At 71.3% G+C, this 230686-nt stretch carries 205 protein-coding genes, 1 pseudogene and 3 riboswitches (2 of these 209 only partly in view); of the genes and pseudogenes, 118 read left to right on the forward strand and 88 right to left on the reverse strand.

All coding sequences use genetic code 11. From position 1 onward, the window contains the following. From IE206_RS06160 to IE206_RS06175, 4 genes are all read left to right on the forward strand, one after another. Positions 1-224, forward strand: partial view of an alpha-amylase gene (locus tag IE206_RS06160; RefSeq protein ID WP_189960984.1) — the 3' end only. It extends 1186 nt beyond the left edge of the window; 224 of the gene's 1410 nt are visible here — the last part of the coding sequence; the start codon falls outside the window, past its left edge; the stop codon is at positions 222-224. A gap of 108 nt (positions 225-332) precedes the next feature. Continuing rightward, positions 333-5633, forward strand: a complete 5301-nt coding sequence (gene pulA, locus IE206_RS06165; RefSeq protein ID WP_189960985.1) for a pullulanase-type alpha-1,6-glucosidase — start codon at positions 333-335, stop codon at positions 5631-5633. 90 nt (positions 5634-5723) lie between these two features. Next, a complete protein-coding gene (locus tag IE206_RS06170) occupies positions 5724-7757 on the forward strand; it encodes an ATP-binding protein (RefSeq protein WP_189960986.1) in 2034 nt (677 codons plus the stop codon). 119 nt (positions 7758-7876) lie between these two features. Then, entirely contained in the window at positions 7877-9490 is a 1614-nt protein-coding gene (locus IE206_RS06175; protein WP_226598783.1) for a fused response regulator/phosphatase, read from the forward strand. On the opposite strand, the gene IE206_RS06180 is transcribed toward IE206_RS06175, so the two are convergent. The 7 genes from IE206_RS06180 to IE206_RS06210 all read right to left on the reverse strand — a co-directional run bounded on the left by IE206_RS06180 (position 9456) and on the right by IE206_RS06210 (position 16194). Further along, on the reverse strand, positions 9456-9977 hold the full coding sequence (locus IE206_RS06180; protein ID WP_189960987.1) for a GNAT family N-acetyltransferase: 522 nt from the start codon (positions 9975-9977) through the stop codon (positions 9456-9458). The two genes, IE206_RS06175 and IE206_RS06180, sit on opposite strands and share 35 nt — an antisense overlap. Before the next feature lie 22 nt (positions 9978-9999). Next, positions 10000-10713 carry a TetR/AcrR family transcriptional regulator gene (locus IE206_RS06185; protein WP_189960988.1) on the reverse strand — a complete coding sequence of 238 codons (714 nt, stop codon included), beginning with the start codon at positions 10711-10713 and terminating at the stop codon, positions 10000-10002. 23 nt (positions 10714-10736) lie between these two features. Then, a complete protein-coding gene (locus IE206_RS06190) occupies positions 10737-11801 on the reverse strand; it encodes a PDR/VanB family oxidoreductase (protein WP_189960989.1) in 1065 nt (354 codons plus the stop codon). 1 nt (position 11802) lies between these two features. After that, positions 11803-12690 carry a metal-dependent hydrolase gene (locus IE206_RS06195; RefSeq protein WP_189960990.1) on the reverse strand — a complete coding sequence of 296 codons (888 nt, stop codon included), beginning with the start codon at positions 12688-12690 and terminating at the stop codon, positions 11803-11805. 81 nt (positions 12691-12771) lie between these two features. After that, the gene (locus IE206_RS06200; protein WP_189960991.1) at positions 12772-14712 is read right to left on the reverse strand and encodes a hypothetical protein; all 1941 of its coding nucleotides are present in this window, start codon (positions 14710-14712) and stop codon (positions 12772-12774) included. Positions 14713-14789: 77 nt separating this feature from the next. After that, positions 14790-15584 (reverse strand): tyrosine-protein phosphatase, encoded by a 795-nt coding sequence (locus IE206_RS06205; RefSeq protein WP_189960992.1) that lies wholly within the window; start codon positions 15582-15584, stop codon positions 14790-14792. Between the two features lie 28 nt (positions 15585-15612). Beyond that, positions 15613-16194, reverse strand: coding sequence for a rhomboid-like protein (locus IE206_RS06210; RefSeq protein ID WP_189960993.1), 582 nt, complete (start codon positions 16192-16194; stop codon positions 15613-15615). A 98-nt stretch (positions 16195-16292) separates the two neighbouring features. Here IE206_RS06210 and IE206_RS06215 point away from each other — a divergent pair, with 98 nt between their 5' ends. After that, on the forward strand, positions 16293-16676 hold the full coding sequence (locus tag IE206_RS06215) for a hypothetical protein (RefSeq protein WP_189960994.1): 384 nt from the start codon (positions 16293-16295) through the stop codon (positions 16674-16676). 51 nt (positions 16677-16727) lie between these two features. On the opposite strand, the gene IE206_RS06220 is transcribed toward IE206_RS06215, so the two are convergent. From IE206_RS06220 to IE206_RS06255, 8 genes and pseudogenes are all read right to left on the reverse strand, one after another. Further along, entirely contained in the window at positions 16728-18116 is a 1389-nt protein-coding gene (locus IE206_RS06220; protein WP_373300870.1) for a DUF1996 domain-containing protein, read from the reverse strand. A 155-nt stretch (positions 18117-18271) separates the two neighbouring features. Beyond that, positions 18272-19417, reverse strand: coding sequence for a methyltransferase (locus tag IE206_RS06225; protein ID WP_189960996.1), 1146 nt, complete (start codon positions 19415-19417; stop codon positions 18272-18274). Positions 19418-19491: 74 nt separating this feature from the next. Then, positions 19492-20139: a LuxR C-terminal-related transcriptional regulator gene (locus IE206_RS06230; protein WP_189960997.1), complete on the reverse strand. Its 648-nt coding sequence runs from the start codon at positions 20137-20139 to the stop codon at positions 19492-19494. After that, the gene (locus tag IE206_RS06235) at positions 20124-21389 is read right to left on the reverse strand and encodes a sensor histidine kinase (RefSeq protein ID WP_189960998.1); all 1266 of its coding nucleotides are present in this window, start codon (positions 21387-21389) and stop codon (positions 20124-20126) included. Before IE206_RS06235 ends, IE206_RS06230 begins: the two co-directional genes overlap by 16 nt. Positions 21390-21755: 366 nt before the next feature. Continuing rightward, complete coding sequence (locus IE206_RS06240; RefSeq protein WP_189960999.1) at positions 21756-22340, reverse strand: winged helix-turn-helix domain-containing protein; 585 nt, start codon at positions 22338-22340, stop codon at positions 21756-21758. A 411-nt stretch (positions 22341-22751) separates the two neighbouring features. Next, positions 22752-23783 carry a glutamine synthetase gene (gene glnII / locus IE206_RS06245; RefSeq protein ID WP_189961000.1) on the reverse strand — a complete coding sequence of 344 codons (1032 nt, stop codon included), beginning with the start codon at positions 23781-23783 and terminating at the stop codon, positions 22752-22754. Between the two features lie 121 nt (positions 23784-23904). After that, positions 23905-24998 (reverse strand): annotated as a pseudogene (locus IE206_RS06250) (ARPP-2 domain-containing protein). Beyond that, positions 24980-26416 (reverse strand): hypothetical protein, encoded by a 1437-nt coding sequence (locus IE206_RS06255; protein ID WP_189961001.1) that lies wholly within the window; start codon positions 26414-26416, stop codon positions 24980-24982. Before IE206_RS06255 ends, IE206_RS06250 begins: the two are co-directional and overlap by 19 nt. 179 nt (positions 26417-26595) lie before the next feature. Here IE206_RS06255 and IE206_RS06260 point away from each other — a divergent pair, with 179 nt between their 5' ends. Further along, a complete protein-coding gene (locus IE206_RS06260) occupies positions 26596-27513 on the forward strand; it encodes a Gfo/Idh/MocA family protein (RefSeq protein ID WP_189961002.1) in 918 nt (305 codons plus the stop codon). A 184-nt stretch (positions 27514-27697) separates the two neighbouring features. Here the strand turns inward: IE206_RS06260 and IE206_RS06265 are convergent, their stop codons facing one another. Continuing rightward, positions 27698-28057, reverse strand: coding sequence for an arsenate reductase family protein (locus IE206_RS06265; RefSeq protein WP_189961003.1), 360 nt, complete (start codon positions 28055-28057; stop codon positions 27698-27700). Between the two features lie 118 nt (positions 28058-28175). Between IE206_RS06265 and IE206_RS06270 the strand changes: the two genes are divergently transcribed. Beyond that, the gene (locus IE206_RS06270) at positions 28176-28457 is read left to right on the forward strand and encodes a hypothetical protein (protein ID WP_189961004.1); all 282 of its coding nucleotides are present in this window, start codon (positions 28176-28178) and stop codon (positions 28455-28457) included. Between the two features lie 65 nt (positions 28458-28522). On the opposite strand, the gene IE206_RS06275 is transcribed toward IE206_RS06270, so the two are convergent. Continuing rightward, positions 28523-28897: an ArsR/SmtB family transcription factor gene (locus tag IE206_RS06275; protein WP_189961005.1), complete on the reverse strand. Its 375-nt coding sequence runs from the start codon at positions 28895-28897 to the stop codon at positions 28523-28525. A gap of 90 nt (positions 28898-28987) precedes the next feature. Next, positions 28988-29185: riboswitch (cobalamin riboswitch) on the forward strand. Positions 29186-29214: 29 nt separating this feature from the next. Here IE206_RS06275 and nicT point away from each other — a divergent pair. Further along, complete coding sequence (gene nicT, locus IE206_RS06280; protein ID WP_189961398.1) at positions 29215-30327, forward strand: Nickel transporter NicT; 1113 nt, start codon at positions 29215-29217, stop codon at positions 30325-30327. A gap of 24 nt (positions 30328-30351) precedes the next feature. Here the strand turns inward: nicT and IE206_RS06285 are convergent, their stop codons facing one another. Further along, positions 30352-32244, reverse strand: a complete 1893-nt coding sequence (locus tag IE206_RS06285) for an ABC transporter ATP-binding protein (RefSeq protein ID WP_189961006.1) — start codon at positions 32242-32244, stop codon at positions 30352-30354. Positions 32245-32408: 164 nt separating this feature from the next. Then, positions 32409-33818: a type I glutamate--ammonia ligase gene (gene glnA, locus IE206_RS06290; RefSeq protein WP_189961007.1), complete on the reverse strand. Its 1410-nt coding sequence runs from the start codon at positions 33816-33818 to the stop codon at positions 32409-32411. A 210-nt stretch (positions 33819-34028) separates the two neighbouring features. Between glnA and IE206_RS06295 the strand changes: the two genes are divergently transcribed. After that, the gene (locus tag IE206_RS06295; protein ID WP_189961008.1) at positions 34029-34496 is read left to right on the forward strand and encodes an RDD family protein; all 468 of its coding nucleotides are present in this window, start codon (positions 34029-34031) and stop codon (positions 34494-34496) included. Positions 34497-34586: 90 nt separating this feature from the next. Here the strand turns inward: IE206_RS06295 and IE206_RS06300 are convergent, their stop codons facing one another. The 4 genes from IE206_RS06300 to lipB form a co-directional block, all read right to left on the reverse strand. Next, complete coding sequence (locus tag IE206_RS06300; protein WP_053723983.1) at positions 34587-35294, reverse strand: DUF4191 domain-containing protein; 708 nt, start codon at positions 35292-35294, stop codon at positions 34587-34589. Between the two features lie 19 nt (positions 35295-35313). Continuing rightward, positions 35314-35526, reverse strand: a complete 213-nt coding sequence (locus IE206_RS06305; RefSeq protein WP_053723984.1) for an SCO2195 family GlnR-regulated protein — start codon at positions 35524-35526, stop codon at positions 35314-35316. A 265-nt stretch (positions 35527-35791) separates the two neighbouring features. Then, positions 35792-36748, reverse strand: coding sequence for a lipoyl synthase (lipA, locus tag IE206_RS06310; RefSeq protein WP_189961009.1), 957 nt, complete (start codon positions 36746-36748; stop codon positions 35792-35794). A gap of 135 nt (positions 36749-36883) precedes the next feature. Continuing rightward, on the reverse strand, positions 36884-37681 hold the full coding sequence (gene lipB, locus IE206_RS06315; protein ID WP_189961010.1) for a lipoyl(octanoyl) transferase LipB: 798 nt from the start codon (positions 37679-37681) through the stop codon (positions 36884-36886). Between the two features lie 244 nt (positions 37682-37925). On the opposite strand from lipB, the gene IE206_RS06320 reads away from it, so the two are divergent. After that, positions 37926-39374 carry an NsdA family TPR-like regulatory protein gene (locus tag IE206_RS06320; RefSeq protein ID WP_189961011.1) on the forward strand — a complete coding sequence of 483 codons (1449 nt, stop codon included), beginning with the start codon at positions 37926-37928 and terminating at the stop codon, positions 39372-39374. 12 nt (positions 39375-39386) lie between these two features. Here the strand turns inward: IE206_RS06320 and IE206_RS06325 are convergent, their stop codons facing one another. Together IE206_RS06325 and IE206_RS06330 are read right to left on the reverse strand one after the other, a co-directional pair. Continuing rightward, complete coding sequence (locus IE206_RS06325) at positions 39387-40703, reverse strand: NAD(P)/FAD-dependent oxidoreductase (protein WP_189961012.1); 1317 nt, start codon at positions 40701-40703, stop codon at positions 39387-39389. A 399-nt stretch (positions 40704-41102) separates the two neighbouring features. Beyond that, positions 41103-42002 carry a TIGR01777 family oxidoreductase gene (locus IE206_RS06330; protein WP_189961013.1) on the reverse strand — a complete coding sequence of 300 codons (900 nt, stop codon included), beginning with the start codon at positions 42000-42002 and terminating at the stop codon, positions 41103-41105. A gap of 36 nt (positions 42003-42038) precedes the next feature. Between IE206_RS06330 and IE206_RS06335 the strand changes: the two genes are divergently transcribed. Both IE206_RS06335 and IE206_RS06340 read left to right on the forward strand, forming a co-directional pair. Beyond that, positions 42039-42563: a GNAT family N-acetyltransferase gene (locus tag IE206_RS06335; protein ID WP_189961014.1), complete on the forward strand. Its 525-nt coding sequence runs from the start codon at positions 42039-42041 to the stop codon at positions 42561-42563. 86 nt (positions 42564-42649) lie between these two features. Beyond that, a complete protein-coding gene (locus IE206_RS06340; RefSeq protein WP_189961399.1) occupies positions 42650-43867 on the forward strand; it encodes an amidohydrolase in 1218 nt (405 codons plus the stop codon). A gap of 6 nt (positions 43868-43873) precedes the next feature. Here the strand turns inward: IE206_RS06340 and IE206_RS06345 are convergent, their stop codons facing one another. Then, positions 43874-44560, reverse strand: a complete 687-nt coding sequence (locus IE206_RS06345) for a TetR/AcrR family transcriptional regulator (protein ID WP_189961015.1) — start codon at positions 44558-44560, stop codon at positions 43874-43876. Between the two features lie 100 nt (positions 44561-44660). Between IE206_RS06345 and IE206_RS06350 the strand changes: the two genes are divergently transcribed. Next, positions 44661-45464, forward strand: a complete 804-nt coding sequence (locus tag IE206_RS06350; protein WP_189961016.1) for an SDR family NAD(P)-dependent oxidoreductase — start codon at positions 44661-44663, stop codon at positions 45462-45464. A gap of 37 nt (positions 45465-45501) precedes the next feature. On the opposite strand, the gene IE206_RS06355 is transcribed toward IE206_RS06350, so the two are convergent. Beyond that, entirely contained in the window at positions 45502-46023 is a 522-nt protein-coding gene (locus tag IE206_RS06355; RefSeq protein ID WP_189961400.1) for a DUF4240 domain-containing protein, read from the reverse strand. A 185-nt stretch (positions 46024-46208) separates the two neighbouring features. Continuing rightward, positions 46209-47078 (reverse strand): GntR family transcriptional regulator, encoded by an 870-nt coding sequence (locus tag IE206_RS06360; protein ID WP_189961017.1) that lies wholly within the window; start codon positions 47076-47078, stop codon positions 46209-46211. Positions 47079-47336: 258 nt separating this feature from the next. On the opposite strand from IE206_RS06360, the gene IE206_RS06365 reads away from it, so the two are divergent. Then, positions 47337-47567, forward strand: coding sequence for a hypothetical protein (locus IE206_RS06365; RefSeq protein ID WP_189961018.1), 231 nt, complete (start codon positions 47337-47339; stop codon positions 47565-47567). A 65-nt stretch (positions 47568-47632) separates the two neighbouring features. Here IE206_RS06365 and IE206_RS06370 read toward each other — a convergent pair whose 3' ends face one another. From IE206_RS06370 to IE206_RS06405, 8 genes are all read right to left on the reverse strand, one after another. After that, positions 47633-48547: a winged helix-turn-helix domain-containing protein gene (locus tag IE206_RS06370; RefSeq protein WP_189961019.1), complete on the reverse strand. Its 915-nt coding sequence runs from the start codon at positions 48545-48547 to the stop codon at positions 47633-47635. Between the two features lie 77 nt (positions 48548-48624). Beyond that, positions 48625-49605, reverse strand: coding sequence for a helix-turn-helix transcriptional regulator (locus IE206_RS06375; RefSeq protein WP_189961020.1), 981 nt, complete (start codon positions 49603-49605; stop codon positions 48625-48627). Between the two features lie 76 nt (positions 49606-49681). Then, positions 49682-50455 (reverse strand): VOC family protein, encoded by a 774-nt coding sequence (locus IE206_RS06380; protein ID WP_189961021.1) that lies wholly within the window; start codon positions 50453-50455, stop codon positions 49682-49684. Between the two features lie 100 nt (positions 50456-50555). Beyond that, on the reverse strand, positions 50556-53252 hold the full coding sequence (gene aceE / locus IE206_RS06385) for a pyruvate dehydrogenase (acetyl-transferring), homodimeric type (protein WP_189961022.1): 2697 nt from the start codon (positions 53250-53252) through the stop codon (positions 50556-50558). A gap of 226 nt (positions 53253-53478) precedes the next feature. After that, positions 53479-54105, reverse strand: a complete 627-nt coding sequence (locus IE206_RS06390; RefSeq protein ID WP_189961023.1) for a GntR family transcriptional regulator — start codon at positions 54103-54105, stop codon at positions 53479-53481. A 127-nt stretch (positions 54106-54232) separates the two neighbouring features. Next, a complete protein-coding gene (sucB, locus tag IE206_RS06395; RefSeq protein WP_189961024.1) occupies positions 54233-55966 on the reverse strand; it encodes a 2-oxoglutarate dehydrogenase, E2 component, dihydrolipoamide succinyltransferase in 1734 nt (577 codons plus the stop codon). A gap of 54 nt (positions 55967-56020) precedes the next feature. Next, positions 56021-57409, reverse strand: coding sequence for a dihydrolipoyl dehydrogenase (gene lpdA / locus IE206_RS06400; protein ID WP_189961025.1), 1389 nt, complete (start codon positions 57407-57409; stop codon positions 56021-56023). Positions 57410-57740: 331 nt separating this feature from the next. After that, a complete protein-coding gene (locus tag IE206_RS06405; RefSeq protein WP_189961026.1) occupies positions 57741-59261 on the reverse strand; it encodes a leucyl aminopeptidase in 1521 nt (506 codons plus the stop codon). Positions 59262-59572: 311 nt separating this feature from the next. On the opposite strand from IE206_RS06405, the gene IE206_RS06410 reads away from it, so the two are divergent. The 5 genes from IE206_RS06410 (at position 59573) to IE206_RS06430 (ending at position 66128) form a co-directional block, all read left to right on the forward strand. Continuing rightward, complete coding sequence (locus tag IE206_RS06410) at positions 59573-61606, forward strand: hypothetical protein (protein WP_373300871.1); 2034 nt, start codon at positions 59573-59575, stop codon at positions 61604-61606. A 68-nt stretch (positions 61607-61674) separates the two neighbouring features. Then, positions 61675-63225, forward strand: a complete 1551-nt coding sequence (gene pelF, locus IE206_RS06415; RefSeq protein WP_189961027.1) for a GT4 family glycosyltransferase PelF — start codon at positions 61675-61677, stop codon at positions 63223-63225. Next, the gene (locus IE206_RS06420; RefSeq protein ID WP_189961028.1) at positions 63222-64649 is read left to right on the forward strand and encodes a hypothetical protein; all 1428 of its coding nucleotides are present in this window, start codon (positions 63222-63224) and stop codon (positions 64647-64649) included. Before pelF ends, IE206_RS06420 begins: the two co-directional genes overlap by 4 nt. Positions 64650-64695: 46 nt before the next feature. Beyond that, the gene (locus tag IE206_RS06425; protein WP_189961029.1) at positions 64696-65313 is read left to right on the forward strand and encodes a spherulation-specific family 4 protein; all 618 of its coding nucleotides are present in this window, start codon (positions 64696-64698) and stop codon (positions 65311-65313) included. Then, positions 65310-66128, forward strand: coding sequence for an endo alpha-1,4 polygalactosaminidase (locus IE206_RS06430; RefSeq protein ID WP_189961030.1), 819 nt, complete (start codon positions 65310-65312; stop codon positions 66126-66128). Before IE206_RS06425 ends, IE206_RS06430 begins: the two co-directional genes overlap by 4 nt. 3 nt (positions 66129-66131) lie before the next feature. Here the strand turns inward: IE206_RS06430 and IE206_RS06435 are convergent, their stop codons facing one another. Then, positions 66132-66914 carry an adenosylcobinamide-GDP ribazoletransferase gene (locus IE206_RS06435; RefSeq protein WP_226598780.1) on the reverse strand — a complete coding sequence of 261 codons (783 nt, stop codon included), beginning with the start codon at positions 66912-66914 and terminating at the stop codon, positions 66132-66134. 78 nt (positions 66915-66992) lie between these two features. Between IE206_RS06435 and IE206_RS06440 the strand changes: the two genes are divergently transcribed. Next, positions 66993-67748, forward strand: coding sequence for a hypothetical protein (locus IE206_RS06440; RefSeq protein ID WP_226598779.1), 756 nt, complete (start codon positions 66993-66995; stop codon positions 67746-67748). On the opposite strand, the gene IE206_RS06445 is transcribed toward IE206_RS06440, so the two are convergent. From IE206_RS06445 to IE206_RS06460, 4 genes are all read right to left on the reverse strand, one after another. After that, positions 67697-68428: a hypothetical protein gene (locus tag IE206_RS06445; protein WP_189961033.1), complete on the reverse strand. Its 732-nt coding sequence runs from the start codon at positions 68426-68428 to the stop codon at positions 67697-67699. The two genes, IE206_RS06440 and IE206_RS06445, sit on opposite strands and share 52 nt — an antisense overlap. After that, positions 68425-70194: a phosphatidylglycerol lysyltransferase domain-containing protein gene (locus IE206_RS06450; RefSeq protein ID WP_189961034.1), complete on the reverse strand. Its 1770-nt coding sequence runs from the start codon at positions 70192-70194 to the stop codon at positions 68425-68427. Before IE206_RS06450 ends, IE206_RS06445 begins: the two co-directional genes overlap by 4 nt. An 81-nt stretch (positions 70195-70275) precedes the next feature. Continuing rightward, entirely contained in the window at positions 70276-71361 is a 1086-nt protein-coding gene (gene cobT / locus IE206_RS06455; protein WP_189961035.1) for a nicotinate-nucleotide--dimethylbenzimidazole phosphoribosyltransferase, read from the reverse strand. Between the two features lie 30 nt (positions 71362-71391). Then, a complete protein-coding gene (locus IE206_RS06460) occupies positions 71392-72588 on the reverse strand; it encodes a bifunctional adenosylcobinamide kinase/adenosylcobinamide-phosphate guanylyltransferase (RefSeq protein ID WP_189961036.1) in 1197 nt (398 codons plus the stop codon). 79 nt (positions 72589-72667) lie between these two features. Between IE206_RS06460 and IE206_RS06465 the strand changes: the two genes are divergently transcribed. Then, positions 72668-72877 (forward strand): hypothetical protein, encoded by a 210-nt coding sequence (locus tag IE206_RS06465; RefSeq protein ID WP_189961037.1) that lies wholly within the window; start codon positions 72668-72670, stop codon positions 72875-72877. 40 nt (positions 72878-72917) lie between these two features. On the opposite strand, the gene IE206_RS06470 is transcribed toward IE206_RS06465, so the two are convergent. The 3 genes from IE206_RS06470 to IE206_RS06480 all read right to left on the reverse strand — a co-directional run bounded on the left by IE206_RS06470 (position 72918) and on the right by IE206_RS06480 (position 75513). After that, positions 72918-74024 (reverse strand): S1C family serine protease, encoded by a 1107-nt coding sequence (locus IE206_RS06470; protein ID WP_189961038.1) that lies wholly within the window; start codon positions 74022-74024, stop codon positions 72918-72920. Positions 74025-74122: 98 nt separating this feature from the next. Next, positions 74123-74830, reverse strand: coding sequence for a class I SAM-dependent methyltransferase (locus IE206_RS06475; protein ID WP_226598778.1), 708 nt, complete (start codon positions 74828-74830; stop codon positions 74123-74125). Between the two features lie 86 nt (positions 74831-74916). Next, positions 74917-75513, reverse strand: a complete 597-nt coding sequence (locus IE206_RS06480) for a DUF3043 domain-containing protein (RefSeq protein ID WP_189961039.1) — start codon at positions 75511-75513, stop codon at positions 74917-74919. Positions 75514-75776: 263 nt separating this feature from the next. Between IE206_RS06480 and IE206_RS06485 the strand changes: the two genes are divergently transcribed. The 5 genes from IE206_RS06485 to IE206_RS06505 all read left to right on the forward strand — a co-directional run bounded on the left by IE206_RS06485 (position 75777) and on the right by IE206_RS06505 (position 82140). Continuing rightward, positions 75777-76571: a PspA/IM30 family protein gene (locus tag IE206_RS06485; protein ID WP_189961040.1), complete on the forward strand. Its 795-nt coding sequence runs from the start codon at positions 75777-75779 to the stop codon at positions 76569-76571. 19 nt (positions 76572-76590) lie between these two features. Continuing rightward, on the forward strand, positions 76591-76869 hold the full coding sequence (gene pspAA, locus IE206_RS06490) for a PspA-associated protein PspAA (protein WP_189961041.1): 279 nt from the start codon (positions 76591-76593) through the stop codon (positions 76867-76869). 39 nt (positions 76870-76908) lie between these two features. Next, a complete protein-coding gene (locus tag IE206_RS06495) occupies positions 76909-78132 on the forward strand; it encodes a sensor histidine kinase (protein ID WP_226598777.1) in 1224 nt (407 codons plus the stop codon). Continuing rightward, positions 78129-78815: a response regulator gene (locus IE206_RS06500; protein ID WP_189961042.1), complete on the forward strand. Its 687-nt coding sequence runs from the start codon at positions 78129-78131 to the stop codon at positions 78813-78815. Before IE206_RS06495 ends, IE206_RS06500 begins: the two co-directional genes overlap by 4 nt. A 205-nt stretch (positions 78816-79020) precedes the next feature. Further along, positions 79021-82140 (forward strand): efflux RND transporter permease subunit, encoded by a 3120-nt coding sequence (locus IE206_RS06505; RefSeq protein ID WP_189961043.1) that lies wholly within the window; start codon positions 79021-79023, stop codon positions 82138-82140. 97 nt (positions 82141-82237) lie between these two features. Here the strand turns inward: IE206_RS06505 and nadA are convergent, their stop codons facing one another. Next, the gene (nadA, locus tag IE206_RS06510) at positions 82238-83452 is read right to left on the reverse strand and encodes a quinolinate synthase NadA (RefSeq protein ID WP_189961044.1); all 1215 of its coding nucleotides are present in this window, start codon (positions 83450-83452) and stop codon (positions 82238-82240) included. 298 nt (positions 83453-83750) lie between these two features. Here nadA and IE206_RS06515 point away from each other — a divergent pair, with 298 nt between their 5' ends. After that, positions 83751-84107: a HesB/IscA family protein gene (locus IE206_RS06515; protein WP_030933606.1), complete on the forward strand. Its 357-nt coding sequence runs from the start codon at positions 83751-83753 to the stop codon at positions 84105-84107. Positions 84108-84186: 79 nt separating this feature from the next. On the opposite strand, the gene IE206_RS06520 is transcribed toward IE206_RS06515, so the two are convergent. Beyond that, complete coding sequence (locus tag IE206_RS06520) at positions 84187-85695, reverse strand: hypothetical protein (RefSeq protein ID WP_226598776.1); 1509 nt, start codon at positions 85693-85695, stop codon at positions 84187-84189. Between the two features lie 116 nt (positions 85696-85811). Further along, the gene (locus IE206_RS06525) at positions 85812-86021 is read right to left on the reverse strand and encodes a hypothetical protein (RefSeq protein WP_189961045.1); all 210 of its coding nucleotides are present in this window, start codon (positions 86019-86021) and stop codon (positions 85812-85814) included. A gap of 131 nt (positions 86022-86152) precedes the next feature. On the opposite strand from IE206_RS06525, the gene IE206_RS06530 reads away from it, so the two are divergent. Then, a complete protein-coding gene (locus tag IE206_RS06530; RefSeq protein ID WP_189961046.1) occupies positions 86153-87127 on the forward strand; it encodes a carbohydrate kinase family protein in 975 nt (324 codons plus the stop codon). A gap of 25 nt (positions 87128-87152) precedes the next feature. On the opposite strand, the gene IE206_RS06535 is transcribed toward IE206_RS06530, so the two are convergent. Further along, positions 87153-88532 (reverse strand): cysteine desulfurase/sulfurtransferase TusA family protein, encoded by a 1380-nt coding sequence (locus IE206_RS06535; RefSeq protein ID WP_189961047.1) that lies wholly within the window; start codon positions 88530-88532, stop codon positions 87153-87155. A gap of 273 nt (positions 88533-88805) precedes the next feature. On the opposite strand from IE206_RS06535, the gene ctaC reads away from it, so the two are divergent. From ctaC to IE206_RS06555, 4 genes are all read left to right on the forward strand, one after another. Further along, positions 88806-89771: an aa3-type cytochrome oxidase subunit II gene (ctaC, locus tag IE206_RS06540; RefSeq protein WP_189961048.1), complete on the forward strand. Its 966-nt coding sequence runs from the start codon at positions 88806-88808 to the stop codon at positions 89769-89771. Next, positions 89768-91510 carry an aa3-type cytochrome oxidase subunit I gene (ctaD, locus tag IE206_RS06545; protein WP_189961049.1) on the forward strand — a complete coding sequence of 581 codons (1743 nt, stop codon included), beginning with the start codon at positions 89768-89770 and terminating at the stop codon, positions 91508-91510. Before ctaC ends, ctaD begins: the two co-directional genes overlap by 4 nt. Continuing rightward, positions 91507-91905, forward strand: coding sequence for a cytochrome c oxidase subunit 4 (locus IE206_RS06550; protein WP_189961050.1), 399 nt, complete (start codon positions 91507-91509; stop codon positions 91903-91905). Before ctaD ends, IE206_RS06550 begins: the two co-directional genes overlap by 4 nt. A gap of 116 nt (positions 91906-92021) precedes the next feature. Next, complete coding sequence (locus IE206_RS06555; RefSeq protein WP_189961051.1) at positions 92022-93275, forward strand: L,D-transpeptidase; 1254 nt, start codon at positions 92022-92024, stop codon at positions 93273-93275. Between the two features lie 2 nt (positions 93276-93277). Here IE206_RS06555 and IE206_RS06560 read toward each other — a convergent pair whose 3' ends face one another. Then, complete coding sequence (locus tag IE206_RS06560; RefSeq protein WP_189961052.1) at positions 93278-93679, reverse strand: DNA-binding transcriptional response regulator; 402 nt, start codon at positions 93677-93679, stop codon at positions 93278-93280. A 187-nt stretch (positions 93680-93866) separates the two neighbouring features. On the opposite strand from IE206_RS06560, the gene ctaE reads away from it, so the two are divergent. The 6 genes from ctaE (at position 93867) to IE206_RS06590 (ending at position 101140) form a co-directional block, all read left to right on the forward strand. Next, positions 93867-94487 (forward strand): aa3-type cytochrome oxidase subunit III, encoded by a 621-nt coding sequence (gene ctaE, locus IE206_RS06565; protein WP_189961053.1) that lies wholly within the window; start codon positions 93867-93869, stop codon positions 94485-94487. Positions 94488-94551: 64 nt separating this feature from the next. Beyond that, the gene (gene qcrC / locus IE206_RS06570) at positions 94552-95361 is read left to right on the forward strand and encodes a cytochrome bc1 complex diheme cytochrome c subunit (protein WP_189961054.1); all 810 of its coding nucleotides are present in this window, start codon (positions 94552-94554) and stop codon (positions 95359-95361) included. Continuing rightward, positions 95358-96407, forward strand: a complete 1050-nt coding sequence (gene qcrA, locus IE206_RS06575) for a cytochrome bc1 complex Rieske iron-sulfur subunit (RefSeq protein ID WP_189961055.1) — start codon at positions 95358-95360, stop codon at positions 96405-96407. The genes qcrC and qcrA overlap by 4 nt, the downstream gene beginning before the upstream one ends. Beyond that, on the forward strand, positions 96404-98029 hold the full coding sequence (qcrB, locus tag IE206_RS06580; protein WP_189961056.1) for a cytochrome bc1 complex cytochrome b subunit: 1626 nt from the start codon (positions 96404-96406) through the stop codon (positions 98027-98029). Before qcrA ends, qcrB begins: the two co-directional genes overlap by 4 nt. 184 nt (positions 98030-98213) lie before the next feature. After that, positions 98214-99278 carry an anthranilate phosphoribosyltransferase gene (gene trpD, locus IE206_RS06585; protein WP_189961057.1) on the forward strand — a complete coding sequence of 355 codons (1065 nt, stop codon included), beginning with the start codon at positions 98214-98216 and terminating at the stop codon, positions 99276-99278. A gap of 99 nt (positions 99279-99377) precedes the next feature. Then, a riboswitch (SAM riboswitch) is annotated at positions 99378-99495 on the forward strand. 247 nt (positions 99496-99742) lie between these two features. After that, positions 99743-101140 carry an aminotransferase class V-fold PLP-dependent enzyme gene (locus tag IE206_RS06590; protein ID WP_189961058.1) on the forward strand — a complete coding sequence of 466 codons (1398 nt, stop codon included), beginning with the start codon at positions 99743-99745 and terminating at the stop codon, positions 101138-101140. A 254-nt stretch (positions 101141-101394) separates the two neighbouring features. Here the strand turns inward: IE206_RS06590 and IE206_RS06595 are convergent, their stop codons facing one another. Beyond that, the gene (locus IE206_RS06595; protein ID WP_053727718.1) at positions 101395-101676 is read right to left on the reverse strand and encodes an Lrp/AsnC family transcriptional regulator; all 282 of its coding nucleotides are present in this window, start codon (positions 101674-101676) and stop codon (positions 101395-101397) included. Further along, the gene (locus IE206_RS06600) at positions 101673-102422 is read right to left on the reverse strand and encodes a rhomboid family intramembrane serine protease (RefSeq protein ID WP_226598775.1); all 750 of its coding nucleotides are present in this window, start codon (positions 102420-102422) and stop codon (positions 101673-101675) included. The genes IE206_RS06595 and IE206_RS06600 overlap by 4 nt, the downstream gene beginning before the upstream one ends. A gap of 155 nt (positions 102423-102577) precedes the next feature. Between IE206_RS06600 and IE206_RS06605 the strand changes: the two genes are divergently transcribed. The 5 genes from IE206_RS06605 (at position 102578) to IE206_RS06625 (ending at position 108054) form a co-directional block, all read left to right on the forward strand. Beyond that, on the forward strand, positions 102578-102832 hold the full coding sequence (locus tag IE206_RS06605; protein WP_189961059.1) for a hypothetical protein: 255 nt from the start codon (positions 102578-102580) through the stop codon (positions 102830-102832). A 45-nt stretch (positions 102833-102877) separates the two neighbouring features. Then, positions 102878-104239 (forward strand): NYN domain-containing protein, encoded by a 1362-nt coding sequence (locus IE206_RS06610; protein WP_373300873.1) that lies wholly within the window; start codon positions 102878-102880, stop codon positions 104237-104239. 275 nt (positions 104240-104514) lie between these two features. Further along, positions 104515-105537 carry a C40 family peptidase gene (locus tag IE206_RS06615; protein WP_189961060.1) on the forward strand — a complete coding sequence of 341 codons (1023 nt, stop codon included), beginning with the start codon at positions 104515-104517 and terminating at the stop codon, positions 105535-105537. Positions 105538-105776: 239 nt separating this feature from the next. Continuing rightward, positions 105777-106805 (forward strand): C40 family peptidase, encoded by a 1029-nt coding sequence (locus IE206_RS06620; RefSeq protein WP_189961061.1) that lies wholly within the window; start codon positions 105777-105779, stop codon positions 106803-106805. A 16-nt stretch (positions 106806-106821) separates the two neighbouring features. Further along, a complete protein-coding gene (locus IE206_RS06625) occupies positions 106822-108054 on the forward strand; it encodes a hypothetical protein (RefSeq protein ID WP_226598774.1) in 1233 nt (410 codons plus the stop codon). On the opposite strand, the gene IE206_RS06630 is transcribed toward IE206_RS06625, so the two are convergent. Beyond that, on the reverse strand, positions 108055-108582 hold the full coding sequence (locus IE206_RS06630) for a PadR family transcriptional regulator (RefSeq protein ID WP_189961062.1): 528 nt from the start codon (positions 108580-108582) through the stop codon (positions 108055-108057). A gap of 95 nt (positions 108583-108677) precedes the next feature. On the opposite strand from IE206_RS06630, the gene IE206_RS06635 reads away from it, so the two are divergent. Next, on the forward strand, positions 108678-110009 hold the full coding sequence (locus IE206_RS06635; RefSeq protein ID WP_189961063.1) for an MATE family efflux transporter: 1332 nt from the start codon (positions 108678-108680) through the stop codon (positions 110007-110009). Here IE206_RS06635 and IE206_RS06640 read toward each other — a convergent pair. After that, entirely contained in the window at positions 109970-111196 is a 1227-nt protein-coding gene (locus IE206_RS06640; protein ID WP_189961064.1) for a glycosyltransferase 87 family protein, read from the reverse strand. The genes IE206_RS06635 and IE206_RS06640 overlap by 40 nt on opposite strands. Before the next feature lie 152 nt (positions 111197-111348). On the opposite strand from IE206_RS06640, the gene IE206_RS06645 reads away from it, so the two are divergent. Further along, positions 111349-112491 (forward strand): glycosyltransferase family 4 protein, encoded by a 1143-nt coding sequence (locus tag IE206_RS06645; protein WP_189961065.1) that lies wholly within the window; start codon positions 111349-111351, stop codon positions 112489-112491. Between the two features lie 389 nt (positions 112492-112880). On the opposite strand, the gene IE206_RS06650 is transcribed toward IE206_RS06645, so the two are convergent. Beyond that, entirely contained in the window at positions 112881-114674 is a 1794-nt protein-coding gene (locus IE206_RS06650) for an AMP-dependent synthetase/ligase (protein WP_189961066.1), read from the reverse strand. A gap of 275 nt (positions 114675-114949) precedes the next feature. Between IE206_RS06650 and IE206_RS06655 the strand changes: the two genes are divergently transcribed. From IE206_RS06655 to IE206_RS06680, 6 genes are all read left to right on the forward strand, one after another. Continuing rightward, on the forward strand, positions 114950-115711 hold the full coding sequence (locus IE206_RS06655) for a metallophosphoesterase family protein (RefSeq protein WP_189961067.1): 762 nt from the start codon (positions 114950-114952) through the stop codon (positions 115709-115711). A gap of 124 nt (positions 115712-115835) precedes the next feature. Beyond that, the gene (locus tag IE206_RS06660) at positions 115836-116315 is read left to right on the forward strand and encodes an SRPBCC family protein (RefSeq protein WP_189961068.1); all 480 of its coding nucleotides are present in this window, start codon (positions 115836-115838) and stop codon (positions 116313-116315) included. A 2-nt stretch (positions 116316-116317) separates the two neighbouring features. Next, positions 116318-117442, forward strand: a complete 1125-nt coding sequence (locus IE206_RS06665) for an ArsA family ATPase (RefSeq protein ID WP_189961069.1) — start codon at positions 116318-116320, stop codon at positions 117440-117442. Positions 117443-117512: 70 nt separating this feature from the next. After that, on the forward strand, positions 117513-117944 hold the full coding sequence (locus IE206_RS06670; protein WP_189961070.1) for a DUF5304 domain-containing protein: 432 nt from the start codon (positions 117513-117515) through the stop codon (positions 117942-117944). 138 nt (positions 117945-118082) lie between these two features. Continuing rightward, positions 118083-119036, forward strand: coding sequence for an ROK family glucokinase (locus IE206_RS06675; RefSeq protein ID WP_053727734.1), 954 nt, complete (start codon positions 118083-118085; stop codon positions 119034-119036). A gap of 69 nt (positions 119037-119105) precedes the next feature. After that, on the forward strand, positions 119106-119855 hold the full coding sequence (locus IE206_RS06680; RefSeq protein WP_189961071.1) for an endonuclease/exonuclease/phosphatase family protein: 750 nt from the start codon (positions 119106-119108) through the stop codon (positions 119853-119855). Positions 119856-119997: 142 nt separating this feature from the next. On the opposite strand, the gene IE206_RS06685 is transcribed toward IE206_RS06680, so the two are convergent. Both IE206_RS06685 and IE206_RS06690 read right to left on the reverse strand, forming a co-directional pair. Then, on the reverse strand, positions 119998-120669 hold the full coding sequence (locus tag IE206_RS06685) for a hypothetical protein (RefSeq protein ID WP_373300875.1): 672 nt from the start codon (positions 120667-120669) through the stop codon (positions 119998-120000). Further along, entirely contained in the window at positions 120581-121360 is a 780-nt protein-coding gene (locus IE206_RS06690; RefSeq protein ID WP_189961408.1) for an alpha/beta hydrolase, read from the reverse strand. Before IE206_RS06690 ends, IE206_RS06685 begins: the two co-directional genes overlap by 89 nt. Positions 121361-121514: 154 nt before the next feature. Between IE206_RS06690 and IE206_RS06695 the strand changes: the two genes are divergently transcribed. From IE206_RS06695 to IE206_RS06715, 5 genes are all read left to right on the forward strand, one after another. Further along, entirely contained in the window at positions 121515-122294 is a 780-nt protein-coding gene (locus IE206_RS06695; RefSeq protein WP_189961073.1) for a 1-acyl-sn-glycerol-3-phosphate acyltransferase, read from the forward strand. Positions 122295-122332: 38 nt separating this feature from the next. Further along, positions 122333-123547 carry a MacS family sensor histidine kinase gene (macS, locus tag IE206_RS06700; protein ID WP_189961074.1) on the forward strand — a complete coding sequence of 405 codons (1215 nt, stop codon included), beginning with the start codon at positions 122333-122335 and terminating at the stop codon, positions 123545-123547. Next, entirely contained in the window at positions 123544-124233 is a 690-nt protein-coding gene (locus IE206_RS06705) for a response regulator (RefSeq protein ID WP_189961075.1), read from the forward strand. The genes macS and IE206_RS06705 overlap by 4 nt, the downstream gene beginning before the upstream one ends. Before the next feature lie 143 nt (positions 124234-124376). Further along, positions 124377-125405: a 6-phosphofructokinase gene (locus IE206_RS06710; RefSeq protein ID WP_189961076.1), complete on the forward strand. Its 1029-nt coding sequence runs from the start codon at positions 124377-124379 to the stop codon at positions 125403-125405. Between the two features lie 119 nt (positions 125406-125524). After that, positions 125525-126523: a 2-hydroxyacid dehydrogenase gene (locus IE206_RS06715; protein WP_189961077.1), complete on the forward strand. Its 999-nt coding sequence runs from the start codon at positions 125525-125527 to the stop codon at positions 126521-126523. Between the two features lie 6 nt (positions 126524-126529). Here the strand turns inward: IE206_RS06715 and IE206_RS06720 are convergent, their stop codons facing one another. The 3 genes from IE206_RS06720 to IE206_RS06730 form a co-directional block, all read right to left on the reverse strand. Beyond that, the gene (locus IE206_RS06720) at positions 126530-128380 is read right to left on the reverse strand and encodes an anthranilate synthase family protein (RefSeq protein WP_189961078.1); all 1851 of its coding nucleotides are present in this window, start codon (positions 128378-128380) and stop codon (positions 126530-126532) included. Between the two features lie 102 nt (positions 128381-128482). Further along, complete coding sequence (locus tag IE206_RS43550; protein WP_078516689.1) at positions 128483-128539, reverse strand: trp operon leader peptide; 57 nt, start codon at positions 128537-128539, stop codon at positions 128483-128485. Positions 128540-128595: 56 nt separating this feature from the next. Continuing rightward, entirely contained in the window at positions 128596-131361 is a 2766-nt protein-coding gene (locus IE206_RS06730) for an N-acetylmuramoyl-L-alanine amidase (protein ID WP_226598773.1), read from the reverse strand. A 197-nt stretch (positions 131362-131558) separates the two neighbouring features. Between IE206_RS06730 and IE206_RS06735 the strand changes: the two genes are divergently transcribed. After that, positions 131559-132890, forward strand: coding sequence for a class II 3-deoxy-7-phosphoheptulonate synthase (locus tag IE206_RS06735; RefSeq protein ID WP_226598772.1), 1332 nt, complete (start codon positions 131559-131561; stop codon positions 132888-132890). A gap of 176 nt (positions 132891-133066) precedes the next feature. Next, complete coding sequence (locus tag IE206_RS06740) at positions 133067-133324, forward strand: (2Fe-2S)-binding protein (protein WP_189961081.1); 258 nt, start codon at positions 133067-133069, stop codon at positions 133322-133324. Positions 133325-133327: 3 nt separating this feature from the next. On the opposite strand, the gene bfr is transcribed toward IE206_RS06740, so the two are convergent. After that, positions 133328-133807 carry a bacterioferritin gene (bfr, locus tag IE206_RS06745; RefSeq protein WP_053727747.1) on the reverse strand — a complete coding sequence of 160 codons (480 nt, stop codon included), beginning with the start codon at positions 133805-133807 and terminating at the stop codon, positions 133328-133330. Positions 133808-133960: 153 nt separating this feature from the next. Between bfr and IE206_RS06750 the strand changes: the two genes are divergently transcribed. Beyond that, entirely contained in the window at positions 133961-134593 is a 633-nt protein-coding gene (locus tag IE206_RS06750) for a sulfite oxidase-like oxidoreductase (RefSeq protein ID WP_189961082.1), read from the forward strand. 8 nt (positions 134594-134601) lie between these two features. On the opposite strand, the gene IE206_RS06755 is transcribed toward IE206_RS06750, so the two are convergent. From IE206_RS06755 to thiO, 5 genes are all read right to left on the reverse strand, one after another. Next, positions 134602-135453: a deoxyribonuclease IV gene (locus IE206_RS06755; protein WP_189961083.1), complete on the reverse strand. Its 852-nt coding sequence runs from the start codon at positions 135451-135453 to the stop codon at positions 134602-134604. Between the two features lie 11 nt (positions 135454-135464). Then, positions 135465-137447 (reverse strand): Stk1 family PASTA domain-containing Ser/Thr kinase, encoded by a 1983-nt coding sequence (gene pknB / locus IE206_RS06760; protein WP_189961084.1) that lies wholly within the window; start codon positions 137445-137447, stop codon positions 135465-135467. A gap of 87 nt (positions 137448-137534) precedes the next feature. Next, positions 137535-138329, reverse strand: coding sequence for a thiazole synthase (locus IE206_RS06765; protein ID WP_189961085.1), 795 nt, complete (start codon positions 138327-138329; stop codon positions 137535-137537). Position 138330: 1 nt separating this feature from the next. Continuing rightward, on the reverse strand, positions 138331-138531 hold the full coding sequence (gene thiS, locus IE206_RS06770; RefSeq protein WP_053727752.1) for a sulfur carrier protein ThiS: 201 nt from the start codon (positions 138529-138531) through the stop codon (positions 138331-138333). Beyond that, entirely contained in the window at positions 138528-139709 is a 1182-nt protein-coding gene (gene thiO / locus IE206_RS06775) for a glycine oxidase ThiO (RefSeq protein ID WP_189961086.1), read from the reverse strand. Before thiO ends, thiS begins: the two co-directional genes overlap by 4 nt. Continuing rightward, a riboswitch (TPP riboswitch) is annotated at positions 139707-139818 on the reverse strand. Its footprint overlaps the gene before it by 3 nt. 119 nt (positions 139819-139937) lie before the next feature. Here thiO and IE206_RS06780 point away from each other — a divergent pair. From IE206_RS06780 to IE206_RS06800, 5 genes are all read left to right on the forward strand, one after another. Continuing rightward, entirely contained in the window at positions 139938-141161 is a 1224-nt protein-coding gene (locus IE206_RS06780; protein WP_189961087.1) for an NAD(P)/FAD-dependent oxidoreductase, read from the forward strand. Between the two features lie 232 nt (positions 141162-141393). Next, positions 141394-141759: an Rv2175c family DNA-binding protein gene (locus tag IE206_RS06785; RefSeq protein ID WP_053727812.1), complete on the forward strand. Its 366-nt coding sequence runs from the start codon at positions 141394-141396 to the stop codon at positions 141757-141759. Positions 141760-141870: 111 nt separating this feature from the next. Continuing rightward, a complete protein-coding gene (gene thiE / locus IE206_RS06790) occupies positions 141871-142521 on the forward strand; it encodes a thiamine phosphate synthase (RefSeq protein WP_189961088.1) in 651 nt (216 codons plus the stop codon). Between the two features lie 92 nt (positions 142522-142613). Beyond that, positions 142614-143531: a methylenetetrahydrofolate reductase [NAD(P)H] gene (metF, locus tag IE206_RS06795; RefSeq protein WP_189961089.1), complete on the forward strand. Its 918-nt coding sequence runs from the start codon at positions 142614-142616 to the stop codon at positions 143529-143531. Between the two features lie 60 nt (positions 143532-143591). Then, positions 143592-144458 (forward strand): hypothetical protein, encoded by an 867-nt coding sequence (locus tag IE206_RS06800; RefSeq protein WP_189961090.1) that lies wholly within the window; start codon positions 143592-143594, stop codon positions 144456-144458. Positions 144459-144501: 43 nt separating this feature from the next. Here the strand turns inward: IE206_RS06800 and IE206_RS06805 are convergent, their stop codons facing one another. The 5 genes from IE206_RS06805 to IE206_RS06825 form a co-directional block, all read right to left on the reverse strand. Then, complete coding sequence (locus tag IE206_RS06805) at positions 144502-146013, reverse strand: phytoene desaturase family protein (protein WP_189961091.1); 1512 nt, start codon at positions 146011-146013, stop codon at positions 144502-144504. A gap of 31 nt (positions 146014-146044) precedes the next feature. After that, positions 146045-146662: a DUF4126 domain-containing protein gene (locus tag IE206_RS06810; protein WP_189961092.1), complete on the reverse strand. Its 618-nt coding sequence runs from the start codon at positions 146660-146662 to the stop codon at positions 146045-146047. A 314-nt stretch (positions 146663-146976) separates the two neighbouring features. Then, the gene (locus IE206_RS06815) at positions 146977-147585 is read right to left on the reverse strand and encodes a TetR/AcrR family transcriptional regulator (RefSeq protein WP_189961093.1); all 609 of its coding nucleotides are present in this window, start codon (positions 147583-147585) and stop codon (positions 146977-146979) included. A gap of 11 nt (positions 147586-147596) precedes the next feature. After that, the gene (locus IE206_RS06820) at positions 147597-149681 is read right to left on the reverse strand and encodes a YhgE/Pip family protein (protein ID WP_189961094.1); all 2085 of its coding nucleotides are present in this window, start codon (positions 149679-149681) and stop codon (positions 147597-147599) included. Next, positions 149653-150432, reverse strand: a complete 780-nt coding sequence (locus tag IE206_RS06825) for an ATP-binding cassette domain-containing protein (protein ID WP_189961095.1) — start codon at positions 150430-150432, stop codon at positions 149653-149655. The genes IE206_RS06820 and IE206_RS06825 overlap by 29 nt, the downstream gene beginning before the upstream one ends. 202 nt (positions 150433-150634) lie before the next feature. Between IE206_RS06825 and IE206_RS06830 the strand changes: the two genes are divergently transcribed. From IE206_RS06830 to IE206_RS06840, 3 genes are all read left to right on the forward strand, one after another. After that, complete coding sequence (locus tag IE206_RS06830; protein WP_189961096.1) at positions 150635-151180, forward strand: SAV_6107 family HEPN domain-containing protein; 546 nt, start codon at positions 150635-150637, stop codon at positions 151178-151180. Positions 151181-151345: 165 nt separating this feature from the next. After that, positions 151346-152104, forward strand: coding sequence for a class I SAM-dependent methyltransferase (locus IE206_RS06835; RefSeq protein ID WP_189961097.1), 759 nt, complete (start codon positions 151346-151348; stop codon positions 152102-152104). Between the two features lie 276 nt (positions 152105-152380). Then, positions 152381-152767 (forward strand): SCO2097 family morphological protein, encoded by a 387-nt coding sequence (locus IE206_RS06840; RefSeq protein WP_189961098.1) that lies wholly within the window; start codon positions 152381-152383, stop codon positions 152765-152767. A 210-nt stretch (positions 152768-152977) separates the two neighbouring features. Here the strand turns inward: IE206_RS06840 and IE206_RS06845 are convergent, their stop codons facing one another. The 4 genes from IE206_RS06845 to IE206_RS06860 all read right to left on the reverse strand — a co-directional run bounded on the left by IE206_RS06845 (position 152978) and on the right by IE206_RS06860 (position 158555). Next, a complete protein-coding gene (locus IE206_RS06845; RefSeq protein ID WP_189961099.1) occupies positions 152978-155413 on the reverse strand; it encodes a transglutaminase TgpA family protein in 2436 nt (811 codons plus the stop codon). After that, positions 155410-156777 (reverse strand): DUF58 domain-containing protein, encoded by a 1368-nt coding sequence (locus IE206_RS06850; protein WP_189961100.1) that lies wholly within the window; start codon positions 156775-156777, stop codon positions 155410-155412. The genes IE206_RS06845 and IE206_RS06850 overlap by 4 nt, the downstream gene beginning before the upstream one ends. Beyond that, positions 156777-157787 (reverse strand): AAA family ATPase, encoded by a 1011-nt coding sequence (locus IE206_RS06855; protein WP_189961101.1) that lies wholly within the window; start codon positions 157785-157787, stop codon positions 156777-156779. Before IE206_RS06855 ends, IE206_RS06850 begins: the two co-directional genes overlap by 1 nt. A gap of 201 nt (positions 157788-157988) precedes the next feature. Further along, positions 157989-158555 (reverse strand): beta-class carbonic anhydrase, encoded by a 567-nt coding sequence (locus tag IE206_RS06860; protein WP_226598770.1) that lies wholly within the window; start codon positions 158553-158555, stop codon positions 157989-157991. A gap of 419 nt (positions 158556-158974) precedes the next feature. Here IE206_RS06860 and rsmH point away from each other — a divergent pair, with 419 nt between their 5' ends. From rsmH to IE206_RS06940, 16 genes are all read left to right on the forward strand, one after another. Then, complete coding sequence (rsmH, locus tag IE206_RS06865; protein WP_189961102.1) at positions 158975-159925, forward strand: 16S rRNA (cytosine(1402)-N(4))-methyltransferase RsmH; 951 nt, start codon at positions 158975-158977, stop codon at positions 159923-159925. Next, complete coding sequence (gene ftsL, locus IE206_RS06870) at positions 159922-160434, forward strand: cell division protein FtsL (protein ID WP_189961103.1); 513 nt, start codon at positions 159922-159924, stop codon at positions 160432-160434. The genes rsmH and ftsL overlap by 4 nt, the downstream gene beginning before the upstream one ends. Positions 160435-160438: 4 nt before the next feature. Beyond that, positions 160439-162355, forward strand: a complete 1917-nt coding sequence (locus IE206_RS06875; protein ID WP_189961104.1) for a peptidoglycan D,D-transpeptidase FtsI family protein — start codon at positions 160439-160441, stop codon at positions 162353-162355. Between the two features lie 14 nt (positions 162356-162369). Then, a complete protein-coding gene (locus tag IE206_RS06880; RefSeq protein WP_189961105.1) occupies positions 162370-164037 on the forward strand; it encodes a UDP-N-acetylmuramoyl-L-alanyl-D-glutamate--2,6-diaminopimelate ligase in 1668 nt (555 codons plus the stop codon). A gap of 4 nt (positions 164038-164041) precedes the next feature. Then, positions 164042-165448, forward strand: coding sequence for a UDP-N-acetylmuramoyl-tripeptide--D-alanyl-D-alanine ligase (locus IE206_RS06885; RefSeq protein WP_189961106.1), 1407 nt, complete (start codon positions 164042-164044; stop codon positions 165446-165448). After that, complete coding sequence (mraY, locus tag IE206_RS06890) at positions 165445-166515, forward strand: phospho-N-acetylmuramoyl-pentapeptide-transferase (protein WP_053727773.1); 1071 nt, start codon at positions 165445-165447, stop codon at positions 166513-166515. Before IE206_RS06885 ends, mraY begins: the two co-directional genes overlap by 4 nt. Further along, entirely contained in the window at positions 166497-167936 is a 1440-nt protein-coding gene (gene murD, locus IE206_RS06895) for a UDP-N-acetylmuramoyl-L-alanine--D-glutamate ligase (RefSeq protein WP_189961107.1), read from the forward strand. The genes mraY and murD overlap by 19 nt, the downstream gene beginning before the upstream one ends. 58 nt (positions 167937-167994) lie before the next feature. Next, the gene (ftsW, locus tag IE206_RS06900) at positions 167995-169377 is read left to right on the forward strand and encodes a putative lipid II flippase FtsW (RefSeq protein WP_189961108.1); all 1383 of its coding nucleotides are present in this window, start codon (positions 167995-167997) and stop codon (positions 169375-169377) included. 6 nt (positions 169378-169383) lie between these two features. Continuing rightward, on the forward strand, positions 169384-170469 hold the full coding sequence (gene murG, locus IE206_RS06905) for an undecaprenyldiphospho-muramoylpentapeptide beta-N-acetylglucosaminyltransferase (protein WP_053727775.1): 1086 nt from the start codon (positions 169384-169386) through the stop codon (positions 170467-170469). A gap of 23 nt (positions 170470-170492) precedes the next feature. Beyond that, complete coding sequence (locus tag IE206_RS06910; protein WP_189961109.1) at positions 170493-171299, forward strand: cell division protein FtsQ/DivIB; 807 nt, start codon at positions 170493-170495, stop codon at positions 171297-171299. Positions 171300-171576: 277 nt separating this feature from the next. Beyond that, positions 171577-172779 (forward strand): cell division protein FtsZ, encoded by a 1203-nt coding sequence (gene ftsZ, locus IE206_RS06915; RefSeq protein ID WP_189961110.1) that lies wholly within the window; start codon positions 171577-171579, stop codon positions 172777-172779. A gap of 52 nt (positions 172780-172831) precedes the next feature. Then, positions 172832-173539: a peptidoglycan editing factor PgeF gene (pgeF, locus tag IE206_RS06920; protein ID WP_373300878.1), complete on the forward strand. Its 708-nt coding sequence runs from the start codon at positions 172832-172834 to the stop codon at positions 173537-173539. Between the two features lie 6 nt (positions 173540-173545). Then, complete coding sequence (locus tag IE206_RS06925) at positions 173546-174265, forward strand: YggS family pyridoxal phosphate-dependent enzyme (RefSeq protein WP_189961112.1); 720 nt, start codon at positions 173546-173548, stop codon at positions 174263-174265. Positions 174266-174405: 140 nt separating this feature from the next. Then, positions 174406-175023: a cell division protein SepF gene (locus IE206_RS06930; RefSeq protein ID WP_161254125.1), complete on the forward strand. Its 618-nt coding sequence runs from the start codon at positions 174406-174408 to the stop codon at positions 175021-175023. Between the two features lie 73 nt (positions 175024-175096). Beyond that, positions 175097-175381, forward strand: coding sequence for a YggT family protein (locus tag IE206_RS06935; protein WP_053727781.1), 285 nt, complete (start codon positions 175097-175099; stop codon positions 175379-175381). 49 nt (positions 175382-175430) lie between these two features. After that, positions 175431-176585: a DivIVA domain-containing protein gene (locus IE206_RS06940; RefSeq protein WP_189961113.1), complete on the forward strand. Its 1155-nt coding sequence runs from the start codon at positions 175431-175433 to the stop codon at positions 176583-176585. 561 nt (positions 176586-177146) lie between these two features. Here the strand turns inward: IE206_RS06940 and ileS are convergent. Next, positions 177147-180287, reverse strand: coding sequence for an isoleucine--tRNA ligase (gene ileS / locus IE206_RS06945; protein ID WP_189961114.1), 3141 nt, complete (start codon positions 180285-180287; stop codon positions 177147-177149). Positions 180288-180851: 564 nt separating this feature from the next. On the opposite strand from ileS, the gene IE206_RS06950 reads away from it, so the two are divergent. From IE206_RS06950 to IE206_RS06970, 5 genes are all read left to right on the forward strand, one after another. Continuing rightward, positions 180852-181829, forward strand: coding sequence for a TraR/DksA family transcriptional regulator (locus IE206_RS06950; RefSeq protein WP_189961115.1), 978 nt, complete (start codon positions 180852-180854; stop codon positions 181827-181829). Between the two features lie 62 nt (positions 181830-181891). Then, complete coding sequence (gene lspA, locus IE206_RS06955) at positions 181892-182458, forward strand: signal peptidase II (RefSeq protein WP_189961116.1); 567 nt, start codon at positions 181892-181894, stop codon at positions 182456-182458. Positions 182459-182529: 71 nt separating this feature from the next. Next, entirely contained in the window at positions 182530-183471 is a 942-nt protein-coding gene (locus IE206_RS06960; RefSeq protein WP_189961117.1) for an RluA family pseudouridine synthase, read from the forward strand. Then, positions 183468-183929 (forward strand): GNAT family N-acetyltransferase, encoded by a 462-nt coding sequence (locus tag IE206_RS06965; RefSeq protein WP_189961118.1) that lies wholly within the window; start codon positions 183468-183470, stop codon positions 183927-183929. The genes IE206_RS06960 and IE206_RS06965 overlap by 4 nt, the downstream gene beginning before the upstream one ends. Before the next feature lie 113 nt (positions 183930-184042). Then, the gene (locus tag IE206_RS06970) at positions 184043-185629 is read left to right on the forward strand and encodes a Na+/H+ antiporter (RefSeq protein ID WP_189961119.1); all 1587 of its coding nucleotides are present in this window, start codon (positions 184043-184045) and stop codon (positions 185627-185629) included. A 148-nt stretch (positions 185630-185777) separates the two neighbouring features. Here IE206_RS06970 and IE206_RS06975 read toward each other — a convergent pair whose 3' ends face one another. After that, positions 185778-186830: a mechanosensitive ion channel family protein gene (locus IE206_RS06975; RefSeq protein ID WP_189961120.1), complete on the reverse strand. Its 1053-nt coding sequence runs from the start codon at positions 186828-186830 to the stop codon at positions 185778-185780. A gap of 30 nt (positions 186831-186860) precedes the next feature. On the opposite strand from IE206_RS06975, the gene IE206_RS06980 reads away from it, so the two are divergent. Beyond that, positions 186861-187439, forward strand: a complete 579-nt coding sequence (locus tag IE206_RS06980) for a dienelactone hydrolase family protein (protein WP_189961121.1) — start codon at positions 186861-186863, stop codon at positions 187437-187439. A 71-nt stretch (positions 187440-187510) separates the two neighbouring features. On the opposite strand, the gene IE206_RS06985 is transcribed toward IE206_RS06980, so the two are convergent. From IE206_RS06985 to IE206_RS06995, 3 genes are all read right to left on the reverse strand, one after another. Further along, the gene (locus IE206_RS06985; protein WP_189961122.1) at positions 187511-188320 is read right to left on the reverse strand and encodes a thioredoxin domain-containing protein; all 810 of its coding nucleotides are present in this window, start codon (positions 188318-188320) and stop codon (positions 187511-187513) included. A 63-nt stretch (positions 188321-188383) separates the two neighbouring features. Then, positions 188384-189058: a hypothetical protein gene (locus IE206_RS06990; protein WP_189961123.1), complete on the reverse strand. Its 675-nt coding sequence runs from the start codon at positions 189056-189058 to the stop codon at positions 188384-188386. Positions 189059-189112: 54 nt separating this feature from the next. Then, positions 189113-190441: a DUF2252 domain-containing protein gene (locus tag IE206_RS06995; protein ID WP_189961124.1), complete on the reverse strand. Its 1329-nt coding sequence runs from the start codon at positions 190439-190441 to the stop codon at positions 189113-189115. A gap of 223 nt (positions 190442-190664) precedes the next feature. Between IE206_RS06995 and dnaE the strand changes: the two genes are divergently transcribed. Next, complete coding sequence (gene dnaE / locus IE206_RS07000; RefSeq protein ID WP_189961125.1) at positions 190665-194210, forward strand: DNA polymerase III subunit alpha; 3546 nt, start codon at positions 190665-190667, stop codon at positions 194208-194210. A 69-nt stretch (positions 194211-194279) separates the two neighbouring features. Here dnaE and IE206_RS07005 read toward each other — a convergent pair whose 3' ends face one another. Beyond that, positions 194280-194459: a hypothetical protein gene (locus tag IE206_RS07005; RefSeq protein ID WP_189961126.1), complete on the reverse strand. Its 180-nt coding sequence runs from the start codon at positions 194457-194459 to the stop codon at positions 194280-194282. 266 nt (positions 194460-194725) lie between these two features. On the opposite strand from IE206_RS07005, the gene IE206_RS07010 reads away from it, so the two are divergent. From IE206_RS07010 to IE206_RS07025, 4 genes are all read left to right on the forward strand, one after another. Continuing rightward, complete coding sequence (locus tag IE206_RS07010) at positions 194726-195976, forward strand: NYN domain-containing protein (RefSeq protein ID WP_189961127.1); 1251 nt, start codon at positions 194726-194728, stop codon at positions 195974-195976. Between the two features lie 74 nt (positions 195977-196050). Continuing rightward, a complete protein-coding gene (locus IE206_RS07015; protein WP_189961128.1) occupies positions 196051-197058 on the forward strand; it encodes an ABC transporter ATP-binding protein in 1008 nt (335 codons plus the stop codon). A gap of 32 nt (positions 197059-197090) precedes the next feature. After that, complete coding sequence (locus IE206_RS07020; RefSeq protein WP_226598841.1) at positions 197091-197894, forward strand: ABC transporter permease; 804 nt, start codon at positions 197091-197093, stop codon at positions 197892-197894. 34 nt (positions 197895-197928) lie between these two features. Next, positions 197929-198585 carry an ABC transporter permease gene (locus tag IE206_RS07025; protein WP_189961129.1) on the forward strand — a complete coding sequence of 219 codons (657 nt, stop codon included), beginning with the start codon at positions 197929-197931 and terminating at the stop codon, positions 198583-198585. A gap of 9 nt (positions 198586-198594) precedes the next feature. Here IE206_RS07025 and IE206_RS43895 read toward each other — a convergent pair whose 3' ends face one another. From IE206_RS43895 to IE206_RS07045, 5 genes are all read right to left on the reverse strand, one after another. Further along, positions 198595-198669, reverse strand: a complete 75-nt coding sequence (locus IE206_RS43895; RefSeq protein ID WP_465270266.1) for a hypothetical protein — start codon at positions 198667-198669, stop codon at positions 198595-198597. A gap of 54 nt (positions 198670-198723) precedes the next feature. Continuing rightward, a complete protein-coding gene (gene ybaK / locus IE206_RS07030; RefSeq protein ID WP_189961130.1) occupies positions 198724-199230 on the reverse strand; it encodes a Cys-tRNA(Pro) deacylase in 507 nt (168 codons plus the stop codon). 17 nt (positions 199231-199247) lie between these two features. Next, a complete protein-coding gene (locus IE206_RS07035; RefSeq protein ID WP_189961131.1) occupies positions 199248-200027 on the reverse strand; it encodes an LON peptidase substrate-binding domain-containing protein in 780 nt (259 codons plus the stop codon). A 5-nt stretch (positions 200028-200032) separates the two neighbouring features. Then, positions 200033-201070, reverse strand: coding sequence for a hypothetical protein (locus IE206_RS07040; RefSeq protein ID WP_189961132.1), 1038 nt, complete (start codon positions 201068-201070; stop codon positions 200033-200035). 200 nt (positions 201071-201270) lie between these two features. After that, entirely contained in the window at positions 201271-202875 is a 1605-nt protein-coding gene (locus tag IE206_RS07045) for an oxidoreductase (RefSeq protein WP_189961133.1), read from the reverse strand. 135 nt (positions 202876-203010) lie between these two features. Here IE206_RS07045 and hisD point away from each other — a divergent pair, with 135 nt between their 5' ends. The 10 genes from hisD (at position 203011) to IE206_RS07095 (ending at position 211285) form a co-directional block, all read left to right on the forward strand. After that, complete coding sequence (gene hisD, locus IE206_RS07050; RefSeq protein WP_189961134.1) at positions 203011-204342, forward strand: histidinol dehydrogenase; 1332 nt, start codon at positions 203011-203013, stop codon at positions 204340-204342. Further along, positions 204339-205451, forward strand: coding sequence for a histidinol-phosphate transaminase (locus IE206_RS07055; RefSeq protein ID WP_189961135.1), 1113 nt, complete (start codon positions 204339-204341; stop codon positions 205449-205451). The genes hisD and IE206_RS07055 overlap by 4 nt, the downstream gene beginning before the upstream one ends. Then, positions 205448-206041 carry an imidazoleglycerol-phosphate dehydratase HisB gene (hisB, locus tag IE206_RS07060; RefSeq protein ID WP_114035753.1) on the forward strand — a complete coding sequence of 198 codons (594 nt, stop codon included), beginning with the start codon at positions 205448-205450 and terminating at the stop codon, positions 206039-206041. The genes IE206_RS07055 and hisB overlap by 4 nt, the downstream gene beginning before the upstream one ends. 2 nt (positions 206042-206043) lie before the next feature. After that, on the forward strand, positions 206044-206208 hold the full coding sequence (locus tag IE206_RS07065) for a CG2302 family histidine operon protein (protein ID WP_189961136.1): 165 nt from the start codon (positions 206044-206046) through the stop codon (positions 206206-206208). Continuing rightward, positions 206205-206849, forward strand: coding sequence for an imidazole glycerol phosphate synthase subunit HisH (hisH, locus tag IE206_RS07070; RefSeq protein WP_189961137.1), 645 nt, complete (start codon positions 206205-206207; stop codon positions 206847-206849). Before IE206_RS07065 ends, hisH begins: the two co-directional genes overlap by 4 nt. Beyond that, a complete protein-coding gene (priA, locus tag IE206_RS07075) occupies positions 206849-207577 on the forward strand; it encodes a bifunctional 1-(5-phosphoribosyl)-5-((5-phosphoribosylamino)methylideneamino)imidazole-4-carboxamide isomerase/phosphoribosylanthranilate isomerase PriA (protein WP_189961138.1) in 729 nt (242 codons plus the stop codon). The genes hisH and priA overlap by 1 nt, the downstream gene beginning before the upstream one ends. Next, positions 207574-207975: a RidA family protein gene (locus tag IE206_RS07080; RefSeq protein WP_189961139.1), complete on the forward strand. Its 402-nt coding sequence runs from the start codon at positions 207574-207576 to the stop codon at positions 207973-207975. The genes priA and IE206_RS07080 overlap by 4 nt, the downstream gene beginning before the upstream one ends. After that, positions 207972-208727 carry an imidazole glycerol phosphate synthase subunit HisF gene (gene hisF / locus IE206_RS07085; protein ID WP_189961140.1) on the forward strand — a complete coding sequence of 252 codons (756 nt, stop codon included), beginning with the start codon at positions 207972-207974 and terminating at the stop codon, positions 208725-208727. The genes IE206_RS07080 and hisF overlap by 4 nt, the downstream gene beginning before the upstream one ends. A 631-nt stretch (positions 208728-209358) precedes the next feature. Further along, complete coding sequence (locus tag IE206_RS07090) at positions 209359-209946, forward strand: ArsR/SmtB family transcription factor (RefSeq protein WP_189961141.1); 588 nt, start codon at positions 209359-209361, stop codon at positions 209944-209946. A 67-nt stretch (positions 209947-210013) separates the two neighbouring features. Continuing rightward, entirely contained in the window at positions 210014-211285 is a 1272-nt protein-coding gene (locus tag IE206_RS07095) for an MFS transporter (protein WP_226598769.1), read from the forward strand. Here the strand turns inward: IE206_RS07095 and IE206_RS07100 are convergent. Beyond that, a complete protein-coding gene (locus tag IE206_RS07100; RefSeq protein ID WP_189961143.1) occupies positions 211282-211914 on the reverse strand; it encodes a TIGR03085 family metal-binding protein in 633 nt (210 codons plus the stop codon). The genes IE206_RS07095 and IE206_RS07100 overlap by 4 nt on opposite strands. Before the next feature lie 83 nt (positions 211915-211997). Between IE206_RS07100 and hisI the strand changes: the two genes are divergently transcribed. Both hisI and IE206_RS07110 read left to right on the forward strand, forming a co-directional pair. Further along, on the forward strand, positions 211998-212348 hold the full coding sequence (gene hisI / locus IE206_RS07105; protein ID WP_189961144.1) for a phosphoribosyl-AMP cyclohydrolase: 351 nt from the start codon (positions 211998-212000) through the stop codon (positions 212346-212348). 2 nt (positions 212349-212350) lie between these two features. Continuing rightward, the gene (locus IE206_RS07110; protein ID WP_189961145.1) at positions 212351-213835 is read left to right on the forward strand and encodes an anthranilate synthase component I; all 1485 of its coding nucleotides are present in this window, start codon (positions 212351-212353) and stop codon (positions 213833-213835) included. Here the strand turns inward: IE206_RS07110 and IE206_RS07115 are convergent. Next, a complete protein-coding gene (locus tag IE206_RS07115; RefSeq protein WP_373300880.1) occupies positions 213825-215054 on the reverse strand; it encodes a S53 family peptidase in 1230 nt (409 codons plus the stop codon). The genes IE206_RS07110 and IE206_RS07115 overlap by 11 nt on opposite strands. Positions 215055-215362: 308 nt before the next feature. On the opposite strand from IE206_RS07115, the gene IE206_RS07120 reads away from it, so the two are divergent. The 9 genes from IE206_RS07120 to lgt all read left to right on the forward strand — a co-directional run bounded on the left by IE206_RS07120 (position 215363) and on the right by lgt (position 222314). After that, entirely contained in the window at positions 215363-216019 is a 657-nt protein-coding gene (locus IE206_RS07120) for a TIGR02234 family membrane protein (protein ID WP_189961413.1), read from the forward strand. A gap of 154 nt (positions 216020-216173) precedes the next feature. Beyond that, positions 216174-216443: an HGxxPAAW family protein gene (locus tag IE206_RS07125; protein ID WP_189961146.1), complete on the forward strand. Its 270-nt coding sequence runs from the start codon at positions 216174-216176 to the stop codon at positions 216441-216443. Positions 216444-216517: 74 nt separating this feature from the next. Further along, positions 216518-217024: a DUF2752 domain-containing protein gene (locus IE206_RS07130; RefSeq protein WP_226598768.1), complete on the forward strand. Its 507-nt coding sequence runs from the start codon at positions 216518-216520 to the stop codon at positions 217022-217024. Between the two features lie 166 nt (positions 217025-217190). Further along, entirely contained in the window at positions 217191-218000 is an 810-nt protein-coding gene (gene trpC, locus IE206_RS07135; RefSeq protein WP_189961148.1) for an indole-3-glycerol phosphate synthase TrpC, read from the forward strand. Positions 218001-218004: 4 nt separating this feature from the next. Continuing rightward, positions 218005-218148 carry a tryptophan biosynthesis modulator TrpM gene (trpM, locus tag IE206_RS43555; RefSeq protein ID WP_366342946.1) on the forward strand — a complete coding sequence of 48 codons (144 nt, stop codon included), beginning with the start codon at positions 218005-218007 and terminating at the stop codon, positions 218146-218148. Positions 218149-218324: 176 nt separating this feature from the next. Next, complete coding sequence (gene trpB / locus IE206_RS07140; RefSeq protein WP_189961149.1) at positions 218325-219578, forward strand: tryptophan synthase subunit beta; 1254 nt, start codon at positions 218325-218327, stop codon at positions 219576-219578. After that, the gene (gene trpA, locus IE206_RS07145) at positions 219575-220390 is read left to right on the forward strand and encodes a tryptophan synthase subunit alpha (RefSeq protein ID WP_189961150.1); all 816 of its coding nucleotides are present in this window, start codon (positions 219575-219577) and stop codon (positions 220388-220390) included. Before trpB ends, trpA begins: the two co-directional genes overlap by 4 nt. 84 nt (positions 220391-220474) lie before the next feature. After that, positions 220475-221296: a DsbA family protein gene (locus IE206_RS07150; protein WP_189961151.1), complete on the forward strand. Its 822-nt coding sequence runs from the start codon at positions 220475-220477 to the stop codon at positions 221294-221296. A 79-nt stretch (positions 221297-221375) separates the two neighbouring features. Beyond that, positions 221376-222314 carry a prolipoprotein diacylglyceryl transferase gene (lgt, locus tag IE206_RS07155; RefSeq protein WP_189961152.1) on the forward strand — a complete coding sequence of 313 codons (939 nt, stop codon included), beginning with the start codon at positions 221376-221378 and terminating at the stop codon, positions 222312-222314. Between the two features lie 155 nt (positions 222315-222469). On the opposite strand, the gene rbsK is transcribed toward lgt, so the two are convergent. Beyond that, positions 222470-223357: a ribokinase gene (gene rbsK / locus IE206_RS07160; protein ID WP_189961153.1), complete on the reverse strand. Its 888-nt coding sequence runs from the start codon at positions 223355-223357 to the stop codon at positions 222470-222472. A gap of 233 nt (positions 223358-223590) precedes the next feature. On the opposite strand from rbsK, the gene IE206_RS07165 reads away from it, so the two are divergent. The 3 genes from IE206_RS07165 to IE206_RS07175 all read left to right on the forward strand — a co-directional run. Next, the gene (locus IE206_RS07165; RefSeq protein ID WP_189961154.1) at positions 223591-224322 is read left to right on the forward strand and encodes a VIT1/CCC1 transporter family protein; all 732 of its coding nucleotides are present in this window, start codon (positions 223591-223593) and stop codon (positions 224320-224322) included. Positions 224323-224719: 397 nt separating this feature from the next. Beyond that, the gene (gene gltB / locus IE206_RS07170) at positions 224720-229285 is read left to right on the forward strand and encodes a glutamate synthase large subunit (RefSeq protein ID WP_189961155.1); all 4566 of its coding nucleotides are present in this window, start codon (positions 224720-224722) and stop codon (positions 229283-229285) included. Further along, on the forward strand, positions 229278-230686 hold the 5' portion of the coding sequence (locus IE206_RS07175) for a glutamate synthase subunit beta (RefSeq protein ID WP_189961156.1). The gene runs 52 nt beyond the window's last position; the window shows 1409 of its 1461 coding nt (coding positions 1-1409); the start codon lies at positions 229278-229280; its stop codon lies beyond the right edge, outside the window. Before gltB ends, IE206_RS07175 begins: the two co-directional genes overlap by 8 nt.

A 230686-nucleotide genomic window follows, 5' to 3' on the forward strand; every position in this document is an offset into this window, starting at 1 on the left:
ACCAGATCGCCTTCGGCCGCGGTGCCAAGGCGTACGTCGCCATCAACCACGAGTCGTCCGTGCTGACCCGCACCTTCCAGACCTCCCTTCCGGCCGGTGCGTACTGCGACGTGCAGAGCGGAAAGGGCGTGACGGTCGACTCCTCCGGACAGTTCACCGCCACGCTCGGCGCCAACACCGCCCTTGCCCTTCAGGCCAACTCCCGTACATGCACCGGAAGTTGACCCACTGAACCGGGCCGCCCGGCGCTCCCTCCCGTCCCGCCGGGCGCCGGGCGGCCCCGCCGTTCCACCCCGAATGCCGAGAACCCCCGTACGACTGAGGAGCACCCGGTGATCCCCCTGCGAAGAACGGCCGTCGCGCTCGCGGCCGCCCTGTGTGCGGCGCTCGTGCCCGCGCTGCCCGCCACGGCCGCGCCGAAGCCGCCCGCGCCGCCCAGCGACGCGCGGCTCGCCGCCGAGCCGGCCCGGCACGACGCGACCCGGGAGCAGTTCTACTTCGTGCTCCCGGACCGGTTCGCCAACGGGGACACCTCCAACGATCGCGGTGGACTCACCGGCTCGCGGCTCGACACCGGGTACGACCCCACCGACAAGGGGTTCTACCAGGGCGGCGACCTCAAGGGGCTCACCCGGAAGCTCGACTACATCAAGGGGCTCGGGACCACCGCCATCTGGCTCGCCCCGATCTTCAAGAACAAACCCGTGCAGGGCACCGGCAAGGACGCGTCGGCCGGCTATCACGGGTACTGGATCACCGACTTCACCCAGGTCGACCCGCACTTCGGGACCAACGCCGACCTCACGAAGCTCATCGCGGGCGCCCACGCCAAGGGCATGAAGGTCTTCTTCGACGTCATCACCAACCACACCGCCGACACCGTCGACTACGCCGAGAAGCAGTACGGCTACCGCCCCAAGGGCGCCTACCCCTACCTCGACGTCAGCGGCCGCCCCTTCGACGACCGTGCCGGAATGAAGAAGGTCGACTCCCACTCCTTCCCCTACACGCCCGTCGTCAAGGAGAAGAAGGTCCCGGCCTGGCTGAACGACCCGACGATGTACCACAACCGGGGCGATTCGACCTTCGCGGGCGAGAGCGCCGAGTACGGCGACTTCTCCGGGCTCGACGACCTGTGGACCGAGCGGCCCGAGGTCGTCCTGGGCATGGAGCAGATCTATGAGAAGTGGGTCCACGACTTCGCCGTGGACGGTTTCCGCATCGACACGGTCAAGCACGTCGACCTGGACTTCTGGACCCAGTGGGCGACGGCGCTCGACGCGTACGCGAAGAAGCGGGGGCGGCCGGACTTCTTCATGTTCGGCGAGGTCTACTCCGCCGACACCGCCGTCACCTCCCCCTACGTCACCCGGGGCCGCCTGGACGCGACCCTCGACTTCCCCTTCCAGGACGCGGCGCGCCAGTACGCCTCCCAGGGCGCCCCGGCCGCCAAGCTCGCCTCCCTCTTCGCCGACGACTACCGCTACACCACCGACAAGGCCAACGCCTACGAGCAGGTCACCTTCCTCGGCAACCACGACATGGGCCGCATCGGCTCGTTCCTCAAGCAGGACCACCCGGGAGCCGGCGACGCCGAACTGCTCCAACGTGACCGCCTTGCCCATGAGCTGATGTTCTTCAGCCGGGGCAACCCGGTCGTCTACTACGGAGACGAGCAGGGCTTCACCGGCGCCGGCGGCGACAAGGACGCCCGCCAGACGATGTTCGCCTCGAAGGTCCCCGACTACCTGGACGACGACGAGCTGGGCACCGACCGCACCCACGCCTTCGACGCCTACGACCCCACCCACCCGCTCTACCGCACCATCGCCGACCTCTCCCGCCTCACCAAGGCCAACCCGGCGCTGCGCGACGGCGTCCAGACCGAGCGCTACGCCAAGGACTCCGTCTACGCCTTCTCGCGTACGGACGCCACGGCGCGCACCGAGTACCTGGTGGCCGTGAACAACGCCACCGAGCCGAAGAAGGTCGCCGTGCCCACCGGCTCGCCAGACACGAACTTCGGTGTGCTGTACGGAGGTTCGGGCTCGGTACGCAGCGGCTCGGACGCCACCGTCGAGGTGACCGTGCCCGCGCTGTCCTCCCTCGTCCTGAAGGCGGCGGCCCCGCTGCCCGCGCCCGCCGCCAAGCCGACGATCACCCTGAAGGCTCCCGCTCCCGGAGCCACCGGCACCGTGGAAGTCTCCGCCGACGTCAGCGGTGGGCAGCTCGACCGGGTCGTCTTCGCCGCGCAGAGCGGCAACGGAAAGTGGCAGACGCTCGGCTCCGCCGACCACGCACCCTACAAAGTCACCCAGTACCTGGATCTGGCAGCCGGAACTCCCGTGCGCTACAAGGCAGTTGTGGCCGACAGCGCCGGACGTACCGCGAGCGCGCTCGCCTCGACGACGGCGGGGCAGAACCCTCCGCCCGCCAAGCCCACGGCCGTCGAGCGGGACTACGCCGTCGTGCACTACCAGCGCCCGGCCGGCGACTACGACGGCTGGCAGCTGAAGGCCGACGGCCGGAGCGCCGCCTTCACCGGGCGCGACGCCTACGGCGCCTTCGCCTGGATCAAGCTCCCGCAGGGCGCCGGATCGCTCGCGTACACCGTCGCCAAGGGCGACACCGCCGACGGGCCGCAGCGCACCGTCGACCTCGGCCGCACCGGCGAGGTGTGGGTGGAGCAGGGCAAGGACGGCCAGGAGGAGCAGGCGCCGGCCGGTGCCTACCCGCCGCAGGACAAGTCCAAGGTGGTCCTGCACTACGCCCGGCCCGACGGCGACTACGACGGCTGGGGCCTGCACACCTGGACCGGCGCCGCCTCGCCCACCGACTGGTCCAAACCGCTGATGCCGACCGGCCGCGACGCGTACGGGGTGATCTTCGAGGTGCCGCTCGCCCAGGGCGCGACCTCGCTGAGCTACATCCTGCACAAGGGCGACCAGAAGGACCTCCCCGACGACCAGTCCCTCGGCCTCGCCACCTACGGGAACGAGGCATGGCTCCTCGCCGGGCAGCCCAAATACCTCCTCCCGCAAGGCAATGCGGGCGTCTCGCTCGACCTCGGCAAGGCCGAGGCGCAGTGGATCGACCGGAACACCGTCGTCTGGAAGGTGAAGGCGACCGACGCGACCAGCGAACAACTGGTGTACGCGCCGGGCGGCGGCATCGCCGTCAAGGACGGCGCGCTCTCGGACGAGGGCCAGTGGCTGCGGCTTGCGCCCGCCGCGCTGAGCGACGCGCAGAAGGCCAGGTTCCCGCAGCTCAAGGACTATCCGGCGTTCACCGTTGACGCCCGCGACCGGTCCCGTGTCCGCGAGTCCCTCAAGAGCCAGCTCATCGCGACCCAGCGGGCCGCCAACGGGGCGCTGCTCGCCGCGACCGGCGTCCAGACCCAGGGCGTTCTCGACGACCTGTACAGCGGCGCCGCCGCCAAAGCCGCGCTCGGCCCCGTCTTCGACCACGGCCGCCCCACCCTCTCCCTGTGGGCGCCGACCGCACAGCAGGTCTCCCTCGAACTCGACGGGCGAACGCTTGCGATGCGGCGGGACGACGCCTCCGGCGTCTGGTCGGTGACCGGGCCCGCGTCCTGGTCGGGCAAGCTCTACCGGTACGCCGTGAAGGTGTGGGCGCCGAGCGTGCACAAGGTCGTGACCAACCTGGTCACCGACCCGTACTCGACCGCTCTCACCGCCGACTCGGCCCGCAGCCTGGTCGTCGACCTCGCCGATCCGAAGCTGGCCCCCAAGGGCTGGGCCACCCTCAAGAAGCCGGCCGCCGTGCCGCTGCGCGACGCCCGGATCCAGGAGCTGCACATCCGCGACTTCTCCATCGCGGACCCCACCTCGCACCACCCCGGCCAGTACCTGGCCTTCACCGACACCGGCTCCGACGGCATGAAGCACCTGGCCCAGCTCGCCAAGTCGGGCACCTCGTACGTCCATCTGCTGCCCGCCTTCGACATCGCCGGGATCCCCGAGAAGAAGTCCGAACAGGCCACTCCTGCCTGTGACTTGAAGGTGTACGCACCCGACTCCGAGGAGCAGCAGGCCTGCGTCGCCAGGGCGGCCGCGAAGGACGCGTACAACTGGGGTTACGACCCGCTGCACTACACCGTCCCCGAAGGCTCCTACGCCGGCGACCCGGACGGGATCCGCCGCACGATCGAGTTCCGGCAGATGGTGCAAGGGCTGGGCAACGCCGGGCTGCGCACGGTCATGGACGTCGTCTACAACCACACCGCCGCGAGCGGGCAGGCCGACGACTCGGTGCTCGACAAGATCGTGCCGGGTTACTACCAGCGTCTGATGCCCGACGGCAGCGTCGCCAACTCCACCTGCTGCGCCAACACCGCGCCCGAGAACGCCATGATGGGCAAGCTCGTCGTCGACTCGGTGGTGACCTGGGCCAAGCAGTACAAGGTCGACGGGTTCCGCTTCGACCTCATGGGCCACCACCCGAAGGCCAACATCCTGGCCGTGCGCAAGGCGCTGGACGCGCTGACGCCCGCGAAGGACGGCGTCGACGGCAAGAAGATCATCCTGTACGGCGAGGGCTGGAACTTCGGCGAGGTCGCCGACGACGCCCGCTTCGTGCAGGCCACCCAGAAGAACATGGCGGGCACCGGCATCGCCACGTTCTCCGACCGGGCCCGCGACGCGGTGCGCGGCGGGAGCCCCTTCGACGCCGACCCGGGCGTCCAGGGCTTCGCCTCCGGCCTCTACACCGACCCCAACTCCTCCATGGCGAACGGCACTTCGGCCGAGCAGAAGGCCCGCCTGCTGCACTACCAGGACCTCCTCAAGGTGGGCCTGACCGGCAACCTCGCCGCGTACACCTTCACCGACAGCTCCGGCCGCAGCGTCAAGGGATCCGAGGTCGACTACAACGGGGCCCCGGCGGGCTACGCGGCAGCGCCGGGCGACGCGCTCGCCTACGCGGACGCCCACGACAACGAGTCGCTGTACGACGCGCTCGCCTACAAGCTGCCCGCGGGCACCTCGGCCGCCGACCGCTCCCGCATGCAGGTCCTGGCGCTCGCGACCGCGGCCCTCTCGCAGGGGCCGGCCCTGTCCCAGGCGGGCAGCGACCTGCTGCGCTCGAAGTCGCTCGACCGCAACTCGTTCAACAGCGGCGACTGGTTCAACGCCCTGCACTGGGACTGCCGGGCGGGCAACGGGTTCGGGCGCGGGCTGCCCATGGCCGCCGACAACCAGTCCAAGTGGCCCTATGCCAAGCCCCTGTTGACGAATCCGTCGCTCACCCCAGGCTGCGCCCAGATCAACGGGACCTCGGCCGCCTACCAGGACCTCCTCGCGATCCGGGGCAGTGAGAGCGCGTTCGGGCTCGCCACCGCGGACCAGGTCCAGTCGGCGCTCTCGTTCCCGCTGTCCGGCACGGGCGAGACCCCGGGCGTGATCACCATGCGGCTCGGCCCGCTGGTCGTCGTCTTCAACGCGACTCCCGAGGCTCGGACGCAGCGCGTATCGGCCCTCGCGGGAACCGCGTACGCGCTGCACCCGCGGCAGGCGGCCGGGGCCGACCCGGTCGTGAAGACGGCCACATACGATCAGAGTTCGGGGAGCTTCACAGTCCCGGGCCGTACCGTTGCGGTCTTCAAGCAACACTGAACCGATCATTCCGGGTCGTTCAGTGACCTGATTCGGTTGTTCCCCGCCGCGGGTTGAGTCGATGACCGCACTGTGGTCCAGACTGTGCCCGTGGTGGGGAATCTTCCTGCGGAGAGCACGAGTTTCATCGGTCGGTCGGTCGAACTGACCACCCTGGACGGCCTCCTCGAACAGCATCGGCTCGTCACCGTCACGGGACCCGGCGGGGTGGGAAAATCCCGGCTCGCGCTGCGGACCGCCCGGCGGATCGAAGGCCGCTACCCCGACGGTGTCTGGTGGGTGGAGCTGTCGCCGCTGCGGGACCGGAACTTACTCGCCGCCACCGTCGCCGACGCCTTCGACGTCTTCGACCAGAGCCTGCGCACCGCCTGCGAGGCGCTCTGCTCCTGGCTCGCCGACAAACGCCCGCTCCTGGTGCTCGACACCTGCGAGCACCTGATCAGCGCCTGCGGCCACCTGATCGGCGAACTCCTCCAGACCTCGCCGGGGCTCACCGTCCTCGCCACCAGCAGGCAACCGCTCGGCCGGCCGCAGGAACGTGTCTTCCCCCTGGAGCCGCTGGCCGTCGCCGGCGAGGCGCTCACCCTGTTCAAGGAGCGCGCCACCGAGGCCGTGCCCCACCTCAGCTTCGCCGACCCGGCCCGCGAGGCCGCGGCCGCCGACGTCTGCCGGCGCCTCGACGGGATCCCGCTGGCCCTCGAACTCGCCGGCGCCCGGCTCCGGTTGTGGTCGGTCGAACAGCTCGCCACCCGGCTCGGCTCCCGCTTCGAGGTGCTCGCCGACACCCGGGTCGCGGCCCTGCCCCGCCACCAGACCATGCGCACCGCCATCGGCTGGAGCCACGAGCTGTGCGAACCCCTGGAGCGGCTCCTGTGGGCCCGGCTCTCGGTGTTCGCGGGCGAGTTCGACCTCGCCGCCGCCCAGCACGTCGGCGCGGGCGGCCCGCTGCCCGCGTGCGCCGTCGAACAGGTGCTGGCGGGCCTCATCGACAAGTCCGTGGTCCGCACCCGGCTCGAACCCTCCGGCCGGTTCGGCCACCGCATGCTGGACACCATCCGCGAGTACGGCCTGCGCTGGCTCGACGAACTCGGCGAGACCCCCGACGTCGCCGACCGGCACGCCCGCCGCTTCCGCCGGATCGCCCACGAGGCCGGCGAGGCCTGGATGGGCCCCGGCCAGCTCGACTGGTACGTACGCCTGGAGGCCGAGCACGCGGATCTGCGCACCGCGCTCGAACACCTCCTCGCGACCGACCCCGAGGCCGCCCTCGACATGGCGGGCTCGCTCTGGTTCGTCTGGTTCTGCTGCGGCCGCCTGCGCGAGGGCCGCGGCTACCTCCAGCGCGCCCTGGACGGCTGCCCGGGACCCGGACCGTACCGGGCCACCGCCGTGTGGGCGCTCGGCATGTGCGCCTTCCTGCAGGGCGACTTCGTCATGGCGCACCGGCTCGGCGAGGAGTGCGCCCGGACCGCCACCGACCCCGAACTCCGGCTGCGCGCCGCCTACTTGTACGGCGGCAGTGTCCTCATGCCCGGCGATCCCGAGCGGGCCCTGGGCATCCTCGACCCGGCCCTCGCCCAGGACACCGGCTTCTCGGCCGGCCGCGTGCTGTGCGCGCTCGCCCGGATCTACGCCCTCACCAACCTGGCCCGCCACACCGAGGCGTCCGCCGAAGCCGTGCTGCTTCGCGACGAGTGCGCCGCGCGGGGCGAGCGCTGGATGCGGGCGTACGCCGACTACATGCTGGCGGCGAACGCGCTCGCCCTGGACCGGCCCGCCGAGGCCGCCGCCCACGCCCGCGCCATGCTCGCGTGCAAGCGCCTCCTGCACGACAGTTTCGGCATCGCCATCGGCCTCGACCTGCTGGCCTGCGCGGTCACCGCCCAGGGCGACGGCGAGGACGGCGCGCTGTTCCTCGGCGTCGGCCAGGAGTGCTGGCGCACCGTCGGCAAGGCGCAGATGGGCGCGCCCGAACTGACCGCCGTGCGCGAGCAGTGCGAGCGCCGGGCGCGCGCCGCGCTCGGCGACGGGGCGTACGACTCGGCCTTCGGCCGCGGCGTGGCCACCGGCCTCGACGACGGGCTCGCACTCGCCCTCAAGGGTGGCTTTCCGGACGGGAGTTGACGAAACCCGCATGTGGCCTCCCCTGTCCGCGATGCGACGCTACGGTGGGTGGCGGACCCGTGTCAGGGAGTGAAGCAGGCCACGTGTGACGGGCCGTGGGAGACGATCGGCGGTGAACCATGGCGATGCCCCTGTCGACGGCCCGGGACACGACCGTCCTGGTCGTCGACGACGTCGACGCCAACCGCTGTGCCATGGGCGCCGTGCTCAGCCGCGCGGGCCACCGCGTCGTATCGCTCTCCACCGCCTCGGCCGCGCTCGTCGAACTCGACACCCGGCTGCGCGCGGGAGCGCTGCCCGACGCCGCGCTCGTCGACGTGGGCCTGCCCGACCTGGACGGTTTCGAACTGTGCCGCCGCATCAAGTCCCACCCCGGCACAGCGCCCATGCCCGTCGTGCACTTCTCGGCCGCCTCCATCACTCCGCACGACCGCAGCAGGGGCCTGGACGCGGGCGCCGAGGCCTATCTCACCGTGCCGGTCGAGCCCGAGGAGATCCAGGCCGTCATCCGGGCCGCGCTGCGCGGCGCCCGGCTGCGCCACGAGTCGGCCGCCCTGGCCGGCCGGCTCAGCCGCCTCGCCGAGGCGACCGCCGCCCTGCACCTGGCCCGCTGCCCGCAAGAACTCGCCGACGCGGCGGCCGCCGCTGCCATACCGCTCACCTCGGGCCCGGTCACCGCGTTCGTGTTCGGCACCAACGCCTTCCTGCACGCGGGCGGCGTGGCCCGCCCGGCCCAGGCCACCGAGATCCCCGCGCTCGCCGTGCTGCTCCGCCGCGCCATGGCGGGCTGCACCGGCGTACGTTCCGTGCTCGCCCCGGCCCCGCTGTGGCCGCCGGAACTCTTCGGCATCGAAGGGGCCCGCCTGGTGCTCGCCCGCGGCAAGGCCGACCAGCCGCCCGTCTGCCTCGCCGTACCGGCCCGGCTGCCGTACGGCCAGGAGACCGAGGAACTGCTCTCCCGGCTCGCCCAGTCCCTGGCCGTCGCCGCGGAATCCCTGCGCACCTACGCCGAGGAACGCCACATCGCGCTCACCCTGCAACGCAGCTTCCTGCCGCAGAGCGCACCCCGGCTGCCCGGCGCCGACATCGCCCTGCGCTACGTTCCGGCCTCCAGCCGCGCCGAGATCGGCGGCGACTTCTACACCGCGCTCAACACGCCCGCGGGACTCCTCGTCGGCGTCGGCGACGTCGTCGGGCACTCGTTGGACGCGGCCACCGTCATGGTCGAACTCCGCCATGCCCTGCGCGCGTACGCCACCGACCACCACGAACCGGCCGCCCTGGTCCGGCGCCTGGACCGGATGCTCCAGCACTACCACCCCGAGGCCACCGCGACCCTGTGCCTGGCCCTCATCGACCCGGACACGGGCGAGACCCGCATCGCCGACGCCGGACATCTCCCGCCGCTGCTCCTGCCCCACCGGGGCGAGGCCTCGTTCATCGACACGCGGGGCCCGCTGCTCGGCCTCGGCCTGCGGCACCCGCCCTCGACCCGGCTCCAACTGGGTTCGTGCGACGGCCTTTTGATGGTGACGGACGGACTCGTCGAGCGCCGCGGCACCGACCTCGCGGACTCGCTGGACGACCTCAGGCGCACCGCGGCCGCCGCCCCGCCCGGCACCGAGGCGCTCTGCGACACCCTGCTCGACCGGTTCGGCGACGACCTGGAGGACGACGTGGCCCTGCTCGCCCTGCGCCTCAGCGCGGGCCGAGGGCCCTCTCCATCAGCGTGACCGCGTAGGGGGCGCTCCCGCCATCGGTCTTCGTCGCGAGCTCGCCGACCACGGCGTAACCCGCGGCCTGGTAGTAGCGGAGCAGAACCGCGTTGTCGGAGCGGCAGTCCAGGCGGCACAGCGGGCGGCCGTTCGCGGCGATCCGCTCCTCCGCGTGGTCGAGCAGGGCCTTCCCCGTGCCGGACGGCGCGGCCGCGCGGTCCACCATCAGGCGGTGCACATAGCCGGCCACCGGCGGCTGCGGGCCCCAGGCCGGCTCGTCCTGCCACCACAGCTCGTACGCCCCGACAGCCTCGCCACCGGCGGTGCGGGCGAGCCACACCTCGCCCTCCTTCATGCGCAGCCGGAAGTGCTCGGCGTCCTTGCCGCCGGGCTGCCACTGGTCGATGCCGTGGTCGAGCATCCAGCGCGCGGCGCCGTCGTACAGCGAGGTCAGCGCGGGCAGATCGGAGTCGTCGGCGAGATCGAGGACGAGTGGGGACGTCATGCCGTCGATCATGCCGCAGGGCTCAGTGCACGCGCGGCGCGGGGACCAGCGGGAGCAGGGCGCCGAGCCGGTCCACCAGCTCGCCGAACGGGCCGTCGGCGGGCTCGTCCGCCAGCATGGGCAGCACGATCGCGGCCATCTCGGGGTCGTAGGCGGCGCTCACCGCGGCGAGCGCCGCGAAGTCGTGCACCAGCTGCAACTCCAGCTCGCCGCGCGGAATCCGCCGCCCGTCGAGCCAGATCAACGCCGTCGACTCGGCGAGCGAGACCCAGGACCGTACGACCAACTCCAGCCTGGCGGGCGGCTTTTGGACGCCGAGGTGCGCCAGGATCTGGAGGTAGGCGGCGTTGCGCACCTCGTCGATCATGGCGTTCGCGGTGCTCGAGCCGACCGCCGGGCCGCCCCGCATCAGCGCGGAGAAGCCGGGCCCGTGCTCGTCGACGAAGTCGAAGAACCGGCCCATCACCCGCAGCAGCCGGGCGCCGAGCGGGCCCTCGTGCGGCTCCATGAAGCGGCCCGCGAGCTCGTCCGCGGCCCGGCGCAGCGCGGCCTCGTACAGGCTCTGCTTGCCGGGGAAGTAGTGATACACCAGCGGCCGCGATATCCCCGCGGCCGCCGCTATCTCGTCGATGGACACATCGTCGGGCGAGCGGTGGCTGAACAGCTCCAGGGCGACCCCGATCAGCTGCTGCCTGCGCTCGTCGACGCCCATCCTGCGCCGTACCCCGGTCGTCATGCGAACAGAGTACCTACGAGGCCCTACAGATCGAGCACCAGCTTCTTGCCCAGGCACCTCGATACACAGATCAGCATCGAGTTGTCGCGCTCCGCATCCGTGAGCAGCTCGTCGCGATGGTCGATCTCGCCCTCCAGGACCCGCTGTTGGCAGGTCCCGCAGAAGCCCTGCTCACAGGAGTACGAGACGCCCGGCAGCTCCTCGCGCACGGCGGCGAGCAGCGACTTGTCCGCCGGGACGGCCAGCGTGCGCCCCGAGCGGCGCAGCTCGACCTCGAAGGCGGCGCCCGCCGGGGCCGCGCCGGGCGCGAACCGCTCCAGGTGCGGGGTGCGCCCGGGGCCGAGCGCTGCGGTGACCGCGTCCATCAGCGGATCGGGCCCGCAGCAGTAAACGGCCGCGCCGGACGGGGAGTTGGTGAGGAAGGAGGCGAGATCCGGCAGTCCGCACTCGTCCTCCGGGACGACGGTGACCCGCCCGCCCAGCTTCTCGATCTCGTCGAGGAACGGCATGGTGGCCCGCGAACGGCCGCCGTACAGCAGCCGCCAGTCGGCGCCGGAGGCCTCAACTGCCGTGAGCATGGGGAGAATGGGCGTGATGCCGATGCCGCCCGCGACGAACACGTACGAGGTGCCGGCCACCAGCGGAAAGCGGTTGCGCGGCCCGCGCACCGACAGCTCGACCGCCTCCTGGAGCTGCTCGTGCACCTCGCGCGAACCGCCCCGGCCGTCCTCGATGAGGCGGGTGGCGACCGTGTACGAGGCGCGGTCGGCCGGGTCGCCGCAGAGCGAATACTGCCGTACGAGACCGGACGGCAGCACCAGATCGAGGTGCGCGCCGGGCTCCCAGGAGGGCAGCTCGGAGCCGTCCAGAGCCTCCAGACGCAGCCGTACGACGCCTTCGGCGGGCTCGGTGCGCTCGGTGACGGTCAGCTTCAGGGTGATGGTGGAGCGCCGGGCGCCGCGCCCCGAGACGGGCTCCTCCAGGGCGGGCATCGGCCACAGCGGGGATGCGGCGATGCGGCGGCGCAGCGCGCGCCGGGTGAGCAGCGCCGCCCCGGCGGCCAGGGCGAACGTGGTGGCACGGCGCATGTCAGCGGCCTCCGTTGGCGCCGGGGGAGGAGGCGAGATAGGCCACGGCCTGCGCGGTGCTGCCCTCCTGCGAGGGGTGGTAGGTGCGGCTCAGATAACGCGGGATGGACTTGAGCATGGAGGGGGTGGACGGCAGCATCCCCTTCTTGCCGGCCCGGTAGAACGCGCCGAGGCTCGCCTTGCCGACCGTCGGCGTCGGGTCGTTGTCCATGAAGAAGCGGGCCCCGCGCTGCCACAGGAACGCGAGCGCGGTGAACGCGGTCGCCCAGGTGCGCACCCGGCGCCGGTAGCCGCCGTCGACGTGCATGAACAGCTCGAAGGCCACCGACCGGTGCTCGACCTCCTCGGCGCCGTGCCAGCGCAGCAGGTCCAGCATCATCGGGTCGGCCCCGCGCCGGTCCAGGGTCTCGGCGTTGAGGATCCAGTTGCCGAGGAACGCGGTGTAGTGCTCGATCGCCGCGATGGTGGCGACCCGCTCCATCAGCCACCACTGGCGCGCCCTGCCCGGCGGCAGCGTGCGGTCCCCGAGCAGCTTCTCGAAGAGCCAGTCCACCTGCGCGGTGTACGGGGTCGGGTCGAGGCCGAGCTTCTTCAGATGGGGGAGTACGTCGTCGTGCGCGGCGGAGTGCATCGCCTCCTGCCCGATGAAGCCGATGACGTCCTCGCGCAGCCGGTCGTCCGTGATGTACGGCAGGACCTGCTTGTACACGTGCACGAACCAGCGCTCACCGGCCGGCAGCAACAGGTGCAGCACATTGATGGTGTGACCGGTGAACGGGTCGCCGGGTATCCAGTGGAGGGGGGTCTTCTCCCACTCGAACGAGACGTTCCGGGCCTTGAGCTCAATGCGCTCCTCCGCGACCGGAGCGGGCTGCGGCGTATTAGACATGGCGTCAATGTACTGACGGGTACGCCGCAGCGACAGGGGTGCGCACCGGATTGTTCGACGGATTGGCCCCGGCCGGACCGGTCAGTGCAGGCTGCTGACCGCAGTCCCGTCCGAGAGCCGCCCGTTGAGTTCGGCGCGCGCCCCCTCCTTGGCCCGTACGGCAAGGAGGTTGCCCCGCCCGCTGCCGGTCATCCCGCCGGACAGGGTCACCGACGACACCTGCTCGCTGCCCGCCGCGAGCACGAACCAGTTCCCGCCGCGCGACTTCCACAGCACCCCGGCAAGGACCCGCGCTTCCCGGATCCCGCAGGCCGCGGAGTTCTCGGCGCGGGCCGCGATCGCCCCCGGGGCGAGCTTGGCGGAGGGCGCCTGGAACTGGGCGAACACCCGGCCGCCCGCGCCCCGCCAGGTCTCGGCCCGGGTGCAGATCCAGTCGGCGGTGCCGTTGTTCTCGGGCAGCGCCTGCTGGGCGAACTGCCAGTTGTTGACGGAGCGCACCCCGTGCGTGCGGACGGTGGGCAGCAGACACGCGGTGCGCGCCCAGCCCGCGCGCGCGGAGCGGTCGCCGACGTCACGCGGATCGTGGGGCGGCCCCCACGTCAGCCGGGCCGGGGCGAGCTCGCCGAGGTCGGTGACGAGCCGCACCCCGCTGTCGTCGTGGAGTTCGAGCGTCTCCCAGGACGTGCACTGGCGGGCCTGAGCGGGCGAGACGACCGGGTCGGTCACCCCGTCCTTGCCCTGGTGCAGCGGCCGCGCGGCGGCGTCCGGAGTCAGCAGATCGCGTACGGAGGCCTGGTGCACCCAGGGCGCGATCAGATAGCGCACGTTGCCGTCGGTCCGGCCCACCACGAGCGCGCTCGCGGACGCGGCATCGGCGGCGTCCACGCGCGCGAAGTCGAGCGCGGCCCCCGCCGTGCCGTCGCGCGGCTCGGCATAGCGGGCGATGCGCAGCCCGTCGTAGAGCAGCACGACCTCGGCCCGGTCCACATCGCCCGCGAACAGGAGTTGGGGCGCGCCCATCGGCGGACCCGAAGGGGTGCCCGGCGTCGCCGAGACCTGCACGGACCCGCCCGGCCGCGCCCACACGGCGAGCGCCCGCCGCAGCAGCCCCGCGTCGCCCAGCAGATCGCCCCGGGCCGGCCACACCGAGAAGTCCGTACGGGTCGCGGTCGTCCACGCCGTGGGCTCGACCCGCAGCAGATGGCCGGGGTCGAGCGCGGCCTGGGCCGCCGGGTTCTGCGCGTAGGGCGGCGCGGCCGCGCCGTCGGGCCCCCAGCCGTCGCCCGGCAGGCCGATGAGCGCCCCGCACACCACGAGGGCGGCGACGGCGGCGAGCGCGGCCCGGCCGTGCTGGCGGCGCCGCATCAGATCGGTGGGCCGGGCCTGGAGCGAACAGGGGTCGAACTCGGCGGATTCGAGCAGCCCGGCCTGCGTCTCGGTGGCGTCGGCCTCGGTGAGCGCCTTGCGGGCCTCGGCGACCCCGGCCGCGTTCAGCTCCGCGCACACCTCGTCGTCGCCGAGCCGCTCGAGACCGCGCAGGACGAAGGCCGCCCGGGCGGGTCCTGAGAGGGCGGAGAGGCGCTGGTCCAGGGCCAGTTCATCGGCGCCGCCCGAACGCGGGAACAGCCTCAGGCCCCAGACCTGCGGCAGCAGCGGCGGGAACTGCGCCCGCTTGGGCCAGGCCCTGCGGCGCAGCGGAAGCCCCGCTTCGAGCGCCTGGCGCACCACGCGCCGCCGCACGTACACATACCCCGGGCCGCCGCCCTCGGCCCGCCGCGCCCCGGGGATCAGGCCGTCGTCGGGGCCGTCGCCGGTGCCGCCCCGGCCGCGCGGCAGCGAGCGCTGCACGATCGCGTGCGCGGTCACCACCCGGCGGTTGCGCCCGAGCGACGGCGGGAGTACGAGGTAGGCGAGCCGCACCAGTCGCGGATAGTGCTCGACGAGCGCGGCCTCGGCCTGCTCGACGCCGACGGAGGGGGCGGGTGGGTTGAGGATGTCCTGCTCTGGGGCCACGTTCAGCAAAACGAGCGAATGTGGAGATGGTCACCCCGTACCCAACCGGCTGACCCCTCGGGCGAGTTGACGCCGGCGCGAGTCGATCAGGCGATGAGTCGTTCGCGCAGCCGGGCCACCGCCTCGTCCGGCACCCCGAGCCCCTCGCGGACGTACTTCTCCATCGAGCCGTACTTCGTGGCGACCTCCTCCAGGGCCGCCGCCAGGTACTCCGGTACGACGCCGATGATGGCGAGCGCGATCTCGGGGTCGCCGCCCTGCGCGGTGAAGCCCTCGATGAGCGGGGCGAAGGCCTGGCGCACCGCCGGGTTGACCGACAGGTACTCGCGCTCGACGGTCGCCTCGTCGGCGCCGAGCAGCGTCAGGATCACCGTCGCCGCCCAGCCGGTGCGGTCCTTGCCCGCCGTGCAGTGGAAGAGCAGCGGGCCCGCGTCGTCGGCGGTGAGCTCGGTCAGGAGCGTGCGGTAGGCGGAGCGGGCCGAGTTGGACGAGACGAGCGAGCGGTAGGTGTCGGCGAACAGGGCCTGCGCCTTGCCGCCCCCGAGGTGCTCCTCGGCCACGACCGGGTCGGCCAGGATGTGCTTGAGCTGGGCGGCGGCGGGCGCGTCGGTCGACGAGACCTTGTCGGCGAGCGCGTCGGCGACGACGAGGCGGGCCCCGGCCGGCACCCGGTCGGGGTGGTCGCCGCGCTCGGCGTCGGTGCGGAGGTCGAGGATCGTCCGCAGCCCGAGCGCGGCCACCGCCGGATCGGCCGCCGGGTCCATGCGGTCGAGCTGGCCGGCGCGGAAGACCAGGCCGGAGCGGACCGTGCGGCCGCCGGACAGCGGGGTGTCGCCGAGGTCGCGCAGGTTGGCGACGGTGGTGGCGGGGATCGCGATCATGTGCGAGCGGCTCCTGAGCGGGTGAAATCTACCGGTTTCGATCCGAACGGTAGTCCACGGCCGTCGCCACCCCGAGACCGAGCCCCAGTGCCGCGAAATGTCCCGCGTCGGTGAAGGTGCGCTCCGGTCGAAGGAGGGGCTTCGCGGCCAGGGCGAGCAGCGCGATCCGGGCGCCGACACGCAGCGGGCCGGGCGGCAGGGCCGAGGTCAGCGCGCCGAGGGTCGCGTAGAAGCCGTAGCTGGTGCCCACGTCCAGGGCGGAGCGGGTGGCGGGCGAGGGCCGGCCCTCGCGCAGCCCGCCGTACACCAGGAGCGTCGCGCCCACATGGCCGAGCAGGAACACCCCGGCCGCCCACCAGGCCCCGTGCGCGTACTCCGCGTGGCCGAGTACAGCGAGCAGGAGCAGCGCGTAGGGCAGTTCCATCGGCTCCTCGACGAGCAGCGCGCTCGTGGCGAGGGTCCCGTACCGCCCGGCTGCCAGGTTGTCGACGTTGGTGGAGCACGAGCGCAGCAGGTCCTGGCGGGCCCGCTCACCGAGCAGCCGCCGGCTCGCGTACGCGATGAGCTGGACGCCGCCGACGTAGGCGGGGGCGAGGGTGGGTACACGCATGCGTCCATGATCACCCATCGGGGACCCGGCCGCCTCTCCGTCTGTGAAGAATCGCCAAGTCGCCTTGTTTATACGGGAGTTGAAGGCAAGATGGGGTGATGCGAAACGATGCACGAGTGGTCCTTGGGGTCGTTGTGGCCGTCGCGGTGGTGACCGGCTGCGGTTCGTCCTCGCACGCGCCCACGACCGCGAGCGGAACCCTGGAGCAACTGGCCGCCCGGGCCGACTGCAAGCCCGTCGTCTCGACGAACTCGGCCGAGCTGCGGCAGGCCAACTGCACGACGAAGGACGGCCGTTACGTGCTCGCCACCTTCGCCACCGACCGCGGCCAGCGGGAGTGGATCAACGAGGCGCGGGACTACGGCGGCGTCTACCTGGTCGGGCGCAAGTGGGTGGCGGTCGGCGAACAGCCGGTGGTCACGGCACTGCACGGCCGCCTCGGTGGCAGTGTCGAGACCGGGACCATGCATTCCGGACACTGACCGGGTCGGCCGCGCAGCGGCAGGTGCCTCCTCGCGCTCACGCGCAGGGGGTCAGGCGCAGGAGCGCCCGGTGTTGATGCAGTTCACCGCCTTTCCCATCAGCTGGTCGCTGAAGACGTCGATGAAGTCACCGTGATCGGTGACGGGCTTGTGGAGCTGCTCGGGAAACGAGTCCACGGCGAATGCGCCCGCCTTGGCGGGCACGTCGTAGACGATGCGCTGCACGAGCTGGGGAATCGCCTTGAATCCGGCCGGACAGGCACCCCTTTTGTCCGCGAAGGCGACATGGGTGCGGTGATTGGCGCTGTCGGTGTTCCTGCCGTCCCAGCAGCTCTGGAATTTAAAGGTACGGACCACCTTGCTGCCCTGCGGGCACAGCGGGTATTTGTCCTTGAGCTGGCGGTTCTCGAATCCGGTACAGCTCCACGAGGCATTGGCATTCGCATTGCCATTGGTGAACGCCTTGGCGTCCCCCGTGATGATCCGCAGGAACCGGGGCATCGCGGTGACCTTGCTCACCGGGCTTCCCGCCAATTGGATCGTGGCCTGGACCGGGGTCTGAATCTTTCCGACGTTCTTGTCCTTGCCGCCGCCGTCCGCGCGGGCGTCCGTGTCGTTGCCCTGGTTCAGGACCCGTACGACCGGCCAGTAATAGGTGGACTTGTCGCCCTGATTGCGGCAACTGGTGTTGCCCCGGGCGAGATCGGCGTCGCTGGAGAAGGCATCCGTCGCCTGGTTTCCGACGTAATCGTGCATATGGTGGGCGCCATTGCTCACGCCCGGCGCGACGATGACATTGTCGGGGTTGCGTTTGCCGTTCTGGTTGCGGCCGCAGTCGCTGGTGAAGGTGCCGGTGGAGGCACCCCGCCCGGGCTGCGGGGCGGCGACGTTCGGCCGTACGGAGCGGATGTCGACGAAGTCGCTGCGTGCGGGGCCGGAGGCGGTGACGTTGTCGGCGGCGTTCTGGCCGTTGCCCTGGGCGTCGACCTGGTTGCCGCCCTGATCATTGGAAGCCTGGACGTCGGCGGCCCGCATCGTGCAGGCGGCGAGCCCCTTGTCGTTGAGGTCCGGCTGACCCGTGGCGTCCGCGATCTCGCCGATGGAATCGGTGCGTTGCCGTTTCAGCGGGTTGAGCACCATCGTGTCCGCGAGGCGAGGATCGCGCTGGATGCGGTCCTTGTTGTCGGCGAACTTCGTATACGCGTCGGTGATCTGCGTATCGAGGTCGGCGAGCCGGCGGTCCACGCGTGATTTCGCGGAATCGGGCACGGTGGACAGGGAATTGCCCACATCCGGGCAGTCGATGGTCGACAACATCCGCATCTGCGCCATGTCGTGCCCGGACGATCCCGAACCGCCCGAATCGCCTTCACTGGCGGAGGCATAGAAATTGACCGCGACGAGCCCGCCTCCGCCCAGAATGAGTGCGGCCGCGGCCATCATCATCCGGCGGGGGAGGGCTTGCCGTTTTCGTGGTGAGCGTGCGATGCGTCCCATGGAACTCCTTCGCTTGAAGCGCGCAGTTCCATACGGATGGGAAGCGTGGGGCGTTCAACGCCTCAGGAGATTCAGGAGAGTTGAGACTTCCTCAGGATTTACCGCGCCTGCTTCACCGCGCGCAGCACCACGAACTTCGGGTCCGATGCCATGAGTTCGCAGTTGCCGAACATGCGGCGGAGCTTCTCGTGGTAGCCGAGGTGGCGATTGCCGACCACCCACAGCTCGCCGCCCTCGCGCAGCGCCGTGCGGGCGTCCGCGAACATGCGCGAGGAGGTGCGGTCCGTCGTCGCCTGGTGGGTGTGGAACGGGGGGTTGTTCAGGACCAGGTCGGCGCTGGCGGGCTCGAAGTCCGCGAGCCCGTCACCGAGCCGGAAGTGGGCCTCGCGCGCGGGCCCCGCACACATCCGGAAGGTGGCCTCGGCCGAGGCCATCGCCGGGTGCGACTCGTCGGCGAAGGTGATCCGGGCCTCGGGGTTGGAGAGCGCCGCCGCCGTACCCACGATGCCGTTGCCGCAGCCCAGGTCCACGACGTGGTCCGGACCCGTGCGCTCGGGCAGGTGCTGGAGCAGGAAGCGGGTGCCGATGTCGAGGCGGTCGGCGCAGAACACCCCGGCGTAATTGGTCACGGCGAGCCCGGAGGCGGGGCCGATGCCCAGCTCCAGGGAGTACGTCAGCGGCCACGGGTTCTTGGGCCTGGCCAGCGCCGGGTCCGGCGTGGTGAAGATCAGGCGGGCCTTCTTCTCGGCCAGCGAGGTCTTCGTCGGGCCGAGGATCCGCTCGAACAGGTTCAGCGTCGAGGTGTGGATCTCCTTGACCATGCCGGTGCCGACGACGACCGTGTCCGCGTGCACCGACGGCGCGATCCGCTGCAGCTGGTCCTCCAGGAGCCCGAGGCTCTTGGGCACCCGTACGAGCAGCACGTCGACCCGCTCGGGCACCTCGTCCCGCGTCGACAGGAGACGTACGGAATCCGGCGCGTAGCCAGCCCGTGCCAGGTTGGCCCGGGTCGCCTCCTGGGCCAGGAACGAGTCGCTGATCTGGACGGGGCCGTGCCCGGCAAGGGCCGTGGTGAGCGCGCCCCAGCGGTCGCCGATGACGACGACGGTTCCCGAGAGGTCCAGGTCCGTGATCCCGGCGAGGTGCCGCAGCAGGTAGTCGTCGGCGGCGTCCCAGGCCCGCAGCTGGTCGCGGGGGTCTTCGGGGAATCGGGTCAGGTCGTGCTCGCCCCAGGGCGTGATCATGCGGTTCATTGTTGTGCCAGGCTAACCCGAAACGGCCGCCGAACCCCGCAGTCGCGACCCCGGCCCCGCTCGCCTCAGCCCCGGTCGAGGTAGGCGAGCACCGCGAGGACCCGGCGATTGTCGTCGTCGGAGACCGGCAGGCCCAGCTTCACGAAGATGTTGGACGTGTGCTTGGCGATCGCCCGCTCGGTCACGACCAGACGCTCGGCTATCGCCGCGTTCGAGCGGCCCTGCGCCATCAGCTCCATCACCTCCAGCTCGCGCGGGGTGAGCCCGCCCATCGGCTCGTCCCGCACCCGTCGGGACAGGAGCTGCTGGATGACCTGCGGGTCCATCGCGGTGCCGCCGCCCGCCACCCGGCGTACCGCGTCGATGAACTGCGCCGCGTCGAACACCCGGTCCTTGAGGAGGTAGCCGACCCCGCCGTTGCCGTCCGCGAGGAGCTCGCGCGCGTACAGCTGCTCCACGTGCTGGGACAGGACCAGGACCGGCAGGCCGGGCCGGGCGCGGCGGGCGGCGAGCGCGCACTGGAGGCCCTCGTCGGTGTGCGACGGCGGAAGCCGGACGTCGACGATCGCGACGTCCGGCTCCAGTTCGGTCAACGCCCGGGTCAGCTCCGGTCCGCTCTCGACGGCGGCGAGGATCTCGAAGTCGAACGCCTCCAGCATTCTGACCAGGCCGTCGCGGAGCAGGAACAGGTCCTCGGCTAGGACAACTCGCAAGGGATCTCCATGGTCACCAGGGTGGGACCGCCCGCGGGGCTGCTGACGGCCAGGACGCCGTCGAATGTACCGAGCCGGCGCTCGACCCCGCTCAGGCCGGTGCCCGCCCCGGTCCGCGCACCGCCCTTGCCGTTGTCGCCCACGGACACCCGCAGCGCGCCCGCCCCGTACGACAGGTCGACCCAGATGCTGTCCGCGTCCGCGTGCTTGACCGCGTTGGTGAGTGCCTCGCTGACCGCGAAGTACGCGGCCGACTCGACCGGCGCCTCGGCGCGGGCCCGCTCCGGCAGGTCCACCGACACGTCGGTCGGCACGGGCAGCCGCAGCGCCAACGCCCGTACGGCATCGGCCAGCCCGCGCTCGGCGAGGACCGGCGGGTGGATGCCGCGCACCAGGTCGCGCAGCTCGGTCAGCGCCTCGGCGGAGGACTCGCGGGCCATCGCGAGGAGCTGCTTGGCCTTCGCCGGGTCCGTCTCGACGAGCGCCTCGATGGTGCCCAGGTTCATGCCCATCGCGACCAGGCGGGCCTGCGCCCCGTCGTGCAAGTCCCGCTCGATGCGGCGCAGTTCGGCCGCCGAGGTGTCCACGGCGTCGTGCCGGGTCTCGGTGAGCCGGTCCACGCGCTGCGCCAGCTCGGCCTCGCGGGACGGCGCGAGCAGCGCCCGGGCCAGCTGGAAGTGGCCGCGCAGCAGGGCCGGGTTGACGAACATGCCGAGCACGAACATCGCGGTGCCCAGCGCCGCGGCCGCGTACGCGGTCCCCTGGCTGACGACGTGGACGAACAGGAACCAGTCGCCGCCCGCGTCCGCGATCGGCCGCCACACGCCGAGCGCGAGGACCCAGCCGTACGCCATGTACAGGATCAGGACCGGCGGCAGCAGCGCGGTGGCGAACCCGGCCGTCATGTCGGCGAGCATCCAGCGCAGGTCGTGCCAGGTCGCCGGGTCGCGCAGCATGACCGTGCACCGCTGGACCCAGCCGGCAAGACCCGGCCGGTGCGGCACCGGCCGGTACGCCGAGGGGATGCGCACCCCGCTCCAGCGAGCGGCCAGCTCCCGCCGGAAGTTCGCGTGGGCCCGCACCCGCTCGATGACCAGCGGGGTGGCCAGCACGCCGACGCCGATGGGTATGAGACCGATGGAGACGACGGTGAGCGTGAAGAGCACGATCGACCCCGTGATCGAGACGACACTGAGGGCGAGCCCCCGTGGCCCCGCGAGCAGAGCGTCCCGTGCCTTGGCCGCGTTCATGTGCTTCCCCGTCTCCTTAGGTGCGCCGCGGTGACCACGCCCCGTTTCGAGGGGTGCGGGGCCGCGATCCTTGTGCGGCTCGGCCGCGTGGGCGCGACCAGCCTCCCCCAAGCTCTCAACTTCGTTCGAGCAGGGGGGACCCCCATCGGTCCGCAGTCGAACAACTGCATAACCGGCGGAGCGCTGGGTGCCGGGCGGGCCTGGCTCCCAGTGTCGCCCGGGCGCGAGCCCGGAGTCACTGGGCCCCACCCCCGCCCAGGGGGTGTTGCCAGCACCACCATGCCGGCCCGTGTTCTGCCCGCCTCGCAGAGACGCCGCATGCGAAAGGGCGGGGCACCCTTGGGTACCCCGCCCTCAACTCCTCTGTCAGGGTGCGTACTTGTACCCCACCCGCCGAACCGTCTGGATCGCCCCCCGATGCTCCGCCCCGAGCTTGCGCCGCAGCCGGGCGACGTGGACGTCGACCGTACGGCCGTCGCCGACGTGGCCGTAGCCCCACACCGTGGTGACCAGCTGGTCGCGCGTGTGCACCCGGTGCGGATGGGCCACCAGGTGGGCGAGCAGCTCGAATTCGAGGTAGGTGAGGTCGAGCTGGGCCCCGTCCACCTCGGCGGTGCGCCGCACGGTGTCGATCCGTACGAGCGCGTCCCCGCCGAAGGAGGCGGGCTCGACCGGGACGGGCGTCAGGGGCTCGGGCGCCGCGGCGAGCAGCGCGGGCTGCTGGTCGGCCGGGACGAGCACCAGATAGCCGACCATCGGCGGCTGGCCCGGCAGCGCGGGCAGGGTGTGCTGGGGTGCGGGCAGCCAAGTGGCGCCCGGCGGAAGGAAGTCGACGACCTGGGACGGGGCGGGACGTGCCACCTCGTCGCGGTCCACGGCCCGCAGTCGGTGCCGGCCGAGCGGCAGGGGGGTGGGGACGTCGGCGGAGGGGAGGGTACGGGTGTTCGCCATGAGGGGTCAGCTCTTTCGCGCGGGGAGTCGTCGGCAGGGGACGTACGTCGTTGCGCGCGGGCCGAAGGCCTGGAGTGGATCGAGGCGTTAGAGGGCCGGCGCGTTCGTCGCGCGGCAACACACCCGGTCGAAATCGTGGTCCTGGCGCGACGGCCAGAACGGCTCGAGGTCGCTGCGACCTGTCGCGGGGTTCTGGATGCTGGCCATGTCCCCATTCAACCAGACGATCCGCCCGCAGCAGGAGCCCCCTCCCACGGACTGATACGGATCCTCGGCACAGCGTGACCGGAATCCTCCCCTCCGCGAGAGAGCCCCCACGGGAACCCCCATGAGGGAACCCCTCCCACGACAGAACCCCGAAGGGCGCCCACCGCATCAGCGGTGGACGCCCTTCGCGCATCGCATCGGGACTCAGACCTGGCCGGCCTTCTCCAGGCCGGTGCAGCAGGTGTCGACGATGAGGCGGGTCACCACGTACGGGTCGACGTTGGCGTTGGGGCGGCGGTCCTCGATGTAGCCCTTCTGGTCCACCTCGACCTGCCACGGGATGCGTACCGAGGCGCCGCGGTCGGAGACGCCGTACTTGTACTGGTCCCACGGGGCGGTCTCGTGCAGGCCCGTCAGGCGGTCGTCGATGCCGGCGCCGTAGTTCTTGACGTGGTCCATGGGCTTGGAGCCCTCGCCCAGCGCCTCGCACGCGGTGATGATCGCGGCGTAGCCCTCGCGCATGGCCTTGGTGGAGAAGTTGGTGTGCGCGCCCGCCCCGTTCCAGTCGCCCTTGACCGGCTTGGGGTCGAGGGTGGCGGAGACGTTGAAGTCCTCGGCGGTGCGGTAGAGCAGCCAGCGGGCGATCCACAGCTGGTCGGAGACCTCAAGGGGGGAGAGCGGGCCGACCTGGAACTCCCACTGGCCGGGCATCACTTCGGCGTTGATGCCGGAGATGCCGAGGCCCGCGGCGAGGCAGTGGTCGAGGTGCTTCTCGACGATGTCGCGGCCGAAGATCTCGTCCGCACCGACACCGCAGTAGTAGCCGCCCTGCGCCGCCGGGAAGCCGCCGACGGGGAAGCCGAGCGGGCGGTCGCCGTCGAAGAAGGTGTACTCCTGCTCGATGCCGAAGATCGGCTCCTGCGCCGCGAACTGCTCGGCGAGCGGACGCAGCAGGGCACGCGTGTTGGACTCGTGCGGGGTGCCGTCGATGTTGAGGACCTCGCACAGCACGAGGATGTGCTCGCCGCCGCGGATCGGGTCCGGGCAGGAGAACACCGGCTTCAGGACGCGGTCCGACGCGTGGCCCTCGGCCTGGTTGGTGCTGGACCCGTCGAAGCCCCAGATCGGCAGCTCGGCGACGGCGACGGGCGAACCGGCCATGATCTTCGTCTTGGAACGGAGCTTGGCGGTCGGCTCGGTGCCGTCGATCCAGATGTACTCGGCCTTGTACGTCACAAAAGCCATCCTTTGCGGGAGCTGCGGGGTGCCTGCGCGCTGCCACGCTGCGGCGCTGCTGTATGCCCGGCAGCCTCACACCCCGGCATTTCCCGTCCGTTGCCCGTTTGTGAACCCGGTGTTACCTGGGGTGCCGCAGCAGCGCCGCGAAGCCCGCGGTGCGGATCCGCCTCGTCAGTTCCTCCACCGCGGTGCCCAGCGCCTCGGCGGTTCGTACCGGATCCCAGTCGTGGGCGGCCAGGCTCTGGAGCAGATGGCCGCGCCGCACCTGGTTCTCGGAGAGCCGGAACGTCTTCAGATACGCCACCCTGCCCTTGCGGTCGGTGATCGCCTCGCCGATGTGCTGGGCGGCGCCGCCCCGGTGGAACGGCGGCAGGAAGCGCCACAGGTCGAAGCCGCCCATCCGGTACACCCGGCTGAACGCGTACGACGTGTCGTACAGTTCCGCGGCCATCACCGTGTCGTGCGCCTCGCGCCAGGCCCGCTCCTGTGCGCGGGCCGCCGCCCGCAGGTCCGCGAGACTGCGCACCCGGCGGTCGTCGATGCGGGCGGTGAACTCCGTGACCGGGCGGCCGTACTGCGCGTACTGGTGGATCAGCTCGCCGAACAGGTCCTGGAGCAGGGTGGCGTGCAGCGCCCGGTAGTCGTCCGGGTGCGGCACCGCGAAGGCGGCGCCGAGCGCGTCCGCCGCGTACACGAGGACACCGCACTGGCCCGGGTGGATCTCGAACACCCGCAGCGCGTCGGCGAGCCCGGGCACCTGGCGCCGAGGTAGGCGCTCTCCACGCGCGGCGAGAGCCCGCTGCGCAGCGCCGCGCGCGACCAGGTGTCCCGCTGCACGGAAGGGCCGCCGAAGTGCAGTGCCAGATAGCCCTCCAGGGCCAGGTGCAACGGCAGGAAGCGCAGCCGGTCGCCGGGCCTCCGCTTCGCCATCCGGTGCAGCGGCACCCGGTTCGGCACCCCGTCGCCCAGCCGCGTGCCGTACGCCGCAGAGGGGCCCTCGCCCGACCAGTCGGCCACGAAGCCGTGCGGGACGTACGAGGTGTAGCGGGTGGTGTCGTTCAGGCGCACCTCCGCGCCCGCCGGGTCCCCGTACGCCTCCCGGCTCAGCCGCAGCCCTTCCACCGCCTCCGCGCGCAGCAGCGGCACGAGCCGGATGCCGCCCCACACCTGGGCGGGCCCGGCGGTGAGACCGGTCAGGTCGAGCGAGGGCATCGGCTGTCCTGGGTGAAGTCGGCGGTGCGGCGGTCCAGATACGTGTACAGCTCGGCCAGGCCCGTGCGGCCCTCGGCGAACTCGGCCACCTCCACCAGGGCGGGCAGGTCCTCCGCGTCGCGGATGCCGGCCGTGGGCACCGAGGGGGCGAGGCGGCGCACGTCGAAGCCGTCCGCGTCGTATACGGGGTTCACATGGACGACACGGGTGCGGCGGTCCGGGTCGAGCCGGGTGCGCCACACCCGCAGCACCTCGCCCGCGAGGCCCGGCGGCGCGTTGTCCCAGCCGTCCGAGACGATCACGAGCCGCTCGGGGGAGTCGTCGAGCGCGTCCAGGACGCACGAGCCGATCGGCGTCGCGCCGAACGGCCGGACCAGCAGCGGATCCGTGCCGCCCGAGGTCCACCGGCCGCGGTACGCCCCCGCGCCGGCCAGCGCGGCCAGGAGGAAGTGGCAGGCCAGAGCCACCGCGAGGGGGCGGCGCCGCTTCTCGCCCGAGCCGGCGGAGGAGTAGCTGTCGTCGAGCACCGCCGAGACGCGGCCCCACGTTCCCGCGTGCGGCCCGGCCGCGCGCAGCGCCGAGGCCCGCAGCGCGCCCGTCAGCTCGGCCCGGCGCCGCGCCCGCTCGTCGAGGCCGAGCGAGAGGACGTAACCGGCGAGCCGGGTCAGCGGCATGGTGGCCAGGTCGGCGGGGGCGGCCCCGGCCCGCGCCTGGACGCGCAGCCGCTCCAGGCGGGTGGTGCGCGGCGCGATCCGCTCCAGGAACACCTCGCGCGGCACCCCGTGCCGGGCCGCGAACCCCTCGGCGACGGTGAACGGCAGCTCGTACAGGGCGCCCTGCTCGTAGTGCGCGCGGCGGTGTGCGTCGAGCAGGGGGTGCTCGTAGCGGGGCCGGTGGCCGGGCCGGAACAGGAAGTCCCCCAACTCCCCTCCGTCGTAAGGGAGATGGGCATGGCGGGCCGCGGACTTCAGGCCGCCCCGGTACTTCACCGCGTCGAACGCCGGGTCCGGGCGGGCCGCCAGCCAGTCGCGGAAGATCGCGCGGGTGCGCCGGTTGTTGACCTTCGCCGTCCGCAGCGCGCGCAGCAGCCGGTAGACCCGCTGCGGCGGGAGCACCGCGAGCCGGGCCGCGATCAGGCGGCCCTCGGTGCGCTTCTCCTCGGGGCTCGCCTCGCCCGCGCTCTCCAGGAGATGGCGGACGATCAGCGCCGCGTTGTGGTCGTTGATGTCCAGGGCGAGCACGGCCGCGTACACCCTGCGGTAGTTGACCCGCACGTACTCGTGGAGGAAGGCGAGCGAGAGCCGCTGCTCGCCGGCGGCCGAGCGGAACTCGCGCTGCCCGGTGGCGGTCACGGCGGCATTGACGAAGAGCAGCACGTCCTCGGCCGCCACGAGGTCGGCGTAGCTCTCCTGAGCCATGGAGGTCCCCCGTGCGTGAAGTGGAAGCCGGCCGGGGAATGGGGGCGCGAGCAGCGAAATGTTTGCTGTAGAGGCAAGTCCCGGAAGTCGCACCGGAGTCCCGCGGCCGGCCCGGGAAACGTAACATTTCCTCCCCCTCGCCCCGCCACCGGAATTCCGCACCCGGCAGACTGGCCCCTATGAACCGGACCGGCAGCACCACCCCCCGCATCGGCCTCCTCGGCACCGGCCCCTGGGCCGTCGCCACGCACGCCCCGGCGCTCGCCGCGCACCCCGGCGTCGACTTCGTGGGCGTGTGGGGGAGGCGCCCCGAGGCGGCGGCCGCGCTCGCCGAGGAGCACACGGTCGCGGTGTACGAGGACGCCGACGCGCTGTTCGCGGACTGCGACGCCGTCGCCTTCGCGCTGCCGCCGGACGTCCAGGCCCCGCTGGCGATCCGGGCCGCGCAGGCGGGCTGCCACCTGCTCCTGGACAAGCCGGTCGCGACGAGCGTGGCGGGAGCTCGTGAGCTGGCCGAGGCGGCCGAGCGCGCCCGGGTCGCCTCCGTCGTGTTCTTCACGCTGCGGTTCGCGAAGGAGACCGCGGCGTGGGTGGCCCAACAGGCCTCCGTGGACGGCTGGTTCACCGGGCGGGCCCAGTGGTACGGGTCCCTGTTCACCCCGGACGCCGAGGGCAATCCGTACGCCGCGTCGCCCTGGCGGGGTGAGAAGGGCGCGCTCTGGGACGTGGGCCCGCACGCGCTGGCCGTGCTGACCGGGGTGCTCGGCGAGGTGACCGCCTTGACCGCCGCGGCGGGCCCAGGCGACACCGCCCACCTGATCCTGCGCCACACCTCGGGCGCCTCCAGCACCGCCGGCCTGAGCTTCACCGCACCCCCGGCGGCCGCGGGCGTGGAGGTCTCGGTACTGGGCGAGGCGGGCGCGCAGACGATGCCGGGCTGGGGAGGCGCACTGGACGCGTTCGGCGCGGCGATCGACGCCCTGCTCGAGGCAGCCCGAACCGGGGTGCCGCATCCTTGCGACGTACGGTTCGGGGCGCGGATCACGGAGCTCTTGGCCGATGCAGAGGCACAGTTGGGCCGGGCCCGGCGCTCTTGAGGGGCGCGGGGCTGTGACATGGTGCGGCTCCGCCGCGATGGGGGTCCCCCTGTTCGAGCGAAGCCGAGAACGTGGGGGAGCGACCAGCCGCAGACGGCCCGCAGCCGAAGAACCAGCGCCCGCAGGGACCAGCGCCCCGCAGGGAAGGGAGCCGCACCCCGCAGGGGAGCCGCACCCCGCGAGCTCAGCGGGACAGAGCGTCCCGAACCGCCTCGTCGGTGCGGGCGACCACCGCGGACCCGTCGTCCGCCGTGATGATGGGCCGCTGGATCAGCTTGGGGTGCTCGGCGAGCGCGGATACCCAGCGCTCGCGGGAGTCCGCGTCGCGGGGCCAGTCCTTCAGGCCGAGCTCCTTGGCCGCGGCCTCCTGCGTGCGCGTGATGTCCCACGGTTCGAGCCCGAGCCGATCGAGCACGGCCCGGATCTCGTCGGGCGAGGGCACGTCGTCGAGGTAGCGGCGCACCGTGTACTCGGCGCCCTCCGCGTCCAGCAGGTCCACCGCGCTGCGGCACTTCGAACAGGCCGGATTGATCCAGATCTCCATGGCCGCCAGGCTACCCGCGATCCGCCCCCAAAGCCCGGCTGGCCAGGGCCGATTGTCAGTGCCCCCCAGTAAAATTGAGGCAGTAAGTGAGGGTTCCCGACTGCCCAGGAGGATGCCCATGACCGCTGCCGTACTCACCTCGCACGCCCCGAAACAGTTGTCCCTCCAGCCCCTTCACAAGGTGCCGCTCCCCGCCGGGCGTCCGCGCGTGTGGTACGAGTCCCACAACCGGCGTCTGAAGGCCATGCGCCTGGCCATCGCCCTGCTCGACACGGGGGTGTACCGGCCGGAGCAGGCGCCGGACCGCACGATACGTACCGTGGCCGCGCTCATCGGAGTGCACCCGCCGTCGGAGACGACCTGCCGGATGGTGCGTGCGCTGATCTACGACGGGCGCTGAGCAGTACCCGCATCCCGGTCCGGGTCACGCCTTCGGGAAGCCGCAGGCGTGCCCCGGGCCGGTCTTCAACTCCGCACGTCCGCGCCGCACTCCGCCCCGTACTCGTCGAGGAGGCGTGCGGTCGCCTCATCGACCACCCGGTAGCGCACTACCCTCCCCTCCTTCTCGCCGGCAACCGCTCCGGCCGCCCGCAGCAGCCGCAGGGCCTGCGAGACGGCCGGGTCGCGCATGCCCGTCGCCACCGCCAGATCGGAGACGGCGAGCGGGCCCGCCCGGTGCAGGGCGAGCAGCAGCGCGAGCCGGTTGGGGTCGGCGAGCAGGGAGAAGCGGTCGGCCCAGGCCCGCACCCGGCCCGGGTCGCCGATCGCCGCGATGGCGTCGCAGACCCGGTGGCCGTCGATGGTGCGGTGGCCGGCGCGCTCGGCGGGAACGAGATGCATGCGCGCATCTTCGCAGGGCCGTGCCCGCGTGGCCCGTGTGATCTTCGATACCTGCACAGGTGTGCAGCTGGGCAGGCAACTTCCCAGCGTCTAGGGTGACGTCGCCGTGGTGTTCGGGAAGACCGGTGCGAAACCGGAGCGGCCCTCGCCACTGTGATCGGGTTCCCCGGGTTCCGGGGAGCCGCCGTCCCCTCGCGACGCCACTGGCCAGGATCCACCTGCCCGGGAAGGCCGGGACGAAGGCACCCGCCCGTCAGCCAGGAGACCGGCCGCGGCATCTCACGAAGTGATCCACGAGGTGCTGGAGCGTGACCCGCATGACCCTGCCCGTTCGCACGTCCCCCGAGACGGGCGCCGCCGCCGTTCCGTCCTTCCACTGGCGGCGCGAGGACACCGTCCGCACCGCCGTCCTGCTCGCGGTGATAGCCGCCCTCCACGTCGTCGCCTTCGGCGTCCTGTTCCTCCTGGTGGCCCCCGAGCACTACGCCGTCGGCACCAAGACGTACGGCATCGGCCTCGGCATCACCGCGTACACCCTCGGCATGCGGCACGCCTTCGACGCCGACCACATCGCGGCCATCGACAACACCACCCGCAAGCTGATGGCCGACGGCAAGCGGCCGGTGTCGGTCGGCTTCTGGTTCGCGCTCGGCCACTCCAGCGTGGTCGTCGTCATGGCGGGCCTGGTGGCCGGCGGCGCCCACCTCGCGGGCACCCTGATGGACGAGGACTCCAGCGCCCACCAGGTGATGGGCGTGGTCGGAACCACCGCTTCCGGCTCCTTCCTCTACCTGATCGCCGCCCTCAACCTGGTCGCCCTGTTCGGCATCCTGAAGGTGTTCCGGGCGATGCGCGCGGGTGCGTACGACGAGAAGGAGCTCGAAGCGCACCTGGACTCGCGGGGCTTCATGAACCGCATCCTGGGCCGCTTCACCAAGTCCATCTCGCGGCCCGGCCAGATGTTCCCGCTCGGCTTCCTCTTCGGCCTCGGCTTCGACACCGCGACCGAGGTCACCCTGATGGTGATGGCCGGCACGGGCGCCGCCGCCGGACTGCCCTGGTACGCGATCCTGTGCCTGCCGCTGTTGTTCGCGGCGGGGATGAGCCTGTTCGACACCCTCGACGGCACGTTCATGAACTTCGCCTACCAGTGGGCGTTCTCGAACCCGGTCCGCAAGGTCTACTACAACCTCACCATCACCGGCCTGTCGATCGCGGTGGCCTTCTTCATCGGCACCATCGAACTGGTCGGCGTCCTGCACGAGAAGCTCGACCTCACCGACCCGGTCAGCGGCTGGATCGCGGACCTGAACCTGGACAACGTCGGCTTCGTGATCGTCGGCCTGTTCGTGGTGGTGTGGGGAGCGGCGCTGGCGTACTGGCGGCTCGGCAAGGTCGAGCAGAAGTGGGCGGTGGGCCCGGGCGCGTGAGGGTGTGCCCAGGCCCTGGTGCGGTTACGCACCCTCCCGGGGCCCCGGCACCCCTCCGCGGTCGTTCTGCAGCGTCCACAACTCCCTGAACAGGCCGTCGTCCTCCACGAGTTGGGCGAAGCTGCCCTCCTGGATGACCCGGCCCCGGTCGAGGACCACGATGCGGTCCGCGACGGCGACGTTCGCGAGGCGGTGGGTCACCAGGACCACCGCCCGGTCGCGGGCGATCGTCCGCAGGCCCGTGAAGATGCGGTGCTCGGCGCGCGCGTCGAGGGCGCTCGTCGGCTCGTCCATCACAAGGAGCCCGGCCGGGCGGTGGAAGGCCCGCGCGATCGCGATCCGCTGCCACTGCCCGCCGGACAGCTCCACACCCCCGAACCACTCCCGCGCGAGCAGCGTGTCGAACCCGCTGCGCAGCCCGTCGACGACCTCCGCCGCGCCGGAATGGGCGGCGGCCCGGCGTACCGACTCGTCGCCGCCGTGCGGCTGCCCCAGCGTGATGTTGTCGCGCGCGGACATCGGCCAGTGCGCGAAGTCCTGCGGCACGACGGCGGTCTGCCGCCACAGGGCCAGCGGATCGCACCGCTCCACCCCGACCCCGTCCCAGGTCACCGCCCCTTCGCTGGGCAGATAGAGCCCGGTGAGCAGCTTGCTGAGGGTGGTCTTGCCGGACCCGTTCTCGCCGACGAGCGCCAGCACCTCGCCCTTGCGCACCTCGACCGTCACCTTCTCCAGGGCGGGCCGCTCGCTGCCGGGATAGCGGTACGTCAGCGACTCGGCCCGTACGACGTCCGGCGCGGGCGGCGCCAGCGTGCCGCGCGCCATCCGGTGCCCGCCGGCCTCCTCGATGAACTCCGCCCAGTCGTCCAGGTAAAGGCCGGTCCGGAACAGCCGCGTCCCGTACCCGACGACACCGTGCAGCGAAGTGGCGACCGTACGCAGGGCGAACACCGCGGTGCCCGCCGACGCCACCGACATCCGCCCCGACCCGAGCAGCCAGGCGAGCGCGCCCCACACCAGGCCCGCCGCGAGCCCGCCCGCCAGGGCGCCGATCACCGAGTAACGGGCGCCCTGGTGCACGGCCTTGTCCGTCGCCGCGTCCACCCGGCGCCCGATCGCCCGGTACCGCTCCAGCAGGAAGTCCGCCATCGTGCAGGACCGCAGCTGGTCGGCGGTGTCCTTGTCGATCACGAACCAGCGCAGCAGACTCAGGGTGCGCCGCTCGGCGCTCATCGCCCGCGACGCCTCGTAGTGCACCCGCGCGGCCTTCACCCCGGCGATGCCCTGCGGCAGCGCGGCGAGCAGGAGCAGGGGGAGCAGCGCCGGATGCAGGACGGTCACGACCCCGGCCGCCGCGACCAGCGAGGCCACGCACGCCATGAGGTCCTGCGAGTCGGTGAGGAGCTGCTGGGCGACCTCGGCGCCCCGGTCGGCCGCCTCGCGCTTGTCGTTGAACCCGGGCTGGTCGTACGCCGACAACTCGGCCTGTACGGCGGCCCCGAGCATCTGCATCTCTGCCTCGCGGGAGATCCGAGGCGAGAGCCGGCCGGAGATGTTCACCACCACGATCCCGAGCAGCGCCCGCAGCCCGGCCGCCCCGGCCAGTACCGCGATCGACGGCACCGCGTCGCGCAGCCGGTGCGCGATGTCGCCGCTCGCGATCAGCGCGGTGATCGTACGCGTCGTGGCGAGCAGCCCGAACGCCTCGAAGAACCCCGAGAGCGCCTGGCAGCACAGCAGCACGAGCACGGCCCGCCGGTCCACCCGCCAGGCCAGCGCCAGCGCCTTCCGCACGAGCTGAGGCAGCCGCCGCGCCATGGTCCGCGTGGTCACCGGCCGCCGCTGCGCCGCCTCCAACGAGCTTGAGCGGTACCGCAGTTGCTCATCGACGGGCTGCCCGCCCAACACCTCCGCCATGCCGCCCCCTAGCTAGGAATCCGCCCACTCTCCCGCACGAATCCCCCAGCGGGCCCGTGTCGTACGGTGATCCACCCAATAGGGGGGAGCGAACCGGAAAACGCGGCGAGCCCCGCCGCCCGGGAGGGGCGAGCGGGGCTCGGGGTTCGCGGAGCCGCCAAGGCCTAGAGGTCGAAGTACAGCTCGAACTCGTGCGGGTGCGGGCGGAGCTGGATCGGGGCGATTTCTGCCGTGCGCTTGTAGTCGATCCAGGTCTCGATCAGGTCGGAGGTGAAGACACCGCCGGCCTGCAGGTACTCGTTGTCGGCCTCCAGGGCCTCCAGGACGGCCGGCAGGGAGGTCGGGACCTGCTGGACGTTGGCGTGCTCCTCGGGAGCCAGCTCGTAGAGGTCCTTGTCGATCGGCTCGGCCGGCTCGATCTTGTTCTTGATGCCGTCCAGGCCCGCGAGGAGCAGCGCGGAGAACGCGAGGTACGGGTTCGACGACGGGTCCGGGGCGCGGAACTCGACGCGCTTGGCCTTCGGGTTGGAGCCCGTGATCGGGATACGCATGGCCGCCGAGCGGTTGCGCTGCGAGTACACCATGTTGACCGGCGCCTCGAAGCCCGGGACCAGGCGGTGGTAGGAGTTCACCGTCGGGTTGGTGAAGGCGAGCAGCGACGGGGCGTGCTTGAGGATGCCGCCGATGTAGTAGCGGGCGGTGTCCGAGAGGCCCGCGTAGCCCTGCTCGTCGTAGAACAGCGGGTCGCCGCCGGCCCACAGGGACTGGTGGACGTGCATGCCCGAGCCGTTGTCGCCGAAGATCGGCTTCGGCATGAAGGTCGCGGTCTTGCCGTTGCGCCAGGCGACGTTCTTCACGATGTACTTGAAGAGCATCAGGTCGTCGGCCGCGGCGAGCAGCGTGTTGAACTTGTAGTTGATCTCGGCCTGGCCGGCCGTGCCGACCTCGTGGTGCTGGCGCTCGACCTGGAGGCCGGAGTTCTCCAGCTCCAGGGAGATCTCGGCACGCAGGTCGGCGAAGTGGTCGACCGGCGGGGCCGGGAAGTAGCCGCCCTTGTAACGGACCTTGTAGCCGCGGTTGTTCTCGACCGCACCGGTGTTCCAGGCGCCGGCCTCGGAGTCGATGTGGTAGAAGCCCTGGTTCGCGGAGGTCTCGAAACGTACCGAGTCGAAGACGTAGAACTCGGCCTCGGGGCCGAAGTACGCGGTGTCCGCGATGCCGGTGGAGGCGAGGTAGGCCTCGGCCTTCTTGGCGATGTTGCGCGGGTCGCGGCTGTACTGCTCGCCCGTGATCGGGTCGTGGATGAAGAAGTTGATGTTCAGCGTCTTGTCCCGGCGGAACGGGTCCAGACGCGCCGTCGACAGGTCCGGGCGCAGCGCCATGTCGGACTCGTGGATGGCCTGGAAGCCGCGGATCGACGAGCCGTCGAAGGCGAGCTCCTCCGCCGGGTCGAACGCCTTCGCAGGGATCGTGAAGTGCTGCATCACGCCCGGCAGGTCGCAGAACCGGACGTCGACGAACTTGACGTCGTTGTCCGCGATGAACTTCTTCGCGTCGTCGGCGTTCTGGAACATCCAACTCCTCCTACTCCCACCCGGGGAGGGGCGGGGTTGCAGCTCGGTCGTGCGGCCAGTGCGGTGGCACACGCTGGACCCGACCATAGGCAGGCGGGATTTCTCAAGCGTGACCCGTTTGTTTCGCCCAAGTTAACCGGGCCGGTGACGAAGCTGCCAAGACTGACCCGGGCCGAAGTGATCGAAAACGGGCGCAGTACCGTGGGATCCGTGGACAACAGGCAAGCAATCGGATCGTGGCTCTCGGGGCCCCGCGCGGCCGCCGAGGAGATGGGCGTCGACTTCGGCTACCGGGGCGAGCGGCTCGGTCTGCCCAAGGACGGCCCCGGCTCGGTGGCCCCCCTGGGCCGGCGTTTCGGCGCCATCTTCATCGACTGGGGCCTGTGCGCCCTGATCGCCTACCAGCTGATCGCCCGCGGCAACATGCACGCCGCCAACAACTGGGCGCTCCTGGTGTTCTTCGTGCTCGCCGTGCTGACGGTCGGCACCGTCGGGTTCACCCCCGGCAAGCGGCTGCTCGGCCTGCGCGTGGTCGCCGAGGAGGGGGGCCGGCTCGGCATCGTCCGGGTCACCGTCCGCACCGTACTGCTGTGCCTGGCGATCCCCGCGCTGATCTGGGACCGCGACGGCCGCGGCCTGCACGACCGCCTGGCCCGCGCGGTCCAGGTCAGGATCTAAAACCGCCCCGCACACGTCAGAAGGCGGCCCGGACCATGTCGGTCCGGGCCGCCTTCGTTCGTGTACGAGGTTTCGCGTACGAGGTGAGGGTCAGCGCATCTTTCCGCCGCGCGGCATCCGCATGCCCTTGGGCATCGGACCCTTCGGCAGCGGCATGTTGCTCATCAGGTCGCCCATGGCGCGCAGCCGGTCGTTGGCCGCGGTCACCTGCGGGCCGGACAGCACGCGGGGGAACTTCAGGAGCGTGGTGCGCACCTTCTTCAGCGGCACCTGGCCCTCGCCGTCACCGACGATCACGTCGTGGACCGGGACGTCCACCACGATGCGGGCCATCTTCTTCTTCTCGGCGGCCAGCAGGGACTTCACCCGGTTCGGGTTGCCCTCGGCCACCAGGACGACGCCGGCCCGGCCGACGGCCCGGTGGACGACGTCCTGGCTGCGGTTCATCGCCACGGCCGGGGTGGTGGTCCAGCCGCGGCCGATGTTCTGCAGCACGGCGGCCGCCGCACCCGGCTGGCCCTCCATCTGGCCGAACGCCGCCCGCTCGGCACGCCGCCCGAAGACGATCGCCATCGCGAGCACGGCCACCAGGAGGCCCAGAATGCCGAGATAGACCGGGTGCCCCAGCAGGAAACCGATCGCGAGGAAGACGCCGAGGACGACGATTCCCACGCCGGCGATGACAAGTCCGATCTTGGAATCGGCCTTGCGGGTCATCTTGTAGGTCAGGGCGATCTGCTTCAGTCGCCCCGCATTCGCATCGTTCGCAGCGCTCTCTGCGGTTGCCTTCCTCGCCATACCAGGAAGTTTACGTGGCCTAGGAGCGGCGGGTGGCCACGGCCTCCAGTACGTGCTGGGCCTCGACGCGGTCCTTGGCCCGGCGCCGGTCCTCCAGAACCGCGGTCCAGGCGTTGCGGCGGGCGGTGCGCTGGCCGGAGCCCATGATCAGCGACTCCATGGCGCGCAGCGCGCCGGTGACGGACGGAAGCGTGGTGGCTCGCACGGTCTGCGGAGCGGTAGCGGCCTGCATCGTCGAGGTCCCCCCTCGGGACGGGAAGTCGGAAACGGGCGATGGCTGTGGGGGCATGCGCGGTGCGTAAAGCCAGAGTCACTGATTGGTGTTACCAGGGCGTGTCCGAGCGGTCAAACACCAATGAAACATTGATGCGGACGGGCAAAACGTTGACGCGGCCCGTACGCATGCCCCGACCTGCGGGGAAGGTACGGGCCGCGTCGTATCGGCCATTACTGATCAGTAGCCGCTTGTGAGCGGCTTCACGTGCGCCTGCCGGGGCTCACGCGGTGGTGGCGGTGCTCCGGGCTTCCATCGCCTGCTGGTACAGCCGGCCCGCACGGTAGGAGGAGCGGACCAGCGGGCCCGACATCACACCGGAGAAGCCGATCTCGTCGGCCTCCTCCTTCAGCTCCACGAACTCCTGCGGCTTCACCCAGCGCTCGACGGGGTGGTGGCGCACGGAGGGGCGCAGGTACTGGGTGATCGTGATGAGTTCGCAACCCGCGTCGTGCAGGTGCTGCAGCGCCTCGCTGATCTCCTCGCGGGTCTCGCCCATGCCGAGGATCAGGTTCGACTTGGTGATCAGGCCGTAGTCGCGAGCCTTGGTGATCACGTCGAGGGAGCGCTCGTAACGGAAGCCGGGGCGGATCCGCTTGAAGATCCGCGGCACCGTCTCGACGTTGTGCGCGAAGACCTCCGGGCGGGAGGAGAAGACCTCTTCCAGCTGCTCGGGGACCGCGTTGAAGTCGGGGGCCAGGAGCTCGACCTTGGTGCGGCCCTCGGCGCGCTCCGCGGTCTGGGCGTGGATCTGGCGCACCGTCTCCGCGTACAGCCACGCGCCGCCGTCCGCCAGGTCGTCGCGGGCGACGCCGGTGATGGTGGCGTAATTCAGGTCCATCGTGACGACCGACTCGCCGACGCGGCGGGGCTCGTCACGGTCGAGCGCCTCGGGCTTGCCCGTGTCGATCTGGCAGAAGTCGCAGCGCCGGGTGCACTGGTCGCCGCCGATGAGGAAGGTCGCCTCGCGGTCCTCCCAGCACTCGAAGATGTTCGGACAGCCCGCCTCCTGGCAGACCGTGTGCAGCCCCTCGCTCTTCACCAGTTTCTGCAGCTGGTTGTACTCGGGGCCCATCTTCGCCCGGGTCTTGATCCACTCGGGCTTGCGCTCGATGGGGGTCTGGCTGTTCCGGACCTCCAGGCGCAGCATCTTGCGTCCGTCGGGTGCGACTGCGGACACGTCCGGCTCCCTGTGACTTCGATTCTTCGGCGAACCTAGGGTACGCCCGTTGTTTGCATAGGTGGGGTGCGGCTCCCGCCGGGGGTAACCCTGGGGGGGCTCTACCGCATTCCCTCGTCGCCCGGGGCTCCGCCCTTACGCGGAGGCCCGCTCGATCTCTCGCGGGGCCAGTTCCGCGTTCTCCAGGATGTCGCGCAGGTGCTTTTCGGCCACCGGGAGGACCTCCGCGATGGTCACCTCGCGGCCCAGTTCGTACGAGAGCGACGTCACACCCGCATCGCGGATCCCGCACGGCACGATCCGGTCGAACCAGGTGTTGTCCGGGTTCACGTTGAACGAGAACCCGTGCATCGTGACGCCCTTGGCGACGCGGATGCCGATGGCCGCCAGCTTGCGGTCCTCGCGGCGCTGGCCGGCGTTGGAGGGCGCGTACTCGGGGCCGTTGAGGCGGGCGTCGAACTCGTCGTCGTTCAGGCGCGGGTCGAAGTCGAGCGAGAGTCCGCCGAGCTTCGGGCGCTGCTCGATGGGGTCGCCGAGCACCCAGACGCCGCTGCGGCCCTCGATCCGGGTGGTCGCCAGGCCGAAGTCGGCGGCGGTACGGATCAGGGCCTCTTCGAGGCGGCGTACGTGCGCGACGACGTCCACCGGGCGGGGCAGCTTCTGGATCGGGTAGCCGACGAGCTGGCCCGGGCCGTGCCAGGTGATCTTGCCGCCGCGGTCGACGTCGATGACCGGAGTGCCGTCCAGGGGGCGCTCGCTGTCCTCGGTGCGCCGGCCCGCGGTGTAGACCGGGGGGTGCTCCAGAAGCAGGCAGGTGTCCGGAATCTCGTCGGCGAACCGGGCCGCGTGCACCCGGCGCTGCTCGTCCCAGGCCTCCTGGTACTCGACCGCGTCCTCGCCGAACCCCAGCCGGACAAATCGCAGCTCGTTCACGCCAGCTCCCCTGTCGAACTTCTCGGATGCACTGCGGATGCAATGCGGTGCGCGCCCTCAATCACTGTACGACCGTGTTCGAGGGCCTCCGCACGGCCCCCGGACCCGGGAAGAAACGGCACGTCACCACACGATCGGATGAATGCGGGGCGAAGGTGGCGGCACCGGCCGTATTGACCGCTAAATTCTCGCCGTTCCATGAGGGCTGCAAGATTGGCCCGGAAGGCAGGAGAACGCAGAGCTGATGACGGAACGACCCTCGCAGCGCACCCCCAACCGCCAGCTCGCCGCACTGATCGCAGAAGCCGGGTTCTCCAATGCCGGGCTGGCCCGCCGCGTTGACCAGCTCGGTCTGGAGCACGGCCTGGATCTGCGCTACGACAAGACCTCGGTGACGCGGTGGCTGCGCGGCCAGCAACCGCGCGGCACCACACCCGCGCTGATCGCCGAGGTGTTCACCCGGCGGCTCGGCCGACGGCTCTCCGCACAGGACCTCGGGCTCGACGCCTGTGCGCCCGTGTACGCGGGCCTGGAGTTCGCGGCGACGCCCGAGGAGGCCGTCGACATCGTCAGCGGGCTCTGGCGCAAGGACTCGGGCAGCCACGCCGAGCTCCGCAAGATCGCGTTCACCCCGGCGGGCCTGGTGGTCCCCAGCAGGGACTGGCTGATCGGGCGCGCGGACGACCGGGTGAGCCGCGGCGAGCCGAGCCCCCAGGGCAACGTGACCCGCATCCCGGTCCAGGGCCGCCCCTCGGTGCCCCGCCAGCGGACCACCGACCGCGGCCCCGGCCAGCGGGTGACCAGCGGGGACATCGCGGCGCTCCGCTCGGTCGGCGAGCTGTTCCGCACGCTGGACCACGCCTACGGCGGCGGGCACGCGCGGCAGGCCCTGGTGCGCTATCTGGAGCACGAGGCCGAGCCGATGCTGCGCGGCACGTACGGCGAGAACGTGGGACGCCGGCTGTTCGCGGCCGCGGCGGACCTGACCAGACTCGCCGGCTGGACCTCGTACGACATCGCCGCGCACGGGCTCGCCCAGCGGTACTTCGTGCAGGCGCTGCGGCTGTCCCAGGCGGCGGGCGACCGGGCGTACGGCTCGTACGTCCTTGTCACGATGAGCCGGCAGGCGGTCTATCTGGGGCACGGCCGCGAGGCGGTGCAGCTGGCCCGGGTCGCCCAGCAGGGCGTCGGGTCGGCGGCGCCGCCCGTCGTGCAGTCGCTCCTGAACGCGGTGGAGGCGCGCGGGCACGGCGTGCTCGGCGAGGTGCGGGCGTGCACCGCCTCGCTCGTGCGGGCCGAGCGGGCCCTGGAGAGCGCGCGGCCGGGGGACGACGTGCCGCACTGGGCCCGCTTCTTCGACGAGGCGCAGCTCGCGGACGAGTTCGGCCACTGCCACCGCGACCTCCAGCAGTACCGCGCGGCCGCCCAGCACGCCGAGCGCTCGCTGCAACTGCGCGCGCCCGGCTATGCCCGGTCCCGGCTGTTCTGCCGGGTCGTGCTCGCCACGGCCCGGCTCGGCCTCGGCGAGCTCGACCAGGCGTGCGCGCTGGGCGCGGAGGCGGCCCAGCAGGCCAGCGAGATGCGCTCGGTGCGCGCGGTCGAGTACGTACGCGACTTCGAGCGCCGCCTGGAGCCGTACCGGGACGCCGCCGCGGTGCGCAACTACCGGGACCGGGTGGCCGCGCTGGGGTGAGGGCGGCGGGGGTCAGGCCGCCTTGCGGATCACCTCCGGGGCCGAGTGCCAGGACTGGACGCCCAGGTCGGCGAGGATCGCCTGGGCGGCGCGGCGGCCCGAGTAGAGGGCGCCCTGGACGGTGCTGGTGTCGCGGTGGTCGCCGCACACGTACAGGCCGGCGAGCAGCCGGACCGGGCGGCGCAGATCGTGTGGGGCGGGCATCGACGGCACGGCCTGCGGGGTGTGGTGCACGGCGAGCAGCTCCCAGCCGTCCGTGGACGTGGCGTACAGCCGCGCCAGTTGGCGGCGCACCGCACGCTCCAGGTCGTCGGGCGGGGTGCCGAGCACGGTCGAGGTGATCAGCGCCCGGCCGCGCGGCGCCCGGCTCGGGTCGACCTCGCTCATCACCGAGCTGTACGCCACCGGGCCGCTGCGGTCCGCGTCCAGGAGCAGCGCGGGGTCGGCCAGCGGGGAGTGCGGGGCGGCGTGGTGCAGCACGGTGAGCGGGTGGAACGCGGGGACCCTGAGGCCCGGCAGCAGTTCGGCGGCGGCCGGGGCGTCGGTGGCCAGGAGCAGCGAGCGGCAGCCGAGCACGCCGTGGTCGGCGGTGGTGACCGAGGTCGTGGCGACGGCCGTCACCTTCACGTCGGTACGCACCGTGCCGGGCGGCAGGGCCGCGGCGAGCAGTTCCGGCAGGGTGGCCGCGCCGCCCGCAGGAACGCACAGCCGGCCGCGTGCGAAGCCGCGCAGCGCGAGGTCGGCGCAGCGGCTCGACGTGGTCAGGTCCGGGTCGCAGAGCAGCGCGGAGAGCAGCGGGCGTACGAAGCCGTTCAGGGTGCGGGCGGGCAGGCCCCGGCCCGACAGGGCCTGGCCGATGGGGAGTTCGGGCCGGGCGACGATCCGCTCGACCGGGGTCGCGGCGAGCCTGGCGAGCGCCTTGCCGAGCCGGGCCTGGTCGAGTGCGCCCCCGAGCGGGGTGACCGTGCCCCGAGGGGCGCTCGCGCGGGCGCGCGCGGCGGCCAGTGCGCCCCTTGCGCTCCCTGTCGCGCCCGCGCGGTAGTGCCGGCCCTCGCTGTGCACGAGGACGCCGGGCGAGAACGGGCGCAGCGGCAGGTCCTCCAGGCCCGGAGTGCGGGTCAGTTCCGGGTACGAGGTCGAAAGCAGCTGGCCGATCCGGTCGAGGCGGAAGCCGTCGATCGTGGTGGTCGACATGCGGCCGCCCACGGACGGGGCCGCCTCCAGGACGCTGACCGTGACTCCCGCGCCGGTCAGCTGATGAGCCGCTGACAGGCCCGCGAGCCCGGCCCCCACGATGAGTACGTCCGCATGGTGTGCGGTGCTGAGCACGTGGCCCTCCCCGGGGTAGGCGCGGTAGGTGGAGGCCTCATGCCCCCAACTGGCCCACGGAATGCGGCGGTTCGAGGAGAGAGTAGGTACGTTCTGGGTGGGCGGGCCCATGCGCGCGGGGGTGGGCGTTGGGGCATGGCGGGCGCACGGAGGCCCTCCCGGGGTGGGCGGGGGAGGGGTTTCCTTCGCGAGGGTGGCTTCCTGGGGCTGCGCCCCAGACCCCGGCGGGTGGGGTGGGGAGTGCGGCTGCGGACCGTGGCCGGCTGGTCGAGCAGTTCCCCGCGACCCTGAACCGGTGTTCGGCCTCGGGTCGTGGGTGGTTGCTCGCGCAGTTCCCCGCGCCCCTGGCAGGGCTGGTCCTGCCAGGGCCGAGCATCTTCAGCCCGTCATGGGGGTCCCCTACCCCGCTGCCGCCCCAATCGCCCCCTCCACGCTCGGGAACGCGAACCTGAACCCCGCCGAGAGCAGCCGCGCCGGCAGGACGCGCTGGCTGGACAGGGCGTCCGACGCCGCCTCGCCCACCGCGAGCCGCATCGCCGCCGCCGGGACGGGGAGGAGGGCCGGGCGGTGCAGGGCCCGGGACATCGCCGCCGTCACCTCCCGGTTCGTCACCGGCTCCGGGGCGGTCAGGTTCACCGGGCCGGACAGTTCCTCCGTGTCGACCAGGAACCGCAGCGCCGCCACCTCGTCGTGCAGCGCGATGAACGACCAGTACTGGCGCCCGCTCCCGAGTCGGCCCCCCAGTCCCGCCCGGAACAGCGGGAACAGCTTCGCCCAGGCCCCGCCGTCACGGGCCACCACCAGACCCGTACGGGCGAACACCGTCCGGATGCCCGCCTCCTGGGCCGCGGCCGCCGCCTCCTCCCACTCCACGCACACCCGTGAGAGGAACCCGTCGCCCGGCGGCGCCGACTCGTCCACCGGACGGCCGCCCGTGTCGCCGTAGTAGCCGATGGCCGACCCGCTGACCAGCACCCTGGGCGGGGTGTCGAGCGAGGCCAGCGCCTCGGCGACCGCCGCCGTGCCGAGCACCCTGCTGTCCCGGATCTCCTTCTTGTACGCGGCCGTCCAGCGGTGGTCGGCCACCCCCGCCCCGGCCAGATGCACCACCGCCTCGCATCCCGCCAGGCCCGCCGTGTCCACGTACTGGCGCGCCGGATCCCACTCGACCTCGTCCGGCCCCTCGGCCTCGCGCCGTACGAGGCGCAGCACCTCGTGCCCGTCCGCCCGCAGCGAGCGCACCAGCTCCGCACCGATCAGTCCCGTCGAACCCGTCACCGCGATCTTCATGGATCCCATCCTCGCGCTCCACGGCCCGCATGGCACAGTGGCCGCATGCCCGAGTCGTACACCAAGGCCAGTACTTCTCCTCCTCTGCTCATACGCACCGCCCAGCGCCCCGACGGCGAGCCGCTGGGCGCGCTCAGCCGGGCCGCCTGGTCCCCGCTGCACTCCGTTCAGCCGCGTCCGACGCCTCCGTACGAGCCCTTCTTCGACGAGCGGCACGAGCCTTCGGACTACCTCGTCGCGGAGACGGGCGGCCAGGTCGTCGGGTTCATCCGGCTGGTTTCGGCCACCCCGCTCGCCTGCAACCGGCACGTCCGGCAGATCCAGGGGCTCGAAGTCGCCGAAGCCGCGCGTGGCCGGGGCGTCGCGCGAGCCCTTCTGCGCGCCGCCTGCGAGGCCGCACGCCGTCAGGGCGCCACCCGCATCACCCTGCGCGTCCTCGGCCACAACGCCCCGGCCCGCGCCCTGTACGAGGCGGAGGGCTTCGCCGTGGAAGGCGTACTGCCCGGCGAGTTCCTCCTCGAAGGCGCGTACGTGGACGACGTCCTCATGGGACGTGCCCTGACCGCCTGACCGCCGATCCCTCCCCGAAAGGCAGGCCCGTGTCACACCCCCGCCCCTCGAACAACGCCGCCAAGGCCGCCGCCGACGCCGCCGGTATCGCCCTGCGCGGGCTCGACGCCGTCCGCGCCGACCTCGCCGCCGTCTACCGCGATCTGCACGCGCACCCCGAGCTGTCCTTCGCCGAGCACCGCACCGCCGCCGAAATAGCCGACCGGGCAAGGGAGTTCGGGTGCGAGGTGACGACCGGGGTCGGGCGCACCGGGGTCGTCGCGGTCCTGCGGAACGGGCCCGGGCCCACCGTGCTGCTCCGGGCCGACTTCGACGCGCTGCCGGTCGGCGAGCGGACCGGTCTCGACTACGCCTCCACCGTCGAGGGGGTCATGCACGCCTGCGGGCACGACATGCACGTGACCTGCCTGCTCGGCGCGCTCAAGCTGCTCGCCGACTCCCGCTCGCTGTGGAGCGGCACCGTGCTCGGCGTGTTCCAGCCCGCCGAGGAGATCGCGCAGGGCGCGCGGGCCATGCTCGACGACGGGCTCTACGAGCGGTTCGGGACGCCCGACGTCGTGCTCGGCCAGCACGTGGGCCCCTTCCCGGCCGGGCTGGTCGGCGCGCACGCGGGCCCCGCCTTCGCCGCCACCGACGGGCTCAAGGTCGTCATGTACGGCAAGGGGGCGCACGGTTCGCGACCCGAGGCGTCCGTCGACCCGGTGGTGATGGCCGCCTCGACCGTGCTGCGGCTCCAGACGATCGTCTCGCGCGAGATCCCGGGCGGCGAGACGGCCGTCGTCACCGTCGGCGCGCTGAACGCCGGGACCAAGGACAACATCATCCCGGACGAGGCCGAGCTGCAGATCAACATCCGGACGTACAAGGAGAACGTGCGGACCAGGGTCCTTGCCGCCGTCGAGCGGATCGTGCGGGGCGAGGCCGCCGTCGCCGGGGCCGACCGCGAGCCCGACATCACCGGGATCGACTCCTTCCCGGTACTCGTCAACGACGCCGAAGCGGTGGCGCGGACGATGGCGGCCGTCGGCGCGGTCATCGGCGACGACAAGGTGCTCGACCCGGGTCCCGTGACGGGCAGCGAGGACGTCGGCCTGTTCGGTACGGAGGCCCGAGTGCCGGTCTGCTACTGGCTGTTCGGGGGCGCGGACGCCGAGGCGTACGGCGCCGCTTTCGCCGCGGGCACCGTGGACCAGGACATCCCCTCCAACCACTCGCCCTTCTTCGCCCCGCTGGTCGAACCCACCCTGACCACCGGCGTCACGGCCCTGACGACCGCGGCGCTGGCCTGGCTCGACCTCCGCTGAACGGGCTCAGTGGCCCAACAGCCGCATCCCGCCCGTGAGTTCGCGCAGGCAGCGCACCGCGAGCTCGGCGGGGGAGCCCGGGCCCGTGGCCGGGGCGTCGGTTGCGGACCACGCCTCAAGGGCCACCCGGATCGCGTCCGTGGCCGCGGCCGCCGCGAGCCGTACCTCCAGGGCGTCGGCCCCCGGCCCCGCCAGGCGGGCCAGCACGGGCAGCAGGCGCTCCTCGGAGTCCTGGTTCACGCGGTACCAGACCGCGCGCAGCGCCGCGTCGTGCTCGGCCGCGCGCAGGAGCCCCCGGGTCCACCGGAACTGCTCGGCGGCGTGCGCGTCCGGCACCGCGAGGGCCTCCCGGACGGCGACCTCCAGGGTCTTCGCGAGGGAGCCGGGCTCGGCCGCTTCGAGCAGCGCCCGCCAGCGCTCGGCGCCGCCCGAGAGCAGCGGGCCGACCGCGTCCTGCTTGGAGCGGAAGTAGCGGTAGAAGGTGCGCAGCGCGACCCCGGCGTGCCGGGCGATGGCCTCGGCGGTGGTGCCGTCGGGCCCGTGCTCGGCGAAGAGCGCGGCCGCGGCGCGGGCGATGTCGAGCTGGGTCGCGGCCTTGCGGCGCTCGGTGAGCGAGGTCTTGGGCGGGGGGCCGGGCTGGGGTACGGGCTGGGTCACTTCGCAAGCGTACGCCCGGAGCCTCCGTATCTGCATGGATTGACTTCATGGCAAAACGTGCCACCAAGGCGTACGGTGGAAATATCCACCGGGAGCCTCCCACCGGCTCCCCCTGCGTCGAGAAAGCTGGACCGCGATGAGCGTGAACACCGTCACCGACCGCTACGAAGGACGCCGCGCCCTTGTCACGGGCGGTGGCTCCGGCATCGGGCAGGCCACCGTCCTTCGCCTGCTCGCCGAGGGCGGCCACGTCGTCGCCGCGGACGTCAGCGAGGCCGGTCTGAAGGACACCGCCGAGAAGGCGGGCGCCGCCCTCGGCCGGCTCACCACCCTGGTCGTCGACATAGCCGACGAGGACTCGGTGCGCGAGGCCGTCGCCGCCGCGGTCTCCGCGCTCGGCGGCCTGGACGTCCTGGTCAACGCGGCCGGCATCCTGCGCTCCTCGCACACCCACGAGACGAGCCTGGCCGACTTCAACAAGGTCGTCGCGGTCAACCTGACCGGCACCTTCCTCATGATCCGCGAGGCGATCCCGGCGCTGCTCGAAGGCAACGGCGCGGCCGTCGTCAACTTCAGCTCGACCTCGGCGATGTTCGCCCACCCCTACATGGCGGCGTACGCGGCCAGCAAGGGCGGCATCCAGTCGATGACGCACGCGCTCGCCGCCGAGTACGGCAAGCAGGGCATCCGGTTCACCGCCGTACAGCCCGGCTCGATCTCCTCCGGCATGACCGACGGAACCGGCGCCTCCAGGGCGAGCGTGGGCCCCGGCCTGCCCGCCGACGCCGACATGTCGCTCTTCATGAAGCTCGCCCCGGCCATCGGCCAGGGCTTCGCGGGCCCCGAGACGGTGGCCTCCGTGGTCGCGATGCTGGCCAGCGACGACGGCCGCTTCATCACCGGCACCGAGATCCGCATCGACGGCGGAACGCACTACTGAGCCGACAAGGCCCCGAGGCCTCGCCGGCCCGCTCTGCTCAGCCCGTCCCGAAACGCTCCCACAGGCGGGGGAAGCGGGCCGCGAGCGCCGACTCGTCCTCGAAGTCCAGCGCGGTTCCGGCCGGCTCCTCGGACTGGGCCGGGATGCCGAGGTCGGGCGCGACCACACCGGTGAGCTGCTCGTACGCCTCGTCCGCCGCGTAGCCGAGCTCCTCGCCGTCGCCGTCGACCTCCTCGTCGAACTCGCCGAGGAGGTCGGCCAGCGCGTCCGGGTCGTGCAGCGCGCCCTCGAAGATCTCGCGGCCCTGGCCGATGAGCCAGCAGCGGAAGTAGTCGAAGGCGTCGTCGCTGGCCCCGTCGAGCAGCACGGCGGCGGCTCCCCACAGGTCCCAGCGGTAGGCGCGGTTGTAGCGCGCCTCGAAGTGCCGGGCGAAGTCGAGCACGGATTCGGGGTCGTACTGCAGCAGCCGCTCCACGAGCAGGTCGGCCTGTTCCTCGGGGTCGCCGTCGGCGGCCTCGCGAGTACGGTCGACGATCTCCCAGAACTCCGTCTCGTCCATCACGGAACCAGCATCGTGGGTAGGGGGAGGCGGCGCACGCGGAGCCGCGCTTTTCGTCCGGTTGCCGCTCCTGGCTCACCCCTGGCACACCTGTAGCCATTCGTCCGCTGCGTGTTCGCCATCCGTTCGCCACTCGACGCGCCTGCTCGATTCGCGTGCTCGGCGCGCGTGCTCGGCTCGTTCCGCTACTCGTCGAGGGGCAGCGCGGTGGCGACCATCTCCCAGCGCGAGTCGAACCAGGCCTGCACCTGCTGGAACTCCGTGCGCTCCACGGACCGTGCCCCGTTCCCCTCCAGGGTGGCCGGGAACAGGGTGTCGCTGTGCAGTTCGAGCACTTCTATGGCCTCGGCGTCGACGAGGATGCGGGTCCTGCGCAGGAAGTAGTAGCCGGTCAGCATCTGGCTGCCGTTGATGAGGTAGCGCTTCTCGCCGGGCACCGTCGGCAGGCTCCGGATCTCCACGGACACCGAGCCGACCGTCCCCTCCTCGGCCAGCTGGGTGAGCGAGTGGTGCAGCGCCTCCGTGTACATCCGGATGACCCGGCGAAGGCGTCGCAGCGGGCGCAGGTCCGACGGGTCGTCGAGGTGGCGGGGGTAGGGGTGGTGGGTGTCGAGATCCGGCACCAGGACCCGTACCCGGACCGACTGCGGGGCCGGCCGGTCGCCGAGCCGGATGAGCTCGGCCTGCTGCTGCACGGCCCGGGAGAGCTCCTCGGTGTGCAGCGACCAGACGTCGAGCGAGACATGGGGTGCCTCGAAGGCGCGCGAGATGTAATAGACCAATGGCCGCCCGATGGCAGCCTGGCGGGCCACCCGGGCGCCCCGGCCCGGCACCCCTTCCTCCAGGAGCCCCTCGTCGCGCAGCAGCTGGAGCGCATTCTGCACGGTGCCGCGTCCGCAGCCGAAACGGCGCATGAGCTGCTCCTGCTTGGGCAGCGCCTCGCCGGGCGCCGGGACACCGTTCTGGATGTCCTGGCGCAGCGCGTCGGCGACCAGTCGGTAGCGGGGGGTCCCCCCGGCGTCGTCCCGGTCGGCCTCTGTGGTGTGGGTCGTCACCCAGCGAGGCTACAACTCGCGGTCAGGGCAGGCCAGATGGCTGCGTCGATCGGTCAACTCACTTGATTGACCGGTTGGTTGGACGTGATGGCCGCTCAATTCCACATTGGCACAGCTGTGTTGCCCAATATGCAGCGGGCTGACCATAGATGGCCGCCATTCAGTCAGGGTAGGAGAAGGGAACACGATCGCCTGCCAATGAAGGTACCGGGCTCAGTACTTGCGGTCCCCGGCGGCGACAACCGGAGGAGGTGTTCCATGGGACTGGAGACGCGCGTGCAAATCGTCCTCGAACTGCTGTCGAACGTAGGCGTGGTGTCCCTGCTCGGCCCGTCGGGCCTGCTGGTGCTCGCCCTGGGCGTCCTGCTCGCGAAGGGCGGCGCCGGCGCGGCCCCTCGGGAGCCGGGGCCGGTTCCGGCCGGGCCGCGCACGAACCTGGTGTGCGTGGCGGCCGTGATCCTGGTGCTCCTGCTGATCGCCGCGCTCTGAACGCGGGGGATTGACCGCCGGCCTCGGTGCGAGGTCGGCCGAAGGCGGCCCGCTCCGGATCCGGCTCAGTTCGGGTCCATGGGGCGGGCGATGGTGTTCCACAGCGAGTCGAACCACTGCTGGGTCTGCTCGACATAGCTGCGGGTGACCTGGTCGTCGTCCACCACGGTGTGCCGGAAGAGCATGCCTTCCACGCCGAGCATGTCGTAGATCTCGATCGGGTTCCGGTCGAGATCCACCGTGCGCTCGGTCACCTGGTAGTGGCCGGCGAGGACCTCGCGGCCGTTGAGGATGTAGACCTTCTGCGTCGGGGTGATCGACACCTTGCGGGCCTCGACCGTCACGTCCGGCACCAGGTCGCGGACCTTCAGCATGCGCAGCGAGTGCCGCAGTGAGCCGTAGATGTGGTTGCTGGTGATCCGCAGCCGCTCGCGCGGCCGGCCGTTCTGCAGGTCGCCGATCACCTGGGGCAGGGCGAGCGGGGCCTCGGCGTCGGGCAGCAGGATGCGGACCGCCACCCGGCGCGGGCCCGAGCCCTCGGCCTGCACCGTGACCAGCGGGCCGGCGAGCGCGGAGGCCAGCGTCTCGCCATTGAGGCAGTACGCGTCGATGGTCACCTCCTCCTGGCGGAAGCACTGCGCCACCCGCTCGCCCAGGAAGATCCCCGCGGGCCGCGGCGAATGGCGGCGCCCGCCGGGCACCTCGCGCCGGTTGTTCACGGATGCCTGGACGATCGCGGGGCGGGCCACCGTCGGCGGGGTGCCCTGCTGGGCCCGCCTGATCAGGCCTTCCCGCTCCAGGAGTTCGACGGCGCCGCGGACCGCGCCGCGCGGCACGGCGAACCGCTCGCTGAGCTGGGCCTGGGTCGGGAGGTGCTCACCGACCCGCAGCTCACCGGCGGTGATGAGCGCACGCAAGCCGTCCGCGACCACATCCCGCGGACGACGCTGTCCATCGGTCGAAGCGCTGCTACCAGGCACCCCGCCAGCGTACAACTTCCTGCCAATGACGGCGAGTTGTCTGCCGGAAACCGACCGTATCTGCCAATGTGGCGGTCCTATTCGTAGAGTTGGCGCAGGGCGCGGGCCGCCTCGGCGAAGCGGGCGCGTAGCTCGGCCGGCTCCAGGACCTCCAACTCCGGCCCCAGGCCGAGCAGTTGGCCGTACGCCACGTCCTGCGACTCGACCGGCAGCGTGAGCGTCAGCCGGCCGTCCTCGTCCGGTCCCTCACCCTCCTCCAGGGCCTCGCGCACCACACCGCGGTCGCTGGTGACGTACGGCAGCCGAGCGGCCCCGGCCGGCGAGACCCGTACGACCACGGTCTCCCGGAGCACCGAGCGCGCGAACTCCTCGGCACGGGCCTCCCAGAAGCGCGGCAGGTCGAAGCCCTCGTCACGTACGAAGCGGTCCTCGCCGACCGCGACCGCGGTGAACCGGTCGAGGCGGTACACCCGGAAGCCGTCGCCCTCGTCGGCCGCCCGGGCGCACAAGTACCAGACGCCCGCCTTCAGGACCAGGCCGTACGGTTCCAGCTCGCGCTCCACCTCGGCGCGGTCCGGGCGCCGGTAGCCGACCCGCACCCTGCGGTCGTCCCACACCGCCTCGGCGACGGCGGGCAGCAGCTCGGGCGTCTCGGGCTCCTGCCACCAGCCGGGGGCGTCCAGGTGGAAGCGCTGGGCGGCGGCGGACGGGGCGTCCTTGAGGGAGGGGAGCAGGGCGGCCGACACCTTCAGGCGGGCGGCCGATGCGGCGTCCTCCAGGCCCATCTCCCGCAGCGCGCCCGGCACTCCGGACAGGAACAGCACCTCGGCCTCGGAGCGGGCGAGGCCCGTCAGGCGTGTCCGGTACCCGCCGACCAGGCGGTACCCGCCGGTCCGGCCCCGGTCCGCGTACACCGGCACCCCGGCCTCGGCCAGCGCCTGCGCGTCCCGGGTCACGGTCCGCTCCGAGACCTCCAGCTCGCGCGCCAGCTCGGTGGCGGTCATGGCGGGCCGCGCCTGTAGCAGGAGCACCATCTTGATGAGCCGGGCTGCACGCATGCGCCCATGATGCAGGGTGCTCGGGCCGTGACGTGCCGGGCGCCCTCAAGGGCACCGCACTTCCCCGCCCCGGCGGCTACCGATGCGCCTCGTCCAGCTGGACGACCGAGAACACCCCGCCCTGCGGGTCCCGCAGCAGGGCGAAACGGCCCGGCGGGATGGGGGTGGGCGGGACGTGGACCTCGCCGCCCAGTTCCCGCGCCTTCGCCGCGGTCGCGTCGCAGTCCTCGACCTCGACGTACACCATCCAGTGCGGCGGCACCTCCGGCGGGAAGTCCTCGTTCATCCGCATCATGCCGCCGAAGCTCTTGCCTTCGAGCTCCCATTCCGTGTACTCGGAGCTGCCGTACGGCTCGCTGTCGCCGCTCCAGCCGAAGACGGTGCTGTAGAAGGTCCTGGCCTGGTCCGGATTCCGGGTGAGCAGCTCGAACCAGCACATGCTGTACGGCTTGTCGGCCACCCCGAAGCCCTTGTGCTCCTTGGGCTGCCAGACGCCGAAGACCGCGCCCTCGGGGTCGGCGAACACCGCGAGCCGGCCCGAGTCGAAGACGTCCATGGGCCCCGCGACGATCGAGCCGCCGTTGCCGGTCACCGCCGCGGCCGTGGCGTCGGCGGAGTCGACCTGGTAGTACGCCAGCCAGGCCACCGGCTGCTCCGGAGCCATGCAGGGCCCGTACCCGCCGACGTACTCGTCGCCGAGCAGGAACATCCCGTAGCCGCCCGCCTCCTCCATCGGCACGTCCGCGCCCTGCCAGCCGAAGAGCCCGCCGTAGAAGGACTTGGCGGCGGCAACGTCGGTCGTCGACAGGTCGGCCCAGGCGGGCGCGGACGGGCGGTTGTAGATCTTCATGCGGTGCTCCCGGAGTGGTGGCGCCCCCGGTCGACCATTCACGCACGCGTGCCCCGCCCCGGCAATCGGGACGGGGCACGCGTGCGTGACTGCGAAAGACCTACAGGCCGTAGCGCTCGCGCGCTTCCTTCACGGCCGTGACCGGGACCTCGCCGCGCCGGGCGAGCTGGGCCAGGGCCGCGACGACGATCGACTGGGCGTCGACGCCGAAGTGGCGGCGGGCCGCCTCGCGGGTGTCGGAGAGGCCGAAGCCGTCCGCGCCGAGCGAGGAGTAGTCCTGCTCGACCCACTGCGCGATCTGGTCCGGGACCTGGCGCATGTAGTCGGAGACCGCGAGGACGGGGGAGTCGATGCCCTCAAGTGCCGTGCGGATGAAGGGAGTTCGCTCCTCGCCGCGCAGCAGTGCCGCGTCGGCCTCAAGCGCGTCGCGCCGCAGCTCGGTCCACGAGGTCGCGGACCACACGTCGGCGGCCACGCCCCACTCCTCGGCGAGCAGCTTCTGGGCCTCGAGCGTCCAGTGGATCGCCGTGCCCGAGCCAAGCAGCTGGATGCGCGAGGCATTGGCCGGGACGGTGACGCCCGCCGACTCGGCCGTGTTGAAGCGGTACAGGCCCTTGACGATGCCCTCGTCGATGCCCGCGGGCTTCGCCGGCTGCGGCATCGGCTCGTTGTAGACCGTCAGGTAGTAGAAGACGTCTCGGTCCTCGCCCGGGGCCGCCTCGCCGTACATGCGGCGCAGACCGTCCTTGACGATGGCCGCGACCTCGTAGGCGAAGGCCGGGTCGTACGACATCGCCGCCGGGTTGGTCGCCGCGATCATCGGGGAGTGGCCGTCCGCGTGCTGGAGGCCCTCACCGGTCAGGGTCGTCCGGCCGGCGGTGGCGCCCACCAGGAAGCCGCGGCCGAGCTGGTCGCCGAGCTGCCACATCTGGTCGGCCGTGCGCTGCCAGCCGAACATCGAGTAGAAGATGTAGAACGGGATCATCGCTTCGCCGTGCGTGGCGTACGCGCTGGACGCGGCGATGAAGTCGGCCATCGAGCCGGCCTCGGTGATGCCCTCGTTGAGGATCTGGCCGTCCTTGGCCTCGCGGTAGTACATCAGCTGGTCGCGGTCGACCGGCTCGTACGTCTGGCCCTTCGGCGAGTAGATGCCGAGCGAGGGGAACAGCGACTCCATGCCGAAGGTGCGGGCCTCGTCCGGGACGATCGGGACCCAGCGCTTGCCGGTCGTCTTGTCGCGGATCAGGTCCTTCATCAGCCGGACGAACGCCATGGTGGTGGCCATGGACTGCTGGCCGGAGCCCTTGTCGAAGGCCGCGAACGACTTGTCGGCCGGGGCCGGCAGCGGGGCGATCGCGTGGCTGCGGCGGGCCGGGGCCGGGCCGCCGAGGGCCGCGCGGCGCTCCTGGAGGTAGCGGACCTCGGGGGAGTCGGCGCCCGGGTGGCCGTAGGGAACGACACCGTCGACGAACTGGGCGTCGGAGATGGGGAGTTCAAGGAGGTCACGCATGTTCTTGAACTCGTCGTTGGTGAGCTTCTTCATCTGGTGGTTCGCGTTCTTGGACGCGAAGCCGTCGCCGAGCGTGAAGCCCTTGACGGTCTGGGCCAGGATGACGGTCGGCGCACCCTTGTGGGACAGGGCGGCCTTGTAGGCGGCGTACACCTTGCGCGGCTCGTGGCCACCGCGCGACAGGTGGAAGCACTCCAGGATCTTGTCGTCCGAGAGCAGCTTCGCCATCTCGACGAGCGCCGGGTCCTTGCCGAAGAAGTCCTCGCGGATGTAGGCCGCGTCCCGCGTCTGGTACGTCTGCACCTGGGCGTCGGGGACCTCGCGCAGACGGCGGACGAGCGCGCCGGTGGTGTCGAGCTGGAAGAGCTCGTCCCAGGCGCCGCCCCACAGCGACTTCACGACGTTCCAGCCGGCGCCGCGGAACTGGGCCTCCAGCTCCTGCACGATCTTGAAGTTGGCGCGGACCGGGCCGTCGAGGCGCTGCAGGTTGCAGTTGATGACGAAGGTCAGGTTGTCCAGACCCTCGCGGGAGGCGAGCGCGAGGGCCGCCGTCGACTCGGGCTCGTCCATCTCGCCGTCGCCGAGGAACGCCCACACGTGGGAGTTCGAGACGTCCTTGATGTTCCGGTTGGTGAGGTACCGGTTGAAGCGCGCCTGATAGATCGCGGAGAGCGGGCCGAGCCCCATGGAGACGGTCGGGAACTCCCACAGCCAGGGCAGCCGGCGGGGGTGCGGGTAGGAGGGCAGGCCGTCGCCGGCCGACTCCTGGCGGAACTTGTCGAGGTGCGCCTCGGTGAGGCGGCCGTCGAGGAAGGCGCGGGCGTAGATGCCGGGCGAGGCGTGGCCCTGGATGTAGAGCTGGTCGCCGGAGCCGTCGCCCTCCTTCCCGCGGAAGAAGTGGTTGAAGCCGGTCTCGTACAGCCAGGCCGCGGACGCGAAGGTCGCGATGTGGCCGCCGACGCCGTGCTTCGAGCCGCGGGTCACCATGGCCGCCGCGTTCCAGCGGTTCCATGCGGTGATCCGGCGCTCCATCTCCTCGTCGCCGTCGATGACGGGCTCGGAGGAGGAGGGAATGGTGTTGACGTAGTCCGTCTCCAGCAGCTTGGGCAGGGCGAGGCCCGCGCCTTCGGCGTGCTGGAGCGTGCGGCGCATCAGATACGCGGCCCTATGCGGGCCGGCGGCCTTGGCGACGGCATCGAGGGAGGCCGCCCATTCGGCGGTCTCCTCGGTGTCACGGTCCGGGAGCTGGTCGAGCTCGCTCGGAAACTTGGCTACGGGGTCGATCATGATCGCCGCCTTCCGGACAGGAGGGGGGTGGAGAAAAGGGGGCCTTTGTCTGGCAGGACGGGGCCTTGGACCGGTGAGTCCGCCGTCGACTGTAAGCCGCCGATCGATGATCGATCAAAGTGCTGGGCCAAAAACTTCTTCGAATCGCGAAAGTCGGCACAGGGTGCCGCAAAAAAGGGCACCGGGTGCCTTGCTTTTGAAGGGCCCCGGCACCCGGCCGCGCAGGTCAGGCGCTACGCGGCGCGCACCCCAGGACATGGGCCTTCACCAGCGCCCCGATGGCCGGATCCCGCCGCCGGAACGCGGCGACCAGGTCCTCGTGCTCCTCGGCATAGGACTTCTGGACGGTGCCGAGCCAGCGGATGGACAGCGCCGTGAACACCTCGATGCCGAGGCCTTCCCATGTGTGCAACAGCACACTGTTGTCGGCCGCCCTCACCAGTTCCCGGTGGAAACCGACGGTGTGGCGCACCTGCGCGGTGCCGTCGGCCGCCCGGTCGGCCTCGTACAGGGCCGCCACATGGGGCTCCAGGGCCGAGCAGTCCTCGGCGAGCCGCCCGGCCGCCAGCTCGGCCGCGATCTGCTCCAGACCGGCCCGCACCGGGTAGCTCTCCTCCAGGTCGGCCGCGGTCAGGTTCCGCACCCGTACGCCCTTGTTGGGCGCCGACTCGATGAGGCGCAGGCTCTCCAGCTCCCGCAGGGCCTCGCGCACCGGCGTCTGGCTGACCTGGAGCTCCACCGCGATACGCCGCTCCACGATCCGCTCGCCGGGCTTCCAGCGCCCGCTGACGATCCCCTCCACGATGTGCTCGCGGATCTGCTCGCGCAGCGAGTGGACGACGGGCACGGTCATGGGGGCTCCTTAAAACGAGCGGCGACCCCCAAACAATACGGCCGTGCCCCCGTCCGGATCAGCCCGGACGGGGGCACGGCCGCTGGTGAGACGAGTCTTACAACCGTCCCACGCTGCCTCGGGAGCCTTACAGGCCGAGCTCGACCTCGAACTCGCCGGCCTCCAGGATCGCCTTCACGGCCGTCAGGTAGCGGGCCGCGTCGGCGCCGTCCACCAGACGGTGGTCGTAGGAGAGCGACAGGTACGTCATGTCGCGGACGCCGATGACGGTGCCCTCGGCGGTCTCGATGACCGCCGGACGCTTGACGGTGGCGCCGATGCCCAGGATGGCGACCTGGTTCGGCGGCACGATGACCGTGTCGAACAGCGCACCGCGCGAGCCGGTGTTGCTGATGGTGAAGGTCGCGCCGGACAGCTCGTCCGGGGTGATCTTGTTGGCGCGGACCTTGCCGGCCAGGTCGGCCGTGGCCTTCGAGATACCGGCGATGTTCAGGTCGCCCGCACCCTTGATGACCGGCGTCATCAGACCCTTCTCGGAGTCCACGGCGATGCCGATGTTCTCCGAGTCGAAGTACGTGATGGTGCCCTCGTCCTCGTTGATCCGGGCGTTGATGACCGGGTGGGCCTTCAGCGCCTGGGCCGCCGCCTTCACGAAGAACGGCATCGGGGACAGCTTGACGCCCTCACGGGCGGCGAAGGAGTCCTTCGCCTGGCCGCGCAGCTTCATCAGCTTGGTGATGTCGACCTCGACGACCGAGGTCAGCTGGGCCTGCGAGTGCAGGGCCTTCATCATGTTGTCGCCGATGACCTTGCGCATGCGGGTCATCTTGACCGTCTGGCCGCGCAGCGGGGACGCCTCGACGGACGGGGCGGCCTTCTTGGCGGCGGGGGCGGCGGCCGGAGCCGGAGCCTTGGCGGCCTCGGCGGCGGCGATGACGTCCTGCTTGCGGATGCGACCGCCGACGCCGGTGCCCTTGACCGCGCCCAGGTCCACACCGGACTCGGAGGCGAGCTTGCGGACCAGCGGCGTGACGTACGCGCCGTCGTCACCGGAGGTGGCGGCCGGAGCCGGAGCCGGGGTGACCGGAGCCGGAGCGGCCACGGGGGCCGGGGCGGGCGCGACCGGGGCGGCCGGAGCAGCCACCGGGGCCGGAGCCGGAGCGGCCACGGGGGCCGGGGTGGGCGCCGGAGCGGCGGCCGGGGCCGGAGCCGCCGGAGCCGGTACGGCGGCCGGAGCCGCGCCCGGGGCACCGATGACGGCGAGCTTGGCGCCGACCTCGGCGGTCTCGTCCTCGGCGACCACGATCTCCAGGAGCACACCGGCGACCGGGGCGGGGATCTCGGTGTCGACCTTGTCGGTGGAGACCTCGAGCAGCGGCTCGTCCTCGGCCACCTCCTCGCCGACCTCCTTGAGCCAGCGGGTGACGGTGCCCTCGGTGACGCTCTCGCCGAGCGCGGGGAGGACGACGTCGGTGCCGGTGGCACCACCGGCGGCCGGGGCGGCCGGAGCAGCGGCGGCCGGAGCCGGCGCGGCGGGGGCCTCGGCGACCGGAGCGGCCGGGGCGGGGGCGGCGGCGGGGGCCTGGGCCTCGGCCGGAGCCGGGGCAGCAGCCGGCGCACCGGTGCCGTCGTCGATGATGGCGAGCTCGGCACCGACCTCGACGGTCTCGTCCTCGGCCACCTTGATGGAGGCCAGGATGCCGGAGGCGGGGGCGGGGATCTCGGTGTCGACCTTGTCGGTCGAGACCTCGAGCAGCGGCTCGTCGGCCTCGACGCGCTCGCCCTCGGCCTTCAGCCAGCGGGTGACGGTGCCCTCGGTGACGCTCTCGCCGAGCGCCGGAAGGGTTACGGAAACCGACATGGTTTCGGTTGCTCCTTACGAATTGCGGTAGTGGTCGTCGCGCCCGAGGGGCTACTAGTCGTGGGAGTGCAGCGGCTTGCCGGCCAGCGCCAGGTGGGCCTCGCCGAGCGCCTCGTTCTGCGTCGGGTGCGCGTGGATGAGCTGCGCGACCTCGGCCGGCAGAGCCTCCCAGTTGTAGATCAGCTGGGCTTCGCCGACCTGCTCGCCCATACGGTCACCGACCATGTGGACGCCGACCACGGCGCCGTCCTTGACCTGGACGAGCTTGATCTCGCCCGCGGTCTTGAGGATCTTGCTCTTGCCGTTGCCCGCGAGGTTGTACTTCAGAGCGACGACCTTGTCCGCACCGTAGATCTCCTTGGCCTTGGCCTCGGTGATGCCCACGGAGGCGACCTCGGGGTGGCAGTACGTCACCCGGGGCACGCCGTCGTAGTCGATCGGGACGGTCTTGAGACCGGCCAGACGCTCCGCCACCAGGATGCCCTCGGCGAAGCCGACGTGCGCGAGCTGGAGCGTCGGGACGAGGTCGCCGACGGCGGAGATGGTGGGCACGTTGGTGCGCATGTACTCGTCGACCAGGACGTAGCCGCGGTCCATCGCGACGCCCTGCTCCTCGTAGCCGAGGCCCTGGGAGACCGGGCCGCGGCCGATGGCGACGAGGAGGACCTCGGCCTCGAACTCCTTGCCGTCGGCCAGCGTGACCTTCACACCGTTGGCGGTGTATTCGGCCTTCTGGAAGAAGGTGCCCAGGTTGAACTTGATGCCGCGCTTGCGGAACGCGCGCTCCAGGATCTTGGAGCTGTTCTCGTCCTCGACCGGCACGAGGTGCTTGAGGCCCTCGATGACGGTGACGTCGGTGCCGAAGGACTTCCATGCCGAGGCGAACTCGACGCCGATGACGCCGCCGCCCAGGATGATCGCGGACTGCGGGACGCGGTCCAGGGTCAGCGCGTGGTCCGAGGAGATGATGCGGTTGCCGTCGATCTCCAGGCCCGGCAGCGACTTCGGCACGGAGCCGGTCGCCAGGAGGACGTGGCGGCCCTGGATGCGCTGGCCGTTGACGTCCACGGAGGTGGCCGACGACAGCCGTCCCTCGCCCTCGATGTAGGTCACCTTGCGGGAGGCGACCAGGCCCTGCAGACCCTTGTACAGGCCCGAGATGACCTCGTCCTTGTACGCGTGGACCGCGTTGATGTCGATGCCCTCGAAGGTGGCCTTGACACCGAACTGGCCGGCCTCGCGCGCCTGGTCGGCGATCTCGCCGGCGTGCAGCAGGGCCTTCGTGGGGATGCAGCCGTTGTGCAGGCAGGTGCCGCCGAGCTTGTTCTTCTCGATCAGTGCGACGTCCAGGCCCAGCTGCGCTCCGCGCAGGGCCGCGGCGTAGCCGCCACTGCCACCGCCGAGGATCACTAGGTCGAAAACGGTGCTGGCGTCGTTCGCCACGTCACGTCCTCCATGCATGTGCGCCGGGCGCGGTCGTCGATGACCGGCGGCGGCTGGTATTCGGCCGCTTGTCTTCGGCCCTGTGGTGGGGGCCCTGTCCTGCCGAGAACCCATCTTCGCACTTGTTGACGGAAGGCGGGACGCGGGGCCGGGGTCTGAGACGCCTGATCGTCGGACTCGGCGCTTCTCAGGGGTGACTCCACCGCACAGCGGCGGCGTACGGATTTCATCGACAGCGAAATCCGGCCGAAGCGTGACGGTACGGAGCGTGAACACGGGCGGCCCCGGGATCCATACCCGGGGCCGCCGTGTGTCGGCTGTGCGCGGGCTCTCAGCCGAGGTCGCCCGAGGCGGTGCGCTCGGCGAGCCGGAGCAGGGTGCGCACCGAGGAGCCGGTGCCGCCCTTGGGGGTGTAGCCGTGCGGGGCGCCCTCGTTGAAGGCCGGGCCCGCGATGTCCAGGTGGGCCCAGGTGATGCCCTCGCCGACGAACTCCTTCAGGAACAGGCCCGCCACCAGGCCGCCGCCCATCCGCACGCCCATGTTGGCGAGGTCGGCGGTGGGGGAGTCCATGGTCTTGCGCAGGTTGGCGGGCAGCGGCATCGGCCAGGACTGCTCGCCGGACTCCTCCGCGATCTCGTGGATCGCGGTGCGGAAGGCGTCGTCGTTGGCCATGATCCCGAAGGTGTGGTCGCCGAGCGCGAGGACCATGGCGCCGGTCAGCGTCGCCACGTCGACGATCGCGTCGGGCTTCTCCTCGGAGGCCTTCCACAGCGCGTCGGCCAGGACCAGGCGGCCCTCGGCGTCGGTGTTGAGGACCTCGACGGTCTTGCCGCTGTACATGCGCAGGACGTCACCCGGGCGGGTGGCGGAGCCCGACGGCATGTTCTCGGCCAGCGCGAGCCAGCCGGTGACGTTCACTTCGAGGCCCAGGCGCGCGGCCGCGACGACGGCGGCGAACACGGCGGCGGCGCCGCTCATGTCGCACTTCATCGTCTCGTTGTGGCCGGCCGGCTTGAGCGAGATGCCGCCCGAGTCGTAGGTGATGCCCTTGCCGACGAACGCGAGGTGCTTGGCGTTCTTGGCGTGCGTGTACGAGATCTTCACCAGGCGCGGCGGGTTCGCCGAGCCGACGCCGACGCCGAGGATGCCGCCGAAGCCGCCCTTCTCCAGCGCCTTCTCGTCCAGGACCTGGACCTTGAGGCCGTGCTCCTTGCCGGCCGCCGACACGACCGCGGCGAAGGCCTCGGGGGTGAGGTCGTTCGGCGGGGTGTTGATCAGGTCGCGGGCGCGGTTCATCTCCTCGGCGAGCGCGAGCGAGCGCTCGGCGGCGGCCTTGTGGGCCTTGTCGCGCGGCTTGGCGCCGAGCAGCGCCACCTCGGCGAGCGGGCCCTTGGCGTCGGCGCCGCGATCCTGGTAGGCGGTGAAGGCGTACGCGCCCAGCAGGGCGCCCTCGCCGATCGCCTCGATGTCCTCGGCGGCCTCGATGGGCAGCGCGAACGCGGCCTTCTTGACGCCGTGCAGGGCGCGGGCGGCGTTGCCCGCGGCGGTGCGCAGCACCTCGGAGGCGTACGCCTCGTCGTCGGCGGGAGCGGTGCCGAGGCCCACCGCGAGGACGAACGGGGCCTTGAGGCCGGCGGGGGAGACGGCCTTGGTCACCTCACCCTCGGCACCACTGGCGCCGAGGGTCGCCAGGACAGCGGCGAGCTTCCCGTCGAACGCCTTGTCCACGGCCTCGGCGCCGGGCGCGACGACCAGCCCACCCTTGGGGCCGGCGGCCTTGGCGACGCCGACGACGAGGGCGTCGGCGCGCAGCGTTGCCGCACCGGCAGTGCTGAGAGTCAGAGCAGTCACGGTGGTGAGATCTCTCTTCCTTGAGAATCCTGTGGAGTGTTCGACCGTCGGATGGGCCGGCCGGGGCCGGGGACATCGTATTTCGGGCGGGTCGACCACCGGTCACCGAGCCTACGCGCGGTGACGGCGTTCGATAGCGGTGGCGGTAATTCACTCATCCGTGGTGTCTCTTTCACGTTTGGCCCGCACGCTTCGTGAGAGCTACGTCACACTCGCCTCAATCGGGCACAGGGGGCACCGTGCCTCTTTGCATCATCACGACAGGTTCTCCGCGCGCACTCCGCGTGCGGAGGCTCTCTTTGGGGGGACAAATGAAGGCCAAGGCCTTGAAAAGGGGCAGAACCCGGCTTGCGCTCACGGCGCTGATGGCTGCCGGACTGCTCACCACAGCCATCCCGGCCGTCAACGCGGCGGCCACCGTCGCGCCGCGCATCGATCTGAAGGTGCTGGTCCTCGACGACGGCGGAAGCGCGGTCGGGGCGATCGTCGCCGAGCTGAAGAACACCGGAGTCCCGTACCAGACGGTCGAGTTGGGCGCCACGGGCCGGCCCACCATCGACGCAGCCTTCCTCAGCGACACCGTCGGCGGGCGCCCGCGCGCCAAGTTCCAGGGCGTCGTCACGCCCAACGAGATCCCGTTCGGCTCCGCCGACGCCCCCGAGCAGGCCGCTCTCGCCACGTACGAGAAGACCTTCGGGATCCGCCAGGTCGACGCGTACACCTGGGCGCACCCCGAGGTCGGGATCGACTACACCGACCAGAACGGCGGCTGGTCCGGCGTCCTGGACGGCGTCAAGTCCCAGGTCACCGCGGCCGGCAAGGCCGGGCCCTTCGGCTACCTCGACGGGCCGCTCACCTTCGAGGACAACGACCCCGCGGTGCCGGAGAGCTACGGCTACGCGGGCCACCCGAGGGACGGCTTCACCAGCTACCTCGACGCGCCGACCGGCGGCACCCTGCTCGGCCAGTACACCCACGACGGCCGCAGCGAACTGGTCGTCACCTTCGCCTACAACCAGTACCAGGAGCAGTTCCAGGCGCTGGCCAAGGGCATGGTGGAGTGGGTGACGCAAGGGGTGCACCTCGGCCAGAGCCGCAACTACTTCACGGTGCACGTGGACGACGTGTTCGCGCCGGACTCGCGCTGGGACAGCGTCCACAACTGCACCCCGGGCGACTTCGACTGCCCCGCCGGCGGCGCCACCAACCCGGACATCCGCATGACGGCGGCCGACGCCCAGTACGCGGCCCAGTGGGAGCAGGCCAACGGGTTCACGCTCGACATGGTCTTCAACGCGGGCGCGGGCGAGGAGTGGAAGTCCGAGAACGGCGGCACCGACGCGCTGACCACCCAACTGCTCGCCGACAAGGCCAAGTACCGCTGGGTGAACCACACCTACACGCACGAGTTCCTCGGCTGCGTCCAGGACAACACCGTCGTGCCGTGGCAGTGCAAGAAGAACGCCGACGGCTCCACCCAGTGGATGAGCCGGGCCGACATCTCCGCGCAGATCTCGCAGAACAACACCTGGGCCGCCCAGAAGAGCCTCCCGGTCGACAAGAGCGAGCTCGTCACCGGTGAGCACTCCGGCATGAGGGTCCTGCCGCAGCAGCCCGACGACAACCCGAACCTGGCGGGCGCGCTCGCCGACAACGGGGTCAAGTGGACCGGCAGCGACGCCTCGCGCGAGCCCGACCAGCGCGCGGTCGGCGCCGCCCAGACCGTCCCGCGGCACCCGATGAACGTGTACTACAACGTCGGCAAGGCCGCCGAGATGACTGACGAGTACAACTGGCTGTACACCTCCAAGGCCGACGGCGGCAGCGGCGTCTGCGAGAACAACCCGGCCTCCACCTGCATGACCGCGCCGCTGGACACCGCCACCGGCTACCAGTCGTACATCGTGCCCAGGGAGGCCAGGACCGCGCTTTCGCACGTGCTGTGGAACGACCCGCGGCCGCACTACGTCCACCAGTCCAACCTGGCCGAGGAGCGGATCCTCTACCCGGTCCTGGACAAGGTCCTCGGCGACTACAAGGCGCTCTACGCCGACAGCGCGCCGATCGTGAACCTGCGCGAGAAGGACGCGGGAACCGAACTCGGCCGCAGGGCGTCCTGGGACAAGGCGCTGGCTTCCGGTTCGGTGACCGCCTACCGGATCGGAGACACTGTCACCGTGCAGGCTCCGAAGGGGGTGGCCGCACCGATCACGGCACCGGAGGGCACCCGTAAGCAACTGCTCCTCGGCACCACCGCGTTCGGGACGCCGTACGCGGGTCAGCGCTCCGACTGGTCCTCGCCCGAGCTGCTCCAGTCGGCCATCACGCTGAAGCTGCCGGCCTGACCACCGCCTGACCGCTCGTCACGCACGACCGCTCGTCACGCACGACCGCTTGTCCTGGGGGGACATCCATGCCGAGCAGTGGCCGTCATGTCACCATGCTCACGGAAGGCACATATCCGCATATACACGGGGGCGTCAGCACCTGGTGCGATCAGCTCGTACGCGGCATGCCGGAGGTCGACTTCAACGTCGTCGCCCTCACCGGCAGCGGCCGCGAGCCGGTCGCCTGGGAGCTTCCGGCCAACGTCTACCGGCATACGGCCTTCCCCTTGTGGGGGCCGCAGCCCGGCAGGCGCCGGCCGCTCCTCGGCAAGGAAAGGCGCCGGTTCACCGACACCTACGAGCGCTTCCTGCTCGCCATGCTCGACCCGGATTCCGGCTGCGACTTCGCCTCGGCCCTGTACGGCCTGGCGGAGCTCGCCCGGGCCGGGCGGCTCTCGGCGGCGCTCCGCTCCGAAGCGGCGCTGAAGTCGCTGATGTGGATCTGGACCATGCCGCACCTGGCGCTGTCCAGGGCGAAACCCACCGTGCACGACGCCCTGACCGCGACCGACCTCCTGGAACACGCACTGCGCCCGCTGTCCGCCCGCATTCCGGCGGACAGCGTGGCGCACGCGGTCAGCAGCGGCCTCGCCACGCTGCCCGCGCTCGCCGCCCAGCACTTCGACGGCGTGCCCTTCCTGCTCACCGAACACGGCATCTACCTGCGCGAGCGCTACCTCGGCTACCGCACCGGCGAGCAGAGCTGGCCGGTCAAGGCGGTGCTGCTCGGCTTCTACCGGGAGCTCAACACCATGGGCTACCGCCAGGCCGACCTCATCACCCCGTGCAACCAGTACAACCGCCGCTGGGAGGAGCGCGGCGGAGCCCCCGCCGAGCGCATCCGCACCGTCTACAACGGCGTCGACCCCGACCTCTTCCCGCACGCCGGACCCGACCCGGCCGTCCCCACCCTGAGCTGGTGCGGACGCATCGACCCGATCAAGGACCTGGAGACCCTGATCCGCTCGTACGCCATCGTCCGCGCCGAACTCCCCGAGACCCGGCTCAGGCTCTACGGGGGTGTGCCGGCCGGCGGTGAGGACTACAAGACCCGCCTGGAGAAGCTGGCCGCCGAACTCGGCGTCACCGACGGCATCTCGTACGAGGGCCGGGTCAGCGACGTGGCGAGCGCGTACGCCTCGGGCAGCGTGGTGATGCTCTCCAGCATCAGCGAGGGCTTTCCGTTCTCGCTGATCGAGGCGATGTCCTGCGGGCGCGCCACCGTCTCCACGGATGTCGGAGGCGTACGGGAGGCGGCCGGCGAGGCCGGTCTCGTGGTGCCGCCGCGCGAGCCCGCGGTGATGGCCGAGGCGACCCTCGGACTGCTCCGCGACCACGAGCGGCGGGCCTCGCTGGGCGCCGCCGCCCGCCAGCGCGTGGTCGACAAATTCACCTTGCACCGCTCGGTGGACGGCTTCAGGCGCATCTACCTCGAACTCGCCGGATGCCCCGAACCCGAGCTCGCCCCGGCCGGGTTCACGCCCGAGGACGACTGGACGCTGCAGCTCACCGGCCCCTGGTACCGCGAGCTGTCCGACGACCCGCAGCCCAGCACCCTCGGCGGGGCGCCCCGGTGAGCGGTTCCCTGTGGGTCGGCGGGGAGGAAGGGCAGGACACCCTGCCCTTCATCCCGCGCCAGCGCCTGCCCGAGGACGACCCCCTCGCCGAACTCGCCCTGCGCCTGGAGGACTTGATAGCGGCTGCCGTCCATCCGGATGAAATAGCCGCCATTATCGAGTCCGACGGCATGTCGGACGCTCAGATAAGAGCTGTGTACGGGCACCCCGACTCCTTCTCGCTCGCCGAGGAGCTCTACGGCCGCGTCGAGCGCCGCTATCCCGAGCCCCTGGCGCCACCTGCCGAACCCTGGCACGCCCACCTCGGCTCCTGCCTCCTGCGGGGCCTCGTCTTCGCGCTGCCCGGGCTCGCCTACGTCCTGGGCGCGCCCCTCCTGTCCGGCCCCCGCACCACGCTCGGCCTGCCTGGCGGAACCATTCCGCTGCTCGCCGGGGCCGTCACCGGCTGGGTGTGGAACCAGTCGCTCTCGCACCGCGCCCACTCCTGGCTCAGCCTGGCCGACCGCCCGGCCGCCGTGCGCGCGCTGCGCCTGGGGGCCCCGCTCGGCGCCGCGCTCAGCTCGCTCGCCGCCCTCGCCGTGACCGGTCCGGGCGAGCTGCCCGCCGCCGCGTTCGCCGCGGGGCAGTGCTGCTATCTCGCGGCGGCCACCGCGCTGCTGGTGCTCGGCCGTGAACGCCCGCTGTTCTGGGCCCTGTTGCCGCTCGCCCTCGGCGTCGTACCGGGGCTTCCGTCCTTCGTCGGGCCGGTGCTGCTGCTCGTCTCGCTGACCGCGGCCGTGACGCTGGCCGTGCTCACGCTGCGGGGCGAGCCGGCGGGTCCCGGGCCGCGCGGCGCCGTCTCGCCCCGGGTCGCCGCCTCCGTGCCGTACGGCCTGTTCGGGCTCGGCGCGGGCGTCCTCGTCCTGTACGCCGCCCTCGGCGACATCTTCCGGCACGGCTCGGCGGGCACGGTCGCGGGTCCCTCCGCCGTCGCCCTCACCCTCAGCATGGGTCCCGCGGAATGGCTTCTGCACCGCTTCCGCGCCGAGAGCCTGGCGGGGCTTCGGGCCACGTCCAGCGCGCGCGGGTTCCGCGGTTCGGTCGCCGCCACCGTGACCGTCTGCATCGGCGCGTACCTGCTGATCCTGGCCGGGCTCGCCGAGGCCGGCACCCGGCTGTGGCCGGACGCCCCCGCGCTGAGCGGGCTGCGCCTGGCCACCCTGCTCCTGATCGGCGCGGTGCTGTGGACCGGGCTGCTGCTCCAGTCGTTCGGGGCGGCGCCGGGCGCGGCCCTGGTGTGCTGCACGGCGGCCGTCGCCCAGACCCTGGCGCTGCTCCTGGGCGCGCCGCCGCCGACCGGTCTGGTGGTGTCGGGGGCGGCGGCCGCGCTGCTTGCCATGCTGGTCTGCGTCCTGGTGGGAAGGGCGACCGCCCACCGGCCATGATCGGATCGAGGACCCCGAGTACCCCGAACGCGCTGCGAGGAAGCACATGAGCAAGTTGCTGGTGCCCTACTACGAGCACCCGGCCGAGCAGCCGGAGGCCTGGGACGCGCTGATCGCCGCCGCGCCCTCGCTGTACGGGGTCGTCCTCAACCCGGCCAACGGCGCGGGGAGTTCGGCCGACGCGGCCTTCGCCGAGGTGGCCGACCGGCTGCGCTCGGCGGGCGTGCGGGTGCTCGGCTATGTGGACACCGCCTATGGCGCGCGCCCGCCGCAGGACGTCGTGCGCGAAGCGGCCCGCCACCGCGCCTGGTACGGGGTGCACGGGCTCTTCCTCGACCAGGCGGCCACCTCCGCCCTCCAACTGCCGTACTACGCCGACCTGCGGGCCGCGCTCGCCGCCACGTACGACACGTACGTCACGCTCGTCCTTAACCACGGCGCCGTCCCGCACCCCGGCTACGCCCGGATCGCCGACCTCCTCGTCACCTTCGAGGGGCCCTGGTCCGCCTACCCGCCGGCCGGGCCGACCGGGCCCGACACCTGCCATCTGGTGTACGGGGCCCCGCCGGACGCGGTCGCCCAGGCCCCGGTCCACTGCCTCGTCCCCGGGCAACTGCCGCACCCCTGGGGCACGTTGCCGCACCGTTTGGAGCCCGTCCGGTGAAACGCTCACTCCGCCTGCTCGTCCCGCTGCTCCTGCTCGCGGCGGCATGCACCAGCTCCCCGGACGGCCCCGACGACGGGGACGGCGGCGACACCGTGCCGCCCGCCCCGTCCGGCCCGCACTGGCAGCCCAGACCGGGCCTCACCTGGCAGTGGCAGCTCAAGGGCAAGCTCGACCCGGCCGTCGACGTCCAGGTGTACGACATCGACGCCGTCGACCAGGACGCGGCGGCCGTCGCCGATCTGCACCGCCGGGGCCGCAAGGTCATCTGCTACGTCTCGACGGGCGCCTGGGAGAACTGGCGGCCCGACGCCAAGCAGTTCCCCAAGGACGTGCTCGGCAAGGGCAACGGCTGGGACGGGGAGCGCTGGCTCGACATCCGCCGAACCGACGTCCTCGAACCGCTGATCGCCAAGCGCTTCGACCTGTGCAGGGCGAAGGGCTTCGACGCGGTCGAGCCGGACAACATGGACGGCTACAACAACGACACCGGCTTCCCGCTCAAGGCCGCCGACCAGCTCAAGTACAACGAGCTCGTCGCCAGGCTCGCCCATGACCGGGGCCTTGCCGTCGGCCTGAAGAACGACCTCGACCAGATCCCGCAGCTGCTCGCCCACTTCGACTTCGCGGTCAACGAGCAGTGCGCCCAGTACGGCGAGTGCGACAAGCTCACGCCGTTCGTGAAGGCGGGCAAGGCCGTCTTCCACGTCGAGTACGAACTCCCGCCGGCCAAGTTCTGCGCCGAGTCCAGGAAGCTGGGGCTCAGCTCGATGGAGAAGAAGTACGACCTGCTGGTCTGGCGCCTGCCCTGCTGAGGCTCAGCCGAGGGTGAGCGCGACCAGCGTGACGGTCGCGGAGGTCTCCGCGACCGCCCCGAACACATCACCCGTCACCCCGCCGAACCTCCCCACGCAGCGCCGCAGCAGCACCTGGGCCACCGCGAGCCCGGCCGGCACGGCGAGCGCGAAGTGCAGCGCGGACCAGGGCCCGAAGAGCAGCCCCGCCGCCGCGGAGGCGGCCGTCACCAGGGCGGCCACCAGCGCCGCGCGGCGCACCGGCACCGTGCCCGCCACCACCGCGCCGAGCCCCTCCGGACGCGCCGCCGGAACCCCGCGCCGGGAAGCCAGGGTGAGGGCGGCGCGCGCGGCCACGGCAGAGATGACGGTGGCGGCGGCACCCCGGGCCCAGCCGTCCTCGTACAGCCGGGACAGGGCGGCGATCTGGGCGAGCAGCAGGAAGAGCAGGGCGACCACCCCGAACGGGCCGATGTCGCTGCGCTTCATGATGCGCAGCGCGTCCTCGGCGGGCTTGGCGCTGCCGAGCCCGTCGGCGACATCGGCGAGCCCGTCCAGATGCAGACCCCGGGTCAGAAGGGCGGGCACGGCCACACTCACCACCGCCACCAGCAGCGACCCGGCCCCGGCCGCCCAGAACCCCGCGCCCGCGGCCGCCGCGCACAGGCCGACGGCGAGCCCGGCCAGCGGCGCGAGCGACATCCCCGCGCGAGCGGCGGCGCGGTCCCACCGGGTGATGCGGGCGGGGAAGACGGTGAGGGTGCCGAAGGCGAAACGTACGCCGTGCAGGGCCTTGCTGGGGTTCACCCGGCGCAGGGTATCCCGAGCACCGCACCCCCCGGCAGCGGTAAATTGCGCATACCAGCGCAAACAAGGGCGGGTGGGATGGGTCACTGGTTCTACCGGAACATCACCGAGCCGGGCAAGCTCCCCATGCTGCTCGCGCTGGCGGCGTTCGTCGTGACGTTCCTGGTCACGCGCTCCATCACGCGTCTGATCCGGGCCGGGCGCGGCCCGTTCCGGAACATCAGGCCCGGCGGGCTGCACATCCACCATGTGGTGCCCGGGGTCATCCTCACCATCGTCGGCGGTTTCGGGGCGGTCGGCAGCGGCCGGCACGGGATCGCGGCGGCCGTCTTCGCCGTCCTGTTCGGGATGGGCGCGGGCCTGGTCCTCGACGAGTTCGCGCTGATCCTGCACCTCGACGACGTGTACTGGAGCGAGAACGGGCGCAAGAGCGTCGAGATCGTGGTGATGACGGCCGCCCTCATGGCTCTGGTGCTCGCCGGGTTCTCACCGCTCGGCGTCAACGACGTGAGCCCCGGGGAGCGGGAGAGCCGGGGCTCGTTCATCACCACGATCGCGATCAACTTCTGCTTTGTGCTGATCTCGCTGTTCAAGGGCAAGGTGCGGCTGTCGGTGATCGGCACGTTCGTGCCGTTCGTGGCGCTTTTCGGCGCGATCCGCCTGGCCCGGCCGGGCTCTCCGTGGGCCCAGCGCTTCTATCGCAACCGGCCGCGGGCCAGGGCCAAGGCCGGGCTCAGGGCCTATCGCCACGACCGGCGCTGGTCACAGCCGCGGCGCCGCTTTCAGGACTGGATCGGCGGCGCACCCGACAGGCTCCCGGTACGCCGCCCCTGATCATGCCGGTCGCGTCGCCGCCTCCGTCGCGCATGGGTGATCCAGCAGATCACGGCGACCACGATGAGCGCCGCGATGTGCTCCTTGCCCGCGAGGTTGTTCTTGAGCACCACTTCGACGACCATCGCGAGCGCGACCGTCCCGGCCGTCCAGTACGCCCGGTAGCGCCAGCACACGTACACCGCGAGGGCGACCACCGCCGCCGAGGGGCCGGTGTCGACCATCTTGGCGGCGGAGGCGGGCAGCCCGAAGACGCTGTCCGGGCCGATGTGGATGCCGACCCGCGCGTACAGGGTGCCGGCCAGCGTTGCCGCGTACGCGATGAGCAGCATGCGGCCGCGCCCGATGCAGATCTCCGCGATGCCGAACACGAGAAGCACCTGGGCGAGCGCGCCCCACACCGGCAGGTCGAGGGCCGGCACGAAGAGCGAGAACGGGGTGCGCAGGAGCGAGATCCACAAGGGGTACTCGGCCTTCACGGAGCCGATGATCTGGATCGGCCGGAAGCCCCAGGACTGGTTCTGGATGACCTGGAAGACCGAGGTGAGCAGGACCGCCGAGAGCGTCAGCGGGATCGCCCGCCAGCGCTGGGTGTGCAGCGCGTACTTCACGGTCTTGTACAGCGGCCCCCACTCGCGCTCGGCGAAGCGGCCCACGACGCCTCTGCGCGGGCCGTTCATCTCTGCGATTCCAGATGCCTGCGGTGCAGCCACTTGGGCAGCCCGGGGGCCTCCAGGAACCCTTCGGCGCGCGCGGACGCGATGGCGATCCGCGGCAGATCCGCACTCTTCTCGAACAACGTGAACCGTGGCTCCCAGATCGGCCGGTACTTGGCGTTGGACCGGTAAAGGGACTCGATCTGCCACCAGCGGGAGAAGAAGCTGAGGAGCGAGCGCCACAGCCTCAGCACGGGTCCTGCCCCGAGCTTCGAGCCGCGCTCGAAGACGGAACGGAACATCGCGAAGTTCAGTGAGACTTGAGTGATCTTGATCTCCTTGGCGCGCTGGAGGAGTTCGATCACCATGAACTCGATCAGGCCGTTCTCGGAGTCGCGGTCACGGCGCATCAGGTCGAGCGAGAGTCCCTCGGGACCCCAGGGCACGAAGCTGAGCAGCGCCCTCAACTCGCCCTCGCCGTCGAAGCATTCGAGCATCATGCACTGGCCGTCGGCGGGGTCGCCGAGCCGGCCGAGCGCCATCGAGAAGCCGCGTTCGGTGGCACCGTCGCGCCAGTCGTCGGCCTTGCGCAGGAGTTCGTCCATCTCCTCGGCAGGAATGTCCGCGTGGCGGCGGATCCGCACCTCGTACCCGGCCCTCTTCACCCGGTTGTACGCCTGGCGCACGGTCCGCATCGCGCGGCCCTCCAGGGTGAACTCGGCGGTCTCCACGATCGCCTCGTCGCCCATCTCCAGGGCGTCCAGGCCGTGCCGCGCGTAGATCTGCCCGGCCTCCTCGCTGGCGCCGGTGACGGCCGGGATCCAGCCGTGCTCGCGGGCCTCGGCCAGCCATGGCTCGATCGCGCCAGGCCAGGCCTCGGGGTCGCCGATCGGGTCGCCCGAGGCGAGCGAGACGCTGTTGATGACGCGGTAGGTGACGGCGGCCTTGCCGGTCGGCGACCAGATGACGGCCTTCTCGCGGCGCAGCGCGAAGTAGCCCAGCGAGTCGCGCTCACCCTGCTTGTCCAGGAGCGCGCGCAGCTTCTCCTCGTCCTCGACGGTGAGCGGGTCGACGGCCTTGCGGTTGCGGAAGGCGGCGTAGATGACGGCGATCAGGAGCAGCGTGGCCAGGACGTTGATGGTGACGTTGACCCAGCCCGGCGTCGTGATGCCCTGGGTGTGCCGGTCGTCGGGGACCAGGAACACGAGCCGCATCACGCCGTAGCGCCAGCGCTCGAGGAAGGTCGAGTGGTCGGTGCCGTCGTACGTGTTGGTGGCGCTGACCAGGACCGCCGCGATCAGCGAGGTGATCAGCAGGCCGCCGACGGCGGTGGCCACCGCGGCCAGCGGGTTGGAGCGGTCGCCCTTGGCGTAGAACTCGCGGCGGCCGAGCAGCAGGGCGAGCACGAAGGCCGCGGTCAGGGCGAGCGAGACCCAGTTCTGCGCGTAGCGGTGGATCTCCGGGAACGCCATGGCGAACGCGAACAGGGCCAGGAAGAGCCCGCCGAGCACCATGTTGAGGATCCAGGCGGCCCGCTTGCGCCGGCGCATGGTGACGGCGAGGAACAGTGTGACGACGCCCGAGGTGAAGCCGGCTTCGAGCAGGTACGGAGTGAAGTAGTCGTCCGTGTTGTGCCGCCGAAGCCCCTGGCCGAGGGTGACCCAGACGGCACTGAGGAAGTTGATGAACGTCACGATGCGCAGGTACCAGACGGCGAAGGCCGCCCCGCGTCGCGACCGGGGGGTGCTCCGGTTCGTTCCTTCGGTGGTGCTCAAGCGGACTTCTCCCATGAAACGCGATGATATGGCGGCATAGCGTTCCACAGTGGTCGCAGGCGGAGCCGAGGGGGTGCCCCCCGACTCCGCCGCGGCTCACGCGTCGCCGTTCTCCTCGGGGCTCTCCGTGCGCCGGTCGGTGCGCTCGGGCAGCTCCGCGGCCAGGGCGGCCGCGGCTTGTACGAGGGGAAGAGCGAGCAATGCCCCGGTTCCTTCGCCCACTGTGACGCCATGATCGAGCAGAGGGTTGAGCGCCATCCGGTCAAGTGCCTTCGACTGGCCCGGCTCGCCGCTCAGCTGGCCCGCGAGCCACCAGTCCGGAGCCCGGAAGGCCGCCCGCTGAGCCACCAGCGCACAGGCCGACGAGACGACCCCGTCCAGGATCACCGGCAGTCTGCGCACCGCACACTGCAGCAGGAAACCAGTGGTCGCGGCAAGGTCCGCGCCGCCCACCGCGGCCAGAAGTTCCAGCTGATCGCCGAGAACCGGCCGCGCCCGGCGCAGCGCGTCCCGGATCGCGGCGCACTTGCGCATCCACGCCAGGTCGTCGATCCCGGCGCCACCGCGGCCGGTGACCACCGAGGCGTCGGTGCCGCACAGCGCGGCGATCAGCACCGCCGCGGGGGTGGTGCCGCCCACGCTGAGGTCGCCGAGCACCACCAGGTCGGTGCCGGAGTCGGCCTCCTCGTCGGCGATCCTCATGCCGAGCCGCACGGCCGCCTCCGCCTCCTCGACGGTGAGCGCGTCCTCGATGTCGATCCGGCCGCTGCCGCGCCGCACCCGGTGGCGTACGACGTCCTCGGGCAGCAGTGCCGGGTCGCAGTCCAGGCCCGCGTCGACGACGCGGACCGGGGCGCCCTGTCTGCGGGCGAGCACCGCGACGGGACTCTCGCCTTCCAGGACGGCGCGTACGAGCGTGTGCGCGGAGGCCGCCGGGCGGGCCGAGACGCCGAGCCCGGCCACGCCGTGGTCGCCCGCGAAGAGGATCACGCGGGGCCGCTCCACGGGCCGGACCGGGTTGGCGCCCTGCGCCGCCGACAGCCAGGTGGCCAGCTCGTCGAGCCGGCCGAGGGCGCCGGGCGGCACGGTGAGGCGCTCCCGGCGTTCCTCGGCGTCCCGCCGCACACCGTTGTCGGGGCGTTCGATCAGATCGGAGAAGTCGTCCAGGTTCAGCCTGCTCATTTGCCGAACAGTACCGCCAGCGCGTTCGTGTCAGCCGCGCAGCGTGAGCGCCTGCCCCGCCACGACGAGCAGGACCTGCTCGCACTCGGCCGCGAACAGCGCGTTCAGGCGCCCCAGTTCGTCCCGGAACCGCCGCCCCGACGAGGTGGCGGGCACCACGCCGGAGCCCACCTCGTTGCTCACCGCCACCAGCGTCCGCGAGGTGCCCCGGACCGCCGCGACGAGCTCGGCCGTACGGTCCCTCAGCGCCCGCTCGCCGCCCGCCGCCCACTTCTCGTCGTCCCAGGCGCCGACCCGGTCCATCGCGTCGGTCAGCCACAGCGCCAGACAGTCGATCAGGAGCGGCGGCCCCGACTCGTCGAGCAGCGGCGCGAGTTCGCAGGTCTCCTCGGTGCGCCAGGAGGAGGGGCGGCGTTCGCGGTGCAGGCCGACGCGCGCGGCCCACTCCGCGTCGCCGTCGCGGGTGCCGCCCGTCGCCACGTACACGACCTGCGGGAAGCCCGCGAGGCGTCGCTCTGCCTCCACCGACTTGCCGGAGCGGGCGCCGCCGAGCACGAGCGTGCGGCGCGGCAGGTCGGGCACCGCGTGGTACTCGCCGACGACCAGCGTCGTGCCGTCGGGCACCGCCCGCGCGCCGAGCGCCGCGAGCCGGCGCTCCAACTCCGGCCCGGGCGGCACGTCGTGGTCGATGTGCACGGCGATCACGTCCGTCGCGGGGCCGATGCCGCCCGCCGCCCGCAGCCGCGCCAGCGCGTCGGGCCGCCCGGCGACATCGGCCACCACCATGTCGTACGGCCGCACTTCGGCGGGCCCGGCGGGCGCGCCGCCCGGGGGCAGGTAAAGCAGCCGCTCGCCCTCGGGAGAGGTCACCTCGTAGCCCGTCCCGGGCGAGTCCAGCGGCACCGCGAGCACCCGGTGGCCGCTGATCAGCGTCAGCCTGCGGCCGTCCGGCACCCGCCCGGCCGTGGGCAGCCCGGCGGGCAGTTCCACGGCCGGCCCGGCGTGCGGATGGGTGAGCAGCACCTGGCGCACGCCCGCGAGGGTGTGCCCGGCGCGGGCGGCGGCGAGCGCCGCGCCCGGGGTGAGGTCGAGCAGCAGCGCGCCGTCGACGAGCAGGGCGGTCGCGGCCCGCGCGTCGCCGCCGCGGGCGACGGCGCACGCGGCGCAGGGACAGTCGGGGCGCGGCAGGCCGGTGGGGGCCCCGGTGCCGAGGAGAGTCAGTTCCACAGGCACGATCCTCCCGCGTCACCGGCCCTCTTGCGCGCCCGGTTACGCTGCGGGCAGCAACGTGACCCAGGAGGCGGACATGGCGTGGACGTGGCGTTTCGAGAAGTCGGACGGTACGGAGGTCGAGCCGGCGGTGGTGCCGGAGGAGTTCACGACCCAGGGCGATGCGGAGTCCTGGATCGGTGAGGTGTGGAAGGACCTGCTCGAAGGCGGGGCCGACCAGGTCTTCCTGTCCGAGGACAGCACACGGATCTACGGCCCGATGAGCCTGCACGCCGAACAGGGCTGACGGCCCGGCCGGGGGCGCTGTCCGTTGCCCCCGGCCCGCCTCAGATCTCGCCGAGGGTCACCTCGGCCGTCTTGTTCGTACTGCCGCGCGTGTACGTCACCTGCACTTTCTGGCCGGGCTTGTCCGCGGCCAGCGCCTCGGTGAGCGAGGTGATGGTCGTGATGCCGGTGTCGTCGAGCTTGACGACGATGTCGCCCGGCTTCAGGCCCGCCTTCGCCGCGGCGCCGTCGGCCGCGACCTGCACGATCGCGACGCCGGCCGGCTGATAGCCCGCGTCGACCACGGTGCGGCCGGTGATGCCGAGCGCCGCCCGGCCGGAGTCGGTGACCCTGCCGCTCTTGATGATCTGGTCGGCGACCGTCCGCACCATCGACACCGGGATCGCGAAGCCGATGCCGGGGGCCGCGCTGCCGCCCATGTCCGGGTCGGTCGCGGCGAGCGTGGGGATGCCGATGACCTCGCTGTCCAGGTTGACCAGCGCGCCGCCGCTGTTGCCGGGGTTGATCGCGGCCGAGGTCTGCACCATGTTCGCGATGGTGGCGCCGGTCCCGCCGCCGCCCTGGCTCTCGGAGACGGTGCGGCCGGTCGCGGACACGATGCCCTGCGTGACGCTGGAGGACAGGCCGAGCGGGGAGCCCATCGCCAGGACGATCTGGCCCATCTCGACCTTCGCCGAGTCGCCGAACTTCGCCGGTTTCAGGCCGCTCGGCACCGAGTCGAGGCCGATCACCGCGAGGTCCTGCTCGGGATAGGCCGCCACCAGCCGGGCGGTGACCGCCGATCCGCTGCCGGACGTCGTCACCTTGAAGCTCTTCTCGTTGCCCACGACATGGGCGTTGGTGACGATGTGCCCCTGGTCGTCGTAGACGATCCCCGAGCCGAGGCTGCTGGACGCCTCGATCTGCACGACCGACGGCAGCACGTCCTTGATCACCCGCTGGTAGTCGCTCTGCAGGCTGTCGGTTCCGCCGCCGTTGCGCTGGGCCGCCGGAGAACTCGCCGAGGCACTGGCGGACGTCCTCGGCGATGCCTTGACCGCCGCGGCGCCCGTGTCCGAACAGCCGCCGAGGAGAAGGGCGGTGGCGACGGCGGCGGTCAGGGGCAGGGCAGCACGGCGCACCCGGCCGGGGCGAAGAGATGCATCCATGGCAGGAGTATCCCTTTGGTCCGATTTGACGGCCTGTCGGTGCACCCGATTAGGTACCGGAGCCCCGGGCCGGGGCCCGATCGGCGGATACCCCCGGCTCAGTCCCGTACGCCGAAGAGGTGCAGCAGCGCCGCGACCTGGCGGTAGGGGTCGGTGCGGCCCGCCCGGTCCTCGGCGGCGAGCAGGCGGTCCAGCTCGTCGGCGGGCGGCAGGGGCGTCTCGTTCGGCACGTTGTCGGTGAACACCCGCACCCCGTACCAGGCGTGCAGCGGGGCCGCGATCCCGTCGAGCGTGCGGGTCAGCGCGGCCAGCCTGTCGGCCCGCACCGGCAGGCCGAGCCGGTTGGTGTACGAGTCGGTGTCGAAGGCCGACAGGGTGCCCGGCCAGTCACCGGCGAGCCCGGGCCGCACGGCCAGCGCGTCCGCGTTCCGTACGAGCAGCGAGAGGAGGCCGCCGGGGGCGAGCATCCGGGCCAGGCCCGCGAGCATCGCGTCGGGCTCCTGGACGTACATCAGGACGCCGTGGCAGAGCACCACGTCGAAGGAGCCCGGCAGGAAGTGCACCCCGGTCTCGCGGCCGTCGCCCTCGATCAGGCGGACCCGCTCGCGGATGCCCTCGGGCTCGGTGGCCAGCGACTCGCGGGCCACCTTCAGCATCCCGGGATCGGATTCCAGCCCGGTCACCGAATGCCCGGCGCGGGCCAGGCGCAGAGCCTGGGTGCCCTGGCCCATGCCGACGTCCAGGATGCGCAGGCGCTGGCCCACCGGGAAGCGCGCGGCTATCTGCTCGTCGAGCTGGCGGGCCACGAGCTCCTGGCGGACGACGTTGCGCAGCCCGGAGAGGCCCTTGAACCAGGCGTCACCGGCGCCGGTGAAGCCGGACGGCCCGCCGCTCAGGGCCGCTCTCCGCGCTTGACCTGCGGCTTGGGCAGCCGCAGCCGGCGCATCTGGAGCGTGCGCATCAGGCCGTAGGCGACGGCGCCCTTCTTCGGCTCGTCCGGGAAGCGGGCGGCCAGCGCCTTCTTCAGGCGGAAGGCGAGCCCGATCGAGTCGAGGACGATCAGCACGATCACGACGAGCCACAGGAGCAGCGAAAGGCTCTGCAGGCTGCCGATCCGGATCATCGAGAGGACCAGGATGATCACCGCGAGGGGCAGGAACATCTCGGCGACCGAGAACCGGGAGTCGACGAAGTCGCGGACGAACCCGCGCACCGGGCCCTTGTCGCGGGCCGGCAGATAGCGCTGGTCGCCATTGGCGAGCGCCTCGCGCTGCTTGGCCATGTCGACCCGGCGGGCCTCGCGCTGGCGCCTGGCGGCCTCCTTGCGGTCGGTCGGCACGGTCGAGGCACGGCGGCGCTGAGTCTGGGCCTCACTCCGCTTGGGAGTGGGGCGCCCCTTGGGGGCCTCGGGGTCGCGGGGCGCTTTGGAGAGGTCCGCCGTCACCTTGTCGGTGGGGGCCTTCTCTGCGTTGGAACGGCTACGGAACACAATCCCCAAGGGTACGGGGTAACGGGAATGGACCCCAGGCCGGTGGGGAACGATCCCACAACGCCTTGCGTCTGCAGAGGCAGAGGATGCACGGTTCCCCGAGGTTCACCTACTCCCTGCGCCGGATCGGCGCGGGACGTAGTCGTCCTTGGGGATGAGCGCATCGTCGCCCGAACAGTGCGGTAATGGATGCAGGGCCCGTACTGTGGGTCCTGTTGCAGCAGCTGGAGCTGGAGTCCGTCAGAAGGGGGCGCGCGAAGCCCATGAGCGGTGTCATGAAGCGTATGGGGATGATCTTCCGCGCGAAGGCGAACAAGGCCCTTGACCGGGCCGAGGACCCTCGCGAGACCCTCGATTACTCGTACCAGAAGCAGCTTGAGCTGCTCCAGAAGGTGCGCCGGGGCGTCGCGGACGTCGCGACCTCCCGCAAGCGTCTGGAGCTGCAGCTCAACCAGCTCCAGAGCCAGTCCTCCAAGCTGGAGGACCAGGGCCGCAAGGCCCTCTCGCTGGGCCGTGAGGACCTGGCCCGCGAGGCCCTGTCCCGCCGTGCCTCGCTGCAGCAGCAGGTCACCGACCTGGAGACGCAGCACCAGACGTTGCAGGGCGAGGAGGAGAAGCTCACTCTTGCGGCCCAGCGCCTCCAGGCCAAGGTCGACGCCTTCCGCACCAAGAAGGAAACGATCAAGGCGACGTACACGGCGGCCCAGGCCCAGACCCGGATCGCGGAGTCCTTCTCGGGCATCTCCGAGGAGATGAGCGACGTCGGCATGGCCATCCAGCGGGCCGAGGACAAGACCGCGCAGCTCCAGGCGCGGGCCGGTGCGATCGACGAACTGCTCGCCTCCGGCGCCCTCGACGACCAGTCGGGCCTCGCCAAGGACGACATCCAGACCGAGCTGGACCGGCTGTCCGGTGGTACGGATGTAGAGCTGGAACTGCAGCGGATGAAGGCCGAGCTGATGGGTGGCCCGGCCAACGGGAAGCAGGCCATCGAGGGCGGCACCGCCGCTCCCCAGGACAAGGCCCCGCAGCAGAGCCCGCGCTTCGACAAGCAGTGACGAGCAACGGGAGACGTTCATGATCGTCCGGATCATGGGGGAGGGGCAGGTGAAGCTGGCGGACAGCCACTTCACCGAGCTCAACAAGCTCGACGACGAGCTCCTCGAAGAGATCGAGGCAGGTGACGAGGCGGGCTTCCGGTCCACCTTGAACGCGCTCCTCGACGCGGTGCGCCGTCTGGGCGAGCCCCTTCCCGACGACGCCCTGGAGCCGTCCGAGCTGATCCTTCCGAGCCCGGACGCGACGCTGGACGAGGTCAGGGAGATGCTCAGCGACGACGGGCTCATCCCGGGCTGACCGGGGGCCGGGCTCCCGGCCCCCTTACGGTAGGTGACCGTGACCCCCGTCGACCGTGCCCGCCCATGGCTCAGGGCGCATCCGCTGGCCCTGGATGCCGCCCTCGCCCTCGGCGTACTGCTGTGCATGGTCCTCGGGTCGTTCGCCGACCCGCACGGGCCGAACGGGCCCACCTTCGGCACCCGTACGCCGGGCCTGCGTTCGCTCGTCCTGATGACGCTCGCGGCGGCCGTCCTCGTCCTGCGGCGGCGCAGACCCATGGCCGTGCTGGCCTGCACCAGCGCGCTCACCATGGTCGAGCTGAGCCTCGGCGCCCCGCCCGCGCCCGTCGCGATGAGCGCCGTCGTCGCGCTGTACACGGTCGCCGCCCACACCGACCGGCCCACCACCTACCGGGTCGGCGTGCTCACCATCGTCGTGCTCACCGGTACGGCCATGCTCTTCGGCACCCCGCCCTGGTACTCCCAGGAACACGTCGGGATCTTCGCCTGGACCGGCATGGCCGCGGCCGCCGGAGACGCCGTACGCAGCCGGCGCGCCTTCATCGACGCGATCAGGGAGCGCGCCGAGCGGGCCGAGCACGGCCGCGAGGAGGAGGCCCGGCGCCGGGTCGCCGAGGAGCGGCTGCGGATCGCCCGCGACCTGCACGACGTGGTGGCCCACCACATCGCGCTGGTCAACGTCCAGGCCGGGGTCGCCGCCCACGTCATGGACAAACGGCCCGACCAGGCCAAGGAGGCCCTCGCCCATGTGCGTGAGGCCAGCCGCTCCGCGCTCGACGAACTCCGGTCCACGGTCGGCCTGTTGCGCCAGTCCGGCGACCCGGCCGCCCCCACCGAGCCCGCCCCCGGGCTCGCCGTCCTCGACGATCTGCTCGGCGGATTCCGGCGCGCGGGGCTGCCGGTCGAACTCGCCCGCATCGACGACTCCCCGCTGCCCGCCTCCGTGGACCTCGCCGCGTACCGGGTCATCCAGGAGGCGCTCACCAATGTGCAGAAGCACGCGGGGCCCGGCGCCAAGGCCGAGGTGAGCGTCGTACGGGTGGGCCCGAACATCGAGATCACCGTCATCGACAACGGCGCCGCCGGGGGTGACGGGAACGGCGACGGCGGGGGGCACGGCCTGCTCGGCATGCGCGAGCGCGTCACCGCGCTCGGCGGCAGCTGCACCGCCGGGCCCCGCTACGGCGGCGGCTTCCGCGTACAGGCGATACTGCCGGTCAAGGCCGCGGAGACCGGGGCCACGGGGGAAGGCACGTCATGACGATCAAGGTGGTACTCGCCGACGACCAGGCGCTGCTGCGTTCGGCGTTCCGCGTCCTGGTCGACTCCGAGCCGGACATGGAGGTCGTCGGCGAGGCGGCCGACGGCGCCGAGGTCGTCGACGTGGTCCACAAGACCCTGCCGGACGTGGTCCTGATGGACATCCGGATGCCCGGCACCGACGGCCTCGCCGCCACCCGCGCCATCACCGCCGACCCGGCGCTGGCCGCTGTCCACGTGGTGATGCTGACGACCTTCGAGGTCGACGAGTACGTGGTGCAGTCGCTGCGGGCCGGCGCCTCGGGCTTCCTCGGCAAGGGCGCCGAACCCGAGGAGCTGCTCGGCGCGATCCGGGTCGCGGCGGCCGGTGAGGCGCTGCTCTCCCCGGCCGCGACCAAGGGCCTGATCACCACCTTCCTCGCGCAGGGCGGCAGTTGGGACGGCGGCGACGATCCGAGGCGGCACGGCGAGCGGCTCGCCGCCCTCACCGTCCGTGAGCGCGAGGTCCTGGTCCAGGTCGCGGGCGGTCACTCCAACGACGAGATCGCCGAGCGCCTCGCGGTCAGCCCGCTCACCGTCAAGACCCACGTCAACCGCGCGATGGCCAAATTGAGCGCCCGCGACCGCGCCCAATTGGTGGTCATCGCGTACGAATCGGGCCTTGTCCGCCCACGGGTGGACTGAAGGGTGGAGCGCGGCGTACTGCGGCTGCGGTATGCGCGGGATAAGGAAAGGGACCTGGGAGCGAGGAATCGACCCCGCCCCATGACCGAGGGTTATAGGCGGGGGCCGGGTCTTCCCGGGTGATGCGCCGCGTGATCACGGGCCGGTCCCGCCTGCCCCCTGCCGGGTACCGCCGCTCGCACGCCACAGAAGAGAGACCCCACCCATGTCCTGGCTGTCCAGATTCAGCCTCGCACAACGGGCCCTGATAGGCCTGATGTCGATCGTCGCGATCGTCTTCGGGGCGATCGCCATTCCGCAGCTCAAGCAGCAACTGCTGCCCACCATCGAACTGCCGATGGTGTCGGTGCTCGCCCCCTACCAGGGTGCGTCCCCCGACGTGGTCGAGAAGCAGGTCGTCGAGCCGCTCGAAAAGAACATCAAGGCCGTCAGCGGAGTCAAGGGCATCACGTCCACGGCGTCCGAGGGCAACGCCGTGATCATGGCGACCTTCGACTACGGCACGGGCACGAAGCAGCTCGTCGCCGACATCCAGCAGGCCGTCAACCGCTCCCGCACCCAGATCCCCTCGGAAGTCGACCCGCAGGTCGTGGCGGGTTCCACCGACGACATGCCGACCGTCGTGCTCGCGGTGACCTCCGACAAGGACCAGCAGGCGCTCGCCGACCAGCTGGACCGCACGGTCGTCCCGGTCCTGGAGGACATCAAGGGCGTCGGCCGCGTCAGCGTCGACGGCGTCCAGGACCTCCAGGTCAACGTCACGCCCGACCCGAAGAAGCTGGCCGCGGCCGGCCTCTCCACGGTGACGCTCGGCGACGCCCTGAAAGCGGGCGGCGCGACCATCCCCGGAGGCTCGTTCTCCGAGGACGGCAAGAGCCGTACCGTCCAGGTCGGCGCCCCCTACACCTCGCTGAAGCAGATCGAGGACCTGCGGATCAAGCCGCAGCAGGGCTCCCCGGTCCGCCTCGGCGACATCGCCACCGTCAAGCAGCAGCCCTCGCAGCGGGTCTCCATCACCCGCACCAACGGCAAGCCCAGCCTCGCGGTGATGGCCACCATGGACCACGACGGCAGCGCCGTCGCGATCTCCCAGGCCGTCAAGGACAAGCTGCCCGACCTGAAGAAGGACCTCGGTTCGGGCGCCGAGCTCACCGTCGTCTCGGACCAGGGCCCGCAGGTCTCCAAGGCCATCTCCGGCCTGACCACCGAGGGCGCGCTCGGCCTGCTCTTCGCGGTGCTCGTGATCCTGCTGTTCCTGGCCTCGATCCGCTCGACGCTGGTGACCGCGGTATCCATCCCGCTGTCCGTGGTGCTCGCGCTGATCGTGCTGTGGACGCAGGACCTCTCGCTCAACATGCTGACCCTGGGCGCCCTGACGATCGCGATCGGCCGGGTCGTCGACGACTCGATCGTGGTCCTGGAGAACATCAAGCGCCACCTCGGCTACGGCGAGGAGCGCCAGTACGCGATCCTCACCGCGGTCAAGGAGGTGGCCGGCGCGGTCACGTCCTCGACGCTGACCACCGTCGCGGTCTTCCTGCCGATCGGCCTGGTCGGCGGCATGGTGGGCGCGCTGTTCGGCTCGTTCAGCCTCACCGTCACCGCGGCCCTGCTCGCCTCGCTGCTCGTCTCCCTCACCGTCGTCCCGGTCCTGTCGTACTGGTTCCTGCGCGCGCCGAAGGCGATCGCGGGCATCGACCCGGACGAGGCGCGCCGCAAGGCCGAGGAGAAGGAGAACAAGGCCCGCCTCCAGCGGATGTACGTCCCCGTGCTCCGCTTCGCCACCCGGCGCCGCCTCACCAGCGTGCTGATAGCGGTCGTCATCCTGGTCGGCACGTTCGGCATGGCCGGCCTGTTGAAGACCAACTTCTTCGACCAGGGCGAGCAGGACACGCTCTCGATCAAGCAGGAGCTGGCCCCGGGCACCAGCCTGGACGCGGCGGACGCGGCCTCCAAGAAGGTCGAGCAGATCCTCGCCGCCGACCCGGCGGTCAAGAGCTACCAGGTCACCGTCGGCTCCTCCGGCTTCATGGCGGCCTTCGGCGGCGGCACCGGCGCCAACCAGGCCTCGTACACCGTGACGCTGAAGAGCGCGGGCGACTACGACAAGGCGCACGACCGCCTTGAGGCGGCCCTCAAGGGCCAGCCGGGCAACCCGGCCATCTCGACCGGCGGCGGCTTCGGCAGCCAGAACCTGAGCGTGGTCGTCAAGGCGGCCGACGGCGACGTCCTGAAGAAGGCCTCGGAGCAGGTCCGCCAGGCGGTCGCGAGCCTCAAGGACGTCAGCGACGTCCAGAGCGACCTGGCGCAGAGCGTGCCCCGGGTCTCGGTGCAGCCCAACGACAAGGCGGCCGACGCGGGCTTCAACCAGACCACCCTCGGCATGGCCGTCGCCCAGCAGGTGCGGGGCACCCAGGTCACCAAGGCGATCATGGGCGACTCCGAGCGTGATGTGTACATCACCGCGGCCGACCCGGCCACCACGGTGGACCAGCTCAAGAACCTTGTCCTCGGCGCGGTCAAGCTCGGCGACATCGCCGATGTGAAGCTGGTTCCCGGCCCGGTCTCGATGACCCGGATCGACGGCGCCCGCTCCGCGACCATCACCGCCAAGCCGGTCGGTGACAACACGGGCAAGGTCAGCACAGACCTCCAGGCCAAGATCAAGGACCTGAAGCTGCCGTCCGGCGCCACCGCCTCCATCGGCGGCGTCTCCTCGGACCAGTCGGACGCGTTCAAGAACCTGGGTCTGGCGATGCTGGCGGCGATCGCGATCGTCTTCATGCTCCTGGTCGCGACGTTCAAGTCCCTGATCCAGCCGCTGATCCTCCTTGTCGCGATCCCCTTCGCGGCCACCGGCGCGATCGGCCTGCTGATCGCCACCGGCACCCCGATGGGCGTCCCGGCGATGATCGGCATGCTCATGCTGATCGGCATCGTGGTCACCAACGCGATCGTCCTGATCGACCTGATCAACCAGTACCGCAAGCAGGGTCTCGGCGTCGTCGAGGCCGTCGTCGAGGGCGGTCGTCACCGTCTGCGCCCGATCCTCATGACGGCACTGGCGACGATCTTCGCGCTGCTCCCGATGGCGCTCGGCGTCACGGGCGAGGGCGGCTTCATAGCCCAGCCGCTCGCGGTGGTGGTGATCGGCGGCCTGGTGACGTCGACGCTCCTGACGCTGCTCCTGGTCCCGACCCTCTACGCGATGGTCGAGCTGCGCAAGGAGCGCAAGGCCAAGAAGAAGGCGGCCAAGCGCGCCAGGAAGGCGGGCCTGCCGGCCCCGTCGGACGACTCCGACCAGCTGGAGCCGGCCAACGCCTGACCCGGGAGGGTAACCCGGTGACGTAACGACGAAGGCCGCCCCCTCCCGCAAGAGGGGGCGGCCTTGCGTCGTGTCGCGGGCGGTGCGGCGGGCGGGGTTACGGCAGCGCCAGCATCCGCTCCAGGGCCAGCTTCGCGAAGCTCTCGGTCTCCTTGTCGACCTGGATCTGGTTGATCAGCTTGCCCTCGGCGAGCGACTCCAGGGTCCACACCAGGTGGGGGAGGTCGATGCGGTTCATGGTCGAGCAGAAGCAGACCGTCTTGTCGAGGAAGACGATCTCCTTGTCCTCGGCGGCGAACCGGTTGGCCAGGCGGCGCACCAGGTTCAGCTCGGTGCCGATCGCCCACTTCGAGCCGCGCGGGGCGGCCTCCAGGGCCTTGATGATGTACTCGGTCGAGCCGACGTAGTCCGCCGCGGCGACGACCTCGTGCTTGCACTCGGGGTGCACCAGGACGTTCACGCCCGGGATCCGCTCGCGTACGTCGTTCACCGAGTCCAGCGAGAAGCGGCCGTGCACCGAGCAGTGCCCGCGCCACAGGATCATCTTGGCGTTGCGGAGCTGCTCGACGGTGAGCCCGCCGTTCGGCTTGTGCGGGTTGTAGAGCACGCAGTCGTCGAGGGACATGCCGAGCTCGCGCACGGCCGTGTTGCGGCCCAGGTGCTGGTCGGGAAGGAAGAGCACCTTGTCGCCCTGCTCGAAGGCCCAGTTCAGGGCGCGCTCGGCGTTGGAGGACGTGCAGATCGTGCCGCCGTGCTTGCCGGTGAACGCCTTGATGTCGGCGGAGGAGTTCATGTACGAGACGGGCACGACCTGCTCGGCTATGCCGGCCTCGGTCAGCACGTCCCAGCACTCGGCGACCTGCTCGGCGGTGGCCATGTCGGCCATCGAACAGCCCGCGGCGAGGTCCGGCAGGACGACCTTCTGGTCGTCCCCGGTCAGGATGTCCGCGGACTCTGCCATGAAGTGCACACCGCAGAACACGATGTACTCGGCCTCGGGCTTCGCGGCGGCGTCCTTGGCCAGCTTGAACGAGTCGCCCGTCACATCGGCGAACTCGATGACCTCGTCGCGCTGGTAGTGGTGCCCGAGGATGAAGACCTTGTCCCCGAGCTTCGCCTTGGCCGCGCGGGCGCGGGCCACCAGGTCCGGGTCGGAGGGCGAAGGAAGGTCGCCGGGGCACTCCACGCCGCGCTCGCTCTTCGGGTCGGCCTCGCGGCCGAGCAGGAGCAGCGCGAGCGGCGTCGGCTGGACGTCGAGCTCGACGCGGCCGGCGGTGTCCTGACGGGGCTGGGCGGTGGTCACGTCACGCACCCTTTCTGTTTCCTGAGCAGTGCGGCGGAGCCGCTCCAGTGACCCCGGTGCTTCCACCGAGGGGTTTTCGTCTAAATGACGCTATCTATCATAACTGCTTCACGTCACTTTGACGATGGCCATAGCGTCGATGTGACGCACCCGGCCCCCGCCGGCTCCCGTACCGGGTTGTCCACAGGCCTTTCCTCGCCCGCTCCCGCGTGTGCGAGCATGAAAGGGAAGAACCCGGAATGAATCCGGGGCCCCGCCGGTTGCAACCGTCGGCAAGCAGTCTCCGTACAACCCGGGAGAGAAGCAGATGTCCGTATCGGACGAGACCACCACCGTGAGCGACGGCATCCTCCTGTCCGACGCCGCCGCGGCCAAGGTCAAGGGCCTCCTTGAGCAGGAAGGCCGGGACGACCTGGCGCTGCGCGTCGCCGTTCAGCCGGGCGGCTGCTCGGGCCTGCGTTACCAGCTGTTCTTCGACGAGCGCTCGCTCGACGGCGATGTCGTCAAGGACTTCGACGGCGTCAAGGTCGTCACCGACCGTATGAGCGCCCCGTACCTGGGCGGCGCCTCGATCGACTTCGTCGACACCATCGAGAAGCAGGGCTTCACGATCGACAACCCGAACGCGACGGGTTCCTGCGCCTGCGGCGACTCCTTCAGCTAAGCCTCGCGGCAGTCGAAAGGCGGGTGGCCCCGGATATCCGGGGCCACCCGCCTTCGTCATGTCCGGCGGCGTATCCGCGCTACTTCTTCGGCAGCTCCTTGCCGGTGTCCGCGTCGAGCACCTTGCGGGCCCCGAGCGCCTCGTGCAGTTGCACCGAGACCGTCTGCTGCTTGGCCAGCATGACGCACATCTTCTTCGGGTCCTTGACCTGCCCGGTCACCTTGACCCGCACACCGTCGCCGCTCTCGTCCGCGGTCGCCGTGTACGTGCTGCACACCCCGCCCCAGAACGTCACGTTCAGGGTCCGCCCGTCCGGCGCGAGGGCGTACGACTCAAGCGCCTGGCCGTGCGTGCCCGGCGCGGTGGCCGACCCCGAAGGCGGCGGCACGGGGGCACCGGTCGGCGGCTTGGTCACGTACTGGGGCGCCACCGCGGGAGCCGTGATCGTGAACGGCTGCCCCGCGTCCGGCTTCACCTGGAACAGCCACGACGGTACGAGGGTCGGCGTGCCGTCCACGAACTGCGCGGCGAGCCCGAAGGTGGCCCCGTCGATCGTCACGGTCGAAGGCGTGGGCTGCTTGCACGGCTGGATATTGCCCTGCGGATCGCTCGGAAGGCGGCCCTTGGTGGGCTGGCCCTCCACCGGCACAGGACCCGTGCAGTCCTTGGGCTTCGGCCGCTCTGTGACGTGGCTGTTGAGCTGCGCCAGCGTCTGGTCCGCGCTGATCACCGGATATGTGGCGCCCTTGTCCGGCATCTTCAACCGGCCGCTTCCGCCCACCACTTGACCGTCCGGGCCGACCTGGATGCCGGTCGTCCAGCCGTAGGTGGGGAGGCCGCCGACGACCGGGTCGGCGTTCACCACCCGGGCCGAGGCCAGGATCTCCTTGGCGTCCAGCTTGGCGTCGTCCTGGCCGAGCGCCTTGAGGACCGGGGCCGCGGCCGCCTTCGCCGCCTGCTCGCTCACGGGGCTGCCGGAGCCCGTACCGCCGTCGGCACCCGAGCCGCTTGCGGTGTCCGCGCCCGTCGTGTGCATCGGACACATCTTGCCCTTGGGGCAGTTGTCCGAGCCGCCGGTGCCGTACCGCGCGAACGACCAGGTGCCGGGCGCCTTCTGACTTACCGTCAGGATCGGGCCCGAGCTGTCCTTGGTCACTCCCGCCTTCCAGCTGCCGCCTTCGAGACGCACCGCCCCCTCGACCCCCAGCGCCCGGGCGAGCCGCGTCGCATCGGCCTCGCTCACGGTGCCGCGCGGCTGGAAGACGGGCGCCTTGCCGGGGCCGCCGGGCAGCTTGACCGACGCCCGGTAGACCACGCCGTTCGGGTCCGGCTCACCGGGTGCGATCCCGTTGCCGCCGCTGCCGCCGCCAGTGCCGCCGGCGTCGGCGCCCGGGGCGCTGTCGAGTGCGAGCGGCGGAGGTGCGCCGTTCCCGCCGGGCGTACTGCCACCGCCCGAGGAAGCCGTCGAGGCCCAGTACGCCCCACCGCCACCCGCGGCCAGTACGGCCACGGCGGCCGCGGCGAGGATCAAGGGAGATCGTCGCGAACGCCGCTGCTCGGGCTCGTCCTGCGTGTGCTCGCTGCTCACCAGATCGCTCCTGTCCAGTCGTATCCCGCATCCCCCTTACGAGGGACGCCGTTTGGACGGAGCGGGGGAGCGCACGGTTCCATCCCCGTGCGCCGCACCCGTGCGATCAAGCCGTTTCAGTCCCCGTATTCGGACATGTCCGCGATCAGCCGCACCGAGGAGGACGGAATCGTCACACCGTGGATCCGGGACGGCGGCACCGGAGCCGGAGCGTTCCGTGGGGGCGCCACCCAGTGCGGAGCCATCCGCGCGCAGTCCCCGCGCAGCTCCTCCAGCCCCGGAAGATCGGCCGTCACCCCGTGCCCGCTGCTCACCCTGGTCTCCATGCTTCGCACCGTACGCACAGGAAGCGTGCGCAGAAAGACCTACTATTGGGTAGTTTCCACCGGTCGGCCCAGCGGGGGCGACCCGGTAGCGTGAACCGTCAACGCCGTCCCCCTTCAGGAGCGCCCTCGCCGTGCGTATCGCAGTCACCGGCTCCATCGCCACCGACCACCTCATGACCTTCCCCGGCCGATTCGCCGACCAGCTGGTCGCCGACCAGCTGCACACGGTCTCCCTCTCCTTCCTGGTCGACAACCTCGACGTACGCCGTGGCGGTGTCGGTCCGAACATCTGCTTCGGCATGGGCCAGCTCGGCGGCCGGCCGATCCTGGTCGGCGCGGCCGGATCCGACTTCGACGAGTACCGCGCCTGGCTCGACCGGCACGGCGTCGACACCGGCTCGGTACGGATCTCCGAGGTCCTGCACACCGCCCGCTTCGTGTGCACCACCGACGCCGACCACAACCAGATCGGCTCCTTCTACACGGGCGCGATGAGCGAGGCCCGCCAGATCGAGCTCAAGGCCGTCGCCGACCGCGTGGGCGGCCTCGACCTCGTGCTGATCGGCGCGGACGACCCCGAGGCGATGCTGCGCCACACCGAGGAGTGCAAGGCGCGGAGCATTCCCTTCGCCGCGGACTTCTCGCAGCAGATCGCCCGCATGTCCGGCGACGACATCCGCACCCTGCTCGAAGGTGCGACGTACCTCTTCTCCAACGAGTACGAGAAGGGGCTCATCGAGAACAAGACCGGCTGGAGCGACGAGGAGATCCTCGCCAAGGTCGACTACCGGGTCACCACGCTCGGCTCCCGCGGTGTGCGCATCGAGCAGGTCGGCGCCGAGCCGATCGTCGTCGGCGTCCCGGAGGAGGAGGCCAAGATCGACCCGACGGGCGTGGGCGACGCCTTCCGCGCCGGGTTCCTGACCGGCCTGTCCTGGGGCGTCGGCCACGAGCGGGCCGCCCAGCTCGGCTGCATGCTGGCCACCCTGGTCATCGAGACCCTGGGCACCCAGGAGTACACCCTGCGCCGGGCCCACTTCATGGACCGCTTCACCAAGGCGTACGGCGACGAGGCCGCAGCCGAGGTGCGGGCCCACCTCCAGTAGTCCTCTAGTCCTCGGCGCCGGGCTCTCAGCTGACGCGGCGCACCCGGTAGGCGGTTCCGTCCTCTGCCGGGTGCTCGCCCAGGTACTCCTGGCCCCGCATCTCGCACCACGCCGGGATGTCGAGGCGGGCCGCCTCGTCGTCGGCCAGCACCGTCACGACGCCGCCCACGGGTACGTTCCCGATGGCCTTCGCGAGTTCGATGACCGGGATCGGGCAGAGCCGGCCGAGCGAGTCCACCACGAACTCCTCGGCGTCGGCGGGACCGGCCGTCGCGACCGGCGCCCCGAGCTTGGTCCGTACGGACGCGACCACGCCCGGCAGCACGTCGAGGAAGCGGTCGACGTCCTGCGCCGGAGTGCCGAGCGGCAGCGACACCCGGACGTTGCCCTCGCTCAGCACCCCCATGGCGCGCAGCACATGGCTGGGCGTCAGGGTGCTGCTCGTGCAGGACGAACCGGAAGAAACGGAGAATTCCGCCCGGTCGAGCTCGTGCAGCAGGGTCTCTCCATCGACATAGAGACAGGAGAAGGTGACCAGATGCGGCAGCCGCCGCACCGGATCGCCGACCACCTCGACATCCGGCACCAGCTCCGCGACCCGGGTGCGAATCCGCTCCACCAGGTCCCGCAGACGCGCCGATTCGGCCTCGGCCTCGGCCCGTACCGCCCGCAGGGATGCGGCCGCCGCCACGATCGCCGGGATGTTCTCGAAGCCGGCGGCGCGCCCCGACTCCCGCTCGTCGGCGGGCCCTTGAGGCGCGAACCGGACGCCCTTGCGCACCGCGAGCAGCCCGACTCCTGCCGGACCGCCCCATTTGTGGGCACTCGCCGCGAGGATCGACCAGGCACCCTCGACCGGCCCCCAGGCCAGCGACTGGGCGGCGTCCACGAGCAGCGGCACCCCCGCCGCCCGGCACGCCTCGGCCACCTCGGCCACCGGCTGGAAGGTGCCCACCTCGTGGTTGGCGGACTGCAGGCAGGCGAGCGCGGTGTCGGGCCGCAGGGCGGCGGCGTACACATCGGGGGAGACCCGGCCCGTGCGGTCCACCACGACCTCCGTCAGCGAACCGCCGCCCGCCTCATGGGAGGCAGCCGAATGGAGGACCGAGGAGTGCTCGACCGCGGACACCACCAGATGCCGCCCGACACGCCGACGCCCGGACAAGGATCCGTAAATTCCGGAGTGCACCGCGCGCGTCCCCGAACTGGTGAAGCTGAGCTCGTCCGGGCGGCAGCCGACGGCCTCCGCGGCGGCCTCCCGCGCCGCGTCCAGGAGCAGCCGGGCGCGCCTGCCCTCCCGGTAGAGCCGGGCCGGATCGGCCCACCCCTCGTCCAGGGAGGCTTGCAGGGCCTGGCGGGCGACGGGGTGCAGGGGGGCCGAGGAGGCCGCGTCGAAGTAGGGCACCCGGCCACGCTAACCCCGCCCCGGCGAACGAGTTGCGGGGGACGGGGCGAGGGGTCGTCAGATGGCGCCCGGAGGCCGGGATTCCACCGCGGCTCCACCCCTTCGGGGAGTCGGGCGGCGCGTTGGGCACCCTCCCCGCGCGACCCCAAATAGCGTCCAGTAGGGTTTGGTCCGCATAAACATCCAAACCCCTGCCCGCGTGCCAGGGCGGCGACCGACCAGCGAGACGGCCGTAGCCGACCACCGCGGGCGAGACTCTCGGGAAGGCGCTACGTGAGTCCCAACGGCTCCGACCGCTCGTCGCGGCGCCCGATGCGGCGGAAGCTGCCGCAGGTGCTGACTGCGGGCCTGGTCCTGGCGACAGCATCCGGTTGCTCGTACAACTGGAAAGACTTCCCTCGACTTGGTATGCCCACTCCGGTGACGGAAGAGGCTCCCAGGATCCTGTCCCTCTGGCAGGGCTCGTGGGCGGCTGCGCTCGCCACGGGCGTGCTGGTCTGGGGCCTGATCCTGTGGAGCGTCATCTTCCACCGGCGCAGCCGCACCAAGGTCGAGGTACCCGCGCAGACCCGGTACAACATGCCCATCGAGGCGCTGTACACCGTGGTCCCGCTGATCATCGTCTCCGTGCTCTTCTACTTCACGGCACGCGACGAGACGAAGCTCCTGGCTCTGTCCCCCAAGCCCGCCCACACGGTCAACGTGGTCGGCTATCAGTGGAGCTGGGGCTTCAACTACGTCGAGGACGTGCCCGGTGTTAAGGGCGACGCCAAGACGGACAAGAACCTGGACGCGATCCCGGACCGGTTCAAGAAGGACTTCCCCGCGAACGCGGGCGGTGTCTACGACGTCGGCATCCCCGGCACCCGTAACCCGCAGACCGGAAACCCGGGCCCGACCCTGTGGCTGCCGAAGGGCGAGAAGGTCCGCTTCGTGCTGACCTCGCGCGACGTCATCCACTCCTTCTGGATCGTGCCGTTCCTGATGAAGCAGGACGTCATCCCGGGGCACACCAACTCGTTCGAGGTCACGCCGAACCAGGAAGGCACCTTCCTGGGCAAGTGCGCCGAACTCTGCGGCGTCGACCACTCGCGCATGCTCTTCAACGTGAAGGTCGTCTCCCCGGAGCGCTACCAGCAGCACCTCAAGGAGCTGGCGGCGAAGGGCCAGTCCGGTTACGTGCCGGCGGGCATCGCCCAGACCGACCCCGCCAAGAACGCGGAGACGAACAAACTGTGAGCATCCTCAACGAATCTCAGGGTGCCGCGGCAGCAGACGACTCGTACGAGAACGAGCTGCCGGTCCGGCGCAAGCAGCCGGGAAACGTCGTCATCAAGTGGCTGACCACCACTGATCACAAGACGATCGGCACGATGTACCTGGTCACGTCGTTCGCGTTCTTCTGCATCGGCGGGATCATGGCGCTCTTCATGCGCGCCGAACTCGCCCGCCCCGGCACGCAGATCATGTCGAACGAGCAGTTCAACCAGGCGTTCACGATGCACGGCACGATCATGCTGCTGATGTTCGCGACGCCGCTGTTCGCCGGATTCGCGAACTGGATCATGCCGCTGCAGATCGGCGCGCCCGACGTGGCGTTCCCGCGGCTGAACATGTTCGCCTACTGGCTCTACCTGTTCGGCTCGACCATCGCGGTCGGTGGCTTCCTCACCCCGCAGGGCGCGGCCGACTTCGGCTGGTTCGCCTACTCCCCGCTGTCGGACGCGGTCCGCTCGCCGGGCGTCGGCGCCGACATGTGGATCATGGGTCTGGCCTTCTCCGGCTTCGGCACGATCCTCGGCTCGGTCAACTTCATCACCACGATCATCTGCATGCGCGCGCCCGGCATGACGATGTTCCGTATGCCGATCTTCGTGTGGAACGTCCTGCTGACCGGTGTGCTGGTCCTGCTGGCCTTCCCGGTCCTCGCGGCCGCGCTGTTCGCCCTGGAGGCGGACCGCAAGTTCGGTGCGCATGTCTTCGACGCCAGTAATGGCGGCGCGATTCTCTGGCAACACCTCTTCTGGTTCTTCGGCCATCCAGAGGTGTACATCATCGCGTTGCCATTCTTCGGAATCATTTCCGAAGTGATTCCGGTGTTCAGCCGAAAGCCGATGTTCGGCTACAGCGGCCTGATCGGCGCCACCATCGCGATCGCGGGTCTGTCCGTGACCGTGTGGGCGCACCACATGTACGTCACCGGTGGCGTGCTCCTGCCGTTCTTCTCCTTCATGACGTTCCTCATCGCCGTGCCGACAGGCGTGAAGTTCTTCAACTGGATCGGCACGATGTGGAAGGGCTCACTGTCCTTCGAAACGCCCATGCTGTGGGCCGTCGGCTTCCTGATCACCTTCACCTTCGGCGGTCTGACCGGCGTCATCCTGGCCTCGCCGCCGATGGACTTCCACGTTTCCGACTCGTACTTCGTGGTCGCGCACTTCCACTACGTCATCTTCGGCACCGTGGTCTTCGCGATGTTCTCCGGATTCCACTTCTGGTGGCCGAAGTTCACCGGAAAGATGCTGGACGAGCGGCTCGGCAAGATCACCTTCTGGACGCTGTTCGTGGGCTTCCACGGCACGTTCCTGGTGCAGCACTGGCTGGGTGTCGAGGGCATGCCGCGTCGTTACGCGGACTACCTGGCGGCCGACGGCTTCACCGCGCTGAACACGATCTCGACGATCTCCTCGTTCCTGCTCGGTCTGTCGATCCTGCCGTTCTTCTACAACGTCTGGAAGACCGCCAAGTACGGCAAGAAGATCGAGGTCGACGACCCGTGGGGCTACGGCCGTTCGCTGGAGTGGGCGACCTCCTGCCCGCCGCCGCGGCACAACTTCCTCACGATGCCGCGCATTCGCTCCGAATCGCCGGCGTTCGACCTCCACCACCCCGAGATCGCGGCTCTCGACCAGCTCGAGAACCACGGCGACGTCCACGGTGACAACATGCTCACCGGTGGCAAGGAGGCCGGGAAGTGAAGATCCAGGGCAAGATGTTCCTGTGGCTGTCCGTCTTCATTCTGGTCATGGCCGTCGTGTACGGCGTGTGGTCGAAGGAAGCGGCCGGCACCACCGCGCTCGTCATGGCCTTCGGCCTGAGCGTCATGATCGGCTTCTACCTGGCCTTCACGGCCCGGCGGGTCGACGTCGGCGCCCAGGACGACAAGGAAGCCGATGTCGCGGACGACGCCGGTGAGGTCGGCTTCTTCTCGCCGCACTCCTGGCAGCCGCTCTCGCTCGGCATCGGCGGCGCCCTGGCGTTCCTCGCGATCGCCATGGGCTGGTGGCTGCTGTACTTCTCGGCTCCGCTGATCCTGGTCGGTCTCTACGGCTGGGTGTTCGAGTACTACCGCGGCGAGAACCAGAACCAGTAGTTCCGCGTACGCCGCACTGCGCCAAGAGGGGCCCTCCGTCTCACCGCGAGACGGAGGGCCCCTCTTTTGCAGTCACCCCGCGCGCCGGAACTGACGAACCTTCATAACGTGGGCTCATGAGCCACGCACCGCGCATCCGCACCGTATTGAGCTGCACCCTCCTTGTCCTGTCCCTCGGTGTGGGGGCCACGGGGTGCGGCGGGTCAGACGCCAACCCGCTGTCGGCCAAGCCGTACGACGCGGCCGGACAGGTCGTCTACAACGGCCCGGCGGGCAGTCAGAAGGCCGATCCGGGCAAGCCCCTGGAGATCACCGTCAAGGGCAAGGAGGCCCGCCTGACCGACGTCACCGCCGTCGACGGCAACGGCCGCTACCTGGCGGGCGAACTGGCCGCCGACGGCAGCCGCTGGCACTCCACCGGCGCACTGGTGGCCGGCGCGCACTACACCGTCAAGGTCTCCACGGAGAACGAAGACGGCTCTCCGGGGCTGCGTACGCTGACGTTCGACACCGCGGCGGTCACGGACGCCGTGGAGGTCGAATTCGGCCCGGACGCGGGCAAGTACGGCGTCGGACAGCCCATCACCGCGGAACTCAGCAAGCCGATCAAGGACCCGAAGGCCCGGACGATCGTCGAACGCGCCCTGGTCGTCGAGTCCACCCCCAAGGTGGAGGGCAACTGGTACTGGGTGGGCGACAAGGTGCTGCACTACCGGCCGAAGGAGTACTGGCCCACGCACGCCACCATCAACGTCCACTCCAACCTGGAGGGCGTGAAGATCGCCGACAAGCTGTACGGCGGTCCCGGCAAGCCCCTGAAGATCACCACCGGCGACCGGGTCGAGGCCATCACCGACGCCGCCGGGCACTACATGACGGTCAAGCGCAACGGAGAAGTGATCAATACCATTCCGATCACCACCGGAAAGCCCGGATTCTCCACTCGCAACGGCGTCAAGGTGGTCCTGGGCAAGCAGTACTTCGTACGGATGCGCGGGGAGACGGTCGGCATCTCCTCCAGCAGCTCGGACGGGTACGACCTGCCCGTCTATTACGCCACGCGGGTCACCTGGAGCGGTGAATACGTGCACGCCGCGCCCTGGTCGGTGGGCTCACAGGGCTACGAGAACGTCAGCCACGGGTGTACGGGCATGAGCACCGGCAACGCCGCCTGGTTCTACGAGAACATCAACGAGGGCGACATCGTCAAGGTCGTCAACAGCATCGGCGAGGACATGACGCCCTTCGACAACGGGTTCGGCGACTGGAACGTGGACTGGGACGACTGGCGCAAGGGCAGCTCCCTGCTGGCCGACCTCAAGGCCGGCCAGATCAAGGCCAACTCCGCCCGGCTGCGGCCGGGAGTGTGAGGTCAGGCACCCACGGCAAGCCGCTTGCGCAGCAGCGAGGCCAGCGTGTCCGCGAACTCGACCGGCTCGACCGGAAGGGTCACCGCGGCGTCCGCACGGCTCCAGGTGGCCAGCCAGGCGTCCTGCGGGCGGCCGATGAGGAGCAGCACCGGCGGGCACTGGAAGACCTCGTCCTTGATCTGGCGGCAGACCCCCATGCCGCCCGCCGGAACCGCCTCGCCGTCCAGGACGCAGACGTCGATGCCGCCGCGCTCCAGCTCCTTGAGGACCGCCGGCAGCGTCGCGCACTCCAGGAATTCGACCGGCGGTACGTCGGAGGCGGGCCTGCGGCCGGCCGCGAGCCGCACCTGCGCGCGGGTGTTCGCGTCGTCGCTGTAGACCAGAACGGTGGCGCTCGACTGCATGGATCCTCCGAAGGTCCGGCGGATTCGCCGGCGTTGGCTCATGAACCGATGCGCGGATGCTACTCCGTCCGACTGCCCGTCAACACCGGTTCGGACAGCCCTTCGATGGGCCGTTCGGGCCCTGCATACGCCGCTGACACACCGAACGGCACCCCCCGGGGTGAGGGCGGGATAAGCGACCGACATAATGTCGGTCGTGGCGACAGCAACGACAGTAGAAACCGGGCACGCGCACCCGTCGGTCAATCGGCCGAACCTCACCAGCGTCGGAACCATCATCTGGTTGAGTTCCGAGCTGATGTTCTTCGCGGCCCTCTTCGCGATGTACTTCACTCTGCGATCGGTAACGGGTGCCGCGCACTGGTCAGAAATGGCTTCGTCCCTGAACCTTCCGTTCTCGGCGACCAACACCACGATTCTGGTGCTCTCCTCCCTCACCTGCCAGCTCGGCGTCTTCGCCGCCGAGCGCGGCGATGTGAAGAAGCTCCGCACCTGGTTCATCATCACGTTCGTGATGGGCGCGATCTTCATCGGCGGCCAGGTCTTCGAGTACACCGACCTGGTGAAGAAGGACGGCCTCTCGCTGTCCTCGGATCCATACGGCTCGGTGTTCTACCTGACCACGGGCTTCCACGGACTGCATGTGACGGGCGGTCTGATCGCCTTCCTGCTGGTTCTCGGCAGGACGTACGCGGCCAAGAGGTTCACCCATGAACAGGCGACCGCGGCCATCGTCGTGTCCTACTACTGGCACTTCGTCGATGTCGTGTGGATCGGCCTCTTCGCCACGATCTACCTGATCCAGTAACCGGGCCCGTAGGTCCGCACCACATCCAGCATCGACGCAGAAGATCCTGACACCGGGGTAATCCGTGAAAAAGCTCTCCGCACGACGACGCCATCCGCTGGCGGCGGTCGTCGTCCTACTCCTCGCGCTGGCGGCCACCGGGGGGCTGTACGCCGCGTTCGCGCCCGCGGGCAAGGCTCAGGCTGACGAAACCGCCCAGTCCCTCGCCATCGACGAGGGCAAGAAGCTCTACTCCGTCGGCTGCGCCAGCTGCCACGGAACCGGCGGTCAGGGCACCTCTGACGGCCCCTCCCTGGTCGGCGTGGGCGCCGCCGCGGTGGACTTCCAGGTCGGCACCGGCCGTATGCCGGCGCAGCAGCCCGGCGCGCAGGTGCCGAAGAAGAAGGCCATCTACTCGCAGGCCCAGATCGACCAGCTCGCCGCTTACGTGGCCTCGCTGGGCGCCGGTCCGAGCGTGCCGACCGACTCGCAGTACAACCCGAGCGGTGCGGACATCGCCAAGGGTGGCGAGCTGTTCCGTACCAACTGCGCCCAGTGCCACAACTTCACGGGTGAGGGCGGTGCCCTGACGAACGGCAAGTTCGCCCCCAGCCTGGAGGACGTGGACCCCAAGCACATCTACGAGGCCATGCAGACCGGCCCGCAGAACATGCCGTCCTTCCCGGACACGACGATGCCGCAGAAGCAGAAGCAGGACATCATCGCGTACCTGCACGCCGTCAACAGCGACAAGTCCGCGAGCCCCGGTGGCCTCAAGCTCGGCGGGCTCGGCCCGGTCAGCGAGGGTCTGTTCGGCTGGATCTTCGGTCTGGGTGCCCTCATCGCAGTAGCCATCTGGGTCGCGGCCCACACCGCTAAGGCCAAGAAGTCATGAGTAGCCAAGAGAATTCCGAGAGCCTGCCTGAAGCGCAGGCCACCGCGCACGGCGCGGTAGAGACCGCTGGCGACCCCTTCGCCGACCCGGGACTGCCGGCCCACAAGCCGCGCATCCAGGACATCGACGAGCGGGCGGCCAAGCGCTCCGAGCGCGCGGTCGCGTTCCTGTTCTTCCTGTCCATGGTCGCGACGGTCGGCTTCATCGCCTCGTACGTGATCTTCCCGGTCGACAAGATCGTCTTCATCTTCCCGTTCGGGCACGTCAGCGTCCTCAACTTCGCTCTGGGTCTGACCCTGGGCGTGGCGCTGTTCTGCATCGGCGCGGGCGCGGTCCACTGGGCCCGCACCCTGATGTCCGACGTGGAGATGCCGGCCGAGCGGCACGAGATCGCGGCCCCGCCGGAGGTCAAGGCGCAGGTCCTGGCCGACTTCAAGCAGGGCGCGGCCGAGTCCGGCTTCGGACGCCGCAAGCTGATCCGCAACACCATGTTCGGCGCGCTGGCCCTGGTGCCGCTCTCCGGTGTGATGCTGCTGCGCGACCTGGGCACGCTGCCCGAGGACAAGCTGCGGCACACCATGTGGTCCAAGGGCAAGGCCCTGATCAACATGAACACCAACGAGCCGCTGCGTCCCGAGGACCTGACGGTCGGATCGCTGACCTTCGCCAAGCCCGAGGGCCTGGAGGAGACGGCGGAGGACTTCCAGACGCAGATCGCCAAGGCGGCCCTGATGCTCGTCCGGATCAAGCCGGAGGACATCAAGGACAAGCGCGAGCTCGAGTGGTCGCACCAGGGCATCGTCGCCTACTCGAAGATCTGCACCCACGTCGGCTGCCCGATCTCCCTGTACGAGCAGCAGACGCACCACGTGCTCTGCCCGTGCCACCAGTCCACCTTCGACCTCTCCGACGGCGCCCGCGTCATCTTCGGCCCGGCCGGTCACGCCCTTCCGCAGCTGCGGATCGGCGTGAATGACGAGGGTTACCTCGAAGCGCTCGGCGACTTCGAAGAGCCCGTCGGTCCTGCCTTCTGGGAGCGCGGATGAGCACCACGACAGACGCACGGCGCGAAGCGCCCGCCGGTGAGCGGATCGCGGACTGGGCGGACGGCCGGCTCGGGATCTACTCCCTGGCCAAGGCCAACATGCGCAAGATCTTCCCGGACCACTGGTCCTTCATGCTCGGCGAGATCTGCATGTACAGCTTCATCATCATCATCCTCACGGGTGTGTATCTGACGCTGTTCTTCCACCCGAGCATGAACGAGGTCGTCTACGACGGCTCGTACGTGCCGCTGCAGGGCATGCACATGTCCGAGGCGTTCAACTCGACCATGCACATCAGCTTCGATGTGCGCGGTGGTCTGCTGATCCGGCAGATCCACCACTGGGCCGCGCTGATCTTCCTCGCCGGCATGTTCGTGCACATGATGCGCGTGTTCTTCACGGGCGCCTTCCGCAAGCCGCGTGAGGTCAACTGGCTGTTCGGCTTCCTGCTGTTCGTCCTGGGCATGTTCACCGGCTTCACCGGTTACTCGCTCCCGGACGACCTGCTGTCGGGCACCGGTGTGCGCTTCATGGAGGGCGCGATCATGTCCGTGCCGATCGTCGGCACGTACCTGTCGTTCTTCCTCTTCGGTGGCGAGTTCCCCGGCGGGGACTTCGTGGCCCGGTTCTACTCGGTGCACATCCTCCTGCTGCCGGGCATCATGCTCGGCCTGATGGTGGCCCACCTGATCCTGGTCTTCTACCACAAGCACACCCAGTTCGCGGGTCCGGGACGTACGAACAAGAACGTCGTCGGCATGCCGCTGCTCCCGGTGTACATGGCGAAGGCGGGCGGCTTCTTCTTCCTGGTCTTCGGCGTCATCGCGGTGGTCGCGGCGATCGCCTCGATCAACCCGATCTGGGCGATCGGCCCCTACCGGCCGGACCAGGTGTCCACCGGCGCCCAGCCCGACTGGTACATGGGCTTCTCCGAAGGCCTCATCCGAGTGATGCCGGGCTGGGAGATCAACCTGTGGGGCCACACCCTCGTCCTGGGTGTGTTCATCCCGCTGGTGATCTTCCCGCTGGTCCTCGCGACCATCGCGGTGTACCCGTTCATCGAGTCCTGGATCACCGGGGACAAGCGCGAGCACCACATCGCGGACCGGCCGCGCAACGCGCCTACGCGTACCGCGTTCGGTGTCGCGTGGATCACCTGGTACATGGTGCTGCTCATCGGTGGTGGAAACGACCTCTGGGCGACCCACTTCCACCTCTCGATCAACGTCATCACCTGGTTCGTGCGGATCGCGTTCTTCGTGGCCCCGGTCCTCGCGTTCGTCGCCACCAAGCGGATCTGCCTGGGTCTGCAGCGGCGCGACGCCGCGAAGGTGCTGCACGGACGCGAGTCCGGCATCATCAAGCGGCTGCCGCACGGTGAGTTCGTCGAGATCCACGAGCCGCTGGACGCCAACGCGCGTTACAAGCTCACCGCTCACGAGCAGTACAAGCCGGCCGAGATCGGCCCGACGGTCGACGAGAACGGTGTCGCCCGCAAGATCTCGCGGACGCAGAAGCTGCGCGCCAAGCTCAGCAAGGGCTACTTCGGCGAAGGGAACCAGATCCCCAAGCCGACGGCCGAGGAGTACGAGGAGATCACGAGCGGCCACGGCCACCACTGATCTCTGCTTGACCTGACGGTCGCCACAACCGAGGCTCCGGCCCGGCCCCTTCACGGGGGCCGGGCCGGAGTCTTTTGCGTACGCGTCTTTCGGACGTCCGCACTGCGGGCACGGGCGCGGGGTGCCCCGCCCCTGTCGATAGGCTTGCGGACGGTATCCAGTCCCTTGACCACCAGGAGCGAGCATGAGCGCTGTTACCCCCACCGGAGGCGACACCGTGGCGGCCCACTCCTGGCCGGGCGTCCTGGACGCGCTCCTCAGCGGCACCGACCAGAGCGCTGACGTGACCGCCTGGGCGATGGACAGGATCATGCGCGGCGAGGCCACCGACGCCCAGATCGCCGCCTTCGCGGTGGCCCTGCGCGCCAAGGGCGAGACCGTCGCCGAGATCACCGGCCTGGTGCGCACCATGTACGAGCACGCCAACCTCATCGAGGTGCCGGGCCCCAGTGTGGACATCGTCGGCACCGGCGGCGACAACGCCAAGACCGTCAACATCTCCACCATGTCGGCGATCGTGGTGGCCGGCACCGGCGCCAAGGTCGTCAAGCACGGCAACCGGGCCGCCTCCTCGGCCAGCGGCGCATCCGACGTACTGGAGAAGCTCGGCGTCAACCTCGACCTCACCCCGCGGCGGGTCGTCGAGGTCGCCGAGGAGGCCGGCATCACGTTCTGCTTCGCCGTGAAGTTCCACCCGGCGCTGCGCTACGTCGCCGCCGCCCGCCGCGAGATGGGCATCCGCACCACCTTCAACTTCCTCGGCCCGCTGACCAACCCCGCGCGGGTACGGGCCCAGGCGACCGGGGTCGCGGACGCGCGGATGGCGCCCATCGTGGCGGGCGTGCTCGCCGAACGCGGCTCCTCCGCGCTGGTCTTCCGCGGCGACGACGGCCTCGACGAGCTGACCACCACCGGTACGTCCCGGGTCTGGGTGGTGCGCGACGGCCGGGTCCGCGAGGAGAGCTTCGACCCGCGGGACGTCGGCATCGAGATCGTGCCCATCGAGGCGCTGCGCGGCGCGGACTCCTCGTACAACGCCGATGTCGCCCGGCGCCTGCTCGCGGGGGAACGCGGGCCGGTGCGGGACGCGGTGCTGCTCAATTCGGCGGCCGCCCTGGTCGCCCTCGAACCGGGGGACGGGCCGCTCGCCGGGCAGCTCGGCGCCGCGATGACCCGGGCCGCCGAGGCCATCGACTCGGGGTCGGCCCAGCGCGCGCTGGAGCGGTGGGTCGCGGCCAGCAACACCTAGCCCGTACCGGAGGCGCTCGTACCGATGTGACGCAAGGCGCAGTCCGGATCGCGGACGGTGCCTTGCACACGCCGGGACGTGTGGCAGGATGCTGTCCAAGGTCATGAGTGACAGCGATTTAGGCCCCGGCTCGCTGTCCGGCAACCCTCCGTCCGTGGCGGGGTGCCCCGGGTGAAGACCAGGTCGTAGGCAGCAAGGCTTACGGCAAGCGCGGACCCCTGGACATCGCGTGATGTCACAGCCCTGGGGTCCTGGTCCTCAAGGGAGCAGTCTCGTGAGCAAGCGAATGCGATAGGGCGTACCGCCCCTTCTTCACACCCTCCGCGCACCCTTCTTCGGGCTGCGTGTTCGAGGTCAACACCCGTACACGGCAAGGCAGTCGAACCCTCTCACTCGATGCAGGGTCGCGCCGCCGTACCCGGGCTCCGAAGTCAACTCGCCTTTTCCTGCCGGGAGATACCGCCATGTCCGCACGCCCCGCCGCCACCGCAACCGCCACCGCTTCCGCCGCCGTCGAGTCCGCCGACCCCTGCTGCGCGGCGCCGCTGCCGGTGCTCGGCCGCGATGTCACCGTGCCGCTGGTCACCGGCGGCGAGGTGACGTACGCCGCCCTCGACTACGCGGCGAGCGCGCCCGCCCTCCAGCGGGTCTGGGACGACGTCGCCGCGTACGCCCCCTACTACGGCAGCGTGCACCGCGGGGCCGGTTACCTCTCGCAGCTCTCCACCGACCTGTTCGAGAACAGCCGCGTCACGGTGGCCGAGTTCCTCGACTGCCGCCCCGGCGACCAGGTCGTCTTCACCCGCTCCACCACGGACTCGCTGAACCTGCTCGCCCAGGTGATCCCGGCCGGCTGCGAGGTCTTCGTCTTCGAGACCGAGCACCACGCCTCGCTGCTGCCGTGGCAGGGCGCCCGCGTGACGTACCTGAACGCGCCGCGCACCCCGCAGCAGGCCGTCGAGACCCTGGAGCGCGCGCTCGCCGACCGCGACCCCTACGGACCCGCGCTCGTGTGCGTCACCGGCGCGTCCAACGTCACCGGTGAGCTGTGGCCGGTGAAGGAACTCGCCGCCGCGGCGCACGCCCACGGCGCCCGCATCGTCCTGGACGCCGCCCAGCTCGCGCCCCATCACCCCGTCTCCGTACGGGAGTTGGACGTCGACTGGATCGCCTTCTCCGGACACAAGCTGTACGCGCCGTTCGGCTCGGGCGTGCTCGCCGGGCGCGCGGACTGGCTCCAGGAGTCCGAGCCGTACCTGGCCGGCGGCGGCGCCTCCAAGAAGGTCGCGCGGCGCGCCGACGGCGGCGTGGACGTCGAGTGGCACACCACGGCCGCCCGCCACGAGGCCGGGTCGCCCAACGTCATCGGCGTCTACTCCATCGCCTCCGCCTGCAAGGCGCTGACCGAGGCGGGCTTCGACTCGCTGGTCGAGCGGGAGCGGCACCTGATCGCGAAGGTGCGGGCCGGCCTGGCGGAGGTGCCCGAGGTCCGGGTCCTCTCGCTCTTCGGCGACGACGCGCCCCGGGTCGGCGTCATCTCGTTCGTCGTCGACGGCTGGAACAGCTCGCACTTCGCTGCGGCGCTGTCCGCGGAGTACGGCATCGGGGTGCGCGACGGCCTCTTCTGCGCCCACCCGCTGGTGCGTACGCTGCTCGGCAGCGACCCGCAGGACCCGGGCGAGTGCGGGGCCCCCGAGGCGGAGCCGGGCGAGCGCTCCCTGAACGCGATCCGGGTCAGCTTCGGGGCGGGCACCCCGGACGAGCACGTCGACCGCTTCGTGCGGGCTGTGCGGGAGCTGGTTACGCAGGGGGCGAAGTGGCAGTACCGCACGGAGTCGGGGCGCTGCGTCCCGGCGGTATGAACCCCGCCGGGCCACGCCTTACCGGGGGCTGTCGCCCCCGGAACCCCCGGGACTCCGCCCCGGACCCCGTTCATCGGTCGCCTGCGGGCCGTCGGTGGCTGGTCGCGCAGTTCCCCGCGCCCCTGGCGGCACTGGGTACAGGCATCTTCAGCCTGTCATGGGGGTCCCCCTGGCCCTTGAGGCCTTGGGGGAGTTTGAGGACGAGCGCCCTCAAGGCGCGCACGGGGTTCGGGGCGGAGCCCCGAGCAGGGTGGTCAGGAATCCAGGCCGATCGCGAAGGCCGCTTCCAGGTCGTGCTGGGAGTACGTCCGGAACGCGACGTGCGTATCCGTGCCCTCGACCCCGGGAATCTTGCTGATGCTGCCCGGGATGATGTCCGCCAGGTCGTCGTGGCGGGCCACCCTGACCAGCGCGATCAAGTCGTACGTACCCGTCACCGAGTACACCTCGCTGACGCTGTCGAGCGCCGCGATGGACTCCGCGATCTCGGGAATCCGGTCCACGCTGGTCTTGATGAGCACGATCGCGGTGATCACGGCTGGCTTTCTCCCTCGGTGGCGGCCGGACCCGCGGGCTTCACGGGCTTTCGGCGTTTCACTCTATCCGCCCCGCGGAAACGGGCCCACGCGTAGAGGAAGCCGAGGCCGAAGCCGATGAGATGGGCGAGGTAGGCCACCCCGGGCCCCGGCGGCGCGCTCCGGATCGCCAGCCACTGCAGGGCGAACCAGAAGACCAGGACCATCCACGCGGGGAAGCGCAGCGGAAGGAACAGCAGGAACGGGAAGATGCTGGTCACCCTGGCTCTGGGGAACAGGCGGAGGAAGGCGCCGAGCACCGCCGAGATGGCCCCGGACGCCCCCACCAGGGTCTGGTCCGAATCCGCGTGCGCCGCCGCGTACCCGAGCAGCGCCAGATAGCCGGCCGCCAGGTAGAACAGCGCGAACTCCAGCCGGCCCATCCCTTCCTCGGCCATCGCGCCGAAGACGTACAGGAACAGCATGTTGCCGAGCAGATGCAGCCAGCTGCCGTGCACGAACAGGGCGGTGAGCGGGGTGAGCAGGGTGTGCGGCCGCCCCGCCGTGAGCTCTTTCGGGATGACGCCCCAGCGGGTGAAGTAGTCGCTCTGGGCGCTCAGGATCGCGTCACCGGTTCCGTACTCCGTGTTCAGGCCGGAGACCGGGCCGATGACGAAGAGCAGGCAGCAGGCGGTGATCAGGCCATATGTCATGGCCGGACCGTGCACCGCGCCCTTGAGGATCGCCGCTCCCCGCCGCTTGATCATGGGGAGAGAATGGCCCAAAGGGAGCTTTCGGTACAGAGCGCCTCGCCGTGCCGGCGGGCGACGGGTAGGCCGTAGGGTTGCGGGCAGTACTCCCGCAGTTCGACGGCGCACCGCGAGATCCTGGACCATGGAAGTGGAAAAGAGGGCGGCACCACATGACCACCGTTCCCCAGCCGACCACCGAGACCCGGTGGCGCTGCACGCTCTGCGGAAACCTCACCCGTTTCGATGTCACCCGCTCGTCGAAAGTGATCGAGTACGTCCACCTGGACCTCGCCGGAGAGCCCAAGGTGGAGGAACGCGAGGTGGTCAGTGAGACCATCGAGTCGGTCCGCTGCCGCTGGTGCAACGCGGTGGACCAGATCGAGCTAGTGGACCGGCCGGGTACCGACGCCGCGGCCGCCTCCTGAGGGCGGCCGCCCGAGCGGTACGGATGACAGTTGGGGTGACGGATTGTGGAGCATGCAAGCGGTGCCGACCCGGCCGCTGCGGCCGGTGACGGCCCCGCCGAGGTGCTCGACCGCCCGCTGCCCGAAGGGGTGCGGCGCCGGGTCGTCGCCTTCGTCTCGGAGGCGTTCGGCGGCCTGACCGTCACCGAACTGCCGGGACAATTGCGGCAGTACGCCCGTTTCACCCCGACCCGGCGCGCCAAGTTCGCGGGCAACGCGATGGCCGCCGCGCTGGAGAGCGACCCCGTGTTCCGCCAGCGGATCGGCGAGCGGCTCAAGGAGGCGCAGCCCGAGCTGGCCGGCGCCGTCGAGGCCGGCTCGCCGCCCGCGGCCGCCGATCCCGTGGACGTGGCGGCGGCCGCCTATGTGCTGCGCCCCACCGGCTGGGTGAAACTGGTCGCGGCGGCCGGCGAGGAGGCCCAGCGGGCGTTCGCCGAGCGGGCCGACGAGGAGGGCCGGCGCGAACTGGAGCGGCTGCGCGAGGAACTCGCCGAGGCCCGCGCCCTGATCAAGTCCGAGAACGAGGCGTTGCGTCTCGAACTGCTCGCCGCCCGCAAGGAAGCCGAAACGCTCCAGCGCAAGCTGCGCAGCGCCCAGAGCGATGTGAAGCGCGGCGAGGCGGCGCTGCGCCGTACCACCTCCGAGATCGACGGCATCAAGTCCGAGGCGGCCGCCCAGGTGGCCGCCGCCGAGAGCGAGACCCGGCGCCTCAAGACGCGGCTCGGTGAGGCCGAGGCGGGTCTTGAGGCGAGCCGGCGCGCGGTTCGCGAGGGGCGTTCGGTGGAGGACATGCGGCTGCGGCTGCTGCTCGACACCGTTCTGGAGAGCGCCCAGGGTCTGCGCCGCGAACTGGCCCTGCCGCCCGCCTCCGTACGCCCCGCCGACACCGTGGACGCGGTCGCGCCGGGCAACATGACGCCCAAGGACATCGCGGCCCGGGCCCTGTCGGAGACCGACCCGGCGCTGCTCGACCAGCTGCTCGGGCTGCCCCAGGTGCACCTGGTCGTGGACGGCTACAACGTCACCAAGACGGGCTATCCGACGATGCCGTTGGAGAAGCAGCGGCTGCGGCTGCTCGGCGGCCTGTCCGTGCTCGCCGCGCAGACGGGCGCCGAGGTCACCTGTGTCTTCGACGGCGCGGAACTGGCGGCTCCGGTGCTGCTCGCGCCGCCCAGGGGCGTACGGGTCCTGTTCTCGAAGCCCGGGGTGACCGCGGACGAGCTGATCCGTCAGCTGGTGCGGGCCGAGCCGTCCGGGCGGCCCGTGGTGGTCGTCTCGACGGACAAGGAAGTCGCGGACGGCGTCGCCAAGGCGGGCGCCCGCCCGGTCGCCTCGCTGCTGCTCCTGAAGCGTCTTTCACGCGTCTGACGCATTCAGGGCGTTTGGCAACTCCTGTGTTCAATGCCCGAATTCGGGTGATCGCTGACCAGCGCTCCGTCAAGTGCCAACTACTGCGCGTGGGATGACAGTAAAGAATCATCTGGGCCCCGGAGTTTTTTCCTATCAGGATTTGAACTGATCACAGGAAGGTCACTAGGGTCGGGCCTCGTACCTTCACGCATTGATCACTCGTCCCGGGGTGACCGTGAAGGTCCCGCCGAGTGTGCCCTGTTCGGCGGCTGAGGAAGAAGGAGCTCGCCTTCGTGGGGTCCCACCGTCGTCCCAAGCCCGCGAGCCGCACCCGTGTGACCGTGCTCAGCGCGACCGCGGCCGCAGTCGTGGCCCTTACTTCGCAGGCTGCCCAGGCGGACCCGAAGCCCTCCAAGGACGAGGTCAAGAGCAAGGTCGACAAGCTCTACGACGAGGCCGAGCAGGCGACCGAGGCGGCCAACGGCGCCAAGGAGAAGCAGGCCGCCCTGGAGAAGGAGATCGGGCAGATCCAGGACAAGGTCGCCCGCGGACAGCAGGAGCTCAACACCCTGCGCAGCGGCCTCGGTTCGATGGCCTCGGCCCAGTACCGCTCCGGCGGCATCGACCCCTCGCTCGCGCTCTTCCTCTCCTCCAACCCGGACGACTTCCTGGACAAGGCCTCCTCCCTCGACCAGCTGAGCGCCAACCAGACCGAGGCGCTGCAGAAGATCCAGGGCAAGCAGCGCACCCTCGCGCAGGAGCGCAAGGAGGCCGAGGGCAAGCTGAAGGACCTCGCCGACACCCGCAAGGTGCTCGACGACAAGAAGAAGGAAGTCCAGGGCAAGCTCGGCGACGCGCAGACCCTGCTCAACTCCCTGACCGCGCAGGAGAAGGCCGCGCTCGCCGCCGACGACGCGCGCGCCAACCGCTCCAACGAGCGCCCGAACCTCGGCGATGTGCCCGCCTCGGGTGTCGGCGGCGCCGCCCTCGCCGCGGCCCAGACCCAGCTCGGCAAGCCGTACAGCTATGGCGCGACCGGCATGGCCACCTTCGACTGCTCGGGTCTGACGGGCTATGCCTACGGCCAGGCCGGCGTCCACCTGCCGCGCACCTCGCAGGAGCAGGCCAACGCGGGCACCCGGATCGGCCGCGGCGACCTCAAGCCCGGCGACCTGGTGCTCTTCTTCGGCGACCTGCACCACATCGGCCTCTACGCGGGCAACGGCATGGTGCTGCACGCGCCGAGGACCGGCACGGTCGTGCGCTACGAGTCGATGGACAACATGCCGTTCCAGTTCGGTGTGCGCATCGGCTGACCCGCCTTCCCCTCCGTCAGCTGCCGATGCCGCCCAAACGGGCGAATTACGGCAACTCGCACTGACGCCACGCCCCGCCGGTGACCTGTGCTCTCCGGTGGGGCGTCACTTTGCGTAGGCGGCGGGGTCGTTGGCCGCCCGGTGTGCGCCCGGTTACTGTCCGGCGTGCGGTTTCCCCGGTGACTCGCCGCCCGCCCGGGCGGCAGGGGCCGCACGCAGTGCAAGGGAGTGCGGCATACGTGGCGTCCCATCGCCGGCCTTCGCAGTCGGGCCTGACCCAGAGCGCCCGCGTCACCGTCCTTTCGGCCGCGGCGGCAACCGCCGCGGCAGCCCTCGCGGCCCCCGCGGCGAGCGCCGACCCGCACGGGCCGGCCTCCTCGGTACGGGCCAAGGTGGACCGCCTCTTCGAGGAGGCCGAGCAGGCCACCGAGCAGTACGACAAGGCCGACGCGCACGCGAAGGAGCTGCGCAAGCAGGTCAAGCAGGCGCAGGACGGCGTCGCGCGCGGCCAGGACAGGATCAACCGCATGCGGGGCGCGCTCGGCGCGATCGCCGGGGCGCAGTACCGACAGGGCGGCATCGACTCCACGCTCGCCCTGCTCCTGTCCTCGAACCCGGCCACGTATCTCGACCGGGCCGCCACCCTCGACCGGCTGAGTGAGCGTCAGACCAGCGCGCTCCAGGACCTCCAGCGCGAGCAGCGGCGCCTGTCCCAGCAGCGCGCCGAGGCCGGCCGCAAACTCGCCGAGCTGGAGCGCAGCCGCACCGAGGTGGCCCGGCACAAGCGGACCGTGGAGTCGAAGCTGGCCGAGGCGCGCCGCACGCTGAACGCGATGCCCACCGACGAGCGGGCCGCCTTCGCCCGCGCCTCCCGCACGGGACGCACCGAACTGCCCGCGCTCTCCGACTCGGCGCCCGCCTCCGCGCGGGCCGCGGCGGCCGTGATGGCGGCCCGCGCGGCGATCGGCAAGCCGTACATCTGGGGCTCCAGCGGTCCCGCCGGGTTCGACTGTTCGGGCCTGATGCAGTGGTCGTACGCCCAGGCCGGGCTCGGCCTGCCGCGCACCTCGCAGGAGCAGCGGTACGCCGGCCGCCAGGTGCCGCTCTCCGAGGCGAAGCCGGGCGACCTGATCACGTACCGGCACGACGCCAGCCACATCGCCATGTACATGGGGAACGGTCAGGTCGTGCACGCTCCGTATCCGGGGGCGCCGGTGCGCTACGACCCCGTGGGGATGATGCCCATTTCCTCGGTGACGCGCGTCTGACCGTACGATCGGCGCCGTGGCAGGTCATGGACGTGGTCGAGGAGTGTGGCGCGGGCGGGCGGCGGGATGTGCGCTCACCGCGCTGCTGCTGGTGGCCGGCTGCTCGGCGCCCGGCTCGGCCCCCGACGCCACGGCGAGCCAGGTGCAGCAGGTCCTCGACCGGCGCGCCGCCGCGGTCCTGAAGCACGACGAGGCCGGCTATCTGGCCGCCGTCGACCCCGCCGCCACCGGCCTGCGGGTGGCCCAGCGCACCGAGCTCGGCAACCTCGCGCAGGTGCCGATCGGCTCCTGGACGTACAAGGTCACCGGGGTGGACCGGCACGGCGCGACGGCGACCGCCAAGGTGGATCTGCGCTACCGGATCGAGGGCTACGACAGCGCCCCCGTGACGGCCGCCCGCGCCCTGACCCTCGACCGGCGCGGCGGCAGCTGGTACGTCACCGACGACCGGCCCGCCCAGGGCGCCGCCCAGCTGCTGTGGCAGCAGGGACCGGTCACGGCCGTACGCGGCGCGCACAGCCTGATCCTCGGAGTGGGCCAGGACCGGGCGAAGCTGGACGGGGTCGCGGCCGCGGAGGACGCGGCGGTGCCGGCGGTCTCGGCCGCGTGGCCGGGGAAGTGGGCAGGCCGGGTCGTGGTCCTCGTCCCCTCCTCCCTCGACGGCATGGCCGCGCTGCTCGGCGCGCCCGCCGCCTCCTACCGGGGCATCGCGGCGGTGACCACCGGCGAGGCGGGCGGCGCGGCGGCGGCCCCGGCGGACCGGGTGATCGTCAACCCGGAGGCGTACGCGGTCCTCGGTGATCTGGGCCGCAAGGTCGTCCTCACCCACGAGACCACCCATGTCGCGACCCGCGCCCACACCTCGCCCGCCACCCCGATGTGGCTCTCGGAGGGCTACGCGGACTGGGTCGGCTACCGCGGCACCGGCCGCACCGCCCCCCAGGCCGCCCCCGAACTCCAAAAGGCCGTCCGCGCGGGCGGCCTGCCCGCCGATCTGCCGAGCGACGCCGACTTCGGCTTCGACGGCGGCGCGGACCGCCTGGCGCGCGCGTACGAGGGCGGCTGGCTGGCCTGCCGTCTGATCGCCACCCAGTGGGGCGAGGCCACGCTGGCCCGCTTCTACACGAAGGTCGGCGACCAGCCCCACCGCGAGGGGGCGCTGGAGAAGGCGATGCAGGAGGAACTCGGCCTGTCTCCAAGGGAGTTCACGACGCGGTGGCGGGAGTACGTACGGGGGCAGCTGGCCTGATCAGGGCTTGTCCAGCTGCCCGATCGCCTCCGCCAGCCACCTCTTCTCCTCCGCGCCGGTGGCGCGCGCGATCCGCAGCATGCCCTGGCGGAACAGGTCCGGCGCCTGCTCGGCCGCGACGGGCTCGCCCTCGCGGTAGAAGAAGCTCGCCGGCGTTTCGAGGAAGGCCTGGCGCCGCCTCAGGACGGCCGCCTGCTCGGCGGGATCGGGCAGGTGCCGCAGGAAGGCGAGCAGGGTGAAGAACCGCTGCCCGTCGGTGATCTCGGCGTCCTTGGGGTGCCGCAGCCGCTCCAGGAGATCGGCGCGGCCCGCGTCCGTGAGGGAGAGGATGCGCCGGGGCGCGGCCCCGCTGCCCGGCTCGGTGCGCTGCTCCAGGGCGCCCGCCTTGGCGAGGCGGGTGATCGCCGGGTAGAGCGCCCCGTCGCTGACCGGCCGGATGTGCCCGCTGAGGCCCTTGATGCGCTCCTTGAGCTCGTAGCCGTGGAGGGGCTCCTCGCACAGGAATCCCAGGATCGACAGCTCCAGCATGGGCGCCCCTCGTCTTGTCCGGTTGCCGCGCCTCATGCTACCTCTTATCGAGCTACCTCGAATCGAGGTATTGCGAAAGGAGGGGGGAGAGGTCCATGGGGTCGACTGCTCATCGCCGGGCGCTGGTGTCGCTCGCGTATCCGGTCTACTGCGAGCTCCTGGCCGGGGTCGCGGCCGGGATCATCAACATGGTGTGGGTGGCCCGGCTCGGCGGGGACTCGGTGGCCGCGGTCGCTGTCGCCACCAATGTCGAGAACGTGCTGCTCGGGGTCGTCCTCATGGCCGGGTCGGGAACGACCGTGCTGCTCGCCCGGGCCGGAGGGGCCGGGGATCCGGGCGGGGTGCGGGCGGCGGTGCGGGGAGGCTGGGCGCTGTGGGCGCTGCTCACCCCGGTCGTCGCGGTGGGCGGGTTCCTGTGCCGGGAGCCGCTGGCTCGCCTGGTGCTCGGCGGCGACGCGGGCGCGGCCCTGCCGCTGGCCACCGGCTATTTCTCCATCGCGCTGCCCGGCATCGCGGTCTTCTTCGCCACCCACGTCGTGGACGGCATCCTCAAGGGCACGGGCGACACCCGCACCCCGATGCGCCTCGCACTGCTTGCCAACGGGCTGATCCTCGTCCTCGACCCGCTGCTCATCCTGGGCTGCGGCCTCGGCGTGCGGGGCGCGGCCATCGCCACCGTGCTCGGGCGGACCGTCGCGCTGGGGCGGGGGCTGGTGGTGCTGCGGCGCGGCGCGATGCTGCGCACGGCCGGGCCCTCGCCGCGCTCGCTGTCCGCCGATCTGCGCCGCACGGTGCGCACCGGACTCCCCATGTCCGCCGACTTCGTCGTGCGCATGGGCGGAGCGCTCGCGCTCGTCGGGATCGTCGCCCGGATCGGTGTCGCCGAGGTCGCCGCGTACGGGATCGCGACCAAGGCGATGTACGGGGCGACCATGGCCTTCTACTCCGTACGCCAGGCCGCCGCGATCCATACCGCGCGGCTGCTCGGGGCCGGGCGGGACGAGTGGCGGGCCGTCGCGCGGGCGGCGCTGCGCGTCTCGGGGGCGGTGGGGGGCGTCGCGCTCCTCGTGCTGCTCGCCGTGGCGCCCTGGATCATGGCGGGGTTCGGCGCGCGCGGGGAGGTGGCCGCGGCCGGTGCGCTGTATCTGCGCTGTCTGGGGCCCTACCTGGTGCTGCTCGCCTGCTTCATCGCGGTCGGCGGAGTCTTCGAGGGCAGCGGCGGCAGTCCGCTCCTGGCGCGGATCACCGGATGCGGCGTGGTGTTCCAACTGGCGCTCGCCCACGGGCTGTCGGGGCTCGGCCTGCCCGGCATCTGCCTGGCCATGGCGCTGGCCGCCGCCGCTCAGTGCGCGGCCCTGGCGTGGCTCTGCCGGCGTACCCCGAGGCCTCAGCAGGTGGTGGACGGCTCGGTGCTGCGGGCGGGCTGAAGGGGGAACGGCGGGAGGTTGCGGGTCGGGGACGTCGACTGCCACAGGCGACGGCAGGCGAGGAGCGAGGCGGTCAGCAGGAGACCGTTGCGGATGAGCAGAAGGAGGATGCCCAGCCAGTCGCTCTCGACCACGTGGGAGAACCAGACCGGGAACTCCAGGAGCGTCACGCCCGTCGCCGCCAGGACCAGCTGGGCCGGGCGGGTCATCGGGGTGCGGCGGAAGACCAGGCACACCCCGGCCAGACCCACCAGCCACAGGAGGTACTGGGGGCTGATCACCCGGCTCGTCGTCGTGAAGAGCAGGACGGCGGTGAAGGCCGCGTCCGCCGGGGTGCTCGGGCGCGTCGGGCCGCCGGACCTCAGGCGCCACAGCAGCAGCCAGCCGAAGGCGAGCGCGGTCAGCGCCATCGCGAGGGCGGACACCAGCGAGACGTACGGGCCGAGGAACTCCACCGAGCCGTAGTTCAGCTGCACCCGGCCGTTCCAGCCGAAGTGCCGGGCCGCGTGGAAGACCAGACCGCCGAGCGACTCGACCTCGGTGCCCCGCTCCCGCTGGAAGGTGAGGAAGGCGAGCGCGCCCGGCGCCGCCGCCATGCACGCCCCCAGGATCGCGGCGCCGGTCAGCACGGCGGCCGTCCAGGACCGGCGCGGCGCGCGGATCAGCAGGAGCACCGGCCACACCTTCAACAGCGCCCCGAGCGCGGCGAGGGCGCCCAGGATCCGCGGGTGGCGCACCCCCGCGAGCAGCGCCGCGACCGCGACCGCGGTCACCATCAGGTCGTAGCGGGCGTACGCGGTGGGGCCGAGCAGCGGGACGCCGACGGCCCACATCCAGGCGCCGTTCAGGGACTTGCCCGGGCGGCCCGCCGCGTACATCAGGAGGCCGAGGACCGCCGTGTCCGCCAGAAAGGCGAGCAGGAAGAACGCCGTCGCGTAGTCGAGGAAGGGCAGTGCCGCGGGGGAGAGGACCGCGAGGGCCGCGGCCGGCGGATACTGCCAGGTCACGTCGTCCAGCGGATACGTGCCGGCCGCGAGCACCTGCGCCCAGCCCTGGTAGATGACATGGATGTCGGTGGTGACGTCCGGACCCGGCAGGACGAGCACCCTGAAGACGCCGAACAGCAGCAGATAGCGGGTCGCGGCCCAGGTGGCCGCCACTGCGAAGGGGCGCCGCAGGATGCTCATGGTGTCCGTCTCGTCCTCATTTCGGGGGCCGGACCAGCCATGATGCCGGGTACCCGGGCGCCTCGGCCGTCAGGCGGGGCCCTTCCGGTTCGTGGCGCCGCCCCGCGGCCTCCCTTCGGCCGCGCGCCCCGGGTTCGGTACTGTCGGCGGCGATGCACAAGACCTTGATCGTGACCAATGACTTCCCGCCGCGGCCCGGCGGGATCCAGGCGTTCCTGCACAACATGGCGCTGCGCCTCGATCCCGAGCAGATCGTCGTCTACGCCTCGACGTGGAAGCGGAGCCGGGAGGGCATCGAGGCGACCGCCGCGTTCGACGCCGAGCAGCCGTTCACCGTCGTACGCGACCGCACCACGATGCTGCTTCCCACTCCCCGGGTGACCCGGCGGGCCGTCTCCCTGCTGCGCGAACACGGCTGCTCCTCCGTGTGGTTCGGGGCGGCGGCGCCGCTCGGCCTCATGGGGCCGGCGCTGCGCAGGGCCGGCGCGGAACGCCTGGTGGCGACCACGCACGGGCACGAGGCCGGATGGGCCCAACTCCCCGCCGCGCGGCAGTTGTTGAGGCGCATCGGCGAGGGCACGGACACGATCACCTATCTGGGTGAGTACACCCGCTCCCGCATCGCGGACGCGCTGACCCAGCACGCCGCCGCCCGCATGGTCCAACTCCCGCCCGGCGTCGACGAGAAGACCTTCCATCCCGGCTCCGGCGGCGACGCCGTACGCGCCCGGCTCGGGCTCGCCGACCGGCCCGTCGTGGTCTGCGTCTCGCGGCTCGTGCCGCGCAAGGGCCAGGACACGCTGATCCTCGCCATGCCGGCGGTCCTCGCGCAGGTGCCGGAGGCGGTACTGCTCATCGTGGGCGGCGGGCCGTACGAGGCCGACCTGCGCAAACTCGCCCTGGACACGGGGGTTTCGGCCTCCGTCCGCTTCACCGGGGCGGTGCCGTGGGAGGAGCTTCCCGCGCACTACGGGGCCGGTGACGTCTTCGCGATGCCCTGCCGCACGCGGCGCGGGGGCCTGGACGTCGAGGGGCTCGGCATCGTCTACCTGGAGGCCTCGGCGACCGGCCTGCCCGTGATCGCGGGCGACTCCGGCGGCGCGCCCGACGCGGTGCTCGACGGCGAGACGGGCTGGGTGGTGCGGGGCGGTTCCCCCGAGGACTCGGCGGACCGCATCGTCACGCTGCTCCAGGATGCGGAGTTGCGGCGGCGGATGGGGGAGCGGGGGCGGGAGTGGGTGGAGTCGAGGTGGCGCTGGGACCTCCTGGCGGAGAAGCTGAGAGGTCTGCTGTAGCGGATACGGCTCCGCTCCGCGGGGGCGGGATTCGGCTCTGGGGCCGGTCGGGGGCTGTCTGCGCAGTTCCCCGCGCCCCTGGTCCGTCTTCGCCCTCGGGGTGCGGGTGGTGATTGCGCAGTTCCCCGCGCCCCCAAAACCCGTCATTGGCCGCGGGCCGTGTGTGGTTGCTCGCGCAGTTCCCCGCGCCCCTGGCAGGGTTGATCCCGGCCGGGGCGGCATCTTCAGCCCGTCCGGCGTTTGAGGACGAGCGCCCTTCAGGCGCGAACCGGGGGGCCGGGGGCGGAGCCCCGGGGCCACCGTCCTGCGGGGGAGGGAAAATGAGCCTCTCCGGCGATTGAGGAGCGGGGCCGGGGGCGGAGCCCCCGGAAAGGCCGACCCGCTGCGGCTCAGCGGGTGTAGATCGCTTCGATCTCGTCCGCGAAGTCCTTGGCCACAACATTCCGCTTCAGCTTCAGCGAAGGCGTGATGTGCCCCGCCTCCTCGGTGAACTGCGCCCCGAGAACGCGGAACTTCCGTACCGACTCCGCCTTCGACACCGCCGCGTTGCCGTCGTCCACCGCCCGCTGCACCTCCGCCAGGAGATCCGCGTCGTCGCGCAGAGCGGCCACCGTCGCCACGGACTTGCCGTGCTCCTCGGCCCAGCGGCCCAGGAACTCCTCGTCCAGGGTGACGAGCGCGCCGACGAACGGCCGCCCGTCGCCGACCACCATGCACTCCGCGACGAGGGCGTGCGCGCGGATGCGGTCCTCGATGACCGCGGGGGCGACGTTCTTGCCGCCCGCCGTCACGATGATCTCCTTCTTGCGGCCGGTGATCGCGAGGTAGCCGTCCTCGTCGAGGGTGCCGATGTCGCCGGTGTGGAACCAGCCGTCGGCGAGCGCCTCGGCGGTGGCGGCCTCGTTGTTCCAGTAGCCCTGGAAGAGGTGCTCGCCGTGCAGCAGCACCTCGCCGTCGTCGGCGATGCGGACCACCGAGCCCGGCAGCGGCTGCCCGACCGTGCCGATCTTCGGCCGGTCCCAGGGGTTGAACGCGGTCGCGGCGCAGGACTCGGTGAGGCCGTAGCCCTCCAGGACCGTGAAGCCGATGCCGCGGAAGAAGTGGCCGAGCCGCTCGCCCAGCGGCGCGCCGCCGGAGATCGCGTACTCGCCGCGTCCGCCGAGCACCGCCCGCAGCTTGCTGAAGACGAGCTTGTCGAAGACCTTGTGCTTGATCTTCAGGCCGACCGAGGGCCCCGCGTCCGTGCTGAGCGCCGTGCTGTAGGCGATCGCGGTGTGCGCGGCCTTGTCGAAGATCTTGCCCTTGCCGTCGGCCTGCGCCTTGGCGCGCGCCGAGTTGTAGACCTTCTCGAAGACGCGCGGCACGCCGAGGATCAACGTCGGCCGGAACGAGGCGAGTTCATCGGTCAGGTTCTTGATGTCCGGTACGCAGCCGAGCTTGATCGGCGCCATCACCGAGGCCACCTCGACCAGGCGCCCGAAGACGTGGGCCGCGGGCAGGAAGAGCAGCACCGAGCACTCGCCCGTACGGAAGAGGGGCTTGAGCCGTTCCACCACGTTGCCGCACTCCGCGAAGAAGGCGCGGTGGGTCAGCACACAGCCCTTGGGGCGGCCGGTGGTGCCGGAGGTGTAGACGATGGTCGCCGGGTCGTCGGCGTGCGCCGAGGACATCCGCGCATCGAGCAGCTCGTCGGAGACGTCCGTGCCGGCCGCGGTGAGCCGGCCCACCGCGTCGGTGTCGAGCTGCCAGATGCCCTTGAGGGCGGGCAGGGCGGCCTGGACCGAGGCCACGGAGGCCTGGTGCGCCGCGGACTCGACGACGGCGAGCGTCGCGCCGGAGTCGCCGAGGATCCACTGGATCTGCTCGGGCGAGCTGGTCTCGTACACCGGGACGGTGACGGCGCCCGCGCTCCAGATCGCGAAGTCGAGCAGCACCCACTCGTACCGCGTCCGCGACAGCAGGGCCACCCGGTCGCCGGCCTCGACGCCCGAGGCGATCAGGCCTTTGGCGACGGCGCGCACCTCGGTGAGGAACTGGCGGGCGGTGACGTCGGCCCAGGCGCCCGCGACCTTGCGGCCCATGACCGCGACATCGGGATGCTGAGCGGCATTGCGGCGGATCAGATCCGTCAGGTTGCCGTCCGAAGGGACCTCGTACAGGGCCGGAAGGCTGAACTCGCGCAAGACTGCTGCTCCTCATCGGGCGCCGGTGCCACGGCTCTGTGTGATGCACCGGCTGCGGTCCAAGATCGGGCAGGTGCCCGGAGGCTTCCGTGGGGGGCGGAACTCCGAGCACGACTGGACTGCCCGGACGTTACCCATGGGTAGTGGGTTCCCGATAGGGGGTGCTGGCCAGATGTTCGGTGCGTCACACATGTTTGACACTGCTTCGCGCACAGTAGTCCACACCTTTGAGCACTCGGAAGTAACCGCAGGTCCGACGGCCTAAGGTGACCCTCATGCGAGTTCATGTGGTCAGTGACGTGCACGGGAACACCGAGGGCCTGGCCAAGGCGGGCGACGGGGCGGACGCCCTCGTCTGCCTCGGTGACCTGGTTCTCTTCCTCGACTACGCCGATCACTCGCGCGGCATCTTCCCCGACCTGTTCGGCGTCGAGAACGCCGACCGCATCGTCGCCCTGCGCACCGCCCGGCGCTTCGAGGAGGCCCGCGAGCTGGGGCGTTCGCTCTGGGCCGGACTGGACCGGGAGTCCGCGATCGAGGCCGCGGTCCGCCGCCAGTACGCCGAGATGTTCGCCGCCTTCCCCACCCCGACGTACGCCACGTACGGCAATGTCGACATGCCGGACCTCTGGCCGCAGTACGCGGGCCCGGGCACCACCGTCCTGGACGGCCAGCGCGTCGAGATAGCCGGGCGCGTCTTCGGCTTCGTCGGTGGCGGGCTGCGGACCGCGATGCGAACGCCCTATGAAATCTCGGACGAGGAGTACGCCGCCAAGGTCGAGGCGCTCGGCGAGGTCGACGTGCTCTGCTCGCACATCCCGCCCGAGGTCCCCGAGCTCGTCTACGACACCGTCGCCCGCCGCTTCGAGCGCGGCTCGCGGGCCCTGCTCGCCGCGATCCACAGGACCCGGCCCCGCTACTCCCTGTTCGGCCACGTCCACCAGCCGCTGGCCCGGCGGATGCGGATCGGCCGCACCGAGTGCGTGAACGTCGGCCACTTCGCCGCCACCTCCCGGCCCTTCGCCCTGGAGTGGTGATCCGGCCACTGGAGTGACCAGCGGCCCGTACGCGATAGCCTGCACGCACACCTCCCCACCGCCGCCGCCCGCGCGGGGCGGGGGAGAGACCAGACCCGGACCGCGCACTGGAGGAGCCACGACGATGGCGGAACACACCAGCTCGTCTATCACCATCGAGGCGGCCCCGGCCGATGTCATGGGCGTGATCGCGGACTTCGCCCGCTACCCGGAGTGGACCGGCGAGGTGAAGGAGGCCGAGGTGCTCGCCACCGACGCCGCCGGTCACGCCGAGAAGGTGCGCCTGCTGCTCGACGCGGGCGCCATCAAGGACGACCACACCCTCGCCTACACCTGGAACGGCAACCAGGTCAGCTGGACGCTGGTCAAGTCCCAGATGCTGCGCACCCTCGACGGCTCGTACACCCTGGCCGACGCCCCCGGCGGACAGACCGAGGTCACCTACCAGCTGACCGTCGACGTCAAGATCCCCATGCTCGGCATGATCAAGCGCAAGGCGGAGAAGGTCATCATCGACCGCGCGCTGGCCGGTCTGAAGAAGCGCGTCGAGAGCGGCCCGGGCGAAGCCGGGGCGGGTTCCGCCGACGGGGCCGAGAAGCTCTAGACGTGCGTACGGTCCTCGTCACCGGCCCCGGCGGCGCGGGCCGCACCACCGTCGCGGCGGCGACCGCACTCGCCGCCGCCCGCAGCGGCACCCGGGTCACGCTGCTGACCTCGGACCGGCTCCCGGGCGAACTCGCCGGAGTCACCGTCCGGCGCATCGATTCGGCCGCGCACTTCCGCGCCGAACTCCTCGCCTTCCAGGACCGCGCGGGCGTCGCCCTCGACCTCCTCGGCGCCTCCCGCCTGGACGCCGAGGAGCTCACCGAACTCCCCGGTGCCGAACAGCTCGCCCTGCTCAGCGCCCTGCGCGAGGCCGCCGCCGACGAGCCGGGCCTGCTCGTCGTCGACCTCCCTCCGGCCGACCGGGCGCTCGCCGCCCTCGCCCTGCCCGAGCAGCTGCGCCGCTATCTGCGCCGCCTCCTGCCGCCCGAGCGCCAGGCGGCCCGCTCGCTGCGCCCGGTCCTCGCCCAGCTCGCCGGGGTCCCCATGCCCGCGCGGTGGCTGTACGAGACCGCCGCCCGCTGGGACCTCGAACTGGCCGCCGTCCAGGCCGTGATCGAAGACCCGGGCACGACCGTACGGCTCGTCGCGGAGCCCGGACCGGCCGCTGCCGAGGCCCTGCGCACCGCCCGGCTCGGCATCGCCGTGCAGCGGCTCGCCCTCGACGCGGTGGTCGCGAACAAGCTGCTGCCCGCCGAGACCCCCGACCCCTGGCTCGCCGGCCTGGTCGCCCAGCAGCGCAAGCACCTGGACGAGCTGGCCGGGGAGTTCCCCGTCGTAACCGAGGTGGCGCACCTCGGGCGTGACCCGCGCGGCGACGACGACCTGGAGCGGCTCGGCACCGGATCCGGGCCGGACGGCGCCCCGGCCCCGCAGTGGAGCATCGAGGACCGGCTCGCCGAGGACGACGTCCTGGTGTGGCGCCTGCCGCTGCCCGGCGCGGTCAAGGACGGCCTCGCGCTGGTGCGGCGCGGCGACGAACTCCTGCTCACCGTCGGCCCGTTCCGGCGCATCGCGGCGCTGCCGTCCGCGCTGCGCCGCTGCACCGTCACCGGGGCCGGGCTGCACGACGGCGTACTGGAGATCCGGTTCGCCCCCGATCCCGAGCTGTGGCCGCGCGGTCGCTGAACGGGGCACCCCCGTTCGGGTAACGTCGAGGGAAACAGCCCTGTAGGAAAACCAGCCGCTGGAGTCCGCCATGAGCGAAGCCACCGAGCGCCCCGCCCCCGACGCGGATGCCTGGGCCGAGGCCTGCGCCGAGGACCTGGCTGCCGAGAAGGCGCGCCGCCGCGCCCAGTACGGCTCCCCGCCGGGATCCGCCGCCGAGGAGCTGCGCAAGCTCCTCGACGCCGTCACCGACAAGGTCGCCGGCATCTTCGAGGGACCGTCCTCGCTGTCCGGCCTGGGGACGCAAGGCGCCGTACAGCAGCTGATCAGCCAGGCGAAGTCCGCCGTCGAGCCGGTCATCGAGCGCAACCCCGAGGTCTTCGACCACCTCGCCGCGGCCGGCAACGAGCTGCTCGCCGCCTACCGCTCGGCCGTCGAGGGCCACGAGCGCCGCTGGACATCGGCCGACGACCGCAAGCGGGACGAGGGCGCCGGCCCCACCGAGCACATCGACCTCGACTGAGACCCCCACCGGGACCGGGCGCCCAGCAGGCACCGGACCCGCCCTCACACCCGCCGCGAACACGGGCTCCTCACGCTGAGTGCCGCCCCGGCTCGGGTACGGTTGGCCGTAGCGGGGCTCGACCGAACTGAGGGATTCATGGGACTCACCATCGGTGTCGATATCGGCGGCACGAAGATCGCGGCGGGCGTGGTCGACGAGGACGGCAACATCCTCTCGACCCACAAGGTGCCGACCCCCGGCACGCCCGATGCCATCGTGGACGCGATCGCCTCGGCCGTCGACGGCGCACGCGCCGGACACGAGATCGTGGGCGTGGGGATCGGGGCCGCCGGATACGTCAACCGCCAGCGGTCCACCGTCTACTTCGCGCCCAACATCGACTGGCGCCAGGAGCCGCTGAAGGAGAAGGTCGAACAGCGCACCGGCCTCCCGGTCGTCGTCGAGAACGACGCCAACGCGGCGGCCTGGGGCGAGTACCGCTTCGGTGCCGGCAAGGGCCACCGGAACGTCATCTGCATCACGCTCGGCACCGGCCTCGGCGGCGGCATCATCATCGGCAACAAGCTGCGCCGCGGCCACTTCGGCGTGGCCGCCGAGTTCGGCCACATCCGGATGGTGCCGGACGGTCTGCTGTGCGGCTGCGGCAGCCAGGGCTGCTGGGAGCAGTACGCCTCTGGCCGCGCCCTGGTCCGCTACGCCAAGCAGCGCGCCAACGCCACCCCCGAGAACGCCGAGTTCCTGCTCGGCCTCGGCGACGGCACCCCCGAGGGCATCGAGGGCAAGCACATCTCGATGGCCGCCCGCCAGGGCGACCCGGTCGCGGTCGACTCCTACCGCGAACTGGCGCGCTGGGCGGGCGCGGGCCTGGCCGATCTGGCCTCGCTCTTCGACCCGTCGGCGTTCATCGTCGGCGGCGGGCTCTCGGACGAGGGCGAGCTGGTGCTCGACCCGATCCGCAAGTCCTACAAGCGCTGGCTGGTCGGCGGCAACTGGCGCCCGGTCGCCGATGTCATCGCGGCCCAGCTCGGCAACAAGGCCGGCCTGGTCGGCGCGGCCGACCTCGCGCGGCAGCCCGACCCGATCATGTAAGGCCCGCACCACCGACAGCGCCCGCCGAGTCCTCCCCGGACCGGCGGGCGCTGTCATACGTTGTGGACCATGACGACCTCTGCCGCCCAACTTCCCGCGTCCGCCACGGAGAACGGCTCGGCCGTGATCCGCGTCCTCAGCTACAACATCCGCTCGATGCGCGACGACAACGCGGCCCTTGCCCGGGTGATCCGCGCCTGCGAGCCCGATCTCGTCCTCGTCCAGGAGGCGCCCAGATTCTTCCGCTGGCGCAAGGCCGCGGCGCGCCTCGCGGCGGCGACCGACCTGGTGATCCTGAGCGGCGGCGCGACGGCCGCGGGCCCGATGCTGCTCTGCTCGCTGCGGGCCACCGTGGAACGCACCGAGGACGTGCTGCTTCCGCTCACCCCCGGCCTGCACCGGCGCGGTTTCGCGATCGCGGTGGTACGGATCGGCGGGGCCAGGATCGGCGTCCTGAGCGCCCACCTCAGCCTTCAGGCGGCCGAGCGGTACGAGCAGGCGGGGGCGCTGCTCGACCGGATCGCCGGGATGGGCGTGGAGCACGCGATCGCGGGCGGCGACCTGAACGAGCGGCCCGGCGGGCGCAGCTTCACCCGGCTTGCCGGGGCGCTCCAGGACTGCCGGGAAGCGGCGCCGTGGGGCGGCGGGCCGACCTTCCCGCCGAAGGACCCGCATCAGCGGATCGACGCGATCTTCGCGACCCACGGCGTCGAAGTCCTGGGCTGCGGCGTGCCGTTGGGGCTGGCGGCCCCGGCCGATCTGACGGCGGCCACGGACCATCTGCCGGTGCTGGCGGCGCTACGGGTGCCGACGGGGTGAGCCCCGCGCGGGGCCGGGCTCTGAGGGGGGCGCGGGGAACTGCGTGCTCAGCCACTGCGGACCCGCACCCGAAGGGGCGCGGGGAACTGCGCGACCGGCCGCAGCGGGCCCGCACCCGAAGAAACCACGCGGAGCGAGCCGCTCAGACGACGGCGCCGCGCCCCGGGTCGTCGTCGTCCTCGTCGTGCTGCATGCGGGCGAAGAGCGTGCCGATGCCGCCCAGGAAGCCGCCCACGCCGAGCATGGTGAGCCACCACGTCATGTCCCAGCCGAAGATCGCCGCGAGGATCAGCAGCAGCGGGCCGCCCACCACGCCCAGCCACGCGAACTTCGCCGTGACGTCGGCCTCCGGCAGCGGGGGCGGCTCCGGCGGCACGAAGTGGCCCTCGTCCGAGGCGTCCAGGCCGTCGTCGGACGGCTCGGCGGGCGCGTAGTCGCGCGGGCCGCCCACGCCGGGCGCGAACACCACCGAACTGCCGAGCGCCGGCGTGCCGACGCCCTTGTCACCGCTCTTGTCCAGGCCCTTGTCGGGGCTCTTGCCGGTCTCGGACGCCGCGCCGCTCTCGTCGTCCTCGTCGGGCTCGTCCTCGATCAGGGCGAGGTCCTCCACCGATCTATAGGGTCTGGCACCCGGCGGGTCGGCCGGCTCCTCGCCGTACCCCGCCACGATCGCCGCCCAGGCAGCCTCTTCGTCGATCGGCTGCGGTTCGCGGTCCGCGTCGTGCTCAGCCACCGGTCGTGCTCCCCTTCTTCCCGACGCTAGGAGCGAGGCGGCCGATGAACGAGTAGCTCTCCTCGAAGATCCGCTCCGCATCGTGGTCCAACGTCGCCACGTGGTAGCTCTGTTCCAGCAGGATCTCCTCGACGTCCGTGGAGGACACCCGGCTGAGGATCCGCGCCGAGTCGACCGGCGGCACCACATGGTCCTGCGGGCTGTGCAGGACCACCAACGGCTGGGTGACCTGCGGCAGTTCGCCGTCCACGATCTTGAAGAAGTTGCGCAGCGAGTGGGCCGCGTGCAGCGGCACCCGGTCGTAGCCGACCTCCTCGGAGCCCTCCTTGGCGATGTCGCTGGCGATGCCCTTCGTGGACCGTACGAAGTGGCGGACGACGGGCAGCGCGTGGGCGGCCGCGCCGTGCACTTTGTTGCCCGGGTTGACGAGTACCAGCCCGGTGACCGCGTCGCCGTGCTTCGCGGCGAGGCGCAGGGACAGGGCGCCGCCCATGGAGAGCCCGAAGACGAAGACCTGGGTGCAGCGCTCGGTGAGCTCGCGCAGCGCGCGGTCCACCTCCGCGTACCAGTCCTGCCAGCCCGTGAGCTGCATGTCCTGCCAGCGGGTGCCGTGCCCCGGAAGGAGCGGCAGCGAGACCGTGAGGCCGCGCTCGGCGAGGTAGTCGGCCCAGGGGCGCAGCGACTGCGGGGAACCGGTGAAACCGTGACAGAGGAGGACGCCGACCTCTCCGCCCTCGTGGCGGAACGGCTCGGCTCCAGGGAGGACCGGCACCAGGGGTCTCCTGTTCATGAGCAGGGGCGGGGTTGTGCGGGGGAGTCGTACTTCACGGTACGCGACCGGACCGACACCGACCAGGGCCGTCGCGCGGGAGGCCGGGCCCGGCACGGGTTAAGGTCTGTTCGACAAGCACAGGAAGGCATCCGAGTTGATCTACGGCGCAATGAAGTTCTCCATCGGCGGGTCGCTGAAGCTCGCCTTCAGGCCGTGGGTGGAGGGCCTGGAGAACATTCCCGCCGAGGGTCCGGCGATCCTCGCGAGCAACCACCTCTCCTTCTCGGACTCCTTCTTCCTGCCGGCCGTCCTCGACCGCAAGGTGACCTTCATCGCCAAGGCCGAGTACTTCACCTCCCCCGGGGTCAAGGGCAAGCTGACGGCCGCGTTCTTCAAGGGCGTCGGCCAGCTCCCGGTGGACCGCTCCGGCGCCCGCGGGGCCGGTGAGGCCGCGATCAACGCCGGCATCGACGTCATCAAGAGCGGCGGCCTCTTCGGCATCTACCCGGAGGGCACCCGCTCGCCCGACGGCCGCCTCTACCGCGGCAAGCCGGGCGGCCTCGCCCGGGTCGCGCTGGCCACCGGCGCCCCCGTGATCCCGGTCGCGATGATCGACACCGAGAAGATCCAGCCGCCGGGGAAGGTCGTCCCCAAGCTGATGCGCCCCGGCATCAGGATCGGCAAGCCGCTCGACTTCAGCCGCTACCAGGGCATGGAGGGCGACCGCTTCATCCTGCGCTCGGTGACCGACGAGGTCATGTACGAGATCATGAAGCTCTCCGGCCAGGAGTACGTCGACATCTACGCGACGGCCGCCAAGCGGCAGATCGCGGACGAGGCCAAGCGGATCGCCGACGAGCAGAAGGCCGCCGAGAAGGCGGAGCGGGCCCGCGAGATCGAGCAGGCCAAGCGGGCGGAACGGCCCGGCGACTAGCCTCGTCCGTCCAGGGGGCCGGGCCGGGGGTGGGGAACATGGCGAAACGCGAACGAGTCGTACGGATGTCGGTGGAACTGCCCCTGTGGCGGGCCCTGATCGGCTACCGGGTGCTCACGACGCTCTACGCGTTGGCGATCTTCGCCAATGGCTACCACAAATTCGAACGGCCCTGGGTGGGCATCGGGTACCTCTCGGTGCTCACCGTGTGGAACTTCGCGACCCTGCCGAGGGTGGCCAACGCGGCCGCCTGCACCAAGCGGTTCCTCGCCGTCGACCTCACGGTGGTGCTCACCGGCATCCTGCTCACGCCGGTCGCCGACGTGGACGCCCAGCATGTCGACGGGCCGACGCTGCCGACCATAGCGGCGGCCGGAGCGGTGATCGCCTTCGCGATCAAGGGCGGCTGGCGCTGGGCCGGGTTCGCCTCGTCGCTGGTGGCCGTCGCCAACATCGTGGAGCGCGCGCACCCGACCCGGGACACCTTCCACAACGTGATCCTGGTGTGGATCGCCTCCATCGGGATCGGCTACATCGTCGAGGTGGCCCGGGCCAGTGAGGCGACGCTCGCCCGCGCCCTGGAGATCGAGGCGGCCACCCGCGAGCGCGAGCGCCTGGCCCGCGACATCCACGACAGCGTGCTCCAGGTGCTCGCCATGGTGCAGCGCCGCGGCACCGCTCTGGGCGGCGAGGCCGCGGAGCTCGGCCGCCTCGCCGGCGAGCAGGAGGTGGCCCTGCGCACCCTGGTCTCCAGTGGCCTGGTGCCGCCGACCCGGACCTGGGAGGACTTCGGGAACGGCGCCGTCGTACGGGCGGTCGAGGTGGACGACGAGCCCGGCGAGAGCGGCGAGATCGACCTGCGCTCGCTGCTCGCCCGGCACGCCGGATCGAAGGTCTCCTTCGCGGAACCGGGCGCTCCGGTGCTGCTCGCACCCGCTGCGGCGAGGGAACTCGCGGCCGCTGTCAGTGCCGCACTGGACAATGTCCGTATGCACGCGGGGGAGTTGGCCCAGGCCTGGATCCTGGTGGAGGACTGGGGGGACGAAGTGATCGTGACGGTACGGGACGACGGGCCCGGAATCCCGGCGGGCCGGCTCGACCAGGCGGAGGGGGAGGGACGCATGGGCGTCGCCCTCTCGATCCGGGGCCGGCTGCGCGACCTGGGCGGCACGGCGGAGCTGATCTCCGTGCCGGGCCAGGGCACAGAAGTTGAACTGAAGGTCCCACGGGGGAAGGCAGGACGGCACGGATGAGCAGGGAGCAGACGGTGCGGGCGGATGCGACGGTGAAGGTGATGGTGGTCGACGACCATCCGATGTGGCGCGACGCGGTCGCCCGCGACCTCGCCGCCGCGGGCTTCGACGTGGTCGCCACGGCCGGCGACGGACCGCAGGCGGTGCGCAGGGCCCAGGCCGCGGCGCCCGACGTCCTGGTCCTCGACCTCAACCTGCCGGGCATGCCGGGCGCCCAGGTCTGCAAGGAACTGGTGGCCGCCAACCCGGCGTTGCGGGTCCTGGTCCTGTCCGCCTCGGGCGAGCACGCGGACGTACTGGAGGCGGTGAAGTCCGGCGCGCTCGGCTACCTCCTCAAGTCGGCCAGCACCGAGGAGCTGACCGACGCGGTGCGCCGCACGGCCGTGGGTGACCCGGTGTTCACCCCGGGCCTGGCCGGCCTCGTCCTCGGCGAGTACCGCAGGCTCGCCAAGGACCCGGCGCCCGCCACGTCCGACGAGCCCAAGGCCCCGCAGCTCACCGAGCGCGAGACCGAGGTGCTGCGCCTGGTCGCCAAGGGCCTGAGCTACAAGCAGATAGCCGAGCGCCTGGTCATCTCGCACCGCACGGTGCAGAACCACGTCCAGAACACGCTGGGCAAGCTCCAGCTGCACAACAGGGTCGAGCTCGTGCGGTACGCGATCGAGCGCGGCCTCGACGACGCCTGACCGGGCCATCCCCCGTACGGGTGACCGGCCGATCTTCAACTCCCCTGCGGATCAAGCGAATTGACCCTTCGCCCCATCCCGGAGTGACATACGTCACCACTAGCGTGGACGCGTACGTCACTCCCAGGTGAAGGGACCATTCCATGCGGGTCGGAGTACTGACCGGAGGCGGTGACTGCCCCGGACTCAACGCCGTCATCCGGGGCATCGTCCGCAAGGGTGTGCAGGAGTACGGATACGAGTTCACCGGGTTCAAGGACGGCTGGCGGGGCCCCCTGGAGGGCGACACCGTCAAGCTGGACATCCCGGCGGTGCGCGGCATCCTGCCGCGCGGCGGAACCATCCTCGGCTCCTCGCGCACCAACCCCCTCAAGGCGGAGAACGGGGTCCGCCGCATCAAGGAGAACCTCACCAAGTACGAGATCGACGCAGTGATCGCGATCGGCGGCGAGGACACCCTGGGTGTCGCGGCCCGCCTCAGCGACGAGTACGCCGTCCCCTGTGTCGGCGTGCCCAAGACGATCGACAACGACCTGTCCGCCACCGACTACACCTTCGGCTTCAACACCGCCGTCGGCATCGCGACCGAGGCCATCGACCGGCTGCACACCACGGCCGAGTCCCACATGCGGGTCCTGGTCGTCGAGGTCATGGGCCGGCACGCGGGCTGGATCGCCCTGCACTCGGGCCTGGCCGGCGGCGCCAACGTCATCCTCATCCCCGAGCAGCGCTTCGACGTCGACCAGGTCTGCGGCTGGATCACCTCCCGCTTCAAGGCCTCGTACGCCCCGATCGTCGTCATCGCCGAGGGCGCCATGCCCAAGGACGGCGAAATGGTGCTCAAGGACGGCACGCTCGACTCCTTCGGGCACGTGCGGCTCTCCGGCGTCGGCGAGTGGCTGGCCAAGGAGATCGAGAAGCGCACCGGCAAGGAGGCCCGCACCACGGTCCTCGGCCACGTCCAGCGCGGCGGCACCCCGAGCGCCTTCGACCGGTGGCTCGCCACCCGCTTCGGCCTGCACGCCATCGAGGCGGTGCGCGACGGCGACTTCGGCAAGATGGTCGCGCTGCGCGGCACCGACATCGTGCGGGTGCCGATCTCGGAGGCCACCTCGAAGCTGAAGACCGTGGACCCCGCGCTCTACGCCGAGGTGGGCGTCTTCTTCGGCTGAGGGCCTGCGCCCGGATCCCGGCCGGGCGGGTCCGGGCCATGGGCCGTATATTCGCGATATCCGGCCCATAGCCCTCATGACTGGCCTGATGGCCAGGAAGCGCCGATAAGGGGAAAGTCGTGGAAATCCTGGCATTCGGCGTGCAGGCCGACGAGAAGCCGCTGATCGAGAAGGCCTTCGCGGGACTCCACGACGTGCGCTGCCTGGACGTCTTCCTCACCCGGGACACCGTGCCGATCGCCGCCGGATACGAAGTGGTCTCCACCAGCGTCAACGCCGCCCTCGACGCCCAGGTGCTGCAGAGCCTGGCCGCCGGCGGGACGCGGATGATCGCCCAGCGCTCCACCGGCTTCAACAACATCGATCTGGACGTGGCCGCCCGCCTCGGCCTCACCATCGCCCGGGTCTCCTACTACTCGCCGTACTCGGTCGCCGAATTCGCCTGGACCCTGGCGATGGCCGTGAACCGCCGCATCGTGCGGGCCTCCAACCGCACCCGCGACTTCGACTTCCGCCTCGACGGGCTGCTCGGCCGCGACATGCGGGGCCGCACCGCCGGGATCCTCGGCACCGGCAAGATCGGCGAGGCGTTCACCCGGATCGCCCATGGCTTCGGCATGAACCTGCTCGGCTGGGACGCGGCGCAGAACCAGGCCTGCGTCGAGCTCGGCATGAAGTACGTCGACAAGGAAGAACTCCTCGCGAACGCGGACCTGATCAGCCTGCACGTGCCGCTGCTGCCCTCGACCCAGCACATCATCGGGCGCAGGGAACTCGCGGGGATGAAGGACGACGCGATCCTGGTCAACTCCAGCCGGGGCGGGCTCATCGACACGGACGCGCTGGTGGGCGAGCTGCGCAAGGGACGCTTCGCCGGCGTCGGCCTCGATGTGTACGAGGCCGAGGCGGGGCTCTTCTTCCTCGACAAGTCGCTCGAGGCGGTCCAGGACGACATCCTGGCCCGCCTCATGACCTTCCCGAACGTGGTGGTCACCTCGCACCAGGCGTACTACACCCAGGACGCGGTGGGCCAGATCATCGCGGCCACGGTGGACAACGTGGCGGCCTACGCGGCAGGCCGCCACACCGAGAACGTCCTGGTCCCGGCAGTGCCGTAACCCGGCTCAGCGCACGGCGGCCACCCCCGCGAGCAGGTCCTTGACCACCTCCGGGCCGCGCAGGGTCAGCACCGACTCCGGGTGGAACTGGATGCCCGCGTACCCGGGGCCGCGCAGCGCGTGGACCTCGTGGGTCACCGGGTCGCGCGCGATCTCCACGCCGGGCAGCTCTCCCGCGCAGCGCGCCGCGAAGCTGTTGTAGAAGCCCACCGTCTCCTCGCGGCCGAACAGGTCGATCCGCACTTGCGCGCCCTGGTGGGGCTCCCGCTTGCGCACGATCTCCAGGCCGAGCTCCGCCGCGATCAGCTCATGGCCCAGGCACACGCCGAGCAGCCCGTGCCGGTGCGAGCGCAGGAGTGCCGCGGCCAGCGGGCGGAGCAGTGCCATCTTCGGGTCGGCCGCATCCGCGGGGTCGCCCGGACCGGGGCCGAGGATCACCGGGCCCTCGTGGCCGAGCACCCGCGCGTGCAGCCCGGGGACGTCGTAGCGGAGCACCGAGACCGCGAGGCCGGCCGAGCGCAGCACGTGCGCGAGCATCGCCGTGAACGTGTCCTCGCCGTCCACCACCAGGGCCGACCCGCTCGGCTCGGCCGGCCGGTCCTGCATCCGCAGCCAGAACGGCGCGAGGTCGGCCCGGCGGGCATCGAGCGCGGCCCGCACCCGGGGATCGTCGGCGAGGCGCGCACGTACGGACTCGGTGGCCGGCCGGGCGGGCCGCACCCCGAGCGCCGCCAGGACACCGGCCGCCTTGGCGTGCGTCTCGGCGACCTCGCTCGCCGGGTCCGAGTGACGTACGAGCGTGGCGCCGACCGGGACCCTGAGGTGCCCTTCGGGGGAGATGTCCGCCGTGCGGATCAGGATGGGGGAGTCCAGGGTCTGGGAGCCGCCCGCGTCCCGGCCGAGCAGGGCGAGCGCGCCCGCGTAATAGCCGCGCCCGCCGTCCTCGTACCGCTCGATGACCCGGCACGCGTTCTGCACCGGCGACCCGGTGACCGTCGCCGCGAACATCGTCTCCTTCAGGACCTCGCGGACGTCGAGCGAGGAGCGACCCCTCAACTCGTACTCGGTGTGCGCGAGATGGGCCATCTCCTTCAGGCGGGGGCCGATCACGACGCCGCCCATGTCGCCGACCGTGCACATCATCTTGAGCTCTTCGTCGACGACCATCGACAGCTCGTCGGTCTCCTTGCGGTCGGCGAGGAAGGTCAGCAGGTCCTCCGGCGTGGGGCCGCCCGCCGGGTAGCGGTAGGTCCCGCTGATCGGGTTCATGACCACCGTGCCGCCGGACATCCGCACGTGCACCTCGGGGCTTGCGCCGACCAGAGTGCGCCCGCCGGTATGCACGACGTACGTCCAGTACGCGCCCTGCTCACCCACCAGCAGGCGGCGGAACAGGGCCAGCGCGTCGGCCCGTCCGAAGCCGGGGATCTCGCCGGTGAACGTGCGCCGGATGACGAAGTTGGCGCCCTCGCCGCGGCCGATCTCGTCGTCGATCACCCGCCGCACGATCCCCGCGTACTCCTCGTCGCCGACGTCGAAGCCGCCGCCGCTGACCCGCACCTCGTGTGCGGGCAGCTCGGCGAGCACGTCCGCGAGGGGGAGTTCGTACGTCTCGTCCGCGACCAGGACCGAGAGCGGCGTCCCGTCGTCACGGACGTCGAAGCCGCGCTCCCTGATCTGCCGGAACGGCACCAGGGCGAGCGCGGGCCGGTCCCCGACGGGCAGGTCGGCGAGGTGTTCGGCCTCGTGGACCTCGCCGATCAGCAGCTCGACGATGTCGTGATCATGACCCGGGGTGCGCCTGCGCAGCAGCGCGAAGGGCGGGCAGTTCTCGTCCAACAGCCTCTGGATGAGCATGAGGTGGGTGGTTCCTTCCGGTGGTGAGCGGGAGGAACAGCCCGGGAAACACTGAAGGCCGCCCCTCGGGGCGGCCTTCGCGAGTCTGTGTACGCGCAGAAATCAGCGGGCCGCCGGATGAGCGGTCCACCACCAGTTCTGGGTCGAGTGCGCGAACATGCCGGGCACTCTACCCGATGGCACCGCCGGGAGGCAGTGCCATCGGGATCTCTTGGTCAGAGCAGCGTGTTGTAGATGTTCCAGCCGGTGCCGATCTGGCGGCGGTCGCCGAACGGCTGCGCCGAGCCGCCGTTGTCCGGGTAGAACCACAGCTTGCCGTCGGCGTCGCGGCCGGTCAGGTCCGGCTTGCCGTCCCCGTCCAGGTCGCCCGAGCTGACGATCGAGTTGTAGATGTTCCAGCCGGTGCCGATCTGGTGGCGGTCGCCGAAGGGCTGCACCGCGCTGCCCGTGCCCGGGTAGAACCACAGCTTCCCGGACGGCTCGCGCGCCACGAAGTCGCCCTTGCCGTCGCCGTCGAGGTCGCCGGTGCTCACGATCTGGTCGTAGATCTGCCAGCTGCTGCCGATCTGCGTGCGGTCGCCGAAGGCGGGGCCGCCGTTGCCCGGGTAGAGCCAGAGCTTGCCGTTGCCGTCGCGGGCAATCAGGTCGGCCCGGCCGTCACCGGTCAGGTCGCCCGCGCCCACCAGGGAGGTGAAGGCGCCCCAGCCCGCGCCGAGCTTGACGCGGTCGCCGAACGGGGCCGCCGGGTTGCCGCTGCCCTTGTAGTACCAGGCCACCCCGGAGGTGTCCCGGGCGATCAGGTCACCCTGGCCGTCGGCACGGAAGTCCGACAGGTCCGTCATGGCGTCGTAGATGCCCCAGCCGCTCCCGATCTTGAACCGGGTGAGGAAGGGCTGTGCGATGTCGCCCGAGCCCTGGTACTGCCAGAAGCCGCCGTTCGCGTCCCGCGCGAGCAGGTTGTAGCGGTCGTCGGCGCGCACCGGACCCGCCGGGGTGACCTGTTCGACGTCGGCCGTCCGCACCCAGGCGATCCGGTGGTTGTACCGGATCGGGTAGAAGGTCTGGGTGCCCTTGACCAGCGTGCCGAGCGTGGTGCCGCCGTAGTAGTAGTCGCCCGCGACCGGGGCGCCCGCGGCGACATAGGTCTGGCCGGCCGGAATGCCGTACTTCGACAGCGAGGCCGAGTTGTTGTTCTGCACCGGCACCCCGGTGCCCGCGTACGCCGCGTCCTCCGGGTAGGCGCGCCCGTAGACCGGGACCGCGGCGGTGCCCTTGGCCTTCAGGACGACCGGGGCCGAGGGGGACACGACCGAGGTGTACTGGCCGCCCGGGTTGTAGAACCAGGCCTTGCGGCCGCCGTACCAGATCGCCGTCCAGTCACCGCTCCAGTCGGCCACCACGTAACTGCCGCCGGCGACGACCTTGTCGCCCCAGTTCGGCCCGTCGCTCCACAGCACGTTCGGCATGTACGGGTCGGCGATGGGCGTCGCCGTCGAGGCCGTCGCGTACAGGTAGCCGAAGTTCGCGGGGCGCGGGGTGACGTTCTTGCCGCCGTACGTCAGCGGAGGCTGGTTCGCCGAGGTGAACGGCGGTACGACCTTGACGACCTGGCCGGCCCTGAGCGGCTGGCCCGCGCCGCCGGCGCCGGTCGGGGCGCCGAGCAGGGACATGTAGTGGTTCCAGTCCCAGAACGGGCCCGGGTCCCAGTGCATCGCGGCCACGTTCGGGTCGAGGACGCCGGGCACCTCGTCGTGGCCGATGATGTGCTCGCGGTCGACCGGGATGCCGAATCTGTCCGCCAGGTACTTGACCAGCGTCGCGGACGCGTCGTAGAGGGGCTCGCCGTACCAGCTGCCGTCCTTGATCGCGAAGCCCACGTGCTCGATGCCGAGCGCGTGCATGTTCACGGTCTTGTTGCCCGCGTGGTATGACTCGTCCTTCGTCGCCACCATCTGCGTGACGAGGCTGCCGTCGTCCTTGACCAGGTAGTGCGTGCTCGCCTGCGCCGTCGGGTCCTGGAAGACGGCGACGGAACCGTCGTAGCTGCCCTCGGTGTCGTGAATGATGATCTGCCGGATGTCGAATCCGTTGTCCGGCCGGGTGGCGAGGTTGTAGTTGTTCACGTTCGCCGGCTTGAAGTCGCACGGCAGACCCGCCGGGCACTCGGGCGTCGCGGCGTCGGCCGCGGCCTTGCCGGTGCCTGCCGCCAGCGGCATCTTCGCCGGCTTGACCGGCTTCACCGCCGGGTCGGCGGGCAGCGCGAGGTACTGGCCGTCCGTGGTGAGCCGGCTCTCGCCGGAGCGCACCGTCTCGAAGACGCGGTCGGCGAAGGCGCCGGCGCCCTTGGCGTCGGGGGCCTGGCTGTAGCGGGCCACCGCCGCGTACCAGCCGCCCGGGTCGGCCGGCAGCGAGCCGGTGGCCGCGCGCTGGTACCGGGCGAGCAGCGCCGCGCCCGCCCGGATGCTCTGGGCGGCGTCGGTGCGTACCGCGTCCACCGGCTTGCCGATGAGCTTCGCGGCCTCGTCCAGCGTGTGCAGCGCCGGGTCGTTGGTGTCGACGGCGGGCTCGGAGGTCGGCGCCTTCTTGGCGTCGAACTTCTTCATGACCGCCGGGTCACCGCTCATGTTGAGGTGCGCCAGCTGCTCCTGGGCGCTGGGCGGCGCCACGTCACCGGGCATGACCCGGGTCAGACCCATGACGTTGTACGCGCCCGACGTGCTGGGCTTGCCGTCGTGGTCCTCCCAGAGCGTCTGGCGGTAGGAGACCGCCATCAGGACGCTCTGCGGAACCTTGAACTCTCTTGCCGCTCCGGCGAATTGGGCCTGCAGGGCCGAGCCCGGCTGCCCTCCGTCGTCCTGCGTCGCCCCCACGACGCGCGGCGCCGCCACGGCCACCGAGCCCAACGCGGTGACGGCCACGGCCCCGGCCACCCCGTAGGCAAGGAACTTCTTCGCTACGTGTCTCTGCTGCCTTCTGCTCACGCTTCGGCTCACACCCACCCCTGGTCGCTTTGCCCTGTATTCAGTAAGTGGCGTGAGGTTAACAGGGGGTGACGTGCGGGGGGAGAGGTAGGAGAGGTTTCAGGCCTTGGCGGCTGCCTGGTCGCCTCCGCGTGGCAGGCGTCTCATTTGTTGGTCGCTGGGGTGGACGGCTTGGCGGACCCCGTAATGTGGGTCCGGTGACCGTGAACGTAAACACCTGGCGTGACCTTCCCGCGGCGCAGCAGCCCGAGTACCCCGATGCCGAGGCTCTGCGCGATGTGATCGCGGACCTCGAGTCGTATCCGCCGCTCGTCTTCGCGGGCGAGTGCGACCAGCTGCGCGCCCGTCTGGGAGCCGTCGCCCAGGGCGAGGCGTTCCTCCTCCAGGGCGGCGACTGCGCCGAGGCCTTCGACGCCGTCTCGGCCGATCACATCCGGGCCAAGCTGAAGACCCTCCTCCAGATGAGCGCCGTCCTCACCTACGCGGCCTCCGTGCCCGTGGTGAAGGTCGGCCGCATCGCCGGCCAGTACTCCAAGCCCCGCTCCAAGGGCACCGAGACCCGCGACGGCGTGACCCTGCCGACCTACCGCGGCGACTCCGTGAACGGCTTCGCCTTCACGGAGAAGGACCGCGTGCCGGACCCCGAGCGCCTGAAGCGGATGTACAACGCGTCCGCCTCGACGCTCAACCTGGTCCGCGCCTTCACCACCGGCGGCTACGCCGACCTGCGCCAGGTGCACGCCTGGAACCAGGACTTCGTGAAGTCGTCGCCCTCCGGCCAGCGCTACGAGCAGCTCGCCCGCGAGATCGACAACGCGCTCAACTTCATGAAGGCCTGCGGCACCGACCCCGCCGAGTTCAAGGCCGTCGAGTTCTACGCCTCGCACGAGGCGCTGCTGCTCGACTACGAGTCGGCGCTGACCCGCACCGACTCCCGCACCGGCCACCTGTACGACACCTCCGGCCACATGGTCTGGATCGGTGAGCGCACCCGGCAGCTGGACGGCGCGCACATCGAGTTCGCCTCCCGGATCCGCAACCCGATCGGCATCAAGCTCGGCCCGACGACCACCGTCGACGAGGCGCTCACCTACGTGGACCGCCTCGACCCGGACCGTGAGCCGGGCCGGCTGACCTTCGTCGTCCGCATGGGCGCCGACAAGGTCCGCGACAAGCTGCCCGACCTCGTCGAGAAGGTCACCGCGTCCGGTGCGGTCGTCGCCTGGGTCACCGACCCGATGCACGGCAACACCTTCGAGGCGGCCTCCGGCCACAAGACGCGCCGCTTCGACGACGTCCTGGACGAGGTCAAGGGCTTCTTCGAGGTCCACAAGGCGCTCGGCACGCACCCGGGCGGCATCCATGTCGAGCTCACCGGTGACGACGTCACCGAGTGCGTGGGCGGCGGCGACGAGATCTTCGTCGACGATCTGCACCAGCGCTACGAGACGGCCTGCGACCCGCGCCTGAACCGCAGCCAGTCCCTGGACCTGGCGTTCCTGGTCGCCGAGATGTACCGCGACCAGTAGTCCCGTACGCAGCACAGTGGGGCGCGGATCGATGTGATCCGCGCCCCACTGGCGTATCCGGGGCTTTTGCGCACCCGGAGTGCCGGGTAAGGTTAGGTTAGCCTCACCGAGGGATCGGGAACCGATCAACCGGGACTGGCCTTACCCATCGATCCCCGCGTCGATCGCTCCGGGAGGTGAACCGCGTGTACGTATGCAACTGCTTCGGTGTCACCGAGGAGCAGGTCAGGAAGCACGCGGACGGCGGTGCCTGCACCCCCCGCCAGATAGCTTCCGCCTGCAAGGCCGGCACCGACTGCGGTTCGTGCGTACGCCGCATCCAGGCGCTCCTCGGCCGCGGCGCCTGCCCCCGCCGGGAGCTGGTGGACCAGGGCAAGCCCGCGCTGACCGCGGTCGCCCCGGAGTCGGCCCCGGTCCTGGACGAGGCCGCGTAGTTCCTAGCTCTCCGGCTGCTCGATGAGCTGCGCGATGTAGAGCGCCTCGCCGAGCTTGTCGACCAGCTCCAGCTGGGTGTCCAGGTAGTCGATGTGGTGCTCCTCGTCCGCCAGGATCGACTCGAAGATGTTCGCGGACGTGATGTCGCCCTTCGCCCGCATGACCTCGATGCCGCGCTTGAGGCGGTCGATCGCCTCGACCTCGATCTGCCGGTCCGCCTGGAACATCTCGGTGACCGTCTGCCCGATGCGCACATGGAAGAGCCGCTGGAAGTTCGGCAGGCCGTCCAGGAAGAGGATCCGGTCGGTCAGCACCTCCGCGTGCTTCATCTCGTCGATCGACTCATGACGCGTGTACTTGGCCAGCTTCGTCCAGCCGAAGTTGGCCTGCATCGCGCTGTGCAGCCAGTACTGGTTGATCGCCGTCAGCTCGGCACTCAGCTGCTCATTCAGGAATTCGATGACCTCGGGGTCGCCCTGCATCGCAGAGGCTCCTTCCAAGCGGTAACTGGGCAGGTTCCGCGCATCCTTGCACCGTGATCAGAGAGCGTCCAGTAAGTGCACGCTTAGTAGGAGTTGCCCGAATCGGGACGTCCCTGGTCACCACCACCCCCCGGGGTCTGTCACCATGGAGTCATGGGTCAGCCGGAGAGCCGGGAGCGGCAGGGAGCAGCGCAGACGGAGCTTCCGCCGGGGCAGCGCCTCCAGCGCGGCTGGCCGGTCACCCACTACGGTCCGGTCCCCAAGTTCAAGCCGGAGCGCTGGGAGTTCCGGGTCTTCGGAGCCACCGCCGACGGCGACAAGCACTGCTGGAACCACGAGGAGTTCTCGGCGCTGCCGTTCGAGACCGTGGTCGCCGACCTGCACTGCGTCACCAAGTTCTCGATGGTCGGGGCCGAATGGGGCGGGGTGAGCGCCCGCACGATCGCCGAACTCGCGCCGCCCGCACCCGATGTCACCCATGTCATGGTGTGGGCCGAGTACGGCTTCAGCTCCAACCTGCGCCTGGCCGACTTCCTCGGCGACCGTACCCTCTTCGCCACCCACAACGGCGGAGAGCTGCTCACCGCCGAACACGGCTTCCCGCTGCGCCTGGTCGTTCCGCACCTCTACGCCTGGAAGGGCCCCAAGTGGGTCCGCGGCATCGAGTACATGACGGCGGACCGCCGGGGCTTCTGGGAGGAGCGGGGCTACCACAACATCGGCGACCCCTGGCGCGAGCAGCGCTACTCCTACCAGGAGGAGCCCGGGGACGGCCCCGAGCTCTAGACCTGGAGTTACGCCCGCAGGGACTTCAGCAGGGCCACGTCCGCCGCGTGCCCCTCCTTGCCGCCCGGGGTCTCGATCACCAGCGGCACGCCCTCGGTCGCCGGGTGCGCGAGCAGCTCGCGGAACGGCTCCTCGCCGATGTGTCCGGTGCCGATGTTCTCGTGGCGGTCCTTGTGTGCGCCGGCCACATCCTTGGAGTCATTGGCGTGGATCAGCTTGAGCCGCCCCTCGCCGACGGTCTCCACCAGGAGGTCCAGGGTCTGCTTCATCCCGCCGGGCCCGGCCAGGTCGTGCCCTGCCGCGTAGATGTGGCAGGTGTCGAGGCAGACCCCCAGCTTGGGGTGGGCGTCCAGGGCCTCGAAGTACGGGCCGAAGTCCCAGGTGCGCGAGCACAGTGAGGCGCCCTGCCCGGCCGTCGACTCCAGGAGCAGGAACGGGTCGTCGTCGTGGGTCAGTTCGTCGAGCAGCGGCAGCAGATGCGTACGGACCTGCGCGAGAGCCTCCGCGCGCGGACGTCCGCCGGTCGCCGAACCGGTGTGCACGACCACGCCGAGCGCGCCGATCTCGCGGCCCCGGCGCAGCGAGTGCCGCAGCGACTCCACCGACTTCTCCACCGTGGCCTCGGTGTGCGAGCCGAAGTTGATCAGGTACGGGGCATGCACGTACGCCGGGATCGAGGCCTCGGCGCACTCGGCCCGGAACTTCTCGTCCTGGGCCGGGTTCCCGGTGGGGGTGGCCCAGCCACGCGGGTTGGCGGCGAAGACCTGCACGGTCTCGGCGCCGATCTCGCGCGCGTAGGCGAGGCCGGTCGTGGCGAGGCCGCCGGCCACGGGGACGTGGCCGCCGATGGGGTTGCGCATGGGGTGACTACCTACAGTCCCTTGGTGGTGATGGTGATGGTGGAACCCTCGGGCGCCTGCGCGCCGGCGGCGACGGACTGGCCCGACACCTCGTCGCTGAGGAACGGGAAGCCGCGGTCGACCTTCACCTTGAAGCCGGCCTTCTCCAGGTCCCGCTGGGCGTCGGCGGCCTTCTCGCCGGTCACCTTGGGCACGGGGATCATCCGGGGGCCCTTGGACACGGTCAGCGTCACGCTGTCGCCCTTGGCGAGCTGGGCGTGCTCGGCGGCGGACTGGGCCGCGACCTTGCCCGCGTCCTGCACCGAGTTGACCTGGTCGGGCGCGACGGTGACCTGGAGCCCGGCGCTCTGGAGGGCGGAGGTGGCATCGGCCACCGAGTCGCCGACCACGCCGGGCACGTCGACGGGGGCGCCCTTGCTGACGACCATCGAGACGGCCGTGTCCGTGTGGCGCTTGATGCCCGCGGCCGGGTCGGTGCGGATCACCGAGCCCTGCGGGACGCTCTCGTTGAACTCGCTGGAGGTGTCGCCCGGCGCGAAGCCCGCCTTGTTCAGCTCGCTCTTCGCCTTGTCGAGCGGCATCCCGTCCAGCTGGGGCACCTGCGCCGTCTCCGGACCGCGCGAGACGACCAGGGTGACCGAGCCGTTGCCCCGGATGCGGGCGCCGGTCGCCGGGTCGGTCGACATGACCTGGCCCCGCTCGACGGTGTCACTGAACTGCCGGTCGACCTTCTTGACGCCGAGCCCGGCGCCCGACAGCTTCTTCTTCGCCGCGTCCTCGCTCTGCCCGATGAGGGCCGGAACCCGGGTGAACTGGCCGGAGTTGATGTACCAGACGCCCGCGCCGACCCCGAGGATCAGCAGCAGCGCGGCCACGATCGCGATCAGGCCGCGCCGGTTGTCGAACCGGCCGCGCGACGGGCGGCGCGGCCTGCGGGGCGCGGGCTCCGGCTCGTCCTCGATGCGCTGCGGCATGATCAGCCGGCTGGTGCGGTTGACGGACTCCTCGCGGACGGCCTCGGCGGGCATGGGCCCGGCCGCCGGCCTGACCGGTGTCGTCAGGGCCCGCGGGATCACGCTCGTACGGTCGTCGGCGCCGCTCAGGCCTGCCGAGGAGTGCGCGCCCGGCGGGACCGCGTCCAGCTGCTCGTCGTCGAGGGCGGCGCGGGCGGTACGGGTCTGCGCGAGCAGCGCCACAGCGTCGTGCGGGCGGACGTCGGGGGTGCGGGCGGTCGCCGAGGCGACCAGCTCGTCCAGCTCCAGGGCGAGGCCGGGCACGGCCGCGGACGGCGCGGGCACGCCCTCGTGAAGGTGGGCGTAGAGGATCTGGGCGGGGGTGTCCCCGTGGTGCGGCTTGGCGCCGGTGAGCATCTCGTACAGGACGACACCGCACGCGTACACGTCGGCGCGGGTGTCCGCGGTGCCGTGCTCGATCTGCTCGGGGGCCAGGTAGGAGACGGTGCCGAGGACCGATCCTGTGGTGCTGGTCACCGAGTCGACGGCCCTGACCAGGCCGAAGTCGGCGACCTTGACCCGGCCGTCGTCCCCGATCAGGACGTTCTCGGGCTTCATGTCCCGGTGGACGAAACCGGCCCGGTGGGCGGCGCCGAGGGCCGCGAGCACCGGCTCCAGGATGTCGAGGGCCGCGCGGGGCTGGAGCGCGCCGCGCTCGCGCAGCACGTCGCGCAGGGTGCAGCCCGCGACGTACTCCATCGCGAGGTAGACGTACTGATCCTGCGCGCCCTGGTCGAAGACGCCGACCACATTGGGGTGCGCGAGCCGGGCCACCGACTTGGCCTCGCGGATGAAGCGCTCGACGAAGGAGGCGTCGGCGGCGAGGCTCGGGTGCATCACCTTGAGGGCGAGCACACGGTCGAGGCGGGTGTCGACGGCCCGGTAGACCGTGGCCATACCGCCGACGGCGATGCGCGCGTCGACGCGGTAGCGGCCGTCGAGCACCTGCCCGACGAGGGGGTCATGAAGGGTCGTATCCACGGGGAGAGTTTACGAGCGCCGTCCGGGCCCCTTCACGCCGCAGGCGTTCAAGGGGCCGGACTGAAGCCGAGCTGTGACGCGGGCCGGCTAGAACGCGGGCCGCTCCGGGTCGAGGGCCGCCCGGCCCGCCATCGTCGAGGACGCCTCGGCGAAGTGGCGGCGGGGGATGCGGCCCGCGCGGTGGGCCAGGCGGCCCGCCTCCACCGCGTGCCGCATCGCCTCCGCCATCAGGACCGGCTCCTGGGCCCGGGTCACCGCCGAGGCCAGCATCACCGCCGCACAGCCGAGCTCCATGGCGAGCGCCACGTCGGAGGCGGTGCCCGCGCCCGCGTCGAGGATCACCGGGACGCTCGCCCGGTCCACGATCAGCTCGAAGTTGTGCGGGTTGCGGATGCCGAGGCCGGAGCCGATGGGGGAGCCGAGCGGCATGATCGCCGCGCATCCGACGTCCTCCAGCTTGCGCGCGAGGACCGGGTCGTCGTTGGTGTACGGCAGCACGGTGAACCCGTCGTCGACCAGCACCTCGGCGGCGTCGAGCAGCTCGATCGGGTCGGGAAGCAGGGTGCGCTCGTCGGCGACGACCTCCAGCTTCACCCAGTGCGTGCCCAGCGCCTCGCGGGCAAGCCGCGCGGTGAGCACGGCCTCGCCCGCGGTGAAGCAGCCCGCGGTGTTGGGAAGCACCCGGATGCCGAGGCGGTCCAGGACGGACAGGACCGAGCCCTGCACGGTCGGGTCGAGGCGGCGCATCGCGACGGTGGTCAGCTCGGTGCCGGACACCGCGAGCGCGCGTTCCAGGGTGTCCAGGCTGGGCGCCCCGCCGGTGCCCATGATCAGGCGGGAGTCGAAGGTGGTGTCGGCGATGGTCAGAGAATCGTCGGCCATGTCAGCCCCCCTGTACGGCGGTGAGGACCTCGACGCGGTCGCCGTCGCCGAGCGTGGTCGTGGGCCAGGCGCTGCGCGGCACGACCGCCTCGTTGACGGCGGCCGCGACCCCGGAGCGGGACGGGGTGAGGGTGGCGACGAGGGCGTCGAGGGTGGTCCCGGAGGCGAGCGCGCGGGGCTCGCCATTGACGGAGATGGTCATGCGGTCGTCAGCTCCCAAGGTGCGCAGGTGAAGCGTCGGGGGGTGAACGGGCGCGCCTCGTCGGGCAGTTCACCGGTGGTCAGGACGTGCGCCATGACGTCGCCGGTGACCGCGGTGAGCAGCACGCCGTTGCGGTAGTGGCCGGTCGCGAGAAGGAGCCCGGGCAGTGCGGTCGGGCCGAGCAGGGGCGCGTTGTCGGGGGAGGCGGGGCGAAGTCCGGCCCGGGTCTCGGTGAGCGGCAGCTCGGTGATCCCCGGCACCAGCTCGTGGGCGTCGCGCAGGAGTTGGTACACCCCGCCCGCGGTGACCGTGGTGTCCCAGCCGAGCTCCTCGCTGGTGGCGCCGACGACGAGCTCGCCGTTCTCGCGCGGTACGAGATAGACCTCGCTGCCCCGCACCACCGCCCGCACGGTCCGGGACAGGAAGGGCGCGTAGGCGGGCGGCACGGTCAGCCGCAGGACCTGGCCCTTCACGGGACGTACGGGAGGCAGGAGCTCTTCCGGTACGCCCGCGAGGCGGCCGCTGAGGCTGCCCGCGGCGAGCACGACCTGGTCGGCGGCGAGCTCGGTGCCGTCCGCCAGGACGATGCCCGAGGCCCGCTCCCGTACGACCGAGAGCCGCTCGGCCCAGCCGTGCGTGAATCGCACCCCGGCCTGTACGCACGCGCTGACCAGCGCCTTCGCCAGCCTTCTCGGGTCGATCTGGTGGTCGCCGTCGACTCGCAGACCGCCGCGCACGCCGGGCGCCAGCATGGGTTCCAGACGGCGGCAGTCGCGCCCGGACAGCCACTCGGACTCCAGGCCGCAGCGGACCTGGAGCGCGTGCAGGTCGCGCAGGTGGGCGCGGTCGTCGGAGTCGAGCGCCACGGCGAGCGTGCCGCAGGCGCGGTAGCCGGTGTCGAGGCCGGTGACCTCCGTCAGCTCGGCCGCGAAGGCCGGGTAGCGGCGGGCGGACTCGACATTGAGGGCGAGCAGCGTCTGCTCGCCGTAGTGGAGCTCGGTCACGGCGGCGAGCATCCCGGCCGCGACCTGGGCGGCGCCGCCGCCCGGCTCGGGGTCGGCGAGCACGACACCGAGGCCGCGCTGGGCGGCCCGCCAGGCGGTGACGAGCCCGATGATGCCGCCCCCGACCACGAGGACGTCGGACCCGTTCCCGGACCCGTTTCGTGAAGAACGCATGGGCGTCCAGCCCCTCCCTTCGCCGGCATGACCCGGATCAGGTTCGTACGGTCGGAGGCCGCCAGCCTCCCTCTCAGCCCGGTGCGTCCGGGCTCCCGCGAGTGCTTTACGCCTGCCACCATAGCCCGAGCCCCCAGCCCCGAGTAAGGGAGCGTCCGGGCGACCGGGGGGTGCCCGCGTTGACCGGACCCCTTACCTGACGAACAGTCAGCTGCTTATGGTGATCGGGTGAGCGAACAGCAGACGCATTCCGAAACGCGGCACGTGGTCGTCGTCGGCGCGGGCATGGCCGGCGTGCAGACCGCGGTGGCCCTGCGCGAACAGGGCTTCGCCGGAGCCATCACCCTCATCGGCGCCGAACCCCACCAGCCCTACGACCGGCCCCCGCTGTCCAAGGCCGTCCTGCTCGGCAAGGCCGAGGGCTCCGCCTTCGAGGTGGACTTCGAGGCCCTCGGCGTGGACCTGCGCCTGGGCCTCGAAGTCACCGGGGTGCGGCCCGCCGAGCACGTGGTGGTCACCGAGGCGGGCGAGGTCGGCTACGACACCCTGGTCATCGCCACCGGCGCCGAACCGCTCACCCTGCCCGGCAGCGGCGGGGTGCCCGGCGTCCATCTGCTGCGCACCCTCGACGACGCGCGGCGCCTGCGTCCGGTCCTCGACCAGCGGCACCGGATCGTGGTGGTGGGCGCCGGGTGGATCGGCGCCGAGTTCGCGACGGCCGCGCGCGACGCGGGCTGCGAGGTCACCGTGGTCGAGGCCGCCGACCGCCCGCTGGCCGGGGTGCTCCCCGCCGAGGTCGCGGCCCCCATGGCCGGCTGGTACGCCGAGTCCGGCGCCGAACTCCTCACCGGCGCCCGGGTCCAGGCGGTCGTGCCGGGCGAGGTGCTGCTCGCCGACGGCCGCCGGCTGCCCGCCGACGCGGTGGTCATCGGCATCGGCGCCCGCCCCGCGACCGGCTGGCTGACCGGTTCGGACATCGCCCTCGGCCCCGAGGGCGCGATCACCGCGGACGCCCGCCTGCGCACCTCGGTCCCCGACGTGTACGCGGTCGGCGACTGCGCTTCCTTCCCCTCGGCCCGATTCGGCGAACGCCTGCTCGTCCATCACTGGGACAACGCGCTCCAGGGCCCGCGCACGGTCGCCGCCGACATCGTGGGCGAGGCCGCCGCCGACTACGACCCGGTCCCGTACTTCTGGTCCGAGCAGTTCGGCCGCTTCGTCCAGTACGCGGGCCACCACACGGACGCCGACGAACTGGTCTGGCGCGGCGACCCGTCCGAGGCCCCGTGGTCGGTCTGCTGGCTCCGGGAGGGCGCGCTGGTGGCGGTCCTGGCAGTGGGCCGCCCAAGAGACCTGGCCCAGGGCCGCAAACTGATCGAGACGGCCAAGCCCCTGGACAGGGAAAGGGTGACGGATTCGGCTGTGCCGCTGAAGTCGGCGGTGCAGGGGTAGCGCGGACGTCGAGGTTCTGGCCGGCGAACATGCTGCCAAGGGGCGCGGGGAACTGCGCGAGCAACCACGCACGGTCGGCAGCCGAGCGAGTATCGAGCCCCTCCGGCGTTTGAGGAGAAGGGGGTCCGAGGGCCGCAGCCCCCGCCGACACGCCGCGGAGGGTGCCGGGGGCACAGCCCCCGAGGGACCACCCCGGTACCGAGTGTCAGTGCGAGGTGGCACGCTTGTGACCGTGACCGAGATTGACGCAAAGATTGATGCTCTCGTCCCCGCCTGGCTCTACCTCCCCGACATCGCGGAGATGCTGGACGTGGAGGTGACGCGCGTACGGCAGCTGGTCAAGGAGGGCCAGCTCATCGCCGTACGCCGCGGTGAGAACAGGGCGCTGCAGGTGCCCGCCGCCTTCATCGACACCGACAAGGTGGTGAAGGGCCTGGTCGGGACGCTGACGCTGCTGAGGGACGACGGCTTCTCCGACGAGGAGATGCTGGAGTGGCTCTTCACTCCCGACCCGAGCCTGCCCGGCACCCCCGCGCAGGCCCTCAGTGAGAATCGCGGCACGGAGGTGAAGCGCCGCGCCCAGGCGCTCGCCCTCTGAGTCGTAACAGCCCACCCGACAGTGCCGGCAAGCCCGCGGTGTACGGTCCGGTCCACCCGGCCCGTACACCGCGCGGCCCGGCCGAAGACGAACACCAACGGGGGACCTTCCATGCCCACGGCCCGTGAGCAGCTCGCCGACGCCCGCCTCTACCTGTGCACCGACGCCCGTAAGAGCCAGGGCGATCTGCCCGAGTTCCTGGACGCCGTCCTTACGTCGGGCGTGGACATAGTGCAGCTGCGGGACAAGGGCATGGAGGCCGCCGAGGAGCTGGAGCACCTGGCCGTTTTCGCGGACGCCTGCCGCCGGCACGGCAAGCTGCTCGCGGTCAACGACCGGGCCGACGTGGCGCACGCCATCGGCGCCGACGTGCTGCACCTGGGCCAGGGCGACCTGCCGGTGCCCGCCGCGCGGGCGATCCTGGGCGACGAGGTGCTGATCGGCCGCTCCACGCACGCGAACGAGGAGGCCGCCGCGGCCGCCGCCGAGCCGGGTGTGGACTACTTCTGCACGGGCCCCTGCTGGCCCACCCCCACCAAGCCGGGCCGGTACGCGCCGGGCCTCGACCTCGTGCGCCACACCGCCTCGCTCGGCACCGACCGGCCCTGGTTCGCGATCGGCGGCATCGACGCGGGCAACCTGGACGAGGTTCTGGACGCGGGCGCCGACCGCGTCGTCGTCGTACGGGCGATCACCGAGGCCGGCGACCCGGCCGCGGCCGCCGCCGACCTCGCCAAGCGGGTCCGGGAGCGGCTCGCGTAGCCCCCTGTCCGAGGGGTGGACAGAAGTCCGGCAATTGAGACAATTCACCCTCGTTTGTTGGGGTGCCGACCAGCCCTGGCTAACCTGCCAGTATGGCCCTAGGCACAGCTTCCACCAGGACTGATCGCGCGCGAACCGTGCGCGACATGCTCGCGACCGGCGAGACGACGTACTCCTTCGAGTTCTACGCGCCCAAAACCGAGAAGGGCGAGCGGAACCTCTGGAACGCGCTGCGCCGGGTCGAAGCGGTTGCCCCCGACTTCGTCTCCGTGACGTACGGAGCCGGCGGCTCCACCCGTACCGGAACCGTCGAGGCCACCCAGCAGATCACCGAGGACACCACCCTCACCCCGGTCGCCCACCTCACCGCCGTCGGCCACTCGGTCGCCGAGCTGCGCCACACGGTGGGGCAGTACGCCGATGCCGGGATCCGCAACATCCTCGCGGTGCGCGGCGACCCGAAGGGCGACCCCATGGGCGAGTGGGTCAAACACCCCCAGGGCGTGACATACGCGGCTGAACTCGTCGAGCTCATCCGGGAATCGGGCGATTTCTGCGTCGGCGTCGCGGCCTTCCCGGAAATGCACCCGCGCTCCACGGACTGGGATTCCGACATCCGGCACTTCGTGGACAAGTGCCGCGCGGGCGCGGACTACGCCATCACGCAGATGTTCTTCGAGCCCGAGAACTATTTGCGGCTGCGTGACCGGGTCTCGGCGGCCGGCTGCGAGACCCCGATCATCCCCGAAGTCATGCCCGTGACCAGCGTGAAGCAGCTGGAACGACTGCCCCAACTCAGCACCGCGGCCTTCCCGGAGCACCTGCGGGACCGGATGCTTGCCGTCAAGGACGATCCGGCCGCTGTACGCTCCATTGGCATCGAGTTCGCCACGGAGTTCTGCTCGCGGCTGCTCGCCGATGGCGTACCCGGGTTGCACTTCATTACCCTCAACAACTCCACGGCGACGCTCGAAATCTACGAGAATCTCGGCCTGCACCAGCAGGCGTAGCCGAAAACCGGCCCGGGTCAGGGGACAGCTGTACCCGGGGCAGGAGAATGAGGGGCGTACATGGGCTGGACGGTCCTCTACATCGCGTTCGCAATTGTCGCACTGTGGCTGCTCGGCGAGGTGCTGTTGCAGTACAAGGCGCGGCTGCGCTGGCGGTTGCTCGCCTTCACCGGATTCGTGGGCGTGGTCCTGGGCGTCCTCATCCCGTCCGTGTTCGTGATCATCCTGGGTGCGATCGCCTTCGCCGTCGGCCAGGTGTACGTCACGCTCTCCTTCCGGCGCGGCTTCTCCACCGGCTGGGCACTCGGTGGCAGGCCGGGCGCGAGCCGCCGCCGCAGGGCGAGCCGCGGCAAGAGCGCCCCCGCCCCGGAACCGGTCCTGGAAGTCTCGGACCTCCAGTACGAGGACGTCTCCGCCGCCGGCTCACCGGACGAGAACGGCGAGATGCCGCACGCCGGTCCGGGCCACGGCGACTCGGTCTACGAGCCGCAGCCGATGCCCGACGAGACCGGCCAGTACGGCATCTACAGCCCCGCCCAGCAGCCCGAGGCACAGTACCCCGCCTACGACCCCCAGCAGCCGTACGCCGACCCCTACGCCCCGCAGTACGACGAGCCCGGCGCCGGGCAGCAGCAGTACGCCGCCTACTCGGACCCGTACATCGGCAACGGCGGCCAGGCATACGGCACGTACAACGGCTACGACAGCTTCGGCGGCCAGCAGTCCTACCCCGCCGACCCGCTCACCGCGCAGTACGCGACGGACACCCCGCCCGGCGGCGTCTGGGTGCCGCAGCAGCGCGACGGGGAGTACGTCCCCTACGAGCAGCAGCAGCCCCAGGAGCCGCAGCAGCCGGGCCAGCAGCCGTACGACCCGAACCACCCGGATCTGCCGCACTACCCCGAGCAGCAGCCCTACCGCTACTGACCGATCCCGGCACCGCTCCCCGGACCGTTCGCCGGGCCGGGGCTCACTGCGAGCCGCGGAAGTCGTCGCCCTCCACGATCAGCCCCGCCACCAGCGCGCCCGTCATCCCGGCGTGCGCGAGCCCGCCGCCCGGGTGCGCCCAGCCGCCCGCCAGGTAGAGACCCGGCAGACCGGTGGTGTTGGACGGGTGCAGCAGCGTGGCCCCGGCGCCGGCCAGCGAGGGCGCGGGCACCGAGCCGCCCCCGGCACCGGTCGCCTCCGCGATGTGGACCGGGGTGCGGGACTCGTGCCAGAGCATCCGCTCCCGCAGGTCGGGCACGGCCCGTGCGGCGGCCTCGATGAGCCTGTCCGTGTACCGCTGGACCAGCGCCTCGTCCGTCCAGTCGACCGGCCCGCCGTGGGCGACCGTCGCCGTCAGCGTCACCGCCTCGTGGTCGTCGTCGGGCCGCACCGCCGGATCGTCGGGGCGCAGCACCGTGACCGTCGGCGGCTCGTCGTGCCGTCCCGTGAAGGCCGCGCGGGCCTCGGCCGTGGCGTCGGGGGAGTGGACCACCGTGCGGTGCGCGGCGTCCGCGGGGCGGGCGCCGCGCAGGGCGAGCAGCACCGTGAAACGGCTCGGCCGGGCCGTGGCGGCGGGGCGGACGGTGTCCGGCCCCCACAACTCCCGGCCGGGCAGCATCCGTTCGAGGCCGCGCGGGTCCGCGCCGCACACCACGTGGTCCGCCTCCACGAGGGTGCCGTCAGCCAGCTCGACGCCCGCCGCCCGGCCGTCCTTCTCGCGGACCCGAGCCACCTCGGCGTCGAAGACGAATTCGACCCTCCTCGCCAGGCAGCGCTCGTACACCGCGCGCGCCAGCTCCCGCATGCCACCGCGCACGTACCAATTGCCGAAGGTCTGCTCCATGTACGGCAGAACCGCCGCCGAGGCGGGGGTCGTGTCCGGGTCCAGGCCGTATTCCAGGGCGTAGCTCTTCAGGAGCGTGCCCAGGTGCCCGCCGCCCAGCTCCCACTCGGCGATCTCGCCCAGCGTGGCCGCCTGCCGGGGCGGGCGGAGCAGCCGGCGCCGCTTCGGCGCGGGATACGGCTCGCGGGCCAGGACCTGCCAGTTGGGCCACAGCGGCTCCTCCAGGAGCGGCCGGCGCGTGCGGTCCCAGGCCTCCCTGGCCCGGATCAGGAACGCGCCCCAGCGCTCGCCCGCGCCCGCCCCCAGAGCCGCGTCGAGGGCCGACATCACGCCCGCGCGCGAGGCGTTGGGCAGCGACACCTGCGTACCGTCGGCGAAGAGGTGGCGCGAGGCCGGATCCACCGGAGCCGGCTCCACGAGGCTCTCCAGGGGCTCCTTGCCGGTCTTCACGAACAGGTCGCGGTAGACGGCGGGCAGCCGCAGCAGACCGGGGCCGGTGTCGAAGACGAACCCGTCCCGCTCGAACCGCCCCAGTGCGCCGCCGTACGTCGACGAGCGCTCGTACACCGTCACCCGGTGGCCTGCCACGGCCAGCCGGGCAGCAGCCGCCATGGCGCCCACACCGGCGCCGATCACCGCAATCCGTGCCATGTCCGCGACTGTATCCGCCGCCACTGACAACTCACTCCGGCGGTCGCCGAACCCCCGCCGCGGCCAGCCGCTTCTCCTCCCGGCGCTGCGCCCTGCGCCGCCGGAAACGGCGGATCCTGCGCCACAGCACGACCAGTATCACGATGCCGATGAGCAGCAGGGTGCCCGCGATCACGGCCGCCGCGAGCGGGTGGAAGATCGCGAAACTTATGATCCCGGCGACGCCCAGGTCCTCCGCCGTGCTCAGCGCGATGTTGCTGAACGGCTCGGGCGAGGTGTTCACCGCCATCCGCGTCCCGGCCTTGACCAGGTGGCTCATCAGCGCCGTCGAACCGCCCACCGCGCCCGCCGCGAGATCCGGCAGCGAGCCGTTCTGTCCGGCAAGCAGCGCCCCGACGACCGCGCCCGCGATCGGCCGGATCACCGTGTGCACGGAATCCCAGACCGAGTCGACGTACGGGACCTTGTCCGCGACCGCCTCGCAGAGGAACAGGACGCCGGCGGCGATCAGGACGTCCGGGCGCTGGAGCGCCTCGGGCACGTCGTCGGTGAGGCCGGTGGCGCCGAAGATGCCGAGCAGCAGGACCACCGCGTACGCGTTGACCCCGCTCGCCCAGCCGCTGGTGAACACGAGGGGGAGTACGGACACGGTCGCGATGTTAACCAGATCCGGCCGTTGACGACTGAGGTTGAGCACGGACGTCTGAGTATCCGTACCTAGGAGGTGAGATGAGTACCTGCACGGATGGGCTCCTACCTGCGCGGACGGGAAGGTGGAGCCCACGGAAGGGGCGCGGCGCCGGCACCGCCGACACGGGGCGGCGGAACCGGCGCGGCTCCCTGGACGTAACGGGGTACGGGGGGAGACCCGGGGGGACGTTCGGGGGGAAGCGCCGGGCCGGTGCGGTTCATGGAGGATTTGAACCGCACCGGCCCGGCGTATTTTCGTTTCCGGAGCCGGGCCTACCGGCCGCTGACTCTGCCGTGCAACAGCCTTGACAGCGCCGCGTGGACGTCGTCCAGGGAGCGCTCGCTCTGGAAGGCCTGCCAGTCGAGCGCGGCCACCAGGACCATGCCGACCAGGGCCGCGGCCGTGAGCGGGATGTCGATCTCCTCGCTCAGCTCGCCCTCCGCCACCGCGTCCCTGAGCACCGTCTCGACGACCGCCACCGCCTCCCGGCGCACCACCAGGAGGGTGGACTGCCAGGCGCGGTTGGTGCGCCACAGCTCGGCGACGTACAGCTGGGTGAAGGCGGGGTAGCGGTGGATGAAGTCCAGGCCGGCCCGGATCATCGCGTCAAGCGCCTCGACCTTGGTTCCGCCCCGCTCGGCGGTTTCGTCCGCGGCCGCCTGCAAAGACGCGGTCAGCAGACCCACGCCGTGGCGCAGCAGCTCCTCGAAGAGCTCGGTCTTGCTCTTGAAGTTGTAGTACACCGTGCCCTTGGCGACGCCGGCCCGCTCGGCGATCTCGTCGACCGTGGTGGCCGAGAATCCCTGTTCGGCGATGAGCGTCACAGCGGCCTCGTAGAGCTTCTGCCGGGTCGCCTGCCGTCTGGTGCTGCTGCTGTCCATGGCGTCGATTCTCACAGGCTCAGCTCGGGGTGCAGCCGGTCGAGCGACCACACCTGCTTCTGCCGGGCGGACAGCGCCGTCAGCGCGAGGGCGCCCACGGTGAAGGCCGCCAGGACCGCACAGCCCTGCCACACCACGCCCAGGTCACCGCCGGTGATCAGCCTGCGCAGCCCGTCCACGACGTAACTCATGGGCAGGTAGGGGTGGATGGCGTTGAAGAACGCCGGGCTCGTCTGGACGGGGTAGGTGCCGCCCGCCGAGGTCAGCTGGAGCATCAGGACGGCGAGCACCAGGATGCGCCCGGCCGCCCCGAACTTGGCGTTCAGCCACTGCACGATGGCCGCGAAGCAGCAGGAGGTCAGCGCCAGATAGCCCAGCGTTCCCGCGGTCCGCTGCATTTCGAGGCCGAGCCCGAAGTGCAGCACCGACATCAGCGCGGCGATCTGGAGCACCCCGACGGCCGCCACCGGCAGCCAGCCCGCGAACGCGATCCGCCAGGCCGAGGCCCCGGCGGCCAGGGCGCGCCGGTTGAGCGGCTGGATCAGCATGTACGCGACCATCGCGCCCACCCACAGGGAGAGCGGGATGAAGTACGGGGCGAACCCGGTGCCGTAGTTGGGCGCCTTGTGCATCGCCTGCGAGGCCAGCCTGACCGGGTCGGCCATCACGTCGGTGCGCTGGTCGCGCTGCTGCTTGTCGTAGTCGGGGATCTTGCCCACGCCGTCGTGCAGGCCGGTCGACAGCTGGACGGAGCCGTCGGAGAGCTTCACGATCCCGCCGTCCAGGGCGCTCGCGCCCTTCTTCAGCTTGCCGACGCCCGTGTCGAGGCCGGTGGAACCCGTCTTGGCGGTGCCCAGACCGGCGTGGATGTCGGCCGCGCCCTTGGCGACGGCGTGCGCGCCCTTGTTCAGCCTGTTGATGTCGGCGACCTTCGTCTCCAGGTCGGTGGAGAGCTGCGGCGCCTTCTCGGCCAGGTCCCTGGCCTTGGTCTGGAGGTCTTCGAGGTCCTTGTCGAGCTTCTTGAAATCACCGCCCTGGTCCTTGACGAGGTTGTTGACGTCCGCGGTAAGGGTCGCGCCGGTGGCCATCACCTTCTTGGCCTCGTTCAGCGCCGGGCAGACCTTGCCGTCGGCGGGCTTGTCCACACAGAGCTGCTGGTAGAGCGTGTTGAGGTCCTCGGAGGCCTTGCGGGTGCCGGTCGCCGCCTCGGGGGCGAGCTCGATGATCTTCTTGAGGTTTTCCCGTACGGGCTGGATCGAGTCGGCGAGGAGCTTGGCGGAGTCCCCGACGGTCTTGCCGTTGTCCTTGAGGTGCGGCCGCGCCTTCTCGGCCGCCCCGTTGGCCTCGTCCGCGATCCGCTGGGTGCCGTCGGCGACCTGCTGGGCGCCGCCCGCGAGGGTGCCCGCGGCCGTGTCGAGCTTCGTGATGCCGCCGGCCAGCTTGCCGCTGCCGTCCTTGGCGTCGTCGAGCCCGTCGGCCAGTGCCTTGGAGCCGTCCTTGGCCTTGCCGAGCCCGTCCTTGAGGTCGCCCGCGCCCTTGGCGGCCTTCTCGGTGGCGTCGTGGATGTCCCCGAACGAGATGAAGATCTTGTCGAGGAAGGAGCGCGAGGCCTTGCTGGAGGCGGCGGCGCGCACCTCGGAGAACACCGTCTTGGAGATCGACCCCACGATGTAGTTGTTCGCGTCGTTGGTCCGCACCTGGAGCGCGCCCGTCTCGGGGACGTCCCCGGAGCTGGACGCGATCCTCTTGCTGAAGTCGGCGGGCATCGTCAGCGACAGGTAGTACGTGCCCTTCTCCAGGCCCTTGCGCGCCTCGGCGCCGCTGACCTCGTGCCACTCGAAGGTCTTGCTGTCGAGCAGCTTCTTGCTGAGGTCGTCGCCCACATGGAGCTTCTGCCCGGCGGCATCCGCCCCCTTGTCGTCGTTGACGAGCGCCACCGGAATCCGGTCGAGCCGGCTGTAGGGGTCCCAGAACGAACACAGGTACAGCGCGCCGTAGAGCAGCGGCAGCAGGAGCAGCGCGACCAGTGCGGCCCGCGGAAGCTTCCCCCTGCCGAAACGCTTCAGCTCAAGCGCTGCCAGTCGTGGCGAACGCATCCGCCGCCCCCTCCTCGTTCGTGGCCCCGTCCTTGGCGCCCACTTCTGTCGTCACTACGGTGATGTCGGCCTCGGCGGGCGCCTCGCTGCACACCGCGAGCACGGTGGTGCCGGCGTCCGCGACCGAGCGAAGCAGCGCCCAGGCGGCGGCCCGTTCGGCGTCCGACAGCTTCAGGTCGGTGTCGTCGACCGCGAGCAGCCGGGGCCGCTGGATCAGCGCGAGCGCGACCGTGAGACGCAGCGCCTCAAGGCGTTCGAGATCGCGTACGGAGGTGTGGTCGCGCTTGGGCAGCGAGGCGAGGTCCAGGCCCGCCGCGGCCAGCGCCTCGTCGATCCGGGCGCGGGACTCGGCCCGGCGCCGGGCGGGGGAGCGCAGCAGCGCCCGCACCGAACCGTCGTAGCGGCGCTGCAGCATCACGCGCTCGCGCAGGTGCTCGGCGACGGTGAACGCCGGGTCGAGCTCGCTGACGCCGGGCACATGGCCGAGTGCGCTGATCCGCCGCACGGCGGCCATCTTGCGCGGCAGCTGATGGCCGGCCACCTGCGCCCAGCCCTCGGCGGGCTTCATCCGGCCGGTGAGGGCGAGCAGCAGGCAGGTCCGGCCGGAACCGGAGGGGCCCGCGACCGCGACGAGCGAGCCGGGGGCCGCGTCGATGCCGACCCCCCTGAAGGCCCAGCCGCGCGGCCCCTTGAGCCCGAAGCCCTCGGCACGGATCGCCGCGCCGGTCACTTCCGAGTGCGGGCTTTCCACATTCCCCCCTGCTCTGCGCGTCCCCCGGGCCGGAACTCCGGCCCCCTTATTTTGAACTGACTGGTCAGTACAAAAGATAGCCCGAACCCGTATGCGAGGCAAAGCCGCAGGCCGGCGGCCGATTCGGGCCGATTGTCAGTGGGGGGCCTCACGATGGACACATACGGCCACAGTGCCGTCACACGACGACAGGAGGTTCGTCATGGCCAGCTCCCACGCAGCAGCCGCACCCCGGCGCCGCGCCAGCAGCCCTGCCCCCTCACTGAACGGCGCCCCCAACGACGTCCACCCCGTGCTGCGCCGGGCCGGTGCGCCACCCGCCGCCCTCGACCTGCTCGCCCAGGCCCGCGGCGGCCTGGACGAGGCGGCCGTCCTCGACGCCCCCAACGAGCGGTACGCGACGGCCCATCTGGCCGCCCTGCGCACCGCGGCCGCCGTCCTCGCCGCGCGCGGCCGGCCCGAGACCAGCCCGCGCCGCAGGCAGCGGATCCGCAGCGCCTGGGAAGTGCTGCCGGAGATAGCGCCCGAACTGACCGAGTGGAGCGCCCTGTTCGCCTCGGGGGCGGACCGGCGGGCCCGCGCCGAGGCCGGCATCCAGGGCGCGGCCACCACCCGGGACGCCGACGACCTGCTCCGCGACGCGGCGATGTTCCTGCGCCTGGTCGAGCGCCTCCTGGTCCTCCAGCCCGTGCTGCCCCAGCCCAGGACACGCGAGCCGGAGGCGGAGGAGGAACGGGGGGCCGGCTGACGGCGCCCGGTCCGGCCCGGCGGCAGTGGCCCGCGGCTGATCCGGAACGGCTCGGGCAGGTGCCAGGGATGACGGGACGCCGCTTCACCTCCCATTAGGGTGGACGCGTCGCAACCCCTTCCCACGCCGCGTCCGCGGCGGCACCGCGCCGAGGAGTCAACTGCCGTGTCGGACCCCATGCGCCCCCGCGCCTCCCTCCGTACCGCCGTGGTCTGGGAGGTCCTCAAGGAAGCGCTCGACCGCCGGGTCGAGGCGACCGGGCGCGAGGCCCTGGACGTGCTCGACACCGGTGGCGGCTCCGGCAACTTCGCGGTGCCGCTGGCCGCCCTCGGACACCGGGTCACGGTGGTCGACCCCAGCCCCAACGCACTGTTCGCACTGGAGCGCAGGGCCGCCGAGGCAGGGGTCGCCGAGCGGGTCCAGGGCGTCCAGGGCGACGTCCTCGGCCTCTTCGACGTGGTCGAGCGCGGAGGCTACGACGCGGTGCTGTGCCACGGCGTCCTGGAGTACGTCGAGGACCCGGCGGAAGGCGTGCGCAACGCGGTGGACGCGCTGCGTCCGCAGGGCGCGCTCAGCCTGCTCGCCGCGGGCCTGGGCGGCGCGGTGCTCTCCCGCGCGCTCGCCGGACACTTCACCGAGGCCCGCCACGCGCTGTCCGACCCGGCAGGCCGCTGGGGCGCGGGCGACCCGGTCCCGCACCGGTTCACCGCCGAGCAGCTCACCGAGCTCGTCGGCGGCGCCGGGGCCACCGCCGGGTCGGTGCACGGCGTGCGGGTCTTCGCCGACCTGGTCCCCGGCGTCCTGGTGGACACCGAGCCGGGCGCCCTGGACGCGCTCCTCAAGCTGGAGGCCGCGGCTGCCGAACTGCCCGCCTTCCACGCCGTCGCCACCCAGCTGCATGTACTGGGCGAGAAGCGCGGCTGACCCCGCTCCGCCCGTCCCCGGCGGGCTGATCAGCGACGCTGTGCTGCATGGAGTACGCCACAGGCCCCCCGATCGGCGGCTTCGCCCCGTATGATCGGGGGACACCGTCCGGCATGACGGATCGGCTGATGGGGAATTGAATCTCCACAGCCGAGCCGATGTGGCGGCCCGGCTGGCGAATTGGCGTAGAGGGCGGGTTTCACGGGGGCGATTCCCTGCCTATCCTGAAGGGGCCGCATCCGGTCGCCCCCCGCGACCGACGAGTAGGAGGACTCCGTGCCGCTCTCGGAGCACGAGCAGCGCATGCTCGAGCAGATGGAGCGAGCGCTGTACGCCGAAGATCCCAAGTTCGCGACAGCGCTTGAGGGAAGCGGGCTGCGTACATACACCCGGCGACGGGTCTACCAGGCGGTCTTTGGCTTCCTGGTGGGTATCGCGCTCCTCATGACCGGTGTCATGACCCAGATCTGGATCAGTGTGGTGGGCTTCCTCGTCATGCTCGGATGTGCGGTGCTCGCGGTCACCGGCTGGCGCAAGGCGCCGCGTCCCGGTGAACAGGCGCGTGCGGGTGGTTCCGCCGCGCCGCGGCAGGCCCGGCAGCGGCGCTCGATGATGGACCGGATCGAGCAGCGCTGGCAGCGGCGTCGCGACGAGGGGCGCTAGCCCCGCCCCGTTCTGACCTGTACCGAGGGGCGGTCACCTTCTTGAGGTGACCGCCCCTTTGGCATACCCAGGTCCGTGGGGTGCGCCCCAGGCCCGTCGTTCGGCTGCGGGCCGCCGGTGGCTGGTCGCGCAGTTCCCCGCGCCCTCGGCAGTGTTGGTCCTGGCCGGCACCGGCACCTTCAGCACGGGGCGGAGCCCCAGGGCGGACGCTCAGGTGCCGGATGCGGGTTCCGGCGGGGTCTCCTTGCCCCGGCGGGGGCGTAGGCGCTCGGCCAGGGCCTGCGTGCGGACCGCCACTCCCGCCCTCGCCCGTTCCCAGCGTCGCGACAGGGACCAGATCACCCTGACGGCTGAGCGCGGGGCGAGAATTGCTCGCAGGGACAGCCACCGGCCCGCCGCTGCCTGCAGGCCGGCTGCCACCCGGGTCACGTCGTCCGCCAGGCCCGGGGTGGGCCGGGGCTCCGGGGCGTACAGGACCTGCTCCACCGCGGCCGCCGCCCGGTGGACGGACTCGGCCGCCGGGCCGTCGAGGCGGCCCAGGCGGATCACCCGCGCCGCCGCCTTGCGGGGCGTCCGGGAGTCGTCGGGCGCGATGCCGTAGTCCCAGGCCGTGTCGGTGATCTCCTGCCAGGCCGCGAGCGTACGGGCCACCGCGTCGGCCGGGGTGCGCCCGCCCGAGCCGAGCCGCCGGGCCCGCACCCGCCTGCGCCACAGCAGGGGCAGCAGCGGCAGGACGAGCAGCGCGGCCACTCCCAGGGCACTACCGACCAGGGCCGAGGCCGAGGGACCGCTGTCCGTCGGGCCCGCGACGCCCCCCGCGGCCGAGGGGCCGCAGTCGCCCAGGCGTCGTGCGCTGGGCGGGCAGGAATCCGTGGCGGAGGGCGCCGCCGAGGGCTGCGCCGAGGCGCGCTTGGACGGTTCGGCCGGGCTGCTCGGGCCGCCCGCCGGGGCCTGCTGCCGGGTGTAGTCGGGGACGGAACCCCGCGTCGGCGTCGGCTCGAAACGGGTCCAGCCCACGCCCTCGAAGTACAGCTCGGGCCAGGCGTGCGCGTCGCGCAGGCCCACCGACATCGTGCCGTCCGGACGCGCCGCGCCGGGCGTGAAGCCGACCGCGACCCGGGCCGGGATGCCCAGCGTGCGGGCCATCGCGGCCATCGAGAAGGAGAAGTGGACGCAGAAGCCCTCCTTTTCCTTGAGGAAGCCCGCGATCGCCTCGGTGCCGCTGCCCGACTGGACGTGCGTGTTGTACGTGAAGCCGCCGCTGGTGGAGAACCAGTCCTGGAGCTTGACGGCCTTCTCGTAGTTGTTCGCGGCGCCGCTGGTGACCTGCCGCGCGGTCGCGCTCACCACGGAAGGCAGCGAGTCGGGGACCCGGGTGTACTCCCTCAGGAGGTCCGCGGACGGACTCGGGGCATCCGCCAGCTGGGCCGCCGTCGGCCGCACCAGGAGGCTGGAGACCGTGTACTGCGCGCCCCGGGTCGTCTGCTTGCGGTCGCCCACCAGGGTCCGCCCGACCGGCTCGAACCGCCAGTCGCCCTTGATCTTGACCTGGGTCGCGGGGAACGGCATCGGCAGCCAGCTCTGCGCGTACCAGCCGGCCGCCGAGATGCTGGTCTGCACCTCGGTGGTCGCGACCGCCGTGCTCAGCCCGTCCGGCTTCGGCAGCGGATCGGGCACGTCCTTGATGTGCCGTTCCGAGGACTTCCAGGACGCCCCGTCGAACTCGTCGAGAGCGACGATCCGCAGGTACATCTCCTTGGTGTCCTGAGCGTTGGTGTTGTACCGCATCACCTCGCGGTCCTCGGGCTGGTTCAGGCTGTTCTGCAGCGACACCAGCGGGTTGACCGCGGAGATGGTCCCGCCGGCTCCGTCCCCGCCGCCACCGCCGCCGGCCCCGCCGAGCAGCCCGCTGTCCAGCGCGGGCAGCATCGCCGGGATCACCAGCGCGATGCCGAGCGCGAGCGCCCCGATGCGCCGCCCGGTGCGGACCGGGGCCAGCGGCGCGTTGTTCTCGAACACGCTCTGCTGAGGCCGGCCGGGTGCCCGCGCGGCGCCGCCGAAGACCCGCCCCCACTGCGACAGCCGGTCGCGGCCCTCGGCGAGCAGAAGCAACAGATAGCCGGCGGCCGCGAGCACGAACCAGAGCCAGCTCGCGCCGCCCCCGGAGAGCCCCGCGGCCACCGAGTACAGCGCGAGCAGAGGCAGGCCCGCCGGGGCCGCGCTGCGGAACGTCACCGCGAGCGCGTCCACCGCGAGGCCGATGATCAGCACCCCGCCGACCATCATCAGCCGGATCCCCGGGGTGGCCGGCGCCGGGATCGCGTACTGCCCGACGTCCGAAGTGCCTTGCTGGAGAAGGGAGTTGAGATGCTGGAAGGCTTCGGGGCCGGGCAGCAGCCCGCCGATCGCCTGCTGGCGCGCGAACACCAGCGTCACCATCAACAGCGCCACCACGGCCTGGGCGAGCACGGTCAGCGGCCGGGCCAGCGGCACCCGCCGGGCCAGCGCGCCGACCCCGCTCAGGATCGCGAGCAGGAACGCGGCCTGGAGGATCCAGCTCGCCGGGTCGACCAGCGGCAGCATCGAGCACGCCGCCATCACCGTGGCCGCGTAGGCGCACAGCGCCAGCCGTCCGCGCCCGCTCATGACCATCCCCCTGCCGTGCCGGCCGCGCCGCCGGGCGCCGCTCCCGCCTTCGTACGTTCCTGGCCCGCCAAGCGCCACAGCTCCGGCAGGGCCGCTCCCGGACGCACCGCGAGCGCCGTCCAGCCCGACTCGCGCAGCAGCCGCAGCCGCTCCTCGACCGGGCCGCGCGCCTCGGAGCCGTGCATCCACAGACCGCTGTCGAGCACGAAGGCGACCGCCGCGCCGCTGCGCCGCCGCATCTTCGCCGCGACCGCCGCCTGCTCCTCGTCGAGGTCGCCGAAGAACCCGATGAGCAGCCCCTCGTTGCCGCCGCGCAGCACGTCGTACGCGCGCGAGAGGCCGCCGCCGTCGGAGTGGTCGACGACCGCGAGGGTGTCCATCATCAGCCCGGCCGAGTCCGAGGAGTCCTGGGTGGAGCCGGCGAACCCGCCCGCGCCCTCGCCGGGCACCGAACTGCCGGTGTCGGTCAAAAGCCGTACGGAGAAGCCCCGTTCCAGCATGTGCACCAGCGCGGAGGCCGCACCCGCGACCGCCCACTCGAAGGCCGAGTCGGGGCCCGCGCCCGCGTACGCGATGTCCCGGGTGTCGAGCAGCACCGTGCAGCGGGCCCGCTGCGGCTGCTCCTCGCGGCGCACCATCAGCTCGCCGTAGCGGGCGGTGGAGCGCCAGTGCACCCGGCGCAGGTCGTCGCCGTGCCGGTATTCGCGCGGAATGACGTCGTCCTCACCGGCGAGCGCGAGCGAGCGGTGCCGCCCGTCGCCGTACCCGGCGGCCTCGCCGGACAGCCGCACCGGCGGCAGCGGCTCGGTACGGGGGATCACGGTCAGCGTGTCGTACGCGCTGAAGGCGCGGGTCAGCTCGCACATCCCGAAGGGGTCGGTGAGCCGCAGCTGCAACGGGCCGAGGGGATAGCGCCCGCGCAGGTCGGAGCGCACCCGGTAGGAGACCTCGCGCTTGCCGCCCGCCTCGACCCGGTCCAGGACGAAGCGGGGGCGCGGGCCGAGCACGTACGGCACCCGGTCCTGGAGCATGAGCAGGCCGGTGGGCAGCCGCGAGACGTTGTCGATGCGCAGCTGGACCCGGGCCTCGGCGCCGGCCGGGACCCGGCCGGGGGCGAGCTTGCGGCTGCCCGCGACGCGGTAGCGGGTGCGGTAGAGCACGACCGTGCAGACCAGCGGCAGCACGGCGAGCAGCAGTCCGACCCGCAGCAGGTCCTCCTGGCCGAGCACGAAGGCGCAGATCGCGGCGGCGATGCCGGCCGCGAGGAAGGAACGGCCGCGGGTGGTCAGGCCGGCGAAGGCGGCCCACAGTCCGCCCATGGCCTGATCCTCGGCGGACTCGGCGGGGAGCCCCCCGGCCGCCATCACAGCCGCCGGGCGCCGGGCGGCTGCTGGCCGTACAGCGGATTCCCGGCCTGCGGAACGGGCGTGTGCTGGAGGATCTCCAGGACGACCTGCTCGGCGGTGCGCCGGTTGAGCTGGGCCTGTGCGGTGGGCAGCAGCCGGTGCGCGAGGACGGCGACGGCCAGGGCCTGCACGTCGTCGGGGAGCGCGTACTCCCGGCCGCTGAGGGCGGCGGACGCCTTCGCTGCGCGCAGCAGATGGAGCGTGGCGCGCGGCGAGGCGCCGAGTCTGAGATCCGGGTGGTTGCGGGTCGCGCCGACCAGCTGCACCGCGTACCGCCGCACCGAGTCCGCCACGTGCACCTTGCGGACCGCGTCGATGAGCTTGGCGATGTCGTGGGCGTGCGCCACCGGCTGGAGGTCGTCGAGCGGGGAGAGGGCACCGTGCACGTCGAGCATCTGGAGCTCGGCCTCGGGCGTCGGGTACCCCATCGAGACGCGGACCATGAACCGGTCGCGCTGGGCCTCGGGCAGCGGGTAGGTGCCCTCCATCTCGACCGGGTTCTGGGTGGCCACGACCATGAAGGGGCTGGGCAGTTCGTAGGTCTGCCCGTCGATGGTGACCTGCCGCTCCTCCATGGACTCCAGGAGCGCGGACTGCGTCTTGGGCGAGGCGCGGTTGATCTCGTCGCCGATCACGATCTGGGCGAAGATCGCGCCGGGCTTGAACTCGAAGTCCCGCCGCTGCTGGTCGTAGATCGACACGCCCGTGATGTCCGAGGGCAGCAGGTCGGGCGTGAACTGGATGCGCCGGACCGAGCAGTCGATGGACCTGGCCAGTGTCTTGGCCAGCATGGTCTTGCCCACGCCGGGCACGTCCTCGATCAGGAGGTGCCCCTCCGCGAGCAGTACGGTCAGCGAAAGCCGTACGACCTCGGGCTTGCCCTCGATCACACTCTCCACCGACCTGCGGACTCGCTCCGCTGTGGCGGTCAGATCTGTGAGGCTCGCTCGATCGTCATAGGTCGTCACCCGGCCCTCCTCGGCCCTTTCATACGGGCCGATGCACTGCGAACGGCCCGGCCCACCCCGGAATACGGACAGCGCGGCCGAACGGTTCGGACCGGTGTCACTTCCGCATTCTTGTTGCCGTTACCGCGTCGTGTCACTCGCCTGTGGACAACTGCGGGGGATTGATTGTGAGTTGTCCCCCTATTTCCGTTCCTGTGATCGTCAGACGACCGGATCGATTTCCCGCAGCAGGCCCGTCGTCACGTCGAAGACGAAGCCGCGCACGTCCTCGGTGTGCGGCAGGAACGGCGAGGTCCGCACCCGCTGCATGGACTGGCGTACGTCCTGGTCGACGTCGCGGAACGACTCGACGGCCCAGGCCGGCCGCTGCCCGACCTCGTCCTCCAGCTCGTGCCGGAAGTCCTCGGTGAGGGCTTCGAGACCACAGCCGGTGTGGTGGACCAGCATGATGCTCGTCGTGCCGAGCGCCCGCTGGCTGATGGTGAGGGAGCGGATCACGTCATCGGTGACCACACCGCCCGCGTTGCGGATGGTGTGGCAGTCGCCGAGTTCGAGACCGAGCGCCGCGTGCAGGTCGAGCCGGGCATCCATGCAGGCCACGACGGCGACGTGAAGGACGGGACGAGCGTCCATGCCGGGGTCGCGGAACGCGGCGGCGTACCGGCGGTTCGCCTCGACGAGCCGGTCGGTCACCGTCCCCCCGCCCTGGACGGTCAGGTGCGGACGACGGACAGGGGGCTCTGCGGGTATGTGCGCAGGAGTCGACATGCATATGACGGTAGCCGCCACTGATCGTCCAGTCTTGTCATGGGGGCGGAAAAAGACCGTCAACTCGGACGTCTGTGAGGTAACCCACAGGCTCCGCGACGACTCACCCGAACGAGTGAAAAAAGTGCCCGGCGGCGCGCTGAAGGGTTGATTGACCCGAAGAACGAGTGGACTAAAGTGGCGCGAAGTGGGAGCCGTGACACACGGTCTCCCCCTTTACGGAATCCCAAGTTTCCGGGGAGCACTCTTTCCCGGACCTACGTTTACCCGCGTGCGCGGCGCACGTACGGCTCGGCCTCCTCCCGCCCACCGGTCGGCTGACGCCCCTTCCCCGGCGCCAGCCGTTCGTCCCCCACCCCGGGGGAGCGGGGATCCGGCACGTATGCGCGACGCTGCGCCGGATCCTTGAGAGGGCGGCTTTGAGCCAGCGACACGTCCCGGTGATGCTCCAGCGATGCTTGGACATGTTGGCCCCGGCCCTGACCCAGCCGGGTGCGGTCGTCGTCGACTGCACCCTCGGCCTCGGCGGCCACAGCGAGGCACTCCTGACCCAGTTTCCCGAGGCGCGCCTGATCGCCCTCGACCGGGACAAGGAGGCGCTGCGCCTGTCCCGCGAGCGCCTGGCCCCCTTCGGCGAGCGCGCCACCTTGGTCCACGCCGTCTACGACGAGCTGCCCGAGGTCCTCGAACGTCTCGGCACCCCCCGCGTCCAGGGCGTCCTGTTCGACCTCGGTGTCTCCTCGATGCAGCTCGACGAGGCCGACCGCGGCTTCGCCTACGCCCAGGACGCGCCCCTGGACATGCGCATGGACCAGTCGACCGGCATGAGCGCCGCCGAGGTGCTCAACACCTACCCGGCCGGCGAACTCGTACGGATCCTGCGGGCCTACGGCGAGGAGAAGCAGGCCAAGCGGATCGTCTCGGCGATCGTCCGCGAGCGCGAGAAGGAGCCGTTCAGCAACAGCGCCCGGCTCGTCGAGCTGATCCGCGACTCGCTGCCGCAGGCCGCCAAGCGCACCGGCGGCAACCCGTCCAAGCGCACCTTCCAGGCGCTGCGCATCGAGGTCAACGGTGAACTCGCCAGCGTCGAGCGGGCGATCCCCGCGGCCGTCGAGGCCATCGCGGTGGGCGGCCGGGTCGTGGTGCTCTCCTACCAGTCGCTGGAGGACCGCATCGTCAAGCAGGTGTTCGCGGCCGGCGCCGCCAACACCGCGCCGCCGGGGCTTCCGGTGGTGCCCGAGCGTTACCAGCCGCGGCTCAAGCTCCTCACCCGCGGTGCCGAACTCCCCACGGAGGAGGAGGTCGCCGAGAACCGGCGCGCGGCCCCCGCCCGGCTCCGGGGGGTCCAGCGGATCAGGGAGGACGTGTGAGCAAACCGGCCAGGCAGCTGCGCGGCACGGCCGCGCGGCTCGGCAGGCTGATGCCTTCGCAGGCGGCCAACAGTGCCGCCCGCACCCCGTTCGTGCTCCTGGTCGTCACGCTCCTCGGCGGCGGACTCATCGTCCTCCTGGTGCTGAACTCGGCGCTGAACGCGGGCTCCTTCAAGCTCAGCGAGTACCGCAGACAGACCACGGAACGCACCGACGAACAGCAGGCGCTGCAACGGGACGTGGACGACCTGTCCGCCCCCGACGCGCTGTCCCGCCGGGCCGCCGACCTCGGCATGATCCCCGGCGGAAGTCCCGTCTTCCTGGGCCCCGACGGCACCGTCAAGGGCGCCCTCGCCACTGCGGGCGACCCCTCCCCGGCCGAGGCCGCCGAACCCGCGCCGCTGCCCGTGGCGCAGAACCCCGACTCCGCACGCCCCAAGCACCACACCCCGGCCCCCCGGACCCGGCAGTCCGCGAAGACCTCCCCGACCACGGCCCCCGGCAGGTGACGCAGTGAGCCCCAAGGAACCCCCGCGCCGCCGGGTCCCCCCGCCCGCGCGCTCCCGTCCGCCGGCCCGCCGCCCGGCGGCCAAGAAGCTCAGGCTCGGCAGCCACCGGCCCCGGCTTCGCCTGGTCAGCCTCGGCCTCACCCTGGTCATGCTGGCCTTCGTCGTACGCCTCCTCCAGGTGCAGGCCATCGACGCCAGCGCGTATGCGGCCAAGGCCGACAAGAACCGGTACGCCAGCTATGCGCTGCCCGCCGAGCGCGGCCGGATCACCGACCGGGCCGGCATCGCGCTCGCCACCAGCGTCGACGCGTACGACATCACCGCCGACCCCACGCTGTTCACCCCCGAGGCCACCAAGATCCCCGACGCCGCCGCGCAGGCGGCCGCGCTGCTCGCGCCGCTGATCGGCAAGAGCCGGTCGGAGCTCACCAAGAAGCTCAAGACGCCCAAGACCCGCTACGTGGTGCTCGCCCGTCGGCAGACCCCGCAGGTCTGGAACCAGATCAAGGACCTGAAGAAGGTCCTCGGCGAGAAGGCGTCCGCCGACCGCGCCAAGGGCGGCCCCGGCGCCAATGTGCTGGCCGGCGTCCTCAACGAGTCCAGCACCAAGCGCGTGTACCCCAACGGCGACCTCGCCGCCGGGATACTGGGTTACGTCAACGCCGACGGCAAGGGCGGCGGCGGCCTGGAGTCGGCCCTGAACAAGGAGCTGGCCGGCACCGACGGCAAGATCACCTACGCCCAGTCCGGCGGCCGCCGGGTGCCGACCGCCGGCACCCACGAGACCCCGGCCGTGCCCGGCTCCGACGTCGAGCTGACCATCGACCGGGACATCCAGTGGATGGCGCAGAAGGCGATCTCCGACCAGGTCGCCACGTCCGGCGCCGACCGCGGCTACGTCATAGTGCAACGGTCCGACACCGGCGAGGTCCTGGCCATGGCGAACGCGCCCGGCTTCGACCCGAACGACCTCGCCCAGGCCAACTCGGCCGCCATGGGCAACGCCGCGCTCCAGGACGCCTTCGAGCCCGGCTCCACCGCCAAGGTCATGTCCATGGCGGCGGTCCTGGAGCAGGGCGTCGCGACGCCCGAGACCCACGTGGTGGTGCCCAACCGGCTCCAGCGCGGCGACCGCCTCTTCAAGGACGACATCGACCACCCCACCTGGAACCTGACGCTCAACGGCGTGCTCGCCAAGTCCAGCAACATCGGCACCATCCTCGCCGTCGAGCAGCTGGGCAAGACCGACGCCGAGGCCGACAACGTCCTGTACTCCTACCTGCGCAAGTTCGGGCTCGGCTCGCCCAGTGGGCTCAACTTCCCCGGGGAGACCCCGGGCATCCTCGCCCCCGCGAGCAAGTGGTCGACCTCGCAGCAGTACACGGTCCGGTTCGGCCAGGGCCTCTCGCTCAACGCGATGCAGGCCGCCTCGGTGTACTCGACCATCGCCAACGGCGGCGTACGCGTCGAGCCGACGCTGGTGCGCGGCACCAAGGGCCCCGACGGGCGGTTCACCCCCGCTCCCGCACCCAAGCAGTCCCGGGTGGTCAGCGAGAAGACCGCCAAGACGCTCGCCCAGATGCTGGAGTCGGTCGTCGGCGACGCCGAGGGCACCGGAACCAAGGCCGCCATCCCCGGCTACCGGGTCGCGGGCAAGACCGGCACCGCCAACCGCATCGACCCCAAGACCGGCACCTACCGGGGCTACACCGCCTCCTTCGCCGGCTTCGCCCCCGCCGACAACCCCAAGATCACCGTCTACTGCGCCATCCAGAACCCCACCAGGGGCAGCTACTTCGGCGGCCAGATCTGCGGCCCCATCTACAAGCAGGTCATGGAGTTCGCCCTCAAGACCCTCCAGATCCCGCCGACCGGAGCCCAGCCTCCCAACCTGCCCGTCACCTTCGGCGGCAACGACTGAATCCGGAAGCCTCAGTGACAACCATCACCCAGGGCCCTGGGAACCAGGACGGGACCCAGGACGCCGTGCCCCCCTCTTTTGGCGACCCGGCGGGTGCGCCCGGTACGCTCACCGCCGTGCCACACGCTGATCAGTACCGAACCGCCCAGCAGGACGCCCCCGCGAAACAGCCGGGAGCGCCCCGACCGGAACAGGCCCGTCCGACCCCGCTCGGCGAGCTGGCCGAGCGACTGGGGACGGGCAACCCCGGACCGGGAGAGGTCACCGGCATCACGCACGACTCCCGGGCGGTACGCCCCGGAGACCTGTACGCCGCTCTGCCGGGCGCCAACGCGCACGGCGCCGACTTCGCCCCGCAGGCCGCGAGCCTGGGGGCAGTCGCGATCCTCACCGACCCGGCGGGCCGCGACCGCGCCGCCGCGACCGGCCTGCCGGTCCTGGTCGCGGGGGACCCGCGCGGCCGGATGGGCGAGCTCGCCGCCGAGATCTACGGACACCCCGGGCGCGAGCTCCTCCAGCTCGGCATCACCGGAACCTCCGGCAAGACCACGACCGCCTACCTCGTCGAGGGCGGCCTGCGCGGCGCCGGGCACGCGACCGGCCTGATCGGCACGGTCGAGATGCGGATCGGCGACGAGCGCATCAAGTCCGAGCGCACCACCCCCGAGGCCACCGACCTCCAGGCGCTGTTCGCGGTCATGCGCGAGCGCGGCGTCGACTCGGTCGCCATGGAGGTCTCCAGCCACGCCCTCGTGCTCGGCCGGGTCGACGGCTGCGTCTTCGACGTCGCCGTCTTCAACAACCTCAGCCCGGAGCACATGGAGTTCCACTCCGGCATGGAGGACTACTTCCAGGCCAAGGCCCAGCTGTTCACACCGCAGCGAGCCAGGCGCGGCGTCGTCAACTTCGACGACGAGTACGGCCGGCGCCTCGTGACGGAGGCGGGGATCGAGATCACCACCTTCTCCGCCGAGGGCCACCCGGACGCCGACTGGCGGGCCGAGGACGTCCAGGTGCGCCAGGACAGCAGCACCTTCACCGTCGTCGGCCCCAAGGGCGAGCGGATCTCTGCCACCGCCCCGCTGCCGGGCCCGTTCAACGTGGCGAACACCCTCGCCGCCATCGTGACGCTGGCCGTCGCCGGCCTCGACGCGCAGACCGCCGCCGACGGAGTGGCCGCCGTACCCGGCGTGCCCGGCCGCCTGGAGCGCGTGGACGCGGGCCAGCCCTACCTTGCCGTCGTCGACTACGCCCACAAGACGGACGCCGTCGAGTCGGTGCTGCGCTCACTGCGCAAGGTCACCGAGGGCAAGCTGCACATCGTGCTCGGCTGCGGCGGCGACCGCGACCGGACCAAGCGCGCCCCGATGGGGGCCGCCGCCGCCCGGCTCGCCGACACCGCCGTACTGACCTCCGACAACCCCCGCTCCGAGGACCCCCTCGCGATCCTCGCCGCGATGCTGGCGGGCGCCGCCGAGGTGCCCGAGCACGAGCGCGGCGAGGTCCAGGTCTTCGAGGACCGGGCCGCCGCCATCGCGTCGGCCGTCGCCCGTGCCGAACCCGGCGACACCGTGCTGGTCGCGGGCAAGGGCCATGAACAGGGCCAGGACATCCACGGAGTGGTCCGCCCCTTCGACGACCGACTGGTGCTCCTCGCCGCCATCCAGAAAAGTCAGGGATGAAGTAGTGATCGCCCTCTCCCTCGCCGAGATCGCCGAAATCGTCGGCGGGCAGCCGCACGACATACCGGATCCGTCCGTCACGGTCACCGGCCCCGTCGTCATCGACTCCCGCCAGGTGGCGGCCGGTTCGCTCTTCGTGGCCTTCGCCGGCGAACGCGTCGACGGCCACGACTACGCGCAGCGCGCCTTCGAGGCGGGCTGCGCGGTGGTCCTGGCGGCCCGCCCGGTCGGCGTGCCCGCGATCGTGGTCGACGACGTACAGGCCGCCCTCGGCGCCCTCGCCCGTGACGTCGTACGCCGCCTCGGCACCGAAGTCGTCGCCCTCACCGGCTCGTCGGGCAAGACGTCCACCAAGGACCTGATCGCGCAGGTGCTCCAGCGCCACGCGCCGACGGTCTTCACGCCGGGCTCCCTCAACAACGAGATCGGCCTGCCGCTGACCGCGCTCACCGCCTCCGCGGACACCAGGCACCTGGTCCTGGAGATGGGCGCGCGCGGCATCGGACACATCCGCTACCTCACCGGCCTGACCCCGCCCAGGATCGGTCTCGTCCTCAACGTCGGGACCGCCCACATCGGCGAGTTCGGCGGCCGGGACCAGATCGCCCTGGCCAAGGGCGAGTTGGTGGAGGTCCTGCCCGAGGACGGCTGCGCCGTCCTCAACGCGGACGACCCCCTGGTACGGGCCATGGCGTCCCGGACGAAGGCGCGCGTGCTGCTCTTCGGCGAGGCCAAGGACGCGGACGTACGTGCCGAGAATGTCCGGCTCACCGCGTCGGGACAGCCCTCCTTCAGCCTTCACACACCCTCCGGGTGCAGCGATGTGACGTTGCGCCTGTACGGTGAGCACCACGTGTCGAACGCGCTCGCCGCGGCCGCCGTCGCCCATGAGTTGGGCATGTCCGCAGACGAGATCGCCCGCGCGCTCTCCGAGGCGGGCACCCTCTCCCGCTGGCGTATGGAGGTCACCGAGCGTCCGGACGGTGTGACGGTCGTCAACGACGCCTACAACGCGAACCCCGAATCCATGCGAGCCGCTCTTCGCGCGCTCGCGGCCATGGGAAACGGGCGCCGCACGTGGGCGGTGCTCGGTCCGATGGCCGAACTCGGCGACGACTCGCTCGCCGAGCACGACGCGGTCGGACGGCTCGCCGTCCGGCTCAACGTCAGCAAGCTCGTGGCAGTCGGGGGCCGGGAAGCGTCCTGGCTGCAACTGGGCGCATATAACGAGGGTTCGTGGGGTGAGGAGTCGGTGCACGTGTCCGACGCACAGGCGGCCGTCGACCTGCTGCGCAGTGAACTGCGGCCGGGAGACGTCGTGCTGGTGAAGGCATCCAGGTCGATCGGCCTGGAGCGGGTGGCACTGGCGCTGCTCGACAACGCCGTCGAGGGTGAGGTCGCCGCCCGATGAGGCAGATCCTCTTCGCGGGAGCCATCGGTCTGTTCCTGACCCTGGTCGGCACCCCGCTGCTCATCAAGCTGCTCGCCCGCAAGGGCTACGGCCAGTTCATCCGTGACGACGGCCCGCGCGGCCACGCCGGGAAGAAGGGCACACCCACCATGGGTGGCATCGCCTTCATCCTGGCCACGCTGATCGCGTACGCGCTGACCAAGGTGATCACCAGCGAGGACCCGACGTTCTCGGGCCTGCTGGTGCTCTTCCTGACCGCCGGTATGGGCATGGTCGGCTTCCTCGACGACTACATCAAGATCGTCAAGCAGCGTTCGCTGGGCCTGCGGGCCAAGGCCAAGATGGCCGGACAGCTGATCGTCGGCATCGCCTTCGCGGTGCTCGCCCTCCAGTTCGCGGACGCCCGGGGCAACACCCCGGCCTCCACCAGGCTGTCGTTCATCAACGACTTCGGCTGGTCGATCGGCCCGGTGATCTTCGTGGTCTGGGCGCTGTTCATGATCCTCGCGATGTCGAACGGCGTGAACCTGACGGACGGTCTGGACGGCCTGGCCACCGGTGCCTCCGTGATGGTCTTCGGCGCGTACACCTTCATCGGCCTGTGGCAGTTCCAGGAGTCCTGCGCCAACGCGCAGACCCTGACCAACCCCAACGCCTGCTTCGAAGTGCGAGATCCGCTCGACCTCGCCGTCGTCGCCTCGGCCCTGATGGGCTCCTGCTTCGGCTTCCTGTGGTGGAACACCTCGCCCGCCAAGATCTTCATGGGTGACACCGGTTCGCTCGCGCTCGGCGGCGCGCTCGCCGGCCTCGCGATCTGCTCCCGTACGGAGTTCCTGATCGCCCTGCTCGGCGGCCTGTTCGTACTGATCACGATGTCCGTGGTCATCCAGGTCGGCTCGTTCAAGATGACCGGCAAGCGGGTCTTCCGGATGGCGCCGCTCCAGCACCACTTCGAACTCAAGGGGTGGTCCGAAGTCCTTGTCGTGGTCCGGTTCTGGATCATCCAGGGCATGTGCGTCATCGTGGGTCTGGGACTCTTCTACGCGGGATGGGCAGCCGACAAGTGAGCACCACCTGGCAGGGCAAGCGCGTGACGGTGGCCGGCCTCGGCGTCTCCGGGATGCCGGTGGCCCGGGTCCTCAACGGGCTCGGCGCCGCCGTCACGGTCGTCAACGAGGGCGCCGACGAGCGCTCCCGCACGCAGGCCGCGGAGTTGGAGGCGCAGGGCATCACCGTGCGCCTCGGCGACGGGGCCACCCTGCCCGAGGGCACCGAGCTCATCGTCACCACCCCCGGCTGGCGGCCCGACAAGCCGCTGTTCGCGGCCGCCGCCGAGGCGGGCGTCCCGGTCTGGGGCGATGTGGAACTGGCCTGGCGCCTGCGCGACCTGGACGGCCGCACGCCGGCCCCCTGGCTCGCGATCACCGGCACCAACGGCAAGACCACCACCACCCAGATGCTGGCCTCCATCCTGCGCGCGGCCGGCCTGCGTACCGCCGCCGTCGGCAACATCGGCGTCTCGCTGCTCGACGTGGTCCTCGGCGAGGAGCAGTACGACGTCCTGGCCGTCGAGCTCTCCAGCTACCAGCTGCACTGGGCGCCCTCGCTGCGCGCCCACTCGGCCGCCGTCCTCAACCTGGCGCCGGACCACCTCGACTGGCACGGCTCCATGGAGGCGTACGCCGCCGACAAGGGCCGCATCTACGAGGGCAACACGGTGGCCTGCGTCTACAACGCGGAGGACAAGGCGACCGAGCACCTGGTGCGCGAGGCCGACGTGGAGGAGGGCTGCCGGGCGATCGGCTTCACCCTCGCCACCCCCGGGCCCTCCCAGCTCGGCGTGGTCGACGGCATCCTGGTCGACCGGGCCTTCGTGCAGAACCGGCAGAAGAACGCCCAGGAGCTCGCCGAGGTGTCCGACGTCTTCCCGCCGGCCCCGCACAACATCGCCAACGCCCTCGCGGCGGCCGCCCTGGCGCGCGCCTTCGGCGTCGAGCCCAAGGCCGTACGCGACGGCCTGAAGGCCTTCCGCCCCGACGCGCACCGCATCGAGCACATCGCGGACATCGCGTCGGTGGCGTACATCGACGACTCCAAGGCCACCAACACCCATGCCGCCGAGGCCTCCTTGGCGGCGTACGACCCGATCGTCTGGATCGCCGGGGGCCTTGCCAAGGGCGCCTCCTTCGACGAGCTCGTCCAGCGCTCGGCCAAGCGGCTGCGTGGAGTCGTCCTCATGGGCGCCGAGCGCCACCTGATCGCCGAAGCCCTGGCGCGACACGCGCCCGAGGTCCCGGTGGTGGACCTCGACCGGACCGACACTGGGGCGATGTCGGCGGCGGTCCGCGAGGCGGCCGGGCTCGCCCGGCCGGGCGACACCGTCCTGTTGGCCCCGGCCTGCGCCTCGATGGACATGTTCGCGAACTACAACAAGCGCGGCGAGGCCTTCGCGGAAGCGGTCCGCGAACTCGCCGCAGGGCACGCCTAGCCGGACCACCCGTTCCACGGACCGGCGGCGCCGGGCACGACTGGAGGGGACAGCACACATGGCGGCCGATGTTCTTGGCGGCTCCGGGGACACCCCGCGCGGGGTCCCCGTACTCGCCGGTCTTCTCCTGCGCAGCCGCACCGCCGGGCCGGTGCGCCGCCCCGCCGTCCGCGGCGGCACCGGCGGCGCCCCCCGGCGGCCCGGGCAGCGCGGCCCCAGGCGCCTGATCGACCAGTTCAGGAGGGCCTGGGACCGCCCTCTGACGGCGTACTACCTGATCCTCGGCAGCGCCCTGCTCATCACCGTGCTCGGCCTCGTGATGGTCTACTCCGCCTCGATGATCAAGGCGCTCGAACTGTCGCTGCCGGGCTCGTACTTCTTCCGCAAACAGTTCCTCGCGGCCGTCATCGGCGGCGGCCTCATGATCGTCGCAGCCCGCATGCCCGCCAAGCTCCACCGGGCGCTCGCCTACCCGATGCTGGCCGGCACGGTCTTCCTGCTGATCCTGGTGCAGATCCCCGGGATAGGGAAATCCGTCAACGGCAACCAGAACTGGCTCTACGTCGGCGGCCCCTTCCAGCTCCAGCCCAGCGAGTTCGCCAAGCTGGCGCTGCTCCTGTGGGGTGCCGATCTGCTCGCCCGCAAGCAGGACAAGCGGCTCCTGACCGAGTGGAAGCACATGCTGGTGCCGCTCGTGCCGGTCGCCCTGCTGCTGCTCGGGCTCATCATGCTCGGCGGCGACATGGGCACGACGATCGTCCTGACCGCGGTCCTGTTCGGCCTGCTCTGGCTGGCCGGCGCCCCCACCCGGCTCTTCTCGGGCGTGCTCGCCGTCGCGGGCGTCCTGGCCGCCGTCTTCATCAAGATCAGCCCGCACCGGATGGGCCGGCTCGACTGCATCGGCGCCACCGACCCGGGCCCGCAGGACCAGTGCTGGCAGGCGGTGCACGGAATCTACGCGCTCGCCTCCGGCGGATGGTTCGGATCCGGCCTGGGTGCAAGTGTGGAGAAATGGGGTCAACTCCCCGAGCCCCACACCGACTTCATCTTCGCCGTCACCGGTGAGGAACTGGGTCTGGCAGGGACGCTGTCGGTCGTCGCCCTCTTCGCGGCTCTAGGCTATGCGGGTATCCGCGTGGCCGGACGCACGGAGGACCCCTTCGTGAGGTACGCCGCGGGAGGTGTGACCACCTGGATCGTGGCTCAGGCCGTGATCAATATCGGTGCGGTGCTCGGCCTGTTGCCGATCGCCGGTGTCCCGCTCCCGCTGTTCTCCTACGGAGGGTCCGCGCTGCTGCCGACCATGTTCGCCGTGGGGCTCCTGATCGCGTTCGCGCGGGACGACCCCGCGGCGCGGGCGGCGCTTGCCATGCGGCAGCCTCGGGTGAGTTGGAAGTCGATGAGACGGCGCGTCAAGAAGCGTCCGTCCGGAGAGCGGTGAATTTCGGTGCATGTCGTACTCGCCGGTGGGGGGACCGCCGGCCACATCGAGCCCGCGCTCGCCCTCGCGGACGCCCTGCGCAGGCAGGACCCCACCGTGGGGATCACGGCACTCGGTACGGAGAAGGGCCTGGAGACGCGGCTCGTGCCCGAGCGCGGCTACGAGCTCGCGCTCATCCCGGCCGTCCCGCTGCCCCGCAGGCCCACCCCTGAGCTGATCACCGTCCCCGGGCGGCTGCGCGGCACCATCAAGGCCGCCGAGCAGATCCTGGAGCGCACCAAGGCCGACTGTGTCGTCGGCTTCGGCGGCTATGTGGCGCTGCCCGGCTACCTCGCGGCCAAGCGGCTCGGGGTACCGATCGTGGTCCACGAGGCCAACGCCCGGCCGGGCCTGGCCAACAAGATCGGCTCGCGGTACGCGGCCTCGGTGGCCGTCGCCACCCCGGACAGCAAGCTGCGCAACTCCCGCTACATCGGCATCCCGTTGCGCTACTCGATCGCCACGCTCGACCGGGCCCGGGTCCGCCCCGAGGCGCGTGCCGCGTTCGGGCTCGACCCGGGTCTGCCGACGCTGCTCGTCTCCGGCGGCTCGCAGGGCGCCCGGCGCCTGAACGAGGTCATCCAGCAGATCGCCCCGGTGCTCCAGCGCTCCGGCATTCAGATCCTGCACGCGGTCGGCCCGAAGAACGAACTGCCGCGTGTCGACAACATGCCCGGGATGCCGCCGTATGTCCCGGTACCGTACGTGGACCGGATGGATCTCGCGTACGCCGCGGCCGACATGATGCTCTGCCGCGCGGGCGCGATGACCGTCGCCGAACTCTCCGCCGTCGGGCTGCCCGCCGCCTACGTACCGCTGCCGATCGGCAACGGCGAACAGCGGCTGAACGCCCAGCCGGTGGTGAAGGCCGGCGGCGGACTCCTTGTCGACGACGCCGAACTCACTCCCGAGTGGGTGCAGGGCAACGTCCTCCCGGTGCTCGCCGACCCGCACCGGCTGTACGAGATGTCGCGCTCCGCCGCCGAGTTCGGGCGGCGGGACGCCGACCAACTCCTCGTGCAGATGGTGTACGAGGCCATCGCAGGACGCTGATCAACTGACGGAAGGCAGGGACCGTGGCCGGACAGGCGACCGCTCAGCGCGGTGGCGGACAGACCAAGAAGTCCGTGAAGTCCGGCCGGTCCGGCCCCCGTCCCCGGCGGAGCCGCCGCTTCCGGCTGCCTCGCCGGCGGGGCCCGATCATCCTGGCCGTCGTCGTCGTTCTCCTCGGTGCGGGCCTCGTCTGGGCGCTCTACGGCTCCACCTGGCTGCGCGTCGAGCACGTGAAGACCACCGGGACGGAGGTCCTGACGCCCCAGGAGGTCGAGGCGGTGGCCGCGGTGCCGATCGGTTCGCCGCTGATTTCCGTCGACACGGGGGCGATTGAGACGCGATTGCGCCAGAAACTGCCGCGTATCGACTCCGTCGAGGTGGGCCGTTCCTGGCCGCACGGGATCGGTCTGAAAGTGACCGAACGCAAGCCCGTCCTGGTCATGAAGAGCGGTGCGAAGTTCGACGAAGTGGACGCGAAGGGTGTGCGTTTCGCCACCATCCAACAGCCCCTCAGCGGCGTCCCGCTGCTCGAATTGACCCCCTCGCACTCCCCGAGCCAGCGGCGGTTCGGCACCGACCGGCTCGTCCTCGAAGCGGTGGGCATCGCGGGTGAACTCCCGCCCGCCGTCGCCAAGGAGACGCGTTCCGTCAAGATTTCCACGTACGACTCCGTCACGTTGGAGTTGACCGGTGGCCGCAGTGTGCTGTGGGGAAGCAGCGCGGAAGGTGAGCTGAAGGGACGTACCCTCAGTGCACTGATGAAAGCGCGGCCGAAGTCGGTCCGCTTCGATGTGAGCGCCCCCACCGCCCCTGCGGTATCGGGTAGTTGACGGACATATGCGCTGGCCAGCACCCTGGTTGGTCAGCGACACGGGTGATCACATAGGGTGAAAAGAAAAACGGGAGGTTCGGCGTGTTCGTTGAACGCGCGCCACTTGTCGACTTAGTGTCCTGTTCGGAAGAGTCCAGCGAACAGACACACTGGTAACCCTAAACTTCAACGTTAGGGTTCGGGCCGGCGATACGGACCGTCCCAATCGGCATTCGTCGTCACCTTGCGGCAACCGCGAAGTGACGACCCGTAACTCGAGGCGAGAGGCCTTCGACGTGGCAGCACCGCAGAACTACCTCGCAGTCATCAAGGTCATCGGTGTCGGCGGCGGTGGTGTCAATGCCATCAACCGAATGATCGAGGTCGGTCTCAAGGGCGTCGAGTTCATCGCGATCAACACTGACGCACAAGCACTGTTGATGAGCGACGCCGACGTCAAGCTCGACGTCGGCCGTGAACTCACCCGCGGCCTCGGGGCCGGAGCCAACCCGGCAGTCGGGCGCAAGGCGGCAGAGGACCACCGTGAGGAGATCGAGGAGGTCCTCAAGGGGGCCGACATGGTCTTCGTCACCGCCGGCGAAGGCGGCGGCACCGGCACCGGCGGCGCCCCCGTCGTCGCCAACATCGCGCGCTCGCTCGGCGCCCTGACGATCGGTGTGGTCACCCGCCCGTTCACCTTCGAGGGCCGGCGCCGGGCGAACCAGGCGGAGGACGGCATCGCCGAGCTCCGCGAAGAGGTCGACACCCTCATCGTCATCCCGAACGACCGGCTGCTCTCCATCTCCGACCGTCAGGTCAGCGTCCTGGACGCGTTCAAGTCCGCCGACCAGGTGCTGCTCAGCGGTGTCCAGGGCATCACGGACCTGATCACCACGCCGGGCCTCATCAACCTCGACTTCGCCGACGTCAAGTCGGTCATGTCCGAGGCCGGTTCGGCGCTCATGGGCATCGGCTCGGCCCGCGGCGACGACCGCGCGGTGGCCGCCGCCGAGATGGCGATCTCCTCGCCGCTCCTGGAAGCCTCCATCGACGGCGCCCGCGGCGTGCTCCTCTCCATCTCCGGCGGGTCCGACCTCGGCCTGTTCGAGATCAACGAGGCCGCCCAGCTGGTCAGCGAGGCCGCCCACCCCGAGGCCAACATCATCTTCGGCGCGGTCATCGACGACGCCCTCGGCGACGAGGTGCGCGTCACGGTCATCGCGGCCGGCTTCGACGGCGGACAGCCGCCGGCCCGCCGGGACAACGTGCTCAGCGCCTCCGCCTCCAACAAGCGCGACGAGCCCGCTCCTTCGCGCCCGGCCGAGGTGTCCCGTCCGCTCGGCGGACTCGGCACGGTCCGCGAGGAGCCGCCGGCCCCCCCGGCCCCGGTCGAGCCCGCCCCGGTCAACGAGGCCCCGGCCCCCTCGGCCATCCCGACGGCCCGTCCCTACCCGGACAGCCAGGCCGAAGAGCTGGACGTCCCGGACTTCCTCAAGTGACTGAAGTGACGTTTCGAAGCGATCTCTTGAAGTGATACGAGAGCAGGGCACTGTGAGCGGCGCGCACTTCGCCTTCACCGACCGGTGGGGCGGGGTGAGCGCCGTTCCGTACGAGGAGCTCAACCTCGGCGGCGCGGTCGGCGACGACCCCGCCTCGGTCCGCACCAACCGCGAACGCGCCGCCACGTCGCTCGGGCTCGACCCGGCCCGGGTGGTCTGGATGAACCAGGTGCACGGCCGCGAGGTCGCCGTCGTCGACGGCCCCTTCAGCCCGGGCGACCGGACCGCGGTGGACGCCGTGGTGACGGGCCGTCGCGGAACCGCGCTCGCGGTGCTCACCGCGGACTGCACCCCGGTCCTGCTGGCCGACCCGGTGGCGGGGGTCGCGGGCGCGGCCCACGCGGGCCGGCCCGGAATGGTCGCGGGCGTGGTGCCCGCCGCCGTCGAGGCGATGGTCTCGCTCGGCGCCGACCCGGCCAGGATCGTCGCCCGCACCGGCCCCGCCGTCTGCGGACGCTGTTACGAAGTACCCGAGCGGATGCGGGCCGAGGTCGCCGGGGCCGAGCCCGCCGCCTGGTCCGAGACCAGCTGGGGCACGCCGGCCGTGGACGTCACCGCGGGGGTACTCGCCCAACTGGCCGCCCTCGGCGTCAGCGATGTCGAGGCCTCACCGGTCTGCACGCTCGAATCGCCCGACCACTTCTCGTACCGCCGCGACCGCACCACTGGGCGGCTCGCCGGATATGTCTGGCTGGACTGACGACTCATGACGGATCGCAAGACCGAACTCGCCGAGAACCTCGCACGGGTGGAGGAACGTATCGCCTCCGCCTGCGCCGCCGCCGGGCGCAAGCGGTCGGACGTGACCCTCATCGTGGTCACCAAGACCTACCCGGCGAGCGATGTGCGCCTGCTGCACGGACTGGGCGTACGCCACGTCGCGGAGAACCGGGACCAGGACGCGGCCCCCAAGGCGGCGGCCTGTGCGGACCTCGACCTGACCTGGCACTTCGTGGGCCAGTTGCAGACCAACAAGGTTCGTTCTGTTGCCAGTTATGCCGATATGGTGCAGTCGATCGACCGGGCCAAGCTGATCGGTTCGCTCTCGACCGCGGCCGTACGGGCCGGGCGCGAGCTGGGCTGCCTCATCCAGGTGGCCCTGGACGCGGAGTCCGGCGAGCGGGGCGATCGCGGAGGGGTCGCTCCCGACGGGATCGCGGAGTTGGCCGCGCTGGTCGAACAGGCGCCAGGGCTCCGGCTCGGCGGTCTGATGACGGTGGCGCCGCTGGCCGGTGAGTACGCCGGACGGCAACGGGCGGCCTTCGAGCGGCTGCTGGAATTCTCATCCCGCCTGCGCGGGGACCATCCGGCTGCGAACATGGTGTCAGCAGGGATGAGTGCGGACCTCGAAGAGGCCGTTGCGGCCGGAGCGACACATGTACGCGTCGGAACGGCGGTACTCGGAGTCCGACCCCGGCTCGGGTAACGTCGCGAAGCAAGTCGGACCACAGCAGAAAATATGGTCATTCCCACTCTTCGGTGGGCAGACCGCGTGGATCGTGGGCCCTTGGTGACGCTGCCACTTGGCGACAGGAGCGATCCACCACAGAGCGGAGGAATCTGAGCATGGCCGGCGCGATGCGCAAGATGGCGGTCTACCTCGGCCTCGTGGAGGACGATGGGTACGACGGCCGGGGGTTCGACCCCGACGACGATTTCGAACCCGAGCCCGAACCGGAGCGCGACCGTCGGCGGCACCAGCCTCCGCACCAGTCCCCGCTCCAGGACGAACGGGACGAACCGGTACGAGTAACTCAGCCTCCGGCACCGAGAGAACCGGTTCAGCTATCGGTAGAAAGCGGGCGTCCGGCGCGAATTGCACCCGTGGCGTCCATCACACCTGAACGTCCGAGCCTGGAGAAGAACGCACCGGTGATCATGCCCAAGGTCGTGTCCGAGCGGGAGCCGTACCGCATCACCACGCTGCACCCGCGGACCTACAACGAGGCCCGTACCATCGGGGAACACTTCCGCGAGGGCACTCCGGTGATCATGAATCTCACGGAGATGGACGACACCGACGCGAAGCGACTTGTCGACTTTGCTGCCGGACTCGTCTTCGGCCTGCATGGCAGCATTGAACGGGTGACGCAGAAGGTGTTCCTGCTGTCTCCTGCTAACGTCGATGTCACGGCGGAGGACAAGGCCCGCATCGCAGAGGGCGGATTCTTCAACCAGAGCTGAGAACACGAAACCGGGAACGAACCGGCCGGGAACGGGCCGGGGCTTGTGAAGCAAGGGGAGAGGGAAGCGCGAGATGGGCGTCGCACTACAGGTTGTCTACATCGCGCTGATGTGCTTCCTCATCGTGCTGATCTTCCGGCTCGTCATGGACTACGTTTTCCAGTTCGCCCGTTCATGGCAACCCGGCAAGGCGATGGTGGTCATTCTTGAGGCCACCTACACTGTCACCGATCCACCGCTCAAGCTTCTGCGGCGGTTCATTCCGCCGCTGCGTCTCGGGGGCGTGGCACTCGACCTGTCCTTCTTCGTTCTGATGATCATCGTCTACATCCTGATCAGCATCGTGGTCAGGTTGTGAACGATACGGTCCTGCCGACTGCCGACGACTACGTAGAGGTGAAGAAGAGATGCCGCTGACCCCCGAGGACGTGCGGAACAAGCAGTTCACGACGGTCCGCCTCCGAGAAGGCTATGACGAGGACGAGGTTGATGCCTTCCTCGACGAGGTCGAGTCGGAGCTGACGCGACTGCTCCGCGAGAACGAGGATCTGCGCGCCAAGCTGGCCGCCGCCACCCGCGCCGCCGCGCAGAACCAGCAGCAGCAGGGCATGCGCAAGCCGGAGCCGCAGGACGGCCGAGGCCAGGGTGCACCCGTGCCCGCCGCCATATCCGGTCCGCCGCAGGTCCAGCAGCAGCCGCAGATGGGTCCGCCCCAGCTGCCCAGCGGTGCGCCGCAGCTGCCGGCGGGACCTGGCGGTCACGGCCCGCAGGGCCAGCACGGCCCGGGCCAGATGGGCCAGGGCCCCATGGGCCAGGGTCCGATGGGCCAGAACCAGCTGGGTCAGGGCCCCATGGGCCAGAACCAGCTCGGTCAGGGCCCCATGGGCCAGATGGGCGGCCCCATGGGCGGCCACGGCCCGCAGATGGGACAGCCGGCTCCGGCTCCCGGTGGCGACAGCGCCGCCCGGGTGCTCTCCCTCGCGCAGCAGACCGCCGACCAGGCGATCGCGGAGGCCCGTTCCGAGGCCAACAAGATCGTCGGCGAGGCCCGCAGCCGCGCCGAGGGTCTGGAGCGCGACGCCCGTGCCAAGGCGGACGCCCTGGAGCGGGACGCGCAGGAGAAGCACCGCGTCGCGATGGGCTCCCTGGAGTCCGCCCGCGCCACGCTGGAGCGCAAGGTCGAGGACCTGCGCGGCTTCGAGCGCGAGTACCGCACGCGGCTGAAGTCCTACCTGGAGTCCCAGCTGCGTCAGCTGGAGACCCAGGCCGACGACTCGCTCGCGCCGCCGCGTACTCCGGCGACCGCGTCGCTGCCGCCGGCTCCGCAGATGAGCGGGTCCATGGCGTCGGCCGGTGCCGGGGCGATGGGGCACCCGATGGGTGGCCAGCAGTCCATGGGCGGCCAGCAGTCCATGCCGAGCGCGCCGTCCTACGGTGGTCAGCAGCAGATGTCGCCGGCGATGACCCAGCCGATGGCGCCGGTGCGGCCGCAGGGGCCTTCGCCCATGCAGCAGGCTCCTTCGCCGATGCGCGGCTTTCTGATCGACGAGGACGACAACTGACGGGGTCTGCGCGTGTGACCCACGCGTAGCCGTCGGCAGGCTGCGAGGGCCGGTACCGGGGTTTCCCCTGGTGCCGGCCCTCTGCCGTGCCCCGGGCGGGCGGGGCGGCCGGCGGGCTGCGGGCGCCGGGCGCCTGCGGCGGGGTGCGGCTCGGAGGGCTGCGCCGGGGCTCTGCCCCAGATCCCGTCTGCCCCTCCCCGCCCCTTCCCTCAGCCCTCCGGGGGTGGGGGTGGGCTGAGGTCCATTGCCGGGGCGCTGCCCCCGGGCCCCCGCTCCTCGAACGCCGGAGGGGCTGAATATGCGGGTGGTCGGGTGCGGACCGTGCGTGGCTGGTCGCGCAGTTCCCCGCGCCCCTTGCGGGGTTGATCCCGGCCGGCGCCGCATCTTCAAGCCGTCCGGCGTTTGAGGACGAGAGCGCCCTTCAGGCGCGAACGGGGTCCGGGGGCCGCAGCCCAGGAGACGACCCGCTGTGCCGCACCGACACCCCCGGAGGGTCTCGGGAGGAAAACGCGATGGCCCGCCCCCGGGGTTCCGGGGGCGGGCCATCGGTGTGAGGGGCCGCTATGCCTTGCGGAGGCGGAACGTCAGGCTCAGGGGCTCGTCCGTGAAGGCGGAGCCGTACGTGGCGTCGGCAGACCCCGCCGCGTAGTCCGTCGCCAGGACCTCCTCGGCGATCAGGCCCGCGTGGGCCGTCAGGGCCGAGGAGACCTCCGGGTCCGTGGACTCCCAGCGCACCGCGATCCGGTCCGCCACGTCGAGCCCGCTGTTCTTGCGCGCCTCCTGGATCAGCCGGATCGCGTCACGGGCCAGGCCCGCGAGGCGCAGTTCCGGGGTGATCTCCAGGTCGAGGGCGACCGTCGCGCCGGAGTCCGAGGCCACCGACCAGCCCTCGCGCGGGGTCTCGGTGATGATGACCTCGTCGGGGGCCAGCGACACGGACTCGCCGTTGACCTCGACCGACGCCGTGCCCGTGTCGCGCAGCGAGGCGGACAGGGCCGCCGCGTCGGCCGCCGCCACCGCCTTCGCCACGTCCTGCACGCCCTTGCCGAACCGCTTGCCGAGCGCCCGGAAGTTGGCCTTCGCCGTGGTGTCGACCAGCGAGCCGCCCACCTCGGAGAGGGAGGCCAGGGAGGAGACGTTCAGCTCCTCCGTGATCTGTGCGTGCAGTTCGGGCGAGAGGGTTTCGAAGCCCGTCACCGCGACCAGGGCCCGCGACAGCGGCTGGCGCGTCTTGACGCCCGACTCCGCGCGCGTCGCCCGGCCCAGCTCCACCAGGCGGCGTACCAGCGCCATCTGCTGCGAAAGCGCCGGGTCGATCGCCGCCGTGTCCGCCTTCGGCCAGGACGTGAGGTGGACGGACTCCGGCGCGTCCGGGGTCACCGGCACCACCATGTCCTGCCAGACGCGCTCGGTGATGAACGGCGTCAGCGGGGCCATCAGGCGGGTGACCGCCTCGACCACGTCGTGCAGGGTGCGCAGCGCGGCCTTGTCGCCCTGCCAGAAGCGGCGGCGCGAGCGGCGTACGTACCAGTTGGAGAGGTCGTCGACGAAGGAGGACAGCAGTTTGCCCGCCTTCTGGGTGTCGTACGACTCCAGGGCCGAAGTGACGCCCTCCACCAGGGAGTTGAGCTCGCTCAGCAGCCAGCGGTCCAGGACCGTGCGGTCGGCCGGGGCCGGGTCCGCCGCGCTGGGCGCCCAGCCGGACGTACGGGCGTACAGGGCCTGGAAGGCGATCGTGTTCCAGTACGTCAGGAGCGTCTTGCGCACGACCTCCTGGATCGTGCCGTGGCCCACCCGGCGCGCGGCCCACGGGGAGCCGCCGGCCGCCATGAACCAGCGCACCGCGTCGGCGCCGTGCTGGTCCATCAGGGGGATCGGCTGGAGGGTGTTGCCGAGGTGCTTGGACATCTTGCGGCCGTCCTCGGCCAGGATGTGGCCCAGGCACACGACGTTCTCGTAACTGGACTTGTCGAAGACCAGGGTGCCCACGGCCATCAGCGTGTAGAACCAGCCACGCGTCTGGTCGATGGCCTCGCTGATGAACTGCGCCGGGTAGCGGGACTCGAAGAGCTCCTTGTTCCGGTGCGGGTAGCCGTACTGGGCGAACGGCATCGAACCCGAGTCGTACCAGGCGTCGATGACCTCGGGCACGCGCACCGCTTCGAGGGAGCAGCCCTCGTCGGTGCAGGTGAACGTCACCTCGTCGATGTACGGGCGGTGCGGGTCCAGGGCCGACTGGTCCGTGCCCGTCAGCTCGGTCAGCTCCGCGCGGGAGCCCACGCACGTCAGGTGGCCCTCCTCGCAGCGCCAGATGGGCAGCGGGGTGCCCCAGTAGCGGTTGCGGGACAGCGCCCAGTCGATGTTGTTCTTCAGCCAGTCGCCGAAGCGGCCTTCCTTGACCGAGTCGGGGAACCAGTTGGTCTTCTCGTTCTCCCGCAGCATCGCGTCCTTGACGGCGGTGGTGCGGATGTACCAGGACGGCTGCGCGTAGTAGAGCAGCGCGGTGTGACAGCGCCAGCAGTGCGGGTAGCTGTGCTCGTACGGGACGTGGCGGAAGAGGAGGCCGCGCTCCTTCAGGTCCTCCGTCAGCTTCTCGTCGGCCTTCTTGAAGAAGACGCCGCCGACCAGCGGAACGTCCTCCTCGAAGGTGCCGTCGGGGCGGACCGGGTTCACGACCGGCAGCCCGTACGCCTTGCAGACCAGGAGGTCGTCGGCGCCGAAGGCGGGGGACTGGTGGACCAGACCGGTACCGTCCTCGGTCGTCACGTACTCGGCGTTGACGACGTAGTGGGCCGGGGCCGGGAACTCGACCAGCTCGAAGGGGCGCTGGTAGGTCCAGCGCTCCATCTCCTTGCCCGTGAAGCTCCGGCCGGTCACCGACCAGCCTTCGCCGAGCGCCTTCTCCAGGAGCGGCTCGGCCACGACGAGCTTCTCCTCGCCGTTCGTCGCGACGACGTACGTCACCTCGGGGTGGGCCGCGACCGCCGTGTTGGACACCAGGGTCCACGGGGTCGTCGTCCACACCAGGAGGGCCGCCTCGCCCGCGAGGGGGCCGCCGGTGAGCGGGAAGCGGACGAAGACCGAGGGGTCGACGACCGTCTCGTAGCCCTGCGCCAGCTCGTGGTCCGAGAGGCCCGTGCCGCAGCGCGGGCACCAGGGGGCCACGCGGTGGTCCTGGGTGAGCAGGCCCTTGTTGAAGATCTCCTTCAGGGACCACCACACGGACTCGACGTACTGCGGGTCCATGGTGCGGTACGCGTCGTCCAGGTCGACCCAGTAGCCCATCCGGGTCGTGAGGTCGGCGAAGGCGTCGGTGTGGCGGGTCACGGACTCGCGGCACTTGGCGTTGAACTCGGCGATGCCGTACGCCTCGATGTCCTTCTTGCCGTTGAAGCCGAGCTCCTTCTCGACCGCCAGCTCGACGGGCAGGCCGTGGCAGTCCCAGCCGGCCTTGCGGGCCACGTGGTAGCCCTGCATCGTGCGGAAGCGGGGGAAGACGTCCTTGAAGACGCGGGCCTCGATGTGGTGGGCGCCCGGCATGCCGTTGGCGGTGGGCGGGCCCTCGTAGAAGACCCACTCGGGGCGGCCCTCGGACTGTTCGAGGCTCTTGGCGAAGACCTTGGACTGCTCCCAGAAGTCGAGCACGGCGTGCTCGAGGGCGGGCAGGTCTACCTGGGCGGGCACCTGGCGGTACTGCGACATCCGTTCATCCTCCGGCGGATCGTCGTGCGGTTCCGTCGGAGGGACGAGAGCCTGCCCTCGTGGGGCGCTCCCGCGGTACCACCCTCCTTGGCGGTGTGCGGAACACCGCCCCCTCATTGGGGTCGCGAAGCCGGTTCTACCGGACTCCTGGTGGGGAGTCTTTCTTCCGGCGGCTCGGGGGTGATCTTCACCGCGCGCTCGCCTCCGGGCTCACACCGTCCCCGGATCGCTCTTGGCTGCGTACGCCGCTACTCGTCCCGTCCACGCCTCTCGCTGGGGCCAGTGTACGGGGCCCGGCGAAGGGCGGCCGACCGGTTTTCGGCGGACCCGTGGCGAAGGGCGCGTACGTGACCCGAATGGCCATACGGACCCCGGCGGAGTCCCGCTCCGCCCGTCCGGCGGATTACCGGGCCGGGAGCTGGGCACAACGGTTGCAGGTTCGTCTTGCCGCCGGTCCGGGGCGGGGCGAACCGGCGGCGTGCCCCGTTGCCGCGGGCCTGGGGTCGATTTATCGTCCCAGCACGATTCGCGAGCAAGATCACAATATGTGAAGGGGCCGCGGCCATGGTGGCGAAGAAGACCGCCGTAGAGACCACAACGGCGTCCACAAGAGCCAGTGCCACACGTGCTGCCGCAGGCGCCACCAAGGGCTCGGCGGCCAAGGACACGGACGGGAAGAAGAGCACCGCCGCCAAGAAGGCCGCGGCGAAGAAGACCGCTGGTGCCAAGACCGCCAAGACCGCCAAGACCGCCAGAACTGATGCGACGAGGGCAGCCGAGGCCGAGGAGGCGGCCGCCGAGGAGTCGGCCAAGGCGGAGCCCGCCAAGAAGGCCGCCAAGAAGGCCGCGAAAAAGGCCGCGAAAAAGGCCGCGAAAAAGGCCGTCGCCAAGAAGGCCGCGGCCGGCAAGGCAACCGGGACGGCGCGGGTCGCGTCCGACAAGGCGACCGACAAGACGGCGCCGGCGAAGTCGGCCGGGGCGGGCGCCAAGAAGGCCGCGACCGCGGCCCAGGGGGCGGCTGCGGCCGCGGAAGAGACGGGAGCCAAAAAGGTGGTTGCGAAGAAGACTGCGGGAGGGGCAACGGCGGCGAGGGCCGCCGCGGCGTCGGCGGTGCCGGCGGCCCGTGCCGTCGCCACGACCGCCCCGGGGGAGCTTCCGGTCCGGCCCGGCGAGGACCCGTGGACCCCGGCGGAGGTCGCCGAGGCCCGTAACGAGCTGTCCAGCGAGGTGCTGCGGCTGCGCAGCGAGATCGAGGCCTCGGAGGCGGCGCTGGCGGGCCTGATGCGCGACTCCGGCGACGGCGCGGGCGACGACGACGCCGACACCGGGACCAAGAACATCACCCGCGAGCACGAGATGGCGCTCGCCGCCAACGCCCGCGAGACCCTGGAGCAGACCGAGCACGCCCTGGAGCGCCTGGACGCCGGGACGTACGGCTACTGCGAGGTCTGCGGGAAGCCGATCGGAAAGGCCCGGATGCAGGCGTTCCCGCGCGCCACCCTGTGCGTGGAGGACAAGCAGAAGCAGGAACGGCGGGGCTGAGTCCGTACAGGTGTGCCGTACCCTCGTGCTCAGTCAGGCACCTAGTCGGTTGAGGGACTCACGTGGCAGAGGCGGAGCGCATCATCGGTACGCCGGAGGTGGAAGGGGCCGACGGGCAGGCGGCCCCTGCCGAGCAGCCGAAGGGCAAGCGGAAGATCGCCGTGCTGTTCGCGGTGGCGCTCTTCGCCTACCTTCTGGACCTCGGCAGCAAGATGCTCGTGGTGGCCAGGCTGGAGCACCACGAGCCGATCAAGGTCATCGGTGATCTGCTCCAGCTGAACGCGATCAGGAACGCGGGCGCCGCCTTCGGGATCGGCGAGGCGTTCACGGTGATCTTCACGATCATCGCGGCGACCGTGATCGTGGTGATCGCGCGGCTCGCGCGCAAGCTCTACAGCCTGCCGTGGGCGATCGCGCTCGGCCTGCTGCTCGGCGGCGCGCTCGGCAATCTCACCGACCGGATCTTCCGCTCGCCCGGCATTTTCGAGGGCGCGGTCGTCGACTTCATCGCCCCCAAGGGCTTCGCGGTCTTCAACCTGGCCGACTCCGCGATCGTGTGCGGCGGCATCCTGATCGTGATCCTGTCCTTCCGCGGCCTCGACCCGGACGGCTCCGTCCACAAGGACTGAGCGCCCGCCCCCAAAGCCCGGCCGCCGGACGCGCGGCGGGGGATGTCGGTGGGGCAAGGCATACTCGACGGGTGAGCACGATTCCCGAGATCCGCACCCTGCCCGTTCCCGACGGCCTCGAAGGCGAGCGCGTCGACGCCGCCATCTCCCGCATGTTCGGGTTTTCCCGTACCAAGGCGGCCGAGCTTGCCGCGGCGGGGAAGGTCCAGGTCGACGGCGCCGTGGTCGGCAAGTCCGAGCGGGTGCACGGCGGGGCCTGGCTGGAGGTCGAGATGCCGCAGGCGGCGGCTCCGGTCCAGATCGTCGCCGAACCCGTCGAGGGCATGGAGATCGTCCACGACGACGACGACATTGTCGTGATCATGAAGCCGGTGGGCGTCGCCGCCCACCCGAGCCCGGGCTGGACGGGCACCACGGTCATCGGCGGCCTCGCCGCGGCCGGCTACCGCATCTCCACCTCCGGCGCCGCCGAGCGCCAGGGCATCGTGCACCGCCTCGACGTCGGCACCTCCGGCCTGATGGTCGTCGCCAAGTCCGAGCGGGCGTACACCTCGCTCAAGGCGCAGTTCCGCGAGCGGGTCGTCGACAAGCGCTACCACGCGCTCGTCCAGGGCCACCCGGACCCGATGAGCGGCACCATCGACGCCCCGATCGGGCGCCACCCCAACCACGACTACAAGTGGGCCGTGACCGCCGAGGGCAAGGCGTCGGTCACGCACTACGACCTGATCGAGGCGTTCCGTGCCGCCTCGCTGCTCGACATCAAGCTGGAGACGGGCCGCACGCACCAGATCCGCGTGCACATGTCGGCCCACCGCCACCCCTGCGTCGGCGACCTCACCTACGGTGCCGACCCCACCATCGCCAAGCGCCTCAAGCTGACGCGCCAGTGGCTGCACGCGGTGCGCCTCGGCTTCGAGCACCCCTCCGACGGCGAGTGGGTCGAGTTCGAGAGCCAGTACCCGCAGGACCTCCAGTACGCCCTCGACACGATCCGGGCCGAGAGCGAGTGACCTCCTACCGGGTCCGCATCGCCGAGGACGCCGCCGACCGCGAGGCCTGCTTCGCCGTGCGCAAGCAGGTGTTCGTCGTCGAGCAGCAGGTGCCCGAGGACGTGGAGTACGACGCGTACGACGCGAGCGCCCTGCACGTCCTCGCCGAGGGCGACCAGGGGCCGCTCGGCACCGGGCGGCTCCTGTACGGGCCCGGTGTGCTGCACAAGACCGGGGACGCGGACACGGGCTCGCTCGGCCGGCTCGCGGTCACCTCGGCGGCCCGCGGGCTGGGCGTCGGCGCGGCCCTGGTGCGCGCCATCGAGGAAGCCGCCCGTGAACGCGGTCTGACCGCGGTCGACCTGCACGCGCAGACGCAGGCCCTGGGCTTCTACGAGCGGCTCGGGTACGAGGCGTACGGCCCGGAGTTCCAGGACGCGGGGATCGAGCACCGCGCGATGCGGCGGGCGCTCCCGTAGCACCGTCCTCCGGGCGCTTTGGCCCCCGATGGGCGGTTGGGGCGGGTTGCGTGGCACGCTGGAGGCCTTGATCGTCCAGGCCGTCCAGGCCCGCACCGCCCCGGAGGGCATCCGTGGATCAGCTGGCCCTGCTGCTCGTGCTCCTCCTCGGCGCGGTGGTCACGGTCCCGCTGGGGGACCGCCTCGGGCTGCCCGCGCCGGTGCTCATGACGATCGGCGGGATCGTGATGGCGCTGCTTCCGTTCGTGCCGAACGTGGACATCTCGCCGGAGTTCATCCTTCCGCTGGTCCTTCCGCCGCTGCTCTACGCCTCCGTACAGCGCACGTCCTGGCGTCAGTTCACGGCCAACGTCCGGCCGATCTTCCTGCTCGCCGTGGCACTCGTCTTCGTGACCACGGCCGCCGTCGCGGCCGTCGCGGGCTCCATCGTGCCGGGGCTGCCGATCGCCGCGGCCGTCGCGCTCGGCGCGCTCGTCGCACCGCCCGACCCGGTCGCGGCGACGGCGGTGGCGGGCTCGCTCGGCCTTCCGCGCCGCCTGGTGTCGATCCTGGAGGGCGAGGGCCTGTTCAACGACGTCACCGCGATCGTGCTCTACCACGTGGCGATCGCGGCGACCGTGAGCGGGAGCTTCTCGTGGGCGTCGGCGGCCGGGGAGCTCGTGCTGTCCGCCGTGGTCGCCGTCCTCGTCGGCCTCGCCCTCGGCTGGGCCGCCAACAAGCTGATGGGGCTGCTCGGCGACCCCACCCTCCAAATCGGCCTCACCCTCCTGGTCCCGTTCGTCGGCTACGTACTGGCCGAGGAGTTCGGCGGCTCCGGGGTCCTCGCCGTGCTGACCGTGGCCCTTTTCCTCGCCGAGCACACGATGGATGCCGACGACGTACAGGGCCGGCTCGCCGGGGCCACGTTCTGGCAAATTGTCGACACCCTGGTCACCGGCGTCGCGTTCGGCCTCATCGGGCTCGAACTCCACAACGTGTTCGGCACCGCGACCGGCCGCGAACTGCACATGTTCGCCTGGGCGGCGGCCGTGGTCGGCGTCGTCGTGGGCGTACGGCTCCTGTGGCTGCTCCCGGCGACCTGGCTCGCCAAGCGGCTGCACACCAAGCGCGACTACGACGAGGAGATCCCCACGTCCTGGCGGGAGACCATCGTCATGTGGTGGGCCGGGATGCGCGGTGTGGCCTCGGTGGCCCTCGCGCTCGCCATCCCGCTGAAGACCGACGACGGCTCGCCCTTCCCCGGCCGCGACGAGATCGTCTTCATCGCCTTCGCCGTGATCATGACCACCCTGGTCTTCCAGGGGCTCACCCTGCCCTGGCTGGTCAGGAAGCTCGGAGTACGGGCCGACACGGACGCCGAGCGAGGCCTGGAGCGGGACCTCGCGATCCGCGCCGCGAAGGCCGCGAAGCGGCGCCTCAAGGAGATCGAGGAGTTCGAGGAGCTGCCCGAGGACGTCATGGAGCAGTTGCAGCGGCGGGCGTACGACGTGGGGGCGCGGATCAGTCCCGACATGGTCGACGAGGAGCGGCGCGAGGCATACGCGAAGCGGGTGCAGCGGATCCGGGCGGTGCAGCGGATTCAGCGCGAGATGATGTCCGCGGCCCGGCACGAGGTGCTGTCGGCGCGCAGCGAGCCCGGAGCCGACCCGGAGATCGTGGACAGGGTGCTGCGGCAGCTGGATGTGCGCAGCCTGAAGTGAGCCGGGGTTCCTCGGGGCTTCGCCCCGGACCCCCCCACCTGGGGGCTTCGCCCCCGGATCCCCCTTTTTCGTCTGCGGGCCGTGGTCCGTTGTGCCCACCCGTTCCGCTGTGCGGAACGCCTGCCCATGGCCGGGGAGCCAAGGAGGGTCAGTCCTGTGGAGGGGGCGGGGGCTGGCCCTGGGTCGTGATCCTTGGCAGCGCGTACGGATGTTCCGCGTGCAGCCACGCCACCATCTGCTCCCTCACCGTCACCCTGACCGTCCAGATGTCGTCCGCGTCCTTCGCCGTCACCGTTGCCCGTACCTGGATCGTCGACGGGGTCGTGTCCGTCACCGCCAGGGAGAAGTCGCGGCCGTCCCAGGCCGGGCACTCCTTGAGGATCAGGGCGAGGCGTTCGCGCATCAGGGGGAGCGGGGCCGAGTGGTCCAGGTGGAAGAAGACCGTGCCGGTCATCTGGGCGCCGCCGCGGGACCAGTTCTGGAAGGGCTTGCTGGTGAAGTACGAGACCGGCATGGTCAGGCGGCGCTCGTCCCAGGTGCGTACCGCGAGGAAGGTCAGCGTGATCTCCTCGACGACGCCCCACTCCCCGTCCACCACCACCGTGTCGCCGATCCGCACCATGTCGCCGAAGGCGATCTGGAGCCCCGCGAAGAGGTTGCCGAGGGTGGACTGCGCCGCCACACCGGCGACGATGCCCAGGATGCCCGCCGAGGCCAGCAGGGAGGTCCCCGCCGTGCGCATCGCGGGGAAGGTGAGCAGCATCGAGGCGACGGCCACCACGGCCACGATCGCGCTGACCACCCGCTGGATGAGCGTGACCTGGGTGCGGACCCGGCGGACCCGGGCAGGATCGCGGGTCGAGGCCGCGTAACGGGTGTATGAGGACTCCACGACGGCCGTGGCGATCCGCACCACCAGCCAGGCGCTCGCGCCGATCAGGACCAGCGTGAGGAGCTGGCCCAGACCCGCCTCGTGGTCCTGCACCGGCGCCCACTCGATCTCGTCGTAGGAGCCGCGCAATATCGCGGTGAGCAGGACGAGGCGCAGGGGTATGCGGCAGCGGCGCAGCAGGTCCCACAGCGGGGTCTCGCGGTGCCGGGCGTCGACTCTGCGCAGCAGCCGGTCGGCCAGCCACGCCACCACCAGCGTGAGCACGACCGAGCCGCCGATGACGATCAAGGGACGCAGCACGTTCTCCATGCCTTCGACCGTAACTGGCACGATGGCCCCATGAACATCATGCTTTTCCATTCGGTCTTCGGTCTGCGTCCCGCTGTACAGGAGGCGGCGGAGCGGCTGCGGGCCGCCGGCCACGAGGTGCACGTCCCCGACCTGTACGAAGGCCGCACCGCGCAGACCGTCGAGGAGGGCAGGGAGCTCAAGGACGAGATCGGCAAGGACGAGCTTCTGAAACGAGCCATTCTCGCCGCCGCCCCGTACTCCGAGCGGGGTCTCGTCTACGCCGGGTTCTCGCTCGGCGGGTCCATCGCGCAGACCCTGGCGCTCGGCGACGAGAAGGCCCGCGGACTGCTGCTGCTCCACGGCACCTCGGACATGGCCGAGAACACGGCCGTGGACGAGCTGCCCGTCCAGCTGCACGTCGCCGACCCGGACCCGTTCGAGTCGGGTGACTGGCTCAATTCCTGGTACCTCCAGATGCAGCGGGCCGGCGCGGACGTGGAGATCTACCGCTACCCGGGCGCCGGCCACCTCTACACCGACCCGCAGCTGCCCGACTACGACGAGGCGGCCGCCGAGCAGACCTGGCGCACCGCGCTGGGATTCCTCGACAGCCTGGCCGGCGCGTAAGGGCACAGGAACGCCGAACGGGCCGTGCGGACCCGGAGGTTCGCACGGCCCGTTCGACGGCCGTCAGGGGATCAGCCCTTGAGCGCCTTGTCGATCGCGGCCGAGAAGGAGGCCGTGTCCATCGGCGCGTTCTCCGAGCCCTCCGCGGTGACCTTCTTGCCGTTCATCTTCAGCGTGGGCGTGCCGGTGACGCCGCTGCTGTTGAACTTGTCCGACATGACCAGCGCCCACTTGTCGTAGGTGCCGTCCTTGACCGCCTTGTCGAAGGCCGCGTTGCCCTTGAGCGCCGGAACGGTGTCGGCGATCTCGATCAGGTAGTCGCGGCTGTTGAACTTGTCGGTGGTCTCCTCGGGGTGGAACTTGGCCGAGTAGAGCGCCGACTTGTACTCCAGGAACGCCTCGGGGCTGACGTTCAGCGCCGCGCCGAGCGCGCTCAGCGCCGTCTTCGAGCCGGTGCCCGGGCTGCCGTTGTCGATGAACGTGGCGCCGATGAACTGGATCTTGTACTTGCCCGCGTCGACGTCCTTCTTGATCGTCGGGCCGACGGCCTGCTCGAACTGCGAGCAGATCGGGCAGCGCGGGTCCTCGTACAGTTCGAGGGTCTTCTTCGCGTCGGCCTTGCCGATGACGACGGTCGTGCCGTCGCTGCCCGAGTTGGCGGGCTTCACCAGCGTCTTGTCCTTGGCGGCCTCCCACGCGGTGGGCTTCATGGCCTGCATGATCGCGTAGCTGGCGCCGCCCGCGAGGGCGAGGACGCCGACGACGGACGCGGCCACGATGATCTGGCGACGGGTCTTGGCCTTCTTGGCCTCGCGCTCGCGCTCCGCTCGCAGCCGCTCGCGGGCGGCAGCCTTGTTGGCCTGGCTGTTGCGGGAACTCATGATCTTCTTCTCCGGATGGCAGGTGGGGAAAGTGACGGGGACTGCTGTGCTCGGAAGCCGACCTCAGACGAGGGCGGGCGACGGGCAGGGCGGTCCCCTTCGTGCCACGGAGTGCACCAGGAGGCGGGTGCGCGACGGGCCGGGCCTGCCGTGCGCCGGGCGCGCGAGCGGGCACTCGGCGCCGACGACGGCGCGCACCACGGCGGCCGCGACCAGCAGCGGCCGGAACGCGAACGCGGCGACCGCGCGCAGCAGTCGGGCGAGCGCCGCCTCGCCCCGGCGCAGCCACAGGGCGGCGAGCAGTCCGACCGTCAGATGAGCCGCGAGCAGCAGCCAGGGCGCGGCCGGGCCGGGGTGGGTCAGCAGGGTGGCCGCGTTCGCCGGGGTGCCCACGGCACCCAGGGTGCCGCCGCCGCACAGCACGTCGAATCCGACCGCGCGCAGGGCGCCCGCGACGGGCCCGCCGGCCGGGCCGTAACAGACGTGCTGACCGGTGGTGAACAGGGTGTCGGCGGCCAGCTCCAGCGGGACCAGGGCCCCCGCTATCGCCCAGTAGCCGCGCTCGCGGCCGGCCAGCGCGTACGCGATGACGAACACCGCGCCGGCCGCCGCGGCCACCAGCGTGAGCGGCAGCGGGACCCGCGAGAGCAGCACATGGGACGCGGTGGAGAGCGTCACGACGAGCGCCGTGAAAAGCGCCGCGCGTGCCGCTCTGAGCTGCGTCCCGGATATGTCCATCGCGGGTGAGTGTGCCATGTCCGGCTGTCGGTTGTGCCTAAGAGTTCTCTGAGACTAGAGACCCGGAATCCGACCGTTACGGAACAGGTCCACGAAGATCTGGTGGTCGGCCCGGGCCCGCGCGCCGTAGGAGTGCGCGAAGTCGACGAGCAGGTCCCCGAAGCCCTCCTCGTCGGCGGCGATCGCCGCGTCGATGGCGCGCTCGGTGGAGAACGGCACCAGCTCGGAGTGGCCGCTCTCGTCGTCCGCCGCCGCGTGCATCGTGGCCGTGGCCCGGCCGAGGTCGGCGACGACCGCCGCGATCTCGTCCGGGTCGTCGATGTCCGACCAGTCCAGGTCCACCGCGTACGGCGAGACCTCGGCGACCAGCTGGCCCGCCCCGTCCAGCTCCGTCCAGCCCAGCCACGGGTCGGCGGCGGCCTGCAGAGCCCGCTGCGAGATCACCGTGCGGTGCCCCTCGTGCTCGAAGTAGCCGCGCACCGCCGGGTCCGTGATGTGCCGGGACACCGCCGGGGTCTGCGCCTGCTTGATATAGATCACCACATCGTTCTCCAGGGCGTCGCTGTGCCCCTCCAGAAGGATGTTGTACGAAGGCAGACCGGCCGAGCCGATCCCGATCCCGCGGCGCCCGACGACGTCCTTCACGCGGTAGGAGTCCGGGCGCACCAGGCTCTCCTCGGGCAGCGTCTCCAGGTAGCCGTCGAAGGCGGCGAGGACCTTGTAGCGGGTCGCCGCGTCCAGCTCGATCGAGCCGTCGCCCTCGGTGAACCGGCGCTCGAACTCCCGGATCTCGGTCATCGAGTCCAGCAGCGCGAACCGGGTCCGGGCACGGGCGTCGCGCAGCGCGCCGAGGAGGGGGCCCTCGGCCGTGTCCAGGGTGAAGGGCGGAACCTCGTCGTCCTTGGCGCCCGAGGCCAGCGCGTGGATGCGCTCGCGGTAGGCGGCGGCGTAGGTGCGCACCAGGGAGGTGATCTGCTCGTCGCTGAACGCCTTGGTGTAGCCGATCAGGGCGAGCGAGGCGGCGAGGCGCTTGAGGTCCCAGGTGAAGGGCCCCACGTACGCCTCGTCGAAGTCGTTGACGTTGAAGATCAGGCGGCCGTTGGCGTCCATGTACGTGCCGAAGTTCTCGGCGTGCAGGTCGCCGTGGATCCAGACCCGGCCGGTGCGCTCGTCCAGATAGGGGCCGCCGTGCTGTTCGCGCTCCAGGTCGGCGTAGAACAGGCACGCCGTGCCCCGGTAGAAGGCGAACGCCGAGGCCGCCATCTTGCGGAACTTGACCCGGAAAGCGGCCGGGTCGGCGGCCAGGAGCTCGCCGAACGCGGTCTCGAAAACGGCGAGTATCTCTTCGCCGCGCGTCTCCGCGCTGGGCTGCGGGACCGACATCGCTGGGTGCCTCCTGGTGCGTACTGCCTGCGTCACGATCGGGACGGGTTGTGCCCCTTCCAACGCGCGACCGTACCCCGGAGTGCCCGTCGGTCGCCCGGCCACCGCCCCTCGTCGGGGTGCTTCGCGCCGCGGATCCCCCTCGGCTGTCAGCGGGGCGACGTAGACTCCAAGGCTGTCCCCCTGCTCCGTGAACCCCCTCTTGCCGTTGGAGGCCCCACCCGTGACTGGCACGTCCAAGACACCGTTCACGCACCTTCACGTCCACACCCAGTACTCGCTCCTGGACGGTGCCGCGCGGCTCAAGGACATGTTCGACGCCTGCAATGAGATGGGCATGACGCACATCGCCATGTCCGACCACGGCAACCTGCACGGTGCCTACGACTTCTTCCATTCGGCGAAGAAGGCGGGCGTCACGCCGATCATCGGCATCGAGGCGTACGTGGCCCCCGAGTCGCGGCGCAACAAGCGCAAGATCCAGTGGGGCCAGCCGCACCAGAAGCGCGACGACGTGTCCGGTTCGGGTGGTTATACGCACAAGACGATCTGGGCGCACAACAAGACGGGCCTGCACAACCTCTTCCGCCTTTCCTCGGACGCGTACGCCGAGGGCTGGCTGCAGAAGTGGCCGCGGATGGACAAGGAGACGATCTCGCAGTGGTCGGAGGGGCTCATCGCCTCCACCGGCTGCCCCTCCGGCGAGGTCCAGACCCGGCTCAGGCTCGGCCAGTTCGACGAGGCGCTGCAGGCGGCCTCGGACTACAAGGACATCTTCGGCGAGGGCAAGTACTTCCTGGAGCTGATGGACCACGGCATCGAGATCGAGCGCCGGGTCCGCGACGGCCTGTTGGAGATCGGCAAGAAGCTCGGCATCCCGCCGCTCGTCACCAACGACTCGCACTACACCTACGCCCACGAGGCGTCCGCGCACGACGCCCTGCTCTGCATCCAGACCGGCAAGAACCTCTCGGACCCGGACCGCTTCCGCTTCGACGGCACGGGCTACTACCTCAAGTCCACCGAGGAGATGTACGCGGTGGACTCCTCGGACGCCTGGCAGGAAGGGTGCGCCAACACCTTCCTCGTGGCGGAGCAGATCGACACCGAGGGGATGTTCGTCGAGAAGAACCTGATGCCGAAGTTCGACATCCCCGAGGGCTACACCGAGGTCACCTGGTTCCGCGAGGAGATCGCGCGCGGAATGAAGCGGCGCTACCCCGGAGGCATCCCCGAGGACCGCCAGAGGCAGGTCGAGTACGAGATCGGGATCATCCTGGAGATGGGCTTCCCGGGGTACTTCCTCGTGGTCGCCGACTTCATCATGTGGGCCAAGAACAACGGCATCGCGGTCGGCCCCGGCCGGGGTTCCGCGGCCGGTTCGATCGTCGCGTACGCCATGGGCATCACCGACCTCGACCCGATCACGCACGGCCTGATCTTCGAGCGGTTCCTCAACCCCGAGCGCGTCTCCATGCCCGATGTCGACATCGACTTCGACGAGCGCAGGCGCGTCGAAGTGATCAGGTATGTGACGGAGAAGTACGGCTCCGACAAGGTCGCCATGATCGGCACCTACGGAAAGATCAAGGCGAAGAACGCCATCAAGGACTCCGCGCGGGTGCTCGGCTACCCGTACGCGATGGGCGACCGCCTCACCAAGGCGATGCCCGCCGACGTCCTCGGCAAGGGCATCGACCTCTCCGGCATCACCGACCCCAAGCACCCGCGCTACAGCGAGGCGGGCGAGATCCGGGCGATGTACGAGAACGAGCCGGACGTGAAGAAGGTCATCGACACCGCCAAGGGCGTCGAGGGCCTGGTCCGGCAGATGGGTGTGCACGCGGCCGGCGTGATCATGTCCAGCGAGCCGATCGTCGACCACGCCCCGATCTGGGTGCGGCACACCGACGGCGTCACCATCACGCAGTGGGACTACCCCCAGTGCGAGGCGCTCGGCCTGATCAAGATGGACTTCCTGGGCCTGCGCAACCTGACGATCATGGACGACGCCGTCAAGATGGTGAAGTCCAACAAGGGCATCGACCTGGAGCTCCTAGAGCTTCCGCTGGACGACCCGAAGACGTACCAGCTGCTCTGCCGCGGTGACACGCTGGGCGTGTTCCAGTTCGACGGCGGCCCGATGCGCTCGCTGCTCCGCCAGATGCAGCCCGACAACTTCGAGGACATTTCCGCCGTTTCGGCCCTGTACCGGCCGGGCCCGATGGGCATGAACTCGCATACGAACTATGCGGAGCGCAAGAACGGCCGCCAGGAGATCACGCCGATCCACCCGGAGCTCGAAGAGCCCCTGAAGGAGACGCTCGGTCTGACCTACGGCCTCATCGTGTACCAGGAGCAGGTGCAGAAGGCCGCCCAGATCATCGCGGGCTACTCGCTCGGCGAGGCCGACATCCTGCGCCGCGTGATGGGCAAGAAGAAGCCCGAGGAACTGGCGAAGAACTTCACCATCTTCCAGGAGGGGGCCAAGAAGAACGGCTACTCCGACGAGGCGATCCAGGCCCTGTGGGACGTCCTGGTGCCGTTCGCCGGATACGCGTTCAACAAGGCGCACTCCTCGGCGTACGGCCTGGTCACCTACTGGACCGCGTATCTGAAGGCCAACTACCCGGCCGAGTACATGGCGGCCCTGCTCACCTCGGTCAAGGACGACAAGGACAAGTCGGCCGTCTACCTGAACGAGTGCCGGCGCATGGGCATCAAGGTGCTGCCGCCGAACGTGAACGAGTCGGTGCACAACTTCGCCGCCCAGGGCGACGACGTGATCCTGTTCGGCCTGGAGGCCGTCCGCAACGTCGGTACGAACGTGGTCGACTCGATCATCCGCTCGCGCAAGGCGAAGGGGAAGTTCGCCTCCTTCCCCGACTACCTGGACAAGGTCGAGGCCGCCGCCTGCAACAAGCGCACCACGGAATCGCTCATCAAGGCGGGCGCCTTCGACACGATGGGTCACACCCGCAAGGGTCTGACCGCCCAGTTCGAGCCCATGATCGACAACGTGGTGCAGGTCAAGCGCAAGGAGGCCGAGGGTCAGTTCGACCTCTTCGGCGGCATGGACGAGGACAGCGGCGAGCCGGGCTTCGGCCTCGACGTCGAGTTCGGCGACGTGGAGTGGGAGAAGTCCTACCTGCTCGCCCAGGAGCGCGAGATGCTCGGCCTGTACGTCTCCGACCACCCGCTCTTCGGCCTGGAGCACGTCCTGTCCGACAAGGCGGACGCGGGCATCGGCCAGCTCACCGGCGGCGACTACTCGGACGGCTCGATCGTCACCATCGGCGGCATCATCTCGGGCCTCCAGCGCAAGATGACCAAGCAGGGCAACGCCTGGGCGATCGCCACCGTCGAGGACCTGGCCGGCTCCATCGAGTGCATGTTCTTCCCGGCCACCTACCAGCTGGTCTCGACCCAGCTCGTGGAGGACGCCGTGGTGTTCGTCAAGGGACGCCTCGACAAGCGCGAGGACATCCCGCGCCTGGTCGCGATGGAGCTGATGGTCCCCGACCTGTCGTCGGCGGGCACCAACGCGCCGGTCGTCCTGACCATCCCCACGGTGAAGGTCACCCCGCCGATGGTCAGCAGGCTCGGCGAGATCCTGGGGCACCACCGGGGCAACACCGAGGTGCGGATCAAGCTCCAGGGGCCGCGCTCGACGACCGTGCTGCGGCTCGACCGGCACCGGGTCCAGCCGGATCCGGCCCTTTTCGGTGACCTGAAGGTGCTGCTCGGCCCGTCCTGCCTGGCCGGCTGACCTCGCAGGACGTTCCGTACGAGAAAGGGGCGCACCCATCGGGTGCGCCCCTTCTTCATGCAATGACGGCTAGTTATGACCGAAGCGACGCTGGTGCTTACGGGCAACATCCGCCGGGCTGCCCTGGGCCTGCGACTGCGGCACGGCCTGGGACTCGAAGGCGGCGGACTTCGACTGCTCCTGCCCGCGCCCGGCGGCCTGGGAGCGGTCCTGCTGACTGCCCGACTTGCGGTTCTTGTTCTTGGCCATGGTGCTGCCTCCTGTGGGGGAACTCGGGGCCAGGGCCGCTGTCAGACTCACACAGAAGAACAAAGGGCGCATTTCGGATCATTACCGTGCGTGACGAAGTGGTGACCCCTCAATCCGCCACGCCGATGATCGAGTTCCGGTGCTCAACCCTTGCGCGGTCGGGCAGACTCGAAGGAAACCCGAAGTTCATTGGGTGATCTCCCGTACCCCCGCTCCTGTTATTTCTGTTTCTTCGGCTTTTCCGTTCCCGAAAGAGGGTGGAACGCATGGACCGCTGCGTCGTCCTGGTGGATGCCGGTTACCTGCTCGGTGCCGCCGCGAGTCTGCTCGCCGGAGAACCGGCCCGTTCCCGCATCACCGTCGACCATGCCGCCCTGATCCAAGGGCTCCGCGAGCGCGCTGAGGCCGACACCCAGCAGCCCTTGCTCCGCATCTACTGGTTCGACGGCGCCCCCGACCGGGTCCCGCAGCCCGAGCACCGCCGGCTGCGCGTGATGCCCAGGGTGACGGTCCGGCTGGGCGCGCTGACCCGCAGCGACGGCCGCTGGGCGCAGAAGGGCGTGGACGCCGCGATGCACGCCGAGCTGACCGAACTCGCCCGCAACCGCGCCTGCTCGGACGTGGTCCTGGTGACCGGCGACGGCGACCTGCTGCCGGGTCTGATGTCCGCGAAGGAGCACGGCGTCGCCGTTCACCTGTGGGCCGTGCAGGCCGCCGACGGCGACTACAACCAGTCCGAGGACCTGGTCGCCGAGGCCGACGAACGCCGGGTCCTCGACCGCGCCTGGATCACCCAGGCCGTCCGCGCCAGGGACCTCACCGGCATCTGCGCCCCGGCCCCCGCGCCCCGCCCCGAGATCGCCGCGATCCTCTCCGCGCCGCTGCCCGAATCCGCCCTCGCCGCCTCCGCCGAGCGCGCCGCCGAGGCCCAGGCCGCCGCCGTGCGCAACGGCACCGCGCCCCCCGAGACCGCCGGCGAGAACGGCACCTCGGTGCCCGCCCCGAGCGGCGCCAAGGGCGTACCGACGCCGAAGGACCTGGCCTCCCTGCGCGGGCCCGGCAGCGCCCCGGCCGCCCCCGCGCCGGCCTCGGCCGCCACCCTGCGCTGGTCCTCCGACAAAGGGTGGGTCGAGCGTCCGGGCGCTGCGCTCGGCGAGTCCCCCGAGACCGCCTCCCTGCCGACGCTGGCCCAGCTGACCAGCGCCGAGCAGCGCTGGGCCGACCGCGAGGAGGACATCACCACCGTCGGCGGCGACCCCTACGAAGTCGGCCAGGTCTTCGCCCGGCGCTGGATGGAACGCCTCCCCGAGCCCTCGCACGTACAGAAGCTGTCCACCATGTACCCGCGCATCCCGCACCGCATCGACGGTGAACTCCTGCGCTACGCCGCCCGGTTCGGCCTCCTCGCGCACAAGGACGACCAGATCGACGAGCACGACCGGTACGCGATCCGGGCCGGCTTCTGGCGCGAGATCGACGTCAGGGCCGCCGCCGAACGCCAGCCGGCCGGCGAGTAGCCGCCCTGCCCGGGGACGCCGTTCGGCCGCCCCCGGGGCCGGGTGGGTCCTTCGACCCCTTAGGCTCATTCCCCGTGAGTACCGGCACAGCAGCGGCGCGGGCCGGCACCGTTTGCGCGGTGCGGGGCCTGGTCAAGACGTACCCCGCGACGCGGGGCCGACGAGGTGCGCCGGGGACGCCCGAGGTCCGGGCCACCGACGGAATCAGCCTCGACGTGCGGCGCGGCGAGATCTTCGGACTGCTCGGGCCCAACGGCGCCGGCAAGTCCACCCTCGTACGCCAGCTGACCGGGCTCATGCGGCCCGACGCCGGCTCCGTCGACGTGCTCGGCCACGACCTGGTGCGCCACCCCGAGCGGGCCGCCCGCCTCATCGCCTACCTCGGCCAGGAATCCACCGCGCTCGACGAGCTGACCGTCTCGCTCGCCGCCGAGACCACCGGCCGGCTGCGCGGACTCACCCTGCGCGACGCCCGCGCCGAACGCGACGCGGTTCTGGCCGAACTCGGTCTTGACGACATCGCCGGGCGGCCGCTCAAGAAGCTCTCCGGCGGCCAGCGGCGCCTGGCATGCTTCGCCGCCGCCCTCGTCGGCGAGCGCCCCGTCCTCGTGCTCGACGAGCCCACCACCGGCATGGACCCCCTCGCCCGGCGCGCCGTGTGGGCCGCCGTCGACCGGCGGCGGGCCGAGCGCGGCGCAACCGTCCTGCTCGTCACCCACAACGTCATCGAGGCCGAGACCGTGCTCGACCGGGTCGCCGTGATCGAACGCGGCAGGGTCATCGCCTGCGACACCCCCGCCGGGCTCAAGGCCAGGGTCGCCGACGAGGTGCGGGTCGAGCTCGTGTGGCGCGACCGCGCCCCCGTCGAGGTCCCCGAGGTCGCGGCCCTGCGCGCCTCGGCGCAGGAGTCGGGACGGCGCTGGACGCTGCGGCTCAGCCCCGAGCGGGCCCGCGCCGCAGTCGCCACCGTCACCGGCGGCCCCGCCTTCGCCGCCCTCGACGACTTCACCCTGGCCACGCCGAGCCTGGAAGACGTCTACCTCGCGCTCGGCGGCCGCACGGAAGGGCTGGTGAAGGCGTGAGCGCCATTCCTCTGGAGAGCAGCGTGGAGGCCGTGGGGGCTCCGGCGAGCGGCGCCACCCGGCGCCCCGACGCCGCGGACGCCGCCCCGCTCGCCCCCCGCGCCCGGCTGCTGCCCGCGCTCGCCGCCGTCTACCGCGCCCAGCTCTCGCGGGCCCGGGTCGCGCGGATCCCGCTGCTCTTCGTCGCGACCTTCCAGTCCGTCGGCATCATGATCCTCATGCGCGGGGTGGTGGACGGCGGGAGCGAGGCCCGTGCGGTGGTCGCCGGGTCGAGCGTGCTCGTCGTCGCCTTCGTCGCCCTGAACCTGCTCGCCCAGTACTTCGGCCAGCTGCGGGCCGGCGGCGGCCTCGACCACTACGCGACGCTGCCCGTGCCGCCCGCCTCGGTGGTGCTCGGCACGGCCGCCGCGTACGCCTCCTTCACCGTGCCCGGGACCGCGGTGACGGCCGTGTTCGGCTGCGCTCTGTTCGGGCTCCCGATGGGGCACCTGTGGATCCTCGCCGCGGTGATCCCGCTCGCGGGAGCCGCGCTCTCAGGGCTCGGCGCGGCCCTCGGGCTGCTCGCGCCGCGGCAGGAACTCGCCACGCTCTTCGGCCAGTTGGGGATGTCGGCGGCGCTGCTGCTCGGCGTGCTCCCGGCCGGCCGGATGCCCGGGCCCATCGCGTACGCACGTGATCTGCTGCCTTCCACGTACGGCGTCGAGGCGTTCGCGCACAGCTTCGACGCGCACCCCGACTGGTCGCTCGTCGGGCTCGATCTCGGGGTGTGCGCGGCCGTCGGCGTCGTTTCGCTGGCCGCGGCCGCCTGGGCCTATCGCCGGGCGGCGGTCCGGTGAGGCGGCGCACGGACACGCCTGGCACGATGTCAGGGTGACCGCACCTCTGACACCGCCCCATCAGCAGCCCCCGGGCAACGACCCGTGGCAGACGAACACCGCGGGATCGCACCCCGGGCCCGTCGAGGAGGTGCCCGCGATGAAGAAGGACCTGCGGGACGCGGTGCTCGTCGCCCTCGCCGTGACGCTGGCCGGGGTCGCGCTCGGGCTGCTGTGGCTGTGGCTGGCGCCGAAGGTGCCGCTGATCGCCGACGACAAGGCCGTCTTCCTCAAGGACACCGAGGGGGAGGAGGCGATAGGCGGTGACGGAACGTTCATCTTGCTCGCGCTCGGACTCGGCGTGCTCAGCGCGGCCGCCGTCTTCCTGTTCCGCAGGAAGGGCGGCATCGCCCTGGTCGCCGGCCTCGCGGTCGGCGCGCTGCTCGGCTCGGTGCTCGCCTGGCGCCTGGGTATCTGGCTCGGCCCCAACCAGGACGTGGTCGCCGCGGCGAAGGCGGCCGGCAAGGGCGTCACGTTCGACGCCCCGCTGAAACTCGACGCGAAGGGCGCGCTGCTCGCCTGGCCGATCGCCGCCATGGCCGTCCACCTGGGCCTCACGGCGCTGTTCGGGCCCCGGGACCCGGATCCGGTGTGGCACGTGCCGCCGCTGGAGGATCCGGGACCGGGAAAGCCGGACGCGGCCGGCCTCTGACGGTGCGGGTCAGGCCGGGCGCCTCCCGTGGTTGGCCCGGCCCTTCTTGATGCGCCACTTCCGCTTGCGGGTCCGCTTCGACATGGGCGTACCTCCCGCCCTCGGGTTCTAGTCGAGGACGAGAGGTACGTCGAGACCCTAGGGGGTGCCCGGTACCCGCCCGATCGGCGCGAGCAGGGCCCCGGTGAGGGCCGCCAGATCGGCGGGGGACAGCTCGACCTCCAGGCCGCGGCGGCCCGCCGACACGCAGATCGTGGCGTGCGCGGACGCAGAGTCGTCCAGGACCGTGCGCAGCCTCTTGCGCTGGCCGAGCGGCGAGATCCCGCCGCGCACATAGCCGGTGGTGCGCTCGGCGGCCGCCGGGTCCGCCATCGCGGCCCGCTTGCCGCCGACCGCCGAGGCCAGCGCCTTCAGGTCGAGCGATCCGGCCACCGGGACCACCGCGACCGTCAGCTCGCCGTCCACGTCGGCGACCAGCGTCTTGAACACCCGGTCAGGGGTGACCCCCAGAGCCTGCGCCGCCTCGTCCCCGTACGAGGCCGAGGACGGATCGTGCTCGTAGGCGTGCACGGTGAACGCGGTGCCCGCGTTCACCAGGGCCACCGTCGCCGGGGTGCCCCCGCTCTGCTGCTTCTTCTTGGCCAACTCGGCTCTCCCGTAGGTCAGTTGGGGCTGGTCGGGGCGCGCGTCAGGTCCACCGCCGGGAGCGAGGGCAGGTGGCGGATGACCGCGGTCTCCGCGCGAAGGAGCTGGAGCTCCTCGCGCAGCCGGGTCGCCGTGTCGGGCGCCTGGAGCAGGCGCTGCTTGGCCGGGACGTCCAGGACCGCGGCCGCGGCGACCAGATAGGACACCACCGAGGGCTCGTCGGGCAGGTCCGCCGTGCCGGCCAGGGAGCGCTCCCTGGCCCCCGCGAGCCGCTTCTGGTAGGAGCGGAACGCGCGCAGGACGCCCTCGGCGAGCGCGCCCGCCTCCTCGCCCGGCTCCTCCGGGATCTCCTCGTACTCGGCCGTCAGATACGGCCCGCTCGCGTCCACCGACAGGATGCGGATCCGGGTGGTGCCCGTGGCGAGCACCTCGAAGCTGCCGTCCGGGCGCTCCCGGATGGTGGCCGCGTCCGCGACGCAGCCGACCCGGTGGAAGGCCTGGATCGGGTCGGACCCGAAGCCGGCCGCCGGGCCCTTCTCGGGCTGCGCGGTCTGGTCGGGCAGCCCGGGGGCGGTCGGCGCGACCTCCCGGCCGTCGCGGATCGCCACGACGGCGAAGCGGCGCGGCTCGTCGCCGGCCTCGTCGCCGGATCCGGAGGGGCCCGAGGCGTCGGTGCCGGTCTTCAGCAGATCGCGCATCATGGCGCGATAACGCTCCTCGAAGATGTTCAGCGGCAGGACGAGCCCGGGGAACAGGACCGAGTTGAGCGGGAAGAGCGGAAGGCGTGCGGTGGTCACAACGCTCAAGCGTAATGGCCGTCGGACCGGGCTCGTCCGGGCTTCTGGCGGTCCCGTCCCCACGGCATGCCCGCGGCGACCTCGGTTCGTACGAACTCGCGCAGTTCCAGGAACTGCCCCAGCGGGTCGGCGGCGAGATGCAGCCACGGGAAAGACGTGGCGTACGGCCCGATACGCCGGAATTCCTCCAGCGTCTCCGGCCAGCGTCTGCGCACGACCAGCACATAGGCGAGCAGATTGCGGACCTCGGCCGGCCACGGGTCGCCCGGCTCGTAGGCGGCGGACAGCTCGATGCCGAGGTCGGCCGCCGCGTCGATCCGCTCGTACGGGATGGCCCGGCCCGCGCCGCCCGCCAGGTAGGCGAAGGCCGCGCGGGCCGGGAGCGCGCGGATCAGGGAGCCGGGCAGCGAGTCCTCGGCGGCCCGCTCGGCGAAGTCGAAGCACTCGCGGTGCGAGCCGTACCACTGGGCCGAGAGGTACTGGAGCGCCGCCACATGACAGCCGTAGTGGTGCGAGGAACGGCGTATGGCCTCGCCCCACAGTTCCTCGAAAACGGTGTGCGGCGCATGGGTGCCGCGGGCGTGGTCGAGCGCGATCCGCCAGGGCACCGGGTCGGACGGGTCGCCGTCGGCCGCCGAGTGGATCAGCGGCGCCACCTCGCGCAGCCGCTCGGCCCGGGCGGGCGAGCCCCAGGCCTGGACGATCGCGAGCTCCGCCTTGACGAGCAGAGCGTCCGGGTCGCGGGGCGCGTCCGCCAGCCAGTTGGCGAGCCAGTCCGGTCTGCCGACCGCGAAGGCCGCGAGCCGGACCGTGTAGCGGTCGCGGTTCTCCCACTCGGCCAGCTCGCGGGTGGTGGCGAGGAGTTTCGCCGCCGCCTCGTACTCGCCGAGCGCGGCCGAGACCAGCGCGGGGGCGAGCCGGGCGTCGGGGGCATCGAGCAGCACTTCCGGGCCATCGGGCATCCCGGCGGCAAGAAGAGGCGTGTGCCTGGCCCGCCGTGCGGTGCGGATCAGCGCGGATACGAAAGTCATGGTGCGGACCATTGAAATCCGCAGGTGGGGGCGGCGCCAGGGGGGCCACTGTGAAGCTTCTGTATCGGTGGTGAGGGTTGTACGGCACGGAGTCAAGGCCCGGCAAATTCAGTCGGCCGCGGCTCGCGCGGAGCGCGTGAAGACCCTGCGCGGAGCCCGCGAAAACCCTGCGGACCGCGTACGAGAACCTTCGGTTCCGCCTGCCCGGGAACTCACCCCCTCCGCAGCAGCCGGGAGGCGCCCGCCGCCACCGTCGTCGCCAGGATCCAGCCCAGCAGGATCAGCAGGGCGGCCCCCCACTGCCAGGTGCCGGTGAGCTTCCAGTAGCCGTCCTGGCCCAGGTTGACCACCGGGATGAGGAGGTCGAGCGCGAAGAGCGCCGCGTTCCACTCGGGGTGCTCGTCCGCCTTGATCGGCCGGGGGTCGTAGTGCGAGAAGGCGAGGGTGCCGGCCGCCCACAGGACGGCCATCCACAGCGCGGCGCGGCCCGGCCGGTAGCCGTAGGCCACCGTCAGGTCCTGGAGCACGCCCCACGCCTTCGCGGCCAGCGGCAGCGTCTCGCGGCGCCTGCGCTGCTTGGCGAGCAGCACCTCGCGGGCGTCCGCGTCCTCGCCGCTGCCCCGCAGCACGGCCGCGAGCCGCTCGTAGGGTTCGGGCGCGTACTCGGGGGTCGCGGCCGTCACCCAGTCCAGGCGCTCGGCCAGCGTGAACGTGCCGATCGGGATGAGGTTCTCGTAGGCGAAACCGTTCATCGTCAGGTGGCCGGGACCCGGCCAGCTGTCCGCCATGTCGACCAGGTTGCCGACCCGGGCCCCGGAGAGCACCACCTTGCCGCGCTCGGGACGCTGCCCGGTGAAGCGCAGCTCCGGCGTCTGGATGCGGCGCAGCGACAGCTCCTGGGTGTCGGTCATCACGACCCGGGACTGCGCGAGGTCCACCGCGTCCCCGAACCGCCCGTCGTCCAGGCGCAGCCCGCCCCGGCATTCGAACGGCTGGATCAGGGTGCCCCGCACGGGCGTGTTGGTGTAGTTCGTCCCGTACGGCGGCGTGGTGCCCGCCTGGTTGCCGCTCGGGTAGACGGCCGCCGAGGTCAGGTACAGGGTCCGTTCGACGATCAGCTGCGGGGCGTTCAGGGCCCGCTGGCCGTCCGGGTTGATCAGCCTGCTGCCGCGCAGGCTCAGCGTCACGCCGACCTTCGCGGCGCGCAGGCTCAGCTCCCCGTACGACTCGATCAGATCGGCCTGGAGGTCCTGGGCGACCGAGAGCCCGTCGGCCGCGATCGAGCGGCCGTTGCGGTCGCTGTGCACCACGGCCTGGCTGATCAGGAGGTCGGTGCCGATGTGCGCGTCGGTCAGCCGGATGCCGCCCGCGACCCGGCAGCGCGGCAGATGCAGATCGCCCGCGGTGGTCAGCCGGGCCGCCTCGATCCGCGGAATCGAGCAGCGCACCATGCGTACGGTCGTGAAGTGGGCCTCGGGGAGCAGGAGTTCGTTCTCGAACCGGCAGTTGTTCAGCTCGACGTACGGGGTGATCGTGCCGCCCGACAGGTTGAGCGTGCCGGTGATCTGCACCCCGTTCAGCTTCAGCGCGGCGACTCGCCCAGGCAGCGCGGGCGGACCGCTGAGCAGAAGCAGCGCCACCACCCGGGCCCGCACGCTGCGCTCGGGCCCCCAGGGGCGCGTCGCGAACGGATCGTCGCGCACCGGATTGCGGGTGCGCAGATCGTAGGTACTGCCGTTGCGGAAGGCCTGCCACATGCCGAGCTCCGCCGGGCTGAGCCAGTCCGGAGCCTCACCAAGATCGGGCGCCTCGGTCAATGCCGTCCCCCTCGCCGTCCACCCTGACAGGAGGAACGCTAGTGGCCACGGGTGACAGCGGGTGACCCCCGGGTTGCGTATCAGCCACTGATACAGGCGTCCAGTGCTCCGGAGCCGTCTGAGAGAATTGGATACGTGATCTCCCGAATCGATCTGCGCGGCAACACCCTCCCCGAGGGTGGCGCCCTGCGCGACCTGCTGCCCCGTGCCGAGTTCGACGTGGAAGCCGCCCTGGAGAAGGTGCGGCCCATCTGCGAGGACGTGCATCATCGTGGCACGGCGGCGCTGATCGAGTACGCGGAGAAATTCGACGGTGTGAAGCTGGACCGGGTGCGGGTGCCGGCCGAGGCGCTCAAGGAAGCCCTGGCCGAGCTCGACCCGCAGGTCAGGGCCGCTCTGGAGGAGTCCATCCGGCGCGCCCGCATCGTGCACCGCGAGCAGCGCCGTGCCGCGCACACCACCCAGGTCGTGCCCGGCGGCACCGTCACCGAGAAGTGGGTGCCGGTCGAGCGCGTCGGGCTGTACGCGCCCGGCGGCCGCTCGGTCTACCCGTCCTCCGTGATCATGAACGTGGTCCCCGCGCAGGAGGCGGGCGTCACCTCCATCGCGCTCGCGTCCCCGCCGCAGGCGGACTTCCGCGGTCTGCCGCACCCCACGATCCTGGCGGCGTGCGCGCTGCTCGGCGTCGACGAGGTGTACGCGGCGGGCGGCGCCCAGGCCGTCGCGATGTTCGCGTACGGGACCTCGGGCGAGGACGGATGTGCGCCCGCGAACATGGTGACCGGCCCCGGCAACATCTGGGTCGCCGCCGCCAAGCGCTACTTCACCGGCCGCATCGGCATCGACACCGAGGCCGGCCCGACCGAGATCGCCGTCCTCGCCGACGACACCGCCGACCCGGTGCACGTCGCCGCCGACCTGATCAGCCAGGCCGAGCACGACCCGCTCGCGGCCGCCGTCCTGGTCACCGACTCCCTCGCGCTCGCCGAGGCGGTCGAGAAGGAGCTGGAGCCGCAGGTCGCGGCCACCAAGCACATCGAGGACCGGATCAGGCCGGCGCTCGCCGGGCGCCAGTCCGCGATCGTCCTGGTCGACTCGATCGAGGACGGCCTCAAGGTCGTCGACGCGTACGGCGCCGAGCACCTGGAGATCCAGACCGCCGACGCCGCGGCCGTGGCGGACCGGGTCCGCAACGCGGGCGCGATCTTCGTCGGCCCCTGGGCCCCGGTCTCGCTGGGCGACTACTGCGCCGGCTCCAACCACGTGCTGCCCACCGGCGGCTGCGCCTGCCACTCCTCGGGCCTGTCCGTCCAGTCCTTCCTGCGCGGCATCCACATCGTCGACTACACGCGCGACGCGCTCGCCGAGGTCACCCACCACGTGGTGACCCTGGCCGAGGCCGAGGACCTGCCCGCACACGGGGCCGCCCTGAAGGCGCGTTTCGACTGGAAGGTGCCGCAGAAGTGACGAACATCAACATCGACGACCTTCCCGTACGGGACGAGCTGCGCGGCAAGTCCCCTTACGGCGCGCCCCAGCTGGACACCCCCGTCCAGCTGAACACCAACGAGAACCCGTACCCGCTGCCCGAGCCGCTCGTCGAGCGGATCGCCGAGCGGGTCGCCGAGGCGGCCCGGGGGCTGAACCGCTACCCCGACCGCGACGCGGTGGAGCTGCGCACCGAGCTGGCGAAGTACCTCACCCGCACCGGCAAGCACCCGGTCGCCGTCGAGAACGTGTGGGCGGCCAACGGGTCCAACGAGGTCATCCAGCAGCTGCTCCAGACCTTCGGCGGCCCCGGCCGCACCGCGATCGGCTTCGAGCCCTCGTACTCGATGCACTCGCTGATCGCCCGCGGCACCGGCACCGGCTGGATCTCGGGGCCGCGCAACGAGGACTTCACCATCGACCTCGCCGCGGCCGAGCAGGCCATCGCCGAGCACGCGCCGGACGTCGTCTTCATCACCTCGCCCAACAACCCCACGGGCACCGCGGTCGCCGCCGAGACGGTCCTCGCGCTCTACGAGGCGGCCCAGGCTGTCAAGCCCACGATGGTGATCGTGGACGAGGCCTACGTCGAGTTCAGCCACCGCGACTCGCTGCTCCCGCTCATCGAGGGGCGCCCGCACCTGGTCGTCTCGCGGACCATGTCGAAGGCCTTCGGCGCGGCCGGGCTGCGCCTGGGCTACCTCGCCGCGCACCCCGCGGTGGTCGACGCCGTCCAGCTCGTCCGCCTGCCCTACCACCTGTCCGCCGTCACCCAGGCGACCGCGCTCGCGGCCCTGGAGCACACGGACACGCTGCTCGGCTACGTCGAGCAGCTCAAGCGGGAGCGTGACCGGCTGGTCGCCGAGCTGCGCGCGATCGGCTACGAAGTGACCGAGTCGGACGCCAACTTCGTCCAGTTCGGCCGCTTCGACGACAGCCACACCGTCTGGCAGCAGATCCTCGACCGGGGCGTCCTGGTCCGGGACAACGGGGTTCCGGGATGGCTGCGGGTCACCGCGGGCACCCCGGCCGAGAACGACGCGTTCCTCGACGCGGTCCGTCAACTCAAGAAGGAGCAGAGCGCATGAGCCGCGTTGGCAGAGTGGAACGCACCACCAAGGAGACGTCCGTCCTCGTCGAGATCGACCTCGACGGCAGCGGAAAGGTCGACGTGTCGACAGGCGTCGGCTTCTACGACCACATGCTCGACCAGCTCGGCCGGCACGGCCTGTTCGACCTCACCGTCAAGACCGACGGCGATCTGCACATCGACAGCCACCACACCATCGAGGACACCGCGCTCGCCCTCGGCGCCGCCTTCAAGCAGGCGCTCGGCGACAAGGTCGGCATCTACCGCTTCGGCAACTGCACCGTCCCGCTCGACGAGTCGCTCGCCCAGGTGACCGTCGACCTGTCGGGCCGCCCCTACCTCGTGCACACCGAGCCCGAGAACATGGCGCCGATGATCGGCGAGTACGACACGACGATGACCCGGCACATCTTCGAGTCCTTCGTCGCCCAGGCCCAGGTCGCGCTGCACATCCACGTACCGTACGGACGCAACGCCCACCACATCGTGGAGTGCCAGTTCAAGGCGCTCGCCCGGGCGCTGCGCTACGCCTCGGAGCGTGACCCGCGCGCTGCCGGAATTCTTCCTTCCACCAAGGGTGCCCTGTAAGCATGAACGGTCTCAACACCATCCTGATCGTGGTCGGCCTCTTCCTGATCGGCGGAATCATCTCCTTCGTCAAGCAGGGGATGCCGAAGAGCCTGATCGTGCTCCTGTCCATCGGCGCCGCGATGTGCCTGGCCGCCGGCATCCTGCGACTGGACGTCTGGTCATGAGCGCAGCAGCCAAGAAGATCGTCGTCTTCGACTACGGCTTCGGCAACGTACGGTCCGCCGAGCGCGCCCTCGCCCACGTCGGCGCCGACGTGGAGATCACCCGCGACTACGACAAGGCCATGAACGCCGACGGGCTGCTCGTTCCCGGCGTCGGCGCGTTCTCCGCCTGCATGAAGGGCCTGCGCGAGGCCCGAGGCGACTGGATCGTCGGGCGCCGGCTCTCCGGCGGCCGCCCCGTCATGGGCATCTGCGTCGGCATGCAGATCCTCTTCGAGCGGGGGATCGAGCACGGCGTCGAGACCGAGGGCCTGGACGAGTGGCCCGGCGTCGTCGAGCCGCTGAATGCCCCGGTCGTGCCGCACATGGGCTGGAACACGGTGAAGGCCCCCGAGGACAGCGAGCTGTTCGCGGGCCTGGACGCCGAGGCCCGCTTCTACTTCGTGCACTCCTACGCCGTACGCGACTGGAGCCTCGAAGTCACCAACCCCAAGATCCGTGCCCCCAGGGTCACATGGGCCACCCACGGCGAGCCGTTCGTCGCCGCGGTGGAGAACGGCGCGCTGTGGGCCACCCAGTTCCACCCCGAGAAGTCCGGCGACGCCGGAGCCCAGCTGCTCACCAACTGGATCGGAACCCTGTGATGGCTGCCAAGCTCGAACTCCTTCCCGCCGTCGACGTCCGCGACGGCCAGGCCGTACGCCTCGTCCACGGTGAGTCCGGCTCCGAGACCTCCTACGGCTCGCCCCTGGAGGCGGCCCTCGCCTGGCAGCGCTCCGGCGCCGAGTGGCTGCACCTGGTCGACCTGGACGCCGCGTTCGGCACCGGCGACAACCGCGCGCTGATCGCCGAGGTCGCGGGCGCCATGGACATCAAGGTCGAGCTCTCCGGCGGCATCCGCGACGACGCCTCGCTTGCCGCGGCCCTCGCCACCGGCTGCACCCGCGTCAACCTCGGCACGGCGGCCCTGGAGACCCCGGAGTGGGTCGCCAAGGTCATCGCCGAGTTCGGCGACAAGATCGCGGTCGGCCTGGACGTGCGCGGCACCACGCTGCGCGGCCGCGGCTGGACCCGTGACGGCGGCGACCTGTACGAGACGCTGGCCCGCCTGGACTCCGAGGGCTGCGCGCGCTACGTCGTCACCGACATCGCCAAGGACGGCACGCTGACGGGCCCGAACCTGGAGCTCCTGCGCAACGTCTGCGAGGCCACCGACAAGCCGGTCGTGGCCTCGGGCGGCGTCTCCTGCCTGGACGACCTGCGAGCGATCTCCGAACTGGTCCCGCTCGGCGTCGAGGGCGCGATCGTCGGCAAGGCCCTGTACGCGAAGGCCTTCACGCTGGAAGAGGCGCTCAAGGTGGTTGCCGCATGAGCGACGAGATCCGCAAGATCTCTTCCGGCGGCCCCTGGGAGGAGCGCTTCGGCTACTCCCGCGCCGTCGAACTCCCGGGCGGCCTTGTCCTGGTTGCCGGTTGTACGTCGGTGACCAACGGCCGCATCGACGAGGGCGGCCCGTACGAGCAGACGGTCGCCGCCTTCGGTGTGGCCTTCAAGGCGCTGGAGGCCCTGGGTCTCGGCCGCACCGATGTGGTCCGCACCCGTATGTACATCACCCATGCCCGGGACGTGGACGATGTGGGCCGGGCCCACAAGGAACTCTTCGACGACGTGCGCCCGGCGGCCTCGATGCTGATCGTGTCGGGCTTCGTGGACCCGAGCCTGGTGGTAGAGGTCGAGGTAGAGGCGTACCGGGGAGGTTCTGGATCATGACTCTGGCCGTACGAGTAATCCCCTGCCTGGACGTGGACAACGGCCGGGTGGTCAAGGGCGTCAACTTCCAGAACCTGCGCGACGCCGGCGACCCGGTCGAGATGGCCAAGCTGTACGACGCCGAGGGCGCGGACGAGCTGACGTTCCTGGACATCACGGCGTCCTCCGGCAACCGCGAGACCACGTACGACGTGGTGCGGCGCACGGCGGAGCAGGTCTTCATCCCGCTGACGGTGGGCGGCGGCGTGCGCAGCGCGGACGACGTCGACAAACTGCTCCGGGCGGGCGCGGACAAGGTGGGCGTGAACACGGCCGCCATCGGCCGCCCCGACCTGATCCGCGAAATCGCGGAGCGCTTCGGCCGCCAGGTGTTGGTCCTCTCCGTGGACGCCAGGCGCACCCAATCGGGCTCCTTCGAGGTGACAACCCACGGCGGCCGCAAGGGCACGGGCATCGACGCGGTCGAATGGGCGCACCGGGCGGCCGAGTTGGGGGCGGGGGAGATCCTGCTCAACTCGATGGACGCGGACGGTACGAAGGACGGCTACGACACGGAGATGATCGCGGCGGTCCGCCGCCACGTGACCGTCCCGGTCATCGCCTCGGGCGGCGCGGGCACCCTGGCCCACTTCCCCCCGGCGATCGAGGCGGGCGCGGACGCGGTTCTGGCGGCGTCGGTCTTCCACTTCGGCGATCTGCGCATCGCGGAGGTCAAGAACACGCTGAGGCTGGCGGGCCACCCGGTCCGCTGACCCTGCACGGCCCCTGGCGGGGCTGATGCGGGCCTCCCTGGACTTGCGCCCCGGCCCCCGGGCCCGCCTTCGCCCGCGGGCCGTGGGCGGCGGGTCGCGCAGTTCCCCGCGCCCCTGGTGGATTCGGTGCGGCACCCTCGGCCTGTTCGGGCGTTGGGCCTTGGGCCTTGGCGTGTTCGGCTGGGTCGCGGGTGGTCGCTCGCGCCGTTCCCCGCGCCCCTGGCGGGGCTGATGTGGGGCTTCTCCGGGCTGTGCCCGGAACCCCCTGGCGCTTCTTCGGCTGCGGGTCGTGCGTGGTTGCTCGCGCCGTTCCCCGCGCCCCTGAGCAGGGCCGGTGCGGGCGGCCCTGGACTGCGGCCCGGACCCCTCCGCCTGCCGACTGTGCGGTACGGGCATTCCCAGCCCGTCATGGGGTCCCCCTGGCCCTTGAGGCCTTGGGGGAGTTTGAGGACGAGCGCCCTTCAGGCGCGAACGGGGTCTGGGGCGGAGCCCCAGGAGTCAGGCTCAGCCGATCCACACCCCCGGAGGGTCTCGGGAAGGGGCGGGGCGGGGGATCGACCCGCGAACGATAAGCAGCACTTCTTGCGCAATTTTTATTGTGCAACATTTCTTTTCTATCTAGCCTGAACCCATGGCACCCCAGGGCAACCGCAGAATCACCGACGTAGACACCCTCAAGGCCTTCGGTCACCCCCTCCGCACGAGGCTCTACCGCGCGCTCTACAACGCCCGCTCCGCCACCGCCTCCCAGCTCGCCGACCAGGTCGACGAGGCCGTCTCCCTCGTCAGCTACCACCTGCGCAAGCTCGCCGACCACGGCCTCATCGAGGAGGCCGAGTCGCAGGGCAAGGACGGGCGGGAGCGCTGGTGGCAGCCCGCGTCGGACGGGATCAGCTACCGCCACGAGGACTTCAAGGACGCCCCCGAGAAGGTCGCCGTGCACACCTCGGTGACCCGGCTCCTCCTGGAGCAGCGGATCGAGCTCTACCGCGCCTTCCTCGACGCCATGTCCGCCTGGCGCGAGGAGTGGGTCACCGCCTCGTTCAGCAGCGAGTACATGGCCCACCTCACGCCGGCCGAACTCACCGCGCTGGACGAGGAGTTGGATGCCGTGCTGGGCAAGTACAAGCGGCGCGGCGAGGCCGCCGTCGCGGCGGGCGACACCGAGGGGCGCGAAAAGGTCGCGGTCCACCTGTACGGCTTCCCCTTCCGTGGCTGACGAGGACTCCCGCGTCTGGCCAGGACTCCCGCGTCTGACGAGGACTCCCGCGTCTGAGAGGACTTCCGTGTCCGAGAGAACCCCGGCCCCGCCGGAACCCGCCACCCTCTTACCGGCCGCCCCCGCCCGCCCCGCCCACCGGGACGGCAACGTGCTGCGGTGGCTCGCCGCGTACACCTCCTCGCTCGTCGGCGACAGCGTGTACTACATGGCGCTGGCCTGGGCCGCGGCCCGTTCCGGGAGCCCGGGGCAGGCCGGGCTCGTGCTCGCGGTGGGCGCTGTGCCGAGGGCCCTGCTCATGCTCGGCGGCGGCGTGGTCGCCGACCGGTTCGGGCCGCGCCGGGTCGTCATAGGCAGCGACGCCGCCCGCAGCCTGATCATCCTGGGCATGGCCGCGACGCTGCTGGTCACGGGCCCCGAGTTGTGGCTCCTGATCGTGCTCGCGCTGGTCTTCGGGGCGGTCGACGCCGTGCTGCTGCCCGCGCTCGGCGCGCTGCCGCCCAGGCTGACCGGCCCCGGCGAACTCGCCCGGGTGCAGGGGCTCAAGGGGCTCGGGGCGCGGGTCGCCAACATCGCCGGGGCCCCGCTCGGCGGGCTCGCCGTGGCGCTCGGCGGGACCGCGGCCACCTTCGCCGTGGCGGGCGTGCTGTTCGCCGCCTCGACCGCCCTGCTGGTGGGCGTACGCATCGCCCGCCTCCCCGGTGACGACCGAGAGGCCGAGGAACCCCCGCTGCGGGAGCTCGCCGACGGGCTGCGCTACATCCGCCGCCACGCCCTGCTCGCCCCGCTGATGCTGGTCATAGCCGTAGGCGAGCTGGGTTTGGCCGCCCCGTTCAACATCGGGCTCACCCTGCTGGCGAAGGAGCGGGGCTGGGGCGCGGCCGGCATGGGCTGGGTCGTCGCGGCGTTCGGGGCGGGCGCGGGGGCCGCCTCGCTGCTGCTCTCGGTACGCGGCAGGCTCCCCCGCGCCGGGCTCGTACTGCCGGTGTCCCTGCTCGGCGGCGCGACCGCGACAGGCGCCCTGGCATACACCCCCTCGGTGGCGCTCGCCGCCGTCGCCGGGGCCGTCGTCGGCCTGCTCGCCGGGCTGAGCGGCGCCCTGTGCGGGGCCCTGGTGCAGACCGCGACGGAGCCCGGCCGCCTCGGCCGGGTCTCCGCGGTGTCGTCCCTGTTCACGATGGGCATCGCACCGCTCGGCTATCCGCTGGCGGGCGCGGCCACAGGCGCCTGGGGCACCACGCCCGTGTTCCTGGCCGGCGCGGCGGTGTGCGCGATGGGCGCGGTGATCGGACTCGCCTCGGGCCACCTGCGCCGCGCCGAGCTGCCCAGGACCCCCTAGATCCCGAGCTTCGCCTCCAGCGCCCGCGTGGAGGCCTCCTTGTCGCCCTCCAGCTCGACCTGCGCCGCCTCCTGGCGCCCGTGCGCGAACAGCGTCAGCTCGCCCGGCTCGCCGGTGACCGTCACCACCGGGGTGCCCTTGTGCGCCACCGCCGTCTGCCCGTCCGGGCGGCGCAGCACGATGCCCACCGGCGACTTGCGGCCCATCACCCGGGCCGCCTTCTCCAGGCGGGACCACAGCGCGTCCGAGAACACCGGGTCGAGCTCGCGGGGCGTCCAGTCCGGCTGCGCCCGGCGGACGTCCTCGGCGTGCACGTAGAACTCCACCGCGTTGGCGCCCTCGTCGATCTGCTTGAGGCTGTACGGCGAGTACTTCGGCGGCCCGGTGCGGATGAGCTGGATCAGTTCCTCGTACGGCTTCGCGGCGAATTCCGCCTGGACCCGGTCGAGGCGGTTCTTCAGGGCCGGGATCACGATCCCGCCCGCCGCGTCGAGGCGCCGCTCGCGCACCACGACATGGGCCGCGAGTTCGCGGGCCGTCCAGCCCTCGCAGAGGGTCGGCGCCTCGGGGCCCACCGCCTCCAACAGGTCGGCGAGCAGAAGCCGTTCACGCTTGGCATGGGTCGACATGTCCGCCAGCGTACGGCCGCCGCCGTCGTCCGGACAGTGGACGCACCGCCCGGCAGCCCCTTGGGCCACGGCAGAATGGGGTCATGACCAGCAATCTCGACCCCGCCATCGCCGCCCGCCTCAAGCGCAGCGCCGACGGTCTGGTCCCGGCCATCGCCCAGCAGTACGACACCGGCGAGGTGCTCATGCTCGGCTGGATGGACGACGAGGCCCTGCACCGCACCCTGACCACCGGCCGCTGCACGTACTGGTCGCGCAGCCGTCAGGAGTACTGGGTCAAGGGGGACACCTCCGGGCACGTCCAGCACGTGAAGTCGGTCGCCCTGGACTGCGACGCGGACACCGTCCTGGTCAAGGTCGACCAGGTGGGAGCCGCCTGCCACACCGGGGACCGCACCTGCTTCGACGCCGACGTGCTCGACCTGGGGAAGTAGTCATGGACCTCGACACCTTCCGCAAGCTCGCCGTCGACCGCCGCGTCATCCCCGTGCACCGGCGCCTGCTCGCCGACGGTGACACGCCGGTGGGCCTCTACCGCAAGCTCGCCGCCGAACGCCCCGGCACCTTCCTGCTGGAATCCGCAGAGAACGGGCGCTCCTGGTCGCGGTACTCCTTCGTCGGCGTACGCTCCGACGCGACCCTCACCGCCCGCGACGGCGAGGCCCACTGGATCGGCACGCCGCCGGTCGGCGTCCCCACTTCGGGTGATCCTCTGGCGGCCCTCAAGGCCACCGTCGAGGCCCTGCACACCCCGCGCGACCTGGTCGCGGGGATGCCGCCCTTCACCGGCGGCATGGTCGGCTACCTCGGCTACGACATCGTGCGCCGGCTCGAAAAGATCGCCGAGCACGGGGGCGACGACCTCCGGCTCCCCGAGCTGACCATGCTGCTCACCTCGGACCTCGCCGTACTCGACCACTGGGACGGCTCGGTCCTGCTGATCGCCAATGCGATCAACCACAACGACCTCGACACCGGCGTCGACGAGGCGTACGAGCACGCCGTGGCCCGCCTCGACGCGATGGAGGCCGACCTCGCCAAGCCCGTCACGTACGACCCGGTCGCGCTGCCCGCCTCCGCGCTGCCGGAGTACACGGCGCTGTGGGGCGGCAAGGCCTACCAGGACGTCGTCGAGGACATCAAGGAGCGCATCCGAGCCGGCGAGGCCTTCCAGGTGGTGCCCTCCCAGCGCTTCGAAACCCCGTGCGCGGCAAGCGCGTTGGACGTCTACCGGGTGCTGCGCGCGACCAACCCGTCGCCGTACATGTACCTGTTCCGCTTCGACGGATTCGACGTCGTGGGATCGAGCCCCGAGGCGCTCGTCAAGGTCGAGGACGGGCGCGCCATGCTCCACCCGATCGCCGGGACCCGGCCGCGCGGCACCACCCCGCAGCACGACCAGGCGCTCGCCGACGAGCTGCTCGCCGACCCCAAGGAGCGCGCCGAGCACCTCATGCTCGTCGACCTCGGCCGCAACGACCTGGGCCGGGTGTGCGAGCCGGGCTCGGTGGAGGTCGTCGACTTCATGTCGATCGAGCGGTACTCCCATGTCATGCACATCGTGTCGACCGTGACCGGACGGGTCGCCGAGGGACGCACCGCGTTCGACGTCCTGACGGCCTGCTTCCCGGCCGGCACGCTCTCGGGTGCCCCCAAGCCCCGCGCGATGCAGATCATCGAGGAGCTCGAACCCAGCCGCCGCGGGCTCTACGGCGGCTGTGTCGGCTATCTCGACTTCGCCGGGGACTCCGACACCGCGATCGCGATCCGCACCGCACTGCTGCGGGACGGCACCGCGTACGTGCAGGCCGGAGCCGGCGTGGTCGCCGACTCCGACCCGGTCGCGGAGGACGACGAGTGCCGCAACAAGGCGGCCGCCGTCCTGCGCGCGGTGAACACGGCCAATCTGCTCAGCCGGTGAACGCGGCGGTCCCGTTCGGGGTGCCGAGCCCCGTCGGGCCGTCGTAGCCGCTGCCGCCCTTGCACAGGTAGGCCGGCGAGCAGCTGCCGTTGGAGCCGCCCGTCACGTCGTTGAGCGAACCGGTGTGGGCGTACGGGAACGAGGCAGGCGTGGAGCCCGACGACGGGGTGCCCGCCAGCGCGTACACCGCGGCGATCAGCGGCGCGGAGGCGCTGGTGCCGCCGAACACCTCCCAGCCCGGGTCGCCGCCGTAGGTGTCGTACACCGCGACACCCGTGGCCGGGTCGGCGACCGCCGAGACGTCCGCGACGGTCCGCTTCGCGCAGCCGGTGTCCTTCTGCCAGCTCGGCTTCGCGTCGTAGCCGGAGCAGCCGGAACCGGCGTCGCTCCACGCGCTCTCGGTCCAACCGCGGCTGTTGGAGGCGGAGTTGAGCGAGGTGCCGCCGACCGCGGTGACGTAGCGGGAGGCCGCCGGGTACTCGGTGCCGTAGCCCCCGTCACCGGAGCTCACCGTGATCGCGACGCCCGGGTGGTTGAAGTACTTGGTGTCGTACGAGGTGTCGGAGGAGGACTCGCCGCCGCCGTAGCTGTTGGAGACGTACTGCGCGCCCAGCGACACCGCCGTGTTGACGGCCGTGCCCAGGTTGGCCATCGACGCCGACTTCGCCTCGACCAGCAGGATCTTGCAGTTGGGGCAGGCCGCGCTGACCATGTCGAGGTCGAGGGATATCTCCTCGGCCCAGCCGGCGTCGGCGCCGGGCAGGGTCGAGGTGCCGGTCTGGCCGACCTTCTTGAAGCAGCCGTTGGCGACCGTGCAGGCCGGAAGCCCGTACTGGGAACGGTACTTGGCGAGGTCGGCGGCCGCGTTGGGGTCGTCGTAGGCGTCCACGATCGCCACGGTCCTACCGGAACCTGCCGTCGAGGACGGCAGCTTGTACGCGGACTGGATCGAGGCGGGGCCGTAGCCGGAGGGCGCGGCTGCGGCGGTCAGCGCGCGCTCGGCGTCGGCGGACTTCACCGTGCCGCCGGTCACCTTCAGGGCCTTGCAGGCCATGACGTCCTTGTGTGTCGGGGCCGCGCAGGAGCGGACGGTGGTGACGTGCGCCGCGGACGCCGCGGCGGAGGGGCCGGCGGCCGCCTGGGCGAGGGGAGTTGCCAGGGCGAGCGCTGCCGCGGCCAGGGTGGCGGCCAGGGCGGTGGGGGAGAGGGATCTGCGCAACTTACTTCCTCCGTGAGGTGGGTTGACCAGGAGACGTGCGGGTGCGCTGTGCGGGCCGTGCCGCGTGGTGCGCGACCCGGACCGGCGGTGAACCTAGGGGTGACCTGCTCATGCCAACAAGAAGACGGCGGGAATCTCTATCGCCGCTTTGCCTTCGAGGCCCGTTCGGGGACAGATCCCGGGCGCTTCGCGGGCAGCCGATGGGCGATCGATGGCCGAGCGCTTGCCTGCCCTTGGTTCCCCGTGGGCCGCTCCGCGTGGGAAGGACGCGGGCCCCGGGTGCGGCGCCGGGCCGCGCGCAGGCGATAGTGGAGTACGTGAGTGCCGCATCCGTACCCCAGCCCCGTGCCGAAGCAGCCGCGCCGTCCGCCCGCGGCGGCGGCCGCCGCAGCCTGGCCGCCGCGCTGCTCGCCGGCGCCGTCGGCGCCGCCGTCGTCCTCATGGCCTCGGGCCAGACCTGGGCGCACGGCCAGGCCGCCGTCGGCGGTGGCGCGCTGCCGCTGAAGGCCTCCGGCGGCGACATCACCGGCGTGCCCTCCGCCCTCGCGATCGTCGGCCTGGCCGCCCTGGTGGCCGTCTTCGCGGTACGCGGCCCGGGCCGCGTCGTGGTCTCGGTGCTGCTCACGCTCAGCGGCGCCGGAGCCGCCGTGACCGCCTGGCTCGGCGTCAGCGACAGCGCCGCCCTGGACGAGAAGGCGGCCAAGGCCAGCGGAGACGCCGCCGCCACGATCACCGCGCTCACCCACACCAGCTGGCCCTACGTCGCCGTCGCGGGCGGCGTCCTGCTGCTGCTGGCCGGGCTGCTCGCGCTCCGCTTCGGCACGTCCTGGCCCGCGATGGGCGGCCGCTACGAACGCGACGGCACCCCCCGCCCCCGCAAGGCGCGCACCGCGCCCGACCCGGAGCGCCCCGAGGAACTCTGGAAGGCACTGGACCGCGGCGAGGACCCGACGCGCGAGAGCTGACCCCCGCACTCGGGCATCCGTTCCGGTGCGGGACAATGGCGTGGAGCGTCGGGTTCGACGACAGCGGCGGCAGCGGACAGGACGCCGGTAACAGCGCCGACAGCAGCGCCGACAACGACAAACAACACGGAAACACCTACGAGGAGCAACTCCCATGGCGAAGAGCGGCCACGGCCACACCCCGGCAGCCTGGACCGGTGTCATCATTGCCTTCATCGGATTCTGCGTGACCTGCGTCTTCATAGTGGCCGCCAACCCGGTGGGCTTCTGGGCCGGCATCGCACTCCTCGGCATCGCCGCCGTCGTGGGCGGCGTCATGAAGATGGCCGGCCTCGGCACCCCCAAGGACACGCCCGAGATCGCGCGCATGCGCGCGGACGCCGCCGCCAAGGTGCGCGCCCGCCTCGAGGCCCAGGCCGGCTGAAACCGCCCGCCATCCCGTCAGGCGCAGCCCCCACACGGGCTGCGCCTTTCCCTGTGAACGGGGACAATCGCCCAGTGGACGCAGACCGGCCGAACCCCGCCCCGGCCCACCCGGCCGCCATACCCGGCGCCCCGGCGCATCCGGCCGCCCCGCCCGGCACTCCGGTGCGTCCGGCCGCCCCGGGCACCCCGGCCAAGAGGATCCTGGTGCCGCTCGGCACGCTCGGCGCGGTGGCCTCGGCCTTCGCGTACGTGGGCCTGGTCGACCCGAACCAGCCGGGCCACTACCCCGTCTGCCCGCTGTTCCGGTTCACCGGCCTCTACTGCCCGGGCTGCGGCGGGCTGCGCAGTGCGCACGACTTCATCACCGGGCACTTCGCGGCGGCCGTCCATTCCAATGCGCTGGCCGTCGCCGGCTATCTGCTCTTCGCCGTGGGCTGGGTCCTGTGGGCCGTCCGCTCGGCCCGGGGGCTGCCCCTGCGATTCGCGCCGAGCGATCGCCAGTGGTGGCTGATCGGATCGGTCGTGGTGATCTTCTCGGTGGTCCGGAACCTGCCGTTCGGCTCCGTACTCGCGCCATGACGGAATGGGTATCCCCGCAGGTGACGTCCCAATTATTGGGACGCCGGTCAACCGGATGCGACCCCTTCGCTCCGGTGCGGATACCATCGTCATGGCTGATCGTGACCGCTCGTGAGGGTCACCCTCGTCCTGACCGACATCACCGTCCCGGAAGGGGGCCGCTCGCGTGAGTGTGCTCGACGAGATCATCGAAGGCGTCCGCGCCGACCTCGCAGAGCGGCAGGCGCGTGTCAGCCTCGACGAGCTGAAGGAGCGCGCCGAGAAGGCGCCCCAGGCCCGGGACGGGGTCGCGGCCCTGCGCGGCGACGGCGTGAAGGTCATCTGCGAGGTCAAGCGCTCCAGCCCCTCCAAGGGCGCGCTCGCCGCCATCGCGGACCCCGCGGCTCTCGCCGCCGACTACGAGGCGGGCGGCGCGTCCGTCATCTCCGTACTGACCGAGCAGCGCCGCTTCGGCGGCTCGCTCGCCGACCTGGAGGCCGTCCGCGCCAAGGTCGACATCCCGGTCCTGCGCAAGGACTTCATCGTCACGGCCTACCAGCTGTGGGAGGCCCGCGCGCACGGCGCCGACCTGGCGCTGCTCATCGTGGCCGCCCTGGACCAGCCGGCCCTGGTGTCGCTGATCGAGCGCGCCGAGTCGATCGGGCTCACCCCGCTGGTCGAGGTGCACGACGAGGACGAGGTCGACCGGGCCGTGGACGCGGGCGCCAAGATCATCGGTGTCAACGCACGCAACCTGAAGGACCTCAAGGTCGACCGCACCACGTTCGAGCGGGTCGCCCCGGAGATCCCGGACCACATCGTGAAGATCGCCGAATCCGGCGTCCGCGGCCCGCACGACCTCATCGCGTACGCCAACGCGGGTGCCGACGCCGTCCTGGTCGGCGAGTCCCTGGTCACCGGCAAGGACCCGCGCGCGGCCGTCGCCGACCTCGTCGCGGCGGGCGCCCACCCCGCCCTGCGCCACGGGCGGAGCTGACCCGATGTCCATCGCCGTCCGCCTCGCACCCGGCTGCCGCCCCCGCGGCTGCCGCGCTCCGGCGCGCCGGGTGCACGGACGGCGTGTGCGGTACGTGATCGGCTCGGAGCCGGGCCAGGTCAACGGCATGCGATGGCGATGCCGCTGAGCTGAGCGCCCCGAAGGGGCGCGGGGCTGTGACATTCTGCGGCTCCGCCGCGTGGGCGCGACCAGCCCACGACGGCGGTCGGACGCAGATCCGCGCGCACCCGCATCGACGCTCGGCGACAAGCGACAACCCGCCAACCCAGGACCGGGGCTGCAACGCCCCCGCGAGGTATCCGCATGTCCAACGAGAACGAATTCTTCGTACCCGACCCCGAGGGCCAAGTCCCGAGCCCCCAGGGCTACTTCGGCGCCTTCGGAGGCAAATTCATCCCCGAGGCCCTGGTGGCCGCGGTGGACGAGGTGGCCGTCGAGTACGAGAAGGCCAAGCACGACCCGGCCTTCGCCGCCGAGCTCAACGACCTCATGGTCAACTACACCGGCCGGCCCAGCGCCCTGACCGAGGTGCCCCGGTTCGCCGAGCACGCGGGCGGCGCCCGGGTCTTCCTCAAGCGCGAGGACCTGAACCACACCGGCTCCCACAAGATCAACAACGTGCTCGGCCAGGCGCTGCTCACCAAGCGCATGGGCAAGACCCGCGTCATCGCCGAGACGGGGGCCGGCCAGCACGGCGTCGCCACCGCCACCGCCTGCGCCCTGTTCGGCCTCGAATGCACCATCTACATGGGCGAGATCGACACCCAGCGCCAGGCACTGAACGTCGCGCGGATGCGGATGCTGGGCGCCGAGGTCATCCCGGTCACCTCCGGCAGCCGCACCCTCAAGGACGCCATCAACGAGGCGTTCCGCGACTGGGTCGCCAACGTCGACCGCACGCACTACCTGTTCGGCACGGTCGCAGGACCGCACCCCTTCCCCGCGATGGTGCGCGACTTCCATCGCGTGATCGGCGTCGAGGCCCGCCGCCAGATCCTGGAGCGCGCCGGGCGCCTGCCCGACGCGGCCGTCGCCTGCGTGGGCGGCGGCTCGAACGCGATCGGCCTGTTCCACGCCTTCATCCCGGACGCCTCCGTACGCCTCATCGGCTGCGAGCCGGCCGGTCACGGCGTCGAGACCGGCGAGCACGCGGCGACCCTGACCGCGGGCGAGCCCGGCATCCTGCACGGTTCACGGTCGTACGTCCTCCAGGACGAGGAGGGACAGATCACCGAGCCCTACTCGATCTCGGCGGGCCTGGACTACCCGGGCATCGGCCCGGAGCACTCCTACCTCAAGGACATCGGCCGCGGCGAGTACCGCGCGGTCACCGACGACGCGGCGATGCAGGCCCTGCGCCTGCTCTCGCGCACCGAGGGCATCATCCCGGCGATCGAGTCGGCGCACGCGCTCGCGGGCGCCCTCGACGTCGGCAAGGAGCTCGGCAAGGACGGACTGATCGTGATCAACCTGTCCGGCCGCGGCGACAAGGACATGGACACGGCCGCGCGCTACTTCGGCCTGTACGACGGCGAAAACGAGGGGGACGCGAAGTGAGCGGGAACGTAGAGCTGCTGAACGACACCCTCGCCAAGGCGAAGGCCGAGAACCGGGCCGCGCTCATCGCCTACCTGCCGGCCGGCTTCCCGACCGTCGACGGCGGCATCGAGGCGGTCAAGGCCGTGTTCGACGGCGGCGCCGACGTCGTCGAGGTCGGCCTGCCGCACAGCGACCCGGTCCTGGACGGCCCGGTCATCCAGACCGCCGACGACATCGCCCTCAAGGGCGGCGTGAAGATCGCCGACGTGCTGCGCACCGTCCGCGAGGCCCACGCGGCCACCGGCAAGCCGGTCCTGGTCATGACGTACTGGAACCCCATCGACCGCTACGGCATCGAGCGCTTCACCGCCGAGCTCGCCGAGGCGGGCGGCGCGGGCTGCATCCTGCCCGACCTGCCGGTCGAGGAGTCCGGGGTGTGGCGCGAGCACGCCGAGAAGCACGGCCTCGGCACGGTGTTCGTGGTCGCCCCGAGCAGCAGGGACGACCGCCTCGCCACGATCACGGCGGCCGGTTCGGGCTTCGTGTACGCGGCCTCGCTGATGGGCGTCACGGGCACCCGGGAGTCGGTCGGCGCCTCGGCCGAGGACCTGGTGCGCAGGACCCGGGCGACCACCGAACTCCCGGTCTGCGTGGGCCTCGGCGTCTCGAACGCGGTCCAGGCCAAGGAGGTCGCGGTCTTCTCCGACGGCGTGATCGTCGGCTCGGCCTTCGTCAAGCGCATGCTGGACGCGCCGGACCACGCCGCGGGCCTGGTGGCCGTACGGGAACTGGCGGCCGAGCTCGCCGAGGGCGTTCGCCGGGCGTCGTAGCGCGTTCATCGCACGGATAATCCGTACGAGTGGAAGTGGGACCGGGGAGGCACGAGCGTGCCTCCCCGGTTCGTTGCTGCGGGTGTGAGTGACAACCGTGATGCGAAGCGGGCCGCGCGAGACCGGCTCATCCAACAACGCGAGCAGCAGAAGGCGGGCGAGCGCCGCCGACGGCAGGTGATCGTGGCCGGAGCCGTGGTGGGCGTGCTCGGCCTGGCCGCCGTGATCGGCGTGATCGCCGCAAACGCGGGCGGCAGCGACAACGCCAAGAGCGCGAGCACGAGCGGCCCGGTGGTGGCCCCCGCCGGAGCCGACGCCAAGGACAAGCCGGCCATCCCGGTCGGCGCCGCCGACGCGCCGTCCACGCTCACGGTGTGGGAGGACTTCCGCTGCCCGGCCTGCGCCGCGTTCGAGAACGGCCTCAGGTCCACCATTCACGAGCTGGAGAACAGCGGCCAGATCCGCGTCCAGTACCACCTGGTCACCCTCATCGACGACAAGACCCGCGGCGGCGGCTCGCTGCACGCGGCCAACGCGGCGGGCTGCGCGCAGGACGCGGGGAAGTTCTCCGCGTACCACGACGTCCTCTACACCAACCAGCCCGACGAGATGGACGACGCCTACGCGGACAACGCCAAGCTGCTCGATCTGGCCAAGAAGGTGCCGGGCCTGGACACGCCCGCCTTCCGCTCCTGCGTCCAGAACGGCACGCACAACAGCTGGGTCGTGAAGTCCAACCAGGCCTTCCAGGCGGGTAAGTTCGGCGGCACGCCGACCGTGCAGCTCAACGGCGAATCGATCTTCCCGGCGAAGGGCAACGAGCAGATCACCGCGGCCAACCTGAAGAAGTGGGTCGCCCAGGCCAACAAGGGCAAGCCGGCCGGAAAGGCGAGCCCGGCCTCCTGAGTCCCGGGTCCCTTGTTACTCATAAGTTGCCGGGCGGATTGCCGCAGCGCCCGCCCGGCACGGTAGCGTCGACCCTGCCATGGAACTTGCCTTCATCCCCAGCCCGTCGACCGGTGTGATCCACCTCGGACCGATCCCGCTGCGCGGCTACGCCTTCTGCATCATCATCGGTGTCTTCGTCGCCGTCTGGTACGGCAACAAGCGGTGGGTCGCCCGCGGCGGCCGCTCCGGCACCGTCGCCGACATCGCCGTCTGGGCGGTGCCCTTCGGGCTCGTCGGCGGCCGGCTCTACCATGTCATCACCGACTACCAGCTGTACTTCAGCGACGGTGAGGACTGGGTCAACGCCTTCAAGATCTGGGAGGGCGGCCTCGGCATCTGGGGCGCGGTCGCGCTCGGCGCGGTCGGCGCCTGGATCGGCTGCCGCCGCCGGGGCATCCCGCTCCCCGCCTGGGCCGACGCGCTGGCCCCCGGCCTCGCCTTCGCCCAGGCGATCGGCCGCTGGGGCAACTGGTTCAACCAGGAGCTGTACGGCCGCCCCACCGACGTCCCCTGGGCACTGAAGATCAGCGAGGGCCCGAACCGGATCGCGGGCACCTACCACCCGACGTTCCTGTACGAGTCCCTGTGGTGCGTCGGCGCAGGCTTCCTGATCATCTGGGCCGACCGCCGCTTCAAGCTGGGCCACGGCCGGGCGTTCGCGCTGTACGTCGCCACGTACTGCGTGGGCCGGTTCTGGATCGAGTACATGCGGGTCGACGAGGCTCACCACATCCTGGGCCTGCGCCTGAACGACTGGACGGCGGGCGGCGTCTTCCTGCTGGCAGTCGTCTACATCGTGGTCTCGGCGAAGCTGCGGCCCGGCCGCGAGGAGATCGTCGAGCCGGGTGCGCAGGACGATGCCTCTGCGGACAAGGACGGCGAGCCCGTGTCGCTGGGCAAGGACGACCCCGCCGAGCCGACGGACGAGCCCAAGGCGGAGTCGGTGGCATCCGAGCCGGAGCCGAAGAAGGCCTGAGCCGGAGGCAGGGGAGAAATCAGCCCCTCCGGCGTTTGAGGAGCGGGGGCTTCGGGGGCGGAGCCCCCGCAGCCCCGGGACCTGAACATCCCGGCCCACCCTCGGATGGCCCCCGCAGTGCTGGGCAGCCCGAAATCCCCGCCCCCCGGATGGGCTTACGCGTCGATTTCGGCTCTGTACGGCATAGACGTCGCCGCCCCCGGCCGCTGGACCGACAGCGCCGCCGCGCTGGACGCCCAGGCCAGCGCGTCCATCATCGGGCGGCCCTCGGCCAGGGCCACCGCGAGGGCGCCCACGAAGGTGTCGCCCGCGCCTGTCGTGTCCACGGCGGTGACCGGCGGGGCCAGGACCGCCACCGGCTCCGGCTGAGCCCGGGACGCGTACAGACAGCCCCGCGCGCCCAGCGTGATCACGACCTCCGGCACGTGTGCGAGGAGCGCGGCCGCGGCCCGCTCGGGATCGCCCGAGATGCCGGTCAGCGTCGCGGCCTCGTGCTCGTTGGGCACCAACAGGTCGGTGACGGCGAGGAGTTCGGGGGGCAGCGGCCGGGCGGGCGCGGGGGTCAGGATCGTACGGACCCCGTTGCGCCGGGCCGCTTCCGCGCCCTCCAGGACCGCGCTCATCGGCAGTTCCAGCTGGATCAGCAGGGACCGCGCCTCGGCGATCATCGCGCGGTCCGCGTGGCTGAGCGAGGTGACCGAGCCGTTGGCGCCCGGGATGACGACGATGGCGTTGGCGCCGTCCCGGTCGACCACGATGTGGGCGGTGCCGGAGGGGCCCTCGGTGGTGCGCAGCAGATCGATGTCGACCCCCGAGTGTTCGAGCGTGGCACGCAGCCGGTCGCCGAACTCGTCCGTGCCGACCGCGCCGATCATCGCCACCTCCGCCCCGGCCCGGGCGGCGGCGACGGCCTGGTTGGCGCCCTTGCCGCCGGGGATGGTGCGGAACTCGTGGCCGGTGACGGTCTCGCCGCTGCGCGGCGCGGTGGTGACGTACGCGACGAGGTCCATGTTGGTGCTGCCGAGCACGGTGATCCGGGTCATGCCGGGATTGTCCACCCTGGGCGGCCGGTTCCGTGGGTGCGGGGTGCCCGGCGCGTTCGACGAAGGCCGTGTGCGACGTCTTCCGGGCCCCTCAGGAAGGCCTTGCTTACTGAGCCCAACCTCACTAAGTAAGGCCTTACTTGCTGGCGCGGCCCTTACATCGAGCGTAGTTTCGACGGTGTTGAGGGGGCGCGGGACGTGAAGTGCCCGCTGCCGAAAGCAAGGGGATAGCTGTGTCCATCATCGATACCGAAGCGACGCTGCACGAGGCGCACCGCGACAACCACACCCACCGCGATGTCAACGGTGGCTGGCTGCGCCCGGCCGTGTTCGGCGCGATGGACGGCCTGGTCTCCAATCTCGCCCTGATGACGGGCGTCGCCGGCGGCGAGGTCTCGCACCGGACCATCGTCATCACCGGCCTCGCCGGTCTCGCGGCCGGCGCCTTCTCGATGGCGGCCGGCGAGTACACCTCGGTCGCCTCGCAGCGCGAACTCGTCGAGGCCGAACTCGACATCGAGCGCCGGGAGTTGCGCAAGCACCCGGCCGACGAGGAGCGCGAGCTCGCCGAGCTCTACATGTCGCGCGGCGTCGAGCCGGGGCTCGCCCGCGAGGTCGCCCGCCAGCTCTCGCAGGACCCCGAGCAGGCGCTGGAGATCCACGCCCGCGAGGAGCTCGGCATCGATCCGTCCGACCTGCCCTCGCCCACCGTGGCCGCGGTCTCCTCCTTCGCCTCCTTCGCGCTCGGCGCGCTGCTGCCCCTGCTGCCGTACCTGCTGGGCGCGACCGCGCTGTGGCCCGCGGTGCTGCTCGCGCTGATCGGCCTCTTCGGCTGCGGCGCGGTGGTCGCCAAGGTGACGGCCCGCTCGTGGTGGTTCAGCGGCCTGCGCCAGCTGGCCCTCGGTGGCGCCGCGGCCGCCGTGACCTTCGGCATCGGCTCCTTCTTCGGTACCGCCATCGGCTGACGAACACCGAGGTCATCACACGGGGCGGGGCCATTCGGCGCCGCCCCGTGTGACGTACGTCCTGCGCGCTTTCCCGCCGCGAGCCGTAGAATGGCGGAGTATGCATAGGGCCACATAAGTAATCGTTACTCGGCGGTTTCGGATCTTTTACCGCCGGGCATAGGCCGTACACACTCAACCAGCACGCCCGCGTGCGCCCTCGTGGGCAATGAAGCCCGCACTCCTGGGTGTCCGCATGTTGGAATGCACTATCCGGTTCCCGAGATACGTTCCATCATGTAACCTGCACGAAATTTCGCAGAGGGCCAACGTCGTCCCTCGGCTACGCCTCCCCAACGCTCTCTGAATCGATCGAGCAGGGGAGACCCCAATGCCACTAACGACGACGGGAGAGCCGATGCGTTCCGACGCCTGGTCGCCCATGGACGGTCGCCCCGCCCAGCAGGGGATGTACGACCCCCGTAACGAGCACGACGCCTGTGGCGTCGGGTTCGTGGCCACCCTCACCGGTGTTGCCAGCCATGAGCTGGTCGAGCAGGCCCTGACCGTACTGCGCAATCTGGAACACCGCGGTGCCACCGGCTCCGAGCCGGACTCCGGTGACGGCGCGGGCATCCTGCTCCAGGTTCCGGACGCGTTCCTGCGCGAGGTCACGGACTTCGAGCTGCCCGAGGCAGGCTCGTACGCCGTCGGTATCGCCTTCCTGCCCCTGGAGGAGACCGGCGAGGCCGTCTCACGGATCGAGACGATCGCGGGCGAAGAGGGCCTCACGGTCCTCGGGTGGCGCGAGGTCCCCGTCACCCCCGAACTGCTCGGCAACGGCGCCCGCGCCACCATGCCCGCCTTCCGCCAGCTGTTCGTCGGCGACGGCAGCTCGTCCGGCATCGCGCTCGACCGCAAGGCCTTCGTGCTGCGCAAGCGCGCCGAGCGGGAGGCCGGTGTCTACTTCCCGTCGCTCTCCGCCCGGACCATCGTCTACAAGGGCATGCTGACCACCGGCCAGCTGGAGCCGTTCTTCCCGGACCTCTCCGACCGCCGCTGCGCCACCACCATCGCCCTCGTGCACTCGCGGTTCTCCACCAACACCTTCCCCAGCTGGCCGCTGGCCCACCCGTACCGCTTCGTCGCGCACAACGGCGAGATCAACACGGTCAAGGGCAACCGCAACTGGATGGTGGCCCGCGAGTCCCAGCTCGCCTCCGGCCTGTTCAACTCCGGCGCCGGCAAGCTCGACCGCATCTTCCCCGTCTGCACGCCGGACGCCTCCGACTCCGCGTCCTTCGACGAGGTGCTCGAACTCCTCCACCTCGGCGGACGCTCGCTGCCGCACTCGGTCCTGATGATGGTCCCCGAGGCGTGGGAGAACCACGAGTCGATGGACCCGGCACGCCGTGCCTTCTACCAGTTCCACGCCACGATGATGGAGCCCTGGGACGGCCCGGCCTGCATCACCTTCACCGACGGCACCCAGGTCGGCGCGGTCCTCGACCGCAACGGCCTGCGCCCGGGCCGGTACTGGGTGACCGACGACGGTCTCGTGGTCCTGTCCTCCGAGGTCGGCGTGCTCGACATCGACCCGGCGAAGGTCGTCCGCAAGGGCCGCCTGCAGCCCGGCAAGATGTTCCTCGTCGACACCGCCGAGCACCGCATCATCGAGGACGACGAGATCAAGGCGTCCCTCGCCGCCGAGAACCCGTACAAGGAGTGGCTGGAAGCCGGCGAGATCGAGCTGGAGGACCTGCCCGAGCGTGAGCACATCGTGCACACCCACGCCTCGGTCACCCGCCGCCAGCAGACCTTCGGCTACACCGAGGAAGAGCTCCGCGTCATTCTCGCGCCGATGGCCCGCACCGCCGGCGAGCCGCTCGGCTCCATGGGTACGGACTCGCCGATCGCCGCGCTCTCCGAGCGCCCCCGGCTGCTGTTCGACTACTTCACCCAGCTGTTCGCGCAGGTCACCAACCCGCCGCTCGACGCCATCCGCGAAGAGCTCGTGACCAGCCTGCGCTCCACGCTGGGCCCGCAGGGCAACCTCCTGGAGCCCACCGCCGCGTCGTGCCGCAGCGTCACGCTGCCCTTCCCGGTCATCGACAACGATGAGCTGGCGAAGCTGATACACATCAACGCCGACGGCGACATGCCGGGCATGAAGGCCGCCACGCTCTCCGGCCTGTACCGCGTCTCCGGCGGCGGCGACGCCCTTGCCGCCCGCATCGACGCCATCTGCAAGGAGACCGACGCCGCGATCGAGGACGGCGCCCGCCTCATCGTCCTGTCCGACCGGCACTCCGACGCCGAGCACGCGCCGATCCCCTCGCTGCTGCTCACCGCCGCCGTCCACCACCACCTCATCCGCACGAAGCAGCGCACCCAGGTGGGCCTGCTCGTCGAGGCCGGTGACGTCCGCGAGGTGCACCACGTCGCGCTGCTCATCGGTTACGGTGCCGCGGCCGTCAACCCGTACCTCGCCATGGAGTCCGTCGAGGACCTGGTCCGGGCCGGCACCTTCATCGAGGGCCTGGAGCCCGAGCAGGCCATCCGCAACCTGATCTACGCGCTCGGCAAGGGCGTCCTGAAGGTCATGTCCAAGATGGGCATCTCGACGGTCGCCTCCTACCGGGGCGCCCAGGTCTTCGAGGCCGTCGGTCTCGAAGAGGCCTTCGTCCAGAAGTACTTCATCGGCACCGCGACGAAGATCGGCGGTGCGGGTCTGGACGTGGTCGCGCGCGAGGTCGCCGCCCGCCACGCCAAGGCCTACCCCGCCTCCGGCGTCCCCTCGGCGCACCGCGCCCTGGAGATCGGCGGCGAGTACCAGTGGCGCCGCGAGGGCGAGCCGCACCTGTTCGACCCGGAGACGGTCTTCCGCCTCCAGCACGCCACGCGCAACAAGCGGTACGACATCTTCAAGAAGTACACGGACCGCGTGAACGAGCAGTCCGAGCGCCTCATGACGCTGCGCGGACTCTTCGGCTTCAAGAGCGACCGCGAGCCGATCTCCATCGACGAGGTCGAGCCGGTCTCCGAGATCGTCAAGCGCTTCTCGACCGGCGCCATGTCGTACGGCTCCATTTCGCGCGAGGCCCACGAGACGCTCGCCATCGCCATGAACCAGCTGGGCGGCAAGTCCAACACCGGTGAGGGCGGCGAGGACGCGGACCGCCTGTACGACCCGGCGCGCCGCTCCTCCATCAAGCAGGTCGCCTCCGGCCGCTTCGGTGTGACCAGCGAGTACCTGGTCAACGCGGACGACATCCAGATCAAGATGGCGCAGGGTGCCAAGCCCGGCGAGGGCGGCCAGCTGCCCGGCCACAAGGTCTACCCGTGGGTCGCCAAGACCCGGCACTCCACCCCGGGTGTCGGCCTGATCTCGCCGCCTCCGCACCACGACATCTACTCCATCGAGGACCTGGCCCAGCTGATCCACGACCTCAAGAACGCCAACCCGGCCGCGCGCATCCACGTGAAGCTCGTGTCCGAGGTCGGCGTCGGGACGGTCGCCGCGGGTGTCTCCAAGGCGCACGCGGACGTCGTCCTCATCTCCGGCCACGACGGCGGTACGGGCGCTTCCCCGCTCACCTCGCTCAAGCACGCGGGCGGCCCCTGGGAGCTCGGCCTCGCCGAGACCCAGCAGACGCTGCTGCTCAACGGCCTGCGCGACCGCATCGTGGTGCAGACCGACGGCCAGCTCAAGACCGGCCGCGACGTGATCATCGCCGCGCTGCTCGGCGCCGAGGAGTTCGGTTTCGCGACCGCGCCGCTCGTCGTCTCCGGCTGCGTCATGATGCGCGTCTGCCACCTGGACACCTGCCCGGTCGGCATCGCCACCCAGAACCCGGTCCTTCGCGACCGCTTCTCGGGCAAGCCCGAATTCGTCGTGAACTTCTTCGAGTTCATCGCCGAAGAGGTCCGCGAGATCCTGGCCGAGCTCGGCTTCCGTACCATCGAGGAGGCCGTCGGCCACGCCGAACTCCTCGACACCGACCGGGCCGTGACCCACTGGAAGGCCCAGGGCCTCGACCTGGAACCGCTCTTCTACGTGCCCGAGCTGCCCGAGGGCGCCGTGCGCCACGCGGTGATCGAGCAGGACCACGGCCTGGAGAAGGCGCTGGACAACGAGCTGATCAAGCTCGCCACCGACGCCCTGGAGGCCGAGTCCGCCGAGGCCGCCCAGCCGGTCCGCGCGCAGATCGCGATCCGCAACATCAACCGCACGGTCGGCACCATGCTCGGCCACGAGGTGACGAAGAGGTTCGGCGGTGCGGGCCTGCCCGACGACACCATCGACATCACCTTCACCGGCTCGGCAGGACAGTCCTTCGGCGCCTTCGTGCCGCGCGGTGTGACGCTGCGCCTGGAGGGCGACGCCAACGACTACGTCGGCAAGGGCCTCTCCGGCGGCCGTGTCATCGTCCGCCCGGACCGGGGTGCCGAGCACCTCGCCGAGTACTCGACGATCGCGGGCAACACCATCGCCTACGGCGCGACCGGCGGCGAGCTGTTCCTGCGGGGCCGCACCGGCGAGCGCTTCTGCGTCCGCAACTCGGGTGCCACCGTCGTCTCGGAGGGCGTGGGCGACCACGGCTGCGAGTACATGACCGGCGGCCACGCGGTCGTCCTCGGCGAGACCGGGCGCAACTTCGCGGCCGGCATGTCCGGCGGCATCGCCTACGTCGTCGACCTGGACCGGGACAACGTCAACTCCGGGAACCTGAACGCCATCGAGACACCGAGCGACACCGACAAGCAGTGGCTGCACGACGTCGTGCGCCGCCACTTCGAGGAGACCGGCTCGACGGTCGCCGAGAAGCTGCTCGCCGACTGGTCCGTGAACGTGGACCGCTTCAGCAAGATCATCCCGACCACGTACAAGGCAGTGCTCGCCGCCAAGGACGCCGCTGAGCTCGCCGGTCTCTCCGAGCAGGAGACCACCGAGAAGATGATGGAGGCGGCGACCAATGGCTGACCCCAAGGGCTTCCTGACCACCGGGCGCGAGGTCGCCAAGACCCGCCCGGTGGGCGAGCGCCTCAAGGACTGGAACGAGGTCTACGTTCCCGGTTCCCTGCTGCCGATCATCAGCAAGCAGGCCGGGCGCTGCATGGACTGCGGCATCCCGTTCTGCCACAACGGCTGTCCGCTGGGGAACCTGATCCCCGAGTGGAACGACTACGCCTACCGCGAGGACTGGCAGGCCGCCTCCGAGCGCCTGCACGCCACGAACAACTTCCCGGAGTTCACCGGTCGGCTGTGCCCGGCGCCCTGCGAGTCGGCGTGCGTGCTCGGCATCAACCAGCCCGCCGTCACCATCAAGAACGTCGAAGTCTCGATCATCGACAAGGCGTGGGACACGGGCGACGTCAAGCCGCAGGCGCCCGAGCGCCTGTCCGGCAAGACCGTCGCGGTCATCGGCTCGGGCCCGGCGGGTCTCGCCGCCGCCCAGCAGCTGACCCGGGCCGGACACACGGTCGCCGTGTACGAGCGCGCCGACCGCATCGGCGGCCTGCTGCGCTACGGCATCCCCGAGTTCAAGATGGAGAAGGTGCACATCAACCGCCGCATCGAGCAGATGCGCGCGGAGGGCACCAAGTTCCGTACCGAGGTCGAGATCGGCCGCGACATCGACGCCGCGAAGCTGCGCAAGCGCTACGACGCGGTCGTCATCGCGGCCGGCGCCACGGTCTCGCGCGACCTGCCGGTCCCGGGCCGCGAGCTGAACGGCATCCACTTCGCGATGGAGTACCTGCCGCTCGCCAACAAGGTGCAGGAGGGCGACTTCGTGGCGCCCCCCATCACCGCCGAGGGCAAGCACGTCGTGGTCATCGGCGGCGGCGACACCGGCGCGGACTGCGTGGGCACCGCCCACCGCCAGGGCGCGGCCTCGGTCACCCAGCTGGAGATCATGCCGAAGCCGGGCGAGGAGCGGAACCCGGGCCAGCCCTGGCCGACGTTCCCGATGCTCTACAAGGTGACCTCCGCGCACGAGGAGGGCGGCGAGCGCGTCTACTCCGTCTCGACCACCCACTTCGAGGGCGACGAGGACGGCAACGTCCAGTTCCTGCACCTCGTCGAGGTCGAGTTCGTCGACGGCAAGCTGACCCAGAAGCCGGGCACCGAGCGGAAGATCCCCGCCCAGCTGGTCACCCTCGCCATGGGCTTCACCGGCACCGACCAGGCCAACGGCCTGGTGGCGCAGTTCGGCCTGGAGCTCGACGAGCGCGGCAACGTCGCGCGCGACGCGGACTTCGCGACCAACGTCGACGGCGTGTTCGTCGCCGGTGACGCGGGCCGCGGCCAGTCCCTGATCGTCTGGGCGATCGCCGAGGGCCGCTCCGCGGCGCGCGGCGTCGACCGCTACCTGACCGGCGC

Origin of the sequence: Streptomyces violascens, assembly GCF_014649955.1 — a bacterium.
Taxonomy (GTDB): domain Bacteria; phylum Actinomycetota; class Actinomycetes; order Streptomycetales; family Streptomycetaceae; genus Streptomyces; species Streptomyces violascens.

Excerpts from the sequence above, each read along its gene's own strand:
- IE206_RS06255 (WP_189961001.1), bottom strand. The coding sequence starts at position 26,416 with ATGGCTCAGGAGAGCTACGCCGACCTCGTGGCGGCCGAGGACGTGCTG.
- qcrB (WP_189961056.1), top strand. The coding sequence starts at position 96,404 with ATGAGCACCACGACAGACGCACGGCGCGAAGCGCCCGCCGGTGAGCGG.
- IE206_RS07090 (WP_189961141.1), top strand. The coding sequence starts at position 209,359 with ATGGCACCCCAGGGCAACCGCAGAATCACCGACGTAGACACCCTCAAG.
- IE206_RS06485 (WP_189961040.1), top strand. The coding sequence starts at position 75,777 with ATGAGCGGTGTCATGAAGCGTATGGGGATGATCTTCCGCGCGAAGGCG.
- IE206_RS06375 (WP_189961020.1), bottom strand. The coding sequence starts at position 49,605 with ATGCGTGCAGCCCGGCTCATCAAGATGGTGCTCCTGCTACAGGCGCGG.
- IE206_RS06330 (WP_189961013.1), bottom strand. The coding sequence starts at position 42,002 with ATGGGATCCATGAAGATCGCGGTGACGGGTTCGACGGGACTGATCGGT.
- IE206_RS06600 (WP_226598775.1), bottom strand. The coding sequence starts at position 102,422 with ATGATCAAGCGGCGGGGAGCGGCGATCCTCAAGGGCGCGGTGCACGGT.
- IE206_RS06605 (WP_189961059.1), top strand. The coding sequence starts at position 102,578 with ATGACCACCGTTCCCCAGCCGACCACCGAGACCCGGTGGCGCTGCACG.
- trpD (WP_189961057.1), top strand. The coding sequence starts at position 98,214 with ATGAGCGCTGTTACCCCCACCGGAGGCGACACCGTGGCGGCCCACTCC.
- trpM (WP_366342946.1), top strand. The coding sequence starts at position 218,005 with ATGTCCATCGCCGTCCGCCTCGCACCCGGCTGCCGCCCCCGCGGCTGC.
- IE206_RS06270 (WP_189961004.1), top strand. The coding sequence starts at position 28,176 with ATGACCGCTGCCGTACTCACCTCGCACGCCCCGAAACAGTTGTCCCTC.
- IE206_RS06185 (WP_189960988.1), bottom strand. The coding sequence starts at position 10,713 with ATGACGACCGGGGTACGGCGCAGGATGGGCGTCGACGAGCGCAGGCAG.
- IE206_RS06985 (WP_189961122.1), bottom strand. The coding sequence starts at position 188,320 with ATGAGTTCCCGCAACAGCCAGGCCAACAAGGCTGCCGCCCGCGAGCGG.
- IE206_RS07125 (WP_189961146.1), top strand. The coding sequence starts at position 216,174 with ATGGCGAAGAGCGGCCACGGCCACACCCCGGCAGCCTGGACCGGTGTC.
- IE206_RS06285 (WP_189961006.1), bottom strand. The coding sequence starts at position 32,244 with ATGGCGGAGGTGTTGGGCGGGCAGCCCGTCGATGAGCAACTGCGGTAC.
- IE206_RS06260 (WP_189961002.1), top strand. The coding sequence starts at position 26,596 with ATGAACCGGACCGGCAGCACCACCCCCCGCATCGGCCTCCTCGGCACC.
- gltB (WP_189961155.1), top strand. The coding sequence starts at position 224,720 with ATGCGTTCCGACGCCTGGTCGCCCATGGACGGTCGCCCCGCCCAGCAG.
- IE206_RS06845 (WP_189961099.1), bottom strand. The coding sequence starts at position 155,413 with ATGAGCGGGCGCGGACGGCTGGCGCTGTGCGCCTACGCGGCCACGGTG.
- IE206_RS07005 (WP_189961126.1), bottom strand. The coding sequence starts at position 194,459 with ATGGCCAAGAACAAGAACCGCAAGTCGGGCAGTCAGCAGGACCGCTCC.
- IE206_RS06750 (WP_189961082.1), top strand. The coding sequence starts at position 133,961 with ATGGGTCAGCCGGAGAGCCGGGAGCGGCAGGGAGCAGCGCAGACGGAG.
- IE206_RS06320 (WP_189961011.1), top strand. The coding sequence starts at position 37,926 with ATGACGGAACGACCCTCGCAGCGCACCCCCAACCGCCAGCTCGCCGCA.
- sucB (WP_189961024.1), bottom strand. The coding sequence starts at position 55,966 with ATGTCGGTTTCCGTAACCCTTCCGGCGCTCGGCGAGAGCGTCACCGAG.
- ctaE (WP_189961053.1), top strand. The coding sequence starts at position 93,867 with ATGTCGGTCGTGGCGACAGCAACGACAGTAGAAACCGGGCACGCGCAC.
- IE206_RS06355 (WP_189961400.1), bottom strand. The coding sequence starts at position 46,023 with ATGGACGAGACGGAGTTCTGGGAGATCGTCGACCGTACTCGCGAGGCC.
- IE206_RS06195 (WP_189960990.1), bottom strand. The coding sequence starts at position 12,690 with ATGTCTAATACGCCGCAGCCCGCTCCGGTCGCGGAGGAGCGCATTGAG.
- IE206_RS06470 (WP_189961038.1), bottom strand. The coding sequence starts at position 74,024 with ATGGATGCATCTCTTCGCCCCGGCCGGGTGCGCCGTGCTGCCCTGCCC.
- IE206_RS06525 (WP_189961045.1), bottom strand. The coding sequence starts at position 86,021 with ATGGAGACCAGGGTGAGCAGCGGGCACGGGGTGACGGCCGATCTTCCG.
- IE206_RS06190 (WP_189960989.1), bottom strand. The coding sequence starts at position 11,801 with ATGCGCCGTGCCACCACGTTCGCCCTGGCCGCCGGGGCGGCGCTGCTC.
- IE206_RS06215 (WP_189960994.1), top strand. The coding sequence starts at position 16,293 with ATGCGAAACGATGCACGAGTGGTCCTTGGGGTCGTTGTGGCCGTCGCG.
- IE206_RS06935 (WP_053727781.1), top strand. The coding sequence starts at position 175,097 with ATGGGCGTCGCACTACAGGTTGTCTACATCGCGCTGATGTGCTTCCTC.
- hisB (WP_114035753.1), top strand. The coding sequence starts at position 205,448 with ATGAGCCGCGTTGGCAGAGTGGAACGCACCACCAAGGAGACGTCCGTC.
- IE206_RS06410 (WP_373300871.1), top strand. The coding sequence starts at position 59,573 with ATGAAGGCCAAGGCCTTGAAAAGGGGCAGAACCCGGCTTGCGCTCACG.
- mraY (WP_053727773.1), top strand. The coding sequence starts at position 165,445 with ATGAGGCAGATCCTCTTCGCGGGAGCCATCGGTCTGTTCCTGACCCTG.
- ftsW (WP_189961108.1), top strand. The coding sequence starts at position 167,995 with ATGGCGGCCGATGTTCTTGGCGGCTCCGGGGACACCCCGCGCGGGGTC.
- IE206_RS06175 (WP_226598783.1), top strand. The coding sequence starts at position 7,877 with ATGGCGATGCCCCTGTCGACGGCCCGGGACACGACCGTCCTGGTCGTC.
- IE206_RS06365 (WP_189961018.1), top strand. The coding sequence starts at position 47,337 with ATGGGACTGGAGACGCGCGTGCAAATCGTCCTCGAACTGCTGTCGAAC.
- IE206_RS06975 (WP_189961120.1), bottom strand. The coding sequence starts at position 186,830 with ATGGAGAACGTGCTGCGTCCCTTGATCGTCATCGGCGGCTCGGTCGTG.
- IE206_RS06450 (WP_189961034.1), bottom strand. The coding sequence starts at position 70,194 with ATGGGAGAAGTCCGCTTGAGCACCACCGAAGGAACGAACCGGAGCACC.
- pspAA (WP_189961041.1), top strand. The coding sequence starts at position 76,591 with ATGATCGTCCGGATCATGGGGGAGGGGCAGGTGAAGCTGGCGGACAGC.
- IE206_RS06205 (WP_189960992.1), bottom strand. The coding sequence starts at position 15,584 with ATGATCGCGATCCCCGCCACCACCGTCGCCAACCTGCGCGACCTCGGC.
- aceE (WP_189961022.1), bottom strand. The coding sequence starts at position 53,252 with ATGATCGACCCCGTAGCCAAGTTTCCGAGCGAGCTCGACCAGCTCCCG.
- IE206_RS06670 (WP_189961070.1), top strand. The coding sequence starts at position 117,513 with ATGAGCGAAGCCACCGAGCGCCCCGCCCCCGACGCGGATGCCTGGGCC.
- IE206_RS06180 (WP_189960987.1), bottom strand. The coding sequence starts at position 9,977 with ATGACGTCCCCACTCGTCCTCGATCTCGCCGACGACTCCGATCTGCCC.
- IE206_RS06555 (WP_189961051.1), top strand. The coding sequence starts at position 92,022 with ATGAGCCACGCACCGCGCATCCGCACCGTATTGAGCTGCACCCTCCTT.
- IE206_RS06300 (WP_053723983.1), bottom strand. The coding sequence starts at position 35,294 with ATGGCGAGGAAGGCAACCGCAGAGAGCGCTGCGAACGATGCGAATGCG.
- IE206_RS07040 (WP_189961132.1), bottom strand. The coding sequence starts at position 201,070 with ATGGTCCGCACCATGACTTTCGTATCCGCGCTGATCCGCACCGCACGG.
- IE206_RS07010 (WP_189961127.1), top strand. The coding sequence starts at position 194,726 with ATGGACCGCTGCGTCGTCCTGGTGGATGCCGGTTACCTGCTCGGTGCC.
- IE206_RS06685 (WP_373300875.1), bottom strand. The coding sequence starts at position 120,669 with ATGCGGAGCGGATCTTCGAGGAGAGCTACTCGTTCATCGGCCGCCTCG.
- IE206_RS06640 (WP_189961064.1), bottom strand. The coding sequence starts at position 111,196 with ATGAGCATCCTGCGGCGCCCCTTCGCAGTGGCGGCCACCTGGGCCGCG.
- macS (WP_189961074.1), top strand. The coding sequence starts at position 122,333 with ATGGCGAAACGCGAACGAGTCGTACGGATGTCGGTGGAACTGCCCCTG.
- IE206_RS06305 (WP_053723984.1), bottom strand. The coding sequence starts at position 35,526 with ATGCAGGCCGCTACCGCTCCGCAGACCGTGCGAGCCACCACGCTTCCG.
- IE206_RS06950 (WP_189961115.1), top strand. The coding sequence starts at position 180,852 with ATGGTGGCGAAGAAGACCGCCGTAGAGACCACAACGGCGTCCACAAGA.
- IE206_RS06235 (WP_189960998.1), bottom strand. The coding sequence starts at position 21,389 with ATGAACGCGGCCAAGGCACGGGACGCTCTGCTCGCGGGGCCACGGGGG.
- IE206_RS06805 (WP_189961091.1), bottom strand. The coding sequence starts at position 146,013 with ATGGCACGGATTGCGGTGATCGGCGCCGGTGTGGGCGCCATGGCGGCT.
- IE206_RS06220 (WP_373300870.1), bottom strand. The coding sequence starts at position 18,116 with ATGGCCGCGGCCGCACTCATTCTGGGCGGAGGCGGGCTCGTCGCGGTC.
- IE206_RS06465 (WP_189961037.1), top strand. The coding sequence starts at position 72,668 with ATGGCGTGGACGTGGCGTTTCGAGAAGTCGGACGGTACGGAGGTCGAG.
- IE206_RS06705 (WP_189961075.1), top strand. The coding sequence starts at position 123,544 with ATGAGCAGGGAGCAGACGGTGCGGGCGGATGCGACGGTGAAGGTGATG.
- lgt (WP_189961152.1), top strand. The coding sequence starts at position 221,376 with ATGGAACTTGCCTTCATCCCCAGCCCGTCGACCGGTGTGATCCACCTC.
- IE206_RS06815 (WP_189961093.1), bottom strand. The coding sequence starts at position 147,585 with ATGGACAGCAGCAGCACCAGACGGCAGGCGACCCGGCAGAAGCTCTAC.
- hisF (WP_189961140.1), top strand. The coding sequence starts at position 207,972 with ATGACTCTGGCCGTACGAGTAATCCCCTGCCTGGACGTGGACAACGGC.
- IE206_RS06660 (WP_189961068.1), top strand. The coding sequence starts at position 115,836 with ATGGCGGAACACACCAGCTCGTCTATCACCATCGAGGCGGCCCCGGCC.
- IE206_RS06860 (WP_226598770.1), bottom strand. The coding sequence starts at position 158,555 with ATGTCGACTCCTGCGCACATACCCGCAGAGCCCCCTGTCCGTCGTCCG.
- thiE (WP_189961088.1), top strand. The coding sequence starts at position 141,871 with ATGCCCACGGCCCGTGAGCAGCTCGCCGACGCCCGCCTCTACCTGTGC.
- IE206_RS06335 (WP_189961014.1), top strand. The coding sequence starts at position 42,039 with ATGCCCGAGTCGTACACCAAGGCCAGTACTTCTCCTCCTCTGCTCATA.
- IE206_RS06440 (WP_226598779.1), top strand. The coding sequence starts at position 66,993 with ATGGGTCACTGGTTCTACCGGAACATCACCGAGCCGGGCAAGCTCCCC.
- IE206_RS06515 (WP_030933606.1), top strand. The coding sequence starts at position 83,751 with ATGTCCGTATCGGACGAGACCACCACCGTGAGCGACGGCATCCTCCTG.
- IE206_RS06755 (WP_189961083.1), bottom strand. The coding sequence starts at position 135,453 with ATGCGCAACCCCATCGGCGGCCACGTCCCCGTGGCCGGCGGCCTCGCC.
- IE206_RS06765 (WP_189961085.1), bottom strand. The coding sequence starts at position 138,329 with ATGGCCGACGATTCTCTGACCATCGCCGACACCACCTTCGACTCCCGC.
- IE206_RS06925 (WP_189961112.1), top strand. The coding sequence starts at position 173,546 with ATGACGGATCGCAAGACCGAACTCGCCGAGAACCTCGCACGGGTGGAG.
- IE206_RS06710 (WP_189961076.1), top strand. The coding sequence starts at position 124,377 with ATGCGGGTCGGAGTACTGACCGGAGGCGGTGACTGCCCCGGACTCAAC.
- IE206_RS06505 (WP_189961043.1), top strand. The coding sequence starts at position 79,021 with ATGTCCTGGCTGTCCAGATTCAGCCTCGCACAACGGGCCCTGATAGGC.
- IE206_RS06265 (WP_189961003.1), bottom strand. The coding sequence starts at position 28,057 with ATGGAGATCTGGATCAATCCGGCCTGTTCGAAGTGCCGCAGCGCGGTG.
- ileS (WP_189961114.1), bottom strand. The coding sequence starts at position 180,287 with ATGTCGCAGTACCGCCAGGTGCCCGCCCAGGTAGACCTGCCCGCCCTC.
- murD (WP_189961107.1), top strand. The coding sequence starts at position 166,497 with ATGGGCAGCCGACAAGTGAGCACCACCTGGCAGGGCAAGCGCGTGACG.
- IE206_RS06445 (WP_189961033.1), bottom strand. The coding sequence starts at position 68,428 with ATGAACGGCCCGCGCAGAGGCGTCGTGGGCCGCTTCGCCGAGCGCGAG.
- IE206_RS06635 (WP_189961063.1), top strand. The coding sequence starts at position 108,678 with ATGGGGTCGACTGCTCATCGCCGGGCGCTGGTGTCGCTCGCGTATCCG.
- IE206_RS06800 (WP_189961090.1), top strand. The coding sequence starts at position 143,592 with ATGGGCTGGACGGTCCTCTACATCGCGTTCGCAATTGTCGCACTGTGG.
- hisH (WP_189961137.1), top strand. The coding sequence starts at position 206,205 with ATGAGCGCAGCAGCCAAGAAGATCGTCGTCTTCGACTACGGCTTCGGC.
- bfr (WP_053727747.1), bottom strand. The coding sequence starts at position 133,807 with ATGCAGGGCGACCCCGAGGTCATCGAATTCCTGAATGAGCAGCTGAGT.
- qcrA (WP_189961055.1), top strand. The coding sequence starts at position 95,358 with ATGAGTAGCCAAGAGAATTCCGAGAGCCTGCCTGAAGCGCAGGCCACC.
- IE206_RS06500 (WP_189961042.1), top strand. The coding sequence starts at position 78,129 with ATGACGATCAAGGTGGTACTCGCCGACGACCAGGCGCTGCTGCGTTCG.
- trpB (WP_189961149.1), top strand. The coding sequence starts at position 218,325 with ATGTCCAACGAGAACGAATTCTTCGTACCCGACCCCGAGGGCCAAGTC.
- IE206_RS06350 (WP_189961016.1), top strand. The coding sequence starts at position 44,661 with ATGAGCGTGAACACCGTCACCGACCGCTACGAAGGACGCCGCGCCCTT.
- IE206_RS07080 (WP_189961139.1), top strand. The coding sequence starts at position 207,574 with ATGAGCGACGAGATCCGCAAGATCTCTTCCGGCGGCCCCTGGGAGGAG.
- IE206_RS06830 (WP_189961096.1), top strand. The coding sequence starts at position 150,635 with ATGGCCAGCTCCCACGCAGCAGCCGCACCCCGGCGCCGCGCCAGCAGC.
- glnA (WP_189961007.1), bottom strand. The coding sequence starts at position 33,818 with ATGTTCCAGAACGCCGACGACGCGAAGAAGTTCATCGCGGACAACGAC.
- IE206_RS06930 (WP_161254125.1), top strand. The coding sequence starts at position 174,406 with ATGGCCGGCGCGATGCGCAAGATGGCGGTCTACCTCGGCCTCGTGGAG.
- IE206_RS06590 (WP_189961058.1), top strand. The coding sequence starts at position 99,743 with ATGTCCGCACGCCCCGCCGCCACCGCAACCGCCACCGCTTCCGCCGCC.
- IE206_RS06680 (WP_189961071.1), top strand. The coding sequence starts at position 119,106 with ATGACGACCTCTGCCGCCCAACTTCCCGCGTCCGCCACGGAGAACGGC.
- IE206_RS06675 (WP_053727734.1), top strand. The coding sequence starts at position 118,083 with ATGGGACTCACCATCGGTGTCGATATCGGCGGCACGAAGATCGCGGCG.
- IE206_RS06980 (WP_189961121.1), top strand. The coding sequence starts at position 186,861 with ATGAACATCATGCTTTTCCATTCGGTCTTCGGTCTGCGTCCCGCTGTA.
- IE206_RS06645 (WP_189961065.1), top strand. The coding sequence starts at position 111,349 with ATGCACAAGACCTTGATCGTGACCAATGACTTCCCGCCGCGGCCCGGC.
- IE206_RS06655 (WP_189961067.1), top strand. The coding sequence starts at position 114,950 with ATGCGAGTTCATGTGGTCAGTGACGTGCACGGGAACACCGAGGGCCTG.
- IE206_RS06425 (WP_189961029.1), top strand. The coding sequence starts at position 64,696 with ATGAGCAAGTTGCTGGTGCCCTACTACGAGCACCCGGCCGAGCAGCCG.
- priA (WP_189961138.1), top strand. The coding sequence starts at position 206,849 with ATGGCTGCCAAGCTCGAACTCCTTCCCGCCGTCGACGTCCGCGACGGC.
- IE206_RS06345 (WP_189961015.1), bottom strand. The coding sequence starts at position 44,560 with ATGCAGATACGGAGGCTCCGGGCGTACGCTTGCGAAGTGACCCAGCCC.
- nicT (WP_189961398.1), top strand. The coding sequence starts at position 29,215 with ATGACCCTGCCCGTTCGCACGTCCCCCGAGACGGGCGCCGCCGCCGTT.
- cobT (WP_189961035.1), bottom strand. The coding sequence starts at position 71,361 with ATGAGCAGGCTGAACCTGGACGACTTCTCCGATCTGATCGAACGCCCC.
- pelF (WP_189961027.1), top strand. The coding sequence starts at position 61,675 with ATGCCGAGCAGTGGCCGTCATGTCACCATGCTCACGGAAGGCACATAT.
- IE206_RS06560 (WP_189961052.1), bottom strand. The coding sequence starts at position 93,679 with ATGCAGTCGAGCGCCACCGTTCTGGTCTACAGCGACGACGCGAACACC.
- IE206_RS06390 (WP_189961023.1), bottom strand. The coding sequence starts at position 54,105 with ATGACCGTGCCCGTCGTCCACTCGCTGCGCGAGCAGATCCGCGAGCAC.
- IE206_RS06240 (WP_189960999.1), bottom strand. The coding sequence starts at position 22,340 with ATGGCGAACACCCGTACCCTCCCCTCCGCCGACGTCCCCACCCCCCTG.
- IE206_RS06630 (WP_189961062.1), bottom strand. The coding sequence starts at position 108,582 with ATGCTGGAGCTGTCGATCCTGGGATTCCTGTGCGAGGAGCCCCTCCAC.
- thiO (WP_189961086.1), bottom strand. The coding sequence starts at position 139,709 with ATGCGTTCTTCACGAAACGGGTCCGGGAACGGGTCCGACGTCCTCGTG.
- IE206_RS06995 (WP_189961124.1), bottom strand. The coding sequence starts at position 190,441 with ATGTCGGTCCCGCAGCCCAGCGCGGAGACGCGCGGCGAAGAGATACTC.
- IE206_RS06720 (WP_189961078.1), bottom strand. The coding sequence starts at position 128,380 with ATGCTCATCCAGAGGCTGTTGGACGAGAACTGCCCGCCCTTCGCGCTG.
- IE206_RS07065 (WP_189961136.1), top strand. The coding sequence starts at position 206,044 with ATGAACGGTCTCAACACCATCCTGATCGTGGTCGGCCTCTTCCTGATC.
- hisI (WP_189961144.1), top strand. The coding sequence starts at position 211,998 with ATGACCAGCAATCTCGACCCCGCCATCGCCGCCCGCCTCAAGCGCAGC.
- IE206_RS06940 (WP_189961113.1), top strand. The coding sequence starts at position 175,431 with ATGCCGCTGACCCCCGAGGACGTGCGGAACAAGCAGTTCACGACGGTC.
- IE206_RS06990 (WP_189961123.1), bottom strand. The coding sequence starts at position 189,058 with ATGGACATATCCGGGACGCAGCTCAGAGCGGCACGCGCGGCGCTTTTC.
- IE206_RS06850 (WP_189961100.1), bottom strand. The coding sequence starts at position 156,777 with ATGGCGGCCGGGGGGCTCCCCGCCGAGTCCGCCGAGGATCAGGCCATG.
- rbsK (WP_189961153.1), bottom strand. The coding sequence starts at position 223,357 with ATGACCCGGATCACCGTGCTCGGCAGCACCAACATGGACCTCGTCGCG.
- IE206_RS07110 (WP_189961145.1), top strand. The coding sequence starts at position 212,351 with ATGGACCTCGACACCTTCCGCAAGCTCGCCGTCGACCGCCGCGTCATC.
- IE206_RS06275 (WP_189961005.1), bottom strand. The coding sequence starts at position 28,897 with ATGCATCTCGTTCCCGCCGAGCGCGCCGGCCACCGCACCATCGACGGC.
- thiS (WP_053727752.1), bottom strand. The coding sequence starts at position 138,531 with ATGACCATCTCCGTCAATGGCGAGCCCCGCGCGCTCGCCTCCGGGACC.
- IE206_RS06210 (WP_189960993.1), bottom strand. The coding sequence starts at position 16,194 with ATGCGTGTACCCACCCTCGCCCCCGCCTACGTCGGCGGCGTCCAGCTC.
- IE206_RS06820 (WP_189961094.1), bottom strand. The coding sequence starts at position 149,681 with ATGCGTTCGCCACGACTGGCAGCGCTTGAGCTGAAGCGTTTCGGCAGG.
- IE206_RS07100 (WP_189961143.1), bottom strand. The coding sequence starts at position 211,914 with ATGTCGACCCATGCCAAGCGTGAACGGCTTCTGCTCGCCGACCTGTTG.
- IE206_RS06380 (WP_189961021.1), bottom strand. The coding sequence starts at position 50,455 with ATGAAGATCTACAACCGCCCGTCCGCGCCCGCCTGGGCCGACCTGTCG.
- metF (WP_189961089.1), top strand. The coding sequence starts at position 142,614 with ATGGCCCTAGGCACAGCTTCCACCAGGACTGATCGCGCGCGAACCGTG.
- IE206_RS06225 (WP_189960996.1), bottom strand. The coding sequence starts at position 19,417 with ATGATCACGCCCTGGGGCGAGCACGACCTGACCCGATTCCCCGAAGAC.